This is a genomic window from Pilimelia anulata (assembly GCF_014647895.1).
GTDB classification, from domain to species: domain Bacteria; phylum Actinomycetota; class Actinomycetes; order Mycobacteriales; family Micromonosporaceae; genus Pilimelia; species Pilimelia anulata.
Map to the genome: position 1 here is coordinate 1 of NZ_BMQB01000010.1, position 204,106 is coordinate 204,106.

General features: G+C 75.6%; 166 protein-coding genes, 4 tRNA genes, 1 other RNA gene and 7 pseudogenes. 118 read left to right on the forward strand and 60 right to left on the reverse strand.

Annotated elements, in window-relative coordinates:
* Positions 1 to 55: 55 nt before the first annotated feature.
* Positions 56 to 664 carry a peptide-methionine (S)-S-oxide reductase MsrA gene (msrA, locus tag IEY94_RS19165; protein ID WP_189171617.1) on the reverse strand — a complete coding sequence of 203 codons (609 nt, stop codon included), beginning with the start codon at positions 662 to 664 and terminating at the stop codon, positions 56 to 58.
* Positions 665 to 802: 138 nt separating this feature from the next.
* On the opposite strand from msrA, the gene IEY94_RS19170 reads away from it, so the two are divergent.
* Complete coding sequence (locus tag IEY94_RS19170) at positions 803 to 1,381, forward strand: ArsR/SmtB family transcription factor (protein WP_189171618.1); 579 nt, start codon at positions 803 to 805, stop codon at positions 1,379 to 1,381.
* Positions 1,378 to 2,625: an MFS transporter gene (locus tag IEY94_RS19175; RefSeq protein WP_229784264.1), complete on the forward strand. Its 1,248-nt coding sequence runs from the start codon at positions 1,378 to 1,380 to the stop codon at positions 2,623 to 2,625. Before IEY94_RS19170 ends, IEY94_RS19175 begins: the two co-directional genes overlap by 4 nt.
* Before the next feature lie 64 nt (positions 2,626 to 2,689).
* Here the strand turns inward: IEY94_RS19175 and IEY94_RS19180 are convergent, their stop codons facing one another.
* Entirely contained in the window at positions 2,690 to 3,109 is a 420-nt protein-coding gene (locus IEY94_RS19180; RefSeq protein ID WP_189171619.1) for an HIT family protein, read from the reverse strand.
* Between the two features lie 81 nt (positions 3,110 to 3,190).
* Here IEY94_RS19180 and IEY94_RS19185 point away from each other — a divergent pair, with 81 nt between their 5' ends.
* The 3 genes from IEY94_RS19185 (at position 3,191) to ilvA (ending at position 7,199) form a co-directional block, all read left to right on the forward strand.
* Positions 3,191 to 4,327: a cystathionine gamma-synthase gene (locus IEY94_RS19185; protein ID WP_189171620.1), complete on the forward strand. Its 1,137-nt coding sequence runs from the start codon at positions 3,191 to 3,193 to the stop codon at positions 4,325 to 4,327.
* A 126-nt stretch (positions 4,328 to 4,453) separates the two neighbouring features.
* Positions 4,454 to 5,839, forward strand: a complete 1,386-nt coding sequence (locus IEY94_RS19190) for an amidase (RefSeq protein ID WP_189171621.1) — start codon at positions 4,454 to 4,456, stop codon at positions 5,837 to 5,839.
* 148 nt (positions 5,840 to 5,987) lie between these two features.
* On the forward strand, positions 5,988 to 7,199 hold the full coding sequence (ilvA, locus tag IEY94_RS19195) for a threonine ammonia-lyase (RefSeq protein WP_189171622.1): 1,212 nt from the start codon (positions 5,988 to 5,990) through the stop codon (positions 7,197 to 7,199).
* 22 nt (positions 7,200 to 7,221) lie between these two features.
* On the opposite strand, the gene greA is transcribed toward ilvA, so the two are convergent.
* Positions 7,222 to 7,713 carry a transcription elongation factor GreA gene (greA, locus tag IEY94_RS19200; RefSeq protein ID WP_189171623.1) on the reverse strand — a complete coding sequence of 164 codons (492 nt, stop codon included), beginning with the start codon at positions 7,711 to 7,713 and terminating at the stop codon, positions 7,222 to 7,224.
* Positions 7,714 to 8,044: 331 nt separating this feature from the next.
* Positions 8,045 to 8,467 carry a DUF4307 domain-containing protein gene (locus tag IEY94_RS19205; RefSeq protein ID WP_189171624.1) on the reverse strand — a complete coding sequence of 141 codons (423 nt, stop codon included), beginning with the start codon at positions 8,465 to 8,467 and terminating at the stop codon, positions 8,045 to 8,047.
* A 123-nt stretch (positions 8,468 to 8,590) separates the two neighbouring features.
* On the opposite strand from IEY94_RS19205, the gene mca reads away from it, so the two are divergent.
* The 10 genes and pseudogenes from mca to IEY94_RS19255 all read left to right on the forward strand — a co-directional run bounded on the left by mca (position 8,591) and on the right by IEY94_RS19255 (position 21,456).
* Positions 8,591 to 9,457 (forward strand): mycothiol conjugate amidase Mca, encoded by an 867-nt coding sequence (gene mca, locus IEY94_RS19210; RefSeq protein ID WP_189171625.1) that lies wholly within the window; start codon positions 8,591 to 8,593, stop codon positions 9,455 to 9,457.
* Between the two features lie 167 nt (positions 9,458 to 9,624).
* Positions 9,625 to 9,804, forward strand: a pseudogene (locus IEY94_RS19215) (hypothetical protein); the annotation flags it as partial.
* 160 nt (positions 9,805 to 9,964) lie between these two features.
* Positions 9,965 to 12,406, forward strand: coding sequence for a putative bifunctional diguanylate cyclase/phosphodiesterase (locus IEY94_RS19220; protein ID WP_189171626.1), 2,442 nt, complete (start codon positions 9,965 to 9,967; stop codon positions 12,404 to 12,406).
* Between the two features lie 162 nt (positions 12,407 to 12,568).
* On the forward strand, positions 12,569 to 14,272 hold the full coding sequence (locus tag IEY94_RS19225; RefSeq protein WP_189171627.1) for an aromatic amino acid ammonia-lyase: 1,704 nt from the start codon (positions 12,569 to 12,571) through the stop codon (positions 14,270 to 14,272).
* A gap of 141 nt (positions 14,273 to 14,413) precedes the next feature.
* Positions 14,414 to 16,426: a thioredoxin domain-containing protein gene (locus IEY94_RS19230; protein WP_189171628.1), complete on the forward strand. Its 2,013-nt coding sequence runs from the start codon at positions 14,414 to 14,416 to the stop codon at positions 16,424 to 16,426.
* A gap of 100 nt (positions 16,427 to 16,526) precedes the next feature.
* Complete coding sequence (locus IEY94_RS19235) at positions 16,527 to 17,675, forward strand: 5-(carboxyamino)imidazole ribonucleotide synthase (protein ID WP_189171629.1); 1,149 nt, start codon at positions 16,527 to 16,529, stop codon at positions 17,673 to 17,675.
* A complete protein-coding gene (gene purE, locus IEY94_RS19240) occupies positions 17,672 to 18,175 on the forward strand; it encodes a 5-(carboxyamino)imidazole ribonucleotide mutase (RefSeq protein WP_189171630.1) in 504 nt (167 codons plus the stop codon). Before IEY94_RS19235 ends, purE begins: the two co-directional genes overlap by 4 nt.
* Before the next feature lie 154 nt (positions 18,176 to 18,329).
* Complete coding sequence (locus tag IEY94_RS19245) at positions 18,330 to 18,965, forward strand: PulJ/GspJ family protein (RefSeq protein ID WP_189171631.1); 636 nt, start codon at positions 18,330 to 18,332, stop codon at positions 18,963 to 18,965.
* A complete protein-coding gene (locus IEY94_RS19250; RefSeq protein ID WP_189171632.1) occupies positions 18,962 to 20,788 on the forward strand; it encodes a ricin-type beta-trefoil lectin domain protein in 1,827 nt (608 codons plus the stop codon). The genes IEY94_RS19245 and IEY94_RS19250 overlap by 4 nt, the downstream gene beginning before the upstream one ends.
* Positions 20,789 to 20,979: 191 nt before the next feature.
* Positions 20,980 to 21,456, forward strand: a complete 477-nt coding sequence (locus tag IEY94_RS19255; RefSeq protein ID WP_189171633.1) for a hypothetical protein — start codon at positions 20,980 to 20,982, stop codon at positions 21,454 to 21,456.
* A gap of 91 nt (positions 21,457 to 21,547) precedes the next feature.
* Here IEY94_RS19255 and IEY94_RS19260 read toward each other — a convergent pair whose 3' ends face one another.
* From IEY94_RS19260 to IEY94_RS19270, 3 genes are all read right to left on the reverse strand, one after another.
* Positions 21,548 to 21,910 (reverse strand): hypothetical protein, encoded by a 363-nt coding sequence (locus IEY94_RS19260; protein ID WP_189171634.1) that lies wholly within the window; start codon positions 21,908 to 21,910, stop codon positions 21,548 to 21,550.
* A 124-nt stretch (positions 21,911 to 22,034) separates the two neighbouring features.
* The gene (locus IEY94_RS19265) at positions 22,035 to 27,086 is read right to left on the reverse strand and encodes an SCO7613 C-terminal domain-containing membrane protein (protein ID WP_189171635.1); all 5,052 of its coding nucleotides are present in this window, start codon (positions 27,084 to 27,086) and stop codon (positions 22,035 to 22,037) included.
* A gap of 189 nt (positions 27,087 to 27,275) precedes the next feature.
* A complete protein-coding gene (locus IEY94_RS19270; RefSeq protein WP_189171636.1) occupies positions 27,276 to 28,703 on the reverse strand; it encodes a UDP-glucose dehydrogenase family protein in 1,428 nt (475 codons plus the stop codon).
* A 140-nt stretch (positions 28,704 to 28,843) separates the two neighbouring features.
* Between IEY94_RS19270 and IEY94_RS19275 the strand changes: the two genes are divergently transcribed.
* The 7 genes and pseudogenes from IEY94_RS19275 to IEY94_RS19305 all read left to right on the forward strand — a co-directional run bounded on the left by IEY94_RS19275 (position 28,844) and on the right by IEY94_RS19305 (position 46,064).
* On the forward strand, positions 28,844 to 30,019 hold the full coding sequence (locus IEY94_RS19275) for an acyl-CoA dehydrogenase family protein (RefSeq protein ID WP_189171637.1): 1,176 nt from the start codon (positions 28,844 to 28,846) through the stop codon (positions 30,017 to 30,019).
* Positions 30,020 to 30,127: 108 nt separating this feature from the next.
* Positions 30,128 to 31,660, forward strand: coding sequence for a carboxypeptidase-like regulatory domain-containing protein (locus IEY94_RS19280; protein WP_189171638.1), 1,533 nt, complete (start codon positions 30,128 to 30,130; stop codon positions 31,658 to 31,660).
* A 42-nt stretch (positions 31,661 to 31,702) separates the two neighbouring features.
* On the forward strand, positions 31,703 to 35,059 hold the full coding sequence (locus tag IEY94_RS19285; RefSeq protein ID WP_189171639.1) for a hypothetical protein: 3,357 nt from the start codon (positions 31,703 to 31,705) through the stop codon (positions 35,057 to 35,059).
* A gap of 128 nt (positions 35,060 to 35,187) precedes the next feature.
* Positions 35,188 to 37,911, forward strand: a complete 2,724-nt coding sequence (locus tag IEY94_RS19290; RefSeq protein ID WP_189171640.1) for a LamG domain-containing protein — start codon at positions 35,188 to 35,190, stop codon at positions 37,909 to 37,911.
* A 159-nt stretch (positions 37,912 to 38,070) separates the two neighbouring features.
* Positions 38,071 to 44,493, forward strand: a complete 6,423-nt coding sequence (locus tag IEY94_RS19295) for an RHS repeat-associated core domain-containing protein (protein WP_189171641.1) — start codon at positions 38,071 to 38,073, stop codon at positions 44,491 to 44,493.
* 360 nt (positions 44,494 to 44,853) lie between these two features.
* A pseudogene (locus IEY94_RS19300) lies at positions 44,854 to 45,566 on the forward strand (polymorphic toxin-type HINT domain-containing protein).
* A 51-nt stretch (positions 45,567 to 45,617) separates the two neighbouring features.
* On the forward strand, positions 45,618 to 46,064 hold the full coding sequence (locus IEY94_RS19305) for a hypothetical protein (RefSeq protein ID WP_189171643.1): 447 nt from the start codon (positions 45,618 to 45,620) through the stop codon (positions 46,062 to 46,064).
* Positions 46,065 to 46,699: 635 nt separating this feature from the next.
* Here the strand turns inward: IEY94_RS19305 and IEY94_RS19310 are convergent.
* The 3 genes from IEY94_RS19310 to IEY94_RS19320 form a co-directional block, all read right to left on the reverse strand.
* Positions 46,700 to 47,569 (reverse strand): LLM class F420-dependent oxidoreductase, encoded by an 870-nt coding sequence (locus IEY94_RS19310; RefSeq protein WP_189171644.1) that lies wholly within the window; start codon positions 47,567 to 47,569, stop codon positions 46,700 to 46,702.
* A gap of 100 nt (positions 47,570 to 47,669) precedes the next feature.
* Complete coding sequence (locus IEY94_RS19315; protein WP_189171645.1) at positions 47,670 to 48,251, reverse strand: hypothetical protein; 582 nt, start codon at positions 48,249 to 48,251, stop codon at positions 47,670 to 47,672.
* Positions 48,252 to 48,352: 101 nt separating this feature from the next.
* On the reverse strand, positions 48,353 to 49,411 hold the full coding sequence (locus IEY94_RS19320; protein ID WP_189171646.1) for a hypothetical protein: 1,059 nt from the start codon (positions 49,409 to 49,411) through the stop codon (positions 48,353 to 48,355).
* Between the two features lie 112 nt (positions 49,412 to 49,523).
* On the opposite strand from IEY94_RS19320, the gene IEY94_RS19325 reads away from it, so the two are divergent.
* The 10 genes from IEY94_RS19325 to IEY94_RS19370 all read left to right on the forward strand — a co-directional run bounded on the left by IEY94_RS19325 (position 49,524) and on the right by IEY94_RS19370 (position 62,893).
* Complete coding sequence (locus tag IEY94_RS19325; protein ID WP_189171647.1) at positions 49,524 to 49,805, forward strand: NHLP leader peptide family RiPP precursor; 282 nt, start codon at positions 49,524 to 49,526, stop codon at positions 49,803 to 49,805.
* A gap of 67 nt (positions 49,806 to 49,872) precedes the next feature.
* Positions 49,873 to 50,877 carry a hypothetical protein gene (locus tag IEY94_RS19330; RefSeq protein WP_189171648.1) on the forward strand — a complete coding sequence of 335 codons (1,005 nt, stop codon included), beginning with the start codon at positions 49,873 to 49,875 and terminating at the stop codon, positions 50,875 to 50,877.
* A complete protein-coding gene (locus IEY94_RS19335) occupies positions 50,874 to 51,386 on the forward strand; it encodes a hypothetical protein (protein ID WP_189171649.1) in 513 nt (170 codons plus the stop codon). The genes IEY94_RS19330 and IEY94_RS19335 overlap by 4 nt, the downstream gene beginning before the upstream one ends.
* Positions 51,383 to 52,495 carry a hypothetical protein gene (locus IEY94_RS19340; protein WP_189171650.1) on the forward strand — a complete coding sequence of 371 codons (1,113 nt, stop codon included), beginning with the start codon at positions 51,383 to 51,385 and terminating at the stop codon, positions 52,493 to 52,495. The genes IEY94_RS19335 and IEY94_RS19340 overlap by 4 nt, the downstream gene beginning before the upstream one ends.
* The gene (locus tag IEY94_RS19345; RefSeq protein ID WP_189171651.1) at positions 52,492 to 55,533 is read left to right on the forward strand and encodes a DUF4135 domain-containing protein; all 3,042 of its coding nucleotides are present in this window, start codon (positions 52,492 to 52,494) and stop codon (positions 55,531 to 55,533) included. The genes IEY94_RS19340 and IEY94_RS19345 overlap by 4 nt, the downstream gene beginning before the upstream one ends.
* Complete coding sequence (locus IEY94_RS19350) at positions 55,530 to 56,330, forward strand: class I SAM-dependent methyltransferase (protein ID WP_189171652.1); 801 nt, start codon at positions 55,530 to 55,532, stop codon at positions 56,328 to 56,330. Before IEY94_RS19345 ends, IEY94_RS19350 begins: the two co-directional genes overlap by 4 nt.
* The gene (locus tag IEY94_RS19355) at positions 56,327 to 57,382 is read left to right on the forward strand and encodes a cytochrome P450 (RefSeq protein ID WP_189171653.1); all 1,056 of its coding nucleotides are present in this window, start codon (positions 56,327 to 56,329) and stop codon (positions 57,380 to 57,382) included. The genes IEY94_RS19350 and IEY94_RS19355 overlap by 4 nt, the downstream gene beginning before the upstream one ends.
* The gene (locus tag IEY94_RS19360; protein WP_189171654.1) at positions 57,379 to 58,203 is read left to right on the forward strand and encodes an HlyD family efflux transporter periplasmic adaptor subunit; all 825 of its coding nucleotides are present in this window, start codon (positions 57,379 to 57,381) and stop codon (positions 58,201 to 58,203) included. Before IEY94_RS19355 ends, IEY94_RS19360 begins: the two co-directional genes overlap by 4 nt.
* Entirely contained in the window at positions 58,200 to 60,368 is a 2,169-nt protein-coding gene (locus IEY94_RS19365) for an NHLP family bacteriocin export ABC transporter peptidase/permease/ATPase subunit (protein ID WP_229784265.1), read from the forward strand. Before IEY94_RS19360 ends, IEY94_RS19365 begins: the two co-directional genes overlap by 4 nt.
* Positions 60,365 to 62,893: an ATP-binding cassette domain-containing protein gene (locus tag IEY94_RS19370; protein WP_189171655.1), complete on the forward strand. Its 2,529-nt coding sequence runs from the start codon at positions 60,365 to 60,367 to the stop codon at positions 62,891 to 62,893. The genes IEY94_RS19365 and IEY94_RS19370 overlap by 4 nt, the downstream gene beginning before the upstream one ends.
* 51 nt (positions 62,894 to 62,944) lie before the next feature.
* Here IEY94_RS19370 and IEY94_RS19375 read toward each other — a convergent pair whose 3' ends face one another.
* The 6 genes from IEY94_RS19375 to IEY94_RS24035 all read right to left on the reverse strand — a co-directional run bounded on the left by IEY94_RS19375 (position 62,945) and on the right by IEY94_RS24035 (position 69,311).
* The gene (locus IEY94_RS19375; protein WP_189171656.1) at positions 62,945 to 63,613 is read right to left on the reverse strand and encodes a superoxide dismutase family protein; all 669 of its coding nucleotides are present in this window, start codon (positions 63,611 to 63,613) and stop codon (positions 62,945 to 62,947) included.
* Positions 63,614 to 63,672: 59 nt separating this feature from the next.
* Entirely contained in the window at positions 63,673 to 64,185 is a 513-nt protein-coding gene (locus tag IEY94_RS19380) for a DUF5709 domain-containing protein (protein ID WP_189171657.1), read from the reverse strand.
* 60 nt (positions 64,186 to 64,245) lie between these two features.
* Entirely contained in the window at positions 64,246 to 65,280 is a 1,035-nt protein-coding gene (locus IEY94_RS19385) for a family 2 encapsulin nanocompartment cargo protein polyprenyl transferase (protein ID WP_189171658.1), read from the reverse strand.
* A 159-nt stretch (positions 65,281 to 65,439) separates the two neighbouring features.
* Entirely contained in the window at positions 65,440 to 66,855 is a 1,416-nt protein-coding gene (locus IEY94_RS19390; protein WP_189171659.1) for a family 2B encapsulin nanocompartment shell protein, read from the reverse strand.
* Positions 66,856 to 67,022: 167 nt separating this feature from the next.
* Positions 67,023 to 67,784: a bestrophin-like domain gene (locus IEY94_RS19395; protein WP_189171660.1), complete on the reverse strand. Its 762-nt coding sequence runs from the start codon at positions 67,782 to 67,784 to the stop codon at positions 67,023 to 67,025.
* 21 nt (positions 67,785 to 67,805) lie between these two features.
* On the reverse strand, positions 67,806 to 69,311 hold the full coding sequence (locus IEY94_RS24035; RefSeq protein ID WP_189171661.1) for a GEVED domain-containing protein: 1,506 nt from the start codon (positions 69,309 to 69,311) through the stop codon (positions 67,806 to 67,808).
* 390 nt (positions 69,312 to 69,701) lie between these two features.
* Between IEY94_RS24035 and IEY94_RS19405 the strand changes: the two genes are divergently transcribed.
* From IEY94_RS19405 to IEY94_RS19420, 4 genes are read left to right on the forward strand one after another with little or no spacing between them, the layout of a single operon-like run.
* Positions 69,702 to 70,292, forward strand: a complete 591-nt coding sequence (locus tag IEY94_RS19405) for a hemerythrin domain-containing protein (protein WP_189171662.1) — start codon at positions 69,702 to 69,704, stop codon at positions 70,290 to 70,292.
* A 60-nt stretch (positions 70,293 to 70,352) separates the two neighbouring features.
* Complete coding sequence (locus IEY94_RS19410; RefSeq protein WP_189171663.1) at positions 70,353 to 70,778, forward strand: phage holin family protein; 426 nt, start codon at positions 70,353 to 70,355, stop codon at positions 70,776 to 70,778.
* Positions 70,775 to 71,071, forward strand: coding sequence for a DUF3618 domain-containing protein (locus IEY94_RS19415; protein ID WP_189171664.1), 297 nt, complete (start codon positions 70,775 to 70,777; stop codon positions 71,069 to 71,071). Before IEY94_RS19410 ends, IEY94_RS19415 begins: the two co-directional genes overlap by 4 nt.
* A gap of 2 nt (positions 71,072 to 71,073) precedes the next feature.
* Entirely contained in the window at positions 71,074 to 71,340 is a 267-nt protein-coding gene (locus tag IEY94_RS19420; RefSeq protein WP_373291328.1) for a DUF4235 domain-containing protein, read from the forward strand.
* Here the strand turns inward: IEY94_RS19420 and IEY94_RS24040 are convergent.
* From IEY94_RS24040 to IEY94_RS19435, 3 genes are all read right to left on the reverse strand, one after another.
* The gene (locus IEY94_RS24040; protein WP_268244860.1) at positions 71,318 to 72,373 is read right to left on the reverse strand and encodes a polysaccharide deacetylase family protein; all 1,056 of its coding nucleotides are present in this window, start codon (positions 72,371 to 72,373) and stop codon (positions 71,318 to 71,320) included. The two genes, IEY94_RS19420 and IEY94_RS24040, sit on opposite strands and share 23 nt — an antisense overlap.
* 244 nt (positions 72,374 to 72,617) lie before the next feature.
* Positions 72,618 to 74,282, reverse strand: coding sequence for a hypothetical protein (locus IEY94_RS19430; protein ID WP_189171665.1), 1,665 nt, complete (start codon positions 74,280 to 74,282; stop codon positions 72,618 to 72,620).
* Between the two features lie 69 nt (positions 74,283 to 74,351).
* A complete protein-coding gene (locus IEY94_RS19435; protein WP_189171666.1) occupies positions 74,352 to 75,059 on the reverse strand; it encodes a TIGR03089 family protein in 708 nt (235 codons plus the stop codon).
* A 60-nt stretch (positions 75,060 to 75,119) separates the two neighbouring features.
* Between IEY94_RS19435 and IEY94_RS19440 the strand changes: the two genes are divergently transcribed.
* The 4 genes from IEY94_RS19440 to IEY94_RS19455 all read left to right on the forward strand — a co-directional run bounded on the left by IEY94_RS19440 (position 75,120) and on the right by IEY94_RS19455 (position 81,011).
* The gene (locus IEY94_RS19440) at positions 75,120 to 77,264 is read left to right on the forward strand and encodes an N-acetylmuramoyl-L-alanine amidase (protein ID WP_189171667.1); all 2,145 of its coding nucleotides are present in this window, start codon (positions 75,120 to 75,122) and stop codon (positions 77,262 to 77,264) included.
* A 198-nt stretch (positions 77,265 to 77,462) separates the two neighbouring features.
* Complete coding sequence (locus tag IEY94_RS19445) at positions 77,463 to 78,608, forward strand: glycosyltransferase family 4 protein (protein ID WP_189171668.1); 1,146 nt, start codon at positions 77,463 to 77,465, stop codon at positions 78,606 to 78,608.
* Between the two features lie 102 nt (positions 78,609 to 78,710).
* Positions 78,711 to 79,787 carry a mannose-1-phosphate guanylyltransferase gene (locus IEY94_RS19450; protein ID WP_189171669.1) on the forward strand — a complete coding sequence of 359 codons (1,077 nt, stop codon included), beginning with the start codon at positions 78,711 to 78,713 and terminating at the stop codon, positions 79,785 to 79,787.
* Positions 79,788 to 79,934: 147 nt separating this feature from the next.
* A complete protein-coding gene (locus IEY94_RS19455) occupies positions 79,935 to 81,011 on the forward strand; it encodes a hypothetical protein (RefSeq protein WP_189171670.1) in 1,077 nt (358 codons plus the stop codon).
* Between the two features lie 17 nt (positions 81,012 to 81,028).
* Here IEY94_RS19455 and IEY94_RS19460 read toward each other — a convergent pair whose 3' ends face one another.
* Positions 81,029 to 82,195, reverse strand: coding sequence for an FAD-dependent monooxygenase (locus tag IEY94_RS19460; protein WP_189171671.1), 1,167 nt, complete (start codon positions 82,193 to 82,195; stop codon positions 81,029 to 81,031).
* 93 nt (positions 82,196 to 82,288) lie between these two features.
* On the opposite strand from IEY94_RS19460, the gene IEY94_RS19465 reads away from it, so the two are divergent.
* From IEY94_RS19465 to surE, 4 genes are all read left to right on the forward strand, one after another.
* Positions 82,289 to 82,897 (forward strand): TetR/AcrR family transcriptional regulator, encoded by a 609-nt coding sequence (locus IEY94_RS19465; protein ID WP_229784266.1) that lies wholly within the window; start codon positions 82,289 to 82,291, stop codon positions 82,895 to 82,897.
* Positions 82,898 to 82,973: 76 nt separating this feature from the next.
* Positions 82,974 to 83,699 (forward strand): SGNH/GDSL hydrolase family protein, encoded by a 726-nt coding sequence (locus tag IEY94_RS19470; RefSeq protein ID WP_189171672.1) that lies wholly within the window; start codon positions 82,974 to 82,976, stop codon positions 83,697 to 83,699.
* Positions 83,700 to 83,727: 28 nt separating this feature from the next.
* Positions 83,728 to 84,645 (forward strand): PfkB family carbohydrate kinase, encoded by a 918-nt coding sequence (locus IEY94_RS19475; RefSeq protein ID WP_189171673.1) that lies wholly within the window; start codon positions 83,728 to 83,730, stop codon positions 84,643 to 84,645.
* On the forward strand, positions 84,646 to 85,461 hold the full coding sequence (surE, locus tag IEY94_RS19480) for a 5'/3'-nucleotidase SurE (protein ID WP_189171674.1): 816 nt from the start codon (positions 84,646 to 84,648) through the stop codon (positions 85,459 to 85,461).
* On the opposite strand, the gene IEY94_RS19485 is transcribed toward surE, so the two are convergent.
* On the reverse strand, positions 85,409 to 86,311 hold the full coding sequence (locus IEY94_RS19485) for a coenzyme F420-0:L-glutamate ligase (protein WP_189171675.1): 903 nt from the start codon (positions 86,309 to 86,311) through the stop codon (positions 85,409 to 85,411). The two genes, surE and IEY94_RS19485, sit on opposite strands and share 53 nt — an antisense overlap.
* A 435-nt stretch (positions 86,312 to 86,746) precedes the next feature.
* Between IEY94_RS19485 and IEY94_RS19490 the strand changes: the two genes are divergently transcribed.
* Together IEY94_RS19490 and IEY94_RS19495 are read left to right on the forward strand one after the other, a co-directional pair.
* Positions 86,747 to 87,196, forward strand: a complete 450-nt coding sequence (locus IEY94_RS19490) for a tyrosinase family oxidase copper chaperone (RefSeq protein WP_189171676.1) — start codon at positions 86,747 to 86,749, stop codon at positions 87,194 to 87,196.
* Positions 87,197 to 87,232: 36 nt separating this feature from the next.
* Complete coding sequence (locus IEY94_RS19495; RefSeq protein WP_189171677.1) at positions 87,233 to 88,051, forward strand: tyrosinase family protein; 819 nt, start codon at positions 87,233 to 87,235, stop codon at positions 88,049 to 88,051.
* Positions 88,052 to 88,092: 41 nt separating this feature from the next.
* Here IEY94_RS19495 and cofD read toward each other — a convergent pair whose 3' ends face one another.
* On the reverse strand, positions 88,093 to 89,046 hold the full coding sequence (cofD, locus tag IEY94_RS19500) for a 2-phospho-L-lactate transferase (RefSeq protein ID WP_189171678.1): 954 nt from the start codon (positions 89,044 to 89,046) through the stop codon (positions 88,093 to 88,095).
* A 463-nt stretch (positions 89,047 to 89,509) separates the two neighbouring features.
* On the opposite strand from cofD, the gene IEY94_RS19505 reads away from it, so the two are divergent.
* The 5 genes and pseudogenes from IEY94_RS19505 (at position 89,510) to IEY94_RS19520 (ending at position 96,703) form a co-directional block, all read left to right on the forward strand.
* Complete coding sequence (locus IEY94_RS19505) at positions 89,510 to 90,361, forward strand: S1 family peptidase (RefSeq protein ID WP_189171679.1); 852 nt, start codon at positions 89,510 to 89,512, stop codon at positions 90,359 to 90,361.
* Between the two features lie 212 nt (positions 90,362 to 90,573).
* On the forward strand, positions 90,574 to 93,036 hold the full coding sequence (locus IEY94_RS19510; RefSeq protein WP_189171680.1) for a hypothetical protein: 2,463 nt from the start codon (positions 90,574 to 90,576) through the stop codon (positions 93,034 to 93,036).
* Positions 93,037 to 93,401: 365 nt separating this feature from the next.
* Positions 93,402 to 94,628: pseudogene (gene cofG, locus IEY94_RS24390) on the forward strand (7,8-didemethyl-8-hydroxy-5-deazariboflavin synthase CofG); the annotation flags it as partial.
* 375 nt (positions 94,629 to 95,003) lie between these two features.
* Positions 95,004 to 96,146 (forward strand): annotated as a pseudogene (gene cofH, locus IEY94_RS24395) (5-amino-6-(D-ribitylamino)uracil--L-tyrosine 4-hydroxyphenyl transferase CofH); the annotation flags it as partial.
* A 299-nt stretch (positions 96,147 to 96,445) separates the two neighbouring features.
* Positions 96,446 to 96,703: a WhiB family transcriptional regulator gene (locus IEY94_RS19520; protein ID WP_189171682.1), complete on the forward strand. Its 258-nt coding sequence runs from the start codon at positions 96,446 to 96,448 to the stop codon at positions 96,701 to 96,703.
* A 280-nt stretch (positions 96,704 to 96,983) separates the two neighbouring features.
* On the opposite strand, the gene IEY94_RS19525 is transcribed toward IEY94_RS19520, so the two are convergent.
* Entirely contained in the window at positions 96,984 to 97,349 is a 366-nt protein-coding gene (locus tag IEY94_RS19525) for a metallopeptidase family protein (protein WP_229784277.1), read from the reverse strand.
* 279 nt (positions 97,350 to 97,628) lie between these two features.
* Here IEY94_RS19525 and IEY94_RS19530 point away from each other — a divergent pair, with 279 nt between their 5' ends.
* Positions 97,629 to 97,979, forward strand: coding sequence for a DUF3499 domain-containing protein (locus IEY94_RS19530; RefSeq protein WP_189171683.1), 351 nt, complete (start codon positions 97,629 to 97,631; stop codon positions 97,977 to 97,979).
* 41 nt (positions 97,980 to 98,020) lie between these two features.
* Here the strand turns inward: IEY94_RS19530 and IEY94_RS19535 are convergent, their stop codons facing one another.
* The gene (locus IEY94_RS19535; RefSeq protein WP_229784267.1) at positions 98,021 to 99,259 is read right to left on the reverse strand and encodes an SUKH-3 domain-containing protein; all 1,239 of its coding nucleotides are present in this window, start codon (positions 99,257 to 99,259) and stop codon (positions 98,021 to 98,023) included.
* A gap of 114 nt (positions 99,260 to 99,373) precedes the next feature.
* On the opposite strand from IEY94_RS19535, the gene IEY94_RS19540 reads away from it, so the two are divergent.
* From IEY94_RS19540 to manA, 8 genes are all read left to right on the forward strand, one after another.
* Positions 99,374 to 99,781, forward strand: coding sequence for a YbaB/EbfC family nucleoid-associated protein (locus IEY94_RS19540; RefSeq protein ID WP_189171684.1), 408 nt, complete (start codon positions 99,374 to 99,376; stop codon positions 99,779 to 99,781).
* Positions 99,778 to 100,095: a hypothetical protein gene (locus tag IEY94_RS19545; RefSeq protein WP_189171685.1), complete on the forward strand. Its 318-nt coding sequence runs from the start codon at positions 99,778 to 99,780 to the stop codon at positions 100,093 to 100,095. The genes IEY94_RS19540 and IEY94_RS19545 overlap by 4 nt, the downstream gene beginning before the upstream one ends.
* Positions 100,092 to 104,288, forward strand: coding sequence for a toxin glutamine deamidase domain-containing protein (locus tag IEY94_RS24045; RefSeq protein WP_189171686.1), 4,197 nt, complete (start codon positions 100,092 to 100,094; stop codon positions 104,286 to 104,288). The genes IEY94_RS19545 and IEY94_RS24045 overlap by 4 nt, the downstream gene beginning before the upstream one ends.
* A 66-nt stretch (positions 104,289 to 104,354) precedes the next feature.
* Positions 104,355 to 105,764: a phosphomannomutase/phosphoglucomutase gene (locus IEY94_RS19555; protein ID WP_229784268.1), complete on the forward strand. Its 1,410-nt coding sequence runs from the start codon at positions 104,355 to 104,357 to the stop codon at positions 105,762 to 105,764.
* Between the two features lie 76 nt (positions 105,765 to 105,840).
* Positions 105,841 to 106,023 carry a Trm112 family protein gene (locus IEY94_RS19560; protein WP_189171688.1) on the forward strand — a complete coding sequence of 61 codons (183 nt, stop codon included), beginning with the start codon at positions 105,841 to 105,843 and terminating at the stop codon, positions 106,021 to 106,023.
* An 8-nt stretch (positions 106,024 to 106,031) separates the two neighbouring features.
* Positions 106,032 to 107,228: an SIS domain-containing protein gene (locus IEY94_RS19565; RefSeq protein WP_189171777.1), complete on the forward strand. Its 1,197-nt coding sequence runs from the start codon at positions 106,032 to 106,034 to the stop codon at positions 107,226 to 107,228.
* Positions 107,225 to 108,157 (forward strand): cation diffusion facilitator family transporter, encoded by a 933-nt coding sequence (locus tag IEY94_RS19570; protein ID WP_189171689.1) that lies wholly within the window; start codon positions 107,225 to 107,227, stop codon positions 108,155 to 108,157. Before IEY94_RS19565 ends, IEY94_RS19570 begins: the two co-directional genes overlap by 4 nt.
* 5 nt (positions 108,158 to 108,162) lie before the next feature.
* Positions 108,163 to 109,416: a mannose-6-phosphate isomerase, class I gene (manA, locus tag IEY94_RS19575; RefSeq protein WP_189171690.1), complete on the forward strand. Its 1,254-nt coding sequence runs from the start codon at positions 108,163 to 108,165 to the stop codon at positions 109,414 to 109,416.
* Positions 109,417 to 109,483: 67 nt separating this feature from the next.
* Here manA and IEY94_RS19580 read toward each other — a convergent pair whose 3' ends face one another.
* Entirely contained in the window at positions 109,484 to 110,440 is a 957-nt protein-coding gene (locus IEY94_RS19580; RefSeq protein WP_189171691.1) for a DUF8189 domain-containing protein, read from the reverse strand.
* A gap of 611 nt (positions 110,441 to 111,051) precedes the next feature.
* Between IEY94_RS19580 and ahcY the strand changes: the two genes are divergently transcribed.
* The 9 genes from ahcY (at position 111,052) to hpf (ending at position 122,159) form a co-directional block, all read left to right on the forward strand.
* Positions 111,052 to 112,524: an adenosylhomocysteinase gene (gene ahcY, locus IEY94_RS19585; protein ID WP_189171692.1), complete on the forward strand. Its 1,473-nt coding sequence runs from the start codon at positions 111,052 to 111,054 to the stop codon at positions 112,522 to 112,524.
* 263 nt (positions 112,525 to 112,787) lie between these two features.
* Positions 112,788 to 113,642, forward strand: coding sequence for an iron uptake transporter permease EfeU (efeU, locus tag IEY94_RS19590; protein ID WP_189171693.1), 855 nt, complete (start codon positions 112,788 to 112,790; stop codon positions 113,640 to 113,642).
* A 25-nt stretch (positions 113,643 to 113,667) separates the two neighbouring features.
* Entirely contained in the window at positions 113,668 to 114,792 is a 1,125-nt protein-coding gene (gene efeO / locus IEY94_RS19595; protein ID WP_189171694.1) for an iron uptake system protein EfeO, read from the forward strand.
* A gap of 55 nt (positions 114,793 to 114,847) precedes the next feature.
* A complete protein-coding gene (gene efeB, locus IEY94_RS19600) occupies positions 114,848 to 116,125 on the forward strand; it encodes an iron uptake transporter deferrochelatase/peroxidase subunit (protein WP_189171695.1) in 1,278 nt (425 codons plus the stop codon).
* Between the two features lie 103 nt (positions 116,126 to 116,228).
* Positions 116,229 to 116,918 (forward strand): MtrAB system response regulator MtrA, encoded by a 690-nt coding sequence (mtrA, locus tag IEY94_RS19605; protein WP_189171696.1) that lies wholly within the window; start codon positions 116,229 to 116,231, stop codon positions 116,916 to 116,918.
* Positions 116,919 to 117,078: 160 nt separating this feature from the next.
* Positions 117,079 to 118,710, forward strand: a complete 1,632-nt coding sequence (mtrB, locus tag IEY94_RS19610; RefSeq protein WP_189171778.1) for an MtrAB system histidine kinase MtrB — start codon at positions 117,079 to 117,081, stop codon at positions 118,708 to 118,710.
* Positions 118,707 to 120,539: an LpqB family beta-propeller domain-containing protein gene (locus IEY94_RS19615; protein WP_189171697.1), complete on the forward strand. Its 1,833-nt coding sequence runs from the start codon at positions 118,707 to 118,709 to the stop codon at positions 120,537 to 120,539. Before mtrB ends, IEY94_RS19615 begins: the two co-directional genes overlap by 4 nt.
* 103 nt (positions 120,540 to 120,642) lie before the next feature.
* Positions 120,643 to 121,449: a ComF family protein gene (locus IEY94_RS19620; protein ID WP_189171779.1), complete on the forward strand. Its 807-nt coding sequence runs from the start codon at positions 120,643 to 120,645 to the stop codon at positions 121,447 to 121,449.
* Positions 121,450 to 121,568: 119 nt separating this feature from the next.
* Positions 121,569 to 122,159: a ribosome hibernation-promoting factor, HPF/YfiA family gene (gene hpf, locus IEY94_RS19625; RefSeq protein WP_189171698.1), complete on the forward strand. Its 591-nt coding sequence runs from the start codon at positions 121,569 to 121,571 to the stop codon at positions 122,157 to 122,159.
* 47 nt (positions 122,160 to 122,206) lie between these two features.
* Here the strand turns inward: hpf and IEY94_RS19630 are convergent, their stop codons facing one another.
* The 3 genes from IEY94_RS19630 to IEY94_RS19640 form a co-directional block, all read right to left on the reverse strand.
* Positions 122,207 to 122,842 (reverse strand): DUF4360 domain-containing protein, encoded by a 636-nt coding sequence (locus IEY94_RS19630; RefSeq protein ID WP_189171699.1) that lies wholly within the window; start codon positions 122,840 to 122,842, stop codon positions 122,207 to 122,209.
* Positions 122,843 to 123,000: 158 nt separating this feature from the next.
* The gene (locus IEY94_RS19635; protein ID WP_189171700.1) at positions 123,001 to 124,119 is read right to left on the reverse strand and encodes a GNAT family N-acetyltransferase; all 1,119 of its coding nucleotides are present in this window, start codon (positions 124,117 to 124,119) and stop codon (positions 123,001 to 123,003) included.
* Positions 124,120 to 124,137: 18 nt separating this feature from the next.
* The gene (locus tag IEY94_RS19640; RefSeq protein ID WP_189171701.1) at positions 124,138 to 125,346 is read right to left on the reverse strand and encodes a GNAT family N-acetyltransferase; all 1,209 of its coding nucleotides are present in this window, start codon (positions 125,344 to 125,346) and stop codon (positions 124,138 to 124,140) included.
* A 152-nt stretch (positions 125,347 to 125,498) separates the two neighbouring features.
* On the opposite strand from IEY94_RS19640, the gene secA reads away from it, so the two are divergent.
* On the forward strand, positions 125,499 to 128,318 hold the full coding sequence (gene secA, locus IEY94_RS19645) for a preprotein translocase subunit SecA (protein ID WP_189171702.1): 2,820 nt from the start codon (positions 125,499 to 125,501) through the stop codon (positions 128,316 to 128,318).
* Between the two features lie 138 nt (positions 128,319 to 128,456).
* On the opposite strand, the gene IEY94_RS19650 is transcribed toward secA, so the two are convergent.
* Together IEY94_RS19650 and IEY94_RS19655 are read right to left on the reverse strand one after the other, a co-directional pair.
* Complete coding sequence (locus IEY94_RS19650; protein WP_189171703.1) at positions 128,457 to 129,065, reverse strand: Rv3235 family protein; 609 nt, start codon at positions 129,063 to 129,065, stop codon at positions 128,457 to 128,459.
* A 145-nt stretch (positions 129,066 to 129,210) separates the two neighbouring features.
* The gene (locus IEY94_RS19655; protein WP_189171704.1) at positions 129,211 to 129,432 is read right to left on the reverse strand and encodes a helix-turn-helix transcriptional regulator; all 222 of its coding nucleotides are present in this window, start codon (positions 129,430 to 129,432) and stop codon (positions 129,211 to 129,213) included.
* 295 nt (positions 129,433 to 129,727) lie between these two features.
* On the opposite strand from IEY94_RS19655, the gene IEY94_RS19660 reads away from it, so the two are divergent.
* Positions 129,728 to 130,231, forward strand: coding sequence for a DUF6912 family protein (locus IEY94_RS19660; RefSeq protein WP_189171705.1), 504 nt, complete (start codon positions 129,728 to 129,730; stop codon positions 130,229 to 130,231).
* A 57-nt stretch (positions 130,232 to 130,288) separates the two neighbouring features.
* On the opposite strand, the gene IEY94_RS19665 is transcribed toward IEY94_RS19660, so the two are convergent.
* On the reverse strand, positions 130,289 to 131,203 hold the full coding sequence (locus IEY94_RS19665; protein ID WP_189171706.1) for a hypothetical protein: 915 nt from the start codon (positions 131,201 to 131,203) through the stop codon (positions 130,289 to 130,291).
* Positions 131,204 to 131,327: 124 nt separating this feature from the next.
* Here IEY94_RS19665 and pruA point away from each other — a divergent pair, with 124 nt between their 5' ends.
* From pruA to ssrA, 11 genes and pseudogenes are all read left to right on the forward strand, one after another.
* On the forward strand, positions 131,328 to 132,956 hold the full coding sequence (gene pruA / locus IEY94_RS19670; protein ID WP_189171707.1) for an L-glutamate gamma-semialdehyde dehydrogenase: 1,629 nt from the start codon (positions 131,328 to 131,330) through the stop codon (positions 132,954 to 132,956).
* A gap of 110 nt (positions 132,957 to 133,066) precedes the next feature.
* Positions 133,067 to 133,891, forward strand: a complete 825-nt coding sequence (locus IEY94_RS19675; protein WP_189171708.1) for a tryptophan 2,3-dioxygenase — start codon at positions 133,067 to 133,069, stop codon at positions 133,889 to 133,891.
* Between the two features lie 343 nt (positions 133,892 to 134,234).
* Entirely contained in the window at positions 134,235 to 134,741 is a 507-nt protein-coding gene (locus IEY94_RS19680) for a PadR family transcriptional regulator (RefSeq protein WP_189171709.1), read from the forward strand.
* Between the two features lie 111 nt (positions 134,742 to 134,852).
* Positions 134,853 to 135,974 (forward strand): peptide chain release factor 2, encoded by a 1,122-nt coding sequence (gene prfB / locus IEY94_RS19685; protein WP_189171710.1) that lies wholly within the window; start codon positions 134,853 to 134,855, stop codon positions 135,972 to 135,974.
* A 146-nt stretch (positions 135,975 to 136,120) separates the two neighbouring features.
* Positions 136,121 to 136,801 (forward strand): cell division ATP-binding protein FtsE, encoded by a 681-nt coding sequence (gene ftsE, locus IEY94_RS19690; protein ID WP_189171711.1) that lies wholly within the window; start codon positions 136,121 to 136,123, stop codon positions 136,799 to 136,801.
* Between the two features lie 74 nt (positions 136,802 to 136,875).
* Positions 136,876 to 137,757 (forward strand): permease-like cell division protein FtsX, encoded by an 882-nt coding sequence (gene ftsX, locus IEY94_RS19695; protein ID WP_189171712.1) that lies wholly within the window; start codon positions 136,876 to 136,878, stop codon positions 137,755 to 137,757.
* Positions 137,758 to 137,915: 158 nt separating this feature from the next.
* Positions 137,916 to 139,178, forward strand: coding sequence for a M23 family metallopeptidase (locus IEY94_RS19700; protein WP_229784269.1), 1,263 nt, complete (start codon positions 137,916 to 137,918; stop codon positions 139,176 to 139,178).
* A 38-nt stretch (positions 139,179 to 139,216) separates the two neighbouring features.
* Positions 139,217 to 139,753 (forward strand): GNAT family N-acetyltransferase, encoded by a 537-nt coding sequence (locus IEY94_RS19705; RefSeq protein WP_189171713.1) that lies wholly within the window; start codon positions 139,217 to 139,219, stop codon positions 139,751 to 139,753.
* A 106-nt stretch (positions 139,754 to 139,859) separates the two neighbouring features.
* A complete protein-coding gene (smpB, locus tag IEY94_RS19710) occupies positions 139,860 to 140,336 on the forward strand; it encodes an SsrA-binding protein SmpB (RefSeq protein WP_189171781.1) in 477 nt (158 codons plus the stop codon).
* Between the two features lie 16 nt (positions 140,337 to 140,352).
* Positions 140,353 to 140,631: pseudogene (locus IEY94_RS24400) on the forward strand (SRPBCC family protein); the annotation flags it as partial.
* 1,340 nt (positions 140,632 to 141,971) lie between these two features.
* Positions 141,972 to 142,348: a transfer-messenger RNA gene (gene ssrA / locus IEY94_RS19725) on the forward strand.
* Positions 142,349 to 142,458: 110 nt separating this feature from the next.
* On the opposite strand, the gene IEY94_RS19730 is transcribed toward ssrA, so the two are convergent.
* Positions 142,459 to 142,776, reverse strand: coding sequence for a hypothetical protein (locus tag IEY94_RS19730; RefSeq protein WP_229784270.1), 318 nt, complete (start codon positions 142,774 to 142,776; stop codon positions 142,459 to 142,461).
* A gap of 166 nt (positions 142,777 to 142,942) precedes the next feature.
* Here IEY94_RS19730 and IEY94_RS19735 point away from each other — a divergent pair, with 166 nt between their 5' ends.
* From IEY94_RS19735 to ctaD, 8 genes are all read left to right on the forward strand, one after another.
* Entirely contained in the window at positions 142,943 to 143,548 is a 606-nt protein-coding gene (locus IEY94_RS19735; RefSeq protein ID WP_189171714.1) for a DUF1360 domain-containing protein, read from the forward strand.
* 147 nt (positions 143,549 to 143,695) lie between these two features.
* Entirely contained in the window at positions 143,696 to 144,658 is a 963-nt protein-coding gene (locus tag IEY94_RS19740; RefSeq protein ID WP_189171715.1) for a hypothetical protein, read from the forward strand.
* Positions 144,659 to 144,763: 105 nt separating this feature from the next.
* On the forward strand, positions 144,764 to 145,117 hold the full coding sequence (locus IEY94_RS19745; RefSeq protein WP_189171716.1) for a VOC family protein: 354 nt from the start codon (positions 144,764 to 144,766) through the stop codon (positions 145,115 to 145,117).
* An 8-nt stretch (positions 145,118 to 145,125) separates the two neighbouring features.
* Positions 145,126 to 145,707 (forward strand): YqgE/AlgH family protein, encoded by a 582-nt coding sequence (locus tag IEY94_RS19750; protein WP_229784271.1) that lies wholly within the window; start codon positions 145,126 to 145,128, stop codon positions 145,705 to 145,707.
* Positions 145,708 to 145,821: 114 nt separating this feature from the next.
* Positions 145,822 to 145,894 (forward strand) — tRNA-Ala (locus IEY94_RS19755).
* A gap of 410 nt (positions 145,895 to 146,304) precedes the next feature.
* Positions 146,305 to 147,663: a hypothetical protein gene (locus IEY94_RS19760; RefSeq protein ID WP_189171717.1), complete on the forward strand. Its 1,359-nt coding sequence runs from the start codon at positions 146,305 to 146,307 to the stop codon at positions 147,661 to 147,663.
* A 90-nt stretch (positions 147,664 to 147,753) separates the two neighbouring features.
* Positions 147,754 to 148,251 (forward strand): DUF4383 domain-containing protein, encoded by a 498-nt coding sequence (locus IEY94_RS19765; protein ID WP_189171718.1) that lies wholly within the window; start codon positions 147,754 to 147,756, stop codon positions 148,249 to 148,251.
* 145 nt (positions 148,252 to 148,396) lie between these two features.
* Positions 148,397 to 150,136 carry an aa3-type cytochrome oxidase subunit I gene (gene ctaD, locus IEY94_RS19770; protein WP_189171719.1) on the forward strand — a complete coding sequence of 580 codons (1,740 nt, stop codon included), beginning with the start codon at positions 148,397 to 148,399 and terminating at the stop codon, positions 150,134 to 150,136.
* A gap of 67 nt (positions 150,137 to 150,203) precedes the next feature.
* Here the strand turns inward: ctaD and IEY94_RS19775 are convergent, their stop codons facing one another.
* Positions 150,204 to 150,758 (reverse strand): isochorismatase family protein, encoded by a 555-nt coding sequence (locus IEY94_RS19775; RefSeq protein WP_189171720.1) that lies wholly within the window; start codon positions 150,756 to 150,758, stop codon positions 150,204 to 150,206.
* 10 nt (positions 150,759 to 150,768) lie between these two features.
* A complete protein-coding gene (locus tag IEY94_RS19780; protein ID WP_189171721.1) occupies positions 150,769 to 152,055 on the reverse strand; it encodes a nicotinate phosphoribosyltransferase in 1,287 nt (428 codons plus the stop codon).
* 80 nt (positions 152,056 to 152,135) lie between these two features.
* Here IEY94_RS19780 and clpS point away from each other — a divergent pair, with 80 nt between their 5' ends.
* The 6 genes from clpS (at position 152,136) to rdgB (ending at position 156,025) form a co-directional block, all read left to right on the forward strand.
* Positions 152,136 to 152,483, forward strand: coding sequence for an ATP-dependent Clp protease adapter ClpS (clpS, locus tag IEY94_RS19785; RefSeq protein ID WP_189171722.1), 348 nt, complete (start codon positions 152,136 to 152,138; stop codon positions 152,481 to 152,483).
* A complete protein-coding gene (locus tag IEY94_RS19790) occupies positions 152,459 to 152,995 on the forward strand; it encodes a DUF2017 family protein (RefSeq protein ID WP_189171723.1) in 537 nt (178 codons plus the stop codon). Before clpS ends, IEY94_RS19790 begins: the two co-directional genes overlap by 25 nt.
* A gap of 106 nt (positions 152,996 to 153,101) precedes the next feature.
* Positions 153,102 to 153,917, forward strand: coding sequence for a glutamate racemase (gene murI / locus IEY94_RS19795; RefSeq protein ID WP_189171724.1), 816 nt, complete (start codon positions 153,102 to 153,104; stop codon positions 153,915 to 153,917).
* Positions 153,914 to 154,660 (forward strand): MBL fold metallo-hydrolase, encoded by a 747-nt coding sequence (locus tag IEY94_RS19800; protein ID WP_189171725.1) that lies wholly within the window; start codon positions 153,914 to 153,916, stop codon positions 154,658 to 154,660. Before murI ends, IEY94_RS19800 begins: the two co-directional genes overlap by 4 nt.
* A 19-nt stretch (positions 154,661 to 154,679) precedes the next feature.
* A complete protein-coding gene (gene rph / locus IEY94_RS19805; RefSeq protein ID WP_189171726.1) occupies positions 154,680 to 155,429 on the forward strand; it encodes a ribonuclease PH in 750 nt (249 codons plus the stop codon).
* Positions 155,426 to 156,025: an RdgB/HAM1 family non-canonical purine NTP pyrophosphatase gene (gene rdgB, locus IEY94_RS19810; RefSeq protein ID WP_189171727.1), complete on the forward strand. Its 600-nt coding sequence runs from the start codon at positions 155,426 to 155,428 to the stop codon at positions 156,023 to 156,025. The genes rph and rdgB overlap by 4 nt, the downstream gene beginning before the upstream one ends.
* A gap of 28 nt (positions 156,026 to 156,053) precedes the next feature.
* Here the strand turns inward: rdgB and IEY94_RS19815 are convergent, their stop codons facing one another.
* The 8 genes and pseudogenes from IEY94_RS19815 to IEY94_RS19850 form a co-directional block, all read right to left on the reverse strand.
* Positions 156,054 to 156,344, reverse strand: a complete 291-nt coding sequence (locus tag IEY94_RS19815) for a ribbon-helix-helix domain-containing protein (protein ID WP_189171728.1) — start codon at positions 156,342 to 156,344, stop codon at positions 156,054 to 156,056.
* Between the two features lie 53 nt (positions 156,345 to 156,397).
* Positions 156,398 to 156,685 (reverse strand): hypothetical protein, encoded by a 288-nt coding sequence (locus tag IEY94_RS19820; protein ID WP_189171729.1) that lies wholly within the window; start codon positions 156,683 to 156,685, stop codon positions 156,398 to 156,400.
* Positions 156,686 to 156,742: 57 nt separating this feature from the next.
* The gene (gene hutH / locus IEY94_RS19825) at positions 156,743 to 158,272 is read right to left on the reverse strand and encodes a histidine ammonia-lyase (RefSeq protein ID WP_189171730.1); all 1,530 of its coding nucleotides are present in this window, start codon (positions 158,270 to 158,272) and stop codon (positions 156,743 to 156,745) included.
* Positions 158,269 to 159,426: an imidazolonepropionase gene (hutI, locus tag IEY94_RS19830; protein ID WP_189171731.1), complete on the reverse strand. Its 1,158-nt coding sequence runs from the start codon at positions 159,424 to 159,426 to the stop codon at positions 158,269 to 158,271. The genes hutH and hutI overlap by 4 nt, the downstream gene beginning before the upstream one ends.
* Positions 159,423 to 160,688: a formimidoylglutamate deiminase gene (locus tag IEY94_RS19835; protein WP_373291332.1), complete on the reverse strand. Its 1,266-nt coding sequence runs from the start codon at positions 160,686 to 160,688 to the stop codon at positions 159,423 to 159,425. The genes hutI and IEY94_RS19835 overlap by 4 nt, the downstream gene beginning before the upstream one ends.
* Positions 160,689 to 160,726: 38 nt before the next feature.
* On the reverse strand, positions 160,727 to 161,911 hold the full coding sequence (locus IEY94_RS19840) for an allantoate amidohydrolase (protein WP_189171733.1): 1,185 nt from the start codon (positions 161,909 to 161,911) through the stop codon (positions 160,727 to 160,729).
* A gap of 146 nt (positions 161,912 to 162,057) precedes the next feature.
* Positions 162,058 to 163,695: pseudogene (gene hutU, locus IEY94_RS19845) on the reverse strand (urocanate hydratase); the annotation flags it as partial.
* Between the two features lie 4 nt (positions 163,696 to 163,699).
* The gene (locus IEY94_RS19850) at positions 163,700 to 164,527 is read right to left on the reverse strand and encodes a MurR/RpiR family transcriptional regulator (RefSeq protein ID WP_189171735.1); all 828 of its coding nucleotides are present in this window, start codon (positions 164,525 to 164,527) and stop codon (positions 163,700 to 163,702) included.
* Between the two features lie 199 nt (positions 164,528 to 164,726).
* Here IEY94_RS19850 and IEY94_RS19855 point away from each other — a divergent pair, with 199 nt between their 5' ends.
* Entirely contained in the window at positions 164,727 to 165,530 is an 804-nt protein-coding gene (locus tag IEY94_RS19855; protein ID WP_189171736.1) for an MOSC domain-containing protein, read from the forward strand.
* Between the two features lie 81 nt (positions 165,531 to 165,611).
* On the opposite strand, the gene IEY94_RS19860 is transcribed toward IEY94_RS19855, so the two are convergent.
* Positions 165,612 to 166,475 (reverse strand): AraC family transcriptional regulator, encoded by an 864-nt coding sequence (locus tag IEY94_RS19860; RefSeq protein ID WP_189171737.1) that lies wholly within the window; start codon positions 166,473 to 166,475, stop codon positions 165,612 to 165,614.
* A gap of 363 nt (positions 166,476 to 166,838) precedes the next feature.
* On the opposite strand from IEY94_RS19860, the gene IEY94_RS19865 reads away from it, so the two are divergent.
* Positions 166,839 to 167,669, forward strand: coding sequence for a S1 family peptidase (locus IEY94_RS19865; RefSeq protein ID WP_229784272.1), 831 nt, complete (start codon positions 166,839 to 166,841; stop codon positions 167,667 to 167,669).
* Positions 167,670 to 168,021: 352 nt separating this feature from the next.
* Complete coding sequence (locus IEY94_RS19870) at positions 168,022 to 169,086, forward strand: zinc metalloprotease (RefSeq protein ID WP_189171739.1); 1,065 nt, start codon at positions 168,022 to 168,024, stop codon at positions 169,084 to 169,086.
* A gap of 4 nt (positions 169,087 to 169,090) precedes the next feature.
* Here IEY94_RS19870 and IEY94_RS19875 read toward each other — a convergent pair whose 3' ends face one another.
* The 6 genes from IEY94_RS19875 to bcp all read right to left on the reverse strand — a co-directional run bounded on the left by IEY94_RS19875 (position 169,091) and on the right by bcp (position 176,731).
* Positions 169,091 to 171,079 (reverse strand): ATP-binding cassette domain-containing protein, encoded by a 1,989-nt coding sequence (locus IEY94_RS19875; protein ID WP_189171740.1) that lies wholly within the window; start codon positions 171,077 to 171,079, stop codon positions 169,091 to 169,093.
* Complete coding sequence (locus IEY94_RS19880; RefSeq protein WP_189171741.1) at positions 171,076 to 172,773, reverse strand: ABC transporter ATP-binding protein; 1,698 nt, start codon at positions 172,771 to 172,773, stop codon at positions 171,076 to 171,078. Before IEY94_RS19880 ends, IEY94_RS19875 begins: the two co-directional genes overlap by 4 nt.
* Before the next feature lie 59 nt (positions 172,774 to 172,832).
* A complete protein-coding gene (locus tag IEY94_RS19885) occupies positions 172,833 to 172,979 on the reverse strand; it encodes a SapB/AmfS family lanthipeptide (RefSeq protein WP_189171742.1) in 147 nt (48 codons plus the stop codon).
* A 40-nt stretch (positions 172,980 to 173,019) separates the two neighbouring features.
* Positions 173,020 to 175,617 carry a class III lanthionine synthetase LanKC gene (gene lanKC, locus IEY94_RS19890; RefSeq protein WP_189171743.1) on the reverse strand — a complete coding sequence of 866 codons (2,598 nt, stop codon included), beginning with the start codon at positions 175,615 to 175,617 and terminating at the stop codon, positions 173,020 to 173,022.
* A 490-nt stretch (positions 175,618 to 176,107) separates the two neighbouring features.
* A tRNA-Leu gene (locus tag IEY94_RS19895) sits at positions 176,108 to 176,180 on the reverse strand.
* Between the two features lie 74 nt (positions 176,181 to 176,254).
* Entirely contained in the window at positions 176,255 to 176,731 is a 477-nt protein-coding gene (gene bcp / locus IEY94_RS19900) for a thioredoxin-dependent thiol peroxidase (RefSeq protein ID WP_189171744.1), read from the reverse strand.
* 127 nt (positions 176,732 to 176,858) lie between these two features.
* On the opposite strand from bcp, the gene IEY94_RS19905 reads away from it, so the two are divergent.
* The 4 genes from IEY94_RS19905 (at position 176,859) to IEY94_RS19920 (ending at position 179,486) form a co-directional block, all read left to right on the forward strand.
* Positions 176,859 to 177,560, forward strand: coding sequence for an energy-coupling factor ABC transporter permease (locus IEY94_RS19905; protein WP_189171745.1), 702 nt, complete (start codon positions 176,859 to 176,861; stop codon positions 177,558 to 177,560).
* A complete protein-coding gene (locus tag IEY94_RS19910) occupies positions 177,557 to 177,883 on the forward strand; it encodes a PDGLE domain-containing protein (protein ID WP_189171746.1) in 327 nt (108 codons plus the stop codon). The genes IEY94_RS19905 and IEY94_RS19910 overlap by 4 nt, the downstream gene beginning before the upstream one ends.
* Positions 177,880 to 178,623, forward strand: coding sequence for a cobalt ECF transporter T component CbiQ (cbiQ, locus tag IEY94_RS19915; protein WP_189171747.1), 744 nt, complete (start codon positions 177,880 to 177,882; stop codon positions 178,621 to 178,623). The genes IEY94_RS19910 and cbiQ overlap by 4 nt, the downstream gene beginning before the upstream one ends.
* A gap of 89 nt (positions 178,624 to 178,712) precedes the next feature.
* Positions 178,713 to 179,486 carry an energy-coupling factor ABC transporter ATP-binding protein gene (locus tag IEY94_RS19920; protein WP_189171748.1) on the forward strand — a complete coding sequence of 258 codons (774 nt, stop codon included), beginning with the start codon at positions 178,713 to 178,715 and terminating at the stop codon, positions 179,484 to 179,486.
* A 90-nt stretch (positions 179,487 to 179,576) separates the two neighbouring features.
* Here IEY94_RS19920 and IEY94_RS19925 read toward each other — a convergent pair whose 3' ends face one another.
* Positions 179,577 to 179,954, reverse strand: coding sequence for a VOC family protein (locus IEY94_RS19925; RefSeq protein WP_189171749.1), 378 nt, complete (start codon positions 179,952 to 179,954; stop codon positions 179,577 to 179,579).
* A gap of 77 nt (positions 179,955 to 180,031) precedes the next feature.
* Between IEY94_RS19925 and IEY94_RS19930 the strand changes: the two genes are divergently transcribed.
* Entirely contained in the window at positions 180,032 to 180,379 is a 348-nt protein-coding gene (locus IEY94_RS19930; RefSeq protein WP_189171750.1) for a PIN domain-containing protein, read from the forward strand.
* A gap of 65 nt (positions 180,380 to 180,444) precedes the next feature.
* On the opposite strand, the gene IEY94_RS19935 is transcribed toward IEY94_RS19930, so the two are convergent.
* The 4 genes from IEY94_RS19935 to IEY94_RS19950 form a co-directional block, all read right to left on the reverse strand.
* Positions 180,445 to 181,524, reverse strand: a complete 1,080-nt coding sequence (locus IEY94_RS19935; RefSeq protein WP_229784273.1) for a hypothetical protein — start codon at positions 181,522 to 181,524, stop codon at positions 180,445 to 180,447.
* A 194-nt stretch (positions 181,525 to 181,718) separates the two neighbouring features.
* Positions 181,719 to 182,420: a DsbA family protein gene (locus IEY94_RS19940; RefSeq protein WP_189171752.1), complete on the reverse strand. Its 702-nt coding sequence runs from the start codon at positions 182,418 to 182,420 to the stop codon at positions 181,719 to 181,721.
* Positions 182,417 to 182,959 carry a MauE/DoxX family redox-associated membrane protein gene (locus IEY94_RS19945; protein WP_189171753.1) on the reverse strand — a complete coding sequence of 181 codons (543 nt, stop codon included), beginning with the start codon at positions 182,957 to 182,959 and terminating at the stop codon, positions 182,417 to 182,419. The genes IEY94_RS19940 and IEY94_RS19945 overlap by 4 nt, the downstream gene beginning before the upstream one ends.
* A 23-nt stretch (positions 182,960 to 182,982) precedes the next feature.
* The gene (locus IEY94_RS19950; RefSeq protein WP_373291334.1) at positions 182,983 to 183,558 is read right to left on the reverse strand and encodes a sigma factor-like helix-turn-helix DNA-binding protein; all 576 of its coding nucleotides are present in this window, start codon (positions 183,556 to 183,558) and stop codon (positions 182,983 to 182,985) included.
* Positions 183,559 to 183,773: 215 nt separating this feature from the next.
* Here IEY94_RS19950 and IEY94_RS19955 point away from each other — a divergent pair, with 215 nt between their 5' ends.
* The 6 genes from IEY94_RS19955 (at position 183,774) to IEY94_RS19980 (ending at position 191,937) form a co-directional block, all read left to right on the forward strand.
* Positions 183,774 to 184,400: a zf-HC2 domain-containing protein gene (locus IEY94_RS19955; RefSeq protein WP_189171755.1), complete on the forward strand. Its 627-nt coding sequence runs from the start codon at positions 183,774 to 183,776 to the stop codon at positions 184,398 to 184,400.
* A 49-nt stretch (positions 184,401 to 184,449) separates the two neighbouring features.
* Positions 184,450 to 186,141, forward strand: a complete 1,692-nt coding sequence (locus IEY94_RS19960) for a copper resistance CopC/CopD family protein (protein WP_189171756.1) — start codon at positions 184,450 to 184,452, stop codon at positions 186,139 to 186,141.
* 20 nt (positions 186,142 to 186,161) lie between these two features.
* The gene (locus IEY94_RS19965; protein WP_189171757.1) at positions 186,162 to 186,881 is read left to right on the forward strand and encodes a YcnI family copper-binding membrane protein; all 720 of its coding nucleotides are present in this window, start codon (positions 186,162 to 186,164) and stop codon (positions 186,879 to 186,881) included.
* A gap of 119 nt (positions 186,882 to 187,000) precedes the next feature.
* Complete coding sequence (locus IEY94_RS19970) at positions 187,001 to 190,630, forward strand: hypothetical protein (protein WP_189171758.1); 3,630 nt, start codon at positions 187,001 to 187,003, stop codon at positions 190,628 to 190,630.
* Positions 190,631 to 191,164: 534 nt separating this feature from the next.
* A complete protein-coding gene (gene orn, locus IEY94_RS19975; RefSeq protein ID WP_189171759.1) occupies positions 191,165 to 191,755 on the forward strand; it encodes an oligoribonuclease in 591 nt (196 codons plus the stop codon).
* Positions 191,756 to 191,861: 106 nt separating this feature from the next.
* Positions 191,862 to 191,937 (forward strand) — tRNA-His (locus tag IEY94_RS19980).
* 54 nt (positions 191,938 to 191,991) lie between these two features.
* Here IEY94_RS19980 and IEY94_RS19985 read toward each other — a convergent pair.
* Positions 191,992 to 193,167 (reverse strand): L,D-transpeptidase, encoded by a 1,176-nt coding sequence (locus IEY94_RS19985; protein WP_229784275.1) that lies wholly within the window; start codon positions 193,165 to 193,167, stop codon positions 191,992 to 191,994.
* A gap of 239 nt (positions 193,168 to 193,406) precedes the next feature.
* A complete protein-coding gene (locus IEY94_RS19990) occupies positions 193,407 to 194,666 on the reverse strand; it encodes a L,D-transpeptidase (RefSeq protein WP_189171760.1) in 1,260 nt (419 codons plus the stop codon).
* Between the two features lie 209 nt (positions 194,667 to 194,875).
* Between IEY94_RS19990 and IEY94_RS19995 the strand changes: the two genes are divergently transcribed.
* The 3 genes from IEY94_RS19995 to IEY94_RS20005 all read left to right on the forward strand — a co-directional run bounded on the left by IEY94_RS19995 (position 194,876) and on the right by IEY94_RS20005 (position 197,478).
* Positions 194,876 to 194,948, forward strand: a tRNA-Lys gene (locus IEY94_RS19995).
* 70 nt (positions 194,949 to 195,018) lie between these two features.
* Positions 195,019 to 196,650 (forward strand): AfsR/SARP family transcriptional regulator, encoded by a 1,632-nt coding sequence (locus IEY94_RS20000; RefSeq protein WP_189171761.1) that lies wholly within the window; start codon positions 195,019 to 195,021, stop codon positions 196,648 to 196,650.
* A gap of 48 nt (positions 196,651 to 196,698) precedes the next feature.
* A complete protein-coding gene (locus IEY94_RS20005; protein WP_189171762.1) occupies positions 196,699 to 197,478 on the forward strand; it encodes an SDR family NAD(P)-dependent oxidoreductase in 780 nt (259 codons plus the stop codon).
* 108 nt (positions 197,479 to 197,586) lie between these two features.
* Here the strand turns inward: IEY94_RS20005 and IEY94_RS20010 are convergent, their stop codons facing one another.
* The 3 genes and pseudogenes from IEY94_RS20010 to IEY94_RS20020 form a co-directional block, all read right to left on the reverse strand.
* Positions 197,587 to 197,979, reverse strand: coding sequence for a hypothetical protein (locus IEY94_RS20010; protein ID WP_189171763.1), 393 nt, complete (start codon positions 197,977 to 197,979; stop codon positions 197,587 to 197,589).
* Positions 197,980 to 198,393: 414 nt separating this feature from the next.
* Positions 198,394 to 198,942, reverse strand: coding sequence for an IS1096 element passenger TnpR family protein (locus tag IEY94_RS20015; RefSeq protein ID WP_189171764.1), 549 nt, complete (start codon positions 198,940 to 198,942; stop codon positions 198,394 to 198,396).
* A gap of 182 nt (positions 198,943 to 199,124) precedes the next feature.
* A pseudogene (locus IEY94_RS20020) lies at positions 199,125 to 199,928 on the reverse strand (NsdA family TPR-like regulatory protein); the annotation flags it as partial.
* 113 nt (positions 199,929 to 200,041) lie between these two features.
* On the opposite strand from IEY94_RS20020, the gene IEY94_RS23725 reads away from it, so the two are divergent.
* The 3 genes from IEY94_RS23725 to IEY94_RS20030 all read left to right on the forward strand — a co-directional run bounded on the left by IEY94_RS23725 (position 200,042) and on the right by IEY94_RS20030 (position 202,828).
* A complete protein-coding gene (locus tag IEY94_RS23725) occupies positions 200,042 to 200,353 on the forward strand; it encodes a transposase (RefSeq protein WP_229784282.1) in 312 nt (103 codons plus the stop codon).
* The gene (locus IEY94_RS23730; protein WP_229784283.1) at positions 200,317 to 200,850 is read left to right on the forward strand and encodes a transposase; all 534 of its coding nucleotides are present in this window, start codon (positions 200,317 to 200,319) and stop codon (positions 200,848 to 200,850) included. The genes IEY94_RS23725 and IEY94_RS23730 overlap by 37 nt, the downstream gene beginning before the upstream one ends.
* A gap of 925 nt (positions 200,851 to 201,775) precedes the next feature.
* Positions 201,776 to 202,828, forward strand: coding sequence for a PDDEXK family nuclease (locus IEY94_RS20030; RefSeq protein WP_189171766.1), 1,053 nt, complete (start codon positions 201,776 to 201,778; stop codon positions 202,826 to 202,828).
* Positions 202,829 to 202,950: 122 nt separating this feature from the next.
* Here IEY94_RS20030 and IEY94_RS20035 read toward each other — a convergent pair whose 3' ends face one another.
* Entirely contained in the window at positions 202,951 to 203,187 is a 237-nt protein-coding gene (locus IEY94_RS20035) for a hypothetical protein (protein WP_189171767.1), read from the reverse strand.
* A 106-nt stretch (positions 203,188 to 203,293) separates the two neighbouring features.
* Between IEY94_RS20035 and IEY94_RS20040 the strand changes: the two genes are divergently transcribed.
* Both IEY94_RS20040 and IEY94_RS20045 read left to right on the forward strand, forming a co-directional pair.
* Entirely contained in the window at positions 203,294 to 203,605 is a 312-nt protein-coding gene (locus tag IEY94_RS20040) for a transposase (RefSeq protein WP_189171768.1), read from the forward strand.
* The gene (locus tag IEY94_RS20045) at positions 203,602 to 204,060 is read left to right on the forward strand and encodes an IS3 family transposase (RefSeq protein ID WP_189171769.1); all 459 of its coding nucleotides are present in this window, start codon (positions 203,602 to 203,604) and stop codon (positions 204,058 to 204,060) included. Before IEY94_RS20040 ends, IEY94_RS20045 begins: the two co-directional genes overlap by 4 nt.
* Positions 204,061 to 204,106: the final 46 nt, after the last annotated feature.

A 204,106-nucleotide genomic window follows, 5' to 3' on the forward strand; every position in this document is an offset into this window, starting at 1 on the left:
GCTCACCCTCGCAGGCATACTGCTCTGGACCAAACCATGATCCAAGAGACGCTCCCTAGCCGGGGAAGGGGACGCCGGTTTTGCTGTGGCAGCGGTAGCCGTTCGGGTTCTTGGCGAGGTACTGCTGGTGCGGGTCCTCGGCGTAGTAGAAGATCGCCAGCGGCGTGATCTCCGTGGTGATCTCCCCCCACCCGGCGTCCCGGATGGCCGGCGCGTACGCCTCCCGCGTCCTCGCCGCCTCCGCCGCCTGCGCCTCGCTCGTGGTGTACACCGCGGACCGGTACTGCGACCCGATGTCGTTGCCCTGCCGGTCGCCCTGGGTCGGGTCGTGGTTCTCCCAGAAGATCCGCAGCAGCTCGCCGTACGCCACCGCGGCCGGGTCGTACACCACCTGTACCACCTCGGCGTGCCCGGTGCGGCCGGTGCAGGTCTCGTCGTACGTGGGGTTCGGCGTCTGCCCGCCGGCGAAGCCGACGGCGGTGCTGTGCACGCCCGGGACCTGCCAGAACAGCTCCTCGGCCCCCCAGTAGCAGCCCATCCCGAACACGGCCAGGGCGTGCCCGGCCGGCCACGGCCCGCGCATCGGCGTGCCCAGTACGAGGTGGCGGTCGGCGACGGACGTCGGGGTGTCCCGGCCGGCCGGCGGCGTGCTGCGTCCGAACATGACTGCTCCTCCCGGTCGTTCCCCATTCTGCGCGCGCGGCGGCGAAATCTGCGACGTTGGAGGGGTGGCGCCGCTCACCTCGTCAGCAGTCGTACAAGAGTGGTTGTACAAAATCTCTTGTACGACTACGGTCGACGCATGAACGCCATCCGGGTCACCGACCCCGAAGTGATGTGGGCGCTCGCCCACCCCACCCGGCTGAGCCTGCTCGGCCAGCTCCGCACGCGCGGGGCCGCCACCGTGGGCCAGCTCGCCGCCGCCACCGGCCAGGCCGTCGGGTCGGTCAGCTACCACCTGCGCGCGCTGGCCGCGCACGGGCTCGTCATCGAGGCGCCGGACCGGGCCCGGGACCGGCGCGAGCGGTGGTGGCAGGCCGCCCACGCGACCACCGACTTCGAGCCCGCGGACGTGCGCGGGGACGCCGCGGGCGAGGCGGCCATGCTCGCGCTGCGGCGCAGCATCATCCAGACGTACGCCCGCGGGCTGGAGGCCGCGCTGGAGTACGAGCGCGAGCTGCCGCCCGAGTGGCTCGCCGCGCAGGCCGGCGGGGACGACCTGGTGCACCTGACCGCGGGTGAGGCCGCGGAGCTGCGGGCCGAGCTGGAGGAGCTGGTCGGCCGGTGGGCCGCGCGCGGTGCGGCGGCGCGGCCGGGCACCGAGCCGGTCTGGCTGATCTACCAGGCCGTCCGCCGGGCCGAGGTGGTGGCGGAGCCGTGACCGCCGCCACCGCGCCGCCGGTCGCTCGGGAGCGGACGCCGCTGTACGCGCTGATCGCCGCGAGCGCCGTGTCGCTCACCGGCAACATGATCACGATCATCGCGCTGCCCATCTACATCCTGACCGAGACCGGGTCGGCGACGCTGACGGGCCTGGTCGGCGCGTTCGCGTTCGCCCCGATGGTGATCGGCGGGGCGCTCGGCGGGGTCGTCGTCGACCGGATCGGGCCGCGCCGGGCCAGCATCATCGCCGACGTCGTGTCCGGCGTGACCATGGCCGCGATCCCGCTGTGTGCGCTGGCCGGCGTGCTGCCGATCTGGCTGCTGCTGGCGCTGGTGTTCGCCAGCGGGCTGCTCGACAGCCCGGGGCAGAGCGCGCGGATGGTGCTGATCCCGGAGGCGGCCGAGCGGGCCGGCGTACCGGTGGAGCGCGGGGTCGCGTTCATGGGGGCGGTCGAGCGCGGGGGCCGGCTGGTCGGCGCGCCGCTCGCCGGCCTGCTGGTCGGGCTTCTCGGCGGGGTCAACGCGCTGCTCATCGACGCGGCGACGTTCGCCGTCTCCGCGCTGATCGTGGTGCTGCTCGTACCGCGGGCGCTGCGGGCCCGGGACGACGGGGCCGACGGGGAGCCGACGCAGGGGTACTGGGCGGACTTCCGGGCCGGGATCCGGTTCGTCGTCCGGGACCCGCTGCTGCGCGTGATGATCCTGATGGTGCTGGTGACCAACGTGTTCGACGCCGCCAAGAGCAGCGTCCTGCTGCCGGTGGTGGCCAGCACCCGGCTGGGCGGGGCGGCGGCGTTCGGCCTGCTCGTCGGCGTGATGGGCGGCGGGGCGCTGGTCGGTGCGCTGCTGTTCGGCGCGGTCGGGCACCGGCTGCCGAAGCGGTACACCCTGGTCGCGGCGTTCCTGGTCTGCGGGCCGCCGCCGTTCCTGGCGCTGGCCGCCGGACTGGGGCTGCCGACGCTGATCGCGGTGTACGCGGTGTGCGGGTTCGCCGCCGGGGCGATCAACCCGCTGCTGGAGTCCGCCGAGCTGCGCCGCGTGCCGCCGGCGCTGCGCGCCCGGGTGTTCGGGGCGACGACCGCCGGCTGCTGGGCGGCGATGCCGCTGGCCGCGCTGGGCGCGGGCGTGGCCGTGACGGCCGTCGGCGTCACCCCGGTGCTGATCGTGGTGGGGGTGGCGTACGGGGTGGTGGCGCTGGCGCCGCTGGTCGGGCGCGGCTGGCGGATCCTGGACGAGACCTGAGCCGCCCGGGCGCCGGCCGGTGGATCGGGCCGCCCGGCGCCGGCCGGTGGGTCGGGTCGGCGGGTCAGGCCGGCGGCAGGGCCGCGCGGATCGCCGCCGCCCGGTCGGCCGCCGCCGCGGGCGACGGGTACTTCGTCCGCGGCCAGAAGAAGCCGCGCAGCCCATCGCCCTTCGTCCGGGGTACCACGTGCGTGTGCAGGTGCGGCACCGACTGGGAGACCCGGTTGTTCATCGCCACGAACGTCCCGCCCGCGCCCAGCCCGGCCTCCACCGCCGCCGCGACCCGCTGGACGAGCGCGAAGTACGGCCCCAGGTCGGCCGCCGGCAGGTCCGTCAATACCGGCAGGTGGGGGCGGGGCACCACGAGGACGTGGCCGGGGAAGACCGGCCGCACGTCCAGGAACGCCACGCCGGCCGGCTCGTCGGCCACCACGTCGGCCGGCGCGCCGCCGGCGACGATCGCGCAGAACACACAGTCGCCCATGAAGGCGGACCTTAGCGCGGCCGGGGCGCGGCGGTGCCGGCATGACGCACGCCGGCCGGGTGCGGGGGCTAGCCTCAATCCATGACGTACGGCTTCGAGACGCTCGCGATCCACGCCGGGCAGGCGCCCGACCCCCGCACCGGCGCGGTCATCCCGCCGATCTTCCAGACCTCCACGTACGTGCAGGACGGGGTCGGCAAGCCCCGGGCGGGGTACGAGTACAGCCGCTCGGCCAACCCGACCCGGGACGCGCTGCAGGAGTGCCTGGCGGCGCTGGAGGGCGGCAGCCGGGCGCTCGCGTTCGCCAGCGGCCTCGCGGCCGAGGACACCCTGCTGCGCAGCGTCTGCCAACCCGGCGACCACGTGGTGATCCCGGACGACGCGTACGGCGGCACGTACCGGCTCGTCGCCCGGGTCTGCGAGCAGTGGGGCCTGGACTGGACGGCGGCCGACATCACCGACGTCGAGGCCGTCCGGGCGGCGATCACCGCGCACACCCGGGTGGTGTGGCTGGAGACGCCGACCAACCCGCTGCTCAACATCGCCGACATCGCGGCCGTGGCGCAGCTCGCCCACGAGCGCGAGGCGCTGTGCGTCGTCGACAACACGTTCGCCTCGCCGTACCTCCAGCAACCGCTCGCCCTCGGCGCCGACGTCGTCGTCCACTCGACCACCAAGTACCTGGGCGGCCACTCCGACGTCGTCGGCGGCGCGCTGGTCTTCGGCGACGCCGAGCTGGGCGAGCGGGTCGCGTTCCACCAGAACGCGATGGGCGCGATCAACGGCCCGTTCGACGCCTGGCTGACGCTGCGCGGGATCAAGACGCTGGGCGTCCGGATGGACCGGCACTGCGACAACGCGGAGCGGGTCGCCGAGTTCCTCAGCGGCCACGCCGCGGTCACCGAGGTCATCTACCCGGGGCTGGCCGCGCACCCCGGCCACGCGCTCGCCGGCAAGCAGATGCGCCGGTACGGCGGCATGGTCTCGTTCCGGGCCGCGAGCCCGGAGGCGGCGATCCGGGCGTGCGAGCGGACGACGGTGTTCCTGCTGGCCGAGTCGCTGGGCGGGATCGAGTCGCTGATCGAGCACCCCGGCCGGATGACCCACCTCAGCACCGCCGGGTCGCCGCTGGAGGTGCCCGCCGACCTGGTCCGGCTGTCGGTCGGCATCGAGCACATCGACGACCTGATCGCCGACCTCGGGGCCGCGCTGTCCTGAGTGAGCGCCCCGACCCGCCCCGGCCGTCCCGCCCGGGATTCGGCCGGGGCGGGCGGGGGCACCGGCACCACGGGCGGCGGCGCCGCCCGACCCGTCCGCACCCCCACTGAACAAGGCAGGCCAGCCATGTCCCAGCTCGTGCCGTCCCGGGTCGGCGCCACCGCGAAGCAGATCGCCCGCGCCGTCCGCCGCGGCGACGACTCGGCCACCCGGGTCGTCGCCGACCACCTCGACCACATCGCGGTGGCCGACCGGGTCGTGTCGGCCTTCCGGACGGTCCGCGCCGCGGCCGCCGCCGCCGAGGCGGAGAAGGTCGACCAGCAGCCCGACCTGGGCAACCTGCCGCTGGCCGGGGTGCCGGTCGCGGTCAAGGAGAACACCGCCGTCGCCGGCCTGGCCAACGTCAACGGCTCCCGGGCGGCGACGACCGCCGTGGCCGAGGCCGACCACGAGGTCGTCCGGCGGCTGCGCGGGGCCGGCGCGGTCATCGTCGGCACCACCCGCATGCCCGAGCTGGGGCTGTGGGCGGTCACCGACGCCGACGACGCCGCCGCCCGCAACCCGTGGCGCACCGACCGGACGCCCGGCGGCTCCTCCGGCGGCGCCGCGGCCGCCGTGGCCAGCGGCATGGTCCCGCTGGCGCACGGCAACGACGGGCTCGGCTCGATCCGCATCCCGGCCGCCTGCTGCGGCGTGGTCGGCGTCAAGCCCGGCTCGGGCGTGGTGCCGGGGGAGGACCCGGGGCTGTGGTTCGGGCTGGTCGAGCACGGCGTGCTCGCCACCACCGTCGCCGACGCCGCCCTCGGGCTGGACGTGCTGAGCGGCGCCGCGCCGCGGCCGCTGCAACCGCCGGACCGGCTGCGGATCGCCGTGTCGCTGCGCTCGCCCGTACCGGGGGTGTGGCCGGACGGGCCGACCCGGGCCGCGCTGGCCGACGCCGCCCGGGCGCTGGTCGGCGCCGGCCACGACGCGGCGGTCGCCGACCCGCCGTACGCGGCGGCGCTGCGCGCCGGGTCGCTGTGGTTCGCCGCCGCCAACCGGTCCGCCGCCGCGCTGGGCGTGCCGCGCTCCCGGTTGCAGGCGCGCAGCCGGCACCACGCCGCCGCCGGGGCCGTGCTGGAGCGGCTCGGGCTGGTCCGGGAGGCCGACCAGCAGCACTGGCGGCGGCGGTCGCTGGACTTCTTCGGCGACCGGTTCGACGCGCTGCTCACCCCGGTGCTGTCCCGCGGGCCGGTCGCCGCCGCCGGCTGGGCCGGGCGGTCCTGGCTGGCCAACCTGCGGGCGTCGAGCCGGTTCGCGCCGTACGCCGCGCCGTGGAACGTCGCCGGGCTGCCGGCGGTCAGCGTGCCGGTCGGGGTCCGGCCGGACGGGCTGCCGGGCGCGGTCCAGCTCGTCGGGCCGCCGGGCAGCGAGCGGACGCTGCTCGCCCTGGCCGGGCAGCTCGAACTGGTCCGCCCGTGGGCCCGGCACGCGCCGACCTTCCCCCGCCCGGCCGCCGTCCGGGCCGCCTGACCCGGCCGCGCCCGGCCCGCTTGATCAGGCCGCGCCCGGCCGCCGCCGCCGGTGGGCACGCCGGCCGCGACAGCGGCGGTCCGGTCCCATCCGGACGGGGCCGCTCGGCGGGTGGGCCGCCGGCACGCACCATGGCAAGATCGGGCCCATGTCGGACCTGGTGACGCTCGCGGAGGTGGAAGCCGCGGCGAAACTGCTCGTCGGCGTGGTGCGCGACACCCCGCTGGAGCACAGCAAGCCGCTGTCGGAGGCCGTGGGCGGGCCGACGTGGCTGAAGTGCGAGAACCTGCAGCGGGCCGGCTCGTACAAGGTGCGCGGGGCGTACAACCGGATCGCCGGGCTGAGCGACGCCGAGCGCGCCCGCGGCGTGGTGGCGGCCAGCGCCGGCAACCACGCGCAGGGCGTCGCGCTCGCCGCCGGGCTGCTGGGTACGCACTCGACGGTGTTCATGCCCGTGGGCGCGCCGCTGCCGAAGGTGGCCGCGACCAAGGCGTACGGGGCGCACGTCGAGCTGGTCGGCGACACCGTCGACGACGCGCTGGCCGCGGCGGTGGAGTTCGCCGCCCGGCAGGGCGCGGTGTTCATCCACCCGTTCGACCACCGGGACGTCATCGCCGGCCAGGGGACGGTGGCGCTGGAGATCCTCGCCGCCAGGCCCGAGGTGCGGACGATCGTCGCCTCCGTCGGCGGCGGCGGGCTGGTCTCCGGGCTGGCGGTCGCGGCCAAGGCGCTGCGGCCGGACGTCCGGGTGATCGGCGTCCAGGCCGAGGGTGCGGCGGCGTTCCCGCCCTCGCTGCGGGCCGGCGCCCCGGTGCGGCTGCCGGCCATCCACACGATCGCCGACGGCATCGCCGTCGGCCAGCCCGGACACCTGACGTACACGCACGTCAGCGAGCTGGTGGACGACATCGTCACGGTGACCGACGAGGACATCTCGCGGGCGCTGCTGCTCCTGCTGGAGCGGGCGAAGCTGACCGCCGAGCCGGCCGGCGCGGCGGCCGCGGCGGCGCTGCTGACCGGCCGGATCCGGGTGGGCGCGCCGGCCGTCGCGGTGATCTCGGGCGGGAACATCGACCCGCTGCTGATGGTGAAGCTGATCGAGCACGGCCTGACCGCGGCCGGCCGGTACCTGCGGATCACGATCCGCTGCGCCGACCGGCCGGGCCAGCTCGCGTCGATGCTCAACCTGCTGGGCGGCACCCGGGCCAACGTCGCCCACATCGAGCACCGGCGGCACGACCCGCGGCTGTCGTTCGGCGAGGTCGAGGTGGTGCTGTCGGTGGAGACCCGGGGCGCGGGCCACTCGGCCGAGCTGGTCGGGCTGCTGCGCGCCGCGGGCTACGACGTCACGGTGCACTGACCGCCGGGCGCGGCCCGCGGCCTCAGCCGCTGAACGGGGCGAAGTCGCGGATCGTCACCTTGATGTCCGCGCCGCTGGGCGCCGTGTACGTGACGGTCTGCCCCTTCTTGGCGCCGACGATGGCCTGGCCGAGTGCCGACTCCGGGCTGTACACCGTGTGGTCCGTGGAGGACGCGATCTCGCGCGAGCCGAGCACGAAGGTCTCGGTGTCGTCGGCGTCGTCCTCGAAGAAGATCGTTACCAGCATGCCGGGCGCGACCGCGTCGGCGTCGGGGACCTCGCCGACCCGCGCGGTGCGCAGCAGCTCCTGCAGGTACCGGATCTGGCTCTCCTGCTTGCCCTGCTCCTCGCGGGCGGCGTGGTACCCGCCGTTCTCGCGCAGGTCGCCCTCCTCGCGCCGGGCGTTGATCTCGGCGGCGATCACGGGACGGTTGGCGATCAGCTCGTCCAACTCGGCCTGCAGGCGGTCGTGGGCGTCCTGCGAGAGCCAGGCAGCGTTGTCGGGCTTGGTCACGGACGTCTCCTCTGATCGGTGTCATCTCGTTGGCGGCGTGACGTTAACCGCCGGGACCGACATGTCATCGGGCGATGACGTGCCGGCGCAACCGGATTCCGGGTCACCCGCAGTCAACTGCCCCGGTGCCGGGGTGGGCGGCACGCGGGGCGGGTGGTGGCGCAGTACCCCGTCCCCCGCGCAGGCAATCACCGCCGGGAACGTGCAACCCGGGAATGGTTGACCCGGGGAGGCCTGTTCGCAGGAAATCCAACCAGCGGGGAAAGTCGGATCAGCGGGGAAAATCGGACCAACAGCATCGAACTGCCGAGTCTACCAGCGATTTCGGCGCTCAGGCCGGTCGACAACGGAGGACTTCGCCGATGAACGGGCGGCCCGCGGTGGCCAGAACGTACGACCGGACCGGCTCGTTCGGCGGCACCGGTACCTCCGCGCGGCCCACCACGCTGCCGTCGTGCGCCCGCGCCCGGACCGCGCACGTCGCGCCCGCGCCGGCCGGCAGGTGAACCCGGAAGTGGATCGTGATCGTGGTATCCGTCACATCGGTGTACGACAGGACGGTCGGCTGGTAGGCGGGATCCCCGAACTCCCGGTAACCTCGCACGCCGACCAGTACCGCGGCGGCCACCACCAGCAGCGATGCGGCGATCACCCACACGCGCGCGGCGCGCCCGCGCGGCGCGCGGCGGCGGCCGTACCGTCCGGGTGGGAATACCGGGGCGGGCGCGGCGTTGGGGGCGGTGGTGTCGGTCACCGTGGTTATCCTCCGCGGCGTCGGTGCGTTCCGGACGGCGGCGTCGGCTCGACGCCGCCGGGACGGCCGGTCCCGCCCGGGGACCATCATGGCACCGACGACGATTGCGATGAAGGAGAGCCGGTGGCCGAGCAACTGCGGCTGATGGCGGTGCACGCGCACCCAGACGACGAGTCCAGCAAGGGCGCGGCCACGATGGCCCGGTACGTCCAGGAGGGCGTCGACGTCCTGGTGGTGACCTGTACGGGCGGCGAGCGCGGCAGCGTCCTCAACGCGAAGCTGGACCGCCCGGAGATCCGCGACAACATCACCGAGATCCGGCGCGCCGAGATGGACCGGGCCCGCGACATCCTCGGCGTCCGGCAGGAGTGGCTGGGCTTCGTCGACTCGGGGCTGCCCGAGGGCGACCCGCTGCCGCCGCTACCCGACGGCTGCTTCGCGCTGGAGGACGTCCAGTCCGCGGCCGGCCGGCTGGTCGAGGTGATCCGCCGGGAGAAGCCGCACGTCATCCTCACCTACGACGAGGAGGGCGGCTACCCGCACCCGGACCACATCATGACGTACAAGATCAGTTATGTGGCGTTCGAGGCGGCGGGGGACCCGGAGCAGTTCCCCGAGGCCGGGCCGGCGTGGCAGCCGAGCAAGCTGTACTACCACCACACCTTCACCCGGGTGAAGATCCAGGCGCTGCACGACGGGATGCTCGCCGAGGGCGTGGAGTCGCCGTACGGGGAGATGCTGGAGAAGTGGCTCACCCCCGACCGGGACAAGGGCCACCGGATCACCACCCGGGTGGAGTGCGGCAAGTACTTCGAGGTGCGCGACGACGCCCTGCGCGCGCACGCCACCCAGGTCGACCCGGACGGCATGTGGTTCCGCGCGCCACTGGACGTGCAGCGCCGGTACTGGTCGACCGAGGACTACGAGCTGGCGCTCAGCCGGGTCGACAGCGCACTGCCGGAGGACGACCTGTTCACCGGCGTCCGGTGACGCCGCCGGGGGGCGGGCCCGGCCGGGCCCGCCCCCGGCACCCCCGCGTACGGTGGGGGCGTATCGGAAGGAGGGCCGCCATGACCGACCCGCTCGCCGCCGTCGCCGGTCCGGTCGGCGTCCCGACCACCGCCGTCGCCGCCCCGACGCCGCCGCCGCGGCGCGAGGTGAACAACTTCGGCGACACCCGCAGCGGCGGCCTGGCCGGCCCGGTCGGGCTGCTCATCGTCGTCCTGCTCGCGGTCGCGACGGTGCTGCTCATCCGCAACATGAACGCGCGGCTCCGCCGCCTGCCGCGGGAGTTCGGTAACGCGACGAACACTCCCGGTGGGCCGTCGACTGTGGAGTGAGTTACTGCGGGGTGCCCCTGTTGCCGGAAACCTGATTGGCTTAGCCTTCCGGCGGGGAGGGAACTGTCCTCCGATCCGGATTCGGAAGGAGGCACCGGCCACTGGCCGCGGCATCCGGCTTCGCCGGGCGCCGCCGGCGCGCGGGTCGGGCGGTCACATGGTGCTGGTCGGCGGAGCGGTATTGGCGGCGTGCGCCGCCGCTGCCGCGTGCCTCGGTACCGCCGGCGGCCTCGCCGTACCCGGCTGGGAGGCCGCGCTCGTCCTTCTCTTCACCGCGGCCGCGCAGGCCACCGCGCTGCGGGTGCGCGTCGGCTCGGTGACCGTCAGCGTCGGCTGGGTGGAGGCCGTCATCGTCATCGGGCTGCACCTGCTGCCCTGGGGCTGGCTGGTGGCCGCCGTCGGCGGCGGGTCCGTGCTCGGCGTGGTGCTGGGCCGGTACGGCCGGCCGCGCGGCTCGCCCGCCCGCCGGGCCGCCGCCGCGACCGTCGTGGCCACCGCGGTGGTCGGCGCGGCGTTCGGCATCCTCCGGCCGCACCTGCCGGCGGTCTGGTCGCCCGCGCACGCGGCCACGCTGCTCGGCGCCGGGATCCTGCTGTACCTCGTGACCACCGCCGTCACCGTCGTCGACGCGACCGGCCGGCTGAACCGGCGGGCCCTGCTGCTCACCGTCCGCGCCTGCACGGCCGGCGCGCTCATCACCACCTGCGGCTCGGCCCTCGCCGTCGCCGCGCTCGGCGTCGCCACCCAGCAGCCGCAGTGGCTGGTGCTGCTGCCGCCGGTGGTCATCCTGCTGCACCAGACGTACGCGCACCGGCTGCGCGCCGGCGACGAGCGCCGCTGCTGGCAGGCGCTGGCCGAGGCGGTCGGCCGGCTCACCGCCGCCGACGAGCCGAGCGTGGCCCGGGCCGGCGTGCACGGCGCCCGGGACCTGTTCGGCGCCCGCTGGGTCGAGCTGGACGTGGTCCGGCCGTACGGGCTGCGCCGCCGGTACGTCGCCGGCCACCTGCCGGCCGAGCCGTTCCGCAGCGCGGCGATCGTCCGGCCGCTCGCCGCCGGCGGCGGCGAGGTCGCCCAGTTGCGCATCCACCGGGACGGGCCGGCGCCGTCGCCGCGCGAGGAGCTGCTGCTCCGGTCGTACGCCGACGCGCTGGCCGCCGCCCTGCACCACGCGGCCACGCACCGCCGGCTGCGGATGGCCGAGGCGCGCTCGTCGTACGCGGCGGTGCACGACCCGCTGACCGGGCTGATCAACCGCAGCGCGCTGCTCGCCGACGGCGACAGCGCGCTGCGCCGCCTCCCGGTGGACCAGTCGGTCGGCCTGCTGCTGCTCGACGTCAACGACTTCCACGACGTCAACGACGCGCTCGGCCACCGCGCCGGCGACGAGCTGCTGCGGCTGGTCGCCGGCCGGCTGCTGGAGCTGACCCGCCCCGGCGAGCTGGTCGCCCGGCTCGGCGGCGACGAGTTCGCCATGCTGGTCGCGCCGGAGCCGGCCGGGGCCACCACGCCGCTGCGCCGGCGCGCCGACGGCGGCGACCGGTGCGCGCCGCGGGCGGCCACCCTGGACCGGGCCCGGCAGATCGCCGAGCAGCTCGCCGTACCGGTGGAGGTGGCCGGCGTCGCGCTGTCCGTCGAGGCGACCGTCGGGGTGGTGCTCGCCCCGGCCGGCACGGCGACGATGAGCGAGCTGGTCCGCCGGGCCGACCGGGCGATGCACCAGGCGAAGGCGGCCGGCGGCGGCATCGCCTGGTACGACAGCGCCCGGGACGCCGCCAGCACCGACCAGCTCGCGCTGCTGGCCGAGCTGCGCGACGCGCTCGCCGTCGAGGACCAGCTCGTGCTGGCGCTGCAACCGGCCGTGGACCTGTCCAGCGGCGCGGCCACCGGCGTCGAGGCGCTGATCCGCTGGCGGCACCCGCGGCGCGGGATGCTGCCGCCGGACGAGTTCGTGCCGATGGTCGAGGGCAGCGACCTGCTGGCGGAGTTCACCCGGTACGTCATCGACCGGGCCCTGATCACCGCGGCCGACTGGACCCGGCACGGCGTGTTCCTGCCGATCTCGGTGAACATCTCCGCCCGCAGCCTGCTCGACCCCGGCCTGCCCACGGACGTCGCCGAGCTGCTGCTCCGGCACAACATCCCGGCCCGGCGGCTCGTCCTGGAGATCACCGAGACCGTCGTGATGAGCGAGTCGGAGATCATCGACGAGGTGCTCGCCGGGCTGCGCGCGCTCGGCGTCGGGCTGGCCGTGGACGACTTCGGCACCGGCTTCTCCTCGCTGACCTTCCTCACCCGGATCGCCGTGGACGAGCTGAAGGTGGACCGCGAGTTCGTCGCCGGGATGGTCGACTCGCCGGAGGCGGCGGCGATCGTCCGGACCACCGTGGAGCTGGCCCGGCAGCTCGGGCTGCGGGTGGTCGCCGAGGGCGTGGAGACCGCGGACCAGCGGGCGGCGCTGGTGGAGCTGGGCTGCACGACGGCGCAGGGGTACCACTTCTTCCGGCCGATGCCGCCGGACAAGGTCCTCGGCGTGCTGCGCACGCTGCGCGACACCGACCGGGCCCGCGTCCTCCCGCTGCGCGACGCCGGCGCCTCCTGACCCCGTACCCCCGCGCGCTGACCCCGTCCCCCGCGCGTGGGGTGGATGAATGTGTGCTGGTCGCACGGCGTGTCGGGCGCGCCGCGCGGACAGCGCGATCGATGCTCCGCGTCGGACGGATCGACGTGGAGCGGGGGCGGCGCGGTGGCGCGGTACGGGGGAATGGGGCGGCCGGCGCGGGCCGGCGCCGCGCTGGGGCTCACGGTGGCCCTGGCGGCGGGGGTGCTGTCCGGGTCGGCGCCGCGCCCGGCGCCGGCGGCCGCCGCGCCGGGGGCGGCCGAGGTGGTGCTGACCGGGGACGCGCTCACCCTGGACGACCTGTTCGCGCTGCTCGACGCCGACACCGTCGCCGTCCGGCTGGCGCCGTCCGCGGCCCGCCGGATGACCAGGGCCCGGGCCGGCGCGCTGGCCGCGCTGGGGGGCGGGCAGCGGGTGTACGGCTGGAACCAGGCCCTCGGCCCGCTCAAGGACCAGCCGCTCAGCGACGCCGACCAGCGCGCGTTCCAGCAGCACATCCTGCGCTCGCACGCCGCCGGGGTGGGCCCGGCGCTGCCCGCGCCGGTGGCCCGGCTGGCGCTGGTCCTGCGGGCCAATGCGATGGCCCGGGCCACGATGGGCGTCCGGCCGGCGGTGGTGCAGCGGCTGCTGTCGCTGGTCAACGCCGGGGTCACGCCGCGGATGCCGGAGATCGGCTCACTCGGCACCGGGGACCTGCAACCCATGGCCGCGGCCGGCCTGGTCGCCGCGGGCGAGCCGGCCCCGGCGGCGTTCGACGGGCGGGAGGGGCCGGCCCGCCGGGTGCTCGCCGCGGCCGGGCTGCCGACGAGCTTCACCTTCGAGTCGGGCGAGGTGCTGCCGCTGATCAGCGGCGGGAGCGTGCTGCTGGCCCGGTACGTGCACGCGCTGCGCCGGCTGCGCGACCTGTCCGAGCAGTTCGACGGGGCGTTCGCGCTGTTCCTGGAGGCGACCCGGGCCGAGGCCGGGTCGCTGGACGCGCGCACCCACGCCGAGCGGCGCATCCCGGCCGAGGAGGACGCCGCGGCGCGGCTGCGCGCGCTGGTCCGGGGCAGCGAGTGGATGACCGACGCGGGCCGGCACCGGCTCGGCGAGGAGCACCCGCGGGTGCAGGACGCGGTGTCGGTCCGGGCCGCCCCGCACATCGTCGGGACGCTGCGGCAGACGCTGGCCGAGGCGCGGACGCTGGTCGAGCGGGAGGCGAACGCGTCCACCTCGAACCCGCTGGTGCTGCCGCGCGGCAGCCGCGGGTACGAGTTCGTGATGGGCGGCAACTGGGACGCCGCCCAGCTCGGCCACGCCATCGACACGGTCAACGCGCAGGCCGCCGACCTGGGCATCCTCGCGCACGAGCTGGGCGGGCGGCTGCTCGCCGAGAAGTGGAGTTACGGGCTGCCCGCGAACCTCGCCGGCGGGAGGGTCGGGCTGAACTCGGGGCTGGTCCAGGCGCAGACGGTCGCGACCGCGCTGATCCCGGAGATGCAGGTGCGGGCGGTGCCGGCGGGCGTGCTGTCCCGGCCGGTGAAGTTCGGCCAGGAGGACCACAACACGATGGCGATGGCGTCGGTCCGGCACCTGCACGAGAACCTGGACCGGCTGGAGGTCGTCCTCGCGGTCCAGTGGCTGCTCGGCGCGCAGGGGGTGGACGCGATCCGGGAGCGGATGGGGCCGCTGGCGCTGGGCGCGGGCAGCGCCGCGGCGCACGCCGCGGTCCGCCGGCACGTCCCGGCGCTGGCCGAGGACCGGTACCTGACGCCGGACGTGGAGGAGATGGTCGCGCTGGTGCGCGGGCCGGAGCTGCTGGCGGCGGTGCGCACGGCGAACCCGGCGTACCCGATGCGCGCGGCCTGACCACCCGGCCCGCGGTGCGGGCGGCCGGTCCGGGGCGGTCCGCGCGGCGGTTCGCGGCAAGTCGCGCGGCGGGTCGGCGCGGCCCGGGCGGGCGCGCGGCAACCGGGCCGGGCGGGCCGCGGGGTGTGAGAGGGTGGACGGGTGAATCGGCTCGGCGGCGCCACCTCGCCCTACCTCCAGCAGCACGCGGACAACCCGGTCGACTGGTGGCCGTGGGGGCCGGAGGCGTTCGCCGAGGCGGCCCGCCGGGACGTCCCGGTGTTGATCTCCATCGGGTACGCGGCCTGCCACTGGTGCCACGTGATGGCGCACGAGTCGTTCGAGGACCCCGGCGTCGGCAAGGCGGTCAACGACGGATTCGTGGCGATCAAAGTGGACCGCGAGGAGCGGCCCGACGTCGACGCGCTGTACATGACCGCCACCCAGGCGATGACCGGGCAGGGCGGCTGGCCGATGACGGTGTTCGCCACGCCGCAGGGGCAGCCGTTCTTCTGCGGTACGTACTTCCCGCGGGACTCGTTCCGCCGGCTGCTCGACGGCGTGTCCGCCGCCTGGCGGGACCAGCGCGCCGCCGTCGTCGAGCAGGGCGCCGCCGTGGTCACCGCGGTCGCGGGCGCGCAGGCCGTCGCCGGGCGGTCGCTGCCGCTGACCGCCGCGCTGCTGGACGCCGCCGCCGACACCCTGGCCGGGCAGTACGACCGGGTGCGCGGCGGGTTCGGCGGGGCGCCGAAGTTCCCGCCGTCGATGGAGCTGCTGTTCCTGCTGCGGCACCACCAGCGCACCGGGGACGAGCGGGCGCTGGAGATCGTCCGGCACACCGCGGAGGCGATGGCCCGCGGCGGCCTGTACGACCAGCTAGCCGGGGGCTTCGCCCGGTACAGCGTGGACGCCACCTGGACGGTCCCGCACTTCGAGAAGATGCTGTACGACAACGCGCTGCTGCTGCGGGTGTACACCCAGCTCTGGCGGCTGACCGGCGACCCGCTGGCGGCCCGGGTGGCGCACGAGACCGTGACGTTCCTCGCCCGCGACCTCGGCACGCCCGAGGGCGGGCTGGCCTCCGCGCTGGACGCCGACACCGAGGGCGCCGAGGGCGTGACGTACGTGTGGACGCCCCGCCAGCTCGCCGAGGCGCTCGGCGAGGAGGACGGCGGCTGGGCGGCCGACCTGTACGGCGTGACCGCGGCCGGCACGTTCGAGCACGGCGCCAGCGTGCTCCGGCTCGCCCGCGACGTCGACGACGCCCACCCCGACCTGATCGGCCGGTGGACCAGGATCCGCGACGACCTGCTGTCGGTCCGCGGCCAGCGCCCCCAGCCGGCCCGCGACGACAAGGTCGTCGCCGCCTGGGCCGGGCTCGCGGTCACCGCGCTGGCCGAGTACGCCGCCCTGGGCCTGCCCGGCGCCGACGAGGCCGCCGACACCGCGCTGCGCACCGGCACCCTGCTCGCCGACGTGCACCTGGTCGGCGGCCGGCTGCGCCGGGTGTCCCGGGACGGCGTCGCCGGCGCGCCGGCGGGCGTGCTGGCCGACCACGGCAACGTCGCCGAGGGCTTCGCCGCGCTGCACCAGCTCACCGGCGACGGCGCCTGGCTGGCCCGGGCGGGGGCGCTGCTGGACACGGCGCTGGCCCGGTTCGCGGCGGCCGACGGCCGGTACCACGACACCGCCGACGACGCCGAGGAGCTGATCACCCGGCCGGCCGACCCGACCGACAACGCCACGCCGTCCGGGCTGTCGTCGCTGTGCGCGGCGCTGGTGACGTACGCGGCGCTGACCGGCGAGCAGCGGTACCGGGACGCCGCCGAGGCGGCACTCGCCACGGTCTCGCCGGTGGTGTCGGGGCACCCGCGGGCGACCGGGTACGCGTGCGCGGTCGGCGAGGCGCTGCTGGCCGGGCCGGCGGAGATCGCCGTCGCGATCCCGCCGGGGCCGCCGACCGCGGCGGCGGAGGAGCTGGCCCACGCGGCGCGGCAGTTCGCCCCGGCCGGCGCGGTCACGGTCGTCGGGGTGCCGGACGCGCCGGGCGTCCCACTGCTGGCGGACCGCCCGCTGGTGCGCGGCGGGCCCACGGCCTACGTCTGCCGCAACTTCACCTGCGCCGCCCCGATCACCACCCCGGAGTCCCTCCGCACCACCCTCACGACCAGCTGACCCGGCCCACCCCGCGAGCTGCCCCGCCACCGCGCGTGCCCCGTGGGTGGCGGGCATGGTTGTGGGGCGGGGTTCGGTGGCCGCTAGGGTGTTCGGTGACATGGACAAACGGACCGGACTCCCCGTGGTCGGCATGGTGGGCGGCGGACAGCTCGCGCGGATGACCCACCAGGCCGCCATCGCCCTCGGACAGTCACTGCGGGTGCTGGCCGCGTCACCCGACGACGGGGCCGCGCTCGTCGCCGCGGACGTCGTCCTCGGGGAGCACACCGACCTCGACGCGCTGCGCGCCTTCGCCGAGGGCTGCGACGTGGTCACCTTCGACCACGAGCACGTACCCGGCGCGCACATCCGGGCCCTCGCCGCCGCCGGCGTCACGGTCCACCCGCCCGCCGACGCCCTGCGGTACGCGCAGGACAAGCGGGCCATGCGCGAGCGGCTCGCCGCCCTCGGCGCGCCCGCCCCCCGCTGGGCGCCGGTCGCCGACGCCGCCGACATCGCCCGGTTCGCCGCCGACACCGGCTGGCCGGTGGTGGCCAAGGCGACCCGCGGCGGGTACGACGGCAAGGGCGTCTGGGTGCTCGCCGACGCCGACGCCGCGGCCGCGCTGGTCGCCACCGGCACGCCGCTGATCGTGGAGGAGCGGGTCGCGCTGCGCCGCGAGCTGGCCGTCATGGTGGCGCGCTCGCCGCACGGGCAGGTGGCCGCGTACCCGGTCGTGGAGACCGTCCAGCGCGACGGCATCTGCGTCGAGGTGATCGCCCCCGCGCCGGGGCTGGCCGAGGAGCGGGCGCTGGCCGCGCAGCGGCTCGCCATCGACGTCGCGCACGCGCTCGGCGTGGTCGGGGTGCTCGCGGTGGAGCTGTTCGAGACCGACGCCGGGCTGCTCGTCAACGAGCTGGCCATGCGCCCGCACAACTCCGGGCACTGGAGCATCGAGGGCGCCCGGACGTCGCAGTTCGAACAGCACCTGCGGGCCGTCCTCGACTACCCGATGGGCGACACCGCGCTGACCGCGCCGGTGGTGGTGATGGCCAACGTCCTCGGCGGCCCCGACGGCGGGCCGTCGATCGACGAGCGGCTGCACCACCTGTTCGCCGCGGACCCGGGCGCCCGGGTGCACCTGTACGGCAAGCGGGTCCGCCCCGGCCGCAAGATCGGGCACGTGACGGTCCTCGGCGACGACCTCGACACCGTCCGGGCGCGGGCCGCGCGGGCCGCCCGATTCCTCCAGGAGGGCACGGCATGACCGTCGGCGTGATCATGGGCAGCGACTCCGACTGGCCGACGATGCGGGCCGCCACGGAGGCGCTGGCGGAGTTCGGCGTGGCGTACGGGGTGGAGGTCGTCTCCGCCCACCGCACCCCCGACCGGATGCTCGCCTACGCCGCCGGGGCCGCGGACCGGGGCCTGCGGGTGATCATCGCGGGCGCCGGCGGCGCCGCGCACCTGCCCGGCATGGTCGCCAGCGCGACGTCGCTGCCGGTGATCGGCGTACCGGTCCCGCTCAAGCACCTGGACGGGATGGACTCGCTGCTGTCGATCGTCCAGATGCCCGCCGGCATCCCGGTGGCGACGGTGTCGATCGGCGGGGCGCGCAACGCGGGCCTGCTGGCCGTCCGGATCCTCGCCGCGGGCGGGGGCGACGAGGCCGCGCGGCTGCGCACGGCGCTGGACGGGTACCGGGACGCCCTGGTCACCCTGGTCGACGAGAAGAACGCCGCGCTGCGCGCCAGCCTCGCCGTCTGACGTCGAACGGGGTAATTGTCCGGTTCTGTCGTCGGCCATCCGGCGCGCCGGCGCCAGCCCGCCCGCCCGACCTCCTCCGAAATCCCGCCCGCCCGCCGACAGGGGAGCGACGGCCCGAACCGGCCGTGGTGAACCGTGTCCCGAGGAGGGGTGGATGGTGCGTGCCCGGCGCCCCGCCCGGCCGCGGGAGCACCCGGCGGTCGCCCGCCGCGGCGACGCCGGCATCACGCTGATCGAGGTCATGGTGGCCATGTCGGTCGGCGCGGTCGTGCTGGCCATCGCCCTGGGCGGCCTCGTCCAGATGAACCGGACCAGCCGGCTCACCGCCGCCGCCGCGGGCGCGCAGGCCGCCGCCGCGACCGCCTTCGACCGGCTCGACGGCGAGCTGCGCTACGCCGCCGAGGTCCGGGTGCGGTCGACCCCGGTCGCGGGCGTCGCGACGCCGGTGCTGGAGTACCTGACCACCGCCGTCGACCCGGCCGCCTGCCACCGGCTGTGGGTGGCCGACGGCGTCCTGTGGCGCCGGTACGCCGTCCTCGCCGACCGGCCCGCCGAGCCGGCCACCGCGCTCGCCTCCGGCGTGGCCCCGATCGCCGGCGCCGCGCCGTTCCGCGTGATCGACACCGGCGACGACACGCCGAACGGCGTCGCCGTCGCGCTGTCCACGGCGGTCAGCGGGGACCGGGAGGGGGCGCGCGAGTTCCGCGCGACGTACGCCGTACCGAACACGGTCCGCGGCCCCGACGACGCGTCGCTGGACGACTGCGCCGCGAAGCTGGGCGCCGCGTGACCGGCCGCGGGCGGCGCACCGCCGTGCGGCCGGCGACCCCCGGCCGCCCGCCGCGGCCCGCCGCCGGCGCCGCCGGGCGGGGGCTGTTCGCCCGGCTCGGTGCCGAGGACGGCGGGTCGCTGCCGATGGCGCTGCTGACCGTCCTGGCCGCCGTGCTGATCAGCACGCTCCAGCTCGCCGTCGGCCTGAACCAGTTCCGGTCCACCGGGCACACCGTCGCCCGGCAGCACGCCCTCAGCGCCGCCCGCGCCGGCCTGGACGTGGCCGCGTCCGCGATCCGCGCCGCCCGGACCGCCGCCGGCGACGGCGACCGGACCCGGCTGCCGTGCGGCCCGGTCTCCGGCGGCGCGGACGACGCCGGCACGTACGCCGTCGAGCTGGTGTACCACGGCGACGACGCCGGCGCGGCCAGCGCCACCGGCCCCGGCCTGAGCTGCACCGACGCGCGCAGCGGCCCGACCACCCCGACGTACGCCGTGCTGCGCGCGGTGGGCACCTCGCCCGGCGCGGCGCCCGTGCGCCGGGCGCTGCGGGCGGTGTACCCGCTCACCCTCGTCGACGCGACCGCGACGCCCGCGCCCACGCCGACCTGGGGGCCGGAGGGCGAGACCTCGCCGCACCCGCGGGTGATCACCGCGTGGGCGCCGTCCGGGACCGGCATGGACCAGGTGCGCTGCCTGGACGCCGGCTCGTCCACGCCGGCCGTCGGCACGGTCGTCCGGTTCGTCACCTGCGACTTCACCAAGCCGAAGGTGCTCGGGTACAAGCAGTTCTGGTACTACCGCCAGGACGGCACACTCGGCACCGTCGGCTCGATCCAGGCCCGGCGCCCGCTGTGCCTGGACGGCGGCGCGGCCACCGCCGGCACCCAGCTCACCCTGCGGGCGTGCGGCACGCCGGCGCCGGCGCAGCAGCGGTGGTTCCACAACAACGCCGCCAACCTCGAACTCGCCGCCGACAGCGGCGGCACCACCGCGCTGAGCGGGATGTGCGTCAACCTCAGCACGCCGGCCGCCAGCGGCGGGGCCGCGGTGCTCGGTACGGGCGGCAACTGCCACAGCGCGGCGTACAACACGCGGCAGACGCTGGGCATGTCCCCGGTCGTCGGCCCCGGGCCCGCGCCGGCGGTCGCCGGCGACTGCACCGCCGAGGCCGGGTACCCGTGCGTCATCGGCCAGCTCCAGAACTGGGGCGGGCCGATGCGCTGCGCCGACCGGTTCGGCGGGGTCGTCGTGCACATGGAGTGCGTGTCGCTGCCGGACCCGACGCAGATCCGGTGGAACCAGCTCTGGCGCATCCCCGTGCCGACGGGCACCGACCCGATCGTCGCGCCGCTGTACACGGTGGACGGCGCCGGCAAGCGGTACTGCATGGCCGTGAACAACCGGTACGTCGCCCAGGAGGCGTGCGACCCGGCCGCGCCGGCGGCCGACCAGAAGTGGACCGTGCGCGGCAACACCGGCAACCGCGACACGATGTACCGGATCACCGACAAGGACGGGCGCTGCCTGACCCACCCGACCGACGCCGACCCGCCGCGCTCGGCCGAGCAGGTCTACTGGTGGACGTACCCGATCTACAACTACAAGATCCGGCTGGACACCTGCGTGACCAGGGCGACCGACCCGAACCGCTCGGACCCGTACAACTTCCCGCCGATCCTCGGCCTGCAGAAGTGGAACGCCCCGTTCGTCCTGCCGACCGACCCGCCGGACCCGACGCCGCCGACGCCGACCGCCGCCCCGACGCCGGCGCCGTCGGCGTCGGGCTCGGCGCCCGGCCTGCTACCGCTGCGGGACCTGCGCGAGGAGCCGGCCCCGTGACCGCCCGCCCCGTGACCGCTCGCAGCCTCTCTGCTGGCCGCGGACTAGTCGGCATCCCCGCCGGGCGGCCCGGTCGCGGGCTCCGTGCCCGTGGGGTCGGCGGTCCCGCCGGGCGGTCGGGTCGTGGGCTGCGCGCCGCGGTCGGGCGCCGGCGTGCGGCGGGGGAGGGCGGGTTCAGCCTCGCCGAGACGATGGTGGCGCTCGGCGTCGTGGCGACGGTGCTCGCGCCGATCACCGTGTTCCTCGTGTCCTCGCTCGGGCAGACCCGGGAGAGCGGCTCCCGCCAGGTCGCCGCGCAGGTCGCCGCCGCGGCGCTGGAGGCCGCCCGCGGCAGCGGCGGCGCCCGGCTGCTGCCCGGCACGCCGCCGACCGCCACGATCGGCACGATCGCGTACGGGGTCAGCGGCACGGCGGCGAGCGCCACGTACACCCGGGTCGAGCCGGAGCGGGTGAGCGGCGTGGCGTACGCCGAGCGGTGGCTCGTCACGCCCTGCTGGCAGGCGACGCCCGGCGCGGCCTGCGCGACGGCGCCGGCGACGGGGTCGCACCTGGTCCGGGTCCAGGTGACGGTCGAGTGGGCGGACCCGGTGTGCGGGGACCGTCCGTGCACGCACACGGCGGCGACGCTGGTCAGCGCCGACACCACCGAACCGACCTTCCCCACCTAGACCGCCGAGCCGGCGCGGAGCCGGTGGGCACCACGGCCGACTCGACGGACGGTAGACCGTTCGCGCATCAGCACCGACTCGGTGCTGATGCCTATTCGTTGTCGATCGTTCCGCTGCAGCTCGAGTGGTGGAGCTGGAGTACGTACGTCTTGTCGGACTGGCCGCGGAGACGGTGTTGGGCGACATCGCCACCCGCTGCGACCAGCCCGGTGTGGAGCGGCGTGCCCTCGGCTTCGCGGACCTGGAAGGAGCACGGGCTGTCGGTGGCGGATACGCGAATGGTGAGATGTCCGTCGAACCTGTTCCCCGGAATGGGCTTGGTCGTGCAAACTCCCCGACACGACTCGCTGTCGGGTACGGCTGTCACATTCGCAGCAGCCGGAGCGATGAAGGCAGCGCTCAGGAAAGCGGCGGCCGCGCCGGCAGCGGCCAGTTTGATCATCGAGAGATTCATGGCAGTCCTCCCCGTGATGGAACTACGAGGACCGAATTTAAGCTCTGGAATCCGGGCGTATTGTCTCCGATCCGACACTGTGACTTGTTCCGCACTCCGGCGTCACATTCGACCATCGCGCTGGTCAGGTCATGCGGCGGACGGCGCCGCGCAGCCGGCGCACGTCCCGGCGCCGCCGCTCGTTCGTCGCCCCGAACCACAGCAGCAGCACCCCGACCGGCAGCAGGACCAGCCACGGCCCGAACTGCACCAGCGCGTGCAGCGCCGTGATCGTCGTGACCACCGCGCCCACCACCACCGGCGCCCGCTTCTGCCGGATCGAGCCCAGGATCAGCGTCGCCACCGCCGCCAGCAGCAGGATCACCTGGCGGACCGGCGTCGCCGCCGTCAGCACGATGACCAGCGACGGGACGAACGCCGAGATCAGCGCCGGCCCGTACGCCACCCAGCTGCTCAGGTCCGGCTGCTGCCGCGCCTCCAGTACGCCGACGAGCAGCGCCAGCGCGGCGAACGGCAGCGTGTACGCCTCGACCGTCGCCACGTCGGCGACGCCCATCAGCAGCCACCAGGCGACGACCTCGCAGCCGATCGCCGTCCAGAACAAGGCCCGCCGGCTGCGCGCGGACCGGTTGCGGCGGGTGGCGGCGAGGCCGAGGACCGCGCCCCAGCCGGCGAGGACGGCGGCGACGTGCGGCGTCGAGCCCAGCGCCAGCGCGAGGGCGAGGGCCGCGGCGGCGTACCCGGACCACTCCACCGCGCGCGCCTCGTTCCGCGCGCCCGGCCGGCCGAGCCGGGGCAGGGTGGCGGCGACGATCAGCAGGCCCGCGCCCGCGGCGAGGACGCCGAACGCCGACCACTGCCGCGGCCAGCCCGCGGCCAGCCCGGCGGTCAGCGCCAGCGCCTGCGCCGACACCGCGGCGAACAGCCAGCCGAGGATGCGGGCGAGCGGGGTCTTCCCGGCGAAGCCGGCGACCAGCCCGACGCCGACGGCGCCCGCGAGCGTGGTCAGGGTGAGCGGCTCGGTGGCCAGGCTGCCGGTCAGCCCGGCGCCGCCCGCGGCGAGCCCGAGGACGAACGCGACCACCCGGCCGACCCGCACCGGCTGGGCCGCCGCGATCGACGGGGGCGGCGGCAGCAGCGCCACACCGAGCATCAGGACGGTGAACACGACCAGCCCGGCGAGCGTGGTCGCCGGCCAGGGCAGGTGCAGGCCCAGCGGCGCGAGCAGCAGGGTGAGGCCGAGGCCGGGCAGGACCACCGGCGCCGCCTCCGCGGCGTGGCCCTCGCTGAAGCCGATCGCGGCCAGCGTCGCGGCGACCGTCAGCACGAGCGTGGCGAGCACGTCCGCGGGCGTGACGTCGGTGCGCTGGGACAGCGCGAGCAGCTCCGGCGGCGGGCCGGCCCAGATGTGGTCCAGCGTCGCCGCCGGGTCGGTGAGCGCCGCCCACAGCGGCGGCAGCAGGACCGCGGTCGCGAGCAGGCCGGGCAGCGCGGCGGCGGCGAGCGCGCCCATCGGCGGGCGCAGCAGCCAGCGCCGGGACGCGCCGTACCGGCCGGTGGACGGGGCCGGGGTGTGCTGGCGGACGAGTTCGGCGAGGACGCCGAGCAGCACGGCGAGCGCCGCGTACAGGGCGACCCGGCCGGTCGGCAGCGCCGCCACGGCGATGGCGGTGGCGCCGCCGGCGATGCCCGCGCTCGCGTACGGCAGGTAGTGCGGCACCCGCCGCCGGGCCGCGGCGACCACGACCAGCCCGGCCGCGGCGGTGAGCAGGCCGAGGACGAGCGTCGGGTGCACCGGCAGGCGCAGGCTCGCCGCGGCGCAGGCGACCGCCGCGGGCGCGGCGACCAGCGCGACGGTGACGCCGCCGCCGGTGAGCATCCGCCGCCGCACATCGCCGTGGCCGGCGACGGCGACGATCGCGCCGAGCAGGGCGAGCAGGGCCAGCGCGGCGGCGGTGGTCCAGGGCCGGACCAGGCCGGCGGCGACCGCGTGCAGCGCCACGGCGGTACCGACGACGGCCCGGGCCCGGCCCGCCCGCGGGTCGCGGGCGGCGACCGCGGCGATGGCGTACCCGGTGGCGACGATCCCGTCGATCACGATCGGCGACCACCACGGCAGGCCGAAGGCGGCCGGCGCGGCGATCGTCGCGAGCCCGACCATGCCGGCGGCGGCGTCGTAGCTGGCCGGGCGGGGCAGCGCCAGCGCCGCGGCGACCGCGAGCAGGACCGCCGCGAGCGGCGCCTGCCAGTCCGCCGGGCCGGGGCCCGGCCAGGCGGCGAGGTCGCTGTGCCACAGCGGGCCGGGGGTGGCGAGCACCCGCAGGCCGCCGTACAGCGTGATCGCCGCGACCCACAGGGCGAGCACCCCGCCGGCCCCGGCGAGGCCGAGCACCGCGCCGCGCTGCCACTCCGCCGGTACGGCGCGGACCACGCACGCGACCAGCAGCACGAACGCGGCCGCGGCGAGCAACTGGGCGTGCGGGGCGGCCAGCGCGGCGGTGCGGGCGAGGGTGGCGATCGTGGCGGCGATGGCGACCGCGGCGGCGAGGTCGCTCCCGTCGTACCGGCGGTCGCTGCGCAGCCGCTCGTCCAGCAGCGGGGCGGCCGGCAGCGCGACCGCGGCGAGGATCAGCAGGACGCCGATGGCCGCGTCGATGACCCCGGCGCCGTCCAGCCGGACCGCGGCGATCGTCACGCCCAGGCCGCCGAGGCCGGCGGCGAGGCACAGCGGCAGGCTGACCGTCCGGCGCCGGACCTGGGCGAACGCCGCCACGACCAGCCCGGCGCAGACGACCAGCGCGGCGCCGGTGAGCCGGGCGGGCGGGCTGGCCCCGCCGGCGGACAGCACCGCCGCTACCGCGCCGGCCGCGCAGAGGATCGTGGCGCCGCCGACCCACTCCGGTACGTCGCCCGGCGCGGCCCGCTCGGCCACGCCGGACAGCGGGCTGTCCCCGCGCCGGACGGCCCGGCGGCCGGCGACCAGGACCAGGCCGGCGCAGGTGAGCGTGCCCAGTACGGCGGCCGTCAGGTCGGGCCGGGCCACCGCGGTACCGGCGGCGAACGCGGCGGCGGCCAGCCCGGCGGCGCCGAGCGCGTACGCGGCGCGGGGCCGCGGCGCGGCGCAGGCCGCCGCGGCCAGCCCGACCGCGGCGATCACCGCCGGCCAGGGCGCCGCCGGCCAGGGCAGGGCGAGCGCGGCCGGGGCGGCGAGTGCGGCCAGCGCCACCGGCAGCCCGGTCCACTCCCGCCGCCAGCCCGGCGGGGCGATGAGCGCGGTGGCGACGGCGAGCAGGAGCAGGGCGAGCAGCAGCGCCGATCCGGCCGGCGCGGCGGCGGCGACGGCGTCGCGGTAGCCGTCCAGCGGGGCGCGCCACGCGGGCCGGACCGCGGCGAGCGCGGCGGCGGCGCCGTGCAGCGCGGCGGCGGCCGCGAGCGCGCCGACGGCGACCAGCGCGGCGGCGGCGCCGAGCCGCGGCCCGGCCCGGCGCCGGGCCGGCACGACGTGCAGCGCCGCGCCCGCCACCGCGAGCAGCAGCGCCCCGGCGATCAGCGCCCGGCCGGGCAGGGCGACGGCGGCGAACCGCGCGAAGCCCGCGACCAGCACGAACGCCAGCAGCCCGCAGGCCGCGTCGGGCAGCCCGGAGCGGGACCGGACGGCGACCGCGCCGGCGACGGCGACGCCCGCGGTCAGCGCGAGCGCGAGGGCGCCGGCCAGGGCGGCGCCGGGGGTGGCGGCGCGGGCGAGCGCGGAGGTGCCGGCGGCGAAGGCGAGGCACAGGGCGGCGAGGTGCAGCAGCCAACCGGTCCGGTACAGCACCCGCCGCCCCGGCCGCGGGTCGCCCGGCGCGCCACTCCCGTCGCCCGCCGGGTCATCGGCCCGCGACCCGCCGTCCGCCCGCGCGGCGGCGCGGTCCGGCAGCGGTGCTGTGCGGTCCGCGGGCAAGGTGGCGCCGTCCGCGGCGGCCGGCCAGCCGCCGTCGGCGGTTCCCCCACCCCGGGGGGTGGCGTCCGCAGCGCGCCCGTCGGTACCGGCGGCCCGCCGCCGGCTGTCCGCTGCGGCGGGGGCGCCGGGCTCGTTCCCGGCCCGGGCGGCCGGGCGGTCCGGTACGTCGCCGGCGGCGGGTGCCGGCGGCGCGCCGCTGCGGCCGGTCGCGGCGGGGCCGGTGACGACCGCGTCGGGCTCCTCGGGGGCGCCCTCCGGGCGCGGGGCGGGCGGCGCCGGCCGGTGGACCCTGGCCCACCGGGACAGCGTGGTCAGCAGCGCGCGGGCGAGCACGAGGTCGACCACCGCCACCGCCGTGAACACCGCCGCCCACCCGGCGTCGCCGGTGACCAGCGGGTACGCGGCCAGCGGCAGCACCGGCTGCACCGCGAGCAGGGTGGCGTACCGGGGCGCGGCCAGCCCGGTGGCCGCCGCGTAGCCGGCGGCGACGCAGGCGGTGGCGGCGAACACCAGCGCCGCGTACACGTGCCCGGACACCAGCCGGGACCAGAACGCGTCGACAGCCCACAGCGCGGACCCGACCAGCGGTACGAGCAGCAGCCCGACCCCGGCGACGGTCTCGGCGGTGGCGGTGAGCCCGCGCGCGGCGAACCGCGGCGGCAGGCTGAGCGTGACCATCGCCACGACGATGAGGATGCCGGCCCGGCTGAGCCCGCCGAGCGTGCTGATCGCCAGCCCGGCGAACACGGTCGCGGACACGGCGAGCAGCAGCGCGCCGAGGACCAGCAGCACGGTCTGGACCGAGTACGACGACGCCTCCGGCGGGCGGCCGGGCTTCGGCGCACCCCGTCCGGCGTCGGCCAGCGGCGCCACCCGCGGCCGCCCGGCGCCCGCCCAGGACGGCCCCGGCGGCGGCTCGGGCGGGCGGGCGGCGTGGCGCGGCGGGACGATGAGCCGGCGCCGCCGGGCGGTGGCCCGCGCGGTGGCCGAGTGGCGCTGGCGCAGGTCCTGCGCGTTGGCGAGCAGCGCCCGGCGGTGCATGGCGGCCTGCATCCGCTGGCTCAGCTCGGTGCGCTGCTCCTGAATGGAGACGTCGCGCGCGGCCAGCTCGGCGATCTCCCGCTCCACGTCGGCCAGCGCGGTGGCCACCGAACCGGGGACCGCGCCGCAGTGCGGGCAGACCCGGGTCGGGTCGGCGGCCCGGCCGCAGGTCGGGCAGGTCTCGGCACGCATGGCACCTCTTCCCGGCCGACGCCGGTGCGGTGCGATGGAGTTCGGCGGCGGGCCATCACTGATCAGTGCATGACGCTCTGGTCGATGGAGGCGGGATCACCGCCTCCGTCATGAAGAGCATGCCGAACCCGTCCGACAAAAAACAGACCCCGCTCGCCGTGCGGTAGCTCACCCGGGTGGAGCCGCAGGTCAGGGGCGCCCCATGCCGCGGTACTCCCAGCCGGCCCGGGTCCACAGTACGGGGTCCAGGCAGTTCCGGCCGTCGATGACGCGGCGCGCGCCGACCAGCTCGCCGAGCGCGGTCGGGTCGGCGTTGCGGAAGTCGGCCCACTCGGTCAGCACGCAGACCAGGTCGGCCCGACCGACCGCCTCGTTGATGCTCTTGGCGTACGTCAGCTCGGGCTGCACGGCGCGGGCGTTGTCGGTGCCCTGCGGGTCGTACACCTGCACGTCGGCGCCGGCCTTGGCCAGCATCGCGGCGACGGCGAGCGCGGGCGCGTCCCGGACGTCGTCGGAGTTCGGCTTGAAGGTGGCGCCGAGCACGGCGATGCGGGTACCGAACAGGTCCGGCCCGGCCGGGCCCACCCGCCGGTCGAGCAGCTCGGCGGCGAGCTGGAGGACCCGGGTCCGGCGGCGCAGGTTGATCAGGTCCACCTCGTGCAGGAAGCGCAGCGCCTCGCCGGCGCCCAGCTCGCCCGCCCGGGCCTGGAACGCCCGGATGTCCTTGGGCAGGCAACCGCCGCCGAACCCGACGCCGGCCTGGAGGAACCGGTTGCCGATCCGCGGGTCGTACCCGATCGCCCGGGCGAGCTGGGTGACGTCGCCGCCGGCCACCTCGCACACCTCGGCCATCGCGTTGATGAAGGAGATCTTGGTGGCGAGGAACGCGTTCGCGGCAACCTTGACCAGCTCGGCGGTGGCGAAGTCGGTGACGACCACCGGCACCTCGCGGTCCTCGGTCGCGGCGAGGTCGAAGACGCCCTTGTGTGCGGCGTACAGCATGGCGTTCGCCCAGTCGGTCTTGACGCCGACGACGATCCGGTTGGGGCGCAGCACGTCCTCGACGGCGAACCCCTCCTGGAGGAACTCCGGGCTCCACGCCACCTCGACGTCGAGCGCCGGGTCGCTGTGCCGGGAGACGAGCTGCTCCACCCACTCGGCGGTGCCCACGGGCACTGTCGACTTGCCCACGATCAGGGCCTTGCGGCGCAGGTCGCGGGCCAGGTGGGTGACGGCCTGCTCGACGTACGTGAGGTCGGCCCCGAGCCCGTCCGCCTGCTGCGGCGTGCCCACGCAGATGAAGTGCACGTCGCCGTGCTCGGCGACGGTGGCCATGTCGGTGGTGAACCGCAGCCGCCCGGCGGCCAGGTTCCGGCGCAGCAGCTCGGGCAGGCCCGGCTCGTGGAACGGCACCTCGCCGGCGGCCAGCCGGCTGATCTTGTCGGCGTCGACGTCGTACCCGACGACCTCGTAGCCCAGCTCGGCGAAGCAGATGGCGTAGGTGGCGCCCAGGTACCCCGTACCGAGGAAGGTCAGCCGCGGGCGCGAACTCCCCGACGGTGGTGGCACCGGGGTGATCGATGGCGCCGCCTGGCTGCTCGGGTACGGGATCGTCACGCTGGACTCCGCTCACGTCGGGCCGCGCGCCCCCGGCCGCGCCCGGTGGTGCCGGCGGGGCGGGCCACAGGCACACGCCGTTGGATGGCTGGTGGGTATCCTCACATCCGGCATACGGTGGAGGAAAGCGAGGGCTGGCAATGGCGGCGGTTCAGGGGCAGAACTTGTACCAATTGCCGGAGGAGCATCGGGAGATCCGGCAGGCGGTCCGCGCCGTCTGCGACGCCAAGGTCGCCCCCCATGCTGCCGAAGCAGACGAAACTAGTCAATTCCCCCAGCAATCGTACGACGCCCTCCGCGCGTCCGATTTCCACGCGCCGCACATCCCCGAGGAGTACGGCGGCGCCGGCGCCGACGCCCTGGCCACCGCCGTCGTCATCGAGGAGGTCGCCCGGGCCTGCGCCGCGTCCTCGCTCATCCCGGCCGTCAACAAGCTCGGCACGATGCCCCTGCTGCTCGCCGGCTCGCCCGAGCTGAAGGCCAGGTACCTGCCGCCGGTCGCCCGCGGCGACGCCATGTTCTCGTACTGCCTCTCCGAGCCCGAGGCCGGCAGCGACGCCGCCTCGATGACCACCAAGGCCACCCGCGACGGCGACGACTGGGTGCTCACCGGCGTCAAGCGGTGGATCACCAACGCGGGCGAGTCGCAGTACTACACCGTCTTCGCCGTCACCGACCCCGGCGCCCGCTCCCGCGGCATCTCCGCCTTCGTCGTCGAGAAGACCGACGAGGGGGTCAGCTTCGGCGCCCCGGAGAAGAAGCTCGGCATCAAGGGCTCGCCCACCCGCGAGGTGTACCTGGACAGCGTCCGCGTCCCCGGCGACCGGATCGTCGGCGAGCCCGGCACCGGCTTCGCCACCGCCATGCGCACCCTCGACCACACCCGGGTGACGATCGCCGCCCAGGCGCTGGGCATCGCCCAGGGCGCGCTGGACCACGCCCTCGGGTACGCCAAGGAGCGGCAGCAGTTCGGCAAGCCGATCGCCGACTTCCAGGGCATCCAGTTCCTGCTCGCCGACATGGGGATGAAGCTGGAGGCGGCGCGGCAGCTCACGTACGCGGCGGCGGCCCGGTCGGAGCGGGAGGACGCGGACCTGACGTACTTCGGTGCGGCGGCCAAGTGCTTCGCCTCGGACGTGGCGATGGAGGTCACCACGGACGCGGTGCAGATCCTCGGCGGGTACGGGTACACGAAGGACTACCCGGTGGAGCGGATGATGCGGGACGCGAAGATCACGCAGATCTACGAGGGGACGAACCAGGTCCAGCGGATCGTCATGGCCCGCCAACTCCTCAAGGGCCTCCCCCTCGGCTGACCCGACGGCACCGCGCCGGGCGCCGGATTCGCGTCGATCGACAACAGCGCCCGGCTGAGTCGGATTCCCGACAGCGCGGGGGAGGCGCCGGCACTACAGTCCCGCGGCGTGAGATCCATTGCCGTCGCTCTCCGCGTCCTCCTGACCGTGACCTTCGCCGGGCTCGCGGTCGCCGTCCCGGCGTCCGCCCGCCCGTCCGCCCGGGCCGACGGCTCGATCGCCGGCGTCCTGCGCGACGCCGCCGGCAAGCCGGTGGCGGACGCCCGGGTGGCCGCCTACGCGCCGGGCGACGACGGCGGGCAGGTCGCCTCGTCGGATACCGACGAGGCCGGCGCCTTCACGCTCACCGATGTCCCGGCCGGCCGGTACCAGCTACAGCTCACCGGCGGGTTCGGGCAGGCGTGGGCCGACGGCCGGCTCGACCGCGAGTCGGCGACGGTCTACGACGTGCGGGCCGGCGCGGCCACCCGCGTCACCATCAAGCTGCCCCCGACCGGCACCGTCGCCGGGAAGCTCCTCGACCACGCCGGCACGCCGGTGGCCGACGCCGACGTGGTCCTGGAGGACCCGGCGGGCGGCGAGGCGCTCGGCAGCACCGGCGCCGACGGCGGCTACGCGTTCCCCGTCATCCCCGGCACCCACCGGCTCGCCTTCCGGATCGACAGCGTCGTCCAGTACGCGCCGCGGCAGCGGGACCCCGAGCTGGGCGGCGCCTTCACGGTCACCGCCGGGCGGACGCTCACCGTCAACGAGACCCTCCTGCCCACCGGCCGCGTCAACGGGCGGGTCGCCGACGCGCGCGGGCGGCCGTACGGCGAGGGCGACGTGGAACTCGTCGACGAGCAGGGCGACGGCAGCACGGCCGCCGTGGACAGCGACGGCACGTTCGACTTCGGCCGGGTCTTCGCCGGCCGGTACACCGGCGCGATCCGGCTGGACGGCGGCACGCAGTGGATCCCCGGCGCGCTCGCGCCGGGCGACGCCCGCCAGCACACCCTGGCCGCCGGCGGCCAGTGGGCGATCGACGAGAGGCTGCTGCCGCTGGGCGGGCTGCGCGGCCGCGTCACGGACGCCGCCGGCCACCCCGCGGCCGGTATCCCGGTCGAGGTGCACCGCGGCGCGGCGATGGTGGCCACGGCGCTCACCGACGACGACGGCGGGTACGCCCTCGCGGCGGTCCTCGCCGGGGAGCACCGGGTCGCCCTGGTCCGGGGTGACCGGACGCCCGTCCGGCAGTGGATGCCGGGCCGGCCGAGTCCGGACGACACCACGATCCATGCGGTCGCCGCCGACCGGACCACGGTGGTGGACGACGTCCTGGCTCCGGTGGGGTCGGTGTCCGGCCGGCTCACCCACCCCGACGGCACCCCGGTCGCCGCGGCATCCGTCCGGCTGTACCACCGGGGCGCCGGCGACCACCCCGTCGCCTCGCTGGCGACCGACGACGACGGCCGGTTCCTGGCCGACACGGCGTTCACCGGCGCCCACAAGGTGCGCTTCGTCGTCGACTCCCGGCGCGGGGCGGTCGAGCAGTGGGCCCGCGGCAAGCCGACCATGGCCGCGGCCGACTGGATCGACGTCGCCGCCGACGCCGAATCGGTCGTGAACGACGTCCTCGTCGTGGCCGCCACCCGCCGCTGACTCCACCGCTCACCCCACCCCTCGACCCCGCGGGAGATGTACATGTCCAGGGCGCATGGTGCCGATCGGCCGGCCCGCCAGGGCCGCCGGACCCTCATCGGGCTACTCCTCGGCCTGCTCGCGGCGGCCGCCCTCGGCCAGCCCGCGGCGGCAGCGCCGGCCGGACCACCGACCGGTGGGGCGACCACGGCGACCGCGGCCGCGGCGCCCGGGCGGAGCACGACCGCGGCGCGACCGGCGTCGCCGGTCCGCTCCGCGAAGCCCGCGCGGCCCGACGACGCGCGGCCGCCCGCCGGGGCCGCGCCCTGCACGGCCGACCTCACTCTCGGCCAGCCCCTGCGCTGCACGCTGGACAGCGGCGAGCGGCACACCCACTCCTTCACGCTCGGCGCCGCCGGCCGGCTGATCGGCCGGGTGGACACCGACGCGGTGCTCGACGCGGCGATCCTCGGCCCGGACGGCCGCGAGGTCTGCCGGCTGGGCGGCGAGACCACGCTCGACTGCGCGGCCGACAGCGCCGGCCGGTACGCCGTGGTGGTCACCGAGCAGGCGCGGCGCCGCAGCGCCGTCGAGTACACCGTGCTGGTCGACGCACTGGGCCGCCCGGCGTGCCCGGCCCCGGCTGCCGCGAACCTCGCCTTCGAGGGACCGGTCACCCGGGCGTCGCTGGCGGCGGGGGCACTCGGCACCTGTCATGCACTCGACCTGCCCACCGGCACGGTGCTGCGGTCGGCGAGCGTGGCCGACGGCGGGGACGACGTCGACGGCGTCCTGGTCGACTCCCGCGGCGCCGTCCAGTGCCGGATCTTCCGCGCCGACGACTGCGCCCTGACCGGGGTGGGGCCGTTCCGGGCGGTCGCGTACCAGCGGTGGAGCGGGCCGGCCGAGGTCACCCTCCGGCTGCGGCGGCTGACCGCCCCGACCGGCTGCCGGGCGCTGGCCGTGGCCCCGTTCGGCGACCCGGGCGGCGCCGTGCTGCGCGGCCGCGGCGCCCCGGACGAGCCGGTGTGCGCGACCGTGGCGGCGGCGGCCGGGCCGCACCTGGTGCGGCAGGCGGGCGACCGGCACCACTGGCGCCTGTACGACGAGGCCGGCGCCGGCCGGTGCGCGTCCGACGACGCCTGTGCCCTGGCGGCGGGCCGGTACACGCTCGTCCTGCGACCGGCGGGCGGCGGCGCCGCGTGGGACCACCAGGCGGCAGTGGTCGCGCTCGGCGCCGAGTGCGCGACCACGGCCGACCTGTCGTGGGCCGCCGCCGCGCGCACCGTCCGGCCCGCCTGGCCCGGCCAGGTCGACTGCACCTCGTTCGCCGGCGCCGCCGGGGACCGGATCGCCATCGGCCGTACCGGCGCCGCCGGCCTGACCACGTCGGTCATCGACGCCGCGGGCGGCACCGTCTGCCCGCCGGCCCGCCGGCGCGGTGCGGACGGGCCGTGCGTGCTCCCCGCGGCCGGCCGGTTTCGCGTGCTGTCCCACTGGGAGCCGCCCGGCCGCGGCGGCGCCTACCTGGTCGACGTCCGCCGGCTCAACGCGCCGACGGGCTGCCCCGATCTCGCGCCGGGGACGTTCGGCGCGCCGCCGAGCGCCGGCCAGCCCGCCGTTCGCTGCCGCCGGGTGGCGATCCCGGCGGCGGGTCCGTACGTCCTGCGCGCCACGGCCGACGACGCCGACGGCATCCGGCCCGAGGCGCTCCGCGTGTACGACGACGCCGGCGAGCTGGTCTGCGACCGGGCCGTCTGCCCGCTGCCCGCCGGCGCGCTGACCCTGGTCCCGGGCAGTGAGTCGATCATCGATCCGCGGCCCTGGCAGGCCGTCCACGTCCCGCTCGGTGCCGCGGGCTGCGCGCCGGTGCCGGCCGACGGCCTCCAGCAGCCGGCCCGGCGCGGCGACCTCGGGTCGGGCCGCCAGGTCGACTGCCAGGCGCTGCCGTACGCCGCCGACCAGGCCGTCCAGGCGCTACAGCCGCCGACGGGCGGCACCCCGGACCTGGCCGTCGTCGACGCGGGCGGCCGGGTCGTGTGCGACAACCGCACCGTCCGGGCGTCGTGCCCGCTCAGCGGCGCGGCGCCGTTCCGGATGCTGGCGACCGGAGCCGCCGGCGCGTACGCCACCGCCGTCTTCCGGCGCGACGCACCGGGCACCTGCCCCGCGCTGGCCGCCGGCGAGTTCGGCAAGGACACCGGCGCCGTGGTCAACCTCGCCGCGGACCGCTTCACCGCCTGCCTCACCGTGCCGGCGGGCGGGCACTCGACCGGCGAGGTACTGACGTCCACCGGCGTCACCGACGCGGCCGGCGCGGTCGCCCACCTGCTCGACCCCGCGGGCTCGGAGGTGTGCCGGGTGGCGCCCGACCAGTGGGTCGACTGCGCGCTGCCGGACGCGGGCGCCCACACGGTCGTGGTGCGGGGCGACCTCGGCAAGCGGTCGGTCCGGATCACCCGCAAGGACGTGACCGCCGGGGCGAAGGGGTGCACGGCCGTCCCGCCGACCGCGCTGGGCGCGGCGACCGCCGGCAAGACCGGTACGCCCGGCAGCCCCGTGTGCCACCAGGTCAGCACCCGCGCCGGGGAGCGCCTGTGGTTCGACACCAGGGACGCGAAGAAGCGGACCCGGCTGCGGGTGTTCCCGGCCTCCGGCGTGGCCCTGACCGCCGACGGCTGCGGCCAGGGGCGCCTGCCGTGCCAGGCGACGGGCTCCGCGAGCTACCGCGTCCTCGTCGCCGGCCTGCCGGGAACGCCGGCGGGCGAGGCGTACCAGCTCGACGCCTGGCAGTTGGCCCGCGACGACCAGAGCGCGCCCGCGTGCACCGCCGTACCCAGCATCGGCTTCGGGTTCGCGGCCGTGACGGGGACGCTGGACGCCAAGCGGCAGGGCAACTGCCTGAACACCCGCGCGCTGGCCGGCGACCGGCTGGACGTCACCGTCACCGGCGGTGCCGTACCGGTCATGTCGACGACGACGGGCGCGCTGCCGTGCGGCGCGGCCGACGGCGGCCGGTACGAGTGCGCGGTACCGGACGGCACGCCCGCCGGGCCGGCGCTGCTGGTGCTGTACGCCGGCGACGACACCGCGACCCGTACCTACCGGGCCGAGGGCACCTGCACCACCGTCCTGTGCGGCGGCGAGGTGTTCGGCGTGACCGCCGCGACCCCCGCGGCGGTCCGCCCCGGACCGGTCACCCTCACGATCACCGGCTCGGCCCTCCACGCCGGCGACGACGTGGCCGTCGTCGGCGCCGACGACGCGTTCCCGGCGCAGGTCAAGAGCGTGGAGTCGGACCGGCGGCGGGCGACCGTCACCGTCGATCTGACCCGCGCGGCCCCGGGGTCGTACCGCCTCGACCACCAGTCGGTGACGGGGCGGTCGGCGTCCCTGCCGATCACCGTGGCCGGGCGCTGAGCGGCGGCGAACGCTGTGGCGTGCACAACAGTGTCCGGGACCCGACAGGTACGTCGTCAGCGATCGATGGGTTTGTTTCACTCCTGCAAGCGTTCCCCCGAGCCGTGGGCTGGGGCCCCGAAGGGAGCATGATGCGAGGACACGTACCGCGCGGGCGGGGAGCACTCCTGCTGGCGGCCGCCCTGGCGGGCTCGACTATCGTCGCCGCGCCGAGCGGCGCCGCGACGCCCCGCCCGCCGGCCGCTCCGCACACCGCCGCGGCCGCGGAGCGGAGCGCGGTCGACGCCGCCCGCGCCAGCGGCCGGGCGGTCGAGGTACCCGCCCTGCACAGCGAGTTCGAGACGGTCACCGCGAACCCCGACGGCACGCTCACCACCACCATCACGGCCGATGCCGTCCGCGCCGCCGGCGCCGGCGGCACGTGGCGGGGCATCGACCCGGCGCTGGAGCGGCGGGATTCGGTCGTGGTGCCGCGCAGCGCGGCCGTCCGGCTGGAGTTCAGCGCCGGGGGAGCGGCGGCTCCCCTGGTCCGCTTCGGGACCGGCGGCGACAGCTTCGCGCTGCGCTGGCCGACGCCGCTGCCCAGCCCGGTGCTGGCCGGCGACACGGCCACCTACGTCGACGCGCTGCCCGGCGTGGACGTCGTCCTGCGGGCCGGGGCGAGCGGCTACACGCAGCGCTACCTGGTCCGCAGCGCCGCCGCGGCGGCGAGCCTGCGCGGGCTGACCCTCGGCGTCGAGTCCGACGGCCTGCGGGTCCGGCGGGCGGAGCACGGCGGCGTCGCCATCGTGGACCGCGACGACCGCGTGCTCTGGGACGGCGGCGCCCCGACGGATGTCGCGCTCGACGTCCGCGGCGACCGGATCGGCGTCGCCCCGGCCACCGGGGAGCCGGCGACCTACCCGCGGTACGCCGACCCGCGGGTGGACGCCTCGCTCGCCTCGTGGAGCTACGTGTCCGAGCTGCGCCCGACGCAGAAGTTCGTCAAGTTCGACAAGGACGCCGGCGTGGGCCGCTGCGCGGTCACGACCATCGGCGATCAGCGGATCGTCTGCGACCCGCAGAACCCGGGCAGCTCGTACCGGAACCGCATGTTCTTCTCGTTCAACCTCAAGGCCGGCTCGTGGGCCAAGCGGACGATCAAGAAGGCGGTCTTCCGGGCGTACGAGACGCACGCCTTCGCCTGCACCAAGAAGTGGGTGGACCTGCACGAGGCCGAGGCGGCGAAGGTCGGCTCGGCGACCTGGAACGAGCCGCCGGGATCGTTCGGGCTCGTGGGCGCCCGCAACGTCGCCTACGGCCACGCCAACTGCAAGGCACAGGGCTCCTGGGTGGAGTTCGCCGACGCCCGGCTGGCCAAGTTGGTCGCCCGCAAGGCGAAGGCCAAGGCCAGCATCGGACTCCGGTTGAAGGCCCGGGCCGAGGGGGCCAAGGACGGCCTGGCCTGGAAGCGCTTCCGGGGCAGGGACGCGGCGCTCAGCATCACCTACAACACCGTGCCCGACAAGCCCACCGCCCTCGGTACGGCCGGCCCGGCGACCGGGTGCGTCCGCGGCGCCGCCCGGCCGTGGATCAACGCGACGACCCCGACGCTGCGGGTGCGCAACAGCGAGGAGGACAACCAGAACCTCACCACGACCTTCGAGGTCACCGAGGTCAACTCCGACGCGGCCGTCACGGGCGGCACCGACAAGAACAAGCCCGACAGCGCCGAGGCGACGCTGACCGTACCGGCGAACAAGCTCAAGCACGGGACCAGCTACCGGTGGCGCGCCACGGCCACCGACGGCCAGGCGAGCAGCGTCCCCTCGGACTGGTGCGAGTTCACGGTCGACACCGCGCCGCCCGCGGGCGCGCCGACGGTGACGTCGCCGGACTACCCCGCGGACGAGTGGGGCAAGCCGGCGGGCACGCCGGGCGGGTTCACGTTCGCCGCACCCGCTGACACCGACCCCGTCCTCGGCAACGACATCGTCGAGTACCGGTGGGCGTTCCACAGCGACCAGGCGACGCGCCGGGTCCCCGTCGGCACGCCCGGGCAGCCCGTGTCGGTGACCCTCACGCCGTGGTCGTTCGGGCCGACCGTACTGACCGTGGCCATGGTCGACCGGGCCGGCAACGTCGGCGCCCGGACGGCGCGCTACCTGTTCAAGCCGACCGCGCCCTGCCCGAACCCGATCGCCGACGACTGCGCCATGGCGGCGTACCCGCTCGACGAGCAGGGCGGGACCACGGCCGCCGACGCGTCGCCGCACCGGCGGGCGGCGACGGTCGTCGGCGGTAGCCGGGTGCCCGGTCCGCAGGCCGCCGGCAACCCTGCCGACCTTGCGCTGGCGTTCGACGGCGCCGCCGCGCACGCCCACGCCGCGTCGGCCGTCGACACGACCGGCGGGTACACGGTCACCGCGTGGGTGCGGCCCGACCGGGTCGACCGAACCTTCGCCGCCGTGAGCCAGGTGGGGCGGCAGGCCGCCGGCTTCGCCCTCGGGTACCGCGCGGACACCGAGCGCTGGACGGCCCGGCTCGACCTGGCGGACACCGCCCGCCCGGCCGCCGTCCACGTCGAGAGCAACACGGCGCAGCCCGCCCGGGCCGGCCACTGGGTCCACCTCGCGCTGCGGTACGACCCGATGACGCGGGCCGCCGAACTGTACGTGGACGGCGCGAACGTGGGCCGGGCCGAGCTGGACGCGGGCTGGAACGCCACCGCGGGCCTCCAACTCGGCCGCGACCGGGTCGCGGGTGCCCCGGCCGACGCGCTGCCGGGCGCGGTCGACGACGTCCGGCTGTACCAGGGCGTGCTGTCGCCCGGCGACATCCAGCAGATCATCCGGAACAGCAACCGCCGGTGACATCGGGGCGGCGCTCCGGCCGCCCCGATCGCCGCGCCCCCATCGGACCACATACCCCTCACCGGGACGGAGAGAGCGATGATGCGCACCTCACGGGCGGCGTCCCCCCGGTCGCCGCGGAGACCAAGCCCCCGCTGGCGGGCGGCGATTCTGACCGCGGTGGTGGCCGCGGGCCTCCTGCCCGGCCTCCCCGCCGCGGCGCAGGACCCCGACGACCGCCGGCCCGGCGTGCAGGAGGACAAGGCGGCCCGGGTCCGCTACCTGCCGCTGCGCGGCGGCCTCGCCGAAGCCGGGCGACCGCAGGAGTCCGACGTCATTCCGGACCGGCCGATCCCGGACTCGACCCTGCCGACGCCGGGCTCGGCGGTCGTCGAGCTGGGAGCGGTCGGCTCGACCGAGCGCCGCCAGCAGACGGTCCTGGTCGGCTCGCTCCCCGTCCTCGTCGGACCGCCGCGGACCGACGACCGGCGCCGGGTCGGGGACGTCCCGGCGAAGGTACGGCTGGAGGTGTACCCGACGGGCGTGGCCGCCCGTGCGGGCATCACCGGCGTCCTGCTGCGGGCCACCCGTGCGGACGGTGTCCAGGCGCCCGGCAACCTCTCCCTGGAGCTGGACTACTCCGGCTTCGCGCGCGCGATCGGCGGCGACTGGGCGAATCGCCTGCGGCTCAGCCGCCTGCCGTCCTGTGTGGTCGCGGATACGCCGGACCCCGGCTGCGACAGCACACCGGCCGAGGTGTTCGACACCTGGAACCGGGCCGAGGGCCGGTGGCTGGGCGCCAACCTGCCGGTGGAGGCGGAGCCCGCGGGCCGCGACGGCGCGGGGCAGGTCTTCTCGCTGGCGGCCGGCGCGTCCGGCCCCGGCGGCAGCTACGCGGCCACCAGCCTGAGCCCGGCCGGGTCCTGGCAGGTGGGCGGCAACACCGGGAGCTTCTCCTGGCAGTACCCGATGCGCGTGCCGCCGGCGCTGGCCGGCCCGTCGCCGGAGCTGAGCCTCAACTACACCTCCGCGAGCGTCGACGGCCGGACCGGTTCGACCAACGCCCAGCCGTCGTGGGCGGGCGAGGGATTCGAGCTGTCCGTCGGCCACATCGAGCGGTCGTACCGAAGCTGCAAGGACGACGGCCACGACGAGAAGGGCAAGGAGAAGTACGACCTGTGCTGGCCGTCCGCCGGCGACCACCTGACGATGTCGTTCGGCGGCCGCAACGGCGAGCTGGTGCGCAAGGGCCCCGACGAGTGGCGCCTGAAGGCCGACGACGGCACGAGGATCCAGCGGCGCCGCGACGGCTTCAACGGCGACGACAACAAGGAGTACTTCGTCGTCACCACCACCGACGGCGTGCGGTACGTCTTCGGCCGCGGCAAGCGGTACGCGGCGGACACCATCAACACGAACTCCGCCTGGCAGGTCCCGGTCTACGGCGACGACAAGGGCGAGCCGTGCTACGACAAGGGCGACGAGTTCAAGAACCGGCGCTGCAACCAGACGTGGCGGTGGAACCTCGACTACGTCGTCGACACGCACGACAACACGATGACGTACTTCTGGGAGAAGGAGACCAACCGCTACGGCACCAACCGCGACAACAAGGAGGTCGTCGGCTACGACCGCGGCGGCTACCTCTCCCGGATCGAGTACGGCGAGCGCGCCGGCCGGGAGGCCGACACCCGGGCCCCCATGCAGGTCGACTTCACCATCGCCGAGCGGTGCATCGTCGACAAGAACAACCAGTGCGGCGACCTGAACGAGCAGACCTGGAAGCGCTGGCCGGACGTCCCGCAGGACCTGATCTGCGGGGAAAACGCCAAGGAGTGCAAGCAGAAGTGGTCGCCGGCGTTCTTCACCCGCAAGCGGCTCGCGAGCGTCACCACGAAGGTGCTGCGCGGGGACAAGCTCGAACCGGTCGACTCGTGGACGCTGTCGCACAGCTTCCCGGACAACGGTGACGGCTCCACCGACGCCCTGTGGCTGAAGTCGGTCACCCACACCGGCCACGTCGGCGGTAAGCCGATCACCATGCCGCCCACGGTCTTCGAGGGCGAGCAGTTGCCGAACCGCGTCGACGCCGACGGCGACGACCGGCTGGAGTACGTCCGGTGGCGCATCCGCGCGATCCAGACGGAGTCCGGCGGGGTCACCGCGCTGCGGTACAAGTCGCCGGAGTGCCGGGCCGGCGACAAGCGCGACCCGAAGCGGAACACCGCCCGCTGCTTCCCGTCCTTCTGGTCCAAGGAGGGGACCATCGGGGAGAAGGAGGACTGGTTCCACAAGTACGTGGTGGAGTCCGTCGTCGAGGACGACCGCGTCGGCAACAACAGCCAGACCGACGCCAAGGAGACCCGCTACGAGTACCACGGCGGGGCGGCCTGGCACTTCGACGAGAACGAGCTGGCCAAGTCCAAGGAGCGGACCTGGAACCAGTTCCGCGGCTTCCAGCGGGTCGTGACCGTGACCGGGGGCTCCTCCCGGACCGCGTCGACGTTCCTTCGCGGCATGGATGGTGACAAGGGCCGTCCGGAGGTGCGGGTACGCGCGTCCGACGGCACCGAGGTCGTCGACGACGACCGGCTGCAGGGCTTCCTGCTGGAGCAGCAGACGTACGACCGGGACCGGGAGATCAGCGGTTCGGTGCACACGCCGTGGCTCTCGGCGCCCACCGCGACCGAGGGGTCCGACCGGGCCCGCCTGGTCGCACCGGGGACCACCAGCACCCGGACCGCCCTCGACGGCGGCAGCCACCGCCGCACCCGGGTGGTCCACTCCCACGACGGCTACGGCATGCTCGAGCGCAGCGAGGACCTCGGCGACATCGGGGCGGACGGCCAGAACAAGGGCGCCGCCGCCGCGGACGACTCGTGCACCCGGTACACGTACAGCCGCAACCCGGCCGCGAACCTCCTGACGCTGGTCTCCCGCGTCGAGACGGTCTCGGTCCGGTGCGACCGGGAGGCCACGTACCCCGACCACGTCGTCTCCGACGTCCGGACGTACTACGACAAGGCCACGTCGCTGACCGGCACGCCGACGAAGGGCGACGTGACCCGCACGGACGAGCTGGCGGGCTACGACGCGGAGCGGCGGACGGTCACCCACGTCACGGTGTCCCGCAGCGCGTACGACGGGTACGGCCGGGTGATCTCCGCGACCGACGCCAAGGGGCGGACCACCAAGACCAGCTTCACCGCGGGCCCGGGCGGCCCGGTGACCGGGATGACGGTGACCGACCCGCTCAACCACCGCACCGTGTCCCGGGTCGACCCGGCGTGGGGCGAGGTGGTCGGCACCACCGACGCCAACGGCGCCACCACGACGCTCGAACGCGACGCGCTCGGCCGGCTGGTCAAGGTCTGGCTGCCGGGCCGCGCGACGTCGGAGACGCCGAACACGCAGTACGAGTACCTGGTCCGGCAGAACAAGCCGGTGGCGGTCGTCACCAGGACCCTGAAGCCCAACGGCGTCCGCACCTCCTACGAGATCTACGACGCGCTGCTGCGCCCGCGGCAGACGCAGGCGGTCTCCACGACCGGCAAGCGGATCATCACCGACACGTACTACGACAAGCGCGGCCTCGCGATCCGCTCGCGGGGGCCGTACTTCGCCGCGGGCGCGCCGGCCGACACGCTCGTGGACACCGCCGCCGGGGTGCAGGCCCCGACCACGGTCACGACGTACGACGGGGCGGGGCGGCCGACGGTCGAGGCGTTCCACCGCGAGGGGGCGGAGCAGCCGGAGACGTGGCGGACGGCCACGTCGTACCACGGCGATCACACCGTCGTGGACCCGCCGGAGGGCGAGACCGCGACCGCGACGTACAGCAACGCGCAGGGCCTGACGACGAAGCTCGTCGAGTACCGCACGCCGAGCCCGACCGGCGATGAGAAGGACGGCGACGTCACGACGTACGAGTACGACCACGCCGACCGGCTCAGCACGGTCACCGCGAGCAGGCACGTCTGGTCCTTCCGGTACGACCTGCGCGGCCGTCAGGTCACGGCGACCGACCCCGACGCGGGGACGACGACGATGACCTACGACGAACTGGACCGCCTGGCGACCAGTACCGATGCCCGCGCGCGGACGCTGCGGCACGAGTACGACAAGCTCGGCCGCCCGGTCGCCGTCCACGAGGGCGACCGCACGCTGTCGGCGTGGGCGTACGACAAGGCCACGAACGGCAAGGGCCGGCTGGCCTCGTCGACCCGCTACACCTACGACGCCGCCGGCACCCGCCACGCCTACACGACGACCGTCGGTTCGTACGACGCCGGCGGGCGCCCGCTCGCCACGTCCGTCAGCATCCCGGCGGTCGAGAACAACCTGGCCGGGGAGTACAAGTACACGGCGGCGTACGCGGTGGACGGTTCGCCGAGCACGGCCACCGTTCCCGGCGTGGGCGGCCTGCCGGCGGAGACGCTGGAGACCGAGTACGACACGGCCGGCCTGCCGATCACGCTCCAGGCGCAGGGCAGGGACGCGCCCAGCTACGTCCGGGAGTCGCGATACTCGGAGTTCGGCGAGCCGCTGCAATACACCCTCGGCTCGACGGCCGACAAGACCAAGTACACCTGGCTCACCCACAGCTACGAGCACGGGACGCGGCGCCTGCAGACGAGCCAGGTCGACCGGTACCTGGTGAAGGACGCCGACAGCGTCGTCTCCTACGGCTACGACGCGGCCGGCAACGTCCTGCGGATCGCGGACCGGCCGAAGAACGCGCCGGCCGACGTGCAGTGCTTCCGGTACGACCACGTCCGGCGGCTGACCGAGGCGTGGGCGCAGGAGGCGGAGAAGTGCGCCACCGCGCCGTCGGTCGCGGCGCTGGGCAAGCCGGCCTCGCCGTACTGGCAGTCGTTCACCCACGACGCGGCGGGCAACCGCCGCACGCAGGTCGACCACGCCGTGACACCGGACGAGCCGGAGGTCACCAGGGCGTACACACCGCGCGGCCCGGCCGGCTTCCCGGCCCACGCGGTCGACAGCGTCGACGTGACCACCAAGGTCAAGGGCTCCGAACAGAAGTCCCGGTGGACGTTCGACTACGACAAGTCCGGCAACATGACCAAGCGGCAGGCCGCCGCGGACGCCGACCAGAAGATCGACTGGAACGCCGAGGGGCACGTCGAGCGGCTCACGGCGAAGGACGGCAAGGCCACGTCGTTCGTCTACGACGCCGACGGCAACCGCCTGCTCCGGCGGGACCAGGCCGACCAGTCGGTGACGCTGTACCTCGGCGCCGAGGAGATCCGGCTCGACACCCGCAACGCCGACCCGGCCAAGCAGTCCACGGCCGGCACCCGCTACTACACGCACAACGGCCAGGCCGTCGCCGTCCGTACGGTGACCGGACTGTCCTGGCTGGCCGGCGGCCAGAACGGGACGTCCGAGATCGCCGTGGCCAACGGCACCCTGGAGCTGACCCGGCAGCGCACGAAGCCCTTCGGTGAACTGCGCGGCCCGGACAGCCCGCTGCCCGGCGAGCGCGGTTTCGTCGGCGGCACCAACGATCGCTCGATCGGCCTGATCCACCTCGGCGCCCGGGAGTACGACCCGGCGTCCGGCCGGTTCATCTCGCCCGACCCGGTGCTGGACTTCGCCGATCCGCAGCAGCTCAACGGCTACGCGTACGGCCGCGGCAACCCGCTGTCGTTCGCCGACCCGTCGGGCCTGTGGTGGGGCTCGGGCTGGAACTGGAACATGATCGGCCACGGCGCGCTCGACGTGATCGGCCTGATCCCGGTCGTCGGCGAGGTCGCCGATCTCGCCAACGGCGCGTGGTACTTCGCCGAGGGCGACTGGGTCAACGGCTCGCTGTCCATGGCGTCGGCGATCCCGGTCGCGGGGTACGTGGCGACCGCGGCCAAGGGCGCCAAGTACGTCGACGAGGCAGTCGGCGCGGTGAAGGTCGCCCAGGACGTGACCAAGGCCGGGGACTCGGCGAAGGGTGCGGCGAAGGCCGCGGACAATGCCGTACCTCCGGCAGCGCCCGCGCCGAAGGCGGCACCGAAACCCAATCCACCGGCGGCGTCGAAGTCGGCGGGGAGCGGGGCGAAGAAGGCCGACGGCGGCGGTGGTCCGGCAGCCGGGGCGAAGTCGAACAGCGGGAAGTCCGGATCGGGCGGCAAGGGGACCAGCAGGAACAGTTCCACCGCGAAGGGCCAGCCCAGCCAACCGAAGCGTGATGGCGACCTGGTCGATGCGGTCAACGGTGCCTATGATGAGATTGTTGCTAGCCAGTCAATCAAGCAACGCGGTCCTGTTGTATCAGGCGTGAAGGATCGACTTACAGGAGAGATTGCTATTGCGCAGAATAGCAAGTCGATTCCGAATGGCCTGCATCCTGAGCTGGCCGGTAGACTTATGATGACCGGCAAGGGTGCCCCATTTAAGGGCACTCCAGGAAGTCACGGCGAAATTCATGCGTTGAACGGATTGTTGTGGAAGAGGGAGGCGTCAGGAATGAGTACCGCTATCGATGATTCATTTTCTTTCTTTAGTAGGCGCCTCCGCGGCTCTCAGCAAGGTGCACAAATCCTGCGCTGTGGCAACTGTCGCAACTTGACCTGGGGAGGGTTGGAATGACCGAGTCAGGCAACAGTATGCCGCGCGTCTCTGACGAACACCTCGATTTCGACGACGATCAAGTCTTCTATTTCGAGGGCCGCAGGTTCACCGGAATTTCATTCTCCGACGAACCAGTCCGATCCGAAATTAGCTATGTTAACGGTCTTCAAAACGGCCCGGCTCGTGATTGGTATTCCTCAGGTGGCCTAATGTCTGAGACGAATTATCGAGATGACGTTAAGCATGGAGAAGAACGAGAATATTTTGAAGACGGACTATTAAAGGCTAGGCGCCTTTACGAAAATGGCGTCTTGGTGAGCGAAGTGTTGCAGAGCTAGGCGGCCATCTTGACTGGCCATGGAGGGTTCCGTCTAATAATTGACGGAGCCCTCCATATCGGGCGGCAAGGAGACCAGTAGGAACAGTTCCACTGCGAAGGGTCAGCCCAGTCAGCCGAAGGGCTGCAAGCACAGCTTCGACCCGGCGACCAAGGTGCTGATGGCCGACGGCAGTACGAAGGCTATCGCGGAGGTCGCGCTCGGGGATCAGGTGAAGGCGGCCGACCCGGAGACGGGGCGTGAGACGGCGGAGCCGGTCGAGGCGCTGTTCACGAACCAGGACAGCGAGCTGACCAGCTTGACGGTTGCGTTGGCCGACGGGTCGCGGGAGACGCTGTCGACGACGCAGCACCATCCGTTCTGGAGCGAGACGCGCCAGGCATGGGTCGACGCCGGCGACCTCGTCATCGGCGAGCTGCTACGTGCAGAGGACGGCGGTACGGTCAGTGTGGCGGGTGTCGTCAACGAGCGTGGCGACAAGGCGATGCAGGATCTTACGGTAGCCAATGTCCACACCTACCATGTACTAGCCGGCAACAGCCCCATCCTTGTCCACAACTGCAACGAAACGTATTACCGGACGATGAGTCAGGAGCACTTCGATACCCTGCAATCGACAGGCAAGCTGTCTGCCACGCGGAAACTTTCATTTCGCCGACGCAATCGTTCTCGGAGGGCTACGAGGGGGTGCTCGTAAAATTCAGCGTCCAACCAGGAACGACGAGTGCGCTCGTTTCTTGCGGCAGTAGGTGATTCCAACTGAGTGACTGTAGTCGGCTCAAAAGTCTCGTTAAAAGTGAGTCGATGGAGCAGAATGAGTTACTGAATCAGATTTCCTCACTCAGAGATGTTGAGAGCTGCATTTCTGAAGAGTTAGCGAAAGCAGTCGATGGTCGAGACTGGGACTCGCTAGAAGTGTTGCTTTGGGCGGCGATTTGCCATCCCTGTGAGGCATATGCTCCAGTTCTCGAGCGGATGCTGCATCGCCGGGAGCCCGGAGTTCCGGTCGAGGATTTGATCGAGGTGTTGGGTGAGATAGGCTCTGAGACCTCGGTAGTGCACTTGGAGAGAGCAATGTATTGGCGACCCGAGTGGGATGAATTTCATAGCGTCGCGGTGAAATGTATTGGGGCGCTAGCCGCCATTGGAAATGAGTCGGCCAAGGTGGTCGTTGAGACTGTATCGTCGACCGCGCCTGAAGTGGTCCGGGACTGGGCTGCGGCGAAGTTGGCCACCTGGCCCAAGCCTTAGGGGGTGATGGCGAAAAATTGAATCACCATTGCGATGGCGATAGGTGTGATTTCATAATTTAATGATCAGGCTTGAGTTTCGGTAGGTTGGCATGCGCTGGCAACAGCTTGATCTGGGCGAATGGGACACGCGGCCAAATCGCCGATGTGCAGGAATGTTCCGTCAGTCCCGATGGGATATTCCTTTTGATCAACTCACGTTCACGGTGGCCGAGGGCGATGACGAGTTTTCGGCCGTCCAGCTCCCATCTGGGCGCATCGTTTTATTTGTGAACGTGTTCGGAGCGCCTGTAGCGGGGACTCATGTCTGGATATCCGGGAACGACGTTGAGCCAGAGGAGGCCTTTCAAGAGCTTTACTCTTGCTTTGGTCTCAGTGCGGTTGATGTAGTTTGGCGGCCAGCTTCTTAGAAGCGCAGCACGATATGACCACAGTTTAACTCGGTGCCCAGTCCGAGTGTGCGCACGAACGAATTGCGTTTGAGTCGATCTGATTGCTGTTGAGACGGCATATCTCACGGCCTGATCGGCACATAATCGGGCGACGCACGGAGGCGTGAGTAGCGCCGCAAGTACGGATGCGAAGGCGGCCGCCGACCGGTTCGGTCCAGTGGCACCGGGGGTGCGCAGTTGCTGGTCAGCCGGTCGCTGTCACCCTGGGAAGCAGTTGTTCCGCGATGCGTTCGGTGAATTCGATCGGGTGGCGGTCCGGGAGGAGCTGGATCTCGTCCACCCCCAGCTTCGCGTACGCGTCCACGTCCGCCAGGAACCCGTCCACGTCGGCCAGCACCGGCCGGCTGACCATCACCGTCGGCCGGATCTCCCCGTACTCCCGACCCACCTCCCGGCAGTGCCCCCGCAGCACGTCGAGCTTGTGCGCCACGTCGTCCACGCTCGACCCGAACACGTTGCACGCGTCCCCGTACTGCGCCACCAGCCGCAGTGTCTTGCGCTCCCCGCCGCCCCCGATGACGATCGGGATGCGCCGCCCGCCCACGGGACCGGGTACGCACAGCGTCTCGGCCAGCTCGTAGTGGCGCCCCGCGAACGGCCCGTTGTCGTCGCTCCACATCTGCCGGCAGATCCGCAGTGTCTCCTCCAGGCGCTCGAACCGCTCCGCCATCGGGACCACCGGTACGCCGAGGCCGTGCTGTTCGCGTTCGTACCAGGAGGCGCCGATGCCGAAGTAGGCCCGGCCGCCCGAGAGGGTGTCCACCGTCGTCACGATCTTGGCGAGCAGGCCGGGGTGGCGGTACATCACGCCGGTGACCAGCAGGCCGAGCTGCATCCGGGTGGTGACGGCGGCGACGTAGCCGAGGGCGGTGTAGCCCTCCAGCATCGGCTGCTCGGCGGGGGCCACCCGCTCCATCTGGAAATAGTGGTCCATCAGGCTGAACGAGTCGATGCCCGCCTCCTCGGCGATCCGGGCGGTCTCGCGCAGCGTCGGCGCGATGAGCGCCGGGTCGGCCGGCGTGGCGAAGTTCCAGTAGTGCAGGCCGAGCTTCATCGGGCACCCCCGGTCGGTCCGGCCCCGGCCCGGATGCCAGCGGCCCCCGGCGGTCGGGCGCGAGCCCGGCCACCGAGGGCCACTGTAGTCGCACTCAGCGTCAGTTGACGGCCGCGAAGCCCTCGTCCGGCGCCTCGTCGTAGCCGACGACCGACTCCTCGGCGTCCACGTCGGTGTCGTACGCGGTCTCGACGCGGTACGACACCCGGGTGGGGGTGCCGATGCAGCGCAGCGGGGCGGTCACGATGTTGGCGCCGCTGTACGAGGCGGTGCCGGTGCACGCCGGGGTGTCCGAGCCGACCTTGTAGACGTCGGCGTACAGCTCGCCCTCGTCGTCCACGCCGTACTCGATGGCGTAGTCCTCGGTGTTGTCGCCGTTGGTATCGAGCAGGAACTCGGTGTAGGTCTCGTCGCTCTCCCAGTTCGGGTCGTCGGTGGGGTCGCCGGCACTCGCCGTCGAGTAGCGCAGCTCGATGTTCCCGCCGTTGCGGGTGCCGTCGGCCCGGACGATGTCGCCGTACGGGGCGTCGACCTCGTCGTCGTCCTCGTCGTAGACGTCGCCCTTCGGGTCGGTGATCGGGGCGGGGGCGGGGGTCGCCAGGACCGGGGTGGTGGCCAGGCCGAGGCCCAGGGTCGGTACGGCGGCGACGATGAGCAGATTCCGCAGGAAGCGGCGCGACATGTGAGGTCCTCCACTGTTGGGGTCCCGCCGACCGTACGAAGTGCATCGATGCCTGGCAAGGCGCCGGTACCGCTATCTGCCGGTAGGTCCGAGGTGCGGGATCATGCGCGTCCGAGTGCCGGTGTCAGAGCTGCGGCGTATGTCCCACGCGCCGGGATCGCGTACTCCTCGCGCAGCTCGGCGAGCGGGGTGTCGGCCCGGCCGAGGTGGTCGACGCCGAGGTACAGGTCGGTGTTGGTGGCCGTGCCGCGCAGGAACGCGTCGGCCACCATCGCGCCGCCGGCGGGGTTGCCGGTGATGCCGCGGGCGCGTTCGCGGGACAGCGGGCGGGCCGCGCCGGCGCCGGCGGGGGCGAGGCCGGGGCCGCCGTTCATCGCGTCGACCATGCCGTGCTCGAACATCAGCAGGACGATCAGCAGGTTGTGGAAGCCGTACGGGTGCCGGGTGGTGCCGGCGGCGAACGCGCCGACCTCGACCTCGCCGAGCGGCTCGGTGGTGGCGCCGATGTACACGTGCAGCCAGTCGTGCAGGGTCAGCGGCAGGGCGACCGCGCCGGGGACGCCGGGCAGCCGCCAGTCGTGCGCGGCGTAGAAGTCGGCGAACGTCCGGCCGGCGGTGTCGGCGGGCAGGTGGTGCAGGGGCGCGAACTGGGCTGCCAGCTCCGGCGAGGCGAGGGTGCCGTGGATGGCGGCGGGCGGCAGGTGCATCGCGAGGAAGCGGGCGTACGCGGGCAGCAGGGCGAGGTCGCGCGGGACCGGGGTGCGGTACGCGTCGAACTCGACGGTGTGCACGAGGGTGAGCGGGACCGTGCCGGCGGCCAGCGCGGCGATGACGTCGACGGCGGGCTCGGCGACGTCGAGGTCCGCGGCGGCGGCGGCGATGCGGGCGTGGTCGGCGGCGTCCGGCTGCTCGGTGAGCACGTTCAGGGCGATCGCCGTACGGATGATCCGGCGGCGGGTCGCGGGGCTCAGCGCGCGGACGGCGGCCGGGTCGGGGCGGCGGTGCGCGTGGTCGGCGACGCGCGGCGCGCCGGGCAGCGCGGCGGCGACGACGTCGAGGAAGTCGCGCGCGGTGGCGTTCAGTCGATCGGTGCCGCCGGCGGTCGCGATCGCCGCCGGCAGAGCGGCATCGACTTCGGTGCTGACCAGGGGAAACAACATTCGTCGGACTCCTCGACTTCGGCCGGGCGGAGCGTTGTTCATAGCCTAGGGTAGCGGTGTCGTGTCAGAGAGTAATTGCGCGACCACCCACGTCGACTCGCGAGGAGAGAGCATGCCGAACAACACCGCGCTGACCCAGAAGGTTGTCGAGAAGGCCCAGAGCGACGCCGCGTTCCGGAACAAGCTGATCTCGAACCCGAAGGCCACCGTGGAGAGCGAGCTGGGCATCACCATCCCGGCCGACCTCACCGTCAAGGTCGTCGAGGAGCAGCCCAGCGAGTTCTACATCGTCCTGCCGCCGAAGGAGCAGAGCGGCCAGCTCAGCGACGCGCAGCTCGCGGGAGTGGCCGGCGGCGACTCGTCGTCGTGGGGCCCGAACTGCACGGCCTGCTGACGACCGACCCCGTGGATCCGTCGGCCGGGCACCCCGGCCGGCGGATCCCCACATCCACGGAGCTGACGTGTACGCCCTGGACGCCCTGCTCGAACGCCTCCCCGCCGCCCTCGTCGACGACCCGGCCGCCAAGCGGCTGCGGCTGCTCGGCGACCGCCTGCCCGACGCGCTGAGCCGCCGGGTCGGGTTGGAGGCGCGGCTCGACGACGATCCCCGGGTGGATCTTCTCCTGCTCGCCGCCGACACCCGCGAGCTGGACATCCTCGCCGGTGTCGACCCGTCCATCCGGCTGCCCGGCCCGCTGGCCGCCACGCCCGCCTGGCGGGCCGCCGCCCGACTGGCCCGGCGGGCCCGCTGGCTCGCCGTCGACGGCGCCCCGCTGCCGCCCGGCGTCTGGCTCGAACTCGACACCGACACCGCCGCGCCGGCGCCCGCGCTGTTCACCGCCGCCGGGCCCGACCCCGACCACGAGGCCGTCGCCGGCTGGGACGCCGCCGGTACCGTCGCCGCCGTCCTCGCCGCCGCCGGCGACGCCGAGCCGCCCGCGGACCTGGTCGCCGCGCTCGCCCGGGTCGCCGCCGGGCCGCTGCCGGTCCGGCAGGTCGGGGTGTTCGCCAGCCGGCCGCACGCGGGCGTCCGGCTGTTCTGCTGCCGGCCGCCCGGCACGCCGCTCGCCCCCGCGCTGGCCGCCGCCGGCTGGGAGGGGGACGCCGCCGCCGTCACCGCCTGGACCGCGGTCGCGGAGGAGTACGGCGACACCCTGCACGTCGGACTCGACGTCACCCCGATCGGGCCGCTGCCGACGGTCGGGTTGGAGATCGCGGTCGCCGGGGCGGCGCAGCCGCCCGCCGACCCCCGCTGGGGGCGGCTGCTCGCGTTGCTGGTCGACCGCGGGCTGGCCACCCCGGCCAAGGCCGCCGCCGTACAGCAGTTGGGGCGGGCGTACGAGCTGCGGCTGCCGCACCGGCGCCGGTACCGGCAGGGCCTGCACCATCTCAAGATCACCGTGGGTGCCGGCGGGTCGGCGGCCGCGAAGGTGTACTTCGGAGCGTACGAGGAGGTCGCTGGATGACGGCGGGAATCGCGCTGCCGCGGCTGGCCGCGGTGCAGGAGGTGGCCGACGTCCCCGCGGGCGCCAGCCACCTCGTCGGGCTCGGCGAGGGGGCCGACCCCGACCTGCTGCGGCACGCCGTGAAGATCGGTACGGCGGAGTACCCGGACCCGGACGCCCCGGCCGGCGGCCCGTGGACCAAGTGGCTGGTCTGGCTGGGCGACGCCCGGCCGCCCGGCCCGCCGAGCCACGTCCGGTTCGGCCGGCTGGCCGCGGGCGACCCGGCCGGCATCATCGTCCCGGCCGCGGGCGGGGGACTGCCCTGGACGGTCACTGTCGACGGCGGCGGCCGGACCATCGTCGCCGACCGGCAGGGCCCGCGCTGGGCCGAGTTCCCGCTGCACACCGGCGCCCCGGTCGACGACGCCCAGTGGCGGCTCGGCGGCTGGACCGCCGCTGCCCACCACGAGCAGCGGCTGGCCGGCGGGGACCGGCAGCGGGTGCTGATCGTCCGGGCCGGCAGCCGGTGAACCCGCGGCTGGCCATCGCCGCGGGCGTCGACTACCTGTACCGGACCGCCGCCGGAGGGCGGTGGTCCGCCTTCCACCTGTACCCCGGGGTCAGCGACGAGTGGGTGACCGCGTACGTCGGTGCCACGCTCGCCGAGGCCGCGGTGCCCGGCGCGGAGCCGCTGGTCGCCGCCGCCGTGGCCGGGCTGGCCGGGCGGCAGCGGGCGGACGGGCGGTACGGCTTCAACCCCTGCGCGATCGGCGACGGGGACAGCACGGTGTGGGCGCTGCGGCTGGGCGCGGCGGCGGGGGAGTTCCCCGGCGACCGGGCGGCGGCGGTGGCGGCACTGGCCGGGCACGCGCGGCCGGACGGGGTGGCGACGTACGCCGCGGACGAGCCGATCCGGACGATCATCGAGGCCGGCCCGGAGCGGTCGATGAAGGGCTGGACGTCGGCCCATGCCTGCGTGACCGCCGCCGCCGCGGGCCTGGCCGGGAGCGGCCGGACCGCCGCCGGCTCGGCGGCGACCGGGGCCGGCGCGGTCGCTCCCGGCGGCGAGTCGGCCGGGCGGGAGGCCGACGGCGCGGCCGCGATCGGGGCCCGGGCCGCCGCGGCGCTGGCCGCGCAGCAGCGCGGGGACGGGTCCTGGCCCGCGTACTGGTGGGCCGACCCGGCGTACACCGTCGCGCACGCCGCCGAGGCCCTCGCCGGCACCCCGGCCGCCGCCCGCGCGGCGACCTGGGCCGCGGCCCGCCTCACCGCCGCGCCCGAGCGTGCCGACCTCGACCCGTCCGGCGACCCGCCCGCCGGTCCGCCCGCGGGTGGGAACGGGGCGGCGGAGCCGTTCGGGGTCGCGCTCGCGCTGCGGGCACTGGTCGCCGGCGGCGGGCCCGAGCCGGCGATCCGGGCCGCCGAGGCCGCGCTCTGCCGGCAGCTCCGGCTCGACGGGAGCTGGCCGGCGTCGGCGGTGCTGCGGGTACCCGACCCGGACGACCCCGACCCGGACACCCCCGGCCGCACCCGGTGGGTGCCCGGCGGACGCAAGGAGGGCGCGGTGATCGTCGACCGGACCGCCGCCTTCACCACCGCCACCGTCGTCGCCGCGCTGGCCCGGGCGGCCGCTCGATGACGCTGGTCTCCCCGGCGACCGAGGCCCTGCCCGGCGGGGTCGCCGCCGTGCTGGCCGACGCGGCGTTCCTCGGCGAGCGGCTCGCCGGCGACTGGGTGGCGCCCGCGCCCGGCGCGGACGGCCCGGCCGGCGGCTGGCGGGTCGCCCGGCTCGGCGCGCCGCCGCCCGGCCGGACCGCCGCGCAGCTCGCCGCCGCCGCCGGGCCCGTCGCGCTGCGCCGGGTCCCCGACGCCGACTGGGCGCACCTGCTGGTCGCGCACCTCACCGGCGACACCGTGCCGGGCGGGGACTGGCCGGTGCCGTACGGCTGGCTGCTCGGCCCGCTCGCCGCGCGCGCCTGGGCGCCGCTGGCCGGGGCGCTCGACGCGCGGCTGGTCACGGACACGCTGGCGGCGCACGTCCGGCGGTCCGCGTGGTGGCTCGGGCCGGCGCTGCACCGGGGCTTCGCCGCGTACCGGGACGCCCGCACCCATCGGCTGGACACCGCGCTCGCCGCGCGCAGCGCGGCGCCCCCGGCCGTGCAGCATGCCGCGTACGTCGCCGCCGCCGGCCCCACCGGCCTCGCGGTCTGGCGCCGGCAGCCCGTCGTCGCCCGGCTCGCCGCGCAGCTCGCCGTGGACGAGGTCGCCCTGCTCCGCCGGGTCCTCGCCGCCCTCGCCGCCGACGGCGGCGCGGTCGCCGGCCTGCTCGGCGTCGACCGGCTGGCGCCGCTGGCGCTGCTGCGCACCGGCCTCGGCGACCGGCACGAGGGCGGCGCGTCGGTGTGCCGGCTGCGCTTCGCCGACGGCCGCGAGGTGATCTTCCGGCCGCGCCGGCACGACGGCCTCGCCGTCCTGCGGGCGGCGCTCGCCGGGCTGCCCGGGCCGGTCCCGCCGGTGCCGGCCGCCGTCGACCGCGGCGGGCACTCCTGGGTCGCGGCGGTGGCCGCCGAGCCGGTCGCCGACCCGCGGCGGTACCACGCCGCGGCCGGGGCGCTGCTCGGCGCGCTGCACGCGCTCGGCGCCACCGACATCCACCGGGACAACATCGTGCGCACCGCCGCCGGCCCCGTCGTGGTCGACGCCGAGACCGTCGCGCACCCGGTCACCGCGTTCGAGACCGCGGCCACCGACGCGCTCGCCGACCGGCCGCTGCCGGCCGGGGCGCTGGTCGACTCGGCGCTGCGGGTGGGCCTGCTGCCGGCCTGGGACTTCGCCGCGGACGGGGCGCTGCTGGACGCCGGGCACCTGCTGCCGGACCTGCCGGGCGCCGGGCGGATCGCCGTACCGGAGCTGACCCACCCCGGCACCGACGCCGAGACGCTGCGGTACGCGCCCGCGCCGGTGGTCGCCCGGCACGACCTGCCGGCGCCCGGCTACGACCCGGCCCCGCACGCCGACGCGGTCGCCGCCGGGTACGCCGCCGCCGTCGGCCGGGTCGCGCCGCCGCCCGCGGCGCCGGGGCGGCGGGTGCGGCTGCTGCTGCGGTACACCACCCGGTACGTCGACACCCTGCTGCGCGCTCTCGGCCGCGCCGACCTGCGCGACGGCGTCGACCTCGACCTGGCGCTGGCCGCCCTGCCGCCCGGCGGCGCGGACATCACCCCGGCGCTGCGCGAGGCCGAGCTGGCCGACCTGCGCCGGCTGGACGTGCCGTACTTCGAGTGGGAGCCGGCCGGCGGCGCGGTCCGGCACCGCGGCCGGCGGATCGGCACCCTCGCCCCGCCGCCGCGGCCGCCCGTCGACCCGGCGGCCGGGGTGGCTCTGGTGCGCGGCGCGCTGCGCGCCCGCGACGCCGCGCCGGGGCTGGCCACCGACCCCGCCGCCGCGCCGGCCGGCCGGGCCGACGCGCTCGCCGGGGCGCTGCTCGCCGACCTGGTCGACCGGGCGGTGCCCGTCGGCGCCGGCAGCACCTGGTGCGGCGCGGCGTACCGGCACGGGCGGTTCACCCGGATGCCGGTGGGCTGGTCGCTGTACGACGGGCAGGCCGGCATCGCGCTCGCGCTCGCGGCCGGGTCCACCGTGGACCCGGCGCTGCGGGCCGCCGCCGGGCGCGCGGCCGGGCCGCTGCTGGACCGGGTCGCCGCCGACCCGGCCGGGCTGTGTGCGGCGCTCGGCCCCGGGTACCTGCACGGCGCCGCCGGCGTGCTCTGGGCGCTGCGCCACCTGCCGCCGCTGCTGCCCGGCCCGGCCGGCGCCCGCGCCGCGGCCGCCGCCGACCTGCTCGCCGACGCGCTGGCCGCGGCCGTCCGGCACCGGCCGGCGGGCACGCCGGTCGGCGACCTGGCCGACGGGGTGCCGGGGGCGCTGCTCGTCCTCGCCGGCGAGCCGGCGCGGCGGCCGGCCGCCGCGAGCCCGGTCCGGGCGGCGCTCGCCGCCGGGGCGGCGGCGGTCCGCGCGGCGGCGGAGGCCCCGGGCGCGCCCGCGGACGGGTACGGCCCCGACGGCACCGCCGACCGCGGCGGGGCGCACCGGCGGGACGGCCTGGCGCACGGCCGGGCCGGCACCGCGCTCGGGCTGTGGCGGGCCGCGGCGGCGCTGGGCGACGCGGCGGCGGCGCCGCTGGCCGCGGCGGCGCACCGGCTGATCGCCGCGGACCGGTCGGCGGGCTGGACGTGGTGCACGGGCGGCGTGGGCGCCGCCCTGGCCGCGGCGGCCATCGGCGTCGGCACGCTGCCGGGCTCCGCCCTCCCCGCCGCCACCGACCCCGACCCGGGCGCCGGCGCGGCCCGGATCGGCGCGGCCCACATCAGCGCGGCCCGGATCGGTGCGGCCCGGATCGGTGCCGGCGGCGACGCGGGTGGCGCCGCGCCGGGGGCGGACTCGCCGCACCACCTCTGCTGCGGGGTCGTCGGGCACGCGCTCGCCGCCGACCCGTCCGCCGCCGCGGCCGTCCTCGACCGGCTCGCCGCCGACGGCGCGCCGCGGTACCTGCGCCCGCTCCCGCCCGGCCTGCACCAGCCCGGGCTGTTCCAGGGCGCCGCCGGCCTCGCGCTCGGCGTCCTCCTGCTCACCCGGCCGGGCCTGCCCGACCCGCTGCGCGCCACGGACCCGGCATGACCGCCCACCCCGCCACCGGCCCGACCGCGCCCGCCGCCGAACCCGCCCCGGCGGCGCCCGGTGCCGGCCGGGCCGACCGGCGGGCGATCGACGCCGCGTACGCCGCGTTCGGCGCCGCGCCGCTGCTGCGCCGGGTGCACGGCCCCGCGTACCTGAACGTCGGCTGGCACCCGGCCGCCGACCCGCCGGCCGCGCTGGTCGACCGGCTGCTCGCCGCCGCGGGCGACCGCCCGCCCGCCGCCGTCCTCGACGTGGCCTGCGGCCGGGCGGCGTCCACCGCGCGGATCGCCGCCCGCTGGCCCGGCGCCGCGGTCGTCGGCCTGGACCGCAGCGCCGCGCTGCTGCCGGAGCCGGCGCCCGGCCGGCCGCCGGTGGTCCGGGCGGACGCGGTGGCGCTGCCGGTCCGGTCCGGCTCCGTGGACCTGGTCGTCGCCGTCGAGGCCGCGCTGCACTTCCCGAGCCGGGCGGCGTTCCTCGCCGCCGCCGCCCGGGTGCTGCGGCCGGGCGGGCGGCTGGTGCTCACCGACCTGCTCGTCGACCCGGCCGCGCCCGGCTGGGCGCCGCTGGTCCCGGCGGCGAACGCCGAGCGCACCCCGGCCGCGTACGCCGCCGCGGTCGCGGCCGCCGGGCTCGCCGTCGAGCGGTGCGCGGACGTCACCGCGCACACCTGGACCCCGTACGCCGCCGCGCTGACCGCCGCCGCCGCGGCCGAGTCCGCCGCCACCGGCGCGGTCGTCCGTACCCTGCTCGCCGACCGCCCGGTCGGCGCCTACCTGGAGGTGGTGGCCCGCCGATGAGCCGGTTCGCCGTGGACCTGTCCAGCGCCGCGCTGCGCGCCGAGTGCCCGGCGCACGTCGCCTGGCTGCGCGAGAGCGTCGGCCCCGTCCTGCCGAGCACCCGCCCGGACGGGCTGCTCGTGCTCTCCGCCGAGCTGGTCCGGGAGGTGCTCACCGACCCGGCCCGGTACTCGTCGTCGATCATGGCGACGGCCGACCCCGAGCTGCTCGGCGCCGACGGCGCCGCGCACCGGGCGGTCCGCCGTACCCTCGTCCGGGCCCTGCGCGACGCCGACGCCTGCGCGGTCCGCGCGGCCGCGACCGGCCGGGCCGACCGGCTGCTCGGCGCGTTCGCCCGGGCCGGCGGCGGCGACGCCGTACCGACGGTGGCCCGGCCGCTGGCCGTGCTCGCCGCCGCCGGGGTGCTGGGGATGCCCGTGCCGGACGTCCGCCGGCTCACCGGCTGGGCCGCCGCCGCGGTCGGCAGCGCCACCGGCGGCGACGGCGCCGACGTGGCCGCGCACAGCGCCGCCGCCACCGCGACGGTCGCCGCCCGGCTGCCCGCCGCCGGCCGCGGTGTGCTCGGCGCGCTGCGCGCCGGGGTGGACGCGGGGGAGCAGACCAAGGAGGGCGCGGTCGCGGTCGCGCTGCTGGTCCTGCTCGCCTCGCTGGACACCACGACCGCGCTGGTCGCCGGCTGCCTGCGGGCGGTCGCCGCGGGCGCCGCCGGGACCCCCGAGGGCGTCGTCGAGGGGGTGCTGGCCGCGCATCCGCCGGTGCGCTTCGTCCGCCGGGTCGCCACCGCGCCGAGCACGCTCGGCGGCGTCCCGCTGCGGCCGGGCCAGCCGGTCCTGGCCCACCTGCACAGCGCCAACGCCGAGGCCGGCGGGTTCGCCTTCGGCGCCGGCCCGCACGCCTGCCCCGGCGCCGCGGTCGCCCGGGCCGTCGCGGTGGGCGCGGTCACCGCCGCCGCCCGGTACGCGCTGCGCCCCGCCGGGGAGCCCGTACCGCAGCGGTCCAGCCAGATCGCCGGCTGGGCGGCGCTGCCGCTGCACGCCGGGCGCCGCCCGTGACCCGGGCGCTGTTCCGCAGCCGGGCGATGACCCGCAGCGCGGACCCGGAGAAGCTGGACGAGCGGGTCCGGGTGGTCACCGTACCGGGCTGGATCGCCCTGGCCGTGGCCCTGGTCGTCGCGGTGTCGGTGCTGTCCTGGGCCTGGCTCGGCACCACCCGCAGCCAGGTCACCGGCACCGCGCTGCTGGTCCGGGCGCCGCACACGTTCACCGCCGAGTCGCCGGTGTACGGCTTCGTGGTGGACGGGCCGCCCGCCGAGGGCAGCCGGGTGGAGCAGGGCCAGCGGATCGGCACGGTCCGCGCCGCCGCCACCGCGGGCACCCCGCTGGTGCCGGTCCTCGCCCCGGTCAGCGGCACGGTGATCTCGGGCGCGGCCGAGCGCGGCACGGTCGTCGTGCCGGGCCAGGACCTCGCGTACCTGGAGGCGGAGACCGGCCCGCTGGTGGCGCAGGCGTTCGTCCCGACCGCCGAGGGCAAGCGGGTGGTCAAGGGCATGTCGGCCCGGGTGGAGCCGAGCACGGCCCCGTCCGCGGTGTACGGCTGGCTGCTCGCCGACGTCACCGCCGTCAGCAGCTACACGGTCACCCCGGACCGGGTCCGCACGGTCGTCGGCCACGGCGCCATCGCCGACGGGATCGTCAACGGCCCGCCCGTCCTGCTCGTCACCCTCGCCCTGCAGCCGGCCGGCGCCGGGGGCCGGTACCGGTGGACGTCCGGCGACGGGCCGCCGTTCGCCGTCGGCAGCGGCACGCTGGCCACCGCGGCGATCACCGTGTCGTCCTCCCGGCCGATCGACACGCTGTTCGGGCGCGGCCGGTGACCGCGACCGCGCCCGGGCCGGCCCGGGCGGGGCACCGGCGGCCCGTCCGGGTGCCGACCGTGCTCCAGATGGAGGCGGTCGAGTGCGGCGCCGCCGCGCTGGCGATGATCCTGCGGCACCACGGCCGGCACGTGCCGCTGGAGGAGCTGCGGGTCGCCTGCGCCGTCTCCCGGGACGGCTCCAACGCGGTCAGCATCCTGACCGCCGCCCGGGCGTACGGGCTGGTGGCCGGCGGCGCCCGGGTCGAGCTGGACGACCTGCCCGCGGCGACCTTCCCGCTGATCGCCTTCTGGGACTTCAACCACTTCCTCGTCGTCGAGGGCACCGCCCGGGCCGGGCTGCTGGTCAACGACCCGGCCGCCGGCCGCCGGGTGGTGCCGTGGGACGAGGTGGACGCCCGGTTCACCGGCGTCGTCCTCGAACTGCGCCCCGGCCCCGACTTCACCCCCGGCGGGCGGCCGCCGGGCACCCTGCGCAGCCTGGCCGCGCGGCTGCGCGGCTCCCGCGACGGCGTCGCGTACGTGCTGCTGGCCGGCGTCGCGCTGATCGTCCCGGCGATGGGCGCGCCGATCGCCACCCAGTTGTTCACCGACGAGGTGCTGGTCCCGAACCTGCCCGGCGGGGCCGGCCCGCTGCTCGGCGCGCTCGCCGTCGTGATCGTGCTCCAGGCGTGGCTCGCCTGGTGGCAGCGGACGGTGATCAACCGGTTCGACCTGCGGCTGTCGGTGACGATGGCGGCCACCTTCCTGCGGCACGCGCTGCGGCTGCCGCTGACCTTCTACGCCCAGCGCAGCGTCGGCGACATCGCGTACCGGCTGCAACTCGGCGGCGAGGTCGCCCGGGTCGTCTCCACCCAGCTCGCCCCGGCGCTGCTCCAGGCGTGCACGGCGGTGCTGTACCTGGTGCTGATGCTCCTGCTCAGCCCGCCGCTGACGCTGATCGCGGCCGCCGCCGCGGTGGTCGACGTACTCGTCCTGCGGGCCGCCCGCCGGCACCGGGAGGACGCCAGCGGCGTCGTCGTCCGGGAGGAGTCGGCCCTGCACGCCGTCTCGTACTACGGGCTGCGCACCATCGAGAGCGTCAAGGCCGCCGGCGGCGAGGATGACCTGTTCGCCAAGGTGACCGGCTTCCACGCCCGGGCGGCGAACGCCCGGCAGCGGCTCGAGGTGCCGTACACCGTCGTCTCCGCCGTACCGGCGCTGACCGCGCAGCTCGCCACGATCGGCGTGGTCGCCGCCGGGGCGCTGCTGGTGCTGCGCGACGAGCTGACGCTCGGGCAGCTCATGGCGTTCTCGGTGCTGGTCTCCGGGTTCCTCGCGCCGATCGCCGTGCTGGTCGGCCTGGGCGGCGCGGTGCAGCAGGCGCGCGGGCACCTGGACCGGATCGACGACCTGCTGCGGTACCCCGCGCCCGCGCCCGCCCCGGCCGCGGCGCTGCCGCCCGGCCGGCTGCGCGGCGAGCTGGAGCTGCGCGACGTCACCTTCGGGTACAGCCCGGCCGGGCCGCCGCTGCTGGACGGGTTCAGCCTGCGGGTGCGCCCCGGCCAGCGGGTCGCGCTGGTCGGCGGCTCCGGCTCCGGCAAGACCACCGTCGCCCGGCTGATCACCGGGCTGGTCACCCCGTGGTCGGGGGAGGTGCTGCTGGACGGCGTACCGCGGGGCGACCTGCCCGCCCCGCTGCTCGCCGCGAGCCTGGCCCTGGTGGACCAGGAGATCGTCCTGTTCGCCGGCACCGTCCGGGACAACATCGCCTTCCTCGACACCACGCTGCCCGACGCCGCGGTGGTGGCCGCCGCCCGGGACGCCGCCATCCACGACGACATCACCGCCCGCCCCGGCGGGTACGGCGCCGCGGTCGCCGACGGCGGCCGCAACTTCTCCGGCGGCCAGCAGCAGCGGATCGAGATCGCCCGGGCGCTCGCCACCGACCCGACGGTCCTCGTGCTGGACGAGGCCACGTCCGCCCTGGACCCCGGCACCGAGCAGCTCATCGACCGGGCCGTCCGCCGCCGCTCCTGCACGACGATCGTGGTGGCGCACCGGCTGTCCACGATCCGCGACTGCGACGAGATCATCGTGCTGGACCGCGGCCGGGTCGCCGAGCGCGGCACGCACGACGAGCTGCTGGCCCGGGCGGGCGCGTACGCGGCGCTGGTGACCGCGTGACCGCCCCGCTCGCCGTCGAGCACAGGCTCGACGCGCACCGCGGCCTCGACCCCGACCCGGACGACCTGGTCGTCGTCACCGAGGGCGTGGTCGAGGTGTTCCGCGCCCTGGACGCCGCGCCGCCCACCGCGCCCCGGCACCTGGGCACGCTGGCCGCCGGCGAGGCGCTGCCCGGCACCCGCTGGGCCGAGCCGCCGGACCCCGCCGAGCGGATCACCCTGCGCGGCAACGGCCCGGCCGCCGTCCGGGTCCGGCCCGGCGCCGCCGCCCGCCCGGTCGGGCCGGAGGCCGAGCTGCGCCGGGCCACCCTCGCCGCCGCGCTGGCCGCCGCCCGGGCGCCCGACGGCGGCGCCGCCGCGATGGCCCGCCGGGTTGCCGCCGACGGCCGCCGCGCCGCCGACGCGGCCGCCGCGCTGGCCGGCGTGCTGTCCGGCGCCGCGCCCGACCGCGCCCCGGCCGACGCCGACGCCCCGCCCCGGCTGCGCGCGCTGCTGCTCGCCGCCCGGGCCGCCGGTGTCCGGCTGCCCGCCCGCGCGGTGGACATCGCCCGCACGCTGTCCACCCTGGACGTGCCCGCGCTGGCCCGCCGGCTGCGCGTGCCGATCCGGGCCGTCGACCCCGGCGGCGCCTGGTGGGCCGGCGACGGGCTGCCGATGGTCGCCGTGGACGCCGAGGGGACCGCGTACGCGCTGGTCCGCCGCCGCGGCGCCTGGCGGGTGTGGTCCGCGCCGACCGGCTGGCGGCCGGTCCCCGCCCGCGGGCCCGCGCCGGTCGCGCTCGCCGCCGCCTGGTGCGTGTACCCCGTGCTGCCCGACCGCCCGGTCACCCCGCGGGACCTGCTGCGCACCGGCCTGCCGCCGGGCGCCGGCCGGGACCTCGCCCGGATCGGCGGCACGGCGGTCGCCGTCCTCGCCCTGGGCGCGGCCGTCCCGCTGGCCACTGCCCGGATCCTGGGCGACGCCGTACCGCGGGCGGAGGCCGGCAACGTCGGCGCCATCGCGGTGCTGGTGGCCGGGCTGGTGCTCGCGTTCACCGGGGCGACGGTCGCCCAGGGGCTGCTGCTCCAGCGGCTCGTGGTCGAGCTGAACGTGCGGACCACCGCCGCCCTGTGGGCCCGGGTGGTGCGGCTGGAGCCGCCGTTCTTCCGCGCGTTCAACCCCGGCGAGCTGGCCCGCCGGGTGCTCGCCGTGGACGGCATCCGGGACCTGGTCACCGGCAGCGTGCTCAGCGGCGGCATCGGCGCCCTCGTCGGCGTCACCGGCCTGGCGGTGGCGTTCGTGCTGGACCCGGCGATCGCCGCGGCGCTGCTGGCCGGGCTCGTGTTCTACGCGGCGTACGCGTACCGGCAGGTCCGCCTGCTGGTCCGGGCCCGCCGCGGCGAGGTGGCCACCCGCAACGCGATCAGCGGCTTCGTCACCGCGGTGCTCACCGGCATCGTCAAGGTCCGGGTCGCCGACGCCGAGCAGCGGATGTACGCCCGCTGGGGCACGATGTACGCCGGCGAGCGGTCCGCGGCGGCGCGGGCCAACTCCGCGCTGCGCCAGCTCACCGTCGCCACCGCTGTCGCGCCCGGCGTGGGCACGCTGATCGTCCTCGGCGCGGCGGCGACGGTCCGGGACGCGGGGATGAGCGTGGCCGTGTTCGTCGGCCTGATCGCCGCGCTCGGCCAGGTCACCACCGCGCTGGCGCTGATCGGGCCGGCGCTGGGGCAGCTCGCGGACGTGGCGCCGCTGTACGACGCGGCCCGCCCGGTGTTCCGGACGGCGCCGCGGGCGGCGGTGGAGACGACCGACCCCGGCGCGCTGTCCGGCCGGGTGGAGGTCAGCCGGGTCTCGTTCGCGTACGCCGAGGACGGCCCGCGCACCCTGAGCGACGTCGACCTGGCCGCGGCGCCGGGGGAGTTCGTGGCGGTGGTCGGCCCGTCGGGGGCCGGCAAGTCCACGCTGATCCGGCTGCTGCTGGGCTTCGACCGGCCGACGGCCGGCTCGGTGCTGTACGACGGCAAGCCGCTGGACACCCTCGACGCCGAGGCGGTCCGCCGGCAGGTCGGCGTGGTGATGCAGAACGCGCAGGTGCCGACGGGCAGCATCCTGACCTGCCTGACCGGTACGACGGACCTGACCGCCGACGACGCCTGGGCGGCGCTGGCGATGGCCGGGCTGGCCGACGACGTCCGGCGGCTGCCGATGGGCATCCGGACGGTGGTCGGCGAGGGCGCGTCCACGTTCTCCGGCGGCCAGCGGCAGCGGCTGATGATCGCCCGGGCGCTGATCCGCCGCCCGCGCATCCTGATCTTCGACGAGGCGACGAGCGCCCTGGACAACATCACCCAGCGCACGGTCACCCGCAGCCTGGCGGGCCTGAACGCGACCCGGATCGTGATCGCCCACCGCCTGTCCACGATCCGCGACGCCCACCGCATCCTGGTCCTGGACCGCGGCAAGGTGGCGGAGCAGGGCGCGTTCGAGGAACTCCTGGCCGCCAACGGCACCTTCGCCCACCTGGCCCGCCGCCAGCTCACCTGAGCGCGATCATGGGGCCGGCTGCCCGACCCCATGATCAACGGTGCCGACCGGTCAGGACGGCGAGGCGGTAGCGGTGGGGGTCGGGGCGGTCGGGGTCATCGGGGCCATGCCGGGCACGGGGAGGGTCAGGCAGGCGATGCGGGCGCCCGCCGTGCCCGCCTTGCCGGGCTCCGTCTTCGTCTTCTCGGCGTGCAGGATGATCGAGCGCGGGGCGTCCGTGAAGCGCCACGGCGCCGTCGCCGTCACCGCGCCGCCGCCGGCGGTGTCCGTGGTGACGTCCAGCCACACCTCGTTGGTCGGGTTGGCGAAGCTCGGGTCGACCGACGGCGGCGAGGCCGACGCCTTCGGGTCCGGCGTGTGCTGGAGGTGCGGGCCGGCGTCGGTGCCCTGCATGCCGCAGGGCGCGGTGTGCACGTGCGCCCCGTACGGCCGGCTCGGCTTCAGGCCGGCGACCGTGAGCGTCACCGACAGGCCGGTCCCGGACGGCGCCAGGGCGGCCGACAGCGTCGCGCCGACCGGCGCGAGCGTCGGGTCGTAGGTCACCGCGGTCGCGCCCGCGGCGGGCGTGGCGAGCGTGCCGGTGATCGTCGTCGGCGACGGCTCGGGGGACGCGGACGGGCTCGACGCGCTCGGCGTCGCCGCCGGGTCGTCCGCCGGGTCGCCGGCGCATCCGGCGAGCGCGGGGATGGCCAGCAGCATCAGCGCGGCGGTACGGCGCATCGGGGTTCCTCCTCGGGTTCGGCCACTGTGGATTGTCACGGGTGGGTGGTCGGTGGGGTTCACTCGTTGACGATATGCATGGCGGCCTCCTCCGCGCTGGCCGCACCGCCGGCCGGGCCGGCGTCGCTGGCCACCGCGGCGGCCTCGTCGTCCAGCCCGCTGCCGCCGTCGGGGGCGACGAGCCGGCCGACCGGCGGGGCGTCGCGGCCGTCCAGCGGCCGGTCGTACATCGACACCTTGTCCCGCGGGTCGTACCGGGGGTCGGGGTCGAGCACGTCGGCGTCCGGGTTCTGCTCGTCGGACCAGTGCCGGTCCGGGTCGGTCAGCCGGACGTCCGGCTGCTCCCGGGCGAGCCGCTCGTCCAGCGGGGCGCGGCGGGCGCTCTCGGCGGCGGTGGTGCCGTACGCGTCCAGCCCGAGCGGGCGGTCCACCGGCAGCGTGGCCGGGTCGCGGCCGTCGGCCTCCCGCCCCGAGTGCCGCTCGTCGGCGGCGATGGAGTCGTGGTCGGCGGTGTCGGGCAGCCCGTCCGCGGCGGGCTCGCTGACCAGGTGCGGAAAGTCGTCGGTGCGCATATCCGGGGCCTTACCCGCCCCGCCCGGCCGCCAACCCGCTCGCGGCCGGGCGGCGCGGGCTCAGCGGTCCCGGTCGGTGGCGAAGGCGGCCAGGGCGAGCAGCCGGGCCGCGGCGGGGGCCGGCAGGTCGGCGTCGCGCAGGATGCCGGCGCACTCGGCGAGCAGGCCGTCGGCGTACCGGTGGGCCCAGTCCCGGCCGCCCGCGGCCCCGACCAGCTCGGCCGCCCGGGCCACCCGGTCGGCGTCCAGCGGGTCGGCGCCCTTGTACAGCCCGGCCAGCTCGTCCCCGGCCGGCGTGCCCGATTCGAGCGCGGCCACCACGGGCAGCGACTTCTTCCGGGCGCGCAGGTCGGCGTGCACGGGCTTGCCCGTGCGGGCCGGGTCGCCCCAGATGCCGAGCAGGTCGTCGGCGACCTGGAAGGCCAGCCCGAGCCGCCGGCCGAACTCCACGAACCCGGCCACCCGGTCCGCGCCGGCGCCGGCCGACCAGGCGCCGAGGCCGCAGGCGTACCCGAGCAGCGCCCCGGTCTTCGCCTCGGCCATGGCCAGGCACTCGTCCAGGGTGACGTTGCTGCGCTGCTCGAACGCCAGGTCCTCGTACTGCCCGGCGATCAGCTCCTGGACGGCGAGCCCGAGCAGCCGGATCCCGTCGTAGCTCGGGGTGGCCCGGGTCCCCGCGGCCAGCGCCCCGTACGCGAGGGCGAGCAGCGAGTCCCCGGCCAGGATGGCCGGCGACTCGCCGAACACCGTCCAGGCGGTCGGCCGGTGCCGGCGGGTGGCGTCCCGGTCCATCACGTCGTCGTGCAGCAGGGAGAAGTTGTGCACCAGCTCGACGGCGACCGCCGCCGGTACGGCCGACCGGGCCACGCCGCTCACGGCCTCGGCGGCGAGCAGTGCGAGCGCCGGCCGCAGCGCCTTGCCGCCGCTCTCGGCCCGGGCCCGGCCGGACGGCTCCCACCAGCCGAAGTGGTAGCCGCAGATGTGCCGGATGCTCTCCGGGAGGGTGTCGACCGCCTCGCGCAGCGCGGGCTCCACCAGCGCCCGGCTCCAGCGCAGGAGGTCATCGACGGCGATCCGCGCCGGGGTCTGGGTCATGGCCACCTCACTCTACGTGGTCGAGTGGTCCTCGCGCGGGCTCCGCAGCGAGTCCGGGGGGCCGGGCCGCGCACCTGGCGCGACCCGGCCGGATCGGGGCGCGGCCGACCCCCGGCGGGGCGCCGCGGGGGCGCCGCCGCCGGTCGGCCGCGGGTGCCGCTAGTAGTGGCCCAGCTCCACGTCCTCCAGGACGCCGAGCGCGTCCGGGACCAGGACGGCGGCCGAGTAGTAGGCGCTGACCAGGTACGAGATCGTGGCCTGGTCGTCGATGCCCATGAACCGGACCGACAGGCTCGGCTCGTACTCGTCCGGCAGGCCGGTCTGGTGCAGGCCGACGACGCCCTGGTCGTCCTCGCCGGTCCGCATGACCATGATCGAGGTGGTGTGCGTGTCGCTGATCGGGATCTTGTTGCAGGGCAGCAGCGGCACCCCGCGCCAGGCCGGCAGCTTGTGCCCGTGGAAGTCGACCGCGTCCGGGTACAGGCCGCGCCGGCTGCACTCCCGCCCGAACGCCGCGATCGCCCGCGGGTGGGCCAGGAAGAACTGCGACTTGCGCCGGCGGGACAGGATCTCGTCCAGGTCGTCCGGGGTGGGCGGGCCGGACCGGGTGTGGATCCGCTGCTTCAGGTCGGCGTTGTGCAGCAGGCCGAACTCCCGGTTGTTGACCAGCTCGTGCTCCTGCCGCTCCTTGAGCGCCTCGATGGTCAGCCGGAGCTGCTGCTCCACCTGGTTCATCGGCTTGCTGTACAGGTCGGCGACCCGGCTGTGCACCCGCAGCACGGTCTGCGCGACGGACAGCTCGTACTCCCGCGGCGCCGCCTCGTAGTCGACGAACGTCTCCGGCAGCCGGGGCTCGCCGTCGTGGCCCGCGGCGATCTCGATCGCCGCCTCGCCGTGCTTGTTCTGCGGCTTGCCGGCCAGCTCCCGGACGTGGTCCAGGTGCGCCCGCAGCGAGTCGGAGCGGGCGACCAGCTCCAGGTACTCGTCCCGGCGGATGCGCAGCAGCGTGCACCGGGTGGCCGCGACGTAGGTGGCGTCCCACAGCGCGTCCTCGTCGGTCAGCGACTCGTCGCCGAAGTAGTCGCCGTCGGCGAGGACGGCCAGCACCGCCTCGTCGTCGTACTGCCCGGCCCGGACCTTGTTGACCTTGCCGTGGGCGAGCAGGTACAGGTCGTCGCTGTCGGCGCCGGCGGTGGCGACGACGTCGCCGGGGCCGTACTCGTGCTGGGTGAACCGGTCGGCCATCGCGGACAGGACGTCCTCGTCGGCGTACCCGCGCAGGGCCGGCAGCTCGGTCAGCTCGGGCGGGACGACCCGGACCGTGGCGCCGGTGTTGGTGAAGCTGATCCGGCCGTCGCCGATCGCGTAGCTGAGCCGCCGGTTCACCCGGTACGACCCGCCGGAGACCTGGACCCACGGCAGGACCTTCAGCAGCCACCGCGAGGTGATCTCCTGCATCTGCGGAACGGTCTTCGTGGTCGTCGCCAGGTTGCGGGCGGCGGCGGTGCTGAGGCTGCGCTGGCGCTGCTGCGGGGTGGTCGCCGCGCTGGTGTCGGGGGTGTCCTGGTTCGGCATATCTATCCCACCAATCGCTGAGATGAAATGTCCCGATTGCCCCTTCATCTGATCAGTCCGCCGACACCGGCACCACTCCCCGAACGGTCTCTACTCGGGACGGTGACCACCCTTGCCGCCGCCCGGTCGCCCGGGGCATGGCGCCCGTCCGGCCTCCCCCGACCGGGTCACGGCGAAACCTCCGCCAGCGCGGTGCGGAACGCGTCCGGGGTCACCGCGAGCCCCCGGCTGAACGGGTACTCCACCTGGTACAGCACGAACAGCAGCACCGCGAGCATCGCCCCGACCGTGGCCATCATCAGGCCGTTCGGGAACGTCCGGTCCAGCCCGAACAGGTACAGGAACGCCACGCTCACCAGGCTGCCCAGCAGCAGGATCAGCCACAGTGGACCGGGCAGCCCCTCGCCCGCCGCGGCGATCCGGTCCCGCCGGGCGGCCGCCGCGTCGGCCAGCTTCGCCAGCACGGCCTCCCGGGCGTCGGCGTACGGCTCCTTGTCCACCAGCGCGTCCTCGGCCCGCAGCCGCAGCGCCACGAACGCCTGCTCCGCCCGCGGGTGCGCCGCCCGGTCCCGGCGCAGCGTCGCCCACTCCTCGTGCACCACCTCGGCCAGGTACGCCCGGGCCAGCGTCTGCACCTCGTCCACGTCGTTCGGGTTCAGGTGCCGGGCCTCCCAGTGCGCGTCGATCAGGTCGGCGGCCTCCCGCTTGCTCGCGGCGTCGGCGGCGGTGCGCGGCTCCCAGATCGCGATGGCGGCGATGGCGATGAGGATCGCGTACACCATGCCGATCGTCGCGTACAGCGCGCTCGCCGCGTCGGCGTCGGCGATCAGCCAGCGGTCGGGCACGTACCGGGACACCAGGACGAACCCGGCGGCCGAGAGCGCGGCGGCGCCGAGCACCACCAGGAACCCGGCGGTCGTGGCGGACATGTTGCCTCCCGTGGGTCGTCGTCAGCGCCCCGGCCGCCCCGCCACCCGGGCGGCGGCGACGACGGCGGGCACGATCAATCCGGCGAAGAACGTCCAGGTCAGCGGCAGCCGCCGGGTCGGCGCGGGGGGTGCGGCCGGGGGCGGCTCCCCGGCGTACCGGGGCGGGGGTGGGGTGGTCGGGCGCGGGGTGGGCGGGGGTGTGCGGCGGGGTGCCGGGGGAGTGGTCCTCGCTGCCGGTATCGGTGCCGCTGTCGTGGGTGGGGGTGGCGGCGCTGACGGCGGCGGTGGTGTCGTGGCCGCTGGCGTCGGGGCTGCCGGTGTCGTGGGCGGGGGTGTCGTCGGGGGCGGTGTCGTGGGCGGTGGTGGCGGGGTGGTGGGTGGGGGTGTCGTGGGTGGCGGGGTGGTCGGGGCCGACGTGGTGGGCGGGGGGTGGCGGACCGGGAGGTGGTGGTCCTCGACCTCGCCGCGCTCGACCGCGCCGGTGGGTGCCGGGTCGGGGACCGTGTCGGCGTACAGGCGCAGGCGCAGCCAGGCCCGGGCCCCGCTGACCGGGCGGTCCCAGCGCAGCGTGGCGGCGGCGGCGCCGGGCGGGACGGCGGCGGTGGCCCGGCGGTCGAACCGCCCGTCGCCGTCGGTGTCCAGCCACCCGGCGAGCGTGGCGGGCCCGTCCGGGGTGACGGGGACGGTGATGGCGGGCGCGAGCGCGTCCAACTCCGCCGCGGGGGTGGTCGGGCGGGCGTCGTCGGTGTCGGTCGGGCGGGCGTCCGGCTCGGCGTCGACCGCCGCGCCGAGCCGCGGCGCCGGGCCCGCCAGCAGCCGGTGCCGCGGGCCGTCCGACCCGGCGCGGCTCGGGTACGGCGGCGGCGCGTCCCCGAAGTCGTACCGCGGCGGGCAGGCGGCCGCGTCGCTGCCCGCCGCCGGCGCGTCGGCGCCGACCCGCCGGGCCGCCGCCGGGTCGCGCAGCGGGACGGCGAAGTGCCCGCCCGAGGCGTGGTGGGTGACGTACAGCGTGTCGCCGTCGACCGCCGCCGCCCCGTACGAGCCGCGCGCCGGCAGCGCCCCCGGCAGCCGCGCGAGGACGGTCACCACGCCGGTCGGGCCCACCCGCACCAGCCGGGCCGAACCGCGGCCGGGCGCCACCCCGACCAGCGCGCCGCCGCCGACGGCGTCCCAGTCGCCGAGGTCCGGGCGGGCGGTCATCGGGATCCGGGCGGCCCGCAGGTACGCGCGGCTGCCCGGCCGGATGTCCACGCTCCACATCGCCCCGTCGTTCGCGGTGAGCACCCAGCGCCCGCCGACCACGGCCGCGGCGTACGCCCGGGCGATCCCGGCCGGCGGCCGGGCGCTGCCGCGCAGCCGGCCGGCGGTGTCCATGATCACCACGCGGACGGGGCCGGGGGGCTGGGTGAGGCCGTACAGCAGCCGCTGGTCCGCCGCGTACCCGAGGGCGTTGACCCGGCGCGGCAGCGTGGCGACGGCCTCGGGCCGGCCGGGCTCGGTCACCCGCGCGAGCCGCCGGTCCCGCACGAGCAGGTACCGCGCCCGACACTCACCCGACCCCGACCCGCCCGGTCCCGTGGATTCGCTGGGCTCGGCCCGTCCGGTCGCGCCCGCCGGCCCGACGGGCGCGGCGGTCGGCGCGGTGGCGGGCGCGGCGGGTGGCGGGGTGGCCGCGGCCGGTGCCGGGGGCGGGGGGCCCACCGCGAGCACGCCCGCAGCCAGCGCTACCACGCCCCGACGGACCATTCCGCGTGTCCGGGGCACAAAAACGACGCTAGGGGACGAAGTGCGTCCGCCGCAATGGGCGTCACCCGCCCCCGGGAGGCGTGCGCCGCCGCCGCGCGGGTAGCCAGACGACATGCCCCGCCGCGTACCGCATGCCCTCGACGAGTCGCATGCCCGACGAGAGGAGCCCCGATGACCACGCAGCACCGCCGGCTGGCGGACAAGGATCTCATCGACGTCCTGCTGTCGGACCACCACGACGCCGAGGTGCTGTTCCGCCGGATCGAGTCGCCGGAGGCCAGCCCCGCCGAGCAGCGCGACCTGATGGACGTGGCGATCGCCGGGCTGGTCCGGCACGCGGTCGCCGAGGAGGAGTACCTGTACCCGACCGTCCGCGAGGTCCTCGACGACGGCGACGCCATCGCCGACCGCGAGCTGGCCGACCACGCCGAGGCCGAGCAGCTCATGAAGACCCTGGAGGCGCTGGACCCGGAGGACCCCCGGTACATCGCGCTGTCCCGGCAGCTCATCGGCCTGATCCGGCACCACATCCGGGACGAGGAGGCGATGCTGTTCCCGGCCCTGCGCGGCGCCTGCAGCGAGACCACCCTGCAGCGGCTGGCCGGCATGGCCGAGATGGCGATGGGCAGCGCGCCCACCCGCCCGCACCCGGCCGCCCCGGACACCCCGCCCTGGAACATGCTCTTCGCCCCCGGCCTGGGCATGGTCGACCGGCTCCGGGACGCGATGAGCGGCCGGCGCACCCACCCCGACGACATCTAGGGCCTGTTTACCGAACCGCCCGGGGGGAATGGTGGGGACGAAAGCGGAAGGGAGCACCCGATGGCACTGCTCGCCGACACCGAGCGGCGGCTCGACCCCGAGTCCACCGCCAGCCTGATCCAGCGGGCCACCGAACAGGTGAGCACGCTCGTTCGTGACGAACTCGCGCTCGCCAAGCTGGAACTGGCCGAGAAGGGCAAGCGCGCCGGGCTCGGCGCGGGCCTGTTCGCCGGCGCCGGCGTGCTGGCGCTGTACGGCGTCGCGGGCCTGTGCACGGCCGCCACCTTCGGGCTGGTCGCCGCCGGTCTGCCCGCCTGGCTCGCCGCGCTCATCGTCGGCGGCGCGCTGCTGCTGCTCGCCGGCGTGGCCTTGCTGATCGGCCGGGCACAGCTCCGCCGGGCGGCGCCGCCGGTGCCCACCGGCGTGCTGGCCGGCGTCCGGGCCGACATCGACACCGTCACCGACGCGTTCAAGGGGCACCCGTGACCCGCGCCGCGGCGCCCACCGCCGCGGAGCTGCGCGCCGAGATCGACCGGACCCGGGCCGAGCTGGGCGAGACGGCCCGGGCGCTGGCCGCCAAGGCCGACGTCCGGACCCGGCTGGGCGCCGCCGTCCGGACCAAGCGCCGGGAGCTGACCGACCGCGTCGCCGCCACGTTCGGCGACGGCACCGACCCGGCGGCCCCGGCCGCCGGGCTGCGCCGGTACTGGTGGCTCATCCCCGCGGGCGCGGCCGCCGCCGCCCTGGTCGGGGTCCTCGTCAAGCGGCGGGGGTGGTGAATGTGGCCTGGCAGAAGTGGGCGTACAAGCCCGTCGGGATCGCGGCCGGCGCGGGCGCCGGCCTGCTCTCCGGCATCCTGGTCAAGCAGGTGTGGAAGCTCGTCGCCGGCGAGCCGACCCCGCCCGACGCCCGGGACGAGAACTACGGCTGGGGCTCGGTCCTGGCCGCCGCCGCGCTCCAGGGCGCGGTGTTCGCGGTGGTGAAGGCCGCGGTCGACCGCGGCGGCGCCGTCAGCGTCCGCCGGCTCACCGGCCGCTGGCCGGACTGACCCGCCGCTCGCGCTCGCCGGCCCGGCCGCGCGGCCCGTCCCCGCGGCCGCGCGGCCCGTCCCGGTCCGGGCGGCCGCCGTCGTCCGGCAGCGCGGCCAGCCGGAAGCGGTGCCGCAGCCGCGGGAGCAGCCGTTCGTACGCCGTGACCGTCCACGGCTTCAGCATGTCGTGGCTCAGCACGATCGACCCCGGCCGCACGCCCTCGCGGACCAGCCGGACCATGTGCGCGACCATCCCCGCCCCGGTCCCGTACGTGCCGCTGGCGTAGCTCTGGTCGTCCACGTCCCAGAAGATCGGGGTCATCCCGAGCCGCTCGGCGACCCGGTTGACGTTGGGGTTGAAGTTGCCGTACGGCGCCCGGAACCAGCGCACCGGCGCCCCCGGTGCCGCCCGGCGGATCGCGGTGCTCGTCCGGTGCAGGTCGGCCCGGATCGCGTCGTCGCTCTCCCGGAACAGCGTCTGCTTGTGCTGCCACGAGTGGTTGCACAGGGTGTGCCCCTCGGCGGCGATCCGCGCCACCACCGCCGGGTGCTGGACCACCCGGCTGCCGACCAGGCAGAACGTCGCCCGGACCCGGTTGCGGCGCAGCACGTCCAGCAGGCGCGGGGTGTTCACCGGGTCCGGCCCGTCGTCGAAGGTCAGCGCGACCGCCCGTCCCCCCGTACCCCGCCACGCCCCCGCCGGGCCCGGCGCCGTCACGGCCGGGCGGCGGCCCGCCAGCGCGTCCACCATCGCCCACTCGGCGACCAGGCCGGGCGCGGTGTGCGGCGGGATGGCCCGGGTCGGCCGCGGCCCCGGCGCCGGGGCGCGGCCCGCCGCGCCGGTCGGCCGGGCCGTCGGCGCCGGCCGCGGGCCCGCCGGCTCCGTGGGCGCCGGGGCGGCCGACGTCGGCGCCGGCCCGCCGGACCGGGCGGGGATCAGCCGGCCGCTGCCGGACTCCGCGCCGGTCGAGCCGCGGGCGCACCCGCCGGTCGCGACCAGCGCCGCACCGACCACCATCGACAGCGCCGCCCGGCGCACCCGTCCGCACACGCCGGCCAGGGTAGCCCGCGCGGCGCCGGGGCGCGGCCCGCACACCGCCGGCGCATCGGCCGTCACCCATGCGAGCGCCGACCGCGGTCCGGGGTACCGCGGTCGGGTTCCCGGTGCGCACGTTGCCGGGCCCCTGCCACCTGCGTCCGGCCGCACGGGCACACCCGGGCCCGCCCGGCTCTGACGCCGCCCACGGCTGCCCCGGAGGCGCCGGATCCGCTCCCGTCCCCGCCCGTCCCGGGCCTCAGGCGTCGTCGAGCGGGGCCCGGGGGCGCGGCGGGAGGTGGTGCGGGCGGTCCGAGGAGAGCACGCCGTGCGGCGACGTCGGATGCGGGTCGGCGAACGGGTCGAACTCCGCCGGCAGCGGGTCGGTCAGCCAGGCCGACGGGGACTCCGGCGGCGGCGCGTCCGGCCACTGTGGCGGGCCGCCGGCCGCGCCCCGCCCGCCGCCCCGGCCGGACCGCTCCGCCCGCGCCGCCGGGCGCTCGGCCGCGGTCCGCTGTTCGGCGGCGGGTCGCTGTTCGGCCGCGGTCCGCTGTTCGGCGGCGGGTCGTCGCTCGGCCGGCGGTTCGGCGCCCGGTCGGGGCGCGGGCCGGGGCGGCCGACCGGCCGTCGGGCGGGAGGTCGGCGTCGCGCCCGGCGGGATCGCGGGGTCCGGGCCGCGCCGGCCGCCGCGCTCCGGGCGGCCGGGTGCGGCCGACTCGCTGTGCGGCGCCGGGTGCGGGGCCGCGCCCGGCTGCTCCGGGCGGTCGCCGCGGCGGGGCAGCGGCGGCGCGGCGTCGGCCGGGTCCGGCTCGGCGCGGCGCCGGCCGCGGCGCGGCCGGGCGGCCGCGGGGTCGCCGTCGCGCAGCGCCGCGGTGAGCCGGGCGCCCAGCCGGGACCACGCCGGTACGTCGTCGCCACCCGCCTCGGACCGGCGCCCGCGCCGGCCGCCGTCGGCCGCCCGGTCGGCCCGCTGCCGGTCGGCCGCCCGGCTGGACCGGCGGGCCGGCAGGGTGAGCTGGTCGGGGTCGGTGGCGTCCGGATCGAACACGGTCCCGATCGTCCCGGCCGGACTGTCCAGCGGGGAGCCCGGACCGTCCGGGCGCCCGTCGGCACCGCGCCCGGTACGGGAATCGGCACCGGGTACGGACCCGGCGTCGGTCCCGGGGGCGGGGCGGGCGTCGAGCGCGTGGGCCGGGCGGGTGTCGGCGCCGGGCCGGCCGGCGGTGGCGGCGTCCCGGGTGGAGCGTCCGCGCGCGTCGCGGGTGGGCAGCGCGTCGGCCGTCCGCGCGCCGAGCGCCGCCGTGGCCCCGGCGCGCGAGCCGGCGCCGAGCGCGGCCAGGTCGGCCCCGAGCGAGCGGCCCGCGGCGGCCCCGGCGCGCTCCGGCGCGTCCCCGGCGGGGCGACCGCCGGGCACGACCCGCAGCCCGCCGGGCGCGGCGGTCCGGTCGGGCGCGGTCGCGGGGTCGGCCGGGGTGGCCGCCGCGTCGTCGGTCGCGGCGGCGGGCTCGGGGCGGCGCCAGCGGGCGGGTCGGGCCACGCTGGCCAGCAGGCCGATGGCGACGATGAGCAGGGTGCCGTTGTTGACCGGCATCGCCATCGGGACGACCGTACCGTCCACCGTGATCGCCCCCAGCGCGCGCTGCACGGCGAACGGCGAGATGAACAGCGCCACATTGGCCGGCAGCAGCAGCGCGCCGGCGGTCAGCGGGATGGCGACCGGTATCCGCGGCAGCGCCAGCACCGCGGCCCCGACCGCGGCGAGCAGCAGGAGGGCGGTCGGGCCGAGCAGGTGGGCGGTGTGGAAGTCGGGCATCCGCTGCCAGCGGTCGAGCGTCCCGACCGACCAGCGCTGCGCGACCGCGACCAGCAGCCAGATCCCCAGCGCGGCCCCGAGGCCGATCAGCGGGTTCTTCAGATGTCGCATGAGGCGACACCGTACCGCTGCCCGGTCACCCGCGGCATCCCGATCGCAGTACCCGCACATTCCCGCCGCTCACGGGAGTCGATGCGTGACCCGCTCCGCGGCCGCCCGCCGGCCGCCGTCGTCGGCCACCGGTCCGGCGCACAGCACCACGCTCGCGCCGGCGGCGAGGGGGGCGAGCAGCCAGTCCCGGGGGTCCGGGTACCGGGCCGCGTCGACCAGGACCCGGGCCCCCGCGGCGATGCCCAGCGCGGCGGCCCGCTCGCGGGCTGCGGCGCAGGTCGCGGCGTGGTCGGCGCCGTCCAGCGCGGGCGCCGCGGGGTCGACCGGCGGGCCGGCGAAGTGGTCGCCCTGCTGCCGTACCGCGGCGACGTAGTCGGTGAGTCCGGCGGGGACCGCCCGCATCGGCAGGCCGAGCGGCGCCAGGCCGAGGACGTACCGGTCCGGGGCGGCCGGCTCGGCGTCCGGGGCGGTGGCGGGCGTACCGAAGATCACGTCCGCGCCCGGGCCGCCCACGGCCAGGCCAGCCGACCAGCAGCCCAGCAGGACGGCGGCGGTTTGCCAATGTGGGGGCAGCGCCACGGCCGCGCGGTCGCCGGCGCCGAGGCCGCACTCGTCGACGAGCAGGTTCGCGGTTTTTGCGCGCCAATTGTCCAGCGTGGTCCCGGACAGCTCGACCCGCTCGCCGGTGGCGTCGTCGTACCAGGTCAGGACGGGCAGCGCCGGGTCCCCGGCGAGGACCCGGCCGAAGAGTAAATCTACTGATTCAGGACTTTTCATCGCAAAACCCGTCGTAGAGTGTGGCCCGTTCACCGCTGTCCAGGGGTGTGGGGGAACCGGATGCGGACGAAGCGACCTTACCGATGGAGCGAGCCGGCCCGGCCGCGCGCCGCCGGCCACCGGATCGCCGTCTGGACGATGGTCCCGACCGCGCTGCTCGGCGCCGGCGTCGTGGCGGGGCTCGGGGCGCCGGCGACCCCGCGGTACGGCATGGTCCGCACGCCCGAGGGCACGCCCGCCGCGCCGGACCGCCCGGCCGGCGCCGTCCGGCTCGCGCTGGGCGACTTCGCCCGGCCCGCGGCCGGCGCGCGCAGCCTGCGGACGCTGCCGCCCGGCGCGCGGCTCAGCCCCGAGGCCGAGCCGCCCGCCGGCACCGCGGCCGCGCCGCGGACCCTGACGGTGCGCCGCGACCGGACCGCGGGGTTCGCCGCGCTCGGCGTCACCTGGCGCGCGGGCGCCCCGGCGACGGTGTCGGTCGCCGCCCGGGTGCGGCGGGCCGGCGGCTGGACGGGCTGGCGCAGCGTCGCCACCGGCGAGGCGGGCCGCGACGGCGGCGGCGCGGCGGTGCGCGACGGCGCGGAGATGCAGTGGTGGGGACCGTCGACGGGCGTGGAACTGGCGGTGACCGCCCTCGGCCCGGTGACCCCCCGCGACGTCACGGTCGACCTGATCGACCCGGGCCGCCGCGCCGCCGACGCGGCAGCAACCACCCCCGACCCCCTCCCGCCCACCATCCCCGCCGCCGCTGGCGGTACGGCCGCCGGTGACCTCGCGGCGGGCCGGCGGGACGGGCGTGGGTTGCGGCTTGTTGCGACGCAGGTGGCGCCGTACCTGCGGCCGCGCGTGCCCATGCCGACCGTCCGGCGGCGCTCCGCCTGGGGCGCCGACCCGCGCAAGATGAGCTGGACGCCCGAGCTGCTCCCCGCCGTCAGGGCCGGCGCCATCCACCACACCGCGACCGCCAACGGCTACACCCCCGGCCAGGTACCGGCGATCCTGCGCTCGATCTACCACTTCCACGCGGTCAGCCGCGGCTGGGGCGACATCGGGTACAACGTGCTCGTGGACCGGTTCGGCCGGCTCTGGGAGGGCCGCACCGGCGGCCTGGCGGCGTCGGTGATCGGCGGCCACACGGGCGGCTTCAACTCGTACGTCGAGGGCGTCTCCATGATCGGTACGTTCAGCAGCGTCGCCGTCGGCCGCCCGGTCATCGAGTCGATCTCGCAGTACCTGGCGTGGAAATTCACGATCGGTCCGAACTTCGACCCGCGCGGCCGGGTCCGCCTCGTCGGCGGGGGCTTCTCCTCGCGCTGGCCGCCGGGCACCGCGATCACCGTCCCGCGGATCTTCCCGCACCGGCAGACGAACAAGACCGAGTGCCCCGGCAACCGCGGGGTGGCCGCGCTGCCGGCGATCCGCACCCGGACCGCGTCGATCATGGGCGTCTGGGCGAACCCGCTGCGCACCCGGGCCCGGGTGAGCGTGTTCCGGCCGTCGACCGGCGAGTGGTTCGTCCGCGGGATCACCGGTCCGCTGGTCCGCGGGGCGGTGGGGTACACGCCGGTACCGGCCGACTACGACGGCGACGGCACCACCGACCTGGCGGTGTACAAGCCGGCCACCCGGACCTGGCTGATCTGGCAGAGCCGCAGCCGCACGCTGCGCCGGGTGATCCTCGGCGGGGTCGGCCAGCTCCCGGCGCCGGCCGACGTCAACGGCGACGGGGTCACCGAGCCGATGGTGTTCGCGCCGCGCACCGGGATGTGGCGCCGGGTCGGCGCCGCGCCGGTCCGCTGGGGCGGCGCCGCCGACGACGTGCCGGTACCCGCCGACTACACCGGCGACGGGCGGGCCGACCTGGCGGTGTTCCGGCCGGGCAGCCGCACCTGGTACGTCGCCCGGGGCGCCGGGGTGGCCTTCGGCACGGTCGGCGACCGGCCGGCGCCGGCCGACTACAACGGCGACGGCCGGGTCGACTTCGGCGCCTGGACGCCGGCCACCGATCGGGTGAAGCTGCGGGTCACGCCGGCCCGCGAGCTGGTCCTGCCGGCCGGCGACACCCCGCTGTGGGGGCAGTACAACGGCGACCTCATCGCCGACCCGCTGTCCTGGGGCGTGCACGCGGGGGCGGCCCGATTCCAATACCGGAATCGATTCTCGTGGCCGTACGGGCGCCGGCACGACATTCCCCTGGCGCTGGTGTGAACGGCCGGCGAAGCCCGCGGGGAAACCCGGCGGCCGGGCGCCATCGGGGTCGCATCGGTCGACGTACGGGGGCGTAACCTGGGTGTGCGGGTGTGACGTTTCGCACGCCCCACCCGCGCATCACCCGGACCGAGCACCCCGCCGGCGCGGGCCCCGGCCCGCCCCGACACCCGCCCGTACGTCAGCAGGAGCCGCCCCGTGACCCCTGGCCAACCGCCCCGCGTTCTCGTCGACGCCACGAGTGTCCCGGCCGACCGAGGCGGCGTCGGCCGGTACGTGGACGGCCTGCTCGGCGCCCTCGGCGCGCTCGACCCGGACGCGGTGAGCCTCACGGTCGTGGCCCAGCGCACCGACGTCGAGCGGTACCTGCGGGTCGTCCCGGACGCCCGGGTGATCGGCGCCCCGGCGGCCGTCGCGCACCGCCCGGCCCGGCTGGCCTGGGAGCAGACGGGCCTGCCGCTGCTGGCCCAGCAGGTCGGCGCCGAGCTGCTGCACTCGCCGTTCTACACCTGCCCGCTGCGCGCGGGCTGCCCGGTGACGGTGACCGTGCACGACGCGACGTTCTTCACCGAGCCGGAGCACTACGACAAGTCGCGGCGGGCGTTCTTCCGCAGCGCGATCAAGACCTCGCTGCGCCGGGCCGCCCGGGTGATCGTGCCGAGCAAGGCCACCCGGGACGAGCTGATCCGGCTGCTGGACGCCGACCCGACCCGGATCGACGTGGCGTACCACGGGGTCGACGCGACCGCGTTCCACCCGCCGTCCGACGCGGAGAAGGCCCGGGTTCGGGCGCGGCTGGGGCTGGGCGGGCAGGCGTACGTGGCGTTCCTCGGGGCGAAGGAGCCGCGCAAGAACGTGCCGAACCTGATCCGCGGCTGGGCCCGCGCGGTCGTCGAGCGGCCCGACCCGCCGGCCCTGGTCGTGGCCGGCGGCACCGGCCACGACGACGAGATCGACCTGGCGGTGGCCGAGGTCCCGGAGCACCTGCGGCTGCTGCGGCCGGGCTACCTGCGGTACGCGGACCTGCCGGGCTTCCTCGGCGGCGCGCTGGTGGCCGCGTACCCGTCGCACGGCGAGGGCTTCGGCCTGCCGGTGCTGGAGGCGATGGCCTGCCGCGCGCCGGTGCTGACCACGCCGCGGCTGTCGCTGCCGGAGGTCGGCGGCGAGGCCGTCGCGTACACCGGGGAGGAGCCCGACCAGATCGCCACCGACCTGGCCGCGCTGCTCGACGACGCGCCGCGGCGGGAGCAGCTCGCCGGGGCGGGGCTGGCCCGGGCGGCGGAGTTCACCTGGGGATCGAGCGCGGACGTGCACCTGACCGCCTGGCGCCGCGCCCTGAACTGACCGCTGCCCCCGCTGGGGTCCGGGCGCAGGTGGCGGGCGCCGATCGACGGCGGTCCGCGGGCGGGCGCGGCGCCTTCCGGCAGATGGGGCATTATGGGCACCATGCTTTACGCGGTCATCCCGGCCGGCGGCAGCGGTACGCGGCTGTGGCCGCTCTCGCGCGCCGGGCACCCGAAGTTCCTCCACCCGCTCACCGGCACCCCGGCCTCGCTGCTCCAGGCCACCGCCGACCGGCTGGCCCCGCTGGCCGGCGCCGACCGGACGTACGTGGTCACCGGCGCCGCCCACGCCGCCGCGGTGGCCCGGCAGCTCCCCGCGCTGCCCGCCGGCAACGTGCTGGTCGAGCCGTCGCCGCGCGACTCCTGCGCCGCGATCGGCCTGGCCGCCGCGCTGATCGCCCGCCGCGACCCGGACGCCGTGATGGGCGCGTTCGCCGCCGACCACCTGATCGCGGACGTCGCGGAGTTCCACCGGGTGATCGGCCGCGCCGTCGAGGGCGCCCGGGCCGGGCACCTGATGACGGTGGGCATCACGCCGACCAGGCCCGAGACCGGGTACGGGTACCTCCAGCTCGGCGCCGCCGCCGGCACCGCCCGCGCGGTCGCCGAGTTCAAGGAGAAGCCGGACGCGGCCACCGCCGAGCGGTACGTGAAGTCGGGCAACCACCTGTGGAACGCCAGCATGTTCGTCTGGCGGGTGCGCACCTTCCTGGACGAGCTGGCCCGCCAGTGCCCCGACCTGCACGCCGGCCTGGACCGGATCGCCGACTCCTGGGGCACCCCGGCGCAGGACGCGGTGCTCGGCGAGGTGTGGCCGACGCTGCGCCGGATCTCCGTCGACTACGCCGTGATGGAGGGCGCCGCGGCGGCCGGGCTGGTGGCGACCGTCCCCGGCGACTTCGGCTGGAACGACGTCGGCGACTTCCACACCCTCGGCGCGGTGCTGCCCGGCGACCACGCCGGCAACGTCACCCTCGGCCCCGGCGAGGCGCTGCTGGACGACTGCGCGGACACCGTCGTCGTGGCGCAGTCCGGGCGGCTGGTCGCGGCGGTCGGCGTCCGGGACCTGGTGGTGGTGGACACCCCGGACGCGCTGCTGGTCTGCCCGCGCGACCGCGCCCAGGACGTCAAGCGCCTGGTCGACGCCCTGGACACCCCCACCCGCCAACTCCTGCGCTGACCCGCACGGGGCCGCGCCGACCGGCGTCGGTGGGCGGCGGCGCGGGCGGGGTCGGCTGCCCCTCCGCGGCCGTGCCGACCGGGGCCGGGTGCGGCCGTACGCGAACGGGGCCCGGGCAATGTCGCCGGCGGTGGGTAGGGTGCTGGCATGCGGAGCGAGGTCGCGCTGAGCGCCGGCGGGAACGAGGCCAGTGATCTGCTCACCGTCCGGTCGCCCGGACTGCTCGCGGCGCACGGCGCCCAGCGGGCATTCTGGACGGTGCTGGACGAGGGCCCGGTCGAGGAGTGCCTGGCGCTGCTGGTCCAGCGCACCGGCGGGGAGTGGGTCGCCCACCACCGGGCCGTCGACGGCGGCGCCGAGAGCGGCCGGACCGAGGACGGCGAGGCGCTCGCCCACCGCGCCGGCTGGGTGTACGTCGTCGGCTCGCACTTCGGCTCCAAGCGCGGGCCGCTGCGGGCGCGGCGGGCGTTCATCGCCCGGTTCCGCGAGGACGACGCCGCCGCGGACGGGCCGCAGCTGCACGTGGTGCGCAACAAGTTCCGCCTGCACCGCGTGCTCAACGACGCCCTGCGCGCCGCGGACCTCGACCTGCTGCCGCCGGGCCGGGGCGTGCGCGAGCGGTTCATCATCGAGACCATCCGGCGCGGGCTGGCCAAGGGCAAGAGCTGGGTGTCCCGGCTGGACCCGGGCGACTGGCCGCTGAACGTCGAGGCCGCCGCCTGGACGCCGCACGGCACGCTGCTGTTCGGCCTGCGGTACCCGGTGGCGGCCGACGGCGCGCCGATCGTGGTCGAGCTGGCCGACGTCGAGGGGATGTTCGAGGAGCCGGCGCGCTGGCCGCGCGCGGTCGGCGTGTACACGGTCACCGGCATCACGCCGCCGGGGCGGCTCACCGGCTTCCGGGCGCTGGTCGACCGGCCGGGCGGCGGGTACGACGCGGTGGTCGGCTCGATCGACGCCCTGGACAAGAGTTCGGCGGTGCTGGACGACCACCCGGACGGCGGCGAGGTGCACTGCCGGCACGTCCGCTTCGCGCTGCCGAGCCCGGCCGAACCGGCGGACGCCGACGGGCCGCGGCCGGCGGTGCGCTGCGCGGCCGTGCCGGGGGAGCTGGTGGCCGACCTGGCGCCGCTGCACCACGTCGAGGGGCTGGCCGAGTCCGACGGCGTCCGGTACTACGTCACCGACGAGGACCACCGCATCGCCCTGCTGATCGACGACTGACGCGGGCGCCGCCGGGGCTACCGGGCGACCGCCGCCGACACCTCCCGCCCGGTGCCGTCCGGGAGGGACCAGTCGCTCAGGGCGATCATCCCGCGCGTCGCCAGCCGGTGCGGCGTCAGCCGGACCAGCGCGTTGCGCACCGCGACCGCGACCGGATGCCGCACGTACGGACCGAGCGCCCCCGTCCGCACCGTCGCCCGGGCGACCGCCTGGCTGCGCGGCCGGCGCACCTCGTCGTACCGGCGCAGCGCCGTCGGCAGGTCCGCGTGCGTGCGCACGGCCCAGGCCAGCGTCGCCGCGTCCTCGATCGCCTGCGCCGCGCCCTGCCCGAGGTAGGGCAGCGTCGCGTGCGCCGCGTCGCCCAGCAGCGCCACCCGCCCGGCCACGTACGTCGGCAGCGGCGTGGCCAGGTGGCGCAGGTCCAGGTGGATGATCGACTCCGCGGGCGTGGCGGCGATGGCCCGGCCGACGTCGGCGTGCCAGGAGCCGAACCGGTCCAGCAGGTACGCCCGCTCGTCGGCGTGCCGCACGCCGGCGGGGGAGCGGACGGCGGTGTACCAGTAGGTCCGGTCGTCGACCAGCGGGATCAGTCCGACCTCCTCGCCCGCGCCCCAGGACGTCGACGGGGCCAGCCCGGCGATCGGCGGGCAGATGCCCAGCCACGCGGTGACCCCGCCGTACACCGGACCGGGGTGCGCCGGGAACAGCGCCGCGCGGCACCGGCTGTGGATGCCGTCGGCGGCGACGATCAGGTCGGCCGGCGGCACGTCGGCGTCGGTGTCGACGGCACCGTCGGGGGTGATCCCGCGCACCTCGGCGCCGGTGACCAGCGCCCCCGCCGGGAGCGCGCCGCGCAGGATCTCGTGCAACTGCGGCCGGGCGACGGCGATGAGCGCGCCGTTCATCCGCTCCTGGAGGTACCGGCCGTCCCAGCGGGCGAGCCAGCGCCCGTCGGGGGTGCGGATGCCGCCGTGCCGCTGCGGGCGGGCGATGGCGGCGACGGCGTCGCCGAGGCCGAGGGTGGCGAGCGCCCGCTGGGCGTTCGGCCAGAGCCCGATGCCGGCGCCGAGGGCGCGGATCTCCGGCGCCCGTTCCAGCACCCGGACGTCCCAGCCGGCCCGGTGCAGGCCGACCGCCGCGCTGAGCCCGCCGATCCCCGCGCCGATGACGATCGCGCTTCCCATGGCCATCCCCTTCCGTACCGCCGATGGGCCCGACTCTACGCCTGTAGAGGGTCGGATCTCTACGGGCGTAGAGGGTCGGCCTACGATGTGTGAGTGGCATCACCGGACACCCCCCGCCCCGCCCGGATCGGCGACGCCGCGATCGAGGTGATCGCGGCGCACGGGCTGCGCGGCCTCACCCACCGCGCGGTCGACACCGCCGCCGGCCTGCCGACCGGGTCGACCTCGTACTACGCCCGCACCCGGGCCGCGCTGCTCGACCTCGTCCTGGACCGGCTGGTCGCGCTGGACCTGCGCGACGCCGGCATGGCCGGCGGCCCGCCCGTACCGGCGTCGCTGGACGACGTCGCCGCGCTCGGCGCCCGGTTCGTCCACCACCAGCTCACCGCCGGGCGCAGCCGGGTGCTCGCCCGGTGGGAGCTGGCGCTGGAGGCGACCCGGCGGCCGGAGCTGCGGGCCCGGTACGACGCGGCCGGCGCCCGGCTGCGCGCCCCGATCGCCGGCGTGCTCGCCGCGCTCGGCTCGCCCGCGCCGGAGCGGCACGGCGAGCTGCTCGTGCACTGGATGGAGGGGCTGGTCCTGGACTCGATCGCCGGCGCGGGGCATGCCCGGCCGCCCGGGCCGGACGAGGTGCGGTCGCGCTTCCGCGAGCTGCTCGTCCGGTTGACCACCGATTCGCCGGTACCGGGCCCTTCCCGATAACACCATCCCCACTGGGTGTTAAACGCCTCTAATGGGGTAATCCGCCCGTGGCATCCGGACGGACGGAAGGTGGACCGTGGGCAGGCACACAGCGAAGCAACGACTCCGGCTCCGACCGCGGCCGTTCGCGTACCTGGCCCTCATCGGGCTGGCCGCGGCGCTGCCCTGGCGCCCGCTCACCCCGGTCGGCGTCACCGCCGCCGCGCACGGTCCGCTGCGGATCATGCCGATGGGCGACTCGCTCACCTGGGGGACCGGCAGCCGCGGCGGCGACGGCTGGCGCGGCCCGCTGTACGAGCGGCTCACCGCCGCCGGGCACCACGTCGACTTCGTCGGCCCGCTGCGGCACGGCACCGGCCCGGACCCCGACCTCGCCGGGTACCCCGGCTGGCGCGTCGACCAGCTCCGCGAGCAGGTGCCGCGGCTCATGGCCGAGCACCGCCCGGACATCGTCCTCGTCCACGTCGGCACCAACGACCTGCGCCGCAACGACCGGCTGGACACCGTCGCCGAGCGGCTCGCCGCGCTCGTCGGCGAGATCCGGGCCAACCGGCCGCGCACCACCGTCGTCCTGGCCCGGCTGGCGCCGGCCACCGAGCGCACCGTCCAGCGGCGGATCACCTGGTACAACAACCGGATCACGCTGCTCGCCCGCCAGTACGACGGCGCCGTCGCCGACATGACCGCGCTCGACCCGCGGGCGGACCTGCACGACGCCCTGCACCCCAACGACCACGGGTACGCCCGGATGGCGGCCCGGTGGGCCGAGGCGATGGCCCCGGCGCTGGCCGACCGGGCGTAGCGCCCGCGCCGTCGGGTAAGTGCGCACCATGACCGGACACGTAATGGTCTTCGCCCCCGTACCGCTGCTGACCGCCACCATCGAATGCCCCGGCGCCACCGACGAACTGCACCTGCACGCCGGCGGCCAGGGCGTGTGGAACGCCCGCATGGTCGCCACCCTCGGCGTCCCCGTCACGCTGTGCGCCGCGCTCGGCGGCGAGACCGGCGACGTGCTGCACCACCTGCTCGCCGACGAGGGCCTCACCCTGCGCTCGGTGGAGCGCGAGGCGAGCAGCGGCTGGTACGTGCACGACCGCCGCACCGGCCAGCGCACCGAGGTGGCCGCGTCGCACGGCCCGGCGCTGACCCGGCACGAGCTGGACGAGCTGTACGGCCTCGCGCTCGCCGAGGGCCTGCGGGCGAACGTCAGCATCCTCAGCGGCACGCCCGACCCGGCGCTGGTCGCGCCCGAGGCGTACCGGCGGCTGGCCGCCGACCTCACCGGCAACGGCGCCCGGGTCGTCGCCGACCTGACCGGCGAGCACCTGACCGCGGTCCTGGCCGGCGGGGTCTCGCTGGTCAAGGTCTCGCACGAGGAGCTGCGCGCCGCTGGCCGGGTCGGCTCCGCGGACCGGGCCGAACTGGTCGACGCGCTGCACGCGCTCGCCGCCGAGGGCGCGGCCGCCGTGATCATCAGTCGCGCGGCCGAGCCGGCGCTGGCGCTGCTGGACGGGGCCGCGTACGAGATCGCGCTGCCGTCCCTGGAGGTCGCCGAGCACCGCGGCGCCGGCGACTCGATGACCGCCGCCGCCGCGGCCCGGCTCGCCCGCGGCGCCGACCTGGTCGACGCCGTGCGCACCGGCGCCGCGGCCGGCGCCGTCAACGTCACCCGGCATGGCCTCGGCACCGGGCATACCGACCTCATCGCCGAGATCGCCGACCGGGTGGAGATGCGGAGGCTGTAGATGCGCGTGCTCATCACCAACGACGACGGGATCGACGCGCCCGGCCTGGCCGCGCTCGCCGCCGCCGTCGCCGCCCGGCACCCGGACGTGGTCGTCGCGGCACCGGTCGGCGAGGCCAGCGGCGCCAGCGCGGCGCTGTACGCGGTCGCCGACAACGGGCAGCTCCGGCTGCACCGCCGCGAGCTGGCGGCGGCGCCGGGCGTGTCCGCGTACGCCGTGGACGCCTCGCCCGCGTACATCGCGCTGCTCGGCGGCCTGGGCACGTTCGGCGCGCCGCCGGACGTCGTGCTCTCCGGGATCAACCGCGGCGCCAACGCCGGCCACGCCGTCCTCTACTCCGGTACGGTCGGCGCGGCGTTCAGCGGCGCCCGCGGCGGGGCCCGCGGGCTCGCGGTGTCGCTGGACATCCTCGGCCCGGCGGTCGACCCGCGGGACCTCGGCGACGCCACCACCGGCGGCGCCCGGCTGGACGCCGCGCACGCCGTCGACGATGCCACCCGGCAGTGGGCGCCGGCCGCCGAGCACGCCGTCGCGCTGCTGCCGCGGCTGGCCGCGCTGCCGCCGGGCACGGTGCTGAACCTGAACGTCCCGGACCGGCCGGCGATCGCCGGCGTGCGCTGGGCGGAGCTGGCCGACTTCGGCCAGGTGCAGATGTCGATCGCGGAGGCGGGGGAGGGGTTCGTGCGCACGACGGTCGAGGAGACCACCTCGGCGCCGGTCCCCGGCACGGACCTGGCGCTGCTCGGCGCGGGCTACGCGACGGTCACGGCGCTGCACCCGGCGGCGACGCTCCCGCCCCCGTTCCCCCTGCCCTGACCCCGCCACCGTCCGCGGCCGGCCGGTCCCCGGCGGCGCCCGCGGGTCCGCGCGCCCCGGCGGGGGTTCCCGCGCGGGCGGCGTCGTCCGCGGCGGCGCGGCCGTCGGCGAGGCCGCGGGCGTACGCCTCGGCCGCGCCCTCGCCGAACATGTCCTCGGCCGCCGGCCGCAGCAGCGCGGCCACGCCGGGGCCGTCCGGCTCCGCGCCGGTGAGCGGGTACCCGCGCACCAGCACCACCGGCACCCCCGCGGTCTTGCCCTTGACCAGCTCGGCCGCGGCGGCCAGCTCGTCGGCCACGGCGATCTGCGTGACGGTCAGCGGGTTCCCGTACGGGTCGACCGTCCCGCGGTGGTCGCGCAGCGGCGGCAGCCCCGCGCAGCCGAGCGCGAGGTCGGTCTGGCCGATCCGCCAGGCCCGCCCGGCCGTGTCCGAGACGATCACCGCGACCCGCCTGCCGTACCGCTCGCGCAGCGCCGTGCGCAGCGCCCGGGCCGAGGCGTCGGGGTCGACCGGCAGCAGCGCGAGCACGCCCGGCGGCACGTTGGAGGCGTCGATGCCGGCGCCGTTGAGCACGAAGCCGTGCCGGGTCCGGACGATCCGGGTCGCCCCGCGCGCGGCGACCACGCCGACCGACTCGGCCCGCAGCGCCGCCGCCCGGGCCGCCTCGCGCGCGGGCCCCGCCGCCGGTACCGGGACCAGCCGGCCCTCCGCCTTGGACACGATCTTGCTGGTCACGACGACGACGTCGCCGTCGGCCAGGTCCGGGGCGGCGGCGTGCACGAGCGCGGCGAGGTCGGCGCCGGGGCGCACCTCGCCGATGCCCGGTACCGGGATGATCCGCAGGCTCATGCCCGTCATGATGCCGCCGACGCGGGTCGGTGCGGGGGGTATGACGCGCGCGCTGATCGAGTGATGAAGGTCTCCATACAGGAGGGTGAGCTTTGCCCACTGTGCGGTGAACGCCCGAACCGGGTGACATGCCGGTCCGTTCGGATAGTGAGTGGTTGCGTACGCACGGGAACTGGCGTACCCGATCGGGGTGAGCGGCGACCAGCATCGCGGCGACCGACCCATCGCCCGTCGCCGATCAACCGAGCGAAAGCTGCCGGTTCGGGTCGTCCCCGACGCTGACCATCCCATTGTTGCCGGGAAACCGGCATTGCTAGGTTGCCCGCAATCGGCGACCGCGCGGTGACACCGCGCGGTCGTCGCCGTCTGTCGCACCGCCACACCCACAGCGGCGCGGCGCACGGACCCGCAACGCACACCAGGGGAGAACACTTCATGAGCAATGTGCAGCGCCGGGATCTGCTGCGGTACGGCATGGCAACGGCCGTCACCGCCACGGCGGTGGTCGGGGTGTCGCAGGTGGCGTTCGGCGCCACCGGCGAGCAGCCGGGGGGCGCCGCTGCCGCGGCGGCCGACGACCCGCGTGACTTCGACAAGACCTACAAGGGCAAGAAGATCAAGGGCCTGCACGACAAGGCCAACAAGAAGCACAAGCTCACGATCAACGGCAAGAAGCTCGGGATCATGGTCATCGAGGTCCCGGTGGGCCCGGACTCCAAGGAGACCCAGCTCGCGCTGCTGAGCACGCTGACCCACTACGAGCCGTTCCCGCTCGACGAGAAGGACAAGAAGGACGGGCTGCTGAAGCTGGCCGAGAAGGCGGTCGACACCCTCGGCGACGCCGAGCTGACCGACCTGGCCGGCGACGACCACGACCACCGCTGACCCGACCCCTTCTCTCAACCGGAAAGGCAGCTCATCGTGGGCATCCGTAAGAATCAGCGCAACCTCACCGCGGCCGAGAAGACCGCGTTCGTCAACGCCGTGAAGGCGCTGAAGGCGCAGTCGGGCGGCAAAAACTACGACTGGTTCGTCACCACGCACATGCAGTACTTCGCCGTCGTCGGCGGCATCCGGTACGCGCACCAGTCGCCGTCGTTCCTGCCGTGGCACCGGCAGTACCTGATCGAGTTCGAGAACGCCCTCAAGGCGCACAACCCGGCCGTCGACCTGCCGTACTGGGACTGGACCGTGGACCGGTCGGCGACCGCCGCGCCGTTCACGGCCGACTTCATGGGCGGCAACGGCTCCGGCGGCAACGGCCCGGTGACCACCGGCCCGTTCGCCGGCGCGACCAACTGGCGGATCAACGTCAGCAGCACCAGCTCCACCTCGCTGCGCCGGGCGATCGGCGGCTCGCTGCCGACGTCGGCGCAGGTGAGCCAGGTGCAGGGGCTGTCGACGTACGACGCCTCGCCGTGGAACTCCTCCAGCACCACCGGCATGCGCAATCGCATGGAGGGCTGGGTGAGCCCCAACATCCACAACTCGGTGCACGTCTGGGTGGGCGGCCACATGGCCCAGCAGGACTCGCCGAACGACCCGGTGTTCTGGCTGCACCACGCCAACATCGACCGGCTGTGGTCGCTGTGGCAGACGCAGTGGGGCTGGGGCACCAACCGGTACCTGCCGGGCGGCGGCACCTCCGGGGTCGTCGACGTCAACGACGTGATGCAGCCGTTCAGCGGCGTCACGCCGACGACGGTGCTCGACCACCGGCCGACGTACACGTACGCCTGATCGAACGCGGTGGGCGGTCGCGCGCGACCGCCCACCGCGCGTCAGCGGTCGGCGGCGGCCAGGGCCGCGTGCACCATCGCCGCGGTCGCCGCGTCGTCGGTCATCCACAGCGGTACCGCGTGCACCGCGACGCCCGGCACCTCCGCCGCGGCGTCGACCTCGTCGACCAGCCAGGCGTCGAGCAGCCCGTCGGCCGACCGCGCCCCGTACAGCCCGCCCACGCCGGCAGCGGTGCACGGCGTGCCGACGGCTGCCAGGCACTTGTCGGCCATCCCGCGCACCGGGGTGTCGTCGATGATCGGGGACAGGCCCACCACGGGCGCCCGGCCGCCGGCGATGGCGTCGCGCAGCCCCGGTACGGCCAGGATCGGCGCGATGCTCACCACCGGGTTGCTCGGCGCGAGCAGGACCACGTCCGCGGCCTCGATCGCCGCCAGCACCCCCGGCGCCGGCCGTGCCTGCTCGGCGCCCACGAAGACGAACCGGCGGGCGGTGAGCCGGGCCCGGTACCGCACCCACCACTCCTGGAAGTGGATCGCCCGCTGCTGCCCGTCCTCCTCGACGACGACGTGCGTCTCCAGCCGCTCGTCGGTGGCCGGCAGCAGCCGCACGCCCGGCTCCCAGCGCGCGCTCAGCGCCTGGACGACCGCCGAGAGCGGGTACCCGGCGTTCAGCATCGTCGTCCGGACCAGGTGGGTGGCGATGTCCCGGTCGCCGAGGCCGAACCACTGCGGCTCGGCGCCGTAGGCGGACAGCTCGTCGGCGACCGTCCAGGTCTCGTCGGCGCGGCCCCAGCCGCGCTCGGGGTCGGCGCCACCGCCGAGGGTGTACAGCACGGAGTCCAGGTCGGGGCAGATCCGCAGGCCGTGCATGATCGCGTCGTCGCCGACGTTGACGACCGCGGTCACCTCGGCCCCCGCGTCCGCCGCGTACGCCCGCGCGCCGCGCAGGAAGCGCGCCCCGCCGATCCCCCCGGTCAACACCACGATGCGCATGGCCTCATCCTCGCCCTTCCGGCTCCCCCGCGCGCGCCCGGGGCGGCCCGCCGCGCCGCGGACGCACCCCGATGATCCACCCGCCCGGCCCGCGGGGCCAGCGCCGGCGCGCGGTCATCGCCGCGGCGTACCCCGGCCGCCCGGCCGACGGTCGCCCACCCGATCGGGTGACGGTCACTCAGTGTATCGATCAATGTTGATCCGGCCGCCCGGACGAGGCCGAATCCGGGCGCGATCGGGACATGTTTTCCCTGTTCACAGGTCGTGATCTCGGAACGGTAACGATCCATTGTCATCGATCCGGATCGTGCCCTACCGTTCGGCACCTGATCACGGACCGCAACTCCGTGGCCAGTCCGGGCGCTCCCGCAACGCACCCGGCCACACCCGAACACGCCGACACCCGCCCCGCACGGCGGTGCCGGCGGTGTGGCGCACCCTCACGCACAAGGGGAAACACACAATGCACGGACCATCCGTACGATCGCTGCTGGCCGCCCTCGTCGGCGCGGCCACGCTGCTCGCACCCGCCGCGGCCGGCGCCACCGACCGCACCCCGGCCCCGGACGCCGGCAGCACCCGGATCATCGGCGGGAACAAGGCCCGCGACGGCGCCTACCCGTGGATGACCTGGCTCTCGGTCAAGCACAAGAGCGTCACCTACGTCTGCGGCGGCACCCTCGTCTCACGCGACATCGTCCTGACGGCGCAGCAGTGCGTCGCCGAGAAGCCGCAGCAGGGCCGCCCGGTGACCATCACCGCGGACATCGGCGAGCTGGACCACACCGAGGCCGCCGCGGCCGGCGCCCAGCGCAGGGGCGTGCAGTACTACGCCGGCAAGGGCGTCGGCGCCGGCGACTGGGCCGTGGTCAAGCTGGACAAGCCGTTCAAGGCCGCCGCGTACCCGCTGCTGCCCGCCGACGACACCCTCGACGACGCTGAGGAGGCGCGGGTGCTGGGCTGGGGCCGGACCGCCGCGAACAGCGACAAGCTGTCGCCGGTACTGCGCCAGGCCGACGTGCTCCAGTACACCGGCCGGCTGTGCAACGCGGCCCGCGACGCCGAGCTGTGCGCCGGCGACCCGAAGGAGCCCGACACCGGCGTCTGCGCCGGTGACCACGGCGGCCCGCTGATCGCGGCCCCGGCCGCCGCGGCGGCCGACTGGGTCCAGCTCGGCATCACCTCGGTCGTCGACTGCGCGCAGGCCAACAAGGTCGGCCGGTACGCCCGGGTGAGCGCCTTCACCGAGAAGATCCAGGCGGCGATCGTCCTGCTGGACGGCACCCCCGCCGGGACGACGGCCGACCGCCGCTAGCCGCGGCGCGCGAGACCTTATTGGGGGAAGAGTCGGGGCGGGGGCGGTGGAGCCCCCGCCCCGAACTCCGCTTCCGGGCGGGCCGCCGGGAGGCGCCGGTCGCCGTCGCTCGTTACCCTGGGTGCCGCGCGGGAATGCCGACCGCGCCGCACGGTCGCCCGCCCGCACCCGATCGGGCCGGCCGTCGCCGTCGACACCGCAGGGAGCCCCCGGTGAGCGTGCCGCCCGACGCCCGCGACCTGACCGCACCCCTCCGCGCCCACGCCGCGTACGCGCTCGTCGGCGCCGCCGGGGCACTGCTGCTCGCCGCGCTGGTCGGCCTGCTGCCCAGCGGGAGCACGCCGTACCCGCTGTACGCCGCCGGCCGGTTCGGCAGCTTCATCAACCTCGCCACGATCGGCCTGCCCGTCGCCGCGGTGTACCTCGCCACGCACGGCCCGCGCCGGCTCGCCGGCGCCCGGCTGATCACCCTGGTCGCGCTCGTCGAGCTGGGCGTGGCCGCGCTGTGCGGCACGCTGTTCGGGGCGATGATCGGCCTGTACGGGCTGGTGACGTACGGCCCCGGCGTCAGCGCCGGGCTCCAGGCGATGCTCACCTGGCTGGCGTACCTCGGGCTGCTGGTCGTCGCCGGGCTGTTCTGCCTGCGCGTGTGGCAGGGCCTGTTCGCCGGCGCTCCCGCCGGCCGGGCCGCGCCGCGGACCCCGCCGGCCGCCCCGCCGTTCCGGCCCGGTACCGCGGGCTCGGCGCCGCCGGAGCACACGACGTTCCTGCGCGGTTCCGGCTCCGCCGACCGGACGACCGTGATCGGCGGCTCGGGCGCCGAGCCGGCGTACGGGTCCCCGCCCGCCGCCCGCCGCCCGGCCGCGGACGAGCCGACCGTGCTCACGCCGCCCGCCGTACCGCCGCTGGGGCCGCGGGCCGGCAGCGACCCGACGACGATCCTGCCGACCCGCGCCGGGTCGGCGGGCAGCCCGCCGCCGGTCGTACCGGGCGGGCCGGACACCCGGCCGGGTCCCGGCGCGGTGCCGCCGCCGCGGTACGGCGAGCCCGCCCGGCCGGTACCGCTGGTGCCCGGCGCGCGTACGGCGGTGCCGCCGGCGGCACCCGGCCGCCCGACCACCGGATCGGTGTACGGCAGCCCGCCGGCGCCGGCGACCTCGCCGGACGTGGCCGCGGTGCTCTCCGGCATCTTCGGCCCGCCCCCCTCGCTCAACCCGGGCGGCGGTGCGGCGGCGGGCCGTCCCGCGGTGGCCGGCGATGCCGGGGTGTCCGGCGGCGCCGGGCCGGGCGGTGCGGCGACGTCGGGCGGGGCGGCGCCGGGTGGTGGTGCGGCCCCGGTCGACGCCGCCCCGGTTGTTGCGGCGTCGCTCGCTCCGGCCCCGGTTGTTGCGGAGTCGCGTGCTCCGGTCGCGGGTGCTGCGGCCGCGGGTGTTGCTGCCTCGGGTGCTGCGGCCTCGGGTGCTGCGGCCTCGGGTTCTGCCGCGGCTGGTGGCGGGGCGGCGGGTGACACGGCCGGGGTGAGGCCGTCCGGCGCCGTGGCCGATGACACCGCGACGCTCGCGGTGCCTCCCGTCGCCGGTGCTCCCAGCGGTGCTCCCGCGGACGGCGGGCGCGGTGCCGGTGGCGCTGCCGCTGACGCTGACGCCGGTGCTGCCGGTGGTGGCGATGTCGCCGGCGGGGCCGACGCGGGCCCGCGCGGGGAGCGGGCCGCGGGGGTGATGCCGCCGCCGGTCGGCGGTGCGCTGGACGCGCTCCTGCGCTCGATGGGCGCCAACGACCCGACCGCACCGCACGCTTTCCCGCAGACCACCCGCCCCGCCGCCGGTCCGACGGCCGGCAGCGCCGCCGCGGCCCCGGCCGCTCCGCCGCCCGCCGCTCCGCCCGTACCTACGGCACCCGCCGCACCGCCGGCGCCCGCTGCGTCAGTCGCGCCGCCGGCGCCCGCCGGTGCGTCCGCGACCGTCGCGTCGACCACTCCGGCCGGCCCGCGCACTCCCTCGGCCCCTGCCGGATCGGCCGACGTCGCGCCGCCGACCATCCCCGCTGTCCCGCCCGGTGCTGGTGCTGGTGCTGGCGCTGGCGCCGGGGGCCGGGCGAGTGTCGGCGGTGTCGCCGGCCCGGCTGGGGCCGACCGTTCGTCCGGCGCCGCCGGCGCGGCGCGGGTTGGGGCCGCCGCCGGTTCGACAGCCACCGGCACCGCGGCCGTGGGCCGAGCGACGTCGAGTTCGGCGGCCACCGGCTCGGTGAGCGCTGGCTCCACGACCCCTGGCTCCACGACCCCTGGCTCCACGACCCCTGGCTCCGTGACCGGTGGCTCGGTGGCTTCGAGTCCGGTAGCTCCCGGCTCCACTTCTCCCGGCTCCACTCCTCCGGGGTCCACTTCCGCCGGGTCCGGGACGTCCGGCGCGGTGACGTCGGGGTCCGCTGCCGCCGGCCCGGCGGCGTCGCGCCCCGCGACCGCCGGCCCGGCGGGCGGTTCCGGCGCGCCGATCGCCGGAGCCGCCGCCGCACCGGCCGCGGGTGCGGCGGACGGGCCCGGCGCCGGTACCGGCAAGGGCGCCGCCGGTCCGGACGCTACCCAGATCCTCGCCGGCCCGCAGGGCACGCAGATCCTGCCGCGGATCACCCGACCCGGCCCCGAGACCACCCACCTGCTCCCGCCGCACGAGCGCTGACCGCACCGGGACCCGCCGGACGGCGACCGGCCACACCTTCCCGCCGCGCCGCCGGCCCCGACCCGCGCCGGTCCGTGCCCTGCGCTGAAATCCCTCACCGACCGGCGCCGGGCGGATGGATCCGCGCCGGCTCCGTTGTGATCGGGTCCGGCGGGTGAACCCGATCCGGCTTCCCCTACCCCGACCGGACCCGTCGGGGATGTGGGTGCGGGCGGCGGGTGGGAGGTGGTGGGTCCGGAACGTCCCGGTTCGGTCGTTGTACGCGGTGTGATTCGGCCACCCCGACCGGTGACTGTGGTCACCGGAGCGCGGCGCGCCGCCCGCGGTGGGCCGGTCCGGCCGGGTCGGCCCGTACCGTGTCGGGAATGGCGGTGGATTCGGGGACGCGCAGGGCGCTGCGCCGTGCGGCCGACGGGCGGGCGCTCGATGTGGACGAGGCCGCCACCCTGCTCGCCGCCCGCGGCGCCGACCTGGACGCGCTGCTCGCCGCCGCCGGCACCGTCCGGGACGCCGGCCTCGCCGCCGCCGGTCGACCCGGTGTGATCACGTACTCGCGGAAGGTCTTCATTCCGCTCACCCGGCTGTGCCGGGACCGCTGCCACTACTGCACCTTCGCCACCGTGCCGCACCGGCTGCCCGCCCCGTACCTGGAGGCCGACGAGGTGCTCGCCATCGCCCGCGCCGGCGCGGCGGTGGGGGCGAAGGAGGCGCTGTTCACCCTCGGCGACCGGCCCGAGGCGCGCTGGCCGGCGGCGCGGGAGTGGCTGGCCGCGCGCGGGTACGACTCCACACTCGACTACCTGCGCGCCTGTGCTATCGGCGTCCTGGAGGGGACCGGCCTGCTGCCGCACCTCAACCCGGGCGTGCTGAGCTGGGCCGAGCTGCACCGGCTGCGGCCGGTCGCGCCCAGCATGGGGATGATGCTGGAGACGACGGCCGCCCGCCTGTACACCGAGCCGGGCGGGCCGCACCACGGCTCGCCGGACAAGGACCCGGCCGTCCGGCTGCGGGTGCTCGCCGACGCCGGCCGGGTCAGCGTGCCGTTCACCACCGGCATCCTCGTCGGCATCGGCGAGACGCTCGCCGAGCGGGCGGAGTCGCTGTTCGCGATCCGGGCGGCGGCGCGCGAGTACGGGAACATCCAGGAAGTGATCGTCCAGAACTTCCGCGCCAAGCCGGACACCGCCATGCGCGCCGCCCCGGACGCCGGCCCGGCCGAGCTGGCCGCGACGGTCGCGGTGGCGCGGCTGACCCTCGGCCCGGACGTGCGCCTCCAGGCGCCGCCGAACCTCATCGACGACGCGTACGACCTGCTGCTGCGCGCGGGGATCGACGACTGGGGCGGGGTCTCGCCGGTCACCCCCGACCACGTCAACCCCGAGCGGCCGTGGCCGGCGGTGGAGGCGCTCGCCGCCCGGACGGCGGCGGCCGGGTTCGCGCTGCGCGAGCGGCTGACGCTGTACCCCGAGTACGTCCGCCGGCCCGAGGGCTGGCTCGACCCGCGGCTCGGTCCGCACGTCGCCGCGCTCGCCGGCCCGGACGGGCTGGCCGACGAGGCGGCCCGCCCGGTCGGCCGCCCGTGGCAGGAGCCGCCGAACCCCGGTACGGCCGTACCCGAGCCGCGGCGCTCGGTGATCACGACATCGCATTCGGTACGCACGGGGCCCGCTGTCGGCCCACTCCCGTCCTCGCCCGGCCGGCGGGCCGACGACCCGGCCGGAGTGGCGTCCGGCGGTCCCGACCCGGTAGCGGCCTGGCGGCCGACCGGCGACCCGGACCCGGCCGGGCGGACCCCCGACGGGGCCACTGTCCTCGACACCGACACCGACACCGACACCGACACCGACACCGACACCGACACCGACACCGACACCGACACCGATGTCGGCTCCGACCCGTCCGGCTCGCCGGCCGGGAGTGGATCGGCGGCGCGCCGCGGGTCGGGGGCGCGGGGGCCGATGGCCGAGGGGATGCGGATCGCCGCCGCCGACCCCGCCCGCCTGCTCGACCCCCGGTACGAGGACGCCGCCATCGCCCTGCTGCATGCCGACGGCCCGGACCTCGACGCGCTCGCCGGCCTCGCCGACGACGCCCGCCGGGACGCCGTCGGCGACGTCGTCACCTACGTGGTGAACCGGAACATCAACTTCTCGAACATCTGCTACGTCGGCTGCCGGTTCTGCGCGTTCGCCCAGCGGGAGCGCGACGCCGACGCGTACCGGCTGACGATCGAGCAGGTCGCCGCGCGGGCGGTCGAGGCGCGGGCGGCCGGGGCGACCGAGGTGTGCCTCCAGGGCGGGATCGACCCGAAGCTGCCGACGACGGCGTACGCGGACATGGTCCGGGCGATCAAGGCGGCCGTGCCGGGCATGCACGTGCACGCCTTCTCCCCGATGGAGGTCGCCACCGGCGCCGCCCGGGCCGGGGTGCCGGTGCGCGAGTGGCTGGCCGAGCTGCGGGCGGCGGGGCTGGACACCATTCCCGGTACGGCGGCGGAGATCCTCGACGACGAGGTCCGCTGGGTGCTCACCCGGGGCAAGCTGCCCGCGGCCACCTGGGTCGAGGTGATCACGACGGCGCACGAGCTGGGGCTGCGGTCGACGTCGACCATGATGTACGGACATGTCGACCACCCCCGGCACTGGCTGGTGCACTTCCGGGTCCTGGCCGGGATCCAGGACGCGACCGGGGGGTTCACCGAGTTCGTACCGCTGCCGTTCGTGCACACCCGGTCGCCGATCTACCTCGCCGGTCGGGCCCGCCCCGGCGCCACCTGGCGGGAGAGCCGGGCGGTGCACGCGATGGGCCGGCTGCTGCTGCACGGGCGGGTCGCCAACATCCAGGCGTCCTGGGTGAAGCTCGGCGACGACGCGACGGCCGCGCTGCTGCGCGGCGGCGTGAACGACATCGGCGGGACGCTGATGGAGGAGACCATCTCCCGGATGGCGGGCTCGGCGCACGGCGCGGCCCGCACCGCGGCTGACCTGCGCGGACTCGCCGAGTGCGCAGGGTTCACGGTGAGGCAGCGTACGACGACGTACGGTAATGCGGAAGACCCGAGTCGGACCTTTCCCTCCCGCGAGGACTTTTCCGGGGTGACTCGCGGGTAGGGGCGTTACCCGTACGGCGCCTCGGTCGATAGGCAGCGGTGAGGGAGCTGTCAGGTGGGTGGCCCTATTTATCAGGTTCCGCTTGACGACGCACGTATTACACGCGTGTAATTTCCTTCGGGACCGCTGCGGTCCGGTGGTCGGGTCCGGGGGGCTCGGTACGGACCGCTGCGGATCGCTCGCCGGCGGGGTGCCGCGGCCCGGGGGGACGGTACCCGTGGTCATCCGGCCATTGGCGGAGCGGAATGTGGGGGATTTGCACCGGTTCGTACGTCGGTGCACCAGAAGGGGGCATGCTGATGGAGGGCCGTCCAGTCGTCGCCGACCTGCTCGGTGACGCGCCGGAGTGGCAGGAGCGCGCGCTGTGCTCCCAGACCGACCCGGAGGCATTCTTCCCGGAGAAGGGCGGCTCGACCCGCGAGGCGAAACGCATCTGTTCCCGGTGCGAGGTCCGCAACGAGTGCCTGGAGTACGCGCTCGGGCACGACGAGCGGTTCGGCATCTGGGGCGGGCTGAGCGAGCGCGAGCGCCGCAAGCTCAAGCGCCGCGTCGCCTGATCGCCGCTGGCTGGGGCGCCGTCGCCGTCCGTGGGGGTGCGGCCGGTCCGGGAGGGCGCCTTCGTACCGCCGAACCGCCGGGGCACCCGCTGTCGCGGCTCGGCCCGTGCGTCCGCCGGGGGTTCGCGGCGCATGGGTGGCGGGGCGTGGGGTCCGGTGACGCGGCCGGCGCGATGGCGCCGTGCCGCGGGTCGTCACTGTCCGTCCGGGCGCGTGCGGTCTCGGTGAGTAACGACACCACGGGAGTGTCCGGGCTAATCGGACAGATTGTCCGGGTGTCCTACTCCAACTCCTCCGGGTCCACCCCGAGGAGGTTGGCGAGCTGCTCCAGGACGACGTCGTGGATCAGGTCGGCCAGGTCGTCGCGGTCGGCGGCGCGGAACTCCAGCGGCCGCCGGTACAGCACGATCCGCGGCGGCATCGCCTGCCGGCCCGGCCGGCCGGGCAGCAGCCGGGCCAGCGGCACCTCGCCGTCCTCGAGCACGTCCGAGTCGTAGATGTTCAGTTCGGGCGGTACGTCCTCGACCGCGAACTCCACCGCGGTCAGCTCCCGGCCGTGCCGGCGCTCCAGCGACTCCACCGCGTCCAGCACGAGGTCGTCGAAGACCTCGGCCCGGGTCCGCGCGGACGGCACGGTCGCCGGGATCAGCCGCCCCCGCAGCCCCCGGCCGTGCCGGTCGCGGCGGCGCCGGCTCGCGGACCGCGGCGGCCCGCCGCCGGGCGGGCCGGGCGGCGTCGGGCCCCCGGCGGGGCCGGGCGGCGGTGCACCGTCGGACATGCTCACCCCGACAGGCTAGCCCGCCCCGCCGTACGCCCGTACGGGACTCACCGCGGGACCGGCGCCCCTGTCAAACGAATCGCTCCGACGGCGTGTCGCGCCGGCAGACGCGCGGAGTGAGCGGCCGGGGACGATAACGTGCCCGCCGTGAGGTCACCACGACGCTGCTCCCGTAACGGCTGTCCGCGGCAGGCCGTCGCCACGCTGACCTACGTGTACGCGGAGTCGACGGCCGTCGTGGGCCCGCTGGCCGCGTACCCCGAGCCGCACACGTACGACCTGTGCGAGCTGCACGCGCGCAACCTCACCGCGCCGCGGGGCTGGGAGCTGGTCCGGCACGAGGGCGAGTTCGAGCCGCCGCCGCCGACCACCGACGACCTGGTGGCGCTCGCCGAGGCGGTGCGCGAGGCCGGCCGCCCGGTGCCGCGGCAGGAGGAGCCGCCGGACCCGCCGAGCACCGGCCGCCGCGGCCACCTGCGGGTCATCCCACCGTCCTGACCTCATCCCACCGTCCTGACCGGAGCCCCGCGGCCCGCGGGTCAGTCGGGTGCGGCCCAGCGGCCGTCGTCGCGGAGCCGCTGCGCCGCCGTACCCGCGCCGAGCAGCGTGCCCAGCGCCGCGTCCAGGGTGGCGCCGAGGAACCACTCGCCGCCCTGGTCCAGCGCGAACACCCGGCCGGTCTCGTCGATCGCCAGCAGCGCCTCGTCCGACCCCTCCACGCCCAGCGGGAACAGCCGCGCCCCGATCAGCGTCGCGCACTCGGCGAGCAGGTCGGCGCTGTGCGCCGCCGCGACCGGGTCCAGCCGCAGCGGCCGGACCCAGTGCCGCGCCCCCGCCCGGTCCGCCGCGGTGCGCAGGTCGCCGAACTCCGCCAGCGCCCGTACCGCCGCCGGGAACGCCGCGTGCCGGAACTCCTGCCCCAGCACCGCGCACACCGCCGCCACCTGCTGCTCGGCCCGCGCGTAGTGCGGCTCGCGGCCGGGCGACCAGCCCGCCGCCGCCAGCACCCCGGCCACCGGCGCCGGGAACCGGTCCGCCGGCACGCCGCCCGCCGGCGCCGCCGCGTCGACCCCGGCCGGGCCGGGCGGCGGCAGCACGCCGAAGTGGACCAGCGCCCCCGCGCAGGTCGCGCACGGCCGGGCCGGCATGCCGCCGACCGGGTCGCCGGGCTCCCGCACGTGGTACGCCGCCAGCACCGCGTCGGCGCACAGGGCGCGCGCGTCCGCCTCGGCCAGCGGCGTGTCCGGGCGCTCGGCGCCGGCCCGGTGCAGCACGTCCGAGAGGACGACCAGCTCGGCGTGCCGGTGCGCGCCGCGGACCAGCTCGCCGTCGGGCAGCTCCCGCAGGTACGCCCGGACGAGCGGGTGGTGGCGCAGCGGCTGGTCGCCCTTGGCGCCGCGCGCGGCGGCCGGGCGCCCGCCCGCGGTCAGGTGCGCGACCACCGTCGGGCCGGGGCGCCGGTCGGCCTCGCGGCGCAGCTCGACGACCGGGTCCGCGGTGCTGACCGGGGGGATCAGCTCGGTCCGCCGGCGCCGGTACAGGTCCTTCACCACGGCCGACGGCAGGCTCGGCCAGACCGACGTGTGGCCGGTCTCCTTGTCGATCACCGTGGTCACGCTGTCGCCGGTGCGCGGGGTGCGGTCGGCCGGTTCGCGGGTCCAGACCACGTACCCGACATCGAACTCCGACACCATGGGCGTGCGCGGGTGGCCGCGGCGCAGCGACTCGCGGCGGGCCCTGGCCGTGGCGATCCGTTCGACTTCCCGCAGGCCGATCACTTGTGGACTCCCTCCGTCGCGGGGTGGGCCGCCCCGAACGTACCGGAGGCTCGCCGCCCCACGGTACGGCCGGTATGGTCCAGGCGGGGATGGGTCGAGACCTGGAGGTCACCGGTGAGACACAGCGGGGATCGGGACGCGAACCGCGGCCTGGCCGCACGCGTCGACGAGACCTACGGGCGGTTCGAGCGCGCCCGGGCCGGCGCCGAGGCGCTGCGCCGGGAACTCGCCACCCTGCGGGTCAGCGTCAGCTCGCCGGACGCCAGCGTCCGGGCCACGGTGGACGCCCGCGGCCGGCTCGTCGACCTGCACCTGGACGCCCAGCGGTGCGTCGGCATCGACCCCGCCATCCTGGCCCGGCTGATCACCGCGACCGTCGGCGAGGCCGCCGAGCGGGCCACCGGCCAGGTGCGCAGCCATGTCGCCGCCCACCTGCCCGAGTCGCCGGCCGCGCCCGACCTGATCGCCGATGCGGACGCCGCGCCGCTGCTCGCCCGGTACACCGCCGGGAGCCCCGAGTGAGGGCGCCGACCCGGCCGGACCCGGCCGCCGTCCGCGCCGCCGCCGCCGACCTGGTCGACGCCGGGCAGCGCTGGCGCCGGCTGCGCGACGAGGAGGCCATCGGCCTGGTCGCGGACCGCCCGGCCTGGCGGGACCCGGTCACCGCCGTGTTCGACGCCCGGTACGGCGAGGCGCAGGAGCGGCTGCTCGCCCGCTGGGAGCAGGTCGCCGCCGAGCTGGTCGGGCTCGGCGACGCCGCCGCCCGGACGGCCGTGCTGGCCGCGCGGGACGACGCCGTCCGGCGTCGGGTCCTGCCGCCGGGGACGGGTTCGTGACCGGCCTGCCCCGCCCGCTGCCCGACCCCGCCGACTGGGCCTGGGGCGAGCCGCCGTGGATCACCACGGCCGTCGCCGCCGCGGCCGAGCGCTGGCCCCGGGTGGACGAGCGCCGGCTGTTCGACCTGGCCGACCAGTGGTTCGCCCTCGCCCTGGCCCTGCACGAGCCGCGCGACGACGCCGCCCGCGCCGGCGAGCGGCTGCTCGACCTGATCGGCGATGGCGCGGCCGCCGAGGCCGCCCGGACCGGCTGGGCCCGCCTGGTGGACGGGGCGCCCGGCCCGCTGGACTCGGTACCGGAGGAGGCGCACCGCCTCGGCACCTGGGCCGAGAGCGCCGGCTGCGCCGCCGAGGCGGCCAAGCTGACCGCCTGGGAGCACCTGGCCGACCTCGCCGCCGACCTGGTCGTCGTCGACCTGGCCAGCGCGCTGACCGACGGCGCCGCGGCGCCGGTGGCGGAGGTGCTGGTGGCGGCGGCGGGGGAGCGGATCGGCGCGATCGTGGACGTCCTGGCCGCGACGCTGGCCGAGACCGTACCGGCCGGCGGCGTGCCGCTGCCCGCCACCCACGCCCTGCCCTCGGCCGCCTTCCCTGCCGGGTTCGCGGCCGACGCGTTCCCGCCGGACGCCGAACTGGCCGCCTTCCCGGCCGCAGCCGACCCCCGGCCGGACGCGGGCACGCCCGCGCTCGGGTCCGTCGGGCCGGGCGCCGGCGTGCTCGCGGTGGGGGCCGCCGGGGCGGCCCGGCCGGGGCCGGCGGCCGCCGGCGACGCGCCCGCCGCGGGCGGGCGGGAATCGGGCGGCGGCGGCCCGGCCGGGGCGCCCGGCGGCGGCCGGGACGGCGCGACCCAGCTCACCGACACCGCTACGCAGCTCACCGATGCCGCGACTACGCAGCTCACCGACACCGCGTCCCGGCTCACCGACGCCGCGGCGCACTCGCCGGACGCCGGGGTACCGACCGCGGTCACCCCCGCCCCGGCTACCTCGACCCCGGCAGCGGAGTCCGGGCCGGTCGCGGATCGGGATCGGGCGGCGGGCGGGGTTCGCCCCGTGCCGGCTGAGCAGCTCCGGCCGGCCGACGACGCCGGGGGAGCGGCGGACGGCCCGGCGCGCGTACCGGCGACCGCCGGGTCGGTACCCGCGCCGCGTACCGGCACCGAGGACCCGGGCGGTAGCACCCTTCCCGCCGCCTCGCGTTGGCTCAGCGGCATCCGGCGGGCGGGCCGCGGCCGCGGCCCGGCAACCCCGTCCACTCCCGACACCGACCACCACGTCGCCGATCCGCACGTCGCCGATCCGCACGGCGGCGATCCGCACGGCGGCGATCCGCACGGCGCCGGTCCGCGCAGTCCCGGTCACCCCGGTGCCGATCCCCGCGCGGTGGTGCCGCCCGGGGGTGGGTCGGGCGGTCCCCGGCTCCGCCTCGCCGACTCCGCCCGGGTCCGGCCGGCGGCGGCACCGGAGTCGCCGGCCGGGGCGCCCGCGCCGTCCGACCCGACGGCCGTCCGCGACACCGCCGGCCCGAGCGGCGACCCCCGGCCGACCGGAGCGGCCACCGCGGCCCCCCGCGCCGGGACCGCGGCCCCCCGCGACCGCGCCGCCGCACCCGCCGGCCGGGCAGCCGGCTTCCCCGTACCGCCGGCGCCCGATGCTCCGTCGACCGGCCGCCCGGCGCCCGACGATTCACCCACTGCCCATCCGGCGCCCGACGGTTCGCCCACCGGGCTCCCCGCACCCGTCGGCGCGCCGGCCGCGCGCGCCGACGGCGGTATCCGGCCGGCCCCCGCCGGCGCGCCGGCCGCGGCACCGGCCCCCGCCGCGCGGCGAGCCCCCGACGGTGCGGCGGCGCTCCGGCCCGCTCCCGCCGCGCCGGACGTCCAGCCCGACCGCCTCCCGCAGTTCGGCACCCCACCGGCCGGCACACCCCGGGTCCGGACCGCGCCGGACCCCGGCCGCCCGCACACCGAACCACCCGAGAACCACACCCCCGGCGCCCGCCCACCCGGCGACCGCCCAGCAGGTGGTCACATCCCCGGCGACCACACCCCCGACGACCACGCACCCGGTGACCACCACGCCGGTGACCGCCCGCCCGGCGACCACCCGGCCGACGCGCCGCCGGCGGAGCACCCGCCGGGCAGCGCGTCCCGCCGACCCGCCGCCGACCCCGCCGACGCCGCGCCGCCGGCGGCACCGGCCCCTACCCGGCCGGTCGTGGCGGACGACGACTCGCCGGTCACCCGTACCCGCCGGTACGACGCCCCCGGCGGTCACCACCGGCCGCCGGCCGCGCACCAGGACGCCGTCGACCGCGCCGTACCCCGCGCCCCCGACGGCACCCCCCTGCGCCACGCCGACCCGCGCACCGCCGGCTACCTCCCCCTGCTCAACCCCTGGATCCCCGGCGCCGCCGACCCGACCCGGCTCACCAACGCCACCGACTGCGCGCTCGCCTTCTTCGACACCTGGGCGCGCGGGCGGCCGCGGGTGGCGGCGGGGCGGGTCCGGGACGGGTACCGCACCGGCGACCCGCTCGGCGCCGGCACCCCCGACGACGGCCCGGCCCGGATCGCCGCGGTGGCCGGCGGGGCCTTCCAGAATCTGTGCCCGCTGGTGACCGGGGCGACCGTCGAGGCCGCCCGGGCGGCGGTCAACCACGCGCTGCGCAACCTCCACATGCACCTGCGGGCGCTCGGCCCGGGCGCGTTCGCGTTCCTGGTGCACGGCTGGGAGGGCGGCAACGCGCACACCTGGGTGGCGGCCAATCAGGACCACGCGATCCTGTACGTCGACCCGCTCGTCGGCCAGCTCGCCGAGGCGCCGCTGTACGGGCACTACGGCCGCCCGTACGACGGCAACGTGGTCGTCCTCGACGCGCTGGTCGTCGGCCCGGACGGCACCCCGCGCCCGCTGCCGCAGCACCCGCCGGGCCTGCTGGCCGCGCCGGCCGGGCCCGCCCCGCAGCCCCCGGCCCCGCCGGCGGAGCCGGCGCCGGAGCCGCCGGCCGAGCCCGACCTGGACCTGCTGATGCTCGACGCCCCGGAGCTGGCGGCCGCGATCGTCGCGGGCACGGGGGTGCGGGACGCGCTGCGGGCCGAGTCTTCGGCCGTGGCCATGCTGTGGTGCGTGCGCGGCGAGCTGGCCGCGGGGGAGTGCACGGGCGGCGCGCCGGCGGCCGAGGCGGTGCAGCCCGGCTTCGACCCGGCCCGGCGGCACGACCCGGCGTACGCGGGGGAGTTCCTGGACCGGCTGCTCGCCGCGGCGCCGGCCGCGCGGGCGGAGCTGGCCGAGCTGGCGGCCCGGGCCGCGGGCGGGCGGGCGCCGGTGGCGGCGGCCGCCGCGCCGGACCGGGACGCGGCGGCCGCGCTGGTCCGCGGCTGGCACGGCGACGCGGCCCGGCTGGTCGAGCTGGCCGGCGTCCGGGTGGAGGCGCCCGACCCGGCGGCGCTGCGCGCGGTGCGCGACGCCGTCCGGGCCGACCCCGCGGCGGTGGTCCTGGCCGTCGAGGACGGGCTGGACGGCCAGGTGCCGGGCGGGTACCCGGACGTGCGGCTGACCGTCCGGACCGGCGCCGGCCACGTGGGCGTGATCCGGCTCTGCCTGCGCGACGTGGTCCGCGCGGACCGGTACGGCGAGGCCCTGTCCCGGCTGCGCGCCCGGATCGCCGCCGACCCGGGCGGCGACTCGCCGGCCCGCGAGCTGGTGGTGGACGGGCTGGCCAGGCTGCGCCGGGAGGTGTTCGCCGCGACCGACCCCGCCGGCCGGGCGGGCGAGCGCGGCGGGCCGCGGTACTACCGCTGGCGGCTGGTCCCGGTGAAGGTCGTCGACGGGGTGGGCTGGCGGCTCGCCCCGGGTACCGGCGGCTGGGAGCCGCTGCCGGCGCCGGCGCTGGCAGCGCTGGCCGGCGAGCGGGACCCGCTCACCCGGCGGCTGGACCGGGCGGCGTTCGTCCAGGAGGTCGAGGCCGAGCGCGCCCGGCTGCTGCGCGGGGTCGGCCCGGCGGCGGCGCTGTACGCGGTGGCCCGGGCGATCCGGCAGCGGGCCGCGGCGGCGGACCGGCCGCTGACCGCGGAGGAGCGCGGCTGGGTGGTGGGCATCGCCCGGCGGACGTACGCGCTGACGGAGGCGGACCTCGCCGACCGCGCCCAGCCGGGCGCGGACCCCCGGCCGGAGGTGGCGGATACCCTCTGACGTGCCCGCGCCCGGGCTGTTCGTTACGCTTTGCGGGTTGCCGCCGCGCCGATGAGGAGCACCGTCGTGACCGATCCGTCCCGCCCGCCCGGGGTCGACCTCGCGCAGATCGTGAAGGCCTACGACGTCCGCGGGACGGTCCCCGACCAGCTCGGCCCGCCCGTGGCGCACGCGCTGGGCGCCGCGTTCGCGCTGCTGCTGCGGGCCGGCGGGGACGACCGGGGCGCGGTGGTGCTCGCGTACGACATGCGCGAGTCCTCGCCGGGCCTGGCCCGCGCGTTCGGCGACGGCGTCCGGGCCGTCGGCCTCGACGTGGTCGAGGCAGGCCTCGGCTCGACCGACCTGCTGTACTACGCCTCGGGGGCGCTGGACCTGCCCGGCGCGATGTTCACCGCGAGCCACAACCCGGCGCAGTACAACGGCATCAAGCTCTGCCGCGCGGGCGCCCGCCCGATCGGCGCGGACAGCGGCCTGGCCGAGATCCGCGCGCGGGCGCAGGCGCTGCTGGACGGCCGGGAGCAGCTCCCCGCCGCCGACCGGCCGGGCACGACCACGAGCCGGGACCTGCTCGCCGAGTACGCCGCCCACCTGCGCGGCCTGGTCGACCTGTCCGGCATCCGCCCGCTGACCGCGGTGGTCGACGCCGGCAACGGCATGGCCGGGTTCACCGTCCCGGCGGTGCTGGGCGACGCGGTGCTGCCGCCGCTGCCGCTGCGGGTCATCCCGATGTACTTCGAGCTGGACGGCTCGTTCCCGAACCACGAGGCCAACCCGCTGGAGCCGAAGAACCTGGTCGACCTCCAGGCCGCGGTCCGGGAGCACGGGGCCGACCTGGGCCTGGCGTTCGACGGCGACGCGGACCGCTGCTTCGTGGTCGACGCCGCCGGCGACCCGGTGTCGCCGAGCGCGATCACCGCGCTGGTGGCGACCCGCGAGCTGGCCAAGCACCCCGGCGCGACGATCATCCACAACCTGATCACGTCCAGCGCCGTCCCGGAGATCGTCGCCGAGCAGGGCGGCAAGCCGGTCCGGACCCGGGTCGGGCACTCGTTCATCAAGGCGGAGATGGCCAGCACCGGGGCGGTGTTCGGCGGCGAGCACTCGGCGCACTACTACTTCCGCGACTTCTGGTACGCCGACACCGGCATGCTGGCCGCGCTGCACGTGCTGGCCGCCCTCGGCGGGCAGGACCGGCCGCTGGCCGAGCTGGCCCGCGACTACGAGCGGTACGTGGCGTCCGGGGAGATCAACTCGACGGTCACCGACCAGGCGGCGAAGCTGGCCGCGGTCCGCGAGCTGTTCGCCGGGGAGCGCGCCGACGAGCTGGACGGCCTCACCGTGACCTTCGCCGACGGCGCCTGGCTCAACCTGCGCCCGTCGAACACCGAGCCGCTGCTGCGGCTCAACGTCGAGGCGCCCGACGCCGCGCGGATGAGCGAGCTGCGGGACCGCGTCCTGGCGGCCATCCGCCAGTAGGCTCGTACCGGTGGCCGACCGTGGCCGAACCGCCCCGCCGCCGGGGCGGGCCCGCTCGTGTGAAGGGAGTCGTCCGGTGTCCCTGGACCCCGCACTGCTGGAGATCCTCGCCTGCCCGGACACGCACCACACCCCACTGGCCTATGACGCGGCGGCGGGCACGCTGACCTGCGCCGAGTGCCGCCGGGTGTTCGAGGTGCGCGACGGCATCCCGGTCCTGCTGCTGGACGAGGCCCGCCCGGCCGGAGCGGACCGGTGACCGCCCCGCTGCCGGGCGGCAGCGCCGGCGTGAGCGGCCGCCGCGAGCCGGACGAGAAGGTGCTCGACGACGAGCGCGCGCTGTCCGCCGCCGACGGCGGCGACACCCTGCGGGCGACCGCGTGGGCGGGCCGGCAGCTCCGCGAGGCCGCCTCGCTGGCCGCGGAGGCGCACTTGCAGGACCTCGCCGACGAGGGCCGCCCGCGGGCGGTCGTCGTGGCCGGCGTCGGTACGGCCGCGCGCACCGGCGAGGTGCTGGCCATGGTCGCCGGCTCCCGCTGCCAGGTCCCGGTGCTCGCCCACCGCAGCGCGGGCGTGCCCGGCTGGGTCGGCGCCGCCGACGTGGTCATCGCCGTGTCCGCGTCCGGGCGCTCGCCCGAGGCGATCCACGCGGCCGAGGCCGCCAGCGCCCGCGGCGCCCGGCTGGTCGCCATCGGCGCGCCGGAGTCCGAGCTGCACCAGCTCGCCGAGCGGGCCCGGGCGCCGTTCATCGCGGTGCCGCGCCGGTCGCCGGCGCGGTTCAGCCTGTGGGGCCTGACCGTACCGGTGCTGCTCGCCGCCCGGGCCCTGGGTCTGGTGAACGTCCGCGAGGCCGACCTGGCCGAGACCGCGAACCGGCTGGACATGGAGGCCGAGCGCTGCCGCCCCGGCCTGGAGTCGTTCGTGAACCCGGCGAAGTCGCTGGCGATGGACCTGGCCTGCTCGATCCCGGTGATCTGGGGCTCGTCGCCGCTGGCCACGGTCGCCGCCCGCCGGTTCGGCGACGTGCTCGCCGCGAATGCCCGGTACCCGGCGGTGGCCGGGGCGCTGGGCGAGGCCGGCCGCGGCCGGGTGGGCCTGCTCGACGGCGTGTTCGGCGGGCTGACCGAGTCGGCCCGGGACATCTTCGCCGACCCCGAGGAGGGGCCGGACACGACCCGGCTGCGCCTGGTCCTGCTGCGCGACGGCGGGCTCAGCCAGGACGAGGAGGCGCACGACGAGCCGCTGGCCGTCGAGGAGCGCCGGGCGGACGCGATCCGCGCGCTGGCCGAGCGCCGGGGCGTGCGGGTGAGCGAGATCGTCGCCGAGGGCGGGTCCGCGCTGGAGCGGCTCGCCTCCCTGATCGCCGTACCGGACTTCGCCTCCCTGTACCTTGCTCTGGCACACGGCCTGGACCCGATGGCGGTCCCGGCGGTCTCGGAGATGAAGGAGCTGTCCACGCAATGAGCGCCGGAGGGGGTACCAGGGCGATCGTCGCCGCCCTGTTCGCCAACCTGGGCATCGCCGTCACGAAGTTCGTCGCGTTCGCGCTGACCGGCTCGTCGTCGATGCTGGCCGAGTCGATCCACTCCGTGGCCGACTCCGGCAACCAGGGCCTGCTGCTGCTCGGCGGGCGGCGGGCGCGGCGGCGGGCGACCCCCCGGCACCCCTTCGGCTACGGGCGCGAGCGGTACATCTACGCGTTCATCGTGTCGATCGTGCTGTTCAGCGTCGGCGGCCTGTTCGCGCTGTACGAGGCGTACCACAAGTGGTCCGACCCGCACCCGATCGACAAGTGGCAGTGGGTGCCGGTGACCGTGCTGGTCGTGGCGATCGTGCTGGAGTCGTTCTCCTTCCGGACCGCGATCGTCGAGTCCCGCGCGGTCAAGGGCAGCGCGACGTGGAGCCAGTTCGTCCGCCGGGCCAGGGCCCCCGAGCTGCCGGTCGTGCTGCTGGAGGACCTGGGCGCGCTGGTCGGCCTGGTCCTGGCCCTGTTCGGCGTCGGGATGACCCTGCTGACCGGCAACGGCGAGTGGGACGCGATCGGCACCGCGGCGATCGGCGTGCTGCTGGTGGCGATCGCGGTGATCCTCGCGTTCGAGACCAAGAGCCTGCTGCTCGGCGAGTCCGCCACCGAGGAGGACGTGGCCGCGATCGAGGCCGCGATCACCGCGGGCCCCGAGGTGGAGCGGATCATCCACATGAAGACGCTGCACCTCGGGCCCGAGGAGCTGCTGGTGGCGGTGAAGGTGGCCGTCCGGCACGACGAGAGCGCCGGCCGGGTGGCCGAAGGGATCAACGCGGTGGAGGCCCGGGTCCGGGCCGCCGTGCCGATCGCCCGGGTGATCTACATCGAGCCCGACCTGTACGCGCCGCAGCCGGCCGGCGCCGGATAACGGGCGTGGAGCCGCTCGTCAACCCGGTCCGGGAGTACGCGTGGGGGTCACGCACGGTACTCGCGGAACTGCGCGGCGCACCGACGCCGAGCCCGCGGCCGGAGGCCGAGCTGTGGCTCGGCGCGCACCCGGCGGACCCGTCCCGGCTGCGCCGGGCGGGCGGGGACCGCCCGCTCACCGACGTCATCGCCGAGGACCCGGCCGGCGTCCTCGGGGCGGCGGTGCTGGACCGGTTCGGGCCGCGGCTGCCGTACCTGATGAAGGTGCTCGCCGCGGCGCAGCCGCTGTCGTTGCAGGCGCACCCGGACGCCGCCCGGGCGCGCGAGCGGTTCGCCGCCGGCGACCCGTCCTACACCGACCCGCACCACAAGCCGGAGCTGCTGGTCGCGGTGTCGACGTTCCGCGGGCTGTGCGGCTTCCGCCCGCCGGACCGGTCGGCGGAGCTGCTCGCCGCGCTGGCCGTGCCGGCCCTGGCGCCGGTGGTGGCGGACCTGCGCGCCGGCGACCTGGCGGCCGCGGTGACCACCCTGCTCACCTGGCCGGCGGCCGACCGCCCGGCCCTGCTCGCCGCGGTGACCGCCGCCCTCCCCGACCCGGCCGATGGCCTCCCGGGCCCGGCCACCGCCCCGCCCCTGCCCGGCGGCGCGACCATGTCCGCCGCCCCGCCCGACCCGGCTGCGGCCCGGCCTGCCGGCGGGGGGCCGTTCGCGGCCGAGTACGCGATGGCCGCCGCTCTCGCCGCCCGCTACCCGGCCGACGTCGGCGTGGTGGTGGCGCTGCTGCTGAACCTCGTCGCGCTCGCGCCCGGCGAGGCGATCTGGATGCCGGCCGGGAACCTGCACGCGTACCTGTCCGGCACCGGCATCGAGCTGATGGCCGCCAGCGACAACGTCCTGCGCGGCGGCCTGACCCCGAAGCACGTGGACGTGCCGGAGCTGCTGCACGTGCTGCGCTTCACCCCGCTGCCGGACCCGGTCCTGCGCCCCGAGCCGGTGGCGCCGGGCGTGCGCCGGTGGGCGGTCCCGGTGCCGGACTTCGCGCTGTACGAGGTCGTCCTGGACGCCGGCCGCCCGCAGGTGGAGCTGGACGCCCCCGGCCCGCGCACGCTGCTCTGCCTGACCGGCGCGATCGAGGCCGACGACGGCGCGAAGCCGCTGCCGCTGGCGGCGGGGGAGTCGGCGTTCGGCCGGGCGGCCGCGCCGCCGCTGCGCCTGCGCGGCGCCGGCACCGCCTACCTGGCCACCCCCGGCACCCCCTGACCGCCCCCGGGCCGGCCGACGGGCCGTGCCGCGGCGCCCGAGTGGGTCGGGCGCCGCGGCACGGGGATCAGCGGGCGACCCGCTGGCCGTAGATCTTGTTGTCCGTACCCCGGACGAAGACGTACAGGTACGTCCCCTCGGTGACCCCGCTCGGCGCCGCGCTGGTCGCCCCGCCGCCGGGCACCTCGGTCCACGTGGTCCAGGCGTTGTCCACCCGGTTGTTGCGGTAGATCCTGTTGTCGGTGCCGCGGGCCAGCAGGTACACGTCCTGCCGGTACGAGGTCAGGCCGAGGCCGTCGTTCGTCGCGCCGCCGCCCGCGACCTCCTTCCAGGTGTCCCACTCGCCGCGCCGGCTGCGCGAGGCGGCGTAGATCTTGTTGTCCGTACCCCGGACCGCGATGTGCACCCGGGTCCCCGCGGTGGTCGCCGCGAGCCCCGACGGCGTCGCGCCGCCGCCGGGCACCTCGGCCCAGCCGCCCCAGGTGCCGTTGGCCGCCCGGGTGTTCTCGTAGATCTTGTTGTCCGTGCCGCGCACGTACGCGTGCAGGACCTGCCGGTCGGCGGCGACCGCCGGGGTGTCCGGGGTGGCGCCGCCGCCGGGCAGCTCGCGCCAGCCGGACCAGCCGCCGGTGGCCAGGATGTTGGTGTAGATCTTGTTGTCGGTGCCCCGGACGACGAGGTGCAGCGCGTCGCCGATGACCGCCGCGGCCGGGCCGGACGGGGTGGCGCCGCCGCCGGGCACCTCCGACCAGCCGGTCCAGGTCACGCCGTTGAACCGGTTGAGGTAGATCCTGTCGTCGGTGCCGCGGACGAACACCCAGGTGTCGTCCTGGTACTGGACGCTGCCGGGCGCCGACGGGGTGGCGCCGCCGCTGGGCAGTTCGCCCCAGCCGACCGCCGCGGCGGTCAGCGGTACGGGGCCGGTCGGGGCGGCCGTCGCGGGCGCGGCGCCCGCGAGCAGGGCGCCGGTGAGCAGGGCCGCACCGGCGGCCAGCAGCGAACGTCGTGGGGTGGTGCCGAACATATGGGTCCCCCTTGGACACGCGTTGCGGGTGAATATCCCCCGTGATTGATCACTGTGGATGCTCAATCCGGATGCTAACGGCCCCGGCCCGGCGCCGCCGGGCGAGCCCGCGCGCGCCGGCGGACCGCCGCCGGCCGTGCGCAGGCCACGCGCCGCGGCGCGCCCGGCGGCCGCGGCGCCCGCCGGCGTGTCGCGCCGGGGCGTCCCCCGACCGGGCGCCGTACGCCCCGCGGGTGAGGCAGGGCGGCGGCAACGCGGGTGTCAAGTCATCCTTCGGGCTGTTTTGCCGGAAGGTCTTGACAAGAAGAATGCGTAGGGTAATTTGAAAAGTACGCAGCGTCATCGAGACGAATGGTCCGACGACGCGCGCGGGGTACCACTACCGGGGGGATGCACAGGGCGGTCGACACGTCGACCGCCCTGTGCGCATTCCGCCCCCACCCGGGCGGTGCCGGCCCCGCCCGCCCACCGCGCCGGGGTGTACCGCACCCGTTCGACCCCCGTCCCGGCGGGCGGATGTGGGCCGTGCCACGAGCCGGGGCCGAGGGCCGCGCGACGTGCGGGAAGTAGGGTGAGGGCGCCCGCCACACGTCGTACGGACAGGAGTCCCGATGACCAGCACGCTGACGCCGCGCCCGCAGACGGTCCGCGAGGGGGACCACAAGGTCGCCGATCTGTCGCTCGCCGCGTTCGGCCGCAAGGAGATCCAGCTCGCCGAGCACGAGATGCCCGGGCTGATGGCGGTCCGCCGGGAGTTCGCCTCGGCGCAGCCGCTGGCCGGCGCCCGGATCGCCGGCTCGCTGCACATGACCGTGCAGACCGCCGTGCTGATCGAGACGCTGGTCGCGCTGGGCGCCGACGTCCGCTGGGTGAGCTGCAACATCTTCTCCACCCAGGACCACGCCGCCGCGGCCGTCGTCGTCGGCCCCGAGGGCACGCCGGAGGAGCCGGCGGGCGTCCCGGTGTACGCGTGGAAGGGCGAGACCCTCGACGAGTACTGGTGGTGCACCGAGCAGCTCTTCCGGTTCGCCGACGGGCAGGGCCCGAACATGATCCTGGACGACGGCGGCGACGCCACCCTGCTCGTGCACAAGGGCGCGGAGTTCGAGAAGGCCGGCGCCGTACCGGCGACCGCGCCGACCGACAGCGAGGAGTACGGCGTCATCCTCGACGTCCTGCGCCGCTCGCTGGCCGACGACCCGAAGCGGTTCACCGCGATCGCCGCCGGCATCAAGGGCGTCACCGAGGAGACCACCACCGGCGTGCACCGGCTGTACGAGATGCAGCGCGACGGCCTCCTGCTGTTCCCGGCGATCAACGTCAACGACTCGGTGACCAAGAGCAAGTTCGACAACAAGTACGGCTGCCGGCACTCGCTGATCGACGGCATCAACCGCGCCACCGACGTGCTGATCGGCGGCAAGGTCGCGGTCGTCGCCGGGTACGGCGACGTCGGCAAGGGCTGCGCCGAGTCGCTGCGCGGCCAGGGCGCCCGGGTCGTCGTCACCGAGATCGACCCGATCTGCGCGCTCCAGGCCGCGATGGACGGCTACCAGGTCGCCCGGATCGAGGACGTCGTCGACACCGCCGACATCTTCATCACCGCCACCGGCAGCAAGGACGTGCTCACCGCCGAGCACATGGCCCGGATGAAGCACCAGGCGATCGTCGGCAACATCGGCCACTTCGACAACGAGATCGACATGGCCGGCCTGTACGCCCGCGCCGACGTCACCCGCGAGACCATCAAGCCGCAGGTGGACGAGTTCCGCTTCCCGGACGGCCACACGGTGATCGTGCTGAGCGAGGGCCGGCTGCTGAACCTCGGCAACGCCACCGGCCACCCGAGCTTCGTGATGTCGAACTCGTTCACCAACCAGGTGATCGCCCAGATCGAGCTGTACACCGACCCGGACCGGTTCCCGCTCGGCGTGCACATCCTGCCCAAGCACCTCGACGAGAAGGTGGCCCGGCTGCACCTGGACGCGCTCGGCGTCAAGCTGACCGAGCTGACCAAGGCGCAGGCCGAGTACCTGGGCATCCCGGTCGAGGGGCCGTACAAGTCGGAGCACTACCGGTACTGACACCGGACCGCCGACGGCGCCGGCCCCGCGGGGGCCGGCGCCGTCGCTTTTTCGGCCGCCCGCCGGCGGACCGCTCCCCGCCCGCGGGTGAATCGCCCGGTCAGCGGCCGGCTGTCCGGCTTGACGCGGCGCCGTGAGCCGGGGATAAGGTGAGGCTGCCCTTGCCGGGCGGCCGGTCAGCACTGCTGCGGGCGCCCGGTCGCCGGGTGGCCCGACCCTCCCGGCCGGGCGTGACCGACATCCTCCGGCCGCGGAGCGCGCCCATGAACCAGGCATCGTTCGCCACCTACCTCATCGGCCTCCGCGAGGGGCTGGAGGCGACCCTCGTGGTGAGCATCCTCGTCGCGTTCCTGGTCAAGTCCGACCGGCGCAAGCTGCTCCCGCCGGTCTGGCTCGGCGCCGGCGTGGCCGTCGCGCTGTCGGTCGCCGCCGGCACGCTGCTGACGTACACCAGCGCCTCGATCCGCGGGCAGGACCAGGAGCTGTTCGAGGCCGTCGCCTCGGTGCTCGCGGTCGTCTTCGTCACCTGGATGATCTTCTGGATGCGCCGCGCCGCCCGGGCCATGGGCGGCCAGCTCCGCGCCGGCCTGGACCGGGCCATCGCCGTCGGGCCGGTCGCCGTCGCCGGCTTCACCCTGCTCGCGGTCGTCCGGGAGGGCCTGGAGACCGCGCTGCTGTTCTTCTCCGCCGTCCAGGGCACGACCAGCGCCGTGCCGCTGATCGCGATCACGCTCGGCGTGCTGACCGCGATCGGCATCGGCTACCTGCTGTACGCGACGGCGGTGCGGATCAACCTGACCACCTTCTTCACCTGGACCGGGGCGCTGCTGGTGCTGGTCGCCGGCGGCATCCTCAAGTACGGCGTGCACGACTTCCAGGAGTCCGGCCGGCTGCCGGGCCTCAACGTCATCGCCTTCGACCTGACCCGCAGCGTGGACCCCGGCTCGTGGTGGGCGACGCTGCTCGCCGGCATGTTCAACCTGACCCCGCGGGCCACGGTGGCCGAGGTGGTCGCCTGGGTCGCTTACGTCGTCCCGACCATGCTCCTGTTCCTGCTGCCCGGCCGCCGGCCGGCGGCGACCCCCGACCGGCCGGCCGCCGCGCCGGCCGCCGGCTGAGCACAACCCCGCACCGAGGAGAGCCATGCGCGCGACCCGTACCCTGTCCCTGCTCGCCGCCGGCACGCTGGCCGCGAGCCTCGCGGGCTGCGGCGGCGACGGGCCGACCGGCCCCGCCGCCGACGCCATCGCCGTCACCTCGACCGACTCCGGCTGCGAGATCGGCCGCTCCGACGCCCCCGCCGGTACGGTCGTGTTCAGCGTGCGCAACACCGGCAGCAAGGTCACCGAGTTCTACGTGTACGCCCCCGGCGACAAGATCGCCGGCGAGGTGGAGAACATCGCGCCGGGCGTGAGCCGGGAGCTGCGGGTGCAGCTCGCCGCCGGGCCGTACCAGACCGCCTGCAAGCCGGGCATGGTCGGCGACGGCATCCGGACCGCGTTCACCGTCACCGCGACCGGCGCCGACCCGGCCGTCGACCCGGAGCTGACCGCGGCGGTGGCCCGGTACCGGGCGTACGTCAAGGAGCAGACCGCCCAGCTCCTCACGCTGACCGAGCAGTTCGTCGCCGCGGTCAAGGGCAACCGGATCGCCGCGGCCAAGGAGCTGTTCCCGCGGGCCCGCGAGCCGTGGGAGCGGATCGAGCCGGTGGCCGAGATCTTCGGCGACCTGGACCCGCGGATCGACGCCCGCGAGGCCGACCTGGAGCCGGGCCAGGCGTTCACCGGCTTCCACCGGATCGAGAAGGACCTGTGGGTCGCCAAGTCGGTGGCGAGGTCCGGGCCGACCGCCGACCGGCTGCTGGTCGACGTCAAGGAGATCGTCGCCAAGGCCAACGCCGAGGCGCTGACCCCGCTCCAGCTCGCCAACGGCGCCAAGGAGCTGCTGGACGAGGTCGCCACCGGCAAGATCACCGGCGAGGAGGACTTCTTCTCGCACACCGACCTGTGGGACTTCAAGGCCAACCTGGACGGCAGCAGGGCCGCGATCGACGCCCTGCGCCCCGTCCTCACCCAGCGCGACAGCGCCCTGGTCGGCCAGCTCGACGCCGCGTTCGCCGCCGCCTCGGCGGAGCTGGACCGGCACCGCGCCGGCGCCGGCTGGAAGCTGCACAACCAGCTCACCAAGGCCGACCTGAAGAAGCTGTCCGACGCCATCAACGCGCTCGCCGAGCCGGTGAGCCGGGTGGCGGCGGTCGTCAGCCGCTGACCGCCGACCCGACCCCGCCCCGCCGGGCCGGGTCGGTGACCGTCCGGGAGGGGACATGAGCGACGCGCAGCCCGCCGGGGTCCGCCGGCGCCGGCTCATCGCCGGCGCGGGGGTGGTCGGCGCGGTCGGGGTGGCCGCGGCCGGCGGCGCCCTGGCCCGCGACGCGCTGGCCACCGAGCACCCGTCGCCGGCCGCGGACGCGGTGCCGTTCCACGGCGCGCACCAGGCCGGCATCGTCACCGCCGCGCAGGACCGGCTGCACTTCGCCGCGTTCGACGTGGTCACCGCCGACCGGGACAAGCTGGTCGCGCTGCTGCGCGACTGGACGGCCGCCGCCGAGCGGCTGGCCGCCGGCCGCGACGCCGGCCCGGCCGGCGCGGTCGGCGGCCGCCCCGAGGCCCCGCCGGACGACACCGGCGAGGCGCTCGGCCTGCCGCCGGCCCAGCTCACCCTCACCGTCGGCTTCGGCGCCACGCTGTTCCGGGACGCCGCCGGGCGGGACCGGTTCGGCCTGGCCGCCCGCGAGCCGGCCGGGCTCGCCCCGCTGCCGCACTTCCCCGGCGACCGGCTGGAGCCGGCGTTCTCCGGCGGCGACCTGTGCGTGCAGGCGTGCGCGAACGACCCGCAGGTCGCCGTCCACGCGATCCGCAACCTGGCCCGGATCGGCTTCGGCACGGTGTCGCTGCGCTGGTCCCAGCTCGGCTTCGGACGGACGTCGGCCACCACCCGGGCGCAGGCCACGCCGCGCAACCTGATGGGCTTCAAGGACGGTACGGCCAACCTGCGCGCCGAGGACGGCGCGCTGCTGGACGAGCACCTGTGGGTGCAGCCGGCCGACGGCCCGCCCTGGCTGGCCGGCGGCTCCTACCTGGTGGCCCGGCGGATCCGGATGATGATCGAGACCTGGGACCGCACCCCGCTCGGCGAGCAGGAGACGATCATCGGCCGGACCAAGGGCAGCGGCGCCCCGCTGGGCGGCCGGGACGAGTTCGACCGCCCCGACTTCGCCGCGGCCGGCGGCGACGGCGAGCCGGTGATCCCCGCGGTCGCGCACGTCCGGCTGGCCCACCCCGACCACAACGCCGGCGCCCGGATGCTGCGCCGCGGGTACCACTTCGTCGACGGCTCCGACGGCCTCGGCCGGCTCGACGCGGGCCTGTTCTTCCTCGCCTTCCAGCGCGACCCGCGCCGGTCGTTCGTCCCGGTCCAGCGGGCGCTGGCCCGGGCCGACGTGCTCAACGAGTACATCCGGCACGTCGGCAGTGCCGTGTTCGCCTGCCCGCCGGGCGTGCGCGAGCCGGGCGACTTCTGGGGCCGGGCGCTGTTCGGCTGACCGGCGGGCGGGAGCACCCGCGCGGGTGCGAACCGGCCCGGCCGCGCCGCCGCTCGGGGCGGCGGGCACCACGCCCGCGGCGCGAGGTGGAATATTGGACGCCATGAGAGCGCGCGTTCTGGTGGTCGACGACGATCCGGCCCTGGCCGAGATGCTGGGGATCGTGCTGCGCAGCGAGGGCTTCCAGCCCTCGTTCGTCGCCGACGGCGAGCGGGCGCTGGCCGCGTTCCGGGACGCCCGCCCCGACATCGTCCTGCTCGACCTGATGCTGCCCGGAATGAGCGGGATCGACGTCTGCCGGGCCATCCGGGCCGAGTCCGGTTTGCCGATCGTCATGCTGACCGCCAAGAGCGACACCGTGGACGTGGTGCTCGGGCTGGAGTCCGGCGCCGACGACTACGTGGTCAAGCCGTTCAAGCCCAAGGAGCTGGTCGCCCGGATGCGGGCCCGGCTGCGCCGGGGCGAGGACGCCGCGCCCGAGGTGCTCACCGTCGGCCCGACCGGCAACCAGATCACCATCGACGTACCGGCGCATACCGTCACCCGGGACGACGCCGAGGTGAAGCTGACCCCGCTGGAGTTCGACCTGCTCGTGGCCCTGGCCCGCAAGCCGCGCCAGGTGTTCACCCGGGAGGTCCTGCTGGAGCAGGTCTGGGGGTACCGGCACGCCGCCGACACCCGGCTGGTGAACGTGCACGTCCAGCGCCTCCGCGCCAAGATCGAACCGGACCCGGAGCGGCCGGAGATCATTCTGACCGTGCGGGGCGTGGGGTACAAGGCCGGCACGGGCTAGCCTGGAGGGCACCGTGACACCGTCCGTCGATGCCGCCGTGCCGGAGTCCGAGTCGCCCGAGTCGCCGACGCCCGCGCCCCGACCGGTACCGGCCGGGCTGCTGCGCCGGCTCACCGCGCGCCGGCCGCCCGTACGCCGGGCGGTCCGGCTCGCCGTGCGCATGGCCCGGCTCGCCGTGCGCCGCGGCCGGCACCGGCTGCGCCGGCTCGTCGCCGCGCTGCGGCTGGTCTGGCGGCGCTCGCTCAGCGTCCGGATGGTGTCGATCACCATGGTCGCGGCGACCGTGCTGGTCGCCTCCTTCGGGTACCTGGTGGCCTGGCGGTCCGGCCGGATCCTCATCGAGGGCACCGCCGCCGACGTGCGCACCCGGATCGCCTCCGGCGTCACGTACGCCAAGGACCAGGTCTCGGTGCACGGCCACCCGGCCGACCCGCGGCTGCCGGCGACCCTGTCCGACGCCGCGTTCTTCCTGGCCGGCAGCTCCAGCCAGCCCGGCGACCCGATCGTCGCGTTCAAGTCGCGCGGCCTGCCGTCGCTGCCGGTGCAGGCGTCGCAGGGCGCGGTCGACGTGAGCCCGCTGATCAGCCCCGAGCTGGAGCGCCAGGTCGCCGAGGAGAACCGGATGGCGTACCAGGTGCGGACCGCCAACGTGACCGGCGAGCCGATGAAGTACCTCGTGTACGGCGCGCCGCTGCCCACCCGGTTCGGCAAGTTGGAGCTGTACTACTTCTGGCCGCTGACCACCCAGGACGACTTCGCCCGGCAGATCCAGCTCACCGTACTGGTGACCGGGATCGCCCTGATCGCCCTGCTCGCGGTCCTGGCCAACCTCGTCACCCGGATGGTGGTGAACCCGGTCCGGGTGGCCGCCCGGACCGCGCAGCGGCTCTCCGCCGGCCTGCTCGACCAGCGGATGAGTGTGCACGGCGAGGACGACCTGGCGCTGCTCGCGGCGTCGTTCAACCAGATGGCGGCGAACCTCCAGCGGCAGATCGTCCGGCTGGAGGAGATGTCCCGGCTCCAGCGCCGGTTCACCTCGGACGTCTCGCACGAGCTGCGCACCCCGCTGACCACCGTCCGGATGGCCGCCGACCTGATCTTCAGCGAGCGGGAGACGTTCGACCCGGCCGTGCAGCGCAGCGCCGAGCTGCTCCAGGCCGAGCTGGACCGGTTCGAGAGCCTGCTCTCGGACCTGCTGGAGATCAGCCGGTTCGACGCCGGCTTCGCGGTCCTCGACCTGGAGCCCACCGACATCGTCGCCGTGCTGCGCCGGGTGGTCGACCAGTTCGACGGGCTGGCCGCCTCGGCCGGCGTCGCGGTGCGGATCGCGCTGCCGGACGGCTCCGTGATCGCCGACGTTGATCCGCGCCGGATCGAGCGGGTGCTGCGTAACCTGGTCGGCAACGCGATCGAGCACGCCGAGGGGCGGCCGGTCGACGTCACGCTCGCCGCGGGCGACGCCGCGGTGGCGATCGCGGTCCGGGACCGCGGCGTCGGCCTGAAGCCGGGGGAGGAGAAGCTCGTGTTCAGCCGGTTCTGGCGGGCCGACCCGTCCCGCGCCCGGCAGACCGGCGGCACCGGCCTCGGCCTGTCGATCAGCCTGGAGGACGCGCGCCTGCACGGCGGCTGGCTGGAGGCGTGGGGCACGCCCGGCGGCGGCGCGCAATTCCGGCTCACCCTGCCGCTGCGCGGCGGCGACCGGCTGATCGCCGCGCCGCTGCCGCTGGTCCCGGCCGACGCGGCCGTCACCGAGGGCGTCGGCCGCCCGGACGACCCGGCGGCACTGCCGTGAGGCCGCGCGCGGGCGCCCCGCGACCCGGCGGCGGTGCGACCGGCGGCGGTACGACCGGTCGCCGCGCGGCCGCGCGGCGCGTCGGCTGGCTGCTCGCCGCGGTGCTCGGGCTCGCCGGCTGCGGCGTGCCCGGCAGCGGCGACGTCGTCGTGCAGGAGCGGGTCGGCGAGGCGCAGGTGCCCTCCGGCGACGAGGGGACGTGGCCGCTGGCCGAGCGGGCCTCGATCACCGACCCGCAGGAGTTCCTGCGCAACCTGCTCTCGGCCACCGCCGGCGACCCGAGCCAGGCCGCCGCGCGCGTCCGGACGTTCGCCGACCCGCGGCTGCGCGACCGCTGGCAGCCGCCGCCGACCGTGCACCTGGTCGAGGTCGAGGGCAAGCCGATCATCGACCAGCGGGTCGGCGGCTTCGACGCCACCGTCGAGGTGATCCACCTCGGCGAGCTGTCCGACAAGGGCGTGGTGCTGCCCCGGGAGCGGCAGCGGCGCACGTACGTGTTCCGGCTCAGCCTCGGCCCCGACGGCCTGTACCTCACCGACGCGCCGCCGGTGCTGCTGCTGCCGACCACCGACCTGCAGCAGTACTTCGAGCGGCGCACGCTGTACTTCTGGTCCACCGACGGGCAGTACCTCGTGCCCGACGTGCGGTACCTGTCCCGCCGCGACGTGCCGCGCGCCCAGTGGGCCACCCAGCTCGTCCAGTGGCTGCTCACCGGCCCGTCGCCGCTGATCCGGCCGGTGGTCCGGCCGACCGACGCGGACCTGGTCGGCAACGTGATCTCCGGCGGCAGCCGGTGGACGGTCAACCTGTCCCGGGCGCCGTTCACCGACGCCACCCGGATCGCCACCCAGCTCCGCTGGACGCTGGCCGAGCCGTCCGGCCGGGCCGACCCGGTGTCGTTGCAGGTCGGCCGGGACCGGGTGACCGACGAGGACAGCCGGTACCTGGCCGCGAACGCCGCGTACCGGGCGCAGGACCCGGCCCCGCTGTGCGTGCTGGGCGGCCGGGTCCGGCAGATCGGCACGCTGCCGCCCGGCGCGGTCTCGGTGCCGTCGCTGCCGGCCGGGTACCGGGGTGTGCTCAAGGCCGCGTACCAGCGGCTCGGCAACGCTCGGTACGCGGCGGTCGTCCGGGTCGCCGGCCGCGGCCGGTACACCGTGGACATCGGCACCGGCGACGCGAACCTGTTCCAGCACGTCCGGCCGACCCTGCTGCGCGCGCGGGCGATCGGGCAGCCGGCGTGGGTACCCACCCGGGCGCTGGCGCTGGTCATCGCCGACGGCCGGCTGTACGCGCTGCGCCCCCGCACGTCCACGGTCCGCCCGGTCGCCGGGGCGCCCGCCGGGACCACCGCGGTCGCGGTCGCCCCGGACGGCCGCCGGGTGGCGTTCATCGCCGGCGGCCAGCTCTACACCGCCGGCCTCGCCGCCGACGGGCCGACCGTGTCGCTGGCCAACCGGGTCCGGCTGCCGCTCAGCCAGCTCACCGACCCGACGGCGGTGGCCTGGATCGAGCAGAGCCGGTTCGCGGTCACCGGCCGGCAGCCGCGGATCGGGCAGACCCAGGCGTGGGCGATGAGCGCGGACGGCGCGCTCCAGGAGCCGCTGCAACTGCCCACCCAGGGCCTCGGCACGGTACCGGTGACGCAGCTCGTCGGGGTGGCCGACGACCCGTCCGACGGCAGCGCGCCGGGCCCGCTGATGTACGAGGCCAACCGGCTCAGCTACCAGGAGCTGGGCGGCGCCCCGGTCACCGCCGAGCGGGTGCTGGCCCCCGGCCCGGACGCCGACAAGCTCGGCTACCCGACCGCCCCGTTCTTCCTGAGCTGACCATGCCCGAGCCGCCCGCCCCCGAGCCGGCCACGCCGCCCCCGGTCCGCGGCGGGCCGGTCATGAGGGCCGAGCCGGCCGTGGCCGAGCCGGTGCCCGCGTGATGGTCGGGGCGCGGGTGCCGCGGTCCTGGCTGCGCGTCGCCGCCGACGTGCGCGACCTGCTGCTGTCGGCCGGCTGCGCGGGCTGCGGCGGCGCCGGCGACCTGCGGTACGAGGCGTGCCCGGCGTGCGTGCGGGCCTGCGCGGCGGCCGTGCCGCACCCGGTCGCGCCCGACCCGGCGCCGCCCGGCCTGCCGCCGGTCGTCGCCGTGGACAGCTACGGTGGGGCGCTGCGCGGGCTGCTGCTGGCGTACAAGGAGCACGGCGCGCACCGGCTCGCCGTCCCGCTCGGGGCGCTGCTGGCCGGCGCGGTGCGGGCGGCCGCGCCGGGGCGGGGGCCGGTGCTGCTGGTACCGGTGCCGAGTACCGCCCGGGCGGCCCGTGAGCGGTTCGGCGACCACCTGGCCCGGGTGGCCCGGCAGGCCGCGCGGCGGCTGCGCGCCGACGGCGTGCCGGCGGCGGTGGCGCGGGTGCTGCGCACCGGCGAGCGCCCCGACTCGGCGGGCCTCGGCGCGGCGGAGCGGCGGGCGGTGGCCCGCGCGGCGATCGGCCTGCGCCGCCCGGTGCCGCCCGGCGCGGGGCGGCTGGTCATCGTCGACGACGTGCTGACGACGGGGGCGACGCTGGCGGCCTGCGCGGCCGTCCTGCGGGCCGCGGGCACCCCGGCGCACGGCGCGGCCGTGCTGGCGGCCACCCCGCGGCGGATCCCCATTGTCCCCCGCCGGGAGCCCCGGATACCGCGGCAACGCGAAGATTTCCCGGGGAATGTAATGCGAACTTGGGATGACGATCCCCGAACCGCGGGCTAGCGTCGAGGTACGGGTTCCGCCCCGGCTCCGGTCTCGACACGGATTCCGCCCCGGTGACGCCGCTCGCCGGGGAATTCTCCCCGGGCCACCGAGCCGGTCACTAGCGAGCGGGAGGTCACGTGGAGATTGTCGTCAAGGGCCGCAACGTCGAGGTCCCCGAGCACTATCGGGAGCATGTCGCGGAGAAGCTGCAGAAGGTCGAGCGGTACGACCAGAAGCTGATCCGGATCGACGTCGAGCTTTATCACGAACGCAACCCCCGGCAGGCCGACAACTGCCAACGGATCGAGATCACCTGCTTCACGCGCGGACCGGTCATCCGCGCCGAGGCCACCGCCAAGGACTTCTACAGCGCGCTGGACCTCGCCATCGCCAAGGTCGACACCCGGATGCGCCGGTCGGCCGACCGGCGGCGGCTGGAGCGCCGTCACCGGTTGCCGATCGCGCAGGTCGCCGCGACGGTCGGGACGCCGCCGCCGGTGCCCGCACTGGTCCCCGACCAGGAGCCGCACGACGACCAGCCGTGGCACCTCGTCCGGGAGAAGGAGCACCCGGCCGACCCCATGACGATCGACGATGCCCTGTTCCAGATGGAGCTGGTCGGGCACGACTTCTACCTGTTCCTGGACAAGGAGAGCGGCCGGCCGAGCGTCGTCTACCGCCGGCGCGGCTACGACTACGGCGTCATGTCGCTCGCCGAGCCCGCCTGACGCGAACCCCTTGATCGCGGGGCGGCGTGCGCGCCGCCCCGCGATTGTCAGCCGCAGGCCACCGGCGCGACCTCGACGCGCAGCACGTTCACCCCCGGCTCGGCCACGGGGGAGACCCAGCTCGCCGCCGTACCGGTCGTCGCGACCGTCACCGTCTCGTCCACCACCAGCGGCGGCGCCGCCGCGCCGCACGCCGCGGCGAGCGGCGGGCCCGCCGGCAGCGGCGGGGTGCGCCACGGCACGCCGCGGCCGAACTCGGCCACCATCGGCCCGTGCAGCGGCGTGCGCAGCGAGACGGTCGCCGCACCGAGGGACGCGTCCAGCCGCCCCTCGCCCGTGGCGTCCGCGGCCAGCAGGGCGGCGCCCTCGACGTGCAGCCCGGTCACCCGGTACGCCCCGCCCGCCGGCGGCGTGATCGGCAGCCGCACCCGGCAGGTGCGCTCGACCCGGCGCTGGCCGGGCTCGTCGCCGACCGAGGCGTGGAACTTCTCCAGCAGGTACGCGTACCGGCCGGGCCCCTCGGCGTACGGTGTGACCTCGTGCCCGCCCGCGCAGCCGGAGCCGCCGACCACGGTGGCCGGGCCCGCGGTGGGCGCCGGCGGGTCCGCGGCCGGGGCCGCCGCGGCGGCGCCCGCCACCGCCGCGCCCGCCCCCGCGGCCAGGGCCATGACCCCGTTCCTCATCAGCGACTTTCCGGACATCGGATGACACCGCCCTCTGCTGCTCGGCAACGGTTCCGTCATCCGGGCTACCCGGCCGCGCGGTTCGGTAACGGCGAGCGTGTCCCTCGCCACAATCCGTCGCGACCCCCTCGGCGCGGCCGGGGCGGGGCGGGCCGGCGTCAGGGTGCCGGGCGCAGCCACTCCGGGAGCAGGGCGAACAGCACGTCGTCGGTGCGCCGGCCGCCGGGGCCGGGGAGCTGCCCGACCGCGTACCCCTCGCGCCGGAAGCCCGCCCGCTCCAGCGTGCGCTGCGAGCCGACGTTGTCCGGCCCGGCACCCGCGACCAGCCGCGCGATGCCGATGTCGAACGCCCACCGGGCCAGCAGCGCCGCCGCCCGGGTGGCGTACCCGCGGCCGCGCCACGCCGGCAGCAGCGAGTACCCGATCATCGCCTCGCCGATCTGCGGCGCCCGGTAGTACAGCCCCAGGTCGCCGGCCACCGCGCCGGTCGCGGCGTCGAGGACCAGCACGTCGGCCCTGGTCCCGGCGAGCCAGTGCGCGGGGGCCCGCTCGCACCGCTCGACGGTGTCGGCCAGCGGCGGCGGTACCGGCGGCACGCTCGTGACGACCACGTCGGGCAGCGAGCGCAGCGCGTGCAGGGCATCGGCGTCGGCCGGGCCGAGCGGGCGCAGCGCGACCACGCCGTCGGTCAGCCCCGCCGCGGGCGGGTCGGGCAGCAGCCGCGGTACCGGCCGCCCGTCGTCGGTGGCCAGCCGGGCCCACACGACGGTGTCGTGCCGGCGCCCGTCGACGCCGCGCAGGACGCCGCGGCGCTCGCCCTCGCGCCGGAACCCGGTCGCGGCGGCGACCCGCTGGCTGCCGATGTTCGCCCACAGCGCCTGCAACTCGATCCGGCCGAGGCCCGCGGCGAAGCCGTGCGCGACGGCGGCCCGGGTCGCGGCGGTGGCGACGCCGCGGCGGCGGGCGTCGGGGCAGATCCAGTACCCGACCTCGGCCTGCGCCCGCCCGTCGTTGGACACCCGCAGCCCGAACCCGCCGAGCAGCTCGTCGGTGTCCGGGTCGGCGATGGCCCAGCTGTGCCGGCCGGTGGCCCGCTCGGCGACGGCGCCGTCGCGCACCCAGGCCAGGGCGATCCCCTCGTCGTACGGCCGGGGCATCGCCGGCATGAACCGCTGGGTCTGCGGGTCCCCGGCGCCGGCGACCACCCGCGGGGCGTCCGCCTCCCGGTACGGGCGCAGCCGCACCCCGTCGCCGTCCACGACCTCGGCCAGTTCCACGTGCGTCCCCCGTCCGCGTCAGGCGGGCTCGGCCCGCGCCGGTTCCCGGCCGGCGGCCGGCCCGGGATCCCGCTCGGCGGCCGGCTCCCACCGGTCGGTGGCGAGCCGGGCGGCCCGCCAGCAGTCCCGCCGCGCGCCGCGGTCGAGGAACCGGCTGACGCCCTCCTCGACGAAGCCGGCCCGCAGTGCCGCCCGCCGGGACGCCTCGTTGCCGACGTAGGCGTGCCACTCGATCCGGTCCAGCCGCAGCGCCGCGAACCCCCAGTCCGACGCCGCCCGCAGCATCGCCGTGGCCAGCCCGCGGCCGCGGGCGTGCGGCGCGACGGCGTACCCGCAGCCCCAGTCGCCCGGCCACACCGGGACCAGGGCCAGCAGCTTCATGTGCCCGAGGAACCGGTCGGCCGGGTCCGCGGCGACCATGATCACCTGGTCGCCGGCCGCCCAGCCCGCCGCGGCGGCGCGCAGCGAGTCGTCGGCCCGCTCGGCCGGTTCGCGGCCGGTGTCGAACAGCCACTCCCGGCTGTCCGGGTCGGCGTACGTGGCGATCCAGTCGGCGCGGTCGGCGGGGCGCGGCGGGCGCAGCGTGAACGGCTCGCCGCCGGCGGTCCGCGCGGCCAGCGTGGGCTGCGGCGCGCCGAACAGGGCGGCCCGCGCGGCGGCGGCGCTGCCCGGCGCGGCGGGGCGGTCCGGGCCGCCGTCGGTCAGCTCGCCGGCCAGCAGGGTGGCGGTCCACTTATCGACCTCCGGCGGCGCGGCCCGGCCGACGCCCTCGAACCGGAAGCCCAGCCGCGCGGCGACGAGCTTGGAGGCGTGGTTGCCGACATCGGCCCGCCAGTCCACCCGGCGGAGCCCGAGGGTGGCAAACGCCCAGCCCAGCAGAGCCCGGGCGGCCCGCTCGGCCACCCCGGCGCCGCGGGCGGGCGCGGCTGTCCAATATCCGACTTCCGCCGCGCCGGCGGCGCGGTCCAGCCGGACCAGGCCGCAGGACCCGAGCAGCGCGCCGGAGTCGGCGGCGAACACGCCCAGGTGCACGCCGGTGCCGGCCGCCAGCGCCGCGGGAGCCACGTCGAGGATGAAGCTGTCGGCGTGTTCGCGCAGGTAGGGGCTGGGGACGGTGGTGAACCGGGGGATCATCGGGTCCTGGCACGCGGCCGTCAGCGCGGGTGCGTCGGCCGGGCGCCAGGGGCGCAGTACGAGGCCGTCGGCGGCGATCTCCGGGGGCTCCATCGCCCGATCATCGCGGGAATGACCGGCGGCCTCCACCGGTTTATCGACCGGCGTACGGTCGTGTCCGTCGTGTCGGGTTCTGCCCGCGGTGGACGCGGGGGCCGCGGGTCCGCCTACGATGGGGCGGTTGACAGGGTAGGGAGCGCAGAGCCGTGACGATGTTGGAAAAACTCCTCCGTGCCGGAGAGGGCCGCCTGCTGCGGCGGCTTAAGGCCGTCGCCAACGCGGTCAACTCGATCGAGGACGACTACACCGGCATGACCGACGAGGAGCTGCGGGCCCAGACGGAGGAGTTCCGGTCCCGCCACGCCGACGGCGAGTCGCTCGACGCCCTGCTCCCCGAGGCGTTCGCCGTCGCCCGCGAGGCGGCCTCCCGGGTGCTCGGCCAGCGGCACTACGACGTGCAGGTCATGGGCGGCGCGGCGCTGCACTTCGGCAACATCGCCGAGATGAAGACCGGTGAGGGCAAGACCCTGACCTGCGTGCTCCCGGCGTACCTCAACGCGCTGTCCGGCGAGGGCGTGCACGTCATCACCGTCAACGACTACCTGGCCCAGCGCGACGCCGACTGGATGGGCCGGGTGCACCGCTTCCTCGGGCTGAGCGTCGGGGTCATCCTGCCCAACCAGACCCCCGCCCAGCACCGGGCCGCGTACGAGTGCGACATCACGTACGGCACCAACAACGAGTTCGGCTTCGACTACCTGCGCGACAACATGGCCTGGTCCGCCGAGGACCTGGTCCAGCGCAGCCACAACTTCGCCATCGTCGACGAGGTCGACTCGATCCTCATCGACGAGGCCCGCACCCCGCTGATCATCTCCGGCCCGGCCGAGCACTCGGCCCGCTGGTACAGCGAGTTCGCCCGGGTGGTCAAGCGGATGGAGCGCGGCGAGGCCGGCAAGGACGGCCAGCCCGGCACCGGCGACTACGAGGTCGACGAGGCCAAGCGCACCATCGCCGTCACCGAGCGCGGCGTGGCCAAGGTCGAGGACCGGCTGGGCATCGACAACCTGTACGAGTCGGTCAACACTCCGCTCGTCGGCTACCTGAACAACGCCATCAAGGCCAAGGAGCTGTACAAGCGGGACAAGGACTACATCGTCAACGACGGCGAGGTGCTGATCGTCGACGAGTTCACCGGCCGCATCCTGCACGGCCGCCGGTACAACGAGGGCATGCACCAGGCCATCGAGGCCAAGGAGGGGGTGGAGATCAAGCAGGAGAACCAGACCCTCGCCACGATCACCCTCCAGAACTATTTCCGGCTGTACGGCAAGCTGTCCGGGATGACCGGTACCGCGCAGACCGAGGCCGGCGAGTTCAACAAGGTCTACCAGGTCGGCGTGGTCACCATCCCGACCCACCGGGACATGCAGCGGCTCGACCGGTCCGACGTCATCTACCGGACCGAGAAGGCCAAGTACGAGGCGCTGGTCGAGGACATCGCCGAGCGGCACGCCAAGGGCCAGCCGGTGCTGGTCGGCACGGTGTCGGTGGAGAAGTCCGAGATCCTCAGCCAGCTCCTGCGCCGGCGCGGGGTGCAGCACAACGTGCTGAACGCCAAGTACCACGCCCGCGAGGCCGAGATCATCGCCCAGGCGGGCCGCAAGGCCGCCGTCACGGTCGCGACGAACATGGCCGGCCGCGGCACCGACATCCTGCTGGGCGGCAACCCCGAGTACCTGGCCGCGGCCGAGCTGCACCAGCGCGGCGTCAGCGCCGAGGAGCAGCCGGAGGAGTACGAGAAGGCGCTGGCCGACGTGCTGCCGCAGTTCAAGGAGCAGTGTCGGGCGGAGGCCGAGGAGGTCACCGGCGCCGGCGGCCTGTACGTGCTCGGCACCGAGCGGCACGACTCCCGCCGGATCGACAACCAGCTCCGCGGCCGCTCCGGCCGGCAGGGCGACCCTGGCGAGTCCCGGTTCTACCTGTCGCTGCAGGACGAGCTGATGCGCCGCTTCCGGTCCGCGGCCGTCGAGTCGATCATGACTCGGCTGAACGTCCCGGAGGACGTGCCGATCGAGTCCAAGATGGTCTCGAAGCAGATCAAGAACGCGCAGACCCAGATCGAGGCGCAGAACGCGGAGATCCGCAAGAACGTCCTCAAGTACGACGAGGTCATGAACAAGCAGCGCGTCGTGATCTACGAGGAGCGCCGCCGGGTGCTCAACGGCGAGGACATGCACGACCAGGTCCGGCCGATGATCGACGACCTGGTCACCGCGTACGTCACCGGCGCGACGGCCGAGAAGTACCCCGAGGACTGGGACCTCGACCAGCTCTGGACCAGCCTCAAGCAGGTCTACCCGGTCGGCGTGACCATCGAGGAGCTGGAGGACGAGGCCGGCGACCGCGCCGCCATGGACACCGACTTCCTCGTCGAGCGGATCAAGGCCGACGCGCAGGAGGCGTACGCCAACCGCGAGGAGGAGCTGGGCGCCGAGGCGCTGCGCGAGCTGGAGCGCCAGGTGCTGCTCTCGGTGATCGACCGGAAGTGGCGCGAGCACCTGTACGAGATGGACTACCTCCAGGAGGGCGTCGGCCTGCGGGCGTACGCCCAGCGCGACCCCGTGGTGGAGTACCAGCGCGAGGGCTTCGACATGTTCGCGCAGATGATGGAGGGCATCAAGGAGGAGGCCGTCGGCTTCCTGTTCAACCTCGAGGTCAAGATCGAGGAGGCCCCGGAGATCACCCTGGACCCGGAGGCCGCGGTCGACCTCAACGCCGACGCGGCGCCGGTGGGCATCTCGGCCAAGGGCCTGGGCGGCGGCGACCGGCAGCGGAACCTCCAGTACACCGCGCCGACGATCGACGGCGCGGCCGGCAGCGGGGCCCCGCAGGTGGCCCGGGAGACGCCGGCCGGCGAGGGCGGGGCGGCGCGGACGTCGGGCGGCGGCGGGCCGTCGCGCAACGCGCCGTGCTACTGCGGCTCGGGCAAGAAGTACAAGCGTTGTCACGGTGCCTCGGCGTAGCCGAGGTGGCGTGACAACGCCGGCCGGGAAGTACAAGCGTTGCCGCGGTGCCTCGGTCTGAGCCGGGGTGGCGTGACAACGCCGGCGCTTCCGTCTGGCTGATCTTTCGAAGGGCGTCCCATCGCGGGGCGCCCTTCGTCATGGCGTCGGGCGCGGGGTCGCGCCGATCAGCTCCGCCGCCGTCGCGCGCCAGGCCTCGCCGCGCCGCTCCAACCGGAAGGCCAGCGCCCGCGCCCCGCCCGGCACCGCCAGCGTCGCCGCCACCTCCACTACGCCCGGCCGCACCGTGGACAGGTGCAGGCTGGCCAGCCGCACCCGACCCCCGCCCGGCCGCCCCGCGGGCCGCCGCCCGGCCCGCCCGGCGCCCGGCCGCGGCAGCCGGGGCAGCGCCCGCAGGTGGGCCCGGCCGTCCAGCGCCGCGGCGAGCAGGCCGGGCAGCGCCGCCGGGTCGGCGACCGGCGCGAGGTGCCCGGCGGGCCGCCGCTCGTCGAGGATCTCGGCGTACCGGGTGGCGAACCGCCAGGCCGCCAGCCGCTCCGCGCCCACCCCCGGCCCGGCCGCCGCGCCATCGCCGGCCGGCCGCGCCGCGGCGGCCGGCCGGCCGGCGGCGGCGAGGGGGAGCTGGCCGGGGACGTCCGGCGCCGGGGCGCGGGTGTCGGCGTACGGCGGCTCGGTGCGCGGCACCCGCCGGATCCGGACGGGCGCGGCGGACGGTCCGATCCGGACCGCCGTACGGGCAGCCGGCATGTGCACCCCCGGACGGATCCGCCCGCCCCGGCCGGGTACGGCGAATCCTTGCGTTTGCCTACGTTTGCCTTCGACAAGCTAGCAACGCCGTCCGAAGTGGTCAATGCCGCACCCGCCCGCATCGGCGGGCGGGAAGAAAAGAGGGTCAGTCCTCGGCGCCGAGCGGGTTGTCCCGCACCCAGGCGGCGGTCTCGGCGTACTTGCGCGCGATGTACTCCTCCAACTGCGCGCGCTCCACCCGCCACTGCCCGCGCCCGCCGATCTTGATCGCGGGCAGCTCGCCACTGCGGACCATGTGGTACACCTGCGAGTCCGACACGTTCAGCTCGGCCGCGACATCGGCGAGCAGGAGAAACCGCGACTCCACGCCGGACCTCCCTCCGCCCGCCCCACCCGGCTCCGCACCGCCCGACCCTGCCCAGCCGGCTCCGCACCGCCCGACCGCGCGCCGCCCGGCTCCGTGCCACCGGCTTCGCGCCCGCCCGACCCGGTACCGCCCCGGCTCCGTGTCGCCCGGCCCGGCGACCGGGTCACGGGTCCCGGTGCCACCCGGCGGGTCGACATCGGGCCGGGCTCCGCCCGCGCCGGGCGCACCGCGCACTAGTGTCGCACCGGGCCGGCAACCCGACGGCCGTACCCCGACCGCACCGAGGTGATCCCCCATGGCCGACGCCACGCGCGTCTACCTGCCGGCGACCGCGGCGACGCTCGCCGTGCTGCGCGACACCGGCGCGCTGCCCGTACCGGACGCGGCCGCGCACGCGGTCACCCCGGCGCTGCGCGAGTGGTACGCCGAGGGCGACGAGGAGGAGCTGGAGTACGTCGCCTTCACCCGGGCCGCGCAGGGCGCGCTGGCGCTGCTCGCCGCCGACCCCGCCGCCCCGCGCCGCCGCGCGGTCGTCGCCGCCGACCTGCCCCCGGCGGCGGTCGACGGCCGGGGCCGGGAGCTGGGCAGCAGCGAGGTCGGCGTCGCGGGCGCGGTGCCGCTGGCGGCGGTGGCGGCGATCCACCTGGACACCGAGGAGGCGGTGCCGGACGTGACCGCCGCGGTCGACGCGCTGCCGGCGGCGGAGGCGGGGGACGAGGACGCCCGGTTCACCGTCGACGCGGTCGAGGACCACGACCTCGCCTGGTACGACCCGACGGAGCTGCCCCACCTGGACTGACCCGCCGGCCCGGCCCGCCGGCGGCGGGTGAGCCGCGGCCGGCGGGTGCGGGGCGGGTCAGTCGGGCGGCGGCGGGACGGTGCGGGGCAGGGTCCGGCCGAACAGGATCAGCGCGGTGATCGCACCGACGAACAGCACCACCAGCGCGTTGTTCAGCCGGGAGCCGTCCAGCCAGCCCTGGAGCGTGGCGTCGGCGTCGCTCAGGCCGCGGGTCAGCGCGATCAGCTTCGCCCCGCCGACCCGGGTGAGCGCCTCGCCGACCAGCAGCACCAGGCCGGGCGCCGCCCCGGCGACCAGGTACCGCGGCCACCGCCCGCCGCGCCGCCCCAGCCAGGCGAACGCCACCGCCCCGGCCACCAGCCCGCACAGCACCGCGGACAGCACCGCGAACCGCCCCTCGGCCGCGACCCGGCCGGCGGGGTCGTCCCCGCCGCCGAGCAGGCCCCGGATCGGCTCCTTGGCCAGCCCGAGCAGCAGCCCGGCGGCGCACACCGCGAGCGCGGCCAGCACCCCGGCGGCGAGCGCCCGGGGCAGCCGCGGCCAGGCCAGCCCGCCGCCCACCACGGCGGCGGCGGCCAGGGTGGCGGCCACCAGCGTCCGGTGCGGGTCGCCGCCCGCGGCGGCCACGACCGCGCCGCCGGCCGCGCCGGCCACGAGCAGCCCGGCGGTCAGCGCCAGCGCGCAGCGGGCCGCCGCCGGCCGTACGGCCGGCGGGTCGGCCGCCCGCAGCGCGAGCAGGGCGACGGCCGCCCCGGCCAGGATCCCGGCGGCGACGATGCCCGGCAGCGAGAACGCCGTGGCGGCCAGCGCGACCGCGCCGGTCTGCCCGCTGACGGTCGCCCGGGCGGAGATCAGCGTGCCGGCGAGCCAGGCCAGGGCCAGGGCCGCCAGGGCCAGCGCGGCGGGCCGGCGCTCGGGCCACGGCGGGGGCGCGGCGGCCGGCACCGGGGTCGCGATTGTCTCCTGCGTCACGCTTGTCCTCTCCTGCCGCAGCGGTGGGCGCCAGGCTACGCGGCGTCGCTGACAGGGGTGGCGGCCCGGGCCGCCGGGCGTGGCAGGATGAGGGCGTCGCCGGTTCCGTAATAGGAGAGTGTCCATGGATTCCGTGTTCGCCGTACCCGAGCCGCGCAACGAGCCGGTGCGCGACTACGCCCCCGGCACGCCGCAGCGCGACAGCCTCGCGGCCCGGCTGGCCGAGCTGGCCGGCGAGCGGCTCGACCTGCCCATGACCATCGCCGGCGAGCAGCGGATGGCGGGCGGGGACCGGTTCGACGTGGTCCAGCCGCACCGGCACGCGCACGTGCTCGGCGTCGCGGGCAACGCCACCCACGCCGACGCCGAGGCCGCCGTGGCCGCGGCCCGGGAGGCGGCACCGCAGTGGCGGCGGCTGTCGTACGAGGACCGGGCCGCGATCTTCCTGCGCGCCGCCGACCTGCTGGCCGGGCCGTGGCGGGACACGCTCAACGGCGCGACCATGCTCGGCCAGTCGAAGACCTGCTACCAGGCCGAGATCGACGCCGCCTGCGAGTTGATCGACTTCCTGCGGTTCAACGTGCACTTCGGGCGCAAGCTGCTGGCCGAGCAGCCGCTGTCCTCGCCGGGCATGTGGAACCGGTTCGACCACCGGCCGCTGGAGGGCTTCGTCTACGCGGTCACCCCGTTCAACTTCTCCGCGATCGCCGGCAACCTGCCCGCCGCGCCGGCCCTGCTGGGCAACACGGTGGTCTGGAAGCCCGCGTCGACGCAGATGTTCGCGGCGCACTTCACGATGCGGCTGTTCGAGGCCGCCGGCCTGCCGCCCGGCGTGATCAACCTGGTCACCGGCGACGGGATCGCGGTCTCCGACGTGGCGCTGGCCGACCCCGACCTGGCCGGCATCCACTTCACCGGCTCGACGCGGGTGTTCCAGCACCTGTGGCGGACGGTCGGCGAGAACATCGACAAGTACCGCACGTACCCGCGGCTGGTCGGCGAGACCGGCGGCAAGGACTTCGTCTTCGCCCACGCCAGCGCCGACGCCGACATGCTGCACACGGCGCTGATCCGGGGCGCGTTCGAGTACCAGGGGCAGAAGTGCTCGGCGGCCTCCCGGGCGTACGTCCCGCGGTCGCTGTGGAGCGCCGGGCTGCGCGACCGGCTGGCGGCCACCGCGGAGTCGCTGACGTACGGCGACGTGACCGACTTCGCCAACTTCGGCGGCGCGGTGATCGACGCGCGGTCCTTCGCCCGCAACAGCGAGGCGCTGGACCGGATCAAGAACTCGTCGAGCTGCACGGTCGTCGCCGGCGGCACGGCCGACGACCGCGAGGGGTACTTCGTCCGACCGACCGTGGTCGAGGGCAGCGACCCGGCGCACGAGGTCTTCACGACCGAGTACTTCGGGCCGATCCTCGGCGTGCACGTCTACGACGACGCCGACTGGCGGTCGGTGCTGGCCCAGGCGGAGTCGGCGGCGCCGTACGCGCTCACCGGCTCGGTCTTCGCCACGGACCGGCGGATCGTGGCCGAGGTGAGCGAGGAGATGCGCTTCGCGGCCGGCAACTTCTACATCAACGACAAGCCGACCGGGGCCGTGGTCGGGCAGCAGCCGTTCGGCGGCGGCCGGGCCTCCGGCACCAACGACAAGGCCGGCTCCTGGCACAACCTGGCCCGCTGGATCTCCCCGCGGACGATCAAGGAGACCTTCGCGGCGCCGGTCGACCACCGGTACCCGCACATGGACTGAGCAGGGCCGATGGGCGGGCGGCCCCCGGTGACCGGGGCGCCGCCCGCCGTCGTAATTGTGATCTCTATCGCACTGACTTCGGGGCCGATGATCGGCGTACCGTCACGAGCATGAGCACCGGTGAGAGCGAGTACGGCGGCACCGCCAACGAGGGCCTGGTCGACTTCGGCGAGCAGGGCGGGCGGCTGACGTACGGCACCTACCTGCGGGTGGGGGAGCTGCTCTCCCAGCAGGCGCTGGAGTCCGACCCGGCGGCCCACGACGAGCTGCTGTTCATCACGATCCACCAGGTGTACGAGCTGTGGTTCAAGCTCGTTCTGCACGAGCTGACCGACGCCCGGGACCGGATGCTGGCCGGCGAGGCGTACCAGCCGCGGGTCCGGCTGGAGCGCTGCCACGTGATCGAGCGGACGCTGGTCGGCCAGGTCGACGTGATCGACACGATGACCCCGCAGGACTTCGTGGTGTTCCGGCACAAGCTGGCCCCGGCGTCGGGCTTCCAGTCGGCGCAGTTCCGGGAGATCGAGTTCCTGTCCGGCGCCAAGGACCCCGGCTACCTGCGCCGGTTCAAGGGCCTCTCGGACGAGGAGCAGGCCCGGCTCAACCGCCGGCTGGCCGAGCCGAGCCTGTGGGACGGGTTCCTGGCCGTACTGGTCAAGGCCGGCTTCCCGGTCGGGACCGAGGACGAGCGGGTGGCCGCGTACCGGGCGATCGCCGCCGACCGGGAGCGGCACGGCGCGCTCTGGGACCTCGCCGAGGCCATGGTGGCGCACGACCAGGCGTGGGCGCTGTGGCGGTCCCGCCACGTGATCATGGCCGAGCGGCAGATCGGGACCAAGATCGGTACGGGCGGCTCGGCGGGCGGCGACTACCTGCGCTCGCGCACCCCGATCCGCTTCTACCCGGAACTCTGGGAACTCCGCTCCCACCTCTGACCGCCCCGCCCCGCCCCGCACGCCCCGGCCGCGGCCCGGCGGCGGCCCCGTCGCCCGACGTCGGCCGCCCGGTCCGTGGCCGTTCGCCGTCCGGCGCCACGCCGGGGGTGTCGGTGGTGGAGCGGCGCCGGCGGCGCCGGCCGGGGTACCAGACGGCCCCGCCGCCTCCGCCGACCCGCCCAAGGCAAACCGGGTGAAATACCCTAAAGAGGGTCGTTTGTCACTCTTGGGGGAGAGGGGTCCTGTGCAGACTGTCGGGCGTTGACAGTCCACTGCGGAAAACGCCAAAAGCAAAAAATCGGATATCCTGGACCTAGCTCCTGAATCATGGCAATTTGGAGACATGGCAGATTCTGGAATCAACCCGACCGCTGCTGCCCTGTTGGGTCTGCTGCACAGCGGTCCGATGACCGGCGGCCAGCTCATGGCCGAGGCCGAGCGCCGGCTCGGCCCGTACTGGTCGATGACCCGCAGCCAGGTGTACCGGGAGCTGCCGGTCCTGGCCGACCTCGGCTACGTCCGGCTCGGCAAGCCCGGCCCGCGCTCCTCCCAGCCGTACGCGATCACGGCCGCCGGCAAGCGCGCGTTCAGCAAGTGGCTCAGCGAGCAGCCCGGCCGCGACGCGCTGCGCAACCCGACCGCGCTGCGCGTCGCGTTCGCCCAGCAGCACAGCGCCACCCAGCTCAAGCAGCTCAAGGACGGCGCGCAGGAGTACCACACCGACGCCGTCGGCCGGGTTCGTGAGCAGGCCAAGGAGGCCCGCAAGGCCGGCGACGAGCACGGCGCCTCGGCGCTGGAGTTCGCCGTGGCGTACCACAAGGCCGCGCTGAGCTGGCTCAAAACCGTCTGACCCATCCGCCACGGACGGGCCGCGGGCGCACGCGCGCCGGCGGCCCGTCCGGCGTCGGTGCGGGTCGACCGGCCCCGGTACCGGCGCCCCGTGCCGGTAGGCTGGGCGGCTGTGACCGCTGCTGACCCCGCCGACACCATCAAGGCCCTCGACGCCACCCTGCGCAACATCGAGGCCGTCCTCGACATCGACCGGCTGCGCGGGGAGCGGGCCGAGCTGGAGGAGCGCGCGTCCGCGCCCGACCTGTGGGACGACCAGGCCCGGGCCCAGGAGGTCACGTCCAAGCTGGCGTACGTCAGCGGCGAGATCGGCAAGCTGGAGAGCCTGCGCTCCCGGCTGGACGACGCCGGCGTGCTGCTGGAGCTGAGCGAGGCCGAGGACGACGCCGGCTCGCTGGCCGAGGTCGGCAGCGAGCTGGTCGCGCTGGGCAAGGCCATCGAGGAGATGGAGGTCCGGACCCTGCTGTCCGGCGAGTACGACGCCCGCGAGGCCCTGGTCGCCATCCGGGCCGGCGCCGGCGGCGTGGACGCCGCCGACTTCGCCGAGATGCTGATGCGGATGTACCTGCGCTGGGCCGAGCGGCACGGCTACCCGACCGAGGTGTTCGAGACCTCGTACGCCGAGGAGGCCGGGCTGAAGTCCGCGACGTTCGCGGTGAAGGCCCCCTACGCGTACGGCACGCTCAGTGTCGAGTCGGGCACGCACCGGCTGGTCCGGATCAGCCCGTTCGACAACCAGGGCCGCCGGCAGACCAGCTTCGCCGGCGTCGAGGTGCTGCCGGTGGTCGAGCAGACCGACCACATCGACATCCCGGAGAACGAGATCCGGGTGGACGTGTACCGCTCGTCCGGCCCCGGCGGCCAGTCGGTCAACACCACCGACTCGGCGGTCCGGCTGACCCACGTCCCGACCGGGATCGTGGTCACCTGCCAGAACGAGAAGTCCCAGTTGCAGAACAAGGCCAGCGCCATGCGGGTGCTCCAGGCCCGGCTGCTGGAGCGCAAGCGGCAGGAGGAGCAGGCCAAGATGGAGGGCCTGAAGGCCGACGCCGCCGGCTCCTGGGGCGACCAGATGCGCTCGTACGTCCTGCACCCGTACCAGATGGTCAAGGACCTGCGGACCGAGCACGAGACCGGCAACCCGTCCAACGTCTTCGACGGCGACCTGGACTCCTTCATCGAGGCCGGCATCCGCTGGCGCAAGCAGCGGCAGATCGCCGGCGCCGACGGCTGAGCCGGGCCCCGACCGGCCCGCGCGATGAGCCGAACGGCACCTCAGCACTACCGAACGTAGTGAACATCCCGGTCACGGCACGCATCCGGGTCGATCCGGCGTTGCCCGACTTGGCAGCCCCGTGACACCGCGTAGACTCCACTCCCGTGATTCAGCTCGAGCGTGTGACGAAGACGTACCCCAAGGCGTCGCGGCCGTCGCTGGACGACGTGAGCGTCGGCATCGAGAAGGGCGAGTTCGTCTTCTTCATCGGGCCGTCCGGGTCCGGCAAGTCGACAATCATCAAGCTGCTGCTGCACGAGATCGGCCCCAGCGCCGGCCGGGTCGTGGTCAACGGCAAGGACGTCACCTCGATGCGGTCCTGGCGGATCCCGGCGTTCCGCCGGACCATCGGCTGCGTCTTCCAGGACTTCCGGCTGCTGCCGAACCGGACGGCGTACGAGAACGTCGCGTTCGCCCTGGAGGTCATCGGCAAGACCAAGGCGGTCGCCCGCCGGGTCGTGCCCGAGGTGCTGGAGCTGGTCGGGCTCGGTGGCAAGGAGCACCGGTACCCGCACGAGCTGTCCGGCGGCGAGCAGCAGCGGGTGGCGGTCGCCCGCGCGTTCGTCAACCGCCCCCTGATCCTGCTCGCCGACGAGCCGACCGGAAACCTGGACCCGGACACGTCGGTGGAGATCATGCGCCTGCTCGACCGGATCAACCGCACGGGTACCACCGTCGTGATGGTCACGCACGACTCGAACATCGTTAATCAGATGCGTCGCCGCGTCATCGAGATCGATACCGGCCGGATCGTCCGCGACCAGGCCCGCGGCGTCTACGGCTGAGGCGTTCGACCACCACAGACCGCCCGGCCCGGAGCCCGCCCCGGCGCCGCGGATCGCAACGGAAGGAAAGCCCGATGCGCGCGAAGTACGTCCTGTCCGAGGTACTGGTCGGACTGTGGCGCAACGTGACGATGACCGTCGCCATGATCATTACCATGGCGGTGTCCCTGACCATGGTCGGCGCGAGCTACATCATGTACCGCCAGGTCGGACAGATGGAGGACTACTACTACGCGAAGCTGGAAGTCTCCATCTTCCTCTCCCAGAACATCACCGAGGAGCAGCGCAGCAGCCTGCGCGCGCAGCTCGACGGCGACCCGCTGGTCCGCCCGCAGGACACGGTCCACGAGACCAAGGAGGCGGCGCTGGAGAACTTCAAGCGGATCTTCAGCGACGCGCCGGACCTGGTCAGCGCCGTCACCGCGCAGGACCTGCCCGAGTCGTTCCGGGTCAAGCTGAAGGACCCGCAGCAGTTCGAGCAGGTGTTCAACAAGTACAACGGCCAGCCCGGCATCGACCAGATCGTCGACCAGCGCCGGCTGCTGGACAAGATCTTCACCATCCTCGGCGCCGTGCAGAAGCTCGCCCTGGTCGCCGCGACGATCATGGCGCTGGCCGCGCTCATGCTGGTCGGCAACACGATCCAGGTCGCCGCGTACAACAAGCGCCGCGAGGTCGCGGTGATGAAGCTGGTCGGCGCCTCGAACTGGTTCATCCAGTCGCCGTTCGTCCTGGAGGCCATCTTCGCCGGCATCGCCGGCGCGCTGCTGGCCTTCCTCGCGCTGGTCGTCGCGCAGTTCCTGCTGTTCCAGGGCTCGCTCCAGTCGCTGACCGAGCTGCTCACGCCGGTGAACTGGCAGACCGTGTGGGAGGCGTTCGGGCTGATGGCCGGCGTCGGCACCATCGTCAGCGCGGTCACCGCCTGGGTCACCCTGCGCTTCTACCTGCGGGTCTGACGCCGAAAAGCTCCGACAGCCAGCGGGCCGGGTCCTCCGTGGGATCCGGCCCGCTGCGTCATCGGGCAATGGTGATGCTGGATTCGCCGGAAGTGCCGGAACTGACGGATGTGACTCCGTAACGTGCGAGACACGCGCGAGGAGTGGGAGGTCCGGACGTGCGGGTGCGCAACGAGCGGTGGCTGCGGTCGGCCGCGCTGTTGTGCGCCGCCGTCACCGCCGCCGCCCTCGGCGCCGCCGCCCCCGGCCGCGCCGACCCCGCTGCCGAGGCCGACCGGGCGCGCCGGGACGCCGTCCGGGCGTCCTCGGTGCTGGAGGGCGCCACCGCGCGGGCGCAGGCCGCCGCGCAGCGGCTCGCCGCCGCCAGCGCCGCGCTGCCGGCCGCCCGGCTCCGGGTGGCCACCGCCCGCGGGCAGGTCGCCGCGGCCGCCGCCGGCGCCGCCACCGCCCGCCGCGAGGCCCGCCGCGCCGCCGGCCGGGTCGCCGCCGCCGAGGACCGGTACGCCCGCCGCGCCGCCGGGGTCACCGCCGCCCGCGGCCGGGCCAGCCGGATGATCAGCCTGACCTACCGGGGCGCGGGCGTGGTCACGTTCAACGCGCTGCTGGACGCCCGCTCGCCGCAGGACCTCGCGGTCCGCTCGGGGTACGCCGACCGGATCATGACCGAGCAGCGGCAGGCGGTCGACGTCCTGCTGACCGCCCGCCGCGCCGCCCGGCAGGCGGCCAACGCCGCCGAGCTGCTGCGCCGTACCGCCGACGCCGCCCGGCAGCGGGCCGAGGCCGCGCTGGCGACCGCCCGCGACGCCGAGGTCGCGGCCGAGTCCGCCGCGGCGGCCGTCGCCGACCTGGTCGACACCCGGACCGCCGCGCTGGGCGTCGCCCGGCGGGAGCGGCGGGCGAGCCTCGCCCGGTACGCCGCCCTGCGCGCCGAGGAGCGGCGCATCGCCGCCCGGCTGCGGGCCTGGTCCGCCCCCGCGGGCAGCGGCGGCGGCCGGCGGGTGCTGCGCGCCGGGGCACGCCTGGTCATGCCGGTCAACGGCTGGAAGAGCAGCGACTTCGGCAACCGGTTCGACCCGTTCTACGGGGTGTGGCAGCTCCACGCCGGCGTCGACCTGGCCGCGCCCGGCGGCGCCCCGATCGCGGCCGCGAGCACCGGCCAGGTGATCAACGCCGGCTGGAACGGCGGGTACGGCAACTACACCTGCATCGGCCACGGCGTGCGCCGCGGCCACGCGGTCAGCACCTGCTACGGCCACCAGTCGGCGATCCTGGTGCACGCGGGCCAGTGGGTGCGCGCCGGCCAGGTCATCGGGCGGGTCGGCACGACCGGGGCGTCCACGGGGTACCACCTGCACTTCGAGGTGCGGATCGACGGCAGCCCGGTGGAGCCGCTCGACTACCTGCCCCGCTGCCTCTGCTGAACCGCCCGGGCGGCGGCCCGCGCCGGTACGGTCGCGGCATGGGCTTCGGGACGGCGCGGCTGCGCGCGCGGGAGTGGGCCGACGCCGACGCCGAGCGGGCGTACGACCTGTACCGGCGGGACGAGGTGTCCCGCTGGCTGGGCAGCCCGCCGGCGCCGCTGACCTCGCTGGCCGGGGCGCGCGAGCGGGTGGCCTCGTACCGGCAGCGCAACGCCGACAGCGCGCACCCGTGCGGCGTGTGGGCGCTGGAGCGCCGGGACACCGGCCTGGTCGTCGGCACCGCGCTGCTCAAGGTGCTGCCGCGCAGCGACGGCGCGACGGGCCCGGACGTCGAGGTCGGCTGGCACCTGCACCCCGACTCGTGGGGCAGCGGCTACGCCACCGAGGCGGGCCGGGCGCTGCTGGACCGGGCGTTCGCCGCGGGGCTGCCGGCGGTGTACGCCGTGGTGTACGCCGACAACGCGGCCTCGATCGCGGTCACCCGCCGGCTCGGGATGGCGCCGCTGGGCCCGACCGACCGCTGGTACGGCGTCACCCTGGAGTCGTTCGTCGCCCGCCCACCGGCCGGCGGGTAGAGTTGCCCGGCCGGTGCGTCGGCTCGGCGGGCACGGGACGATCGCAGGCACGGGACGATCGCGGGTGCGGGACGATCGTGTGCGGGACGAGAGGTCGGTGAGCGCGGTGCCGCGGGAGAAGGGGCGCAAGGTCGTCGCCTCCAACAAGCGTGCCCGGCACGACTACGAGATCCTGGATACCTACGAGGCCGGGCTGTCGCTGACCGGCACCGAGGTCAAGTCGCTGCGGGCGGGGCGGGCGTCGCTGGTCGACGCGTTCGCCCAGGAGCGCGGCCGGGAGCTGTACCTGTACGGGATGCACATCCCCGAGTACGCGATGGGCACCTGGACCAACCACGAGCCGCGCCGGACCCGCAAGCTCCTGCTCAAGCGCATGGAGATCGACAAGCTCGTCGGCAAGGTCCGGGAGAGCGGGTACGCGCTGGTCCCGCTACAGGTCTACTTCGCCGACGGCTGGGCGAAGGTCGAGATCGGACTGGCCCGCGGCAAGAAGGCGTACGACAAGCGGCAGGACCTCGCGAAGCGCGACGCGCAACGCGAAATTTCCCGGGCGTTGGGACGGTTCCGCAAGGGGATGGGCTGACATCTATGCTGTGCGGATGGCCGAGATTGTCATCGACACCGCACTCCGGCACCCGCCGGACCGGGTCTGGCGGGCGCTGACCGACCCATCGGTCCTCAGCGCCTGGTTCATGGCCACGGACGCGGCGCCGACCCCCGGCGGCAACTGCACCTTCACCCCGCACGGCCTGGCCGGCTTCGCCGGCCCGATCGCGGTCGAGGTCCGGCAGTTCGTCGCCCCGCGCCTGCTCGTGCTGGCGTGGAAGGAGGACGCGGCGCAGTCCAGTGTGACCTGGGAGATCACGCCCAGCGACGACGGCTGCACGCTGAGCCTGCGGCAGAACGGTTTCTTCGGCGTGCAGGGCTTCGACCGGCAGGCCGATCTGCGGCAGACGTACGCGCTGCTGCTGCGCACCCGGCTTCCCGCCATGCTGGAGCGGCTGGCGTCCGGCCTGACCGCGCCGGTCCCGGTGTGGGCGCTCGGCCCGGCCGCGGTCCCCGCCGGGGCGGGCGCCGCGGACGAGCCGGGGGAGGAGTCCGCGGCGCTGGCGCTCGCCGCCCGCCGCGGCGGGCGGGTCGAGGACTTCGGCGGCCTGACCGACACCGGGTACGGGCTGGGCATCTCGCCGCGCGCCGACGCGGTCCCGCCGCTGGCCTGGCGGATGGCCGCCGTCGCCGCCGCGGACGCCGAGCCGTACCCCGACCCGGCCGACGACGACCGGCCGGAGCCCGCCGACGACGGGTTCGCCGACGAGGGGTTCGGCCAGCCGGCCGACCCGTACGCCGCCGACGACGGGCTGGAGCCGCCGAGCGACCCGTACGGGCCCGCCGACCCGTACGCCGCCGCCCCCGGCCAGTGGACGAACGGGCCGTGGGTCGAGCCCACCACCGGCGGCCGCGGCGAGCCCGCCCCCGAGCCGGCCGCCCCCGCGCCGAACCTGCACCGCGAGCGCCGCCGGTACGCCGTCGTCGGCGCCGGCATCGGCGCCGTGCTGGCCGTGTCCGCCACCGCGGGCGCGCTGTTCTTCGCCGCGCCGGGCCTGCTGAGCAGCCTCGGCGCCGCCGGCGGGCCGGACGGCCGGCCGGTCGCCGGCTCCGGCGGCGTCGGCCGGGCCGAGGTCTCCACCGACCCGAGCGGCCTGACCGGGCGCCGGCCGACCCCCGCCGCGGCGCCGAGCACCGGGGGCGCCGGCGCGGGCGGCCCGCAGCCGGGCAACCCCGACCCCCGGCCGCACCGACCCGACCCGACCCGACCGGGCCCGGACCCCGGCAACGGGCGCCCGGACCCCGGCAACGGCCGGCCGCGGGTGACCTTCGGCGCGGCGTACCACACCGAGGGCCGGCGGACCGAGGTCATGGTCGGCAACCTCACCGACAACCCGGCGACGGGCTGGCGGGTGGTGATCACGCTGTCCGAGGAGGTCGAGGTCAAGGACGTGCGCAACGCCACCGCGACCGTGGACGGCAACCGGGTCGAGTTCCGCTCCCGCGGCAACGAGGCCGTGCCGGCCAACGACGCCGTCGCCTTCCGGTTCACCCTGCGCGGCCGCGGCGTGGAGATCGCCGGCTGTACGGTGAACGGCGCGCCGTGCCAGGCCGGGGAGGGCGGGGAACCCGGTGGACGGGGGCGCTACGCTTATACCGATGCACCACGCGAGGGGGTGACTGGTTTCGACTCCGTACGTGGAGACAGGGGAAGCGAGCCGAGGAAGCCGACGTCGTCTCGATAATCGATCGTCGGAAACCAATAAGCGCCAAGCCTAACGCTGCGCGCTTCGCTCTCGCTGCCTGACGGTAGCCAGAGCGAGCTGCCGGTCCGGGACCGCCTTCGGCCCGGTTGCCGGCATCATTCAGAGGGCTGGCCCGAGTACTCCGGTCGCGGGGGTACGAGGGCGAGATCAATCAGCGACTGGGCCCGCCACACCGACTCGCTCGCGTGATCGGAGGGGCCGAGTAGAGGCATAGCGAGCTGCGCTCGGAGAAGCCCTGACGAAACTACGGAGGACCCGGGTTCGATTCCCGGCACCTCCACCAGCAGCGGCGGCCCCACCCGATCGGGTGGGGCCGCCGCTGTCGTTGTCGCGCCGTATCGGTCTCTATACCGCTTCCAGCAAAGATGTCCGGGTTCAGCCCGCGGGGCGGGTTCAGGGGGCTGCTCGGTGCAGCTCCCCGCGCGGGACGCTGAGGGTGACCACACCCGGCTCCCCGTCGGTGCTGCCCGCGATCTGGTCGCCGGCGGCGAAGGTGTCGTTGGACAGCGCCCCGCTGCCGTCGATGCGCACGTACCCGACGGCCATGAGGTGCTCGGCGGCCGGGGTGACCGTGTCGGGGCGGACCTGGGTGCCGGGCGGCTGGACGGCGGCGACCGTTCCCGCCCCGGCGCCGGCGGAGTCCACGACGGTCATGCCGACGGCGACGTGCGCGCCGTCGGACACCCGGGCCGGCGGTGTGCTGGTGTCCATGGGCCGTCCTCTCAGCAGAGCGTTTCCCCCGACGTTCCCGGCGGGCGCCAGCGACCAAACCTCGCGCGACCGCCGGGTGTGGGGCGGGCGGGGGCCGGGAAAGGCAACCGCGAGCGCGTTCGCCGCGCCGGCCCGAAGCGCCGCACCCGAAGTCGAGGAGCCCCCCATGCCCACCCGCGCCGATCGCGCACCGGACGCCGGCCGCTATACCGCGGCCGTACCGGCACCGCCCCGCCGCCCGGCCCTGGTCGAGCGGCTGACCGGGGTCGCGCGGCAGGTGTCCGCGGCGTACCGGGGCGGCCGGCCCCGGCCCCTGTCCGGGTACGTCGGCGAGCTGGCCGCCTACTCGGCCGTGGTGGCGGCGCTGGCGGTCGCGGTCCGCGCCGGCCGGCCCGGCGTGCCGCGCCGGCTCGGCGCGGCGGACATCGCCCTGCTGGCGGCCGCCACGCACAAGCTCAGCCGGCTGCTGGCCAAGTCCTCGATCACCAGTCCGCTGCGGGCGCCGTTCGTCCGGTTCGTCGAGCCCGCCGGCCCCGCCGAGGTCATGGAGGAGCCCCGCCTGCGCCATCCCGTCGGCCGCGCCGTCGGCGAGCTGATCACCTGCCCCTTCTGCCTCGGCGTCTGGGTCTGCACCGGCCTGACGGCCGGGCTGCTCCTGGCCCCGCGGCCCACCCGCGTCCTCGCGGGCGCGCTGACCGCCGTCGCGGGGGCCGACTTCCTGCACCTCGCATACGGCGCCCTGGAGCGCGCGGCCGAGTCCGAAAGCGACTGAGCCCGGTCGGGGATACCGGCGCGGCGGTCGACACCTCCGCCGGTGGAGTTTTTGTCTCGTTTGAGGTGGTCGGTGTGGCGGCGGGTCGCGGGGGGTAACGCCGGGGTCACGGGGAACCATGGGGCTGAAGCGACCGTCGGAGGATTCATGAGCATACGAGTGTCCGTGCGGGCGCGGCTATGGACCGTACCGGTCGCCGCCGCGCTGCTGGCCGGCTGCGCCACCCCGCAGGCCGCCGCCCCGGGCGCCGGCGGCGGCGACCCCGCGCCGACCGCCAGCCCGAGCCCGGCAGCCAGCCCCACCACCCGTACGGCCGCGTTGATCGCCGGCTGGCGGGCCGGCCCCGGCCAGCAGGTCTGGCGGACCGGCTTCGTCCCACTGCAGGGGCTGAGCGTGCCGCCCGCGGGCGCCCGGTTCACCCGGGAGAGCCGGGTGGCCTTCGACAACGGCTGGTACACGCTCGCCTTCTCGATGCCCCGCGAGGTGCCCGGCCGGCGCGGCACGATCACCTTCCACGACGGCGGGACGATGGAGGTGCCGGTCCAGCTCGGCGTCGAGGCGTACCGGGAGCTGGCCTCCGGCCAGCCGCCGGCCTGCCGCACGTACGACAAGGCCCGCCTCCCCGAACGGACGCCCGCCGCGCCGCCGTGCCGGCCGCTGACGGTGACCGGCGCCCGGTACGGGACCGTCGACCTGCGGACCAGCCGCGGCACCGCCGCCGTACCGGCGTGGTTCTTCACCGTGCCCGAACTCGGCGGCGACGTCGCCCGGGTGGCCGTCGACCCGGCGTCCATCACGACGGTGCCGAACGTGCCGGCCGAGGACCCGCCGGCGGCGCTGATGTCGGTCGACCGGATCCTGGCCGCCGAGGGCGGCCGGGTGACGTTCACCGCCAACGGCAGCGTCTGCGACCGCAACATCAAGCCGTCGGTCACGGAGGCCGAGGACGTGGTCGTGCTCGGCGCGACCGCGACCCGCGGCACCGGCGGGTGCACCCGCCAGCTCGCCGCGCACGCCGTGGTGGCGACGCTGCGCGCGCCGCTGGGCGACCGCCCGGTGCTCGACGCGCACAGCGGCCGCCTGCTCACGCCGGGGCGCCGCAGCGGCTGACGGGGGACACCCGACCGGGCGGACCGCCGTCCGATCACGCGCGGAGCGGCCGGGTAACCCGGTGGGCACCCCGCGTGGCCGCGCCGGCAGGCTATGGTGCGTGGCATGGCTCTGAGTGCGCGCATGGTGACCATCGACTGCCGGGACCCCCGGCGCCTCGCGGCATTCTGGACGGCCGCCGCGGGGTACACGGTGGCCGACGACTTCGGCGGCGAGTTCCTCGTGCTCGCGCCGGGCGCGGACGACGGCCTCCGGATCGGGCTCCAGCGCGTCGACGAGCCGCGGGCCGGGAAGAACCGCGTCCACATCGACTTCCACGCCGACGATCGCGCCGCCGAGGCGAAGAGACTCACCGACCTCGGCGCGACGGTGGTCGCCGAGCATGCCGTACCGGGGCTGGGCTGGACGGTGTTCACCGACCCGGAGGGCAACGAGTTCTGCGTCGGCCAGAGCGGGTAGGGGTGGCCATGGAGCAGCCGCGCCTCGGGCGCCGGATGGAGTCGCTGACCGGACGGCTCCTGGTGGCGGCGCCCGCGCTCAAGGACCCCAACTTCGACCGTACCGTCGTGATGCTCGTCGCGCACGAGGGCGACGGCGCCCTGGGCGTGGTGCTGAACCGGGCCACCGAGGTACCGGTCAGCGAGGTGCTGGACGGCTGGGAGGCGCTGGCCACCGAGCCGGGCGTGCTGTTCGAGGGCGGGCCGGTCCAGCCGGACTCGGCGATCTGCCTGGCCCGGACCAAGCCCGACACCACCCCGCCGTCCGGGTTCCAGGCGGTCGCCGGGGCGCTGGGTACCGTCGACCTCTCCGCCGACCCGGCGGCGCTGGCCGGCGCGCTGGTCGGCATCCGGGTGTTCGCCGGGTACTCCGGCTGGTCGGCCGGCCAGTTGGAGGAGGAGATCGCCGAGGGCTCGTGGTTCGTCCTGGACGCGCTGCCCGGCGACCCGCTGGCCGGGCGCCCGGACGACCTGTGGCCGATGGTGCTGCGCCGGCAGGGCGGGATGCTGGCCGCGGTCGCGCACTTCCCGGCCGACCCGGCGACGAACTAGGCACCTCCTTCCCCGTCCGCGGGCGTGAGGCGAACCGGGCATCGGCGGCCCCCCGCCCGCGGGTGGGTCGGGTGTGTGTACTATTTCCGAGTGCCCGCGAGAGCGGACATTTGGGGGGCCGTGGCGCAGCTGGTAGCGCACCACACTGGCAGTGTGGGGGTCAGGGGTTCGAGTCCCCTCGGCTCCACCCGAAACGAGCAAGGGTCCGACGCTCCGGTCATCCGATCGGGGCGTCGACTGCTTTCCGGAACCGCTCAGCGCCCGGACCCGATCAACGGGAGCCGGTGGCGCCGGGCAGGTACGGCGCGATCCAGCCCCGGAGCCGCGTCCGCGCGCCCGAAGGACGTCGGGACCCGCTGCCGCTGATCCGGTGAGAGCACGCCTGCGAACGGCGAGTTCTGCCGGAGCTCCACCGCTTCCGGATCCTCCGAGGTCAGCGCCCGGAGGACCGATTCCCCCTGCCGGTAGTGCCTTTTTGTGCCTGTCCGGTCGGACATTCCGGGCGAGCCACTGTTATCGACCCCCGTCACTCCCGTTCGTCGGTGCCGCTCGCTAGCCTTTGACGGCGAGAAGCTCTCCGCGGAAAGGATGTGGCCGATGCGCACACCGCCCATCGGGCACGCACTGATCCTGCTGGGCCTGATCGCCACGGTGATCGGGCCGGTGACGGCGTCCGCCGCGCCGACGCAGGCCGAGGTGCACATCTCCGTCGGCGCCGCCGCCGTGGCGCCCGGCGCGCCCGCCCGCCGGGCGCGGGTGACCGTGGACACCCGCGGCCGGTTCGTCACGCTGGACCGCGCGGTCGTCACGTTCGACCTGCGCCGGGCCGCGGGGCTGGTCCGGATCGCCGCCGCCGACGACGACTGGCACTCCTGCACGGCCGCCGGCACGCGGCTGGTCTGCGCGCTGCCGCCGGACTGGGACCTGTACGGCGAGGGCGACGTGCTGCCCCGGGTGACGCTGACCGCGCTGCCGGGCGCCCGGGTCGGCGCGGTCGGGTCGATCACGACGACGCTGGCCGACCCGCGGATCGGGAGCGTCACCACCGGCTCGAAGGTCCGGGTGGTCGAGCACGTGGACCTCGTCGCCGGGGCGGACGAGGAGGTGCGGGCGGCGCCGGACAGCGGCTTCGTGCGCGCGCTGGAGGTGCGCAACAACGGGCGCAAGCCGGTGGACGGGGTGGTGGCCCGGTTCGACGGCAGCTACAACGTCGACTCCGCCGAGACCGACTTCCGCAACTGCCGGTACGACGCCGACGGGTACCTGCTGAGCTGCGTCTTCCCGACCGAGCTGGCGCCCGGCCGGGCGTACCGGACCGAGGTGCCGATGTGGGTGGACGGCAACGCCCACGCGCCGGGCCGGCAGCTCAGCCGGGTCACCTGGCAGACGCTGGACGAGGCCGCCGACGACCTGACGCCGCGCGCCGACGTGCGGCTCGGCGGCGGGGCCGAGCTGACCCTGGCCGCGGTGCGCGGCGGCCCGCCCGCCCGCCGCGGGGACACCGCGGTGCCGGGCAACGTCTCGCGCGTGTTCGTCGCGGTCACCGGCCGGCACGCCGCGGACGTGGCGGTGGTCGGCAGCGCCGTGCGCGGCCGGGCCGGCGACGCCGTCGAGCTGACCACGACGCTGGCCAACCACGGCCCCGCCGACCTGGAGACGCTGGACGAGGACACCGCCGTGGCCGCCGTGGACATCACCCTGCCGCCGGGCGTGACGGTGGTGGAGGAGCCGGACGCGTTCTGCGACCCGCCGCGCGGCCGCACGTACCGCTGCTACAGCTCGGAGGCCGTGCTCGCCGCCGGGGACATCGAGGAGATCGTGTTCACGGTCCGGATCGACCGGGTCGAGCCCGGCGCGGCCGGGCGGGCGGAGCTGGTCACCGACGACGCGGACCTGGTGCTCGGCGAGGACGGCGACGCGATCAACAACGCGGGCGTCCTGGCGATCGCCGAGTGAGCGTCACCGGCCCGCTATGGGTGGTTTGTCCGACCGCTCCGCGGGCAGTCAGCGTCCGTTGATCGACCCGACCCCGGCGAGGTGCACGGCATGTCCGCTCCGCGGCCCGGCGCCACCGACCGCGACCGCGCGGTGGTCCGGCGCACGACGCTGGGCGTCGCCGTGCTGCTGCTCGTCCTCGGGGTGGCCGGCTTCGTCCCCGGCGTGACCGCGGACATGGACCGGCTCGCGCTGGCCGGGCCCGGGTCGGCGGCGCGGCTGTTCGGCGTCGCGCGCGTGTCCGTCCTGCACAACGCCCTGCACCTGCTGCTCGGGCTGCTCGGGCTGATGGTGAGCCGGGAGCGGTACGCGCCGCGGTACTACCTGCTCGGCGTCGGCGGCCTGGGCGTGCTCGCCGGCGTGTGGGGGCTGGTCCTGCCCGATGGGGCAGCGGCGAACGTGCTGCCGTCGGACACGGCCGGCGACCTGCTCCACCTGGCCCTCGGACTTGGCATGATCATGGTGGGTCGGGGGGCCGAGCGGCCGTACGCGGCGCTCGCCCGGCGGCCGGCGGCGGACCCGGCCGGGGACCGGGCGGAGTCCGGGTGAGCCCGGGCGGCCGGCCGCGCACCCCGTGCCGCCGGGGGTCCCCCGGCGGGCTATTCTGCGTCGTCGGGTACACCTCGTCGGCCGGGGGGTATCCACTGCGGGACAACGAGCACACACCGGAGGCCCAGTGACCACCGAGAACAGCATGAGCTTCGAACCGCGGCCCATCGTGGCCCGGCCGTGGCCGGTGCGGGGCGCGGTCAAGGGCTCGGCGTTCGCCCGCATCCTGCGGACGACGGACGCGAAGCAGATCGGGATCATGTACATGATCACCGCGTTCGGCTTCTTCCTCGTCGGCGGCGTGATGGCCCTGTTCATGCGGGCCGAGCTGGCGCGGCCGGGCGGGCAGTTCCTGTCCCCGGAGCAGTTCAACCAGCTCTTCACGATGCACGGCACGATCATGCTGCTGTTCTTCGCCACGCCGATCGTGTTCGCGTTCGCCAACTACATCACGCCGATCCAGATCGGCGCGCCGGACGTGGCGTTCCCGCGGCTGAACTCCTTCGCGTACTGGCTGTACCTGTTCGGCGGCCTGATCACCCTCGGCGGCGCGGTCAGCCCCGGCGGCATGGCGGACTTCGGCTGGTTCGCGTACACGCCGCTGTCCAACGTCCAGCACTCGCCGGGCACCGGCGCGAGCATGTGGATCGTCGGCCTGGCGCTGTCCGGCCTCGGCACCATCCTCGGCGCGGTCAACATGATCACCACGATCCTGACCCTGCGCGCGCCCGGCATGACGATGTTCCGGATGCCGATCTTCACCTGGAACATCCTCGTCACCAGCCTGCTGGTCATCCTCGTCTTCCCGCTGCTCGCCGCCGCGCTGTTCGCGCTGCTGGCCGACCGCAACCTCGGCGCCCACGTGTACGACGTCGCGCACGGCGGGCCGATGCTCTGGCAGCACCTGTTCTGGTTCTTCGGCCACCCCGAGGTGTACGTGGTCGCGCTGCCGTTCTTCGGCATCGTCTCCGAGGTCTTCCCGGTGTTCAGCCGCAAGCCGATCTTCGGGTACACCGGCCTGGTCGCCGCGACCATCGGCATCGCCGGCCTGTCGATGAGCGTGTGGGCGCACCACATGTTCGCCACCGGCCAGGTGCTGCTGCCGTTCTTCAGCTTCCTGAGCTTCATGATCGCCGTACCGACGGGGATGAAGTTCTTCAACTGGATCGGCACGATGTGGCGCGGGCAGATCACGTTCGAGTCGCCGATGCTGTTCGCGCTCGGCTTCCTCGTGACGTTCCTGTTCGGCGGCCTCTCCGGCGTCCTGCTGGCCAGCCCGCCGATCGACTTCCACGTCTCGGACTCGTACTTCGTCGTCGCGCACTTCCACTACGTGCTGTTCGGCACGATCGTGTTCGCGGTGTACTCGGGCATCTACTTCTGGTTCCCGAAGATGACCGGCCGGATGCTCGACGAGCGGCTCGGCAAGGTGCACTTCTGGCTCACCATGATCGGTTTCCACACCACGTTCCTGGTGCAGCACTGGCTGGGTACGCAGGGCATGCCGCGGCGGTACTACGACTACCTGCCCAGCGACGGCTTCACCACGCTGAACACGATCTCCACGATCGGCGCGTTCGTGCTCGGCCTGTCGACGCTGCCGTTCCTGTACAACGTGTGGAAGTCGTACCGGGCCGGCGAGGTCGTCACGGTCAACGACCCCTGGGGGTACGGCAACTCGCTGGAGTGGGCCACCACCTGCCCGCCGCCGCTGCGCAACTTCGACCGGATGCCGCGGATCCGCTCCGAGCGGCCGGCGTTCGACGAGAAGTTCCCGCACCTGGCCCCGTACGCCGTCGAGCGCTCGGCCGACGACGTGGGCGACGAGGCGATCGGCGGCGAGGACGCCACCGCCGGCGGCGACTTCAACATCAACCTCAAGTAGCCCGAACGGAAACGCCCCGCGGACGTCGCGTCCGCGGGGCGTTTCCGTGTGGTCAGTTTCCGTGTGGTCAGGGGGTGAGGGTCACGCCCGCCGCGCGCAGCGCCGCCAGCGCCCGCTCGGTGGTGTCCGGCGCGACGCCGGCGGTGTGCTCCAGCAGCACGGTGGTGGCGAAGCCGGCCGCCGCCGCGTCCAGCGCGGTCGCCCGGACACAGTGGTCGGTGGCGATGCCGACGACGTCCACGGCGGTCACGCCGCGCACCCGCAGCCAGGCGGCCAGGCCGACGCCGTCGGCCTCGCCCTCGAAGCCGGAGTACGCGGCGGCGTACTCGCCCTTGTCGAAGACCCCCTCCACCCGGTCGGTGGCCAGCGCCGGGTGCAGATCCACCCCCGGCGTGCCGACGACGCAGTGCCGCGGCCACGAGTCCACGTAGTCCGGGGTCTCGCTGAAGTGGTCGCCCGGGTCGATGTGGTGGTCCCGGGTGGCGACCACATGGTCCCACCGGCCCGGCTCGGCGGCCAGCAGCGCGGTCAGCCGCTCGGCCACCGCGGTGCCGCCGGCCACGGCCAGCGAGCCCCCCTCGCAGAAGTCGTTCTGCACGTCCACGATCACCAGCGCGCGCATGGTTGCCTCCTCAGGTCGCGGGGACGAGCGTCACCGGGACGGCCGGGTCGCCGGCGGACAGCTTCAGGCCCTCCCACGGGATCGAGATCAGGCACTGCCGCAGGTGCGCCCGCGAGTCGGCCAGCGTCGGCAGCGGCGCCGGCTCGCCGCCGATGACGTACGAGTGCTGGAGCAGCCGGTCGTGCGGGCGGTGGTCGGGCACGCCGCGCGGGACGACGATCTCCTCGGTCGCCGTACCGGTCGGCTTGTGCCGGCGGACCGCCGTCTTGCGGCCGCCGATCGTGGCCTTGTTCTCCGACCGCTTCACCACCGGCCGCCCCTCGACCTCGACCAGCTTGTACACCAGCCCGGCCGTCGGCGCCCCCGAGCCGGTGACGACGGCGGTGCCGGCGCCGTACAGGTCGACCGGCTCGGCGGCCAGCGCCGCGATCGCGTTCTCGTCCAGGTCACCCGAAACGATGATCTTCGTTTCGGTGGCGCCGAGCGAGTCGAGCAGCTCGCGCGAGTGCTGGGCCAGCACCGACAGGTCGCCGGAGTCGATCCGGATCGCCCGCAGCCCGGTGCCGGCCGCCGCGATCGCGTTGCGGATGCCCTGGCTGATGTCGTAGGTGTCGACCAGCAGCGTCGTGTCCGGCCCCAGCCGGGCCACCTGCCCGGCGAACGCCGCCGGCTCGTCGTCGTGCAGCAGCGTGTACGCGTGCGCGGCCGTACCGGCGGTCGGGATGCCGTACCGGGCGCCGGCGGCGAGGTTCGACGTGTGGGTGAAGCCGGCCAGGTACGCCGCCCGGGCCGCGGCCACCGCCGCCTCCTCGTGGGTGCGCCGCGAGCCCATCTCGATCAGGCCCCGGCCGCGCGCGGCGGTCACCATCCGGGCCGCCGCCGCGGCGATCGCGCAGTCGTGGTTCAGCACGCTGAGCACCAGCGTCTCCAGCAGCACGCACTCGGCGAACGTGCCGGACACCGTCAGGATCGGCGAGCCCGGGAAGTACAGCTCGCCCTCGGCGTAGCCGTCGACGTCGCCGCTGAACCGGTACCCCGCGAGCCACTCGGCCGTCGGCCCGTCGACCACCCCGTGGTCGCGCAGGAACGCCACCGCCGCCGGGTCGAACCGGAAGTCGCGCAGCAGCTCGACCAGCCGCGCGGTGCCGGCCACGACGCCGTACCGGCGGCCGGCGGGCAGGCGCCGGGCGAAGACCTCGAAGACGCAGCGCCGGTCGGCCGTGCCGTCCGCCCGGGCGGCGCCGACCATCGTCAGCTCGTAGTGGTCGGTCAGCAGGGCCGGGGTACGCGACGTCACCGATCCACGATAGTGCGGCCGCCCGTTCCGGCGCCCGCCCGAGGCTGCCGGCGCGGCCCCATCATGGCACCATGGTGGGTATGGCGTCGCCGCTGCATGCCCCGCCCCCGATCGCCGCCGCGTCGCAGGCACCGACCGCCGCGCCGACCGCGCCGCAGGTCGCGCCGCGCGCGGAGACGGCCGGCGCCGCGCCGCTGGACGCGGTGTGGCGAACGGTCGTCTGGGACGATCCGGTCAACCTGATGACGTACGTCACATGGGTGTTCCAGAAGATCTTCGGTTACAGCCGCGAGCGGGCCGAGGAGCTGATGCTCGACGTCCACCACCGCGGCAAGGCCGTCGTGTCGCACGGCGCCCGCGAACGGATGGAGTACGACGCCTCCCGGCTGCACGCCCACGGTCTGTGGGCGACGGTGGACAAGCAGTGAGCGGTGAGGTCGTCACGGTCTTCCGGCGCGACGGCGACGAGTGCGTCGCGTCCTTCGCGGTCGACGAGGTCCGGGTGCTGCGCCGGGTCACCACCGAACTGGTCGAGCTGCTCTCGGCCCGCCCGGACCACAACGACCCGGTGGTCCGCCGGCTGTTCCCCGACCCGTACCCGGACCGGCCGCGGGACGCCGCCGAGTACCGCCGGTACACCGAGAGCGAGCTGAAGGCCGAGAAGCTGGACTCCGCCGGCATCGTCCTCGCCGGGCTGGGCGGCGCCGAGCACGGCGAGCTGCGGCTCGACCCGGGTGCCGCGGACGCCTGGCTGCGCGGCCTGACCGACCTGCGGCTGGCGCTCGCCGTCCGGCTCGGCATCGACGCCGACACGGACCTCGCCGTCGAGATCGACGCCGCCGCCCGGCAGCAGCCGACCGCCCCGCTGGCCTTCCAGCTCTCCGTCTACGCCTACCTCGGCTTCCTGCAGGAGAGCCTGCTCGACGCTCTCACCGACTGACCGCCGCCGCCCGCATGCGCTGTCCCGCCCGCCGCCCCTTGCCCTCCGTACGGGGACCCGGTGCCGTCTGTAGGCCGGCGGCGGGCCGCGGCGTAGGCTGCGCACCGTGACGGACGCGCCTATCGGGATCTTCGACTCCGGCGTCGGGGGGCTGACGGTGGCCCGCGCCGTCGTCGACCTGCTGCCGCACGAGTCGGTGTTCTACCTGGGCGACACCGCGCACGTGCCGTACGGGCCGAAGCCGATCGCCGACGTCCGCCGGTACGCCCTGCACGCCATCGACCAACTGGTCGCCCGGGACGTGAAGGCCCTGGTCATCGCGTGTAACAGCGCCCTCGCGGCATGTTTGCACGACGTCCGGGAGCGGTACGACATACCGGTGGTGGAGGTGATCCGGCCGGCGGTCCGGCGGGCCGCGGTGGCCACCCGCAACGGGCGGGTGGGGGTGATCGGCACCGCCGTCACCGTGGCCAGCGGGGTGTACGCCGACGCGTTCGCCGCCGCCCCGCACGTCACGGTCAGCAGCGCCGCGTGCCCCCAGTTCGTCGACTTCGTCGAGCGGGGCGTCACGTCGGGGCGGGCGCTGCTCGGGCTGGCCAGCGGCTACCTGGAGCCGCTCCAGCGGGCCGGGGTCGACACGCTGATCCTCGGCTGTACCCACTACCCCCTGCTGGCGGGCCTGCTCGGCCTGGTCATGGGCGACGAGGTCACGCTCGTGTCCAGCGCCGACGAGACGGCCCGCGAGCTGTACCGGGTCCTCACCCGGGGGGAACTGCTGCGCCCGGTGGACGCGCCACCACCGGTCCATCGACTGCTCACCACCGGCGACGCTGCCGCGTTCGGCCGGCTGGCGCGCCGCTTCCTCGGCGCGGGGTTCCTGGCGGCCGCCCCGGTCGCCGCGCTGGCGGAGGCCACCGGATGAGATTGACTGTGCTCGGCTGCGCGGGCAGCTTCCCCGGCCCCGAGTCGGCATGCTCGGCGTACCTGGTCGAGGCCGACGGGTACCGGCTGCTGCTCGACTTCGGCAACGGGTCGCTCGCCGCGCTCCAACGGTACGCCGGGCTGCACAGCGTCGACGCGATCGTGCTGAGCCACCTGCACTGCGACCACATGCTCGACGCGTGCACGTACGTCGTCGTCCGCCGGTACGACCCGGCCGGCGCCCGCCCGCCCATCCCGCTGTACGGCCCGGCCGCCGCCGAGAAGCGGATCATGCAGGCGTACGGGCCGGAGGAGGGCGCGGTCGACGACGTGTACACCTTCCACGACCTCAAGCCGGGGACCTTCCCGATCGGCCCGTTCACCGTGACGGTGGACCGGGTCGAGCACCCGGTGGAGACGTACGGCGTCCGGCTGGAGCACGACGGGCGGGTGCTGGTGTACTCGGCCGACACCGCCCGCTGCGACGCGGTGACCCGGCTGGCCGCCGACGCCGACCTGTTCCTCTGCGAAGCCAGCTACCTGGACGGCCGGGACAACCCGCCCGGCCTGCACCTGACCGGCGGCGAGGCCGGCGGGATCGCCGCCGAGGCGCGCGTGCGCCGGCTGGTCCTGACCCACCTCGTCGCCGCCTGGGGGAGTGAGTCGGAGACCCACGCGGCGGCGTCGGCGGCGTTCGACGGCGAGGTCCACATCGCCCGCCCGGGCGCCCGGTACGACGTCTGACCGGCGTAGAGTCGGCGGCATGACCCCACCCGTGTCCGCGCGCCCGGACGCCCGCCGCCCCGACCAGCTCCGCCCCGTCGCCCTCCGGCGGAAGTGGAGCATCCACCCCGAGGGGTCGGTGCTGGTCGAGTTCGGCGACACCCGGGTACTGTGCACGGCCAGCGTCACCGAGGGCGTGCCGCGCTGGCGCAAGGGCACCGGCCTCGGCTGGGTGACCGCCGAGTACGCGATGCTGCCGCGGGCCACCACGACCCGGTCCGACCGGGAGAGCGTGCGCGGGCGGCCGGGCGGCCGGACGCAGGAGATCTCCCGGCTGATCGGGCGCAGCCTGCGCGCCTGCGTCGACTTCAAGGCCCTCGGCGAGAACACCGTCGTGCTCGACTGCGACGTCCTCCAGGCCGACGGCGGCACCCGGACGGCGGCGATCACCGGCGCGTACGTCGCGCTGCACGACGCCGTCTCGTACCTGGGCGCGCGCAACGCGCTCGCCGGCGACCCGGCCACCGCGCTGCCCCGCTCGGTCGCCGCGGTCAGCGTCGGCGTCATCGACGGCGAGCCGCGGCTGGACCTGTGCTACGTGGAGGACGCCGCCGCGCACGTCGACATGAACGTGGTCTGCACCGGTACCGGCGACTTCGTCGAGGTGCAGGGCACCGGCGAGGCCGCGGTGTTCGGCCGGCGCGACCTGGACGCGCTGCTCGACCTCGCCGTCGGCGGCTGCGCCGACCTCACCGCGGCCCAGGCGGCGGTGCTGGCGGTCCCGGCGTGAAGCTGCTGCTGGCCACTCGCAACGCCAAGAAGCTCACCGAGCTGCGCCGCATCCTCGACGCCGCGCCGGGGGCGGCGGCCGTCACGCTGGTCGGGCTGGACGAGGTGCCGGCGTACGACGAGGTGCCGGAGACCGGCCTGACATTCGCGGACAACGCGCTGCTCAAGGCCCGCGAGGGCGCCCGGCACACGGGCCTGCCCACGGTGGCCGACGACTCCGGCCTGGCCGTGGACGCGCTGAACGGCATGCCGGGCATCTTCTCCGCCCGCTGGTCCGGCCGGCACGGCGACGACGACGCCAACCTGGACCTGGTGCTGGCGCAGTTGGGCGACGTGGCCGACCCGCACCGGGGCGCGGCGTTCGTCTGCGCGGCGGCGCTGGTGTACCCGGGCGGCGGCGAGCACGTGTGGCACGGGGAGCTGCGCGGGCGGCTGCTGGGGGCGCGGCGGGGGACGGGCGGGTTCGGGTACGACCCGATCTTCCTCGCGGACGGCCGGGAGCTGACCAACGCGGAGCTGGCGCCGGCGGCGAAGGACGCGATCAGCCACCGCGGCGCCGCCTTCCGCGCCCTGGCCGCCCACCTCGCCACCCCCTGACCCGCGGGGCGAGTCGCGGGGGATTCCGCTATGGCCTCGGCCCGTACGCCGCGCGCAGGACCTCCCGTACGAGTTCGCTGGGTCGGCGGCCGGAGTCGCGGGCCACCCGCTGGAGAACCTCGTAGATCTCGTCATCCACGCGCACGTTGATCCGATGCGAGGTACCGCCACCCGCCGACAGCGACGGTCGACCGGGGGCCTTGCGCGGTACGAGGATCGCGGGGTCGTAGCCGGCCTCCGCCTCGGCGAGCAGCGCGGCCTCGGCTTCGGGCGTGAGTGGGGCGCCACCCTTGGCGCGTGGCGACCCGTCACGGGTCACCTCGGCTGTGGGCTTCCTCGCCCGGACCTTGGTCGTGATTTCCTGCCCATCCTTTACTTTCGGCATGATTTTGCCTCTCTGTACTGCTTGCGGTAGCGGGCCCGCATCTTCATGGCATGGATGACGTACAGGCTGTCATCCAGCATCTCGACCGCCATGACTTCGAGCTCCGTGCCGTCCCGGTCGTCACCGAGGAACAGCAGGCGCTCGAACGGCCGGTCCGGTGGTTCCGGCGGCACGGCGAAGGGCAACCCGCAGCGCTCGATGACGAACCTGATCCGCTGTCGGCTGATGCCGTGCTCGGCAGCCGAGGCCGCCCACGTGTAGCTGGCCCGTGGCATCCGCCTATTCTGTCAGACAAAAATCCGGGCGACAAGTAGCCGGCGGCAGGGCGCCGCTCAGGCGAGGGCGCCGATGGTGCGTTCGATGGACGTGCGCAGGGGGGTGGTGCCGACCAGGGTGCGGGCGTGCTCCATCAGCGGGGCCAGGTACTCGTCCGGGCCCGGTTCGCCGCCCAGGGCCGTGATCGCCACCCGCCCCGCCGGGGACGGCGTCAGGGGCGCCCGCAGTTGCAGGCCGCGGACCGCCGCGATCAGCTCCACCGCCAGGATGCTGGTCAGGTTGTCCAGGACCCGGCGCAACTTGATCGCCGCCGCCCAGCCCATCGACACGTGGTCCTCCTGCATCCCGGACGTCGGCACCGAGTCGACCGACGCGGGCGAGGCCAGCCGGCGGTTCTCCGCGACCACCCCGGCGGCGGTGTACTGGGCGATCATCAGGCCCGAGTTCACCCCGGCGTCGGGGGACAGGAACGGCGGCAGGTCGCGGGAGCGGGTCACGTCGAGCAGGCGGTCCACCCGGCGCTCGGCGATCGCGCCCACCTCGGCGGCGGCGATGGCGAGGAAGTCGGCGGCGAAGCCCAGCGGGGCGCCGTGGAAGTTGCCGGTGCTCTCCACCCGGCCGTCGCGCAGCACCACCGGGTTGTCCACCACCGAGCGCAGCTCGCGGTCGGCGATGGCGGCGGCGAAGTCCAGGGTGTCCCGGGCGGCGCCGGCGACCTGCGGGGCGCAGCGCATCGAGTACGCGTCCTGCACCGCGTGCGCCACGTCGTCGCGGTGCGAGTCCATCACCGGGGAGTTCTGGAGCAGCCGGTGGATGTTCGCCGCGGACACGCCCTGGCCGGGGTGCGGGCGGATCGCGTGCAGCTCCGGCTGGAACGGCCGGTCCGAGCCGAGCATCGCCTCGATCGCCAGCGCGGCGGTGATGTCGGCCATCGTGAACAGGTGGGCGGCGTCGCCGAGGGCCAGCAGCAGCATCCCGAGCATGCCGTCCGTACCGTTGATCAGCGCCAGGCCCTCCTTCGCGGCCAGCACCAGCGGCTTCAGGCCGGCGGCGGCCAGCGCTTCGCCGCCGTCGATCCGGGTGCCGGCCGGGGTCAGCACCCAGCCCTCGCCGAGCAGCACCAGCGCGCAGTGCGCCAGCGGCGCCAGGTCGCCGGACGCGCCCAGCGACCCGTGCTCGGGCACCCACGGCGTGACGTCGGCGTTGAGCAGCTCGACCAGCGCCAGCGCCACCTCGGGGCGGACGCCGGAGTATCCGAGCGCCAGCGACCGGACCCGCAGCAGCATCATCGCCCGGACCACCTCGCGCGGCTGCGGCGCGCCCACCCCGGCGGCGTGCGAGCGGATCAGCGCGTGCTGCAACTCGGACCGGCGCTCCGGCGCGATCGGGGTGTTGGCCAGCGCGCCGAAGCCGGTGGAGACGCCGTACACCGGCTTGCCCGACTCCTCGATCCGGTCCACGATGGACCGGCTGGTCACCATGGCGTCCAGGGCTTCCGGCGCGATCACCACCCTGGCGTCGCCGCGCGCCACGGCGCGCACGTCGGCGGGGGTGACCCCATGGGCGGTGACGGTCACGGTGCTCATGTCGGCTCTCCGGCTCGGATGACGTCGTGGATCAGCGGTACGCCCGGCCGGTAGGCCAGGTGCAGGTACGAGGGTGCGTCGAGGATGACCAGGTCGGCCCGAGCGCCCGGCCGGAGCACGCCGACGTCGTCGCGGCGCAGCGCCCGCGCCCCGCCGGCGGTCGCCGCCCACACCGCCTCGGCGGGCGTCATGCCCATCTCCCGGACGGCCAGCGCCACGCAGAACGGCATGGACGTGGTGTACGACGAGCCGGGGTTGCAGTCGGTGGCCAGCGCGACGGTCGCGCCGGCGTCCAGCAGCCGGCGCGCGTCGGGGTACGGCGACCGGGTGGAGAACTCCGCCCCCGGCAGCAGCGTCGCCACCGTGTCGGAGCCGGCCAGCGCGGCCACGTCGGCATCGGCCAGGTGGGTGCAGTGGTCGGCGCTGGCGGCGCCCAGCTCGACGGCGAGTCGCACGCCCGGGCCCGGCCCGAGCTGGTTGGCGTGCACCCGCAGGCCCAGCCCGGCGTCGCGGCCGGCGGTGAGGATCGCCCGGGACTGCTCGGCGTCGAACGCGCCGCGCTCGCAGAACACGTCCACCCACGCCGCGTACGGGCGGGCCGCCGCGAGCATGTCGCCGCAGACCAGCGCCGTGTACTCGTCCGGGTCGGCGCCGGCCGGCACGACGTGCGCGCCGAGGAAGGTGACCTCGTCGGTGTACCCGGCGGCGATCCGCAGGCTGCGCTCCTCGTCGGCGACGGTGAGCCCGTACCCACTCTTGATCTCGATCGTGGTGGTGCCCTGCCGCAGCGCCTCGCCGACCAGCCGGCCGGCGTGCGCGCGCAGCGCGTCGTCGGAGGCCGCCCGGGTGGCGGCGACGGTGGTCCGGATGCCGCCGCCGGTGTACGGCTCGCCGGCCATCCGGGCGCCGAACTCCGCGGCCCGGTCGCCGGCGAAGACGAGGTGCGCGTGGCTGTCCACGAAGCCGGGCAGGACCGCCCGGCCGGCGGCGTCCAGGTACGCGTCGGCGGCCGGGGCGTCGCCGCTGGCGCCCACCCACACCACCTCCTCGCCCTCGACGATGACCGCCGCGTCGTGCCGCAGCCCGAGCGGGGAGTCGCCGCGGCGCGGGTCGCAGGTGACCAGCTCGCCGCAGTTGTCGATGAGCAGGCTCACGGCCGCCACCCCCGCCGGACGTACGCGAGCAGCGTGCCGCGGTCCAGCAGCCGGCCGCCGCAGACGGTCGCCACGACGTCGGCGGCGGTCGCGGCGGCGAGGATGCCGGCCGGGTCGACGCCGGCGGTGCGCGGGGTGTCCAGCGCGACCGCGACCAGGTCGGCGCGCTGGCCGACGGCGATCCGGCCGACGTCCGGCCAGCCGCAGGCCGCGTGCCCGGTGACGGTGGCGGCGGCGAGCAGCTCGCGCGGCGCGAAGTGGCCGCGGGCCAGCGTGCGCAGCCGCTCGTGCTGCTCCACCCCGCGCGCCTCGGCGAACAGATCGATCTCGGTGTGCGAGTCGGAGCCCAGCGACAGCAGCGCGCCCGCGGCGGCCAGCTCCCGGCCCGGCCCGATGCCGTCGGCCAGCTCCCGCTCGGTCGTCGGGCACAGGCACACCCCGGCCCGGGCGGCGCCGAGCAGGCCCACGTCGCCGGGCGTGAGGTGGGTGGCGTGCACGGCGGTGGTGTCGAGGTCGAGCAGGCCGTGCGCCGCGAGCAGCGCGGCCGGGGTCATGCCGTACGCGGCCAGGCACGCCGCGTTCTCCGCCGGCTGCTCGGACAGGTGCACGTGCAGCGGCCCGCGCACCGCCGCCCGCACCTCGGGCAGCAGGCTCGCCGGTACCGCGCGGACCGAGTGGATCGCCGCACCGCGGCGGGCGTGCGGCGGCACCGCGGCGGCCCGCCGCTCCCGCCAGCCGTCCAGGCCGCCGCCGTGGAACCGGCGCTGCACGCCGTCCAGCGGGTCGCCGGCGACGGTCGCGGTCAGGTACAGCGTGTCCAGCAGCGTGATCCGGATGCCGACCCGGCCGGCGGCCTCGATCAGCGCGTCGCCCATCGCGCCGGGCTCGGCGTACGGGCGGCCGTCCGGGTCGTCGTGCAGGTAGTGGAACTCGCCGACGCAGGTGATCCCGGCCAGCGCCATCTCGGCGTACACCGCGGTGGCCAGCTCGAGGTACCGGTCGGGGTCGAGCCGCTGCGCGACCGCGTACATCGCGTCCCGCCAGGTCCAGAAGTCGCCGCCGACGTGCCCGGTCCGGCCGCGCAGCGCCCGGTGGAACGCGTGCGAGTGGGCGTTGGCCAGGCCGGGCAGCAGGACGCCGGGCAGCCGGATCGCGTCCGGCGGGGCGGCGGCGCCGGGGCGGACGGCGGCGATCCGGTCCCCGGCGACCTCGACCAGCACGTCCCGGGCCGGACCGCCGGGCAGCAGCGCGTGCGCCGCCACGTACGCCGGGCCGTGCGGGCGCCGGCCGCGGGCGGCCGTCACGTGAGGCCCGCCAGCACGTCGGCGAGGGCGGCGATCCCGGCGACGCAGTCGGCGTCGGCCGCGGTCTCGGCGGGGGAGTGGGAGACACCGGTCGGGTTACGGACGAACAGCATCGCCGTCGGCACGTGCGCCGACAGCACCCCGGCGTCGTGCCCGGCCGCGGTCGGCAGCAGCGGCGCCCCGCCCAGCAGCGCCGCCAGCCGGGCGGCGAGCGCCGGGTCGAAGCCGACCTCCGGGGTGACCGACTCGGCCGTCCACTCGACGGTGGTGCCGTCCCGCCCGGCCCGCTCGGCGACCCGCGCGGTCACCTCGTCGACCAGCGCGGTCAGCGTGGCGGCGTCGGCCGCGCGGGCGTCCAGCCAGGCGGTGACCCGCTCCGGTACGGCGTTGGTGGCGTTCGGCGCGACCGCCAGCCGGCCGACGGTGGCCCGGGCGTCGCGCAGCCGGGCCTGCTTGTTCGCCGCCAGCACCAGGTACGCGGCGGTGAGCATCGGGTCCCGCCGGTCGACCATCGCCGTGGTGCCGGCGTGGTTCGGCTCGCCGGACAGCGCCACCCGCCACCGCCCGTGCGGCCAGATCGCGGTGCCGACGCCGACGGCCGCGTCCCGGTACACCAGGTCCCGGCCCTGCTCGACGTGCAGCTCGACCACGTGGCCGATCCGGCCGACCAGCTCCGGCCGGGCGCCGGCCGGGGCCGCGCCGAGCGCCTCGGCGAAGCTCACCCCGGCCGGGTCGCGCAGCGCGCCCGCCCGCTCCGGGGCGATCGCGCCGGTGAGCAGCCGCGAGCCCAGGCACGGTACGCCGAACCGGCCGCCCTCCTCCTCGACGAACGCGGCCACCGCGACCGGCACCCGCGGGGCGTGCCCGCGCTCGCGCAGGAGGTCCACGGCGAGGAACGCGCTGACGATGCCGAGCGGCCCGTCGTACGCGCCGCCGTGCGGCACCGAGTCGAAGTGGCTGCCGGTGACGACCGCGCCGCCGGCGGCCGGGTCGCCCCACCAGGCGAACAGGTTGCCGTTGCCGTCCTCGTCCAGCGCCAGCCCGCGGTGCGCGGCCTGCGCGGCGAACCAGGCGCGGCACTCCCGCTCGGCCGGGGAGAACGCGTACCGCAGGTAGCCGCCGGTGCCGGCGTCCCGGCCGATCGGGGCCAGCTCGTCCCAGAGCTTGCGGAAGTCGCTCACGCCGCACCGCCGTGCGAGTGCCCGTTGACCCGGCCGGACCGGTCGGCCGGCGCGCCACCCGGCCCCGCTTCGCCGGCTGCCGCGCCGCCGGGTGCGTCGTCGGTGGGGGACGGTGGGGTGGCGGGGTCGGCCGGGGCGCGGTCGCGCATCGGGATGCGGACGCCGTGCACGCCGGCCGTCCACTCCGCCTCCGGGTACCCCGCGTCGACGTGCCGCAGCACGCCCATGCCGGGGTCGTTGGACAGCACCCGGGCGATCTTCTCGCCGGCCAGCGGCGTCCCGTCCGCCACGCACACCTGCCCGGCGTGCAGCGACCGGCCGATGCCGACCCCGCCGCCGTGGTGCAGCGACACCCAGGACGCGCCCGACGCGGTGTTGACCAGCGCGTTGAGCAGCGGCCAGTCCGCGATCGCGTCGGAGCCGTCGGCCATCGCCTCGGTCTCCCGGTACGGCGAGGCCACGCTCCCGCAGTCCAGGTGGTCGCGGCCGATCACGATCGGCGCGGCCACCTCGCCGGCGGCCACCATCTCGTTGAACCGGACGCCGGCCACATCCCGCTCGCCGTACCCCAGCCAGCAGATCCGCGCCGGCAGCCCCTGGAACGCCACCCGCTCGCCGGCCAGCCGGATCCACCGGGCGAGCTGCTCGTTGTCCGGGAACAGGTCGAGGATCGCCCGGTCCGTGGCGGCGATGTCGGCCGGGTCGCCGGACAGCGCCGCCCAGCGGAACGGCCCCTTGCCCTCGCAGAACAGCGGCCGGATGTACGCCGGCACGAAGCCCGGGAAGGCGAACGCCCGGTCGAACCCGCCCAGCCGCGCCTCGTCCCGGATCGAGTTGCCGTAGTCGAACACCTCGGCGCCCGCGTCGAGGAAGCCGACCATCGCCGCGACGTGCTTGGCCATCGCCGCCCGCGCCCGGTCGGTGAACTCCTCCGGCTTGCGCGCCGCGTAGTCCGGCGCGTCGCCGGGTTCGATGCCCTCGGGCAGATAGGACAGCGGGTCGTGCGCGCTCGTCTGGTCGGTGACGATGTCGATCTCCACGCCGCGGCGCAGCAGCTCCGGGAAGACCGTGGCGGCGTTGCCGACCACGCCGACCGACAGCGCCCGCCGGTCCCGCTTCGCCGCGGTCACCCGGGCGACGGCGTCGTCGAGGGAGTCGGCGATCTCGTCCAGGTACCGGTTCTCCACCCGGCGGCGCAGCCGGGTGCCGTCCACGTCCACGATCAGGCAGACGCCGTCGTTCATCGTCACCGCGAGTGGCTGGGCGCCGCCCATCCCGCCGCAGCCGGCGGTCAGCGTGAGCGTGCCGGCCAGCGTCCCGCCGAACCGCTTGGCCGCGACCGCGGCGAACGTCTCGTACGTGCCCTGCAGGATGCCCTGGGTGCCGATGTAGATCCACGATCCGGCGGTCATCTGCCCGTACATCGTCAGGCCCTGCGCCTCGAGCCGGCGGAACTCCGGCCAGGTGGCCCAGTCGCCGACCAGGTTGCTGTTCGCGATGAGCACCCGCGGCGCCCACTCGTGCGTGCGCAGCACGCCCACCGGCCGGCCGGACTGCACCAGCAGCGTCTCGTCGGCGCGTAGGTCGGTCAGCTCGCGGACGATCGCGTGGTACGACGGCCAGTCCCGGGCCGCCTTCCCGGTACCGCCGTAGACCACCAGGTCGTCGGGGCGCTCGGCGACGTCCGGGTCCAGGTTGTTCATGAGCATGCGCAGGGCGGCCTCCTGCGGCCAACCGCGCGCGGTGAGCGTGCGGCCGTGCGGGGCGCGGACGGTCATGGTCACTCCTTCAGCTCACGAAGATGCCGCGCCGGTGGGCCGACGCGTCGAACGCTTCCAACCGGGCCTGGGCCCGCTCGCCCCCGGCGTCGCAGACGGCCTGCAGCAGCACCATCGTCAACGCCAGCGGCGCGGCGTGTACGTCGAACACCAGATCCGTACCCACCGCCGCGACCAGCGCGACATCGGCGTGCTCGACGGCCGGCGACACCGGCGAGTCGGTGATCGCGACGACCCGCAGCCCGGCCGCCCGGGCGGCGCGCATGGCGTCGATCGCCTCGCGCGGGTACCGCGGCAGCACGATCGCCAGCAGCGCCGTGGCCCCGGCGTCCCGGCCCTGCTCCAGCGCGTCGTCGAGCTGGCTGCCGGCGTGGTCGAGCACGCGGACGTCGGCGTGCACCTTGCGGCCGAAGTACCCGACGTACGCGGCCAGCGGCGCCGCCGTCCGCAGCCCGAGGGCCAGCAGCGGCGCCGACCCGGCCAGCAGCTCCCCGGCCCGGGCCACGGCGGACGGGTCGCGCAGGGCGTCGGCGAGCCGGTCCAGGTTCTCCCGCTCGGCCCGGACCGCGGCCTGCCACGGGCCGTCGGCCACCGGCGGGCGGGGGGCGTCGACGGCGAGGTCGCGCAGCCGGCGGCGCAGCGCGGGGTACCCGTCGAGGCCGAGCGCGACCGCGAACCGGGTCACCGACGGCTGGCTGACGCCGGCCCGCTCGGCGAGTTCGCCGGCGGAGAGGAAGGCGGCGGCACCGGGCTCGGCGGCGAGCACGTGCGCGATCCGCCGCTGGGTGGGCGTCAGGCGGACGCCGCGCCACAGGGCGTTGATCGCATTCTCATTCACGCCGACACTCTATGCATAATCCCATTCATGGCGCCAGGGCCCGACCGATCCCGCTGATCGCCGCCGGCCGCTGCCGTTGCCGCCGGGCTCGCCGCTGGCCGGCCGGCGCTGGTGCCTCAGTGTCGCCGGCTTCGGGGCCACCGCCGCATGCGCGGTGGTCGGGTGGGGGCGGGTGGCGGGGGCGTGGGACGATCGGCGGGTGCGGTTGGCGGGGATTCACACGTACCCGATCAAGGGTGGTTACCGGGTCGAGCACGCCCGCGCCGAGGTCGAGCCGTGGGGCCTCGCCGGCGACCGCCGGTGGCTGATCACCGACCCGGCCGGCGGCTTCCTCAGCCAGCGCAAGGACGCCCGGCTCGCGCTGGTCCGCCCCGAGCCGTACCCGGGTGGGCTCGTGCTGCGCGCGCCCGGCCACCCCGACCTGCGGGTGCCGTACCCGCGCGTGCCGGCCGACCGGGCCGTCACCGTCTGGCAGTCCACCGTCGCCGCCACCCCGGCGGGCCCGGTCGCGGACGCCTGGCTCGGGCGGGTGCTGGGCCGCCCGGCCCACCTGTCGTACGGCGACGATCCCACCCGGCGCGAGATGACCACGGCCGGCGCCCGGCCGGGGGAGACGGTCAGTTTCGCCGACAGTTGCCCGGTCACGGTCGCCAACCTCGCCTCGCTGGCCGCGCTGCACGAGTGGCTGGCCGAGGACGGGCACCCGCCGGTACCGATCCACCGGTTCCGCCCCAACCTCGTCGTGGCCGGCGCGCCCGCCTGGGCCGAGGACGAGTGGCCCGGCCGCCGGGTCAGCGTCGGTCCGGTGCTGTTCCGGGTGGCGAAGCCGGCCGCCCGCTGCGTGGTGGTCAACACCGACCAGGAGTCGGGGGAGCGGTCGCCGGCGGTCCTGCGTACGCTCGCCGCCCGGCGGACGGTCGACGGCGGCGTGCTGTTCGCCACCCACCTGATCCCGGAGCGGCCGGGAACGGTGGCGGTGGGCGACCCGATCACGGTGACCTGACCCCGCCGCCACCACCCATCCGCCGCAGCTTGCGCGGTCCGCGCCACCAGTGCGGGCGCACCGGCGGTCGGTGCGCGAACCTCAGGGAATCGGCTCGACCGGGATCCACAGCTCGGCCTCGGCCGTCGCGCCGCCGGGCGCCACCGCCGTGCGCAGGATCTCCGGACCCGGCCGGCTGCGGAACGGGTTGGCCGGGAACCACTGCGTGTACACGTCCCGCCAGAGGTACTGCAGCGCCCGCGGGAACTCGCCCGCGCTCTCGAACACCGCCCACGCCCCCGCCGGCACCGCCAGCGCCGCCAGCCCCGCCGGCGCGTCGGCGCCGGTCACGACCCCGTGGTAGTAGTCCAGCCCGGAGCCCTCCGCCCGGTCCGGCGCCAGGTTGTCGGTCACGCCGACGATGCCGCGCGGCTCCCGGTCGGACAGCCCCCTCAGGACGTCCAGCGTCGCCGGCTCGATCGCGCGGATGAAGTCCGCGATGGCCGGGTTCATCCCCTCGTGCACCAGCGGGACGCGGGCCCGGCAGCCCACCACCCGGAACGCTTCCCGTTCGACCACCCGGTACCGCATGCGCTCGCTCCCTTCGACGGTGAGGCGGAAGGAGAGCAGCGGCTGGGCCCGCAGCGCGGCCCCGGTCCGGCGGGCCTCGCCGGGGCCGACGCCGTGCACCGCGCGGAACGCCCGGGCGAACGCCTCGGCCGAGCCGTACCCGTACCGCACCGCGAGGTCCAGCAGCGTCGCGTCCCCGGTGAGCACGTGCGCCCCGGCGACGGTCAGCCGGCGCCGGCGGACGTACTCCGACAGCGGCATCCCGGCCAGCGCCGAGAACAGCCGGCGCAGGTGGTACTCGGAGGTGGCCGCGATCCGGGCCAGCTCCGCGCCGTCGATCCGGTCGTCGAGGTGCTCCTCGATGTACGCCATGGCCTCGTTCAGCCGGTCCAGCACGCGCCGCTCCTTCCGTCGTACCCCCATGCTGCCGCGGCGCCGGGGTGCCGCACCCGACCTTCCGTGCCCGATCCGGTCGGGTACCGCTGGGCGTTTTGGTGGCATTCCATTCTGCTGTCCGGGCGGCGACTTCTCTACACACTTCCACGTGTGAAAACTTGTCCACACGCGACGAGTGAACCCAAGTGATCGAGTATTCCCAGCAAACGGTGGTGGGATGCTGATCACGATGTTCGGTGAACAGGTGTGATTTTGGATGACGCTGATTGCAAAAATCGACACACATGTTTGTGGCGAACCATCATGTCGTCCACCCCGTTCACGGCTGTCCCGGCCAGCCCCGCCACCCCCCCTGGAGTCGCCGTGCAGCGCCCCGTCCTCGCCACCCTGGCCGCGACCGCCGCCCTCCTCGCCGCGACCGCGGCGGCGCCCGCCGCGTTCGCCGACCCCACCCCGGCCGGCCCGGCCCCGGCCGACCCCGGGCAGGGGCGGATCGTCGGCGGCCGGCCGTCGGCGGCGGGCGCGTACCCGTGGATGGCCAACCTGCACCTGAGCACCGCGGGCGGCGAGTCCTACAGCTGCGGCGGCACCCTGCTGTCGCCGGACATCGTCCTCACCGCCGAGCACTGCACCGACGACCGGAAGGTCGTCCGGGTGGACGCGCACATCGGCAAGGTCCGCTGGGCGGACGCCCAGGGCGCCGGCCAGGTCCGCCGCGGTACGAAGTACAAGACCGGGGGCGGCACCAACAAGGGCGACTGGGCGGTGGTCAAGCTGGACACCCCGTACACCGGCTCCACGTACCCGGCCCTGCCGCGGGACGCGGGCGCCGACGAGCGCGGGCCGTTCCGGGCGATGGGCTGGGGGCTGACGAAGGAGAACGGCAGCGTCTCGCCGGTGCTGCTGGAGGTGGACCTGCCGCACGTCCCGGCGGCGCGCTGCCAGCCCACGCCCGCGGTGGAGATCTGCGCGGGCGACTACGACAAGGGCGGCGTCGACACCTGCCAGGGCGACTCCGGCGGGCCGCTGGTGGCGCGCGACGGCGCCGGCTGGGTCCAGGTCGGCATCACGAGCTGGGGCGTCGGCTGCGCCCGGCCCGGCGAGCCCGGCCACTACACGAAGGTGAGCGCGTTCCTGAAGCAGATCCGCGCCGCCGTCACGGAGCTGGGCGGCCAGCAGCCGGCCACCCGCTGAGACCGGGCGGGGCGGCGCCCCACGCCGCCGCCCCGCCCGCGCGAACTCCCGCTGCACTGCACCGTGGGGATGGGGTCGGGTACCCCTGATGCCGTCCGTTCGGTACCCGACCCCGTCCGCCCGGTGCGGCGAGCGGGGGTGGACGGGGTCGGGCATTCTGCGCGCCGGGCGCGGGGTGCCCGACCCCCTTTTCGTGGCGGCGCGGTTCGTGTGAGGTTGGTTCGTGTTCGGGGTGGCGCGCGGGTGGTGGGTCCATTAGTGTCGGTCGCTGTCCACTCCCGACCGGCAGCGGCGGTGGTGGGCGCCCCGGGGCAATTCCACGACGTACCCCTCCCACGTTCGGAGTCGCCACATGACGCCCCGCGTCCGCTCCACCCTGGCGTCCGCCGCCAGCGTCCTGCTCACCCTCCTCGCGCCGACCCCCGCCGGCGCGACCACCCCCGGCACGGTCGCCACCGCCGGCCCGGCCGGCGCCGCGCACTGCGCCGACGAACCCGCCCACCCGAGCACCGCCGCCCACCCGACCGCCCGCACCGCCGCCCACCACTACCACGGCACCCGCCGCACCCACCCGACCGGCCGCACCGCCGGCCACCGCCACGACACCGACCGGGCCCGGCCCGGGATCGGGGAGCACCGGCGGGCCGTGCCGCGGGACACGCGCGTGGTCGGGGCCGCCGAGGCCGCCCGGCACGCCGCCGACCTGCGGGCCCGGCTGCGCGCCGCCGGCCCGCGCCCGGCCGCCCCGGCGGTCATCCCGACGTACCTGCACGTGATCAGCAAGGACGCCAGCCGGGAGGGCGGCAACCTCCCGGAGCGGATGCTGATCGACCAGATCGACGTCCTGAACGACACCTTCGCCGGCGGGCGCGGCGGCGCGGCGGCGCCGTTCACGTTCGCGCTGAAGCGGATCACCCGGACCGAGAACCCCGCCTGGGTACCGATGGGCGACGAGCAGGACGCGCTCATGCGCCCGATCCTGCACGCCGGGGACATGGGCGCGCTGAACATCTACGTCGGCCCGCTGGCGCCGTACGAGCTGGGCCAGGCCACGTTCCCGTTCGACGGCGCGGGCAAGCTGGACGGCGTCAAGCTCGCCTCGGAGACGCTGCCGGGCGGGACGTACGACCAGTACAACCTCGGGCTCACCGCGACCCACGAGGTCGGGCACTGGCTGGGGCTGTACCACACGTTCCAGGGCGAGTCGTGCACCGGCGGCGGGGACGAGGTCGTCGACACCCCGGCGCAGGCGACGCCGTCGTCGGGCTGCCCGGCCGGCAAGGACACCTGCCCGGACCAGGCCGGCGCCGACCCGATCCACAACTACCTGGACTACGGCACCGACCCGTGCATGACGGAGTTCACGCCGGGGCAGCGGGCGCGGATGGCCGACCACTGGCGCGCGTACCGGGGCTGACGGGTCACCCGTCGCGGGCGAGGACGGTGGTACCCCCGCCGTCCGACCCCGCGCCCCCGGCCACCGCGCCCCCCGCCGGCGCGCCACCGGGAGCGACGCCCCCGGCCGCCGACGCGACGCCGACCGGAGCGACCGGGGGCAGCCGCATCGTGATCGCCGCGTCGCCGCGCGCCCGCACCGCGGCCACCCCGACCATGGCCCCGCCGCCGCCCCGAGCCACCCCGGCCGCGGGCGGCGCGCCGGCCGCGTGCGGCTCCGCGCTCCAGTACCCCAGCAGCTCCCGGTACAGCGGCGACCGCGCCACCACCGTGTCGTGGTCGCCGGCGACCGCGCTCACCCCGTCCAGCACCAGCACCCGCTTGGCCCGCAGCGCCGAGCTGACCCGGTGCGCCACGATCACCACCGCCCCAGGCCGGGCGGCGAACGCCTCCTCGGCCCGCCGCTCGGCCGCCGGGTCCAGGTAGCAGGTGGCCTCGTCCAGCACCGCCAGCCCGGCCGGCGACAGGTACGCCCGGGTCAGCGCGATGAGCTGCCGCTCGCCCGCCGACAGCGGGCCGGGGTCCAGCGGCGCCCGCCAGCCGCCGAGCCGCTCGACCAGCCCGCGCGACCCGACCGCCTCCGCGGCGGCGACCACCTCGGACTTCTCGGCGTGCGGGCGCAGGTACGTCAGGTTGGCCCAGACCGAGCCGGCGAAGACGTACGCCTCCTGCGGGATCAGCACCCGGCGGGTGGCGAGGTCCGACGGGGCGAGGTGGCCGATGGGGACGCCGCCGATCCGGACCGTGCCGGCGTCGGGGGTGAGCATGCCGCAGAGCAGGCCGGCGAGGGTGGACTTGCCGATCCCGCTGGGCCCGACGACGGCCAGGTGGTCGCCGCGGGCGACGGTGAGGTGCAGGTTGCGCAGCACCGGCGCGGCCCCCGGCCCGTACGCGAAGGTCAGACCGGCCGCGGTCAGGTGGCCGGGGTCGGCGGGGGCGGGCAGCCGGAGCGCGTCCGCGACCGGGACCCGGCCGCGGACCGGGCGGCCCGCGGCCGGGCTGACGCCGCGGGCGTCCTCGGCGACGCTGGCCTCCAGCAGCCGGCCGACGGTGACGACGAACCGCAGGCCGGCGCTGCCCAGCCCGCTGATGAGCTGGTTCAGCGCGGGTTGCAGCGCCGACGCCACGTACGTCAGGCCGCCCAGCAGCGCGCCCGCGCTGAGCCCGCCGGCGGCCAGCCGCGGGCTGGCGGCGAGCAGGACGACCAGCGGCCCCCACCCGCCGACGGCCTGGCAGAGCACCCGGAGCAGGGCGACGTTGGCCAGCGCCCGCTCGGCCGCGGCCTGCGCGGCGACCGGCTCGTCGACCAGCGCGGTGGCGAAGCCGGCGGAGCCGGTGGCGGTGACGTCGCGGACGCCCCGCAGCACCCCGGTGGCCCGGGCGGCGAGCTGCTCGTCGGTGGCCACGTACGCCCGGTGCCGGGCCGCCGCCAGCCCCAGGGTGGCGACGAACAGGCCCAGCCCGATCAGGAACGGCGGCAGCACCAGCGCCGCGATGGCGGGGGAGAGGGCGAGCAGGCCGGCGACGGCGCCGAGCACGCTGACCGCGAAGCCGCGGACGACCATGATCAGGCCGCCGTACGTGTCCCGGGCGATCTCGACCTGGTGGGTGAGCCGGGCGACCGCGCCGTCGTCGCGCCGGCCGTTGATGCCGCGGGCGAGCGCGCCGTGCACGACGTAGCTGACCAGGTCGTCGCGGAACGGCTCGACCAGCTCGCCGAGCCGCCGGTACACCTGCCGGGAGCCCAGCGCGCCCACCGCCGCGGCCGCGACGATCGCCGCCAGCCAGGCCACGCCGACGCCGGGGCGGCCGGCGAGGAAGCCGTCGTCGAGGGCGCGGGCGACGGCCGTACCGGAGACCGCGGCGGGCAGCAGCTCCGGCAGCGACCAGCCGGCGAGCCCGCGCAGCACCCGGCGGTCGAGCCGGTTCGCGCCGAAGCGCAGTTCGCGCCTCACGTGAACACCGCCCGGTAAGCCGGGTCCGCCCACAGCGCCCGGTGCGGCCCGATGCCGCGGACGTGCCCGGCGTCGAGCCAGACGACCCGGTCGGCGCGGGCGGCGATGCCGGCGCGGTGGGTGACGATGAGCCGGGTGGTGCCGTCGGCGAGCGCGCGCTCGACGTGCAGCTCGGTGAGCAGGTCGAGGCTGGAGGTGGCGTCGTCCAGGACGAGCAGCCGGCGCCCGGCGGCCCGGTCGGCGACGAGCGCCCGGGCCAGGCCGAGGCGCTGGGCCTCGCCGCCGGACATCGGCGCGTCGTCCAGCGGCGTGTCGTACCCGTGCGGCAGTCGCATGATCACCTCGTGCGCGCTGGCCCGGCGGGCGGCGGCCTCGACCGGGGCGGGGCCGGCGCCCTGGCCGATCGCCTCGCCGACGGTCCGGCCGGCGAGGACCGGGCGCTCGAACGCGCCGCCGACGGCCGCGCGCAGGGCATCGGCGGACAGCTCGGGCAGCGGTACGCCGTCGAGCAGCACGGCCCCCTCGTCCGGGTCGCGCAACCGGGCGGCGAGGGCGGCGAGCAGCGACTTGCCGGCCCCGGACGGGCCGACGACGGCCAGCGTGCTGCCGGCGGGGACGGCCAGGTCGAACCGGTGCAGCAGCGTCCGCGACCCGTCGTGCAGCGCGACCCCGCGGAACTCCACGGCCCCGCCGCCCGCCCCGGCCGCGGCGTCGCGCCCCGCGCCGGCCGCCGGGTCCGCGCCGGCCGCGGTCGGCAGGACCCCTGTCCCGTACGGCAGGGCCGGCGCGTGCAGCACCTCGCGGGTGCGCCGCGTCCCCGACTTGGCCCGGGCCAGCCCGTTCAGCGCGGCCGTCACCCCGCCCAGCCCGGCGCCGAGCACCGCGTACTGGTGGGCGGCGAACAGCTCGCCCGGCGTGATCCGCCCGTCCAGCAGCGCCCAGCCGGCGGCGGCCAGCACGACCACCTCGATCACCGGCCCGACGATGGCGGCCTGCGCCGTCGCCCGGGCCACCACCTGCCAGGTGAGCCGGCCGTGGCCGCGCAGCGGGGGGAGCAGGGCGAGGACGCGGCGCTGCTCCTCGTCGCCCGTACCGGCGGCGGCGATGGTCCGGACCCCGCCCAGCGCCTCGGTCAGCCGGGCGGCCAGTCCACCCTGGACCCGCTGGTAGTCGGTGAGGATCGTGGCGTTGCGCCGGGTGAACGCGGTGAGCACACCGGCGGCGAGCAGCAGCCCGCCGAGGAACGCGGCGGCCAGCCAGCCGTCGATCCAGGCGAGCAGCCCGAGGCTGCCGAGCGGGGGCAGGACGCCGACCAGGACGCCGACGGTGGCCGGGCCGGCCCGGGCGGCGTCGGCGGCGCCGGCGGCGACGCGGCTGACCAGGTCGCCGGTGGCGAAGCCGGCGGCGCCGCGGGGGCCGAGCCGGAGCACGTGCGAGACGACGAGGTGGCGCAGGGTGGCGGTCCGGGCGGCGAGGTACCGGCTGCCGACGTACGTGTCCAGCAGCGCGACGAGGACGAGGGCGGCGACGAGGGCGCCGGTGAGGGTGAGCCAGCGGGTGCTGTCGGTGCCGCCGACGATGCCGTCGACGGTCCGGCCGAGGAGAGTGGGCAGCGTCAACTGGCCGGCGACCTGTGCGGCCGCACAGGCGGCCATGATCACCAGCGACGCGCGCGCGGGGCGGTGGATCCGCATCGGGGTGGACGCACCGCGGTCCCGGTCGGTATGTGCCGACCGGGACCGCGATTGCAACGTCAGTTGCAGGTGGTCACGCTGAGCGAGCTGTCGCCGCACAGCAGCAGGCTGGCGCGGCTGTTGAACCCGCCGTGACCCCAGCCGCCGTGGCCGTCGCCGTCGCCGTAGCCCGACAGCTCCATGGCCTGGAGGTCCAGAAGAGCCATTTCACACTCCCTTTGACAAATGTGCTTACCAACCGCGCCCTTATGGCGCGGTGCCTGTGGACCGTGCCGGCGGCGCCAGCAGCGGTAGGTGGACCGGGCGGTCGTGGTGCGCCGCGCCGATCGCGAGCAGGACGCCGGCCGTACCGGTGGCCAGGTCCATGGAGAGCCGGAGGAGCTGCTCGCCCGGGAAGGCGATGCCGCCGCCGTACGGCAGGGCGTGCCAGCCGAGGTCGCGCACCTGGTCGGCCAGCGCGGGCTCGGCCCCGCCGGTGACCGCGCGCCGGTCGGCCAGGTAATACGCGATGCCCGCGCGGCCGGCGAACAAACCCGACTGGACGTACAGCGGGGACCGCGCCGCCCGGTGGATCGCCGCCGCGGCGGCCGCCAGCTCCTCGTCGGGGCACCGGTCGAGGTACCGCTCCAGCGCCAGGCCGATGCCGACGCTGCCCCGGCCGAGGTACGGCATGGTCCGCCAGCCCTCGTTGACCACCAGGTCGCCGGTCGCGTCGCGCTTGCACCGGCGCAGGTCCTGCCGGAGCGCGACCCCGGCCGCGTCGAGGTACGCCTTGTCGCCGGTGTCGTCGTACGCCCGCAGCAGCAGCAGGGCCGCGCCGGCGCCGCCGTGGAACAGGCCGGCGTACGGGTGCTTGCCCCCGCTGACCTCCGGCACGCCGTCCACCGGGCCGAGCCGCTCGGCGACCAGGTCGGCCGCGTCCCGGGCGGCGGCGCGCAGCGCCGCGTCGCCGGTGCGGTCGGCGAAGTGGGCGAGGTTGAGGCCGACGCCGGCCAGCCCGCCGTACAGGTCGCTGCCGAGCCCGCGCCAGTCCGTGTCGAGGCAGCGGTCGAGCACCGCCCGGGCCGCGTCGGCATGGCCGAGTCGGTCCAGCGTGTACGCCACCCCGTGCAGTCCGTCGTACAGTCCGATCATTGTCCCGGTGCCGGCCCGGCGGGCGCCGCGCAGCAGCCACTCCTCGCCCTCGGCGTACCGCCCCGCACCGGTGGCCTCCAGCGCGTACAGCACGCCGGCGGCGCCGTGGGCGAGACCGAGCCCGCCCTCGTCGAACTGCTGGATGTCGCCGGGGAAGAGCCGGTCCGCGCGGTGCGGGCTCACGCTGGTCAGAATGGCACGCGCCAATGCGTCGCGGGCCGGAATCCAACGGTCCGACACCCGCCAGTCGGCGGGGCCGAGGCCGTCGGCCGGCGCCCGGGTCTCCGGCGGGGCGTACGGGCCGGCGAGCCGCTCGATCGTCTCGACCGCCTCGTCGAGGTAGTCGCGGCCGACCGGGAAGTTCGCGGCGATGATCTCCGCCAGGTGCGCGGCCTTCGCCGGGGAGAGCCAGAGGAGCTGGGTCAGCGGCAGGAACACGGCCAGCCGCAGACAAGCGAGGGCGTACCGGTCCAGGTCGCTGCCCCGGACCCCGCGCGGCGGGGCGAAGCCCTGGTTGCCGAGGCCGGGCCGCCGGTTGTCGGCGACGAGGCTGGCCACCTCCAGGTCCAGCAGCGCGACGGTGTCGTCGGGCCGGACCATGACGTTGAACAGGTGCAGGTCGCCGTACACGACGCCGCGGTCGTGCATCGCGCACACGGCCTGCTCGACCCGGTCGAGGATGGACAGCGCCCAGCGGGTGTACTCGCGGCGGGCGGCGTCGTCGCCGTCGTGCACCATCGGGTGCCGGGCGACGACCTCCTTGTTCAGCGGCACGCCCGGCACGTACTCCATCGCCAGGAACCGGTGCTCGCCGATCTCGAACAGGTCGTACACCGCGGGGATGCCCGGGGAGCCGGCCAGCTTGCTGAGGAACGCGTGCTCGACCCCGACCCGGGTGGCGGCGTCGCTGCCCTCGGCGTCCAGCCCGGCGTACGGGCGGCCCTCCTTGAGCACGACCTCGGCGCCGGTCCGGGTGTCCCGGCCGCGGTACAGGCCGCCGCCGTTGGAGAAGTGCATGACCCGCTCGATCGCGTACGGCACGTCGGTCGTCGTCACCGCGTTGCGGGCGTCGAGGTGCGGCCGCAGGAAGTCGGGGACGGCCAGCCACTCGGGCACCCGGAAGACCGGGTCCCGGCGGTCCGGCACCAGCACGCCGTCGGGGTTCTCGATGGCCGGCACGACCGCGCCGGTGCCGTCGACGCAGTACCGGCCGGCGAACCCGCCATACCGGACGTACAGCGGCCCGCCGCCGATCCGCAGGTCACTGAGGATGTACGGCCCGGCCTCGCCGTCCAGCGCGCCGGACAGGTCACTGAGGATGGTCGCGCACTCGGCGTCGTCCGCCGGGTAGATCGTGGCCAGCTTGCCGCTGTGGCCCCGGGGAGCGTACTTCGAGCTGCGCAGGAACAGGTCCCGCGGCGAGCGCAGTACCTTGCACTCGATGCCGCGCGGCAGGCAGTAGTCCAGCAGCACGGCCAGGACGCGCTCGGCGTTGTCCGGGGTGGCGGAGGCGTGCACCTTCCAGCCCTGGGCCGGGACCCGGCGGACCGGCGGCACGAAGGCGAGCCAGTCGGCCTTGGTCTCCCGGCGCCAGCCGGCGGGGAGCGGCCGGTCGGCGGCCCGGAAGCCGGTGGCGGGCCCGTCGGTGCCGTGCACCGCGTCGAAGAACAGGCGGTCGGCGACGCAGAACAGTTCGTAGCGGTCGTCCACTTCGCTCTCGCCTCCTCCGTTTGTCCAGTGCTTGCCCGTCCGGTTGTCCCGAACTTGTGGGTCCGCGGTGGAAAACGATGGCTGCTCTGTGGACGCAACGCCCTATAGAGCTACATGTCCTTATCTCACCCATTCGGCGTACGGGGAGTTAAATAAGGCAATTGCCTGACCTGCGGGAACGCCAGAAGCGGCCCGGAACCAGTAACCGTCAGACCCCGGTCACCGTTACGCCACGTCTACCAAACCGGGCGAGAATGCGAACAGGCAGTAACGACCGACAGCCGCCGAGGGTGCGGCCCGGTACCGATCAGCCCGGTTTACTGGTAAAACTGTCCTGATATGCGGATAACTGTCCGCAATGGATCATGCTGCCCGCGCGCGGCCGGTACGCGCCCGGCCGGCACGTGAAGGGCCGCACGTGAGGGACCGGTACGCGGGGGCGGGGACGCGAAAGGGCGGCGCGCCGCCGGCGCACCGCCCCTGACGCCCGTAGGGCCGGCGGGAGTCGAACCCGCACTGGCACGGACCTAAACCGTGTGCCTCTGCCGTTGGGCTACGGCCCCTCGCCCGCCACCCTACGTGCCGCCGGGCCGGGGCACGCAAGGGCGCGCGGATGTCGCAAGGGGAGCCCGCGGGGTCAGTCCAGCCCCAGCTCGCGGCGCAGCTTCGCCACGTGGCCGGTCGCCTTGACGTTGTACTGCGCCTGCTGGATCAGCCCCTGCTCGTCGATGACGAACGTCGACCGGATCACCCCGGTGACCGTCTTGCCGTACAGCTTCTTCTCGCCGTACGCGCCGTACGCGGTCAGCACGGCCTTGTCCGGGTCCGAGACCAGCGGGAAGGTCAGCGCGTCCCGGTCGCGGAACTTCGCCAGCGCCGGCGGCTCGTCCGGCGAGATGCCGACGACCTCGTACCCGGCGCCGCGGAGCGAGGCCAGCGAGTCCCGGAAGTCGCACGCCTGGGTCGTGCAGCCGGGGGTCATCGCCGCCGGGTACGCGTACAGGACGACCCGCTTGCCGCGCAGGTCGGCCAGGGCGAGCTTCGCCCCGGAGTCGGTGGTCAGGGTGAAGTCCGGCGCGGTGTCGCCCGGGCTGAGGCGTACGTTCTCGGTCATGAATCGCACCTTACCGGCCCGGTCGCCGCGGGGCGTTGGCAGCGGCGCGGGGCGGCCGTAGGGTGACCGGTACCGACCGCGGCGGCGACCCGGCCGCGGGCGGCTCCCCGACCACCCGGAGGCGCCCATGCGCACCCTGGCCCTGCACCTGGGCAACGGCATCATCGACGGACCGACCTCGCTCGCCTTCCTCGCCCTCGCCGCGGCCGCCGTCGCGCTGTGCGTGCGCCGGGCCCGGCGCGACCTGGACGACCGGCTCGTCCCGCTGGCCGGGCTGGTCGCCGCGTTCGTCTTCGCCGTCCAGATGCTGAACTTCCCGGTGCTGCCCGGCGTCAGCGGCCACCTGCTCGGCGGGGCGCTGGCCGCCGCGCTGGTCGGCCCCTGGGTCGGCGCGCTGTGCGTGACGGTCGTCCTGGTGGTGCAGGCGCTGGTCTTCGCCGACGGCGGGGTCACCGCGATCGGCCTGAACGTGACGAACATGGCCCTGCTGCACACCGCGGTCGCGTACCTGGTCATCCGGCTCGCCCTGCGGCTGCTCCCGCGCACGGCCGGCGGCCTGGCCGCCGCGGCCGGCGCCGGCGCGGTCGTCGCCACCGTGGTCGCGTCCCAGGGCTTCGTGCTCCAGTACGCCCTCGGCGGCGTCGGCCCGCTCCCGGCCGGCGGCCTCGCCGCGGTCGCCGGGACGATGGCCGGGGTGCACCTGCTCATCGGCGTCGGCGAGGGCGTGATCACCGCGGTCACCGTCGCCGCGGTCGCCCGCAGCCGCCCGGACCTGGTGCACGCCCTGCGCGGCCGGCCGCTGCCCGAGCCGGCGGGGGCGGCCGCGTGAAGCGCGTGCTGCTGCTCGGCGGGCTCGCCGTCGCGCTGGTCCTGGCCGGGTTCGTCAGCAACTTCGCCTCGGCCGCCCCGGACGGCCTGGACAACACCCTGCACGCCGGCTGCACCCTGGACGACGCCGGGGAGGTCACCGGCGGCGCCTGCATGGCCCGGGCCGCCCGCCCGCACGAGGTCGGCGGGCCGCTCGCCGACTACGCGGTCGAGGGCGTGCACCCCTGGCTCGGTACCGCGGTCGCCGGCATCGGCGGGGTCCTGCTCACCTTCGCCGTCGGCGGCGGCCTGTTCTGGCTCGTCCGGCGGCCCGCCCGCCGGTGACCGGCCTGTACCTGCCGCGGGCGAGCCCGGTCCACCGGCTCGCCCCGCAGGTCAAGGTCGTGGCCGCGGTCGCGTTCACCGTCGCGGTCGTGGCCACCCCGCGCGGCACCCTCTGGCCGTACGCCGGGCACGCCGCGCTGGTCGCCGCGGTCGCGGCGGTGGCCCGGGTGCCGGCGGGCTGGCTGCTGCGGCGGTCGCTGATCGAGCTGCCGTTCGTGCTGTTCGCCGTCCTCCTGCCGTTCGTCGCGGCCGGGCCGCGGGTCACCGTCGCCGGGGTGCCGCTGGCCGTCGACGGCCTGTACGGCGGGGCGGCCATCCTCGCCGAGGGCACGCTCGGCGTCCTCGCCGCGCTGCTGCTCGCCGCCAGCACCACCCCGGCGGACCTGATCGTGGGGCTGGACCGGCTGCGCTGCCCGCCCGTGCTGACCCAGATCGCGGCGTTCATGCTGCGGTACCTCGGCGTGCTCCGCGACGAGGCCCGGCGGATGCGGATCGCCCGGCTCAGCCGCGGCGACGACCCGCGGCTGCTGTGGCAGGCGCGCGGCTTCGCCCGCGGGGTGGGGGCCCTGTTCGTCCGGGCGTACAGCCGGGGCGAGCGGGTGCACCTGGCGATGCTCGCCCGCGGGTACGCCGGCCGGCCGCCGGACGCCGACCGGACCCGGCCGCCGGCCCGGCAGTGGCCGCTGGCCCTGCTCCCGGCGGCCCTGGCCGCGGCCGCGGTCCTCTGGGCGATCCACTAGCCCGGCGGCCCGGCGGCCCGGCGGCCCGGCGGGCGGCGGTGGGTGGCCCGGGTGGTGGGGTGGCGCGGGTCGGCGGGGTGGGATGGGCGATGATCGCGGGGGAGGTGGCGCGGGTGCGGGCGGTCGAGGTGAGCGGGCTCCGGTACCGGTACCCCGGCGGCGCCGAGGCGCTGCGCGGCGTCGACCTGGCCCTGGACCCCGGCGAGCGGGTCGCCGTGCTCGGCCCGAACGGCGCCGGCAAGACCACGCTGGTCCTGCACCTCAACGGCATCCTGCACGGCGGGGGCGGCACCGTCCGGATCGGCGACCTCGCCGTCACCCCGGACCGCGCGGTGCTGCGCGAGGTGCGCCGCCGGGTCGGCCTCGTCTTCCAGGACCCCGACGACCAGCTCTTCCTGTCCACCGTCGCCGAGGACGTCGCGTTCGGCCCGGCCAACCTCGGCCTGCGCGGCGCCGAACTGGCCGACCGGGTGGCCGCGGCCCTGGCCGCGGTCGGCATGGCCGAGCACCGGGACCGGTCCCCGGACCAGCTCTCGCCGGGCCAGCGCCGCCGGGTCGCGGTGGCGACGGTCCTGGCGATGCGGCCGGACGTCCTGGTGCTGGACGAGCCGTCGGCGAACCTCGACCCGGCCGCCCGGCGCGAGCTGGCCGACATCCTGGCCGGGCTGCCGGTGACGCTGCTGCTGGTCACCCACGACCTGCCGTACGCCCACCAGCTCTGCCCGCGCGCGGTCGTCCTCGACGCCGGCCGGGTCGCGGCCGACGGGCCGACCGGGGAGCTGCTCGCCGACGCCGACCTGCTGGCCGCGCACCGACTCGAACTGCCGTACGGCTTCCGGCCCCCCGGCCCGGCGGGGCGGTAGCGGGCGAGCGCCGCAGGCGCGACCGGGAGCATGGGGTGAGGTACGCAATCGGAGGGTTGAGGTGCTTCGGCTCCTGTCGGTGGGCGCGCGTCAGGCGCGGGCGGTGTCGATCACGCAGAAGCGGTTGCCGTCCGGGTCGGCCAGGACCACGAAGTCGGGGTCCGGCGGGTAGCTGTCCCAGTCCACCCGGTGCGCGCCGAGGGCGACCAGGCGGGCCACCTCGGCGGCCTGGTCCGCGGCGTCGCCGGCGTACAGGTCGAGGTGGACCCGCGGGTGCTCCTGCACCGGCGTCCGGCTCACCATGAGCGCCAGCCCGGGCCCGGCCGCGCCGCCCGCGGGTACGAGCACCGCGAAGTCGTCGCCGGCCACGTCGCCGTCGCGCGGGACGTAGCCGAGCGCGGCGGTCCAGAACGCGGCCGCCCGACCGAGGTCCGCGACGCCGAGCACCGTCGTACCGATCCGCAGCATGTCCCGATCCTGCCAGACCCCACCGACACCCGCCCCCGATCGCCCGAGCGGTCCGGCGGGCCTGGCAGGCTGGGGGGATGCGGGAACTGCTGGTGGTCGACGCCGCGAACACGATCGGCTCCGTCCCCGACGGCTGGTGGCGGGACCGGGCCGGCGCCGTCACCCGGCTGCGCGACGCGCTCGCCCCGCTCGCCACCGACGACCTCGGGGTGGTCCTGGTGGTCGAGGGCGCGGCCCGCGGCGTACCGGGCACCGACGACGTGCGGGTGGTCGCCGCGCCGGGCTCCGGCGACGACGCGATCGTGGCCGTGGTCGCCGGGGCGGACGTGCCGTGCGCGGTGGTCACCGCCGACCGCGAGCTGCGCCGCCGCGTCACGGAACTGGGCGCCACCGTCCGCGGCCCGCGCACGCTGCCCCGCTGGTGAACCCAGCGACATCCCGATCAGGACGGTCACCCTCGCGTCGGAGGATCTCCGCGCCCGCCGCGCCGTCAGCCGGCAGCGGCCGGGTCGGCGGCTGAAGCAGGTACCGCCGGGGCGCGCGGTACCGCCGCGATGGCCGTCCGCAGCCGCAGCGCACCCGCCACCGCGAGCCCCAGCCCGATCGCCGTCACCGCCGCGACCGTCACCCGCGCCGTCAGCCCCGAGCACGCCGCCGGCGGCACCGCCCGGGCGAACACCGCCGCGTTCGCCACCCCGGGGAACAGCCCCAGGCACGCCCCGGACAGCGCCAGCGCGAAGTCCGCCGCCGGCCGCCGCGCCAGCGCGTACCCCGCGGCGGCGAGCGCGCCCAGCGCGGTCAGGATCGGCCACACCTGGGCCCGGGCCAGCGCGGCCAGCAACTCGCCGACCGTACCGGCGCCGGCGTCCCACTCGCGGGCCAGCGCGTACCAGAGGGCGATCCCGCCGCCGGCCGCCGCGAGCGCCGCCAGCCCGGCGCCGGCCGCCCGCCCGTACCAGCGGCGGGCGCCGCTCGTGCCCGGCGCGCCGACCAGGCCGAGCAGCGCGACCAGGCCGACCCCGACGAGCGTCAGCAGCCACCAGTTCGGGGCGCTCGGCGGCGTCTCGGGGGTGGTCGTACCGGTGACTGCCGCCACCGCCCCGTCCGCGGTCAGCGGCACCGACCAGGCCCGCGGCGGGCCGGTGCGCGCGGCGTCCGCCGGCCAGGCCGCGCGGGCGTCGTGCCAGCGGGCGACGGGCCGGGTGCCGATGCGCCGCCACTGCGGGGCGGCGCTCGCGTCGGCGTCCGGCGGGATCGGGGCGCCGACGAGGGTGCGGTTGCGGTACGTGCTCGGGGACCGGCTGTTCTCGTACGTGCCGTCGGGCCGCACCTGTAGGTACGGCTCGCCGGCGTCGCCGCGCACCTCGACGGTCGCGCCGCCGGAGTTGGTGAGCTGGAGCCGGGCGCCGGCCTCGATCGGGATCACCGTGACGCCCGGCAGCGCCGGGCTGACCGCGAGCACCCGGACCCGCTGGTCGGAGCCGCCGGGCGCCTCGTCGGAGTGAGCGAGCGCCGGTACCGGCACGGTCAGCGCCCCGGCCACCGCCGCCGCCCCGACCACCGCCACCATGCGCCCGGCACGGACCATGCGCCCGGCACGGACCATGCACCCGGCACGGACCGTGCGCCCGGCACGGACCGCGGGCCCGGCGCCGACCATGCGCCCGACACCGGCCGGGCGGGGCGGCGCCGGTGCGGGCGCCGCCCCGGCGGGCGGGTGGTCGTGCCCCGGCCGGGTCGGCGCGGCGCCGCCCGGCCCGGGCCTCACTGCGCGGCCGTGACCGCGGCGGTGATCTTCGCCGGGTCGTTGTCCACCTTGGTGCCGTTGACCAGGACCGTCGGCGTGCCGGTCACGCCGCGCTCCGAGGCGCCGTCGGTGACGTGGCTCGCCCAGCCCCGGTACGTGCGCTCGTCCACGCAGGACGCGAAGTCGTCGCCCAGGCCGACGCCCTTGCCGATCTCGATGATCGTCTCGTTCGGCAGGCCGGGGGTGTTCTCGCCCGGCTGGCGGGCGAACAGGGCCCGGTTGAACTCGGGGAACTTGCCCCCGTCCGCGGCGCAGGCGGCGGCCGCCGAGGCGCGGGTCGAGAACTCGGTGCCGTTGCTGAGCCGGTCCAGGAACGCGACCGGGTGGACGATCAGCGTGGCCTTGTTCTGCTGCACCAGCCCGTCCAGCGTCGGGCCGACGCTGTCCTCGAACTGCTTGCACACGGGGCACAGGTAGTCCAGGTACAGGTCGACCTTCGCCTTGCCGGTGCCCTGCGCGAGCCCGGTGTCGTCGCCGGCGGCGGTGCCCTTGGGGATGCGCACCTCGCCGGACTCGTGGCTGGCGTAGATGCCGTACCCGATGATGCCGGCCACGAGCAGCACGGCCACCGCGATCAGCGAGGCCCAGAACGTCCGTTGTCTGCGTCGCTCCGCCGCCAGGGTGGCGGCCATGGCCTTGTTCGCGGGTCGCTTGCTCATCGAATCTCCTGTCGGGTCGGCAGTTGTGGATCATCGCGGAGCCAGTTGTCCACCGCCAGCCAGCCGCGCGGCCACGTCAGGAGGAATCCCGCGAGGAGCACGAAGCCGAGGTCGCGCAGGAGGTCGAGCAGGTACGTCGGCGACTCGCCGGCACCCAGCTCCCCGCCGCCGCCGAAGCAGCCGCAGTCGATGGACAGGCCCCTGGCCCACGCCTGCACGATGCCGGCGATGAAGGCGCCGAGCAGACCGATCGACAGCCCGCCGGCCAGCCGGACGGCGAGCCCGGCGAGCAGCAGCGCGCCGAGCGCCAGCTCGACGAACGGCAGCACGGCGCCGACGATCTTCGCCGCGTCGTACGACATGATCTTGTACGCGTTGACCACGCGGCCGGAGTGCGCGAGGTCGCCGACCTTCGCGCCGCCGGCGACCAGCCAGACGGCGGCGAGGCCGAGCCGGACCGCGACGGTCAGCCAGGGTTGCGCTGTCGTCCAGCGCGATCGATGGGTGGGCACACCGGTGGGTCGTTCGGGCGCGGTCATTGGTTCCCCGGAGTGAGTGTGAATCAGCTCGCGATGGCGTCGGCGTGGGCGGCGACCAGGTCCATCCGGGCCCGGGCCACCCGCGACCGGATCGTACCCACCGGTACGTCCTCCACGGCCGCGGCCTCGGCGTACGAGAGGCCGAGGAGCTGGGTCAGCGCGAACGCGCTGCGCCGGTCCTCGGGCAGTCGGCGCAGCAGGTCGGCGGCGCTGTGCCCGGCGGCCGGGTCCGGCACCGGCACGCTCGTGGCGGCCGCGCCGACGAGCCGGTCGAACAGCCGCCGCCGGCGGATCACCGTGCGCAGGTGGTCGGCGCAGGTGCGCCGGGCGATGCCGAGCAGCCAGGTCCGGGCGGTGGACCGCCCGGCGAAGTCGGGCAGCGCGCGGAACGCCCGCAGGTACGTCTCCTGGGTCAGGTCGTCGGCCGCGCCCGGGTCGATCAGCGCCGCGACGAACCGCCACACCTCGGCCTGGGTGGCCCGGACGAACGCCGCCTGCGCCACCGGGTCGCCGTCGCGCGCGGTCAGCGCCCACTCGGTCGCCGGGTCGAGCGCGCCGGGCTCCGGCTCGGGCGCGGCGCCGGCGGCCTGCTCGCGCAGCCGCAGCGCGGCGCCGCCGGAGCCGGGCCGGCGGGCGGCGGGCACGCCGACGGCGGCCACCCCGTCGCCGGACTCGGCCAGGGGGCCGGCGGGGGAGGGGCCAGCGGTGGGCCGACGCCAGGGGACCATGGCTGTCGAGGGTACGCGGCCGGGCCGGGTTTGGAAGCCCCCGGTACCGCGGGAACTTTTCGCCGGGCGGCGACGACTACCCACCCATGAGCTGTGGACGTATCCGGGAGGGCCTGTCGGCCCGCCTCGACGGCGCGCCCGACGGGCAGCCCACGGGCGCGCTCGACGCGCACCTCGCCGCCTGCCCCGGCTGCGCCGCATGGCTGGTCGAGGCGCAGCGGGTCACCCGTCTGGTCCGGTTGCAGTCGACGGCCGTACCGGACCTGACCGCACCCGTGCTGGCCGCCGTGGCGGCCGACGCGGCCGCCCGGTCGGTCAGCCCGCTGCCCGGCTGGCGGCAGATCCTCCGGCTGGCCGTCGCGGTGGCCGCGTTCGGGCAGCTCGTGGTGGCCCTGCCGGCGCTGGTCGCCGGCGCGAACGTCACCGGCGACCTGCACACCAGTCGGGAGATGGCCTCGTTCGACGTGGCGCTGGCCGTCGGCTTCGCGCTGGCCGCCTGGCGCCCGCAGCGGGTGCGCGCCGTCCTGCCCGTCGCCCTGGTCCTGGCCGTCTGCCTCGCGGCGACGAGCCTGGTCGACGTGGTCCGCTCGGCGGCGGTGCCGTGGCACGAGGTCGGGCACGTCGTCACGGTGGTCCAGGCCCTGCTGCTGTGGGCGCTGGGCCGCGCCGATCGCGCCCCGGCCGGGGCGGCGCGGCGCGCCGTGACCGTGTAAAGGGCGCCGCGCTGCTTGCGCCGGCGCGCCGATCGGAGAGCATGACGGAATGAGACAGACCATTCGGCCGCCCCGTCCGGCCGCGCACCGCCCCGCCGCCCGGTGGGCGGCGCGGCTCGCCGGGCTGCTCGGCGCGCTCGCCGTCGCCGGTGCCGCGGTGCTGCTGCCCGCCGTACCGGCGGCCGCGCACGCCGCGCTCGTCGCCACGAACCCCAAGGCGGGCTCGGTCGTCCCGACGGCGCCGACGCAGGTCGTACTGGAGTTCAGCGAGCCGGTCACGATCGTCCCGGAGAAGATGCGGGTGATCGGGCCGGACGGCGGCCGGTACGACGCCGACGCCGCCCGCGGCGAGGGCGCCCGGGTCACGATCCCGCTGCGCCCGGACGCGCCGAACGGCACCTACCTCGTCTCGTACCGGATCGTCTCCGCCGACAGCCACCCGGTGCCCGGCGGCTTCACGTACAGCGTCGGCGCCCCCTCGGCGAACCCGCCGAAGCTCGGCGAGACCGCCGAGCGGGTCGACCCGTGGGTGCGCGGGGCGGTGTCGCTGGCGAAGTTCCTCGGGTACGCGGGCGCGGCGCTGGCCGTCGGCGCGACCCTGGTGCTCGGCCTGCTCTGGCCGCAGCGGCTGGACCGCCGCCAGCCCATCCGGCTGGCCTGGGGCGGCCTCGGCCTGCTCGCCCTCGGCACGCTGCTCGGCCTGCTCTTCCAGGCCCCGTACGCCGCCGGCCGCGGCCTGTTCGGGATCACCGTCGCCGACCTCGAGCAGGTGCTCGGCAGCGAGTTCGGCACCGGGTACCTGATCCGGCTCGGCGTGCTCGCCGCCATCGCCTTCCTGCTGCCGCCGATCCTGGCCGGGCGGGCCTCGAAGCTGGACGCGATCCCGACCGTCGTGCTGGCCATGGTCGGCCTGGGCACCTGGGGGATCGCCGGGCACGCCGCCGCCTCGCCGGTGCCGGCGGTGTCGGTGGTCGCCGACGGCTTCCACGTCGCCGGGGCGGCGGTGTGGATCGGCGGCCTGGTGCTGCTGTTCGGGTACCTGCTGCGGCTGGCCAACGACGTCGAGCTGGGCGCGATCCTGCCGATCTGGTCCCGCTGGGCGATGCTGGCCGTCGGCGCGATCGTGCTCAGCGGCACGGTCCAGGGGCTGATCGAGGTCAACACGCTGGACGGCCTGTTCGGCACCGCGTACGGGCAGCTCCTGCTGGTCAAGATCGGCCTGTTCCTCGCCCTGATGGGCGCCGCGACGTACGCCCGCCGGCTCACCGACCGCGCCGACACCGCGGCCGCGCCCGGCCGGCTGCGCCGGGTGGTGCTCGCCGAGGTGGCGGCGACCGTGGTCGTGCTCGCCGTGTCCTCGGTCCTGGTCCAGACGGCCCCGGCCCGCAGCGCGAGCGCGCAGGGCGAGCTGGGCGCGGGCCTGCCGTTCAGCGGCACGGTCGAGACCAAGCTGTACACGCTCCAGGTCGACGTCAACCCCGCCCGGATCGGCCCGAACGACATGCATGTGTACGCCTATACCGCCGACGGCCGCGCGCAGTCGGTGGTCGAATGGCGAGCGACGGCGACGCTGCCGTCGGCGGGCGTGGAGGAGGTCGGCATCCCACTGGTCAAGCTCACGGACAACCACGCGAGCGGTCAGTTTGCGCCGCCCACCGCGGGGCAGTGGAAGCTGCGCTTCACCGTACGCACGTCCGACATCGACGAGGCATCCGTGACGATCACGGTGCCGATCTCGTGATATCGAGGAAAGGGAAGTCCATGCTCCGTCTCCGCTCCGCCCTCCCCGCGGCGCTCCTGTCGGTCGCGGCGACCGCTGGCGCCCTGCTCATCGTCGCCGCGCCGGCCGCCGCGCACGTGACCATCAACGCCGAGAAGGCGGTCCAGGGCGGGTTCGCCAGAGCAGCGGTCCGGGTGCCGAACGAGAGCCCGACCGCCAGCACGATCAAGCTGGAGGTCAGCTTCCCGACCGACCAGCCGCTCGCCTCGGTGTCGTACGAGCCGGTGGCCGGCTGGGTCGCCGCCGTGGTCAAGGGCGCCCCGAGCAAGCCGGTCTCGGCCCACGGCTCGGAGGTCAAGGAGGTCGTCTCCAAGATCACCTGGACCGCGCCGGCGACCGGCGGCATCAAGCCGGGACAGTTCCAGGAGTTCCCGATCTCGCTGGGCCCGCTGCCGCACGCCGACCAGCTCGTGTTCAAGGCGGTGCAGACGTACTCCGACGGCACGATCTCCCGCTGGATCCAGGAGACCCCGGCCGGCGGCGAGGAGCCGGAGAACCCGGCTCCGGTGCTCAAGCTGGCCGCGGCCCCCGAGGGAGCCGACGAGCACGGCGAGGGCGGTACGACCGAGGCCGGCGACCACGACAAGTCCGGCTCGAACGGCGCCGCGCTCGGCCTCGCCATCGCCGGTCTGGTGCTGGCCCTGGTCGGCGTCGCGCTGGGCGCGCTGGCGCTCAAGCGCAGCGGCACCCGCTCCGCCTGACGACGCTCACCGGTACCCCTCTCCCGAAACCGGGAGAGGGGTACTGTGCTGTTTGGGGTCGATAGCCCGGTTTAGGGCTGTATGTTCCGCTCTGTACGTGCTACAGGGGGGAAGTGGCGATGCGGGTGTGGCGTACGATCACGGGGATTCTGCTGCTGCTGATCGGGGTACCGATCGCGCTGGGCGGAGCGGGACTGCTCGCCCTCGGCGGCCACCGCGGCCCCGGCGGCGCCTTCACGGCCCCCGTCGAACGGATCGAGACCGCGGGGTACGCCCTGCTCGTCCCCGACCTCGACGCGTTGCTCGCCGCGCGGGCCCCGTTCGCCCGGGCCGAGCAGACGAAGCTGCGGATCGTCGCCCGCACGGCCACCGGCCCCGCCTTCGTCGGCCTCACCACCGACCGCCAGGCGGCGGACTACCTCGGCCCGGTCCGGCACACCAGGCTGACCGAGGTCCGGCTCGCCCGCGGCGAACTCCCCGCCCGGGTCAACTACGTGGCCGGCGCCGCGGTGCCCGTCGCGCCGCCGAGCGCCCAGCAGTTCTGGGCCAGCACCGGTACGGGCACCCTGGACCTGACCCCCGCGGCCGGCCGCGGCCGCGCGCTGTCGCTGGTCGTGATGGCCCCGGACGGCGGCCTGCCGAAGTACATCTCGCTCACCGCCGAACTGCGCCCCGGCTGGCTCGACTCGACCGCCTGGGGACTGGCGGTGCTCGGGCTGGCGTTGCTGGCATTCGGCGTCCTGCTGCTGGCGTGGCCGCCGAAGCCGCGCGAGGTCGTGTACGTGGTGGACCCGGCGCAGGTACCGGAGATCGCCGCGCAGCTCGGCATCCCACTGCCGGCGGGCGAGTCGCTGCGCCGCCTGCCCCCACCCGCGGACACCAGCACGACCACTGTCGTCGCCGCCCCGCGCCCGGCCACCGAGCCGGCCCGGCGCGGCGGTACCGCGACCGGTGCCGGCAGCACGACCGGGGCGCGTGCGGGTGCCGCCGCGGACGTCGTGCGCGCGGACGACGTCGCCGAGAGTGTGCCGGCGCCGCGGCGCGGTGCCGGCGACAGTGAGCCGGGTCGCCCGGCGGCGGGCAGCGAGTCGGCGCCGGCAGGGGGCGAGGCGGCATCGGCAGGGCCGGACGGCGCGGTGAGCGCCGGGGGCGGGGCGACCGCCATTGACGCCGCCCCGTCGGACGAGGGCACTGCGCCGGCGCGGCCGGTCCCCGCTGGCGAGACTGTTCCCGGCGGCGAGACTGTTCCCGGCGGCGAGACTGTTCCCGGTGGCGAGACTGTTCCCGGTGGCGGCGCGGCGGCTCCCGGCGGGCGTCCGGGCCCGGAGCAGGACGAGACGCCCGCGTCGGGTCCCTCGCATGACGAATCCGCGCCGGTCCGTTCGCATGAGGAACCCGTCGCGGTACCCGCACGCGCCGGCGGCGTGGAAATCGATGGCGGTGTGGTGGCCGAGGGCGGCGTGGGGGCCGAGGGGTCGGCATCCGATGCCGCGGCGCCCGCCTCGGCCGAGTCGGTGTCCGGGGGTTCGCCGGCCGCCGTCGGGACTGCCGCGGCGACGGGGGAGCGCGCCGACGGCGACGGGGTCGCGGCGATGCGGGTGGCGGACCGGGAGGGGTCCACGGCGGACCGGTCCGCGAGCGCCACCGGCGAACCGGCCGCAAGCAGCAACGCCGACCGCTCCCTTGTCCCGGTCCCGTCGCGCCAGGACGCGATCACCGCTGCGGACGAGCCGCGGCGGGATCGCGTCGAGGACGCCCCGGCGGCTGCCGGCGCTCCCGCTGGATCGACGGCACCGACGCCCACGGGCACTGCCGCGGACGTCGACGAGCCGGCAGACACCGTGCCCACGGCGGCATCCCCCGTGCCCGCGCCGACAACGACCGACCACCCGGACGACGCGACAGACCACGCTCCGTCCCCGCTGACCGACACGAGTCCCGTCGGTGCCACCGCGGCCGACGCCACCGAACCCGCGGTCGCCACCCGGCCCACGGCAGCCACCGAGCCCGAACCGCTCGCGGCCGACGCACCGTTGACGGCTAGCGAGCAAGTGCCGTCCACTCGACCGCTCCCGGCGGCCGTCGATCCGTTCCCGGCCGTCGAATCGCCGGCGCCGGAGTCGCCGGCGGAGATCGCCGCCGCGGGCACCACGGCATCCGCCGACGCGGTGTCGGTCACGGTGACCGAAGCCGTCGACGATGCACCGACCCACGGGGACTCGGCAGTGGAGTCCCACCTGCCGTCCGCGGGTTCGCCGCTCGACCTCGACACCCCGCTGAGCGCCTACGCCGTCACCATCGAGGCCGACGACCCGCCGCTGGCCGCGGCCGCCCTGAGCGCCGTCGGCTCCCAGCGCCACGCGGAGGAGTTCGCCCTCCTCGCCCCGGACCCCGCCCACGACCCCACCCGAGCACCGGCGGACCGCTTCGACTCCTTCGACGAGGTCCCGAACGCCGGCATCGTCAGCACCTACACCGACCCCGCGGGCGCCGAGTTCCCGCGCGCCGACACCGTGCGCGCCGACGGGCCGTCCGCCGACGCTCTGATCGGCCACGCCGTCGACCGGGGGGCGGGCGTGGGGGAGCCGAGCGTGGCCGCCCCGGCCGCCGAGGAGTCCGCTGCCGAGGAATGGCACATCGACGGGCCGGCCGCCGTCCACGCGTACGACCCGGAGCCGGCACTCCCGGACGCGGCAGGGCCACGGCAAGCCGCCGAGTCCCAGCAGGTCACGGCGCCGCGGGACGCCACGGAATCCCCGGGCGCCGCAGGGCCGCGGGATGCCACGGCGCCGCGGGAAGCTCCGGAGTTCCCGGACGACGCCGCCGAGGCAGCTCCCCGACCGGCCCCCCGCCAGCCCGGCGCCGAGCGGTCGGCCCCCGCCGACCACCCGGCACCCACGCCCACGGCCGGTACGGACCACCCGGCGCCGCCGGCACCCGCCACCGCGGACGACCCCGCACCGACCCGGGCCAGCGCCCCTCGACCCACGCTCCAGCCGGCACCGACCCAGTCGGCACCGACCCAGTCGGCACCGACCCAGCCGGCACCGACCCAGTCGGCACCGACCCAGCCCGCCCCGACCCAGCCCGCCCCGACCCAGCCGGCACCGGCCCAAGGACCGCCGACCCAAGCACCGCCGGCCCAGCCGGCTTCGCCCGGACCGGCACCGGCCCAGCCCGCACCCGCCCAGCCCGCGCCGGCCCAGGCCCCGCCACCCCGCCGTACCCGATCGGACGACCACCCGCTCGCCCCGGCGGCGGCCCAGCCCTCGGCGACCGACCGCGGCGCGACCGCCGCACCGGCCGCCGACGCCGCACCGATCCCGACCGCCCTGGCCACGGCCATCCCACCCACCACGACCAAGCCCACCACGACCAAGCCCACCACGACCGGGCCCGCCACCACCGGCCCCGTCGCCATCGGTGGCGGCCCCGGCGCGGCGCCCGCCGCCGACACGCTGACCGCCACCGCGGACGCAGCGCCAACCGCGCCCGCGGCCCAGCGCCGCCCGCCCGCTCCCGCCCGCCGCGCCGGCGGCCTCCCGCCGGACACCGCCGCCGCCCTGGCCGCCGTCGCCGAGCTGATGGGCCCCGGCAAGGCGGCGGCCAAGAGCAAGCGCCAGCGCAAGCGCCCGACCGCCAAGGACACCCCGACCGCCGGGGACAGCCCGTCCGCCGGGGACAGCCCGAGCGCGAAGGACACCCGGACCGCCGAGGGCACCCCGGCCGCCGGGGACGACAAGAGCTGAGCCGGGCGGCCGAGCCGAGGAGACCGCGACGCGAGCCGAGCGGAGGGGTGGAGCGGAGGAAGCCGTCACCGGGGGTCGGAAAGGGCCCGGACACGGCTGTGGCCCCCGCGTCTGCCGTCGCGAGGGCCACTGCGCCGCACGGTGGCCGCACCCTCCGCGTCTGCCGTCGCGGAGTGCCGGGTGCAGCCGGCCGTTGGCGTTCAGCGACCCGCGCGTCTGCCGTAGCGTGGGTCGCTTCACCGGGGGAACGGTGTGCCGGAAAGTCCAAGGTACGCCGGGCAACCCGAGTGACACCACCGTGACGGATGGTGTACCTGTCCGGGAAAGTCCGGTTAACGCAGACGATAGCCCACGCGATGTCGACCGAACAGACCTGTCCAATCGAGCGTGGCTGTGATACACGCCACGCTCTCGATCGACAACCGTGCCCGTCCCGGGAGTGTTTGCCCTGGCTGCGGCCTCGCGGCCCCACTGTTTTGCGTGCCCGATCGGTAACGTTACGTGCGTCAGCGCGTGGCTGAGTAGGCTAACGCCGTGGCTGATCTTCTTGTCTGGATCGACTGTGAGATGACCGGGCTGGACCTGCGTGCCGACGCGCTCATCGAGGTGGCGGCGCTGGTGACCGACCCGGACCTCAACGTCCTCGGCGACGGCGTGGACGTGGTGATCTCGGCGGAGGAGGCCAAGCTCGCCGCGATGCCCGACGTCGTCCGGGACATGCACGCCCGGTCCGGGCTCACCGACGAGGTCCGCGAGTCGACGGTCAGCATGGAGAAGGCCGAGCGGATGATCCTCGAGTACATCACCGCCCACGTCCCCGACCCGCGCACGGCGCCGCTGTGCGGCAACTCGATCGCCACGGACCGCGGCTTCATCGCCCGGGACATGCCCCTGCTGGACGCCCACCTGCACTACCGCATGATCGACGTGTCCTCGATCAAGGAGCTGTGCCGGCGCTGGTACCCCCGGGTCTACTTCGGCCAGCCCCCCAAGGGCCTGGCCCACCGCGCGCTGGCCGACATCCGGGAGAGCATCCGCGAGCTGGAGTACTACCGCCGGACGATCTTCGTCCCGCTCCCCGGCCCGGACGTCACCGCCGCGAAGGCGATCGCCGCCGACCTGTAGCCATCCCGGTCGGCGGGCGCCCGCCCCCGGCCGCTATGATGGGTCGTCGCCAACGCCGCGTGCGCGGGCGCACGTCAGTGGCACATGGTGATGTCAGTGGCACATGGTGGTCGTAGCTCAGCTGGTAGAGCACCGGGTTGTGGTCCCGGGGGCCGCGGGTTCAAGTCCCGTCGATCACCCCAACGAGAAATGTGGCCGGTCCCCGAGGGGCCGGCCACATTTTTTGCGTACGGCAATCAGCCCGCGACCGGCAGCGCGCTGCCCTTCGCGTACTCCGCCCAGCTCGTGTTCCAGTCCGTCCAGCCGTTGCCCTGCTGGAGTCGCACCTCGGTACCCCGGATCGTCACCACGTCGCCGATCTTCGTCTGGTCGAACAGCCACTTCGCGTTCGCCGGCGACAGGTTGACGCAGCCGTGGGACACGTTGCGCTTGCCCTGGTCGGCCACCGACCACGGCGCCGAGTGGATGAACTCGCCGCCCCAGGTCAGCCGCTGCGCCCAGTCGATCTTGGTGACGTACGCCTCGTCCGGGCTCAGCTCGTCCCGGGTGTCGAACACCGTCTTCGGCAGCCTGTCCATGATCAGCATCGTGCCGGTGGACGTCGGCGTCTTCGGCTTGCCCAGGCTGACCGGCATCTTGCGGACGACCCGGCCGTTCTTGGTCACCGTCATCGACTTGGTCTTGTTGTCGACCGTCATGATCAGCGAGGCGCCGATGGTGAGCCGCACGCTGAGGTCGTTGCCGCCGTACCAGCCGCCGCCCAGCGACAGCCCGCGCGTCGCCACCCGGTACGTGACCCGGGTGCCGGCCCTCCAGTAGACCTTGGGCCGGTAGTGCACGTTCTGGCCGTCCTGCCAGCTCCACGTGCCGACCTGGGCCGGGCTGGCGGTCACGGTCATCCGGCGCTGCACGTCGTCGCGCCGCGCCTCCGGGATGGCCCGGCCGAACCGGATCATCAGCGGCATCCCCACGCCGACCACCGCGCCGTCGCCGAGGTGGCTGCTGGCGTTGACCAGCGTCGCGGGCTGCCGCATCACGGTGAACGCGGAGTCGGCGGTCGCGGTCTTGCCGTCGGCGCCGGTGGCGGTCACGGTGGCGGTGTACTTCGTACCCCAGCGCAGCGGCGCGCTGGGCACCCAGCGCTTGCCGTCCGCGGTGAGCTTGCCCGGAACGGCCCGCCCGGTACCGTCGACCACCGCGACCTCGGCCCTGTCGGCCTGTTCGGTGGTGAAGCTGACCGCCATGATCGGCTGGACGTCCGTGGCGTCGGCCGCGGGCGCGGTGACCGCGGCCGCCAACTGCGGCCCCTGCGGCACGGCCGGGTCGCCGGCCCCCGTACCGCCCTCGCCGCCCTTGCCCCGGCAGCCGGCGAGCCCGGCGGCGAGCACGCCGACCAGCGCCACGGCGACCACGCGCCGGACGGACCGCGCCGGACCACGTCCGCCGGTCGATTCACCCCGAACCCCGCTGGTGCGCATCGGCTCCTCACCCATCCACGGCCGAACCCAGCGGGGGCGGCCCTGGTCGGGCGGCCCGGGCGGGGCGGTGACGCTGCGGGGGCGGATGCCCCCGCGCACCATGGTGCCTCACGCATGCCAGGACTGACATGCCGTGCGGGTGAGGTGCGGCCGAACCGACCCGGCCCGCACCGTCACAATCGGGGGCTAACCGGCCGAATTGAGTCTCGGGAGTCATCCTTTCGGTCAGCTTTCCGGAGGGTGTCCGGAATGGGAAGGGCGCTGCCCCGGACGTACCGCGCCCAGGGCTGGTCCCACGCGGTCCACCCGTTACCGTCCGTGATCTTGCGCTCGGTCCCGCGGACGGCCACCGGGTCGCCGACGAGGGTCTGCCCGAACAGCCAGGCGGCGTTGCCGGGCGCGAGGTTCACGCAGCCGTGCGAGACGTTCCGGTACCCCTGGTCGCCGACCGACCACGGCGCCGAGTGGATGAACTCCCCGCCCCAGGTCAGCCGCTGCGCATACTGGATCCGCGTCCGGTACCCCTCGCCCGCCGGCAGCTCGTCCATCGTGTCGAAGATCGTCGAAGCGGCCTTCTCCATCACCACGAGCGTCCCGCTGGACGAGGGCGTACTCGGCTTGCCCAGGCTGACGGCCATCGTCCGGACCACCCGCCCGTCCCGCCGCACGCTGAGCTTCTTGGTCCGGTTGTCGACGGCCAGCTCCAGCTTCCGCCCGATCCGCACGGTGGCCCGCCGGTCGACGGTGCCGTACCGCCCGTTGGACAGCTTCATCCCGGCCAGCCCGAGCCGCACCGACAGCGTGGTCCCCGGCCGCCAGTAGGCCGGCGGCCGGTAGAACGCCTGCGACCCGTCCGCCACCCAGTGCCACACGCCGGGCTGCGCGGGCGCACTGGTGACGAACAGCCGCCGCTGCACCGCGGCCCGGTCCCGCTGCGGCACACCGGGGATGAACTCGGCGACCACCGGCATCGCCACCCCGTAGGTGTTCCCGCTGAACAGGTACAGCCCGCTGCCCAGCTCCTGCCCGCCGGCCCGCTTCGCGGTGCTGAAGGTCGTCCGCGCGGTCGCCGTCCGCCCGTCGCCCGCCGCGGCGGTCACGGTCGCGGTGTAGGTGCGGCCGTACGCCAGCGGCGCCCCCGGCACCCACGTCCCGCCCTCGGGGCGCAGCGCCCCGGCGACGACCCGCCCGGTGTCGTCGGTCATCCGCACGCTGCGTACGGTCCCGCCGACCACCCTGGTACCGATCTCGGCACTGATCGGCACGTCAACGGCCCGCGCGGCCGGCGCGGTGACGACCACGGCGAGCGGCTCCACGCTCGGGCTCGGAGGCGTGAAGGCCACGCCGGTACCGCCGCCCTCCCGGCACCCCGAGAGCAGCAGGGTGGCGACGAGCAGCGCACCCGCGCTCGTCCGACTCCGTCGGTGGATCATGTTCTAGCCCTTCCGGTACTGCACACGGGTCGGACGCCGCCCCGGTTCGGCTCGCCCGCCGGCGGGGGAGTGCCGGGTTTGCGTGCATATTCTCGGATGTGCCGGTTCGCGGGGATCCGTCGACGCGCCCGATCGATGCCAAGCGGTGACCGCGTACCGAGTGGGGCCGGGTTCGGGTGGCGTGTTAGGGTTTCCGACGTTGTCAGCGAGCGCCGCTAGCTCAACTGGCAGAGCAGCGGACTCTTAATCCGCGGGTTCGGGGTTCGAGTCCCTGGCGGCGCACAGATGTGAACAGGCCCTGAACTGGGAAAACTCCCACGGTCAGGGCCTGTTTTTTGTCACATGTGGATCCTTGTGTGATCGACGGTCGGCCGACGACGCCGGCCTGGCGCTGGTCGACCACGCACCCACCACCGCCGGCCGGGACACCACGGCCGCGGTTGTCCCCGCGCTGCTGGCCACGCCGATGCCGGTCGCCGTCGCCGCCGACGGCACCGACATCAGCCTCTACCAGCTCCCCGGCCACGGCACCGCCCTCACCGGAGACGGCGCGGACAACGCCGCCCGCGCGGTCATCGCCGCCGCGCTGACCACCAACCCCCACGACCATCCGACCTTCCGCAAGCCAATGGTCGTCACCACCCGCGCCACCCTGACCAGGCTCCTGCCAGCCGGGGCCGCGCACCAGCTCGCCGCCGGGCGGCAGGTGTTCGACCACGACGACCACCTCCACGTCTTCGCCGACAATGCGGCAGCCATCGCGGACCTGGAAGCCTCGATCATCACCCGACGCCGGCAGCTCGAACACGCGATCCACGCCCACAACCCGCCGATCGACATCGCCGACGTCAACCGCCGCTTCGACCTGGACGAGCCGACCCCGCCCTACGTACTGGTCCTCGACGCCGACCCCGCCCACGACGCCAGACTGCGGGCCGCCACCGCCGACCGGCACACCCTGCACCTGCACCCGGTCATCCTCGGCGCCAGCGACCCCATGACCACCTACCCCATCGCCGCCGACGGCACCAGCCTCGACCCCAGCCCCGGACCGGCCGCGCCCGCACGGTGGGCGACCACGACCGCCGACGACCTCGCTGCGGTCTTCCACCTCGCCGGTGAGACGCTGCCCGGCCCGGAAGACGGCACCGACTTCGAAACCGACCCGCCGCCCGCACCGCCGGTCCCGGCCGTCACTGCTCCGGTACCCGGCCCCGATGCCGCCCCACCGGTGCAGTTGTACGTCCTGGGACCGGCCAGCCTCGCCACCACCAACGCCGGACCGATCACCAGCGGCGTACGGTCCGGCTCCTACGCCCTACTCGCCCTGCTCGCCGTACGGCCCAACGGCTGCACCCTGGACGAGCTGACCGACGCGCTACACCCCGACATCGAGCCAGCCAACGCCGCCAAGCGGGTCCGCACCGACATCAACAGCCTGCGCGGCGTCCTACGCACCGCCACCGGCAGAGCCGAGTCGGGCGGCTTCGTCATCCACGAAAACGGCCGCTACCGCATCGACCCCGACACCATCGGCGTCGACCTCTGGCAGATGCTCACCGCCATCACCGACGCCAACAACGCCGCCGACGACCGCACCGCCCTGCAGGCACTACAGCAAGCAGCCGACCTCTACCGCGGCGACTTCGCCACCGGCATCGACCGCGCCTGGGCCCTCGACCAAGCCACCACCCACCGCCACCAGCACCTCAACGTCCTGACCCGGATCGCCGAAATCCTCGAAGCCGACGAACCAGAGCAGGCCATCGCGGTGCTGGAACGGGCTATCGACGCTGATCCCGTCAACGAGGAGCTGTACCAGCGGCTCATCCGCATCCACGGACGCCAAGACCACCCCGACCTCGCCCGCCGCACCTACGCCCTCCTGGAGAACCGCCTCAGCGACCTCGGCATGGCCGAGCCCAGCGAAGCCACGCGGCGCGTGCTGCACCGCCAACTCCAGGCCCACCGCCGCGCTGGATAGCAGCGCACACCGGCGCAGCGACCACCGCGACGTGGGAGCATTGCGGACATGGATCTCGGTCTGCGCGGTCGCCCAATGTTGGTCACCGGCGGGAGTCGCGGATTGGGCCGGGCGACCGCGGAGCTACTCGCCGGGCAGGGCTGCCCGATCGCTATCTGCGCGCGCGAGGAGCGCGCACTCCTGGAAGCCAGCCGGGCGATGCGCGAGTCGCACGAGGTTGAGGTCTTCTCCCGAGCGGTCGATGTCACCGATCACGGCGCGCTGGCGCGGTTCGTGGCCGACGCCGCAGACGCGTTGGGTGGCCTGCAGGGCGTCGTCGCCAACGCGGGCGGCAACGTGGGGCGAAGCCTGTTGGACAGCGAACCGGACGACTGGGCAACCACGCTCGATCTGAACGTCGTCCACGCCGCGACGGTGACCAGGGCGGCGGTGCCGCATCTCGCTAACGGGGGCGGCGGGTCGGTTGTCCTAGTGGCCTCGATCTCGGGCTGGAAGCCGTCACCGCCGGCTCAGTACGCGGCGGCGAAGGCGGCGTTGATCCACATGGCTGCCGGATTGAGCAGGGAACTCGCCCCGCACGGAGTGCGGGTGAACGCGGTAAGCCCCGGTTCGATGCTGATTCCCGGCGGTGGTTGGGACCGGATGCGGCAGCGCGACCCGGAGCAGTTCGACAAGTTTGTTGCCGAGTTTCCGCAAGGTCGGTTGGTGGATCCATCGGAGGTGGCGCGGGTGATCGCGTTCCTGATCAGTCCGCTTGCTGCGGCTGTCAGCGGAGTGAACCTGCCGGTAGACGGCGCACAGAACGCCCCCAGCGCCCGCGGCTACTGACCGACCTTTGTCGCAGGTGTGTGTCAGGGCCGATGGGATTCTCGCCAAGCAGGAAGGTGGCCGGTCACGCAGCATGTGACCGGCCACCCTCAGGCGAATTCGCCGCGCTCAGCGTCGGTGAACCACAAACTTGAACGGCTTGCTGCGGGGACTCCGCCCGCTGCCGTGCACCGTCCACGCCACCATCGTGTTCTGACCGGCCTTGGTGAGCGTGATCGTGAACTCAACCCTTGGGTTCAGACCCCCCGCGTGCTCGGTGTGCTCAGGCCCACCGTTGAGCGACCAGATGTAGGCGTCAGGCCGGCCCCTAGTACCCTTGGCGATGGTGAATTCCGCCGTGTCGCCGACCTTCTTGTGCTTCGGTCCAGGCCCGAAACCATCAGCAGTGATCGTTGGCGGATTCAACTGCCGCGGGGCCGCTGTAGCGGCTGCCGGGACCGTCAATGGCGCAGCGATGGCCAGGCAAGTGGCCAGCACAATACGGTGTCGGGACTGGTTCACATGAACTCCTATGGGGCGTGTGGCAGACAAGTGATCCGCTTCCCACCTTACTGACGACACCGCGCGGAGTAACTGTCCTTTATGTAGCAGCCCGGTCGGGTGATGCCCGCCGCATCATCATCGGCTACCAGCCCAGCAACGGAGGTAAAACGTGAGCCGCCAGCCGCCATCCTGGTCGACGTGACGGGACGCTTGCCCTGCGCCGCCACGGCCCGGGCGAGCGCACGCCACCCGAGTGGAACCGGGTCGGGGTTGGATCTTCCCAACGGGCCAGTCGTCGAGCTGGTCGAAATCGATCGCCGAGGCTGTTGGTGGCCAGTGAAATCTCACTGACGGCCAGCTACGGTCCCCACCGTGGCCACGCGGATTCCCCACAGGCGGCCAGCCGAGAACAGAGCGTGACGACCGACGCGTCTACCGATCCTGTCGTTGTGGGCCCCACCACGGCAGGATCGGTGGAAGATCCGCCAGCGGTCGACCCGGCCGCTTCGGCGCCGGTGTTTCGCCGTCGTCTGCGTCCCAGGCGCGGCCGTACTGATCGGGGATATCGCCCCAGCCCCAGAACGGCATCGGCGCCTGCGGGACGACACCAAGCTCATCGAGGGGATCGATGCGCTGTTCGGCAACGGTGCACAGGTGCGCCCAGTCGTCGCCGAGGTCGAAGACGTACGCGAACTGTTCGCCCGGCCGTAGTCGGCTCAGCTTGCTGGTACGACCGTCGAGTGTGCCGTCCGGTGCCTCGCCGTCCCACAGGTGCAGCGGGCTGACCGGCGTGCCGTCCGCCAGCGTGAACAGGTGCAGATGGGCGCGGTCCCACCGGGCGAATGCGTCATCGATCGCCTCGGCGAGCTGCTCGAACGTGTGGCTTCGCGCGGCGGCCATGATCCGCCCCGGTCGGGGCCAGTAGTCGTTCCCGCGACCCGACACCAGCTCCACCTTGATCGACAGCCAGGTCCGGGCCACGTCTGCTCTCCTGCCGCTCACCGATGCCGCTCGACCCTACCTATCGTGGTCGGTGGGTGGGGAATCCATCTGGCCGTCCACGGAGAGAAGCCGAGGCCGCTGACACGAGGCCGCCCCGACTGGGCCACCATCGTCGTGTCCGGCCGCGACGTGGTGTGCCGGCTGCCTCCCGGACCGGCCTCTCAGGCTGCGGGTCGTAGCTCGCGGGCACGGGCGGTGAACCGCCGCACGGACTCCTCACCCGAGTACGGCGCAAGGCTGGCCTGAAAGGCCCGCACGGCGGCGACGCCGCGGGCGCTGGACACTTCCTGCAGGAGGTCCAGGGCCTGATCCGCGGTCCCGACCGCGGCGTCCAGGTCACGTTCCCGGCCGGCGAGCTGAGCGGTGGCCAGGACCGTGAGGCTCAGCGCGCGCCTTCGTCCCCGGCCGCTGGTGCCATCGACGGCGTCCCGTGCATGGCGTTCGGCGTTGCGGCGATCACCGAGGGCACTGAAGCAGTGCGCCATCTCCGCGGTCAGGTACGCCTGATCGAGATAGCGCACCCAACGGGGCTGATCCTCGGGCGCGCCGCTGCGAGCGATGGCCTCCTGCGCCTTCCCGATAGCGGCGACAGCGGCGCGCGACTCACCCAGCGCCGCGTGCGCTCGTGCCCGCATGGCGTGCAACCGCATAGCGCCCAACGGGCTGCCGGCGCTCGCGGTAGTGGCCAGGCCGACCTCGGCCAGATTCACCGCCTCGGCGGCGTGGCCGGTGGTCACCGCCAGGTGGGCCATCCCAGCGAAGACCTGCCCGGCGAGAACGCGCTCGTTGTTCTCGGTGCACAGCCGAAGCGCCTGGGTCATGTACGCGTGCGCTAACCCGAACCCACCGCAGTCGTAACTCATCCAGCCAGTGTTGGAAGTCAGATGCGCGGCGGCGGTCACCAGCGCCGTCCGCTCCGACCCCGCCGCCTGAGTCAACCTCGGGAGCAGTGACTCGGACAGGTAACTTAGTAGGTGTTTCGTAAGGCTGTCAGACGGCGTGTCCGGCGGTTGGTGCTGGTCGGCTCGGTTGGTAGAGCATGGGCAGACGGCCGACGTATCCGACGGACTTGACCGACGTGCAGTGGGAGATCATCGAGCCGATGCTCCCGTTGATCAAGGAACCGGGTAGGCCGCCGAAGTGGCCACGTCGCGACGTCGTGGACGCGATCTTGTACGTGGTGCGCGGCGGCGCGTCCTGGTGGCAGTTGCCGGCGGACTTCCCGCCGTGGGAGACCGTCTACGGGCAGTTCCGCAGGTGGGAGGCAGCCCGGGTCACCGAACGGATTGTGGACCTGCTGCGCGAGGAACTGCGATTGGCCGCTGGCCGTGACCCGCACCCGCGGCCGGGATCATCGACTCCCAGAGCGTCAAGGGCGCTGACACCGTAGGCGCGGACTCGCGCGGCTACGACGCGGGTAAGAGAATCAACGGGCGCAAACGGTTCATCGTCACAGACACCTGCGGGCTGCTGGTCACCGCCTGGGTGTTGGCCGCGTCGTGGCAGGACCGCGACGGCGCCAAAGGAGCCCTGATCGCCGCGGTCATCACCGCACCGTCGATGCGGTACGTGTTCGCTGACCAGGGCTTCGCCGGACGCCTGGTCGACTGGTGCGCCCACACGCTGCGGATGAGGCTGCACATCGTGCGGCCACCTGTCGGGCAGCGAGGCTTCCAGGTCCACGCCCGCCGCTGGGTCGTGGAGCGGACCTTGGCCTGGCTCACCGGCCACCGCCGCCTGGCCCGCGACTACGAACGCACCACCAAGGTGTCCGAGGCCATGATTCGCTGGGCCGCCATCAACCAGATGCTCCGCCGTCTCACCCGCGGCCACCCAGCCCACCGCCAGCAACACCGCCGTTTCGACTGGCCCGACCGGCACCCATAACGAAACACCTACTAAGGTGCGGCCCAGGCGCCAAACGGTTGTCCAACCGAAGGCTCTCGGCTCGGGCTCCTGCGTTGTCGAGTGAATGAGGCGGGTCTGTCAAATTGACGGCCGGAGCGCTCTTCAGAACTCCTAATCGCCCACTGTGGCGAAGTCGACTACGGGTAACTGCGATCGCCCCCGATGGATCACTTCGAGTGCGGCAAGAGGAGATCGACGAGGGGCGCCCGCGCTGGCTATGGCCGGACCTTCCATCGACCAAGTCGCCGACGCCATTATGGCGTGTTCGTACTGTTGGGTGGGGTGTGTGGCAGCCCGCGCGCGGGGCTGCCAGTCTTCGATCTAGGCGGGACGTTCGTCGAGGTAGCGGGCTCGTGGATGCGGGGCGCCAGGCCGGACGCGAACTCGAACCCGAACGCGGGCGGCATGTAACGCGATGAGCTGCTGCGCCAGGTGGACATCGGCTGGGTCCGCGATCAAACGCCGCGACCAGCCACACTTCAACAGTTCGGTGACCACTGCTTGTAGCCGTGGTGCGCGATTGACCGCATACCCCTTCAGCCGCCGCCGGCCGGTCACCGCGAACCCGTCGGCGGCATCGTCCGGTATCCCCGCCCGGCCACCGTGCCGCGCCACGCCCTGGGAGACCACCGACGGATTCCGGCCGATCTCCGCATTTTCCATACGAGCAGATTTGGTTTCGCGGTAGGGACGACATCCTGCGCATGGGTACTAACGTCAGACCGATTTCGAAACCGTCTCAGCATCCGCTCATCGGCACGTCCGAGTGGTCGGGGTCGGGCATGTTCGGTGGTGGCCCGTCGGTGGTTGATCGGTGTGGCGGGTGGTGCGGGGGTGGTGATCGGTGCGTTCCTACGCGGGTGAAATGCGGTGCCCGGTGGGGGTGGGTGGGGACAATGGCGGCATGCCGTTGTTCGAGATGACCGCTGAGGCGTTGGTGGAGGTGCCGTCGACCAGCTTCGCCGAGGCTCGGGTGTTGGAGCGTGCCGATCTGCAGCGGCTGCTGCGCGCCGGGATCGACATGATCGTCGAGGGTGTGTTGGTTGTTGCGGAGGAGTTCGGTGCGTTCACTGACTCGCGGCGCCGTATCGACCTGCTCGGTGTGGACCGCGATGGTCGGCTCGTGGTCATTGAGATCAAGCGCACCAGCGACGGCGGCCATCTGGAACTCCAGGCGCTGCGCTACGCCGCGATGGTCTCGGTGATGACGTTCGACGACTTGGCCGAGCACTACGGCCGGTTCCTTGCCCGCATCGAGCCGGCCGTTGCCGATGAAGCCCGTACCCGGTTGGCTGACTGGCTCGACGACGTCGGTGGGGAGGAAGCCATCCTCAGCCGTGAGGTCCGAGTGGTTCTCGTGGCCGCCGGTTTCGACCGGGAGATCACCACCACCGTGCTGTGGCTCACCGACGTGTATGGCCTGGACATCCGCTGTGTGCGACTAACCCCGTACCAGGTCGACGACCGGCTCCTATTGGATGTTCAGCAGGTCATCCCCTTGGCCGAGGCAGGCGACCTCACCGTCCAGCTGCGCCGCCGGCAGACCGCTGCCCGCGCGGTGACCACGGATAGCCGCGATTGGACCCCCTACCAGATCACCACCCCGGCCGGGTCCACCGAACCGCTGCGCAAACGCCGCGCGGTGCTTGCCATGGTCACCGCCCTGCACCAAGCCGGCGTAGCCGCCGACCAACTGGCCGAGGTTCTACCCCGGTCCCGCTTCCTACCCGTGGACGGAACCCTCCATGGTGATGACCTGGCCCACGCCTTCATGACCACGTACTCCGCCACCCGCAAACGCCTCGGCTACTGGTTCCTCGATGTCCCGCTGCACGAAGACGGACATACCTGGGTGCTGTCCAAAATGTGGGGAACCAACACCGAGCCCATCCTTGACCGCCTACTGGCCCTGGCACCCACCGAAGGCTTCAGCTACCAGCCCGTCACCCAAGACTGAACGTGAGCGTGCGTCGGCTCGGTCGAGGGGACTGTCATCTCCTGGTCATGGCGAGGATGGGAGCGGTCACGGTGTTCGGGTCGACCAGTCGGTGCAGGTGCAGGTGCAGGTGTCGGCCCCGGTCAGAGTCGACCGGGGTTCTCGCTGTCCCACATGATCGGTGGCAGGGTGTTCAGGGCGGCCCAGCGCCCGACGCGCCAGTCGCCCGTGGCCGGCAGTGCGGCGATCGAGACGGCGGCGAAAGCCCACGCCTCGCCCGGTAAGGTCAGCACGAACAGATCAGGCAACGCGTGCGCCGACGGCGGGACGGAGCGCAGAGCGGTCCGCAGCACGCCGACCGCCGCAGCTTCCATGGTCATCGTTCGTTGGTCAGCCGCCAGGTGGACGTGCAGCCTGAGCGGTGAGGTCCCCCCGGTTCTATGGAGGTTTCTGATCATGGTCTGATGGCCGTGGGGAGGAACGTCTGTGCCAGCACCGAAGAAGTACCCCGATGAGTTGCGTGCCCGTGCGGTGCGTCTGTATCGGGAGTCGGATCCGAAGCCGGTGGTCCGTCGCCTGGCCGAGCAGTTGGGCGTGCACCACGAAGCACTGCGCAACTGGATTCGGCAGGATGAAGCCGACCGCGGTGACCGCGCCGATCGGCCGACTAGCGAGATGGTCGCGGAGAACCGGCGGCTGCTGAAAGAGAACATGGAGCTGCGCCGGATCAACGAGATCCTGCGCGCGGCCTCGGCGTATTTTGCCCGGGAGCACGACCCGACCCGGCGGCGGTCGTGAGGTTCGTTGACGAACACCGTGACCTGTTCGCGGTCGCGCTCCTGCTACGGGTCCTCAACATCGAGTCCTCGACCTACTACGGATGGGTCAACCAGCAGCGGCGGCCGTGCGACCGGGCCGAGGTCGACCGGGGGCTGCTGTCGAACATCTACGACATCTGGACCGTGTCCGGCCGCACCTACGGCGTTGACCGGGTGCACCAGCAGCTACGCCGGGACGGCATCTACGTGGGCCGCAAACGGGTGGAACGACTCATGGCCGGTCAGGGTTGGCAGGGGGCGTTCCTGCGTCGCGGCTGGCGCGGCGGGGACACCAAACGTGACCCGAAAGCCGTCCCAGCCCCCGACCTGGTCAACCGGCAGTTCACCGCATCCGCGCCGAACCGGTTGTGGGTGGCCGGTGCCACCCGAATCCCGTGCGGGCAAGGCGTGTTCTGGCTAGTGCCTTATCTGTGAACGTTGAACGGGCAATCCGGTAGTCGGGGGTTGGTTCCGGCATCCT

Coding starts and splice junctions, on each gene's coding strand:
- msrA (WP_189171617.1), bottom strand. CDS start 664: ATGTTCGGACGCAGCACGCCGCCGGCCGGCCGGGACACCCCGACGTCC.
- IEY94_RS19170 (WP_189171618.1), top strand. CDS start 803: ATGAACGCCATCCGGGTCACCGACCCCGAAGTGATGTGGGCGCTCGCC.
- IEY94_RS19180 (WP_189171619.1), bottom strand. CDS start 3,109: ATGGGCGACTGTGTGTTCTGCGCGATCGTCGCCGGCGGCGCGCCGGCC.
- IEY94_RS19185 (WP_189171620.1), top strand. CDS start 3,191: ATGACGTACGGCTTCGAGACGCTCGCGATCCACGCCGGGCAGGCGCCC.
- IEY94_RS19190 (WP_189171621.1), top strand. CDS start 4,454: ATGTCCCAGCTCGTGCCGTCCCGGGTCGGCGCCACCGCGAAGCAGATC.
- ilvA (WP_189171622.1), top strand. CDS start 5,988: ATGTCGGACCTGGTGACGCTCGCGGAGGTGGAAGCCGCGGCGAAACTG.
- IEY94_RS19220 (WP_189171626.1), top strand. CDS start 9,965: ATGGTGCTGGTCGGCGGAGCGGTATTGGCGGCGTGCGCCGCCGCTGCC.
- IEY94_RS19225 (WP_189171627.1), top strand. CDS start 12,569: ATGGGGCGGCCGGCGCGGGCCGGCGCCGCGCTGGGGCTCACGGTGGCC.
- IEY94_RS19235 (WP_189171629.1), top strand. CDS start 16,527: ATGGACAAACGGACCGGACTCCCCGTGGTCGGCATGGTGGGCGGCGGA.
- purE (WP_189171630.1), top strand. CDS start 17,672: ATGACCGTCGGCGTGATCATGGGCAGCGACTCCGACTGGCCGACGATG.
- IEY94_RS19245 (WP_189171631.1), top strand. CDS start 18,330: ATGGTGCGTGCCCGGCGCCCCGCCCGGCCGCGGGAGCACCCGGCGGTC.
- IEY94_RS19255 (WP_189171633.1), top strand. CDS start 20,980: ATGGTGGCGCTCGGCGTCGTGGCGACGGTGCTCGCGCCGATCACCGTG.
- IEY94_RS19260 (WP_189171634.1), bottom strand. CDS start 21,910: ATGAATCTCTCGATGATCAAACTGGCCGCTGCCGGCGCGGCCGCCGCT.
- IEY94_RS19265 (WP_189171635.1), bottom strand. CDS start 27,086: ATGCGTGCCGAGACCTGCCCGACCTGCGGCCGGGCCGCCGACCCGACC.
- IEY94_RS19275 (WP_189171637.1), top strand. CDS start 28,844: ATGGCGGCGGTTCAGGGGCAGAACTTGTACCAATTGCCGGAGGAGCAT.
- IEY94_RS19285 (WP_189171639.1), top strand. CDS start 31,703: ATGTCCAGGGCGCATGGTGCCGATCGGCCGGCCCGCCAGGGCCGCCGG.
- IEY94_RS19290 (WP_189171640.1), top strand. CDS start 35,188: ATGATGCGAGGACACGTACCGCGCGGGCGGGGAGCACTCCTGCTGGCG.
- IEY94_RS19305 (WP_189171643.1), top strand. CDS start 45,618: ATGGAGCAGAATGAGTTACTGAATCAGATTTCCTCACTCAGAGATGTT.
- IEY94_RS19310 (WP_189171644.1), bottom strand. CDS start 47,569: ATGAAGCTCGGCCTGCACTACTGGAACTTCGCCACGCCGGCCGACCCG.
- IEY94_RS19315 (WP_189171645.1), bottom strand. CDS start 48,251: ATGTCGCGCCGCTTCCTGCGGAATCTGCTCATCGTCGCCGCCGTACCG.
- IEY94_RS19320 (WP_189171646.1), bottom strand. CDS start 49,411: ATGTTGTTTCCCCTGGTCAGCACCGAAGTCGATGCCGCTCTGCCGGCG.
- IEY94_RS19325 (WP_189171647.1), top strand. CDS start 49,524: ATGCCGAACAACACCGCGCTGACCCAGAAGGTTGTCGAGAAGGCCCAG.
- IEY94_RS19335 (WP_189171649.1), top strand. CDS start 50,874: ATGACGGCGGGAATCGCGCTGCCGCGGCTGGCCGCGGTGCAGGAGGTG.
- IEY94_RS19345 (WP_189171651.1), top strand. CDS start 52,492: ATGACGCTGGTCTCCCCGGCGACCGAGGCCCTGCCCGGCGGGGTCGCC.
- IEY94_RS19350 (WP_189171652.1), top strand. CDS start 55,530: ATGACCGCCCACCCCGCCACCGGCCCGACCGCGCCCGCCGCCGAACCC.
- IEY94_RS19355 (WP_189171653.1), top strand. CDS start 56,327: ATGAGCCGGTTCGCCGTGGACCTGTCCAGCGCCGCGCTGCGCGCCGAG.
- IEY94_RS19375 (WP_189171656.1), bottom strand. CDS start 63,613: ATGCGCCGTACCGCCGCGCTGATGCTGCTGGCCATCCCCGCGCTCGCC.
- IEY94_RS19380 (WP_189171657.1), bottom strand. CDS start 64,185: ATGCGCACCGACGACTTTCCGCACCTGGTCAGCGAGCCCGCCGCGGAC.
- IEY94_RS19385 (WP_189171658.1), bottom strand. CDS start 65,280: ATGACCCAGACCCCGGCGCGGATCGCCGTCGATGACCTCCTGCGCTGG.
- IEY94_RS19390 (WP_189171659.1), bottom strand. CDS start 66,855: ATGCCGAACCAGGACACCCCCGACACCAGCGCGGCGACCACCCCGCAG.
- IEY94_RS19395 (WP_189171660.1), bottom strand. CDS start 67,784: ATGTCCGCCACGACCGCCGGGTTCCTGGTGGTGCTCGGCGCCGCCGCG.
- IEY94_RS19405 (WP_189171662.1), top strand. CDS start 69,702: ATGACCACGCAGCACCGCCGGCTGGCGGACAAGGATCTCATCGACGTC.
- IEY94_RS19410 (WP_189171663.1), top strand. CDS start 70,353: ATGGCACTGCTCGCCGACACCGAGCGGCGGCTCGACCCCGAGTCCACC.
- IEY94_RS19430 (WP_189171665.1), bottom strand. CDS start 74,282: ATGCGACATCTGAAGAACCCGCTGATCGGCCTCGGGGCCGCGCTGGGG.
- IEY94_RS19435 (WP_189171666.1), bottom strand. CDS start 75,059: ATGAAAAGTCCTGAATCAGTAGATTTACTCTTCGGCCGGGTCCTCGCC.
- IEY94_RS19440 (WP_189171667.1), top strand. CDS start 75,120: ATGCGGACGAAGCGACCTTACCGATGGAGCGAGCCGGCCCGGCCGCGC.
- IEY94_RS19450 (WP_189171669.1), top strand. CDS start 78,711: ATGCTTTACGCGGTCATCCCGGCCGGCGGCAGCGGTACGCGGCTGTGG.
- IEY94_RS19455 (WP_189171670.1), top strand. CDS start 79,935: ATGCGGAGCGAGGTCGCGCTGAGCGCCGGCGGGAACGAGGCCAGTGAT.
- IEY94_RS19460 (WP_189171671.1), bottom strand. CDS start 82,195: ATGGGAAGCGCGATCGTCATCGGCGCGGGGATCGGCGGGCTCAGCGCG.
- IEY94_RS19475 (WP_189171673.1), top strand. CDS start 83,728: ATGACCGGACACGTAATGGTCTTCGCCCCCGTACCGCTGCTGACCGCC.
- surE (WP_189171674.1), top strand. CDS start 84,646: ATGCGCGTGCTCATCACCAACGACGACGGGATCGACGCGCCCGGCCTG.
- IEY94_RS19485 (WP_189171675.1), bottom strand. CDS start 86,311: ATGAGCCTGCGGATCATCCCGGTACCGGGCATCGGCGAGGTGCGCCCC.
- IEY94_RS19490 (WP_189171676.1), top strand. CDS start 86,747: ATGAGCAATGTGCAGCGCCGGGATCTGCTGCGGTACGGCATGGCAACG.
- cofD (WP_189171678.1), bottom strand. CDS start 89,046: ATGCGCATCGTGGTGTTGACCGGGGGGATCGGCGGGGCGCGCTTCCTG.
- IEY94_RS19505 (WP_189171679.1), top strand. CDS start 89,510: ATGCACGGACCATCCGTACGATCGCTGCTGGCCGCCCTCGTCGGCGCG.
- IEY94_RS19520 (WP_189171682.1), top strand. CDS start 96,446: ATGGAGGGCCGTCCAGTCGTCGCCGACCTGCTCGGTGACGCGCCGGAG.
- IEY94_RS19570 (WP_189171689.1), top strand. CDS start 107,225: ATGAGCGCCGGAGGGGGTACCAGGGCGATCGTCGCCGCCCTGTTCGCC.
- IEY94_RS19580 (WP_189171691.1), bottom strand. CDS start 110,440: ATGTTCGGCACCACCCCACGACGTTCGCTGCTGGCCGCCGGTGCGGCC.
- ahcY (WP_189171692.1), top strand. CDS start 111,052: ATGACCAGCACGCTGACGCCGCGCCCGCAGACGGTCCGCGAGGGGGAC.
- efeU (WP_189171693.1), top strand. CDS start 112,788: ATGAACCAGGCATCGTTCGCCACCTACCTCATCGGCCTCCGCGAGGGG.
- efeO (WP_189171694.1), top strand. CDS start 113,668: ATGCGCGCGACCCGTACCCTGTCCCTGCTCGCCGCCGGCACGCTGGCC.
- efeB (WP_189171695.1), top strand. CDS start 114,848: ATGAGCGACGCGCAGCCCGCCGGGGTCCGCCGGCGCCGGCTCATCGCC.
- mtrA (WP_189171696.1), top strand. CDS start 116,229: ATGAGAGCGCGCGTTCTGGTGGTCGACGACGATCCGGCCCTGGCCGAG.
- mtrB (WP_189171778.1), top strand. CDS start 117,079: ATGGCCCGGCTCGCCGTGCGCCGCGGCCGGCACCGGCTGCGCCGGCTC.
- IEY94_RS19620 (WP_189171779.1), top strand. CDS start 120,643: ATGGTCGGGGCGCGGGTGCCGCGGTCCTGGCTGCGCGTCGCCGCCGAC.
- IEY94_RS19630 (WP_189171699.1), bottom strand. CDS start 122,842: ATGAGGAACGGGGTCATGGCCCTGGCCGCGGGGGCGGGCGCGGCGGTG.
- IEY94_RS19640 (WP_189171701.1), bottom strand. CDS start 125,346: ATGGAGCCCCCGGAGATCGCCGCCGACGGCCTCGTACTGCGCCCCTGG.
- IEY94_RS19650 (WP_189171703.1), bottom strand. CDS start 129,065: ATGCCGGCTGCCCGTACGGCGGTCCGGATCGGACCGTCCGCCGCGCCC.
- IEY94_RS19660 (WP_189171705.1), top strand. CDS start 129,728: ATGGCCGACGCCACGCGCGTCTACCTGCCGGCGACCGCGGCGACGCTC.
- pruA (WP_189171707.1), top strand. CDS start 131,328: ATGGATTCCGTGTTCGCCGTACCCGAGCCGCGCAACGAGCCGGTGCGC.
- IEY94_RS19675 (WP_189171708.1), top strand. CDS start 133,067: ATGAGCACCGGTGAGAGCGAGTACGGCGGCACCGCCAACGAGGGCCTG.
- IEY94_RS19680 (WP_189171709.1), top strand. CDS start 134,235: ATGGCAGATTCTGGAATCAACCCGACCGCTGCTGCCCTGTTGGGTCTG.
- ftsX (WP_189171712.1), top strand. CDS start 136,876: ATGCGCGCGAAGTACGTCCTGTCCGAGGTACTGGTCGGACTGTGGCGC.
- IEY94_RS19705 (WP_189171713.1), top strand. CDS start 139,217: ATGGGCTTCGGGACGGCGCGGCTGCGCGCGCGGGAGTGGGCCGACGCC.
- IEY94_RS19730 (WP_229784270.1), bottom strand. CDS start 142,776: ATGGACACCAGCACACCGCCGGCCCGGGTGTCCGACGGCGCGCACGTC.
- IEY94_RS19735 (WP_189171714.1), top strand. CDS start 142,943: ATGCCCACCCGCGCCGATCGCGCACCGGACGCCGGCCGCTATACCGCG.
- IEY94_RS19740 (WP_189171715.1), top strand. CDS start 143,696: ATGAGCATACGAGTGTCCGTGCGGGCGCGGCTATGGACCGTACCGGTC.
- IEY94_RS19745 (WP_189171716.1), top strand. CDS start 144,764: ATGGCTCTGAGTGCGCGCATGGTGACCATCGACTGCCGGGACCCCCGG.
- IEY94_RS19750 (WP_229784271.1), top strand. CDS start 145,126: ATGGAGCAGCCGCGCCTCGGGCGCCGGATGGAGTCGCTGACCGGACGG.
- IEY94_RS19760 (WP_189171717.1), top strand. CDS start 146,305: ATGCGCACACCGCCCATCGGGCACGCACTGATCCTGCTGGGCCTGATC.
- IEY94_RS19765 (WP_189171718.1), top strand. CDS start 147,754: ATGTCCGCTCCGCGGCCCGGCGCCACCGACCGCGACCGCGCGGTGGTC.
- ctaD (WP_189171719.1), top strand. CDS start 148,397: ATGAGCTTCGAACCGCGGCCCATCGTGGCCCGGCCGTGGCCGGTGCGG.
- IEY94_RS19775 (WP_189171720.1), bottom strand. CDS start 150,758: ATGCGCGCGCTGGTGATCGTGGACGTGCAGAACGACTTCTGCGAGGGG.
- clpS (WP_189171722.1), top strand. CDS start 152,136: ATGGCGTCGCCGCTGCATGCCCCGCCCCCGATCGCCGCCGCGTCGCAG.
- IEY94_RS19800 (WP_189171725.1), top strand. CDS start 153,914: ATGAGATTGACTGTGCTCGGCTGCGCGGGCAGCTTCCCCGGCCCCGAG.
- rph (WP_189171726.1), top strand. CDS start 154,680: ATGACCCCACCCGTGTCCGCGCGCCCGGACGCCCGCCGCCCCGACCAG.
- IEY94_RS19820 (WP_189171729.1), bottom strand. CDS start 156,685: ATGCCACGGGCCAGCTACACGTGGGCGGCCTCGGCTGCCGAGCACGGC.
- hutH (WP_189171730.1), bottom strand. CDS start 158,272: ATGAGCACCGTGACCGTCACCGCCCATGGGGTCACCCCCGCCGACGTG.
- IEY94_RS19870 (WP_189171739.1), top strand. CDS start 168,022: ATGACGCCCCGCGTCCGCTCCACCCTGGCGTCCGCCGCCAGCGTCCTG.
- IEY94_RS19880 (WP_189171741.1), bottom strand. CDS start 172,773: ATGCGGATCCACCGCCCCGCGCGCGCGTCGCTGGTGATCATGGCCGCC.
- IEY94_RS19885 (WP_189171742.1), bottom strand. CDS start 172,979: ATGGCTCTTCTGGACCTCCAGGCCATGGAGCTGTCGGGCTACGGCGAC.
- bcp (WP_189171744.1), bottom strand. CDS start 176,731: ATGACCGAGAACGTACGCCTCAGCCCGGGCGACACCGCGCCGGACTTC.
- IEY94_RS19905 (WP_189171745.1), top strand. CDS start 176,859: ATGCGCACCCTGGCCCTGCACCTGGGCAACGGCATCATCGACGGACCG.
- IEY94_RS19920 (WP_189171748.1), top strand. CDS start 178,713: ATGATCGCGGGGGAGGTGGCGCGGGTGCGGGCGGTCGAGGTGAGCGGG.
- IEY94_RS19925 (WP_189171749.1), bottom strand. CDS start 179,954: ATGCTGCGGATCGGTACGACGGTGCTCGGCGTCGCGGACCTCGGTCGG.
- IEY94_RS19930 (WP_189171750.1), top strand. CDS start 180,032: ATGCGGGAACTGCTGGTGGTCGACGCCGCGAACACGATCGGCTCCGTC.
- IEY94_RS19935 (WP_229784273.1), bottom strand. CDS start 181,524: ATGGTGGCGGTGGTCGGGGCGGCGGCGGTGGCCGGGGCGCTGACCGTG.
- IEY94_RS19940 (WP_189171752.1), bottom strand. CDS start 182,420: ATGAGCAAGCGACCCGCGAACAAGGCCATGGCCGCCACCCTGGCGGCG.
- IEY94_RS19945 (WP_189171753.1), bottom strand. CDS start 182,959: ATGACCGCGCCCGAACGACCCACCGGTGTGCCCACCCATCGATCGCGC.
- IEY94_RS19955 (WP_189171755.1), top strand. CDS start 183,774: ATGAGCTGTGGACGTATCCGGGAGGGCCTGTCGGCCCGCCTCGACGGC.
- IEY94_RS19960 (WP_189171756.1), top strand. CDS start 184,450: ATGAGACAGACCATTCGGCCGCCCCGTCCGGCCGCGCACCGCCCCGCC.
- IEY94_RS19965 (WP_189171757.1), top strand. CDS start 186,162: ATGCTCCGTCTCCGCTCCGCCCTCCCCGCGGCGCTCCTGTCGGTCGCG.
- IEY94_RS19970 (WP_189171758.1), top strand. CDS start 187,001: ATGCGGGTGTGGCGTACGATCACGGGGATTCTGCTGCTGCTGATCGGG.
- IEY94_RS19990 (WP_189171760.1), bottom strand. CDS start 194,666: ATGATCCACCGACGGAGTCGGACGAGCGCGGGTGCGCTGCTCGTCGCC.
- IEY94_RS20005 (WP_189171762.1), top strand. CDS start 196,699: ATGGATCTCGGTCTGCGCGGTCGCCCAATGTTGGTCACCGGCGGGAGT.
- IEY94_RS20030 (WP_189171766.1), top strand. CDS start 201,776: ATGCCGTTGTTCGAGATGACCGCTGAGGCGTTGGTGGAGGTGCCGTCG.
- IEY94_RS20035 (WP_189171767.1), bottom strand. CDS start 203,187: ATGACCATGGAAGCTGCGGCGGTCGGCGTGCTGCGGACCGCTCTGCGC.